This is a genomic window from Erwinia sp. L03-1 (assembly GCF_058686115.1).
Genome location: NZ_CM178762.1, coordinates 2,869,744 through 3,100,429, shown reverse-complemented (window position 1 = coordinate 3,100,429; position 230,686 = coordinate 2,869,744). Strand labels below are relative to the sequence as shown.

The following is a 230,686-nucleotide window of genomic DNA, read 5'->3' as shown; positions in this document are numbered from 1 at the left end:
GATCAGCCCGGCCAAAAACCTCTATCACTGCTTCGGCTGTGACGCAGGCGGTTCGGTGCTGGACTGGCTGCTCCGCACTGAAAACCTGGGCTTCCCGCAGGCTGTGCTGCGGCTGCGGGAACTGGCCGGCACCACGTATGTACGGCCTGCGTCACCTTCTTCTTCAGCCGCCGCCGTTCCCGCCCCTTCTTCGCCGCCTGTCCGTCAGACCCTCACTGACCTGGACGATGACGGCCAGGCGCTGCTGCGTCAGGTCACCGACTGGTATCACCAGAACCTGCTGAGCAACCCGGATGCACTGGCCTGGCTGGAGAAACGTGGGCTTAATCATCCTGAACTGGTCAGCTACTTCCGCTTAGGCTTCGCCGGGGCGCACGGCGTGGCGGGGGCGCTGCCGTCGCCCTGTTGCAAGGAGGGCAAGGCGTTACGCACACGCCTGAAACAGCTCGGCGTGATCCGGGAAAGTAACCGTCAGGATCACTTCCGGGGTTGTCTGGTGGTGCCGGTGACGGGCTGGTCAGAGAGTTACGATCCGGCAAGCCGTGGCCGGGTGTTGCAGCTCTACGGGCGGCGCACGATGGCCGATCACCTGATCATCAAGGGATCGGCAAAACACCTCTATCTGCCCTCGCCGCTGGCCGGGATCTGGAATGAAGCGGCGCTGAAAGCCGCATCAGAAGTGATCCTGTGTGAAGCGCTGATCGACGCCATGACCTTCTGGTGTGCCGGTTACCGCAATGTGATCGCCGCTTACGGCATCAACGGCTTCACCGCATCCCATCTGGCGGCGTTGCAGTACCACGGCGTGAAGCGGATGATGATCGCCTTCGATCGCGACGAGGCCGGAGATCGAGGCGCGGATGCAGTGGCCGCTCAGTTGGCTGGTGTCGGGATAGAGGCCTGGCGGGTACGCTTCCCGGCCGGACTGGATGCCAACGCTTACGCGGTGAAAAGCGGCAATCCTGAATACGCACTGGCTCTTGCGCTGGAACAGTCGGTCAGAATGGCAGCTGCGGCCGGGGCAGGCAGCCCGGTCTCTCCGGTGCAAAGCGACACCGCTGTTACATCCAAAACTGTGACCAGCAGCAATGAAAAACCCTCATCTTTAGCCGCCTGCCCTTCCTCACAGCCAACTCAGCAGCCCGCCGCCATCGCCTGCGAAATCACGCCAGCCGGTGAACTGCTGCTTAAGTCCGGCCCGCGCGTGTGGCGGGTGCGCGGCTGGCAGAAAAACAGCCTGGCGGAGGTGATGAAGGTCAACGTGCAGGTGCTGGATGAATCGACCGGCGCGTTCCACGTGGACCAGCTGGACATGTACCACGCGAAACAGCGTCAGGGGTATGTGAGCACGGCGGCAAACGAGCTGGCCTGTGAACTGGCGTTGATAAAGCGGGAATGCGGGCGGGTGCTGCTGGCACTCGAAGCCCGCCAGGACGAACGGCTTAAAGCAGCGAAGACTGAGCAGGCTTCCGGGGCGGTGACGGTATCGGGTGAGGATGAAGCCGCAGCCCTTGCGCTGCTGAAATCCCCTGACCTGGCAGAGCGCATCGTCAGTGACCTGGCATCCTGTGGCGTGGTGGGTGAATCGACCAACCTGCTGACCGGCTATCTGGCGGCGACGTCCCGCAAGCTGGACAGGCCGCTTACGGTGCTTATCCAGTCTTCCTCGGCGGCGGGCAAGTCGTCGCTGATGGACGCCGTGCTCGGCCTGATGCCGGAGGAGGAGCGGGTGCAGTACAGCGCCATGACCGGGCAGAGCCTGTACTACCTGGGTGAAACCTCGCTCCAGCACAAAATCCTGGCGATAGCAGAGGAGGAAGGGGTGCGCCAGGCAGCGTATGCGCTGAAGCTGTTGCAGAGTGACGGGGAGCTGAAGATAGCGTCAACCGGCAAGGATGAGTCCAGCGGCGAGCTGGTGACGCGGGAGTACAGCGTGAAGGGGCCGGTGATGCTGATGCTGACGACCACGGCGTCTGACGTGGACGAAGAGCTGCTGAACCGCTGCCTGGTGCTGACGGTGAACGAGTCCAGGGAGCAGACGCAGGCAATACACGCGCTTCAGCGCAGGGCGCAGACGCTGGCCGGGTTACTGGCGGTGAATGAAAAGCAGTATCTGACCCGGCTGCACCAGAACGCGCAGCGGTTGCTCAGGCCGTTAAAAGTGGTGAATCCTTATGCTGAACAGCTCACCTTCCTCAGTGATAAAACCCGGACGCGGCGCGACCATATGAAATACCTGACGCTGATACAGAGCGTTGCGTTGCTGCACCAGTATCAGCGGGAGGTTAAGCGGGCTGAGCACCGGGGTTCGTTCATTGAATACATCCGGGTACAGCCGTCAGACATCCGGCTTGCCAACCGGCTGTCACATGAAATACTGGGTCGCACACTGGACGAGATGCCGCCACAGACCCGGAAGCTGTTGATACTGTTACGTGAAATGGTGGAGGCGATGGCCAGCGTGCAAAACTGTCCGGCTTCAGAAATACGCTTCACGCGGCGTGATATCCGGGCGTGGACGAACTGGAGCGACAGCCAGCTGAAGAATCACTGCCTGCGCCTGACGGAGATGGAGTATCTGCTGCTGCACGGCGGCTGTCGCGGGCACCTGCTGCGCTATGAGCTGCTGTGGGACGGCGGTAACGGTGAAGAGGCGCACCTGTGCGGGCTGCTGGATGTGGAGAATAACGAAGGCGACGAACGCAAGTCTGGCTCTGATAAAGGCAAGTCTGATAAAGATGAAAGTAAGTCTGCCTTAAGTCCGGGGCAAGTCGGGGCTAAGTCTGACCGGCAAAAAGTGGCCTCAGAGCAGATGACACAGGGGCCGGGCGCTCCGCAAGTCTGCCCTGACGAAAACGCAGTAATCAGGAAGAAAAATAAAATCGTGCTGCCACCTTCGCCCTCGTTACCCGGAACCTCTTCTTAGCCGCCAGCCCTGACACCGGAGCGTCAACATGGCCAACCGCAAACCCACCTCAAACCGCCTTCTCAGCGTTGATGATGTGTACCGCCAGCCGGTCGGTCCGGCAACGCATCCGAAAAGCCTGTACGCGCTGCTGCTGCGGTTCGTGAAGTGGCGGCGTGAGCGGAACTGGTCAGAGACCACGCTGAAGACCCAGACGCATCACAGCTACCGCTTTATCCTGTGGGCCGCCGAGCGTGGTATCCACTACGCGGCAGAGGTGACGCGCCCGGTGCTGGAGCGTTACCAGCGTTACCTGTACGGCTACCGCAAGAGCAACGGTGAACCGCTCTCCAGCCGGACGCAGCGCACCACGCTCCAGCCGCTTCAGGTGTGGTTCAGCTGGATGGCGAAACAGGGGCTGATACTGGCGAACCCGGCGGCAGACCTGGAGTTACCGGGACTGGAGAAGCGCCTGCCGCGCACGATACTGAGCGTGGAACAGGTGGAGGATATCGTGAGCCTGTGCGACCTGAGCACGCTTCAGGGTATCCGTGACCGGGCGCTGCTGGAGCTGCTGTGGTCAACGGGTATCCGGCGGGGTGAGGTGGCCAGCCTTGAGATATACAGCGTGGACTTCAGCCGGAAGATACTGACCATCGTGCAGGGCAAAGGAAAGCAGGACAGAGTGATACCGGTGGGTGAGCGGGCGCTGTGGTGGCTTAACCGCTGGCTGCATCATGTGCGGCCAGAGCTGCTGGCGGCAGCGGACTGTAAGGCGCTGTTCCTGGCCATGGACGGTCTGGCAGGTCTGACGGCCAGCGGCATCACAATGGCGGTGGTGCCTTACTTAAGAGCGGCGGGTATCGACAAAGGGAGCTGCCACCTGTTCCGCCATGCGATGGCGACGCAGATGCTGGAGAACGGCGCGGACCTCAGATGGATACAGGCGATGCTGGGCCACCGGAGCGTTGAATCAACCCAAATCTACACGCAGGTGAGTATCCGGGCGTTGCAGGCGGTGCATGCGCGTACGCATCCTGCGGAGCAGGGGGACAGCGAGAAGCCAGACAATATGGAGTAAAGGTAATGATAAGGTATATACTTGGTCAGTACTTAAGCGGAATGAGAGAAAGAACCATGCCTAAAGAAGCGGTGTTCACGATGAAGCTGGAAAGCTCGCTGCGGGAAGACTTTATCGCCGCAGCGAAAGCCAGTGACAGACCAGCCTCGCAGGTAATACGCGAGCTGATGCGGGACTACATCCGGCGCCAGACCGAGAGCCGGGCTTACGATGCTTACCTGGCGCAGAAAGTGGAGCGAGGGCGCCAGGACATACGGGCAGGTAACGTTGTGGGCAATGAAGAGGTTGAAGCGCAGTTCGCCGCGCGTCGTGCGAAACTGACGGGGAAAGCATGAAGGTGCTCTGGGCGCAGGAAGCGCTCAACAACCGTACAGCAATATGGGATTACCTGGCAGAACGAAATCCGCTGGCTGCGATGGAACTGGATGAACGGTTCAACGAAGCAGCAGCCAGGCTGGCGGAGCATCCGCTGATGGGTGTAGCGGGGAAAATAGCCGGTACGCGAGAGCTGATACCGCATGAGCATTACCGGCTTGTGTACGAGACGGATGAAGAGGCCGGTATCGTCTGGATAGTGACGCTGATCCACACAGCCCGGTGCTGGCCGCCGGTATCGCCGGAAAGCCCGTAAGCCCTCTGTGAGCCGGGTTGTTCCGTGCACGGCAGAGCGCCGCATCCGTGCGGCGATCTGCCTTCATCGCGTCCCGTATGCGCGGGGGTAAACGGCCGCCCGGCCAGCGCTAAGCGGTGACGTTCTCTGCGTTCATGCTGCTGGCCGAACGTCCGTTCAACATAATGTGCAGGTATTATACGCAGTCGTCCCGCAGAGCCCCTCAGCCCGGCCCGCCCTCCCTGGCGGCGTCAGCAGCAGTGCAAACCCTCAGCAAACAGCAATAAGGCAGGCCGGCCCCAGGGCCTCCGCTGAAAGGCGTTCATGCCCGCCCGGCTGCGTCAGGCTGCACGGGGTCGCACTGCGCTGCGCTTCGTTGCTCCTTCCCCGTTCGCCCGCTTCCGCTGCCCGCCCCGGTCCGGTGTGGTCATGCAAAACCGTGCGTTCCCTCGAGCTTCGGCGCTTCAGAGCGCTGTCCAGCGCTGCGGGCCTCGCCAGCCCGCGCCCGGCAGACGGTTCCCCGGGCCACAGCGAGCTGTGACCCGGCTCCCGCCGCGATGTAAAAGCGGTAATGACAGACGGTCTGAAGTTGTTAAAATACGCGGGTGCAGGCGTGATGCCACGGCATGGCGGTAGCGTGTCCGGGGCTGAAAAGGCGCGTCGGGGCAAAAAGTTGCTGCACCGGACGTGCAACAGGGAAAACAGCCTCTAACCCACGGAAAGCACAGGGAAAAATGTTGTTCGTCGGCAGGATGTGCACCGGATAAAGTTGTTGTTGAGAATAATGCGCTGGGCGCTATGGCTGGCTCAGATCTTGGATTCTGGCTGGGTAAAACCCCGGATGCTTCGACAGAAGATAAAGCTAAATTGGCGGGTGATATAGCGAAGGGTAATGCAATTGTCTCCGCAGAGCTGGCCGGGACAGTTGGATTAGGTGTATTGCCGAAAGGCGCGCTAATTACAGCGGTAATCGGTGGTGGCGCTAATACTATTATTCAGTATGTGGTAAATGGTAAAGTAAATTATACCGATGCGCTGATAGCCAGTTGGGTCGGTGCGGCCACATCAAATACCGGACTATTAGGAACAGTTGGCTGGAATGCGGCGGGCGGAGCCACTTCAAACTATATTAAAGGGGATGATCCTTTATCTGGGGCAATCATAAGTGGTGGCTCCGCTGGAATAGGATATGGCTTAGGCCAAGCAGTAAAAGGTCCTCTGGACAAAGTAATTAATCCTAACTGGAAAAACTGGGAGTGGGTTGATATGGGGATGGGGGTGAGCAAACCAATGCCTTTAGACCCGCGCCCTGCCGTGATAGGAAATATTATCTCCTCTGGTTCAACGGAGGGTATTGGTCAGGGTGGCCCTAAAGCAGCTAAATAACTGCGCTTAATAGTAGATCACTGAAGGGAACTCAATCCGGTTTGAGCGATCTGATCAATCGCCAAACATCACAAATCATCACAACCGGACTGAGTTATGCCGATCATAGCACCGATACCCAATAATGAAAGACGCCAGATGGAAAAAATTGTCCATAAAACAACAGATAAAAACCATTCCAGACGCCTTATGGCCATGCTGATGTTGCATCGTGGTGAATCGCTCAGTTATGTCGCTAAAACCCTGTGTGCAGCGCGTTCCTCTGTCGGTCGCTGGATTAACTGGTTCACATTATTTGGTATCGAAGGTCTAAAAAGTCTTCCGGCCGGACGTCAAAAAAAGTGGCCAGTGGAAGCGATGTTGCGCATGCTTGATTTACTGATTCAGCGCTCTCCTCAGGACTTCGGGTATCTGCGGTCACGGTGGAGCACCGAGATGTTAACGATTGAACTTAATAAGTTATTTAACTCAACGTTGCATCCTGGCTCAGTTCGCCGTTGGTTACCCGGGGCGGGAATTGTCTGGCGAAGAGCGGCTCCGACACTGCATATTCGCGATCCTCACAAAGAGGAAAAACTGGCAGCGATTGATGAAGCATTAGAAAAAAACTGCGCTGACCATCCGGTCTTTTACGAGGATGAAGTGGATATCGATTTGAATCCCAAAATCGGTGCTGACTGGCAGAAAAAAGGGCAGCAAAAACGTATACCTACGCCGGGAAAAAATGAAAAGCATTACCTTGCAGGAGCCCTTCATGCGGGAACAGGCCGGGTGGACTACGTCAGCGGGACAAGTAAGAACTCAGGTTTATTTATCAATATTTTACGTAAGTTGAAAAGCACATACCGCAGTGCAAAAACAATTACGCTAATCGTTGATAATTACATCATTCACAAGAGCAAAAAAACGTTGAAATGGTTGAAGGATAATCCGAAATTTATTGTTATTTATCAGCCAATTTACTCTCCGTGGATAAACAAAATAGAGCTCTTATGGTTGGCCTTGCACGAAACCGTCACGCGCAATCATCGCTGCAAAACAATGTGGCAATTATTGAATAATGTCAGACAATTTATGGAAGTCGCTTCACCTTTCCCTGGCAACAAACACGGGCTAACGAAAGTGAAGCGGTATTAAGCGCAGTTATTTAGCTCTTCAAAAGGAGGTGTGAAATAATGCATAACCTTCTCAGGTTAATTACTACCATATTGTTTGTCATATTAATCGTCACCATTGGGATTTTTATCAGTCGAGTTTTATTTTATTTTATTGAAATTAGAAGCTTTAACATACCTTTTATTGAAATATTAAAGGTTAGTCTTAAAGCTGGTGTGGCAGGAGGATTAGTCGGTGGTGTAGGCATTTATCTTATCCCTTATTTTGCTACAAAAATGCCCAAACGATAATATAGATATAGTTGAATCCCGGCCTTAGTGCCGGGATCTTTTTATCTGTCTTATGGCTTTGTTGAATAAATCAGATTTAGATCGAACCTGTCTGTAGTGAGTTGGGTTTTCAGGCGATACGCACGCTTTCTGGCATTCCGGCCTTCGTCATTTTGTTCAACGCACGCACTATGGCCAGAGCCTCTGCTACCTGACCATCATAGTCACGCAACGTCAGTGAACCTCCGAACAGCTGCTTCACCCTGTACATCGCCGTTTCCGCTATAGAGCGACGGTTATAATCTGTGCTCCATTTCCACCGGGCATTGCTCCCGCTCAGACGCTGATTCGCAACGGCACGGTTGCGGTCTGCGTATTCACCGGGCCAGTAACCCGCTCCCTTTCGCGGAGGGATGAGGGCGCTGATTTTCTTACGACGTAGTTCATCGTGACATAACCGGGTGTCGTAAGCACCGTCCGCTGCGGCTGACCTGATTTTTCGATGAGTCTGCCGGATTAGAACCGGGAAGGCCTCTGCATCAGTCACGTTGTTCAGCGACAGGTCAGCACAGATGATTTCATGCGTTTTCGCGTCAGCGGCCAGATGTAGTTTTCGCCAGATACGCCGGCGTTCTTTGCCGTGTTTTTTGATTTTCCACTCACCTTCACCGAAGACTTTCAGTCCCGTGAAATCAATAACCAGATGCGCTATTTCACCCCGGGTTGGCGTTTTGAAACTGACATTAACTGACTTTGCCCGTTTACTGACGCTGCTGTAATCAGGACAGCGTAACGGAACGCCCATCAGGGAAAAAATGGAATCAATGAAGCCCTGAGCAGCCCGCAGGGTGAGCCGGAATACGCGCTTAATCACCAGGACGGTCGTAATGGCAAGGTCGGAATAGCGCTGAGGCCGCCCACGTGATGAAGGCGTTGCTGAGTCATACCATGCCCTGACAGCTTCATCATCCAGCCAGAAAGTTATGGAGCCTCGGTTGATAAGGGCTTTGTTATAAGAGCGCCAGTTGGTAATTCTGAACTTCTGCTTTGCCATGGGACTGCCGGTGTTGTCAGGATGATGCGTGATCTGATCCTGCGATTGAGCAAAAGTTCGATTTATTCAACAAAGCCCCTGTAAAGCCCAGACGCAGGCGAAATGGACGGCGATAGACCTGCGCCAGGATGGCAGCTTTGCGGCGGGAATGGTCGCGGGGGTGCCAGCGGGGCTGTATGATGCCGTTGACAGCATCGTGAAAACGGCCAGCAGCCCGGTGGAAACTTACGAAGCACTGAAGACGCTGTTTAACAGCGGTGATGTGCTGGGTAACGTTTCGGATGCGGTGAAGCAGTACTATATTGACCGTAGTGGTCAGTACTGCTTGTATCCACGGAGAACGCTTTGCCAGCCGGGAAATAATGCGAGCGACGGTGTTTAATTATATCGAGTGTGATTACAATCGTTGGCGACGGCCCAGTGCGCGCGGCGGTCTAAGTCCGGAACAATTTGAAAACCAGAATCTCGCTTTGGGCTGTGTCCACATTACGTGGGTAAGATCAGACAGGCTAAATCCCTTCTTCATACCGCGATGAAATTACCGGGCAAACTGTGCCGGCGGCCAGGCTGTTACCAGACCACCAGACCACCAGACCACCAGACCACCAGACCACCAGACCACCAGACCCTCAGACCACGGCAGCCAGCCGCTTAGATAAGCGATGTCTGCTCGTAGCGGTAGCTCTCCCCGTCCGGCACAAAGGTCAGGCGGTGGGTAATACAGCGTGGCGCATCTTCAGCATGATGAGAAACAAACAGCAGCTGGGTGTCGCCTTCGCCGATTAGCACATCAATAAACCGCCTGACCAGCTGTCGATTAATCGGGTCCAGCCCCTGCAAGGGTTCATCAAGGATCAGCAGGGCCGGGTGTTTCACCAGCGAACGGGCAATCAGCACCAGCCGCTGCTGACCCCAGGAGAGTCCATGAAACGGCGCATCGCCCGCCGCAGGGCTCATTCCCAGCAGATGGAGCCACTGGCCGACAAGCTGTTGCTGGCGGTCGGATACCGCCTGATAGAGGCCGATGGAGTCAAAGTAGCCCGAGAGGATCACGTTGCGGACGCTACTGCTAACGCGATATTCAAGATGCAGGCTGCTGCTGACGTAGCCGATATGCTGCTTGATATCCCAGATAGTTTCCCCGCTGCCGCGACGGCGGCCAAACAGGGTGAGGTCGTTGCTGTAGCCCTGAGGATGATCGCCCGTCACCAGGCTCAGCAGGGTCGATTTCCCGGCACCGTTGGGGCCGATAATCTGCCAGTGCTGGCCCGGCTTCACCTCCCAGCTAAGATGATTGAGGATGGGCTTATCGCTGTAGCTCACCACCCCGTCGCGCAGCACGATGGGGGAGATATCGCCCGCGAGGCGTGGCGCTTCGCTGTCAACGCCGTCCGCTTCCGGCAGGGCCATGCCCTCCAGCTGTTCGCTATGGGCCAGCTGGGCGACCAGCGCCTGGGCCAGAATCTCCTGCCGCGGCCCGACGTGGGTGAGGGTACATTCTGCCAGTACGCCGACCTTATCGACAAAGTCGGGAATATCGTCGAACCGGTTTAGCACCAGCACCAGCGTATGGCCGTGCCGATGCAGCGCGGCCAGCACCTCTGCCAGACTGGCGCGGGAAGCCACGTCAAGCCCGTCAAAGGGTTCATCAAGGATCAGCAGGTCCGGCCCGGCCATCAGTGCCTGGCAAAGCAGCGTTTTACGGGTTTCGCCGGTCGAGAGATATTTGAATCGCCGATCCAGCAGGTGGGTTATCCCAAACAGGCCGGCCAGATGCTGGCAACGGCTGGCATCGCTGACCGTTTCCTGAATAATTTCCGCGCTGGTGCGACCGGTATCATCTTCATCCGCACTCAGCAAATCGGTGTTGTTACGCTGCCACTCTTCGGATACCAGCTTCTGGAGCTGTTCAAGCGAAAGACGAGTGGGACGGGCAAAACTGTTCAGGTAGTCCCCTTTGGCGATGCTAAGCTCGCCAGACAGCGCCCGGGCAAGCGATGATTTACCGCTGCCGTTGGCCCCAACGAAGGCCCAGCTTTCGCCGGCCGCAAGCGTCAGCGCCGGTAGTGAAAGGGAGCGGATTGCGCTGAGGTGAAACGTGCCTTGCGAAATATGCAACGATGTCATTATTTATTCCATTTTGTGCAGGGTACCCACACTAATAATCGTCAGCCGGACTAATGTCAAATCCCTGCATCCCGATCAGAGCAGCGTCGCGATAATCACCTTATCTGCATCAAAATGTGCTGTTACCGGCAGGCCAGGCTGCAGTTTTTGCTGGTCTGCCGTTTCATTACTGAGCGTGGCACAAAGTGTCTCCCCGCCCGGCAGGGCGATCAGCACCTCGCTATGGGTTTCGCCGCGCAGCACTCCGGCGAGGGTACCGCGTAGCTGGTTATCTGCCGTACTGGCCTCCTGCGTGACCTCAATCCAGGGCGCTTTGATCAATACCAGCACCTCTTTTCCGGCGCTCAGCGCCAGGCGATTGGCACTTTGCTCGGTGATTGCCGCTTTTATACGGGTCTGGCCGTCGGCAAGCTGCACCTCAACGTGCTGTTGGACGCGCATATGGTCACGCCCGACCACCGTTCCCGAAAGCTGATTGCGCGCGCTGGTTTGCAGTGAAAAGCGCGCAATGGCACCCAGCAGGCTGCCGAGCGGCACGTCATCCTGTAGCACGTCGAACGCCTTCTGCTGAATCTGCTCCATCAGCGCAAACAGCTGCACCAGCCGCTCGCCGTAGGCGGTCAGCTGCGTGCCGCCTCCGCCTTTACCACCGGTAACGCGCTCGACCAGCGTGCGATCGGCCAGCTGATTCATCTCGTTGATGGCATCCCAGGCGCTCTTATAGCTGATCCCGGCCAGCTTCGCGCCCTGGCTGATAGATCCGGTATGCTGGATCTGCTTTAGCAGCTCAATGCGGCGCGGATCGGCAAACAGGCGCTGCTGCAATTTAAGGGTTAGAGAAATTTCGGCCTGCATAGCGGCTCCTGTTAAAAACGACGATCTGCAAAGTGTACACCGTCAGGCGACCGGGGCGTAAATTGTGCGGAAACGCACAAAAGAACAGTGCACTTTTCGGCTTGCTGGTTACAATGGCTTTTTTATTCAGTAAGGGAGGCTTCAATGCTGGAGTTATTAAAAGGCCTGGCCGTCGCGATCCTGATGGTTCCGGTGGTAATGGCGATAATCCTTGGCCTGATTTACGGTCTGGGTGAAGTCTTTAACGTTATTTCTAAAATTGGTCATCGCCGGGATCGGCAGGCTAAAAACCCTCAGTAACGTCTCTCGCAGCGCCCGGCACCCGCCGGGCGCGCTTTTTCCTGCGCCTGCTCAACTTCTTTTCACCTCTGCCGATAAATTTCATGACAGTGTTTTTTTTCTCGTTATATTATCAGCCATATAACGAAATCCTCTGGAGAACATCATGTCCGTAAAACTACGTCTTTTCTTTGCCGGTGCGGTACTGAGCGCCAGCGTGGCGGGGCAGGCCGTTGCGGCGGAGAATATCACCGTCTTTGCTGCCGCCTCGTTAACCAATGCCCTGCAGGCCATTGCTGAGCAGTATCAGCAGGGCAAAGAGGTGAAGATTGTCTCGTCATTCGCCTCGTCGTCCACCCTAGCGCGGCAGATAGAACAGGGTGCGCCAGCGGATCTGTTTATCTCTGCCGATCGGCAGTGGATGGACTACGCGGCGCAGAAGCAAACGATTGATGAGGCCAGCCGCTTTACCCTGCTGGGTAATCAGCTGGTGCTGGTGGCGCCGACGGAAAGTCATGCGCCGCAGGTGGCGATTTCTAAAACTACCGACTGGAAAAGCCTGCTGAAAGGGCAGCGCCTCTCCGTGGGCGACCCCGACCATGTACCTGCGGGGATTTACGCCCAGGAGGCACTGGAGTCGCTGGGGGCATGGTCAACCGTTTCCCCGCTGCTGGCACGCGGAAACAGCGTCCGTGCTGCGCTGGCGCTGGTCGAACGTAACGAAACGCCGTATGGCATCGTTTACGGATCTGATGCCGTCGCCAGCAAGAAAGTGACGGTAGTCGGCGTTTTCCCTGAAAACAGCCATAAGCCGGTGGAGTATCCGATGGCCATTGTCAAAAATCATAACGGCGCCAGCGTAAAGGCCTTTTACGACTACCTGAAAGGCCCGCAGGCGGCGGCTATCTTTAAACAGTATGGCTTCACGCCTGCCTCATGATCCTTAGCGAGCCGGAGTGGCAGGCCGTCGCCCTCAGCCTGAAGGTCTCGTCGGTGGCGGTGCTGTTTAGCCTGCCGTTTGGGATACTGATGGCCTGGATTCTGGTTCGCTGTCGTTTCCCGGGAAAAGCGCTGCTCGACAGTCTGATCCACCTGCCGCTGGTGCTGCCGCCGGTGGTGGTGGGGTATCTGCTGCTGATAGGTTTTGGCCGACGCGGCGTGATCGGCGCCGCCCTGTATGACTGGTTTGGCTTTACCTTCGCTTTCAGCTGGCGCGGCGCGGCGCTGGCGTCGGCGGTGGTTGCTTTTCCGCTGATGGTTCGCGCCATTCGCCTGTCGCTGGAAGGGGTGGATGCCGGGCTGGAAATGGCGGCGCGCACCCTGGGGGCCGGACGCTGGCGGGTGTTCTTTACCATCACGCTGCCGCTGACGCTGCCGGGCGTGATTGCCGGAACGGTTCTGGCCTTTGCCCGCTCGCTGGGCGAGTTTGGTGCGACCATTACCTTCGTCTCCAATATCCCGGGTGAAACCCGCACGCTACCTTCCGCCATGTATACCCTGATTGAAACGCCCGGTGCGGAAGACGCCGCCGCGCGGCTGTGCATCATTGCTATTGCGCTGGCGCTGGGCTCGCTGCTGATTTCCGGGTGGCTGGCCCGCTGGGGCCGGAAAAAACTGGGGGGAGCATGTTAGAACTCTGCTTCAGCCAGCGTCTTGGCAACCATCAGCTTGAACTGGACGTTCAGCTCCCTGCGCAGGGGATCACCGCTATCTTCGGCGTGTCCGGCGCGGGAAAAACCTCGCTGATTAATGCGATTGGTGGTCTGACGCAACCGCAACAGGGGCGCATCGTACTGAATGGCCGGGTGCTGAGCGATGCCGCCGCCGGGGTGCATTTGCCGCCCGAGCGGCGGCGCATCGGCTACGTGTTCCAGGACGCGCGCCTTTTCCCGCACTATCGCGTGCGCGGAAATCTGCAATACGGTATGGCGAAAAGTATGCGCGCCCAGTTTGATGCGCTGGTCGGGCTGCTGGGGCTGGAGGCGCTGCTGACGCGCTATCCGGCATCGCTCTCCGGCGGCGAAAAACAGCGCGTGGCCATTGGCCGGGCGCTGCTCACCGCCCCGGAGGTGCTACTGATGGATGAGCCGCTGGCCTCGCTGGATCTGCCCCGCAAGCGTGAGCTGCTGCCCTGGCTCCAGCGGCTGGCAGGGCAGGTGGCTATCCCGATCCTCTACGTCAGCCACAGCCTGGATGAAATCCTCCAGCTGGCCGATAACGTGCTGGTGCTGGATAATGGCCGGGTTAAGGCGTCGGGCCCGCTGGAAAAGGTGTGGGCCAGCAGCGCAATGCGCCCCTGGCTGCCGCGTGCCGATCTGAGCAGCGTGCTGCGCGTCCAGGTTCTGGAGCAGCATCCCCGCTATGAAATGACCGCGCTGTCGCTGGGCGATCAGCATATCTGGGTCAGCCGGGTAGAGGCCCCGCTGAAAACGCCCCTGCGCATCCGCATTCAGTCCGCTGACGTCTCGCTGGTGCTACAGCCTCCGGTTAACAGCACGATCCGCAACGTCATCCCGGCGCAGGTGACCGAGCTGCTGACGGTGGAGGATCAGATTGAGGTCAAACTGCGCATCGGGCAGAGCGAGCTGTGGGCGCGGATCACGCCCTGGGCACGAGACGAACTGATGATTAAAACGGGCATGTGGCTGTACGCGCAAATCAAAAGCGTCTCGCTCACCACGGATTACAGCACTTCGCGATAGATTGTCTCGGCAATGCCCGGTTCCAGGTTGGTACCAATGACCCGGCCCGCCCGGGCTTTAATCGCCTCGTCGACGTTACCCATCGCCACCCCCAGCCCCGCCGTTTCCAGCATGCTGAGGTCGTTGTAATTATCACCAAACGCCAGTACGTCGCTCATCTGGTAGCCCTCAGCGGCAACCCACTGCGCCAGACGGCGGCCTTTACTGTTGCCCGCCTGGGCAATATCCACCTGATCGTGCCATGACCATTCACAGGCCAGGCCCAGTTCCTTTTCCACCCGCTGCGCAAACTGCTGGAGCGCGGTGGTGTCGGCGTGGGAAAGGGCAAACTTCCAGATTGACTGCGCCTCCGCTGCCGCCTGCGCCAGGCTGGCCACCTGCCTGAAGACCGGACGCTGCGCTTCCGGCAGCGACAGCCCCCAGTTAATGGTGCGGCTTACATGCCCGGTTTCGTGCTGATAAAGCATCGCATCATCCACGTAGAGCAGCCCATGGATGGCGGCCTCATTCAGCATCTCAGTCACCCGCAGTGCCTGAGCGGTAGGAAGCGGGTCGGACTGCAAGACCTTTTTCGCATGATAATCATACAAATAGGCACCGTTGCAGCAGATTGCAGGTGTATCAAGAGCTAATGCCTGATAAAAAGGATGGATAGCCACGTGGTGGCGTCCGGTAACGATAACCACCTTTGCTCCTGCCTGCCGGGCCTTGTTTAACGCGTCCAGCGATTCGGGCAGAATGGTTTTTTGTGGCGTCAGCAGGGTGCCGTCCAGGTCCAGCGCAATAACGCGATAGCTCATAATCAGTTCCGAATGGGGGTTAAATAAACGCCAGTAGTCTACACCCTGTGCCGTCCGCCACAAAATCACACGCCCCGCAGAGGGGATCGTCGCGTTATTATTTCCTGAAAATACGCTACGCTTTGCGGCAGCCAGGTTTCCCACTGAAAGGAGAATTTATGCAACAGATCGTCTATACCGCCAGCCCGGAGAGCCACCAGATCCACGCGTGGCAGCTTGACAGTGAGGGTGCGCTCACGCTGCTCCAGGTCGTGGATGCCCCAGGCCAGGTGCAGCCGATGGTGGTCAGCCCCGATAAGCAGTTTCTCTATGTGGGCGTGCGCCCGGGATTTCGCATCGTAGCGTACCGCATTGACGCCGGGGGTAAGCTGACCGAAGCCGGACAGGCGCCGCTGCCCGGCAGCCCAACGCATATCTCAACCGACAAAGCGGGGCGCTTTATCTTCGTTGGCTCTTATAACGATGCCTGCGTCAGCGTGTCGCCGATCGGCGCTGATGGCCTGCCGGGCGAGCCGCTCCAGGTGATTAAAGGGCTGGAAGGCTGCCATTCAGCCAATATCGATCTCAGCAATAAAACGCTGTTTGTTCCGGCGCTGAAGCAGGATCGTATCTGCCTGTTTGACCTGCAAAGCTGCGGTGAGCTTCAGCCGCACCGCCAGGCGCAGGTGACTACCGTGGAAGGTGCCGGGCCGCGCCATATGGTTTTCCACCCCAATCAGCAGTACGCCTACTGCGTCAATGAGCTGGACAGTACCGTGGACGTGTGGCAGCTGGCGAATGCGCATGGCACGGTCGAACGCGTGCAGAGTCTGGACATGATGCCTGCCGGATTCAGCGACACCCGCTGGGCGGCGGATATTCACCTGACGCCGGATGGCCGCCATCTGTACAGCTGCGATCGCACCGCCAGTATCCTGACGCACTTTAGCGTCAGTGAAGACGGTGGGTTGCTGACGGTAACCGGCTATCAGCCAACCGAAACGCAGCCGCGCGGCTTCAACATTGATCACAGCGGGAAATATCTGGTGGCGGCCGGGCAGAAGTCACATCATATTGAAGTGTTCAGCATCGACGGCGAGCAGGGCGCACTTACGCCGCTGGCACGCTACGCGGTTGGCCAGGGCCCAATGTGGGTGGTGATTCACCGGCTTGACTGAGAAAGGAAACAGGGCAGATATCTGCCCTGTTGAAGCGCCCTGTTGGTTACGCGTAAAGCGCGGTTAGCGAGGCGCTGCCCAGCTTGTGGAAATGGACGTTGAAGCCGAGCATCGCGCCGCTGGCATGTTCATCCACCCCGATGTTATCCACGTCCAGCGCATAGACGGTGAAAATATAGCGGTGGCTCTCGCCTTTTGGCGGCGCCGCGCCGCCGTAGCCCTGGCTGCCGAAATCCGTACGGGTTTGCACCGCACCGGCGGGAAGCGCAGCAACGCCTGAACCGGCTCCCTGCGGCAGCGTGCGGGTATCGGCGGAAAGATTCGCCACTCCCCAGTGCCACCAGCCTGAACCGGTAGGCGCATCGGGGTCAAAGCAGGTAATGACAAAGCTTTTGGTGCCTTCCGGCACCTCGTCCCAGGCTAAATGTGGGGAGAGGTTATCTCCCTGGTAGCCCATGCCGTTAAACACATGGCGGAGGGGCAATTTATCGCCATCGTTGAAATCCTGACTGGTCAGTTTCATTCCATCTCCCTGTTATTATTTGTGAAGCAGTTTTAATAGCTCTTCGGCGGCGGCGGCCGAGGACGCGGGATTCTGACCGGTCACCAGATGCCCATCCGTCAGGGTGAACACGCCCCAGTCATCGGTTTTTTCATAGTCCGCGCCCAACGCTTTCAGCACATCCTCGACCAGAAAAGGTACCACATTTGTCAGGCCGACGGCTTTTTCCTCGCTGTTAGTAAAGCCGGTGACCCGTTTACCGGCGACCAGCGGGGTACCGTCAGGTTTTTTAACGTGGCGCAGTACGCCCGGCGCGTGACAAACGGCACCGACCGGCTTGCCGTTGGCATAAAAGTTCTCTATCAGCTCAATGCTTTTACGATCCTCTGCCAGATCCCACAGGGGACCGTGTCCACCGGGGTAGAACACCGCATCGAACGTGCTGCTTTCGATATTGGCCAGCATCTGCGTGTTAGCCAGCGCCTGCTGAGCCACGAGATCCTGGCGAAAGCGTTCGGTGTCCAGGGTCTGGGCGTCTGGCTCGTCGCTTTTTGGATCGAGCGGGGGATGTCCTCCGGCAGGCGAGGCCAGCACCACGTTTATCCCCGCATCACGGAAGACATACCAGGGCGCGGCAAACTCTTCCAGCCAGAACCCCGTTTTTTTACCGGTATCACCCAGCCTGTCATGCGAAGTCAGCACCATTAATACTTTCATTTTTCTATCCTCAGGGTTGGTCACCGGCCACGCGAATCAGTACCTTGCCGAAGTTTTTACCTTCAAGCATGCCGATAAAGGTCTCCGGCGCATGGTCCAGACCCTCCACACTATCTTCACGGAAAACAAAGCGATCTTCTGCCACCCACTGACTCATCTGGCTAAAGAATTCGCCGAAGCGGTGGCCATAGTCCTGGGTAATGATAAAGCCCTGAACGCGCAGGCGTTTGCGCAGGATAGTTCCCTGAAACTGTGGCAGCTGGTTGGGGCCGGCGGCAGGTTCGGTACTGTTATAGTCGGCAATCAGCCCGCAGACCGGTATGCGTCCCTTTGTATTCATCAGCGGCAGTACCGCACTGAATACCTTACCGCCAACGCTTTCGAAGTAGACGTCAATCCCTTCGGGACAGTGGCGCCTGAGGGATTCCGCGAAATCGCCGGCGCGGTGATCCAGACAGCGGTCAAAGCCCAGCGACTCTTCTGCATAGCGGCACTTATCGGCGCCGCCCGCAATGCCCACCACGTAGCAGCCTTTCAGTTTCGCAATCTGCCCGACGATGGATCCTACCGCGCCGGTGGCGGCGGCAACGACCACGGTTTCACCCGGCTGCGGCTGACCGATATCCAGCAGCCCCATATAGGCGGTGAAGCCCGGCATCCCGAGCATCCCGAGTGCCCATGAGGGGTGCTTTAATACCGGGCCGCTCAGCTTAAACAAATCCTTGCCGTCAGAGAGTGCGAAGTCCTGCCATCCGCTGTTGCTGACCACCCAGTCACCTTCGGCATAGTCAGGGTGGTCAGAGTGTTCGACAATGGCGACGGTGCCTGCGCCCATAACCTCGTTGATCGCCACGGGCGGGACATAGGAAGGGCCCTCGCTCATCCGTCCACGCATATACGGGTCCAGCGAAAGCCAGACGGTGCGCAGCAGAATTTGTCCTGCCGCTGGCGTCGGAACGTGCCCGGTTTCAAGCCGGAAATTAGCGTCTGTCGGTGCGCCGTGCGGGCGGGATGCCAGTACGATGCGGCGATTAGTCTGTTTATCTTGCGGCATAATTTTCTCCTTAATGCGGAATGCGGCCTGGTAAAAGCGTAGTGCATCAGCGGACCTGATGCCTGGCGCCCTGTGCCATTACCGCATCAGAGACCCTCAGGCCCCGATAAAGTGGCCGGGCTTTTCCAGCGCCCCGGTAATGGCATCCGTCAGGCGCTGCAATGCTTCAGGGCTGATAATATAAGGCGGCATCAGATAGATCAGCCGGCCAAACGGGCGTATCCACACGCCGCACTCGACAAAAAATGCCTGCAAAGCGGCCATATTGACCGGCTGATGAGTTTCAATCACCCCAATAGCGCCCAGTACGCGCGCATCTTTTACTGCAGGGTGGTCGGCAAGGGGCAGAAGCGAGCGGCGGAGCTGCGCTTCAATATCCGCGACCTGCTGCGGCCACTGGTTCTCCTGGAGTATCGCCAGGCTCTCGCTGGCGACGGCGCAGGCCAGAGGGTTACCCATAAAGGTTGGCCCATGCATAAAGCAGCCCGCCTCGCCGTTGCTGACGGTATCGGCGACGTGACGGGTGGTCAGCGTGGCTGAGAGCGTCATGGTTCCGCCGGTCAGGGCCTTACCCACGCAGAGAATATCCGGCGCGATATCAGCATGTTCGCAGGCGAACAGCTTACCGGTGCGGCCAAAGCCGGTGGCAATCTCATCGGCAATCAGCAGGATGCCGTACCTGTCGCACAGCGCCCGCACGCGCTGCAAATAGCGCGGGTGATAGAACCGCATGCCGCCCGCGCCCTGAACCACCGGCTCCAGGATCACCGCGGCGACCTCGCCAGCGTGATGCGTTATCAGCCGCTCAATGTCATCGGCATCGCTGTCGCGCCACGCTTCATCAAAGCGGCAGGCGGGGGGGGCGGCGAACAGATGGCTGGGCAGGTAGCCCTGATAGAGGCTGTGCATCGAATTGTGCGGATCGCACACCGACATGGCAGCAAAGGTATCGCCGTGGTAGCCATTTCGCAGCGTCAAAAAACGCTGCCGCTTCTCGCCGCGTGCCTGCCAGTATTGCAGGGCCATTTTCATGGCGACTTCTACCGCTACCGATCCCGAATCCGCCAGAAACACGCACTCCAGCCCGGCTGGCGTCATGTCGACCAGCCTGCGACAAAGTGCGACCGCAGAAGGATGAGTAATGCCGCCAAACATCACGTGCGACATCTGTGCTATTTGCGCGGTCATCGCCTGATTAAGCCGGGGATGGTTATAACCGTGAATCGCAGCCCACCAGGAGGACATGCCGTCCACCAGCGTTCGGCCATCGGCCAGCTGAAGCGAGGTGCCCTGGGCACCGACCACCGGGTAGACCGGCAGCGGCTGACTCATTGAGGTATAGGGGTGCCAGATGTGGCGGCGATCGAAGGCGAGGTCTGAAGGGATCATAAAATTACTTGTAAACCAATTTCAAAAAAATTAGTTTACAAGTATAACCGGGCAACGACCCGACACGACAGTACTTTTTTGGAGCAAGCAATGGCAACTCGCTGGACGGTCTCACAGGCTCAGGCCCTGTTTAATAAGCCTTTTCTCGAACTGATGTTTGAAGCGCAGCAGGTGCATCGTCAGCACTTCGACCCGCGTCAGGTGCAGGTCAGTACGCTGCTGTCGATTAAAACCGGGGCCTGCCCGGAGGACTGCAAATATTGCCCGCAGAGCGCGCGGTACAAAACCGGGCTGGAGTCCGAACGGCTGATGGAAGTGGAGGAGGTGCTGAGCTCCGCGCGTAAGGCGAAGGCCGCCGGCTCCGATCGCTTCTGTATGGGGGCCGCCTGGAAAAACCCCAACGACCGCGATATGCCTTACCTTGAGCAGATGGTAAAAGGCGTGAAGGCGATGGGGCTGGAAACCTGTATGACGCTGGGCATGCTGAGCGACGGACAGGCGCAGCGTCTGGCAGAAGCGGGGCTGGATTTCTACAACCATAACCTGGACACCTCCCCGGAGTTTTATGGCAGCGTCATCACCACCCGCAGCTATCAGGAGCGTCTGGATACGCTGGGCAAAGTCCGCGATGCCGGGATAAAGGTGTGCTCCGGGGGGATTGTCGGGCTGGGTGAAACCGTCAGCGACCGCGCCGGGCTGCTGGTTCAGCTGGCAAATCTGCCCACGCCGCCGGAAAGCGTACCGATTAATATGCTGGTCAAGGTCAAAGGCACGCCAATGGCGGACAATGATGACGTCGATCCCTTCGATTTTATCCGCACCATTGCCGTCGCCCGCATCATGATGCCAGCCTCGCACGTGCGTCTCTCTGCCGGGCGTGAACAGATGAGCGAGCAGACCCAGGCAATGTGCTTTATGGCCGGCGCAAACTCTATCTTCTACGGCTGTAAATTGCTGACTACCCCCAATCCTGAAGAGGATAAGGATATGCTGCTCTTCCGCAAGCTGGGCCTCAATCCGCAGCACACCACCACCGAGGCGGGCGATAACGAGCAGCAGCACTCTCTGGCCGGGCAGTTGCTGAACGCCGATACCGGGCAGTTCTATAACGCGGCGGTCTGAATGCGTCCTGGATGTGCCTTAAATTCGCGGTGGCCTGTATGAGCCAGACAGGCTGTCGTTTAAATCTGTGGTGGACCCTATGAGCTGGCAGCAACGGATCGATCTCGCCCTCGCCGAACGCCGGGAGAAGGGGCAGTTTCGCCAGCGGCGGATCAACCAGCAGGGCGATGCGCGGACATTACAGATCGACGGGCGTCGCTATCTCAACTTTTCCGCCAATGACTACCTTGGGCTGAGTCACGAGCCGCGCATTATTCGTGCCTGGCAGCAGGGGGCGGAGCAGTATGGCGTGGGGGCCGGCGGCTCCGGCCACGTCACCGGCTACAGCGCCCCCTGTGCGGCGCTGGAGACGCAGCTGGCCGCGTGGCTGGGCTTTCCCCGCGCGCTGCTGTTTATCTCTGGCTTTGCCGCTAACCAGGCGGTCATTACGGCGATGATGGCGAAAGGGGATCGGCTTTTCGCCGATAAGCTTAGCCACGCTTCGCTGCTGGAAGCCGCGGTGCTCAGCCCGGCGACGCTGCGCCGCTTCGCGCATAACCAGCCTGACGTACTGAACAGGCTGCTGGCGGGCAACGCAGCGGGGGAAACGCTGGTGGTCACCGAGGGGGTGTTCAGCATGGATGGCGACAGCGCGCCGCTGGCACCGATCCATCGGCTGACCCGTCAGCATGGCGGCTGGCTGATGGTGGATGACGCACACGGCATTGGCACCGTCGGAGAGCAGGGGCGCGGCAGCTGCTGGCAGCAAAACGTCCGTCCCGAGCTGCTGGTGGTGACCTTTGGCAAAGCCTTTGGCGTCAGCGGCGCGGCGGTACTCTGTCAGCAGGACACCGCCGACTACCTGCTGCAATTTGCCCGCCACCTGATTTACAGCACCGCCATGCCGCCCGCGCAGGCCTGTGCGCTGACTGCCGCACTGACCTGCGTTCAGCAGGGGGACGATCGCCGCCAGCGACTGGCGCAAAATATCCATCAGTTCCGCGACGGCGCGCGCGCGCGCGGCCTGACGCTGTTTCCCTCTCTGACCGCTATCCAGCCACTGGTTGTCGGTGATGAACATCGCGCGCTGGCGCTGGCAGAGAGGCTGCGCCAGCTTGGCTGCTGGGTGACGGCCATCCGACCGCCCACCGTTCCCCCAGGCACGGCGCGGCTGCGTATTACGCTCAGCGCGGCGCATCAGGCGGAGGATATTGAACAACTGCTGGACCTGCTGCATCAGGCGACTTGTCCGGCGGACGGGTTACCGACTGACGCCGCGCCTCACCCGGCGTGCGGAGGAGGAGCATGACGCACGCTGTCGATAAACAGGCCATCGCCCAGGCCTTTGGTCGCGCCGCAGAGGGTTACAACCAGCATGCCGAACTTCAGCGTCTGAGCGGCGAGGCGCTGGCCGGTTTTGCCACCCGCCAGCGGGATTTGAACGTGCTGGATGCCGGTTGCGGCACCGGCTGGTTTAGCCAGCGCTGGCGCGAGGCGGGAAACCACGTTACCGCGTTCGACCTTTCCGCCCAGATGCTGGAGCGGGCGCGAGCCGAAAAGACCGCCAATGACTACCGCCAGGGCGATATTGAAGCGCTGCCCTTTCACGCAGCAGAATTTGATCTCTGCTGGAGCAACCTTGCGGTGCAGTGGTGCAGTGATTTGCGCCAGGCCCTGGCTGAACTGTGCCGGGTGACCCGCCCGGGAGGACAGGTTCTGTTTTCCACCCTGGAAGCGGGTTCGCTCGGCGAAGTTCAGCTCGCCTGGCAGCATCTCAACCTTCCCGCGCCGGTTAACCGGTTTTTATCCACCGGGCAGATTGCCGAAGCGGGAGAGGGGACAGCGCTAACGTTACACCGCCAGACGCTGACGCTGGCCTTCCCCGACGTGCTGAGTGCGCTGCGCTCGCTGAAGGGGATTGGGGCAACGCACCTGCATCAGGGGCGGCATGGCGCACTGCTGACCCGCCGTCATCTTCAACAGCTTGAGCAGGTCTGGCCCCGCGACGCGCGCGGCTGCCTGCTGAGCTACCATCTGATTTATGGAGTAATTAACCGTGACTGAACGTTGGTTTATAACCGGAACGGACACCGAAGTGGGGAAAACCGTCGCCAGCACCGCCCTGCTACAGGCGGCCAGGCAGGCGGGTTTTCGCTGCGTGGGATACAAGCCCGTCGCTTCCGGCAGTGAGATCACGCCACAGGGGCTGCGCAATGAGGATGCGTTAGTCCTGCAAAAGGCGTCCGCCGTGGATCTCCCTTACGACAGCATTAATCCGATGGCGTTTGTGGAGCCTACCGCTCCGCATATCCTCAGCGCGGAGGAGGGCAGGCCTATCGATTTTCAGCAGCTTTCTGCCGGGCTGAAGGCCCTGACGCAGCAGGCGAACTGGGTGCTGACCGAGGGGGCTGGCGGCTGGTTCACCCCGCTCACCGACAGCGCAACCTTCGCCGACTGGGTGCGGGCTGAACAGCTGCCGGTTGTGCTAGTAGTGGGGATCAAGCTGGGCTGTATTAACCATGCGCTGCTGACCGCGCAGGCGATTCTGGCCAGCGGTCTGCGGCTGGCAGGGTGGATAGCAAACGCTGTTCAGCCGCCGGGCAAGCGGCATCAGGAGTATCTGGCCACGCTGGCGCAGCGGCTCCCGGCGCCGATGCTGGGCGAAATTCCCTACCTGACCGAGGCCGGGGACTTTGAGCAGCTGGGGCAATACGTCAGGCTGCCGGTGTGAATCGCGGCGCCAGCCAGCGCAACCGGGGCTGGCAGCATGCTGGAGCGGTATGACGCGCCGCTACCGGGCGCTCAGACCGCCAGCCAGGTATTAACCATATTCTCATCAAGCTGAGCAACGGTGCCGTGCGCCACGTTGCGCCCCTGGTGCAGCAGGAGAAAGTAGTCGGCCACCCGGCGGATAAACGAGATGCGCTGTTCAAGCAGCAGGATGGTCAGGCCGAAGTCATGGTTAAGGCGGTGGATAAGATTGCCCATCTCCTCCTCCAGCCAGGAGGACATTCCCTCCATCGGTTCATCCAAAATCAGCAGCCTGGGCTCCAGCACCAGCGCCCTCGCCAGGGCCAGCTGTTGCTGCTGATCGGCGCGCAGATCGCCGCTGCGCTGGTGGCGCAGGGACCAGAGCGCCGGAAAGAGATCGTACACCACCGGAGGGATGGCCCGATGCCTGTCGGGACCCGCACCGGCAAGCAGCGCGATTTGCAGATTGGCCTCCACGCTTAGCTGTGAAAAGAGCTGACGCCGCTGCGGAACATAGCCTATCCCCAGCGCGGCCCGCTGTTCTACGGGCTGCAGCAGCAGATCCTGCGGCGGCAGGCTCCCCTCCTGCCAGATAATCGAGCCGCTGTTGATGGGCAGATTACCCATAATACAGTTAACCAGGGTGGTTTTGCCCATGCCGGGGCGGCCCAGCACGCCGGTGCAGGTGCCAGGCGGTAATTCGAGATCGACATCCCACAAAATATGGTTTTGTCCGTAAAACTGATTAATTGAACGTAAGCTGAGCATCTGACACTCTCCTTCAGACAGTTATCGATCGCACCTGATTGCATCCGCTCTCCGTCGTCTGTCAAACAGTCTTCAATGCCTTGTATAAGAAACCTGCGGCTCTGAGCTTCGTTCTGGTGTAAGGAGCGCGCCGGGTGCTGACCTGCTTCCCGTAGTGTCTTGCAATTGACAGGCCAGGTTGTTAAGTGCTGCACGCAATCATGATACCGACAGGCATTTTGCTGCGGTTATTGGTAATGTTTATTTAATAATTACCGGTAGTGATTTGGTGCTGCACTGCGGCGGTGCCCCGTGCAGGCTGGTGATGGTGCAGTTGCCTGTCTGAGAAGCAGTGAGAGGGGAAAGGATATAAGTAAATAAGGGGTAACCAGGGCTGGCGGCGGCACCAAAACTATGCTTTCTCATCATGCCAATGCTGAAGATTGACAGTGAAAAAAAGCAAAAAAAAATTTTTAGCATCCTTTTTTACCGGCAGCGCAGCTTTATACACAGCAGACGGTTCGGGCGCTCAAATCAGTTATCCACCATTCCTGTGGATAACCATGTGCATGAGCGGCTTAAAACTCACGCCAGGCGAGAGCCAGCGCGGCCTGGGCACGAGTTGCTGTGAAACTCATCTTACGGTGAATGCATAACACTATCAACGACTTGATGAAAATCAAGCAGGATAAAAAAACCGGTCGCGCGCTTCCCGCATTTTGTCAGCCACGCTTGACAAATGTTAAAGTGGCAGACCCTTCTGGGGATAACCTCACTATTCCCTGTTTGATTAAGTATTTAACCGGTTATCTATAAGGACTTAACAACAGGTTCACTTCATCATGCAAAATAACTGTGGATATATCCAGTCTTTTTTGCTGGCAAAATCGCCACGGCAGAGTAAAATTAATCTCCTGTCCGCGAGCATTTATCATCAGGTAGCAATCCAATGAGCAAAGTCTTTAAACTCAACTCCGATTTCCAGCCAGCAGGTGACCAGCCTGAGGCTATTCGCCGTCTTGAAGAGGGGCTGGAGGATGGGCTGGCTCATCAAACCCTGCTGGGGGTGACCGGATCGGGCAAAACCTTCACCGTGGCCAATGTCATTGCCGATCTGAACCGCCCGACTATGGTGCTGGCACCTAACAAAACCCTCGCTGCGCAGCTTTACGGCGAGATGAAAGAGTTTTTCCCCGATAACGCGGTGGAGTATTTCGTCTCCTACTACGACTATTATCAGCCTGAGGCCTATGTGCCCAGCTCCGATACCTTTATTGAGAAAGACGCCTCGGTGAATGAGCACATCGAGCAGATGCGCCTGTCAGCGACCAAAGCGCTGCTGGAACGTCGCGACGTGATTGTGGTGGCGTCGGTGTCGGCCATTTACGGTCTGGGCGATCCCGACCTCTATCTCAAAATGATGCTGCATCTGACGCGGGGTATGGTGATCGACCAGCGCTCGATCCTGCGTCGGCTCTCCGAGCTGCAATATACCCGCAACGATCAGGCTTTCCAGCGCGGGACGTTCAGGGTACGCGGCGAGGTGATCGATATCTTCCCGGCGGAGTCCGATGACTATGCCCTGCGCGTAGAGCTGTTTGACGAAGAGGTGGAACGGCTGTCAATATTTGACCCGCTGACCGGGCAGATCGAATCGGTGATCCCTCGCTATACCATCTATCCCAAAACGCACTATGTAACGCCGCGCGAGCGCATTTTGCAGGCGATGGAAGAGATCAAAGTGGAGCTGGTTGACCGCAAACGCGTTCTGCTGGAAAACAACAAGCTGCTGGAAGAGCAGCGCATCACCCAGCGTACCCAGTTCGACCTTGAAATGATGAACGAGCTGGGCTACTGCTCGGGGATCGAAAACTACTCGCGCTATCTCTCCGGGCGCGGTCCGGGCGAAGCGCCCCCGACCCTGTTTGACTACCTGCCTGCCGACGGGCTGCTGGTTATTGACGAATCACACGTCACCATTCCGCAGATCGGGGGGATGTATCGCGGTGACCGGGCGCGTAAAGAGACGCTGGTGGAGTATGGTTTCCGGCTGCCGTCCGCGCTGGATAACCGCCCAATGAAATTCGAAGAGTTTGAGGCGCTGGCACCGCAGACCATCTACGTCTCTGCCACGCCGGGCAATTACGAGCTGGAGAAATCGGGCGGTGAGGTGATCGACCAGGTGGTGCGTCCTACCGGGCTGCTCGACCCCCTGATTGAGGTGCGCCCGGTCGGTACCCAGGTTGACGACCTGCTGTCTGAAATCCGCAAGCGCGCTGTGATCAATGAGCGCGTGCTGGTGACGGTACTGACCAAAAGGATGGCGGAAGACCTTACCGAGTATCTCGAAGAGCACGGCGAGCGCGTTCGCTATCTGCACTCGGACATTGATACCGTGGAGCGCGTGGAAATTATCCGCGATCTGCGGCTGGGCAAGTTTGACGTGCTGGTGGGGATCAACCTGCTGAGGGAAGGACTGGATATGCCGGAGGTGTCGCTGGTGGCGATACTGGATGCCGACAAAGAGGGCTTCCTGCGCTCCGAGCGTTCGCTGATCCAGACCATCGGCCGTGCCGCGCGAAACCTTAACGGTAAGGCAATTCTGTATGGCGATAAAATTACGCCCTCCATGGCGCGGGCGATTGGTGAAACCGAGCGTCGTCGGGAAAAGCAGGAGCTGCACAATAAGGAGCAGGGCATCGTACCCCAGGGTCTCAACAAGAAAATCGCCGATATTCTTGAGCTGGGGCAGGGCATTAACAAGACCAAAACCCGGGGGCGCGGCGGCAAAACCTCCCATCCTGTTGTTGAGGACGACAGCCCTTACCTGGCAATGACGCCGCAGGCGCTGCAAAAGAAGATCCACGAGCTGGAGTCGGAGATGCAGCAGCATGCGCAGAACCTGGAGTTCGAGGAGGCCGCGCGCGTACGCGATCGGCTACACGAGGCGCGCGAGCTCTTTATTGCGGCTTCCTAGCCGCGCGTTTTCGCTTAAACCATTGGCTGATAAGTATGCTCCCGCTTTTCGCTTAAACAATCGAATGAATAGCATGCTTCCGCTTTCCGCTTAAACAATCGACTGAATAGCCTGCTCCAGCGCAATATGGAGCAGCTGTCGGTCGTGCCGGTAGCGAATATCTGCCGCCTCAAGCGGCTCCTGGATAATCAGGCGATCGGTGATATTGTGGGTATCGGTACCGGGGCCGACGACAACGGCATCAATGACCTTTTTACCGATGTACTCTTCCATAATTGCCAGCTTGTTGGCCAGCGTGAGCTGAGCGGCGGCAGGGCTCAGCTCTTTACCCAGATTTCCGATAAACACCATCGTGGCCGGCGTACGGCGCAGCGCCTGTGCCATATCGGGCATCAGCAGCACCGGCATCAGGCTGGTGTAAAAACTGCCCGGCCCAATCAGGATAAGATCGGCCTCGGCGATGGCCTCAACCGCTTCGCGGGTGGCCGTCACCGCAGGAGAGAGCATCAGCTCGCAGGGGGGGCGACACATCCGATCGATTTCCGTCTCGCCGTGCACCCGTTGCCCCTCTTCATCAATGGCTTCCAGGTCCACCGGCTGCTCTGACATGGGGATCAGAAACGCATCTACCTTGAGCAAATTGCGGATCAGATTAATGGCCTCAATCGGGCGCACGCTGAGGTTATCCAACGCTACCAGCATCAGGTTACCGAGGTTATGTCCGGCCAGCTCGCCGTTACCGGCAAAGCGATACTCAAACATGGCAGAAGCCACGCTCGGTTCGGTAATCAGCTGATTCAGGCAGTTACGCATATCGCCCCAGGCAATGCCTCCTTCGTCACGACGAATGCGCCCGGTTGAACCGCCATTATCGGTGGTGGTGACGATGCCGGTAAGCCGCGATCCAAGTGGGGAGAGCGCAGACATTACGCGACCCAGACCATGCCCGCCACCGATAGCCACCACGCGATCGAGATCGGCCAGTGTGCGATTACGCATAAAATTCCTTCTGTTTTGAAGCGGTTTATTGACCCGAAACGGGCCACATGCATTTGTGCCATTTTACCCTAAACTGGCAGGGAACAGGCGGCTAAAATACGTTATATATCAAAATACATAGCGAAAGATGATGTTGGAATCCCGGAGGGTTTAGCGGTAGAATTTACAAACCATGGTTTACCGGTGTCGGTAGACCACACTTAGCCCTGGCACCTACGTCTTTGGATAGGGTGCCCTGGCCGCAACGCTACGTTGCCAGGGTGCAGAAAGAAATGCCTGCATCTCCCGAATTGGAAAGGTGTTCTGGTGCAACAATTTACTGATAGCTTCGACCGCAGCTTTTATTATCTGCGTCTGTCGATCACTGACGTCTGCAATTTTCGTTGCAGCTACTGCCTGCCCGACGGCTATAAGCCTCAGGGTACAACCAACAAAAGCTTCCTTACGCTGGATGAAATCCGGCGGGTGACCCGTGCCTTCGCGGCAGCCGGGACGGAAAAAGTCCGCCTTACCGGCGGTGAGCCTTCGCTGCGCCGCGACTTCACCGACATTATCGCTGCCGTTCGCGAGAACGCCGCCATCCGCCAGCTGGCGGTCACCACCAATGGCTACCGGCTGGCCCGCGATGTCGCTGCATGGCGCGCCGCCGGGCTGACCGCGCTCAACGTCAGCATCGACAGTCTGGATGCCCGCCAGTTTCATGCCATTACCGGGCAGGATAAATTTCATCAGGTGATGAGTGGGATTGATGCCGCCTTTGATGCGGGATTCAGCAAGGTGAAGGTGAATACCGTGCTGATGCGCGATATCAACCATAACAGCCTGGAGACATTCCTCAACTGGATCCGTGACCGGCCCATCCAGCTGCGGTTTATCGAGCTGATGGAAACCGGCGAGGGCGGGGCGCTGTTTCGTCAGCACCATATCTCCGGCGAGGTGATCCGCGACCGTCTGCTGCTCCAGGGCTGGGTTCGTCAGTCGCGCGCGCGAAGCGATGGCCCGGCGCAGGTCTTCACCCATCCCGATTATCAGGGTGAAATTGGCCTGATCATGCCTTATGAAAAAGATTTCTGTGCCAGCTGTAACCGCCTGCGCGTCTCGGCGGTCGGTAAGCTGCATCTCTGCCTGTTTGGCGACGGCGGCGTGTCGCTGCGCGATCTGTTGCATAGCGACGATCAGCAGGATGCATTGCAGGCGCGTATTGCGGCCAGCCTGCGAACCAAAAAGCAGACGCACTTCCTGCATCAGGGCAACACCGGTATTACGCAGAATCTCTCATTTATCGGCGGTTAAGTAAGGAGCTCAACATGGGTAAACCCACAGCAGAATTCATCCCGCTTAACGCAGCGGTCCTCACCGTCTCTGACAGCCGCGACGCCGCCAGTGACACCTCCGGGGACTATCTGCGTGAGGCGCTGACCGGGGCAGGCCATCGCGTCTGCGATCGGGCCATTGTAAAAGACGACCGCTACCGCATCCGCGCGGTGGTCTCCAGCTGGATCGCCAGTTCGGACGTGCAGGTGGTGTTGATCAACGGCGGCACGGGCTTTAACAGCAAAAACAGCACCCCGGAAGCGCTACTGCCGCTGTTCGATCGCGAAATTGAAGGCTTTGGCGAGCTGTTTCGCATGGTCTCCTGGGAGGAGATCGGCAGCTCAACCATCCAGTCGCGCGCGGTCGCGGGCATGGCGAATCAGACGCTAATTCTGGCCATACCCGGCTCGACCGGGGCCTGCCAGAGCGCCTGGGAACGGATTATTCAGGATCAGCTTGATGCCCGCACCCGTCCCTGCAACTTTGTTTCACACGTAAAGAAGCCCTGAACAGATGTCACAACTCACACATATTAATGCCGCCGGTGAGGCGCATATGGTGGATGTTTCCGCCAAAACGGAGAGCGTACGCGAAGCCCGGGCAGAGGCCTTTGTGCTGATGCATGCCGATACGCTACAGATGATTATTGATGGCAGCCACCACAAGGGCGATGTCTTTGCCACCGCGCGCATTGCCGGTATCCAGGCGGCGAAACGCACCTGGGAGCTGATCCCCCTCTGCCATCCGCTACTGCTGAGCAAGGTTGAAGTCACCTTAACGGCTGACGTTGCCAGGCAGCGGGTGAGAATTGAATCCCTTTGCCGCCTGACCGGTAAAACGGGCGTAGAGATGGAAGCGCTCACTGCGGCGTCGGTCGCCGCGTTGACTATCTACGACATGTGCAAAGCGGTGCAGAAGGATATCTCCATCGAGCATTGTCGACTGCTGAGTAAAAGCGGCGGCAAGTCGGGTGACTTCAGGGCGGCTGACTATGATTAACGTGCTGTTTTTTGCCCAGGTCCGCGAGTTAACCGGCACCGACAGCCTGAGCCTGCCGCAGGAGTACGCCACGGTTGAGGCGCTGCGGGCTGCGCTGGCTCAGCGCGGCGATCGCTGGGCGCTGGCGCTGACCACCGGTAAGCTGCTCTCCGCCGTGAATCAAACGCTGGTGGCGCCTCAGCATCCGCTTCAGGATGGTGATGAGGTGGCTTTTTTTCCACCGGTCACCGGAGGATAAATGGAAACGCGGATCCGGGTCGGCCAGGCCCCGTTTGATATGGCAGAAGAGTACCGCTGGCTGGCAGCCTGTGATGAAGATGGCGCCGTAGTGACCTTTACCGGCAAGGTGCGCAACCATAACCTCGGCGATAACGTCTCGGCGCTCACGCTGGAGCACTATCCCGGGATGACGGAAAAGGCGCTGGCAGAAATTGTCGCCGAGGCGCGTGAGCGCTGGCCTATGCAGCGCGTAACGGTAATTCACCGCACTGGCGAACTGTTTCCCGGTGATGAAATTGTGATGGTAGGGGTAAGCGGAGCCCATCGTGGCAGCGCCTTTGCCGCCGCCGAGTTTATTATGGACTATCTTAAAACCCGAGCGCCTTTCTGGAAGCGTGAAGCCACGCCCGGCGGCGACCGCTGGGTTGAATCCCGCGATAGCGACCACCAGGCTGCCTCGCGCTGGAAATAAACCACAAGGAAAGTCATGATCCATTCCCCCCTGAAGCGCGGACTGCTGCTGGCACTGCTGGTGCTGGCAGGCTGTAGCAGCCAGCCGCACAAAAACCTTCCCGAGCGCCGGCCCGCCGACGTCAAAGCGCAGATTGTCCGGCTGATCCCCGCCGGAGTGAACGACAGGCAGGGCTGGGCAAACGATATCTTTGCCGCCTTCAACAGCCAGGGCATTGATGCCTCTTCCGAAAATCTCTGTGCGGTCATTGCGGTGACCGATCAGGAGTCCAACTTCAATGTTGATGCCACGGTGGCGGGCTTGCCTAAAATCGCCTGGGGTGAGATTGACCGGCGCGCCGCCAGCCTGCATATTCCAGCCTTTGTGGTCCGTACCGCGCTGATGATTAACTCACCCAGCGGAAAAAGCTACGCCTGGCGGCTGGATCACGTGCGCAGTGAAAAAGAGCTGAGCGCCATTTTCGATGACTTTATCAATATGGCTCCGATGGGACAGAGGCTGTTTGGCAATCTGAACCCTATCCACACTGGTGGGCCGATGCAGGTGAGTATTGACTTCGCGGAGGCGCAGTCAAAAGGCTACCCTTATCCGGTCGACGGTACGCTGCGCCATGAGGTATTTACCCGGCGCGGCGGAGTCTGGTTTGGCACCCGCCACCTGCTGGGGTATCCCACCCACTACAGCAGGCCGCTTTATCGCTTTGCCGATTTCAATGCGGGCTGGTACGCCAGCCGCAACGCGGCTTTCCAGGCCGCCGTGGCGCAGCTCACCGGCATTAAGCTGGCGCTGGATGGCGATGTGATCCGCTATGGTTCAGACACGCCGGGCGCCACTGAGCTGGCCGTCCGCACCCTCAGCAGGCAGCTGGACATGAGCAATAGCAGTATCCGGCGCGCGCTGGAGCAGGGGGAAACCCTGGCATTTGAGAAAAGCGCGCTATGGGAGAAGGTGTTCACCCTGGCCGATAAAAATGCCGGCGTGCGCCTGCCGCGTGAAAGGCTGCCCGGCATCCAGCTGGAAAGCCCGAAAATCACCCGTAATCTCACCACCGCCTGGTATGCCCAGCGGGTCGACGGACGCTATCAACGCTGTCTGACGCGGGCGAAATAGCGCAGTGACACGTCCGGCCACGAGCGGGCGAAATAGCGCAGTGACACGTCCGGCCACGAGCGGGCGAAATAGCGCAGTGATACGCCCGGCCACAAGCGGCCGGACGTGGTCACCCGCAGCTAACCCGCACCCAGCTGAAAGCGTTCGACCGTCTCCGCCAGCTGCTTCGCCTGATTTTCCAGCGAAGCAGCGGCGGCCGACATTTGCTGAACCAGCGCCGAGTTCTGCTGGGTAGCGCCATCCATCTGGTTAACCGCCACCGTCACCTGACCAATACCCTGCGACTGCTCGTCAGAGGCGTGGACAATTTCTGTAATAATGGTTTTTACCGAGTCCACCGCCGCGCTCATCTCCTGCATCGTTTTACCGGCATCCTGCACCAGAGAAACGCCCTGGCCCACGCGCTGGGTTGATTCGCCAATCAGCGCGGAAATATCCTTTACCGCATTGGCACTCCGCTGGGCCAGGCTGCGGACCTCGGCGGCCACCACGGCAAAACCACGGCCCTGTTCTCCGGCGCGCGCCGCTTCTACCGCCGCATTCAGCGCCAGAATATTGGTCTGGAAAGCGATACCGTTGATGATGCTGGTAATAGCGCCAATTTTACGCGAGCTGTCGTCGATCTGCTGCATAATCTGCACCACCTGAAGTACCAGATCCTCGCCGCGCCTGGCGATATCCGTCGCGGTGCTGGTGAGGGCGGTCGCCTGATGCGCGTTATCCGCATTGAGCTTCACGGTGGCGGTGAGCTGTTCCATGCTGGCAGCCGTTTCTTCCAGCGCCGCGGCCTGCTGTTCGGTCCGCGAGGCGAGATCCAGATTACCGGTGGCAATCTCTCCGGCACCCTGTCTTACCGCGTGGCTGGCGGAGATAATTTCCCCCACCATGGTACGCAACTGCTGCTGCATGGTGTGCATGGCGAAGAAGATGCTCTGCCGATCCTGGGCCGCAACCGGAATGGCCGCGCTCAGGTCCCCCCGCGCGACGCCCAGCGCAATCTCTGCCGCCTGCAAAGGTTCCCCGCCAATCGGCCTGGCAACTTTACGGCTGAAAAGCAGACCCAGTACGGTACAGACGATTATGATGCTGAGCAGCATCATAATTAGCGCAGAGTAAAGCTGACGGTTTGCTTCCGCCATCACCGCGCTCACCGGCGCGACAATCCCCAGATACCAGGGGCTGTCGCTGTTACCAATGGTCACCGGACGCCAGGTCTCCAGCACCTTCTCCCCCAGCGCGCTGTCGTAATGCTCCACAATAGCCTGCGTTCGCGGCCCGCGACTTCCGGTATAAGGCTTCCCGGTCTGCGCTTTATCGGTGCCGGAGACCACCAGCCCACCATGAGAAATCAGCAGCGCATAGCCGGTTCCCCGCCAGGGGTGAATGGCCCCGATGGTTTTTTGCAGCGAGGCGAGAGAAATATCTGAGGTGACCACCGCTTTAAGCCTGCCATCGTCGACGATCACGGCGGCAACGGAGGTGAGCAGGGTATCGACGCCGTTGTAGGCGTAGGTATAAGGTTCAATTAACACATCTTTCTGGCGTTTTTGCGGGATAAGGTAGTAGTCCCCCTGGCCTGGCGTGAGAAAAGAGTTCAGATTATGCATCGCAAAGTTACCGGACTTATCGCGATCGACAAAGCGTGCAAAGCGGCCCTGCGGCGCGGCACCGGGCAGTTTGGCGATCTCTGCATCTTTTCCATCCCAGGCGTTCGCTTCAAAGATCACCGACATCGAGAGGTAGTCGGGATTCTGCTTAAGCGAATATTTCATCACATTTTCAGCAGTGGCACGGTCGGTTATGCCGGAGGGCGGCAGGGCAATCAGGCTTTGCCCGAGGTCTTTTGCTACCGTGCGGGCATAATCCAGCTCTTTTTGCACGCTGAGGGCCTGGCTTTCGGCAATCTGCCCCAGATACTCTCCGGCCAGCATGCGCTGCTGCCTGGCTGACTGCCAGCTCAGCAGGCCAATGGTAATGGTAAAGCCGAGCGTGATGGTCAGCGCCCCGGTCACGAGCATCAGCGTGCGGGTGCTCATCTTCCGTTTATGGTTTGATTGCGTTTTCATTCAGGTTCCCCGGCGTAAAAAGGTGCAGCATAAGCAGACTTCCTGTTTAGCGATCTCCCTGTGTACGTTCTATCGGCATAAACTGGCGCTTCTTTAAGCACGGCGGAACCGATTTTGCAGTCTGACCGTACGGCAGGGGTTCCAGGGTAAAGAAAAAGGTGAGTGCGGGGCTGGCTTAATCTCCCCGGACTGTGCCAGACTTGCGGTTACCTTGTGGTAATTCCGTTCACGTGAGAATAAGGAGAAAATCATGGATCGATACCCACGCTCTAATGGGTCAATCGTATCGCAGGCCAGCAGTGGCGTTCAGACCTACATGGCGCAAGTCTATGGCTGGATGACCTGCGGCCTGCTGCTGACGGCGTTTGTGTCATGGTTTGCGGCCAATACGCCTGCCGTTATGGAACTGGTTTTTGCTAATCGCATTACTTTCTTTGGCCTGATTATTGTCCAGCTTGGCCTGGTGTTCGTGCTGTCAGGTATGGTGCACAAGCTGAGCGGAGCGGCGGCAACCGGGCTGTTTATGCTCTATTCAGCGCTTACCGGGCTGACCATGGCGAGTATTTTCCTGGTCTATACCTACTCTTCCATCGCCAGCACCTTCCTGGTAGCCGGTGGTATGTTTGGTGCCATGAGCTTCTGGGGCTACACCACTAAACGCGATCTGAGCGGTATGGGCAGCATGCTGTTTATGGCGCTGATTGGTATTGTGCTGGCGTCGGTGGTGAATATCTGGCTGAAGAGTACGGCGCTGATGTGGGCCGTCACCTATATTGGCGTGCTGGTGTTCGTGGGTCTGACCGCCTATGACACGCAGAAGCTAAAAAATATTGGTGAAGGCATCAACGTTGAGGACAAAGAGAATCTGCGTCGTTACTCAATCATGGGTGCGCTGACGCTGTATCTGGACTTCATTAACCTGTTCCTGATGCTGCTGCGTATTTTCGGCAACCGTCGCTAAGACGGCACCCATGCTGCCTGAGCAGGCGCTGTTCTGTTAGCGTTAGCATGGTGTTGCTAAGGTAAGAACCTGCTGCCTGAGGCAGCGTGGTAATAAAAGAGGTGTCCGCCTTGCAGCTGGCACCTCTTTTTTATCGCTTATCGTGCGGCCATCATCCGGATATCAGGCACGTCTTTTCTGTGTATCAACGCCCCGACAGGTTTGTACCTGCCGATGGCGATGACTCTTCCATTCCCGCGTCAGGTTTTTTGCATCGCCTGCTGGTTCTTTTGCCGCAGGGCTTTCGCGCGGCTCTCCAGCCACAGATAAAGCACCAGCGCCAGCAGCAGTGGGGCGATAAAATAGAGCACCCGGTAGGCGAGCAGCGCCGCAATAATCGCGCCGTGCGTAAGGTGTTCACCGCTCAGCAGCGCCAGGAATACCGCTTCCAGCACGCCGATCCCGGCTGGGATATGAATAATCACCCCCGCGATACTGCTGATGAGCAGCACGCCCAGTACCTGCGGGTAATCCACTCTCTGCCCCAGCAGGAGCCAGATAATAGCGCCCATGACCAGCCAGTTTGCGCTGGATACGCTGAACTGTAGCAGTGCCATACGCAGAGAAGGGAGTGCCAGCGTATGGCCCTTTACCGTCCAGCGCCGCCGGCGTGAAAAAGCGCAAAATGCCAGATAGACCAGCACAAACGCCAGCAGGCAGACGCCTGTCGCTCTAAGCGTGCCTTCCCCAATAAACCAGCCTGACGGGACAGGCACCAGACCCATACTGAACACCACGCCCGCCACCAGCACGTAGCCCAGCCAGTTGGTGGCGATGCTGAGCGAAAAAATACGCGTAATAGTGCTGCCGTCCAGCCCCAGCCGTGAGTAAAGGCGATAGCGCATCGCCACGCCGCCAACCCAGGTACTGAGCGTCAGATTAAAGGCATAGCAGATAAAGGAGACCAGCATTACCTGGCGCTTTTGCAAACGATGCCCGCAGTAGGCCTGACCAATCAGGTCGTACACGCCGTAGGTCAGATAGCTGACGATCACCAGCGCGACCGAGGAGAGAATGGCCAGCCGGTTATAGTGGGTGATCACCTCTGCCACATCGTGCCAGTTGACCTTACGGGCATAAATCACCAGCAGCACAACCACGGCGACAAAAAACAGCCCGGTAAGGATCTTCTTTATCCATCGCCAGCGAGGGTGCGATTGCGGCATCAGCGTTTTACCTTTTCGTTCTCAGGCTTCACAATCTCATGCTCATGCTCATGCTCATGCTCATGCTCATGCTCATGCTCAGGCTTCACAGTTTTATGCTCCAGTTTGATGGTTTCATGCTGCGGTCTGATGGTTTCATGCTCCGGTTTGATGGTTTCATGCTCCGGTTTGACGCGATCCTGGGTTTCCAGTTCGCTTTGTACCGGGGAGTCAGCCTGATCCGATTTCACAGGCGCGGTAACCTGCGCCAGCTTTGGCGTATGGGCGGGCAGCCAGCCTGCAATCGCCGGGAAATGGCGCAGGAAGTGAAACACCAGCATGCTCTTCATAAACTGCCAGCCGTTTTTCTTCGGCAGTTCGCTTTTCTGCACGCGTCGGCAGTCCTGCGTCAGCAGATGATTCAGCGTGCCGCGCATGACTTCGTTAAAGGTGTGGTCGTGGATAATCAGGTTGGCTTCCAGATTCAGAGACAGGCTTAGCGGGTCAAGGTTGCTGGAGCCAACGGTAGACCAGTGGGTATCCTGCACGGCAATCTTGGCGTGCAGGGGGCGCCGGGTGTATTCATAAATCTCCACGCCGCCTTCGACCAGAAAGTTGTACAGCAGCTCGGCACCCGTCTTCACAATCGGCATATCCGGCTCGCCCTGCACGATAAGCTTAACGGAAACGCCGCGCTGAGCAGCGTTGCGCATCTCGCGCAGCAGGCGGTAGCCGGGAAAAAAGTAGGCGTTAGCGATAATCACCTCTTTTTTGGCCTCGCGCAGCATATCAATATAGTGCTGTTCTATATCGTCACGATGCTCGTCATTGTCGCGCCAGACAAACAGGACCTGAGCGTCGCCGGGTGTGGTGTTTTGGGCCGAACGATGGGAGCGCCCCCCCCACCAGCGGCGCGTGACCTGTTCGCTGTTGATAGCCTGCTGCACAAACAGGGCAATGTCCTCAACGATCGGACCTTTCACCTCAACGGCATAATCCTGCTTGGCTGCCGGACCATAGCTGGTGTTATGCTCCGAGGAGAAATTGATACCGCCGACGAAGGCAATCTCATTATCGCAAACGACGATTTTACGGTGCAGGCGTCGGAAGATGTTAGTGCGCATGCCTAGCACCAGCGGGCGGGGATCGTAATAGATAAAGCGTACGCCCGCGGCGGTTAGCTGGTGGGTAAAGTTTTCCGACAGATTATTGGAGCCATAGCCGTCCAGCAGCATTTCGACTCTCACGCCGCGTTTTGCCGCATCATAAACCACCTGATGCAGTTCATTACCCACCTCATCCTCAAAGAGGATAAAGCTTTCAAGCAGCACGCTGTTTTTCGCCCGACGAATAGCCTCAAACACGCGGGGAAAATAGTTTTCACCATTTTCCAGCAGTTTCAGACGATTACCTTCACGCCAATGCATTTTCATAAATGAATCTCCACGGCCAGAGGGGCATGATCGGACAGGTGCGACCAGGGCCGGAGCGGTATAGTCTGTGGGTGGCTGACCGCGGCATTTTTCACGTAAATGCGGTCCAGCCGGAGCAGCGGAAAGCGGGCGGGAAAGGTTCGGACCGGGCGACCATAATGCCGGCTAAATACCTCCTCCATGCCCGCCTCCCGATGCAGGATCCTGTTAGCCTTTTGCTGCCAGTCATTAAAGTCACCCGCCACAATGACTGGCGCATCGGCGGGAAGGCTGTTAATCAGTTCAGACATCATCTTCAACTGCGCATGACGGTGTGCCTCCCGAAGCCCCAGATGCACGCAGATGGCGTGCAGCGTCATATCGCGATGGGGGAGGGTCACCTTACAGTGCAGCAATCCGCGCTTCTCCGTACCCTCGACGGAGATATCCCGGTTCTCATACTCCACAATGGGAAAGCGGGACATCACCGCGTTACCGTGGTGTCCCTCGGGATAGACGGCATTGCGGCCATAGGCAAAATCATTCCACATGGTATCAGCCAGAAATTCGTAATGAGGTGTGTCAGGCCAGTTTTCAATCTGCAGCTGATTGACGGCGTGACTGCCCATCACCTCCTGTAAAAAAACAATATCCGCTGAGGTGGCCCGAACGGCATCTCGCAATTCTGGCAGGATAAAGCGACGGTTGAAGGCGTTGAAACCCTTATGCGTATTGATCGTCAGGACTTTTAATGAAAATCCTTGCGGTTTTTGTGACATACTGTGCGCGCTCTCCTTTTCGTCGTGCGAAGAATAAAGTGTAGTCTTTGTCACAAAATAGTGCCGGGCAGCCTCATTATTTGCGGCATTATCCGAAAAGTGGGGTAGTCTGAAGAATGCGCTATCGCTTACTGTGATAGCCAAACTGGGCGACCGATGTTGGGTGTGCCAGGAGAAGAAAATGAAATGGTCTAATCGTATCCAGATTGTCACCGGACAAGCCTGCGTACATATCATGTTGCACCTGCTGCTGATTGCAGCGCTGGTGTGGGGATGGAAACACCAAAGCCTGCTGCATGTCACCATGGTTTTACTGGCGCTTTATGCCTGCGTATTTACCGCCATGTTGTTGACCCAGCGTCTGCCGCATCTGCGCCGCGTTGGCGACTTCCTTGAGGATGTCACCACCACCTACTATTTTGGGGCGGCCATGCTGGTACTCTACCTGCTGTCACGCGTTGTTCACCATAACCTGCTGCTGGGCTGCGTGGGGGTGCTGATGCTGACCGGGCCCGCGCTGGTTTCACTGCTGGCGAAAGAGCCGGTTCGTCGTGCCGTCAGGCCACGCCACCGCTGAGACGAAACGGGCCGCATACGCGGCCCGTTTTACTAAAGCCATTATACGACTTCATGCTACCGCATCAGACGCAGAATGCGGGTTCGCCCTTCGGGGGCCGGGGCGTTCCCGGTGTAAAAACACCGTTTTTATCCGCTCGCAAAGAAACGCTCTCTGTGTGGGGATAACATCTGTTATAATCTGCCGCTTACGCACCGTGGTTTGTGCTCCCTTTCAAACGTCTGGCGAAGCCTGACGTCATATTCTCCCCCTGGAAACTACACCCTTAAATGCGGTCAGGGCGGATCCGGAGTCAGTCAATTTTATGTCATTTGATTCTCTCGGCCTTAATGCCGACATTCTGCGTGCTGTTGCAGAGCAGGGTTATAACGAGCCAACGCCAATCCAGCGTCAGGCGATCCCGGTTGTCTTAGCCGGTCGTGACCTGATGGCCAGCGCCCAGACCGGTACCGGTAAAACGGCCGGCTTTACGCTTCCCCTGCTGCAAATGCTGAGCAGCGCGACCCCCCATCCTAAAGGGCGTCGTCCGGTTCGTGCGCTGATTTTAACCCCGACCCGCGAACTGGCGGCTCAGGTGGGTGAAAACGTGCAGGACTACAGTAAATACCTTGATATTCGCTCGCTGGTGGTTTTCGGCGGCGTCAGCATCAACCCGCAGATGATGAAGCTGCGCGGCGGCGTTGACGTACTGGTCGCTACGCCGGGTCGTCTGCTGGATCTGGAACATCAGAATGCGGTAGACCTGTCTCAGGTTGAGGTTCTGGTCCTGGATGAAGCTGACCGTATGCTGGATATGGGCTTTATTCACGATATCCGTCGCGTGCTCTCCAAACTGCCTGCTAAGCGCCAGAACCTGCTGTTCTCCGCGACCTTCTCTGACGAGATCAGAGGTCTGGCAGAAAAGCTGCTGCATAACCCGGAGCAGGTCTCCGTGGCGCGCCGCAACACCGCCTCCGAGCAGATTTCTCAGCACGTGCATTTCGTTGATAAGAAACGTAAAAGAGAACTGCTGTCGTTCCTGATCGGCCGCGATAACTGGCAGCAGGTTCTGGTCTTTACCCGTACCAAACACGGTGCCAACCACCTTGCCGAGCAGCTGAATAAAGACGGCATTGGCTCTGCGGCTATTCACGGCAACAAAAGCCAGGGTGCCCGTACCCGTGCGCTGAGTGATTTCAAAGAGGGTAAAATCCGCGTCCTGGTGGCGACGGATATCGCCGCGCGTGGTATTGATATCTCTGAACTGCCGCACGTAGTGAACTATGAGCTGCCAAACGTGCCGGAAGACTATGTTCACCGTATTGGTCGTACCGGCCGCGCTGCGGCAACGGGCGAAGCCCTTTCGCTGGTCTGCGTGGACGAACACAAGCTGCTGCGCGATATCGAACGCGTGCTGAAGCGTGAGATCCCGCGTATCGCCATTGACGGCTATGAGCCGGATCCGTCTATCAAGGCCGATCCGATCCAGAATGGTCGTCAGCAGCGCGGTGGCGGCGGCGGTGCAGGCCGTGGGCGCGGCGCGCCGCAGGGCAACCGCGGTGGCGAACGTGGTCAGGGCGGAAATCGCGGCAATGGTGGCGAACGCAGTGCAGCCTCAGGTGAACGCAGCCAGGGTAACGGCCAGCGTCGCCAGGCCAACGGCAGTGGCCGCAGCGCCAGGCCAGAAGGCGGAAGCGCCGCACCGCGTGGCGTGACCCGCCAGCGCCGCTCTAATCCGAGCTGATATTAACGCGCTTAATCCAGGCTGGGTTTCATGCGCGTAATGTAAGCAGGCATTAACGCTTTCTAACCAGGGGGATCGCCCGGATCCCCCTTATTAACGCAATGGGTTGTGACATGCGTGTTCTACTGGCCCCGATGGAGGGCGTGCTTGACTCGCTGGTACGCGAACTGCTTACCGAAGTTAATGACTACGATCTCTGCATCACTGAATTCTTGCGGGTTGTTGACCAGCTACTCCCGATTAAATCCTTTTCTCGCCTTTGCCCCGAGCTTAATCATGCCAGTCGCACACCTGCGGGTACGCGCGTACGTATTCAGCTGTTAGGCCAGTCGCCTGAATGGCTGGCGGAAAACGCCTTTCGCGCGGCGGAGCTGGGTTCGTGGGGTGTCGATCTCAACTGTGGCTGTCCCTCGAAGACGGTCAACGGCAGCGGCGGCGGCGCCACGCTGTTAAAAGATCCTGAGCTGATATATCGCGGCGCGAAAGCGATGCGCCAGGCCGTACCTGCGCATTTACCGGTGACGGTGAAGGTGCGTTTGGGATGGGCTTCCGACGACCAGCGATTTGAAATAGCCGATGCGGTACAGCAGGCCGGTGCCACCGAGCTGGCCGTGCATGGGCGAACAAAAGAGGATGGCTACCAGGCCGATCGCATTAACTGGCAGGCCATTGGCGAAATTCGCCAGCGGCTGACCATCCCGGTGATTGCTAACGGGGAGATCTGGGACTGGCAGAGCGCGCAGAACTGCCTGGCGGTGACCGGCTGTGATGCGGTGATGATTGGTCGCGGCGCGCTAAACGTGCCAAACCTGAGCCGGGTCATAAAGGATAATGTGCCGCCCATGCCGTGGCCGGAAGTGGTCAGGCTGTTGCAAAAGTATGTCCGGCTGGAAAAGCAGGGTGACACCGGTTTGTACCACGTGGCGCGCATTAAGCAGTGGCTGGGATATCTGCGTAAAGTGTATCCGCAGGCCGATATGCTGTTTGCAGACATCCGACCGCTTAAGCGCTCCGTTGATATTGCGCGGGCGATTGAGGCGGCGGCTGTCACATTTCCCAATATTCTTAACGGGATCTCTTAGTCTGCTAAGGGTATGATGTGACTCACATCACACCTATTTCTGGTCCCGTCATGTCCTCAGCAGCTTTATCCAGCGCCCAGCTCAATAAGCGTATTATCTCGGTCGTTATATTCACCTTCTTTTGCTACCTCTCTATTGGCCTGCCGCTGGCGGTACTGCCCGGCTACGTGCATAACGATCTGGGCTACAGTTCGTTTATGGCCGGGTTGATTATCAGCCTGCAATACTTTGCCACGCTGATCAGCCGACCGCAGGCGGGGCGCTATGCCGATCTGCTCGGCCCCAAAAAGGTGGTGCTGATGGGGCTGCTACTCTGTGGAGTTAGCGGCCTGTTCACCCTGCTGGCGGTGACGGTCCACGGCAGTGCGCTCACCAGCCTGCTGCTGCTGGCTGCCGGAAGGATCGCGTTGGGGCTGGGGGAGAGCCTGACCGCAACGGGTTCGATTCTGTGGGGGATAAATATTGTCGGCACGCTACAGAGCGCGCGGGTGATCTCCTGGAACGGTGTGGCAACCTACCTGGCGATGGCCCTGGGGGCACCGCTCGGCGTGATGCTCAACTCCGCGTTTGGTATCCCCGGCTTTGCGGTGTTGATTATGCTGATGGCGATTTTTGGCTTCTGGCTGGCGACTCGCCGTCCGGCGGTAGTGGTGGCAGTGGGGCAGCGCATTCCTTTCACCCAGGTGTTCTCGCGGATCTGGCTGTATGGGCTTTGTCTGGGGCTGGGGACGGTTGGCTTCGGAACCATTGCCACCTTTATCACCCTGTATTTTTCCAGTCACGGCTGGCACGGGGCGGCTTTTTCCCTGACTCTGTTTAGCCTGGGCTTTGTGGTGATGAGGCTGATTTTCAGCAGCTTTATCGGGCGGTTTGGCGGCATCCGGGTGTCGCTGTTTTCCTTTGTTATTGAGTGTATTGGACTGCTGCTGATCTGGCAGGGCCACTCATCCTGGATGGTGGACGTGGGCGCATTCCTCACCGGTTCCGGCTTCTCGCTGGTGTTTCCCGCTCTTGGCGTGGAGGCTATTCGCCGGGTGGCTCCGCAGAATCAGGGGTCAGCGCTGGGGCTCTATTCCGCATTTCTGGATTTTGGCCTGGGTATTACCGGCCCGGTGGCCGGGCTGCTAATCGGGCGCTGGGGCGTGGATTCAATCTACCTGGCGGCGGCCCTGGTAGTGATGGTGGCGCTGTTTATCACCGTGCGGCTTCGACTGATTACGCCGCCGAACGAGAATACCGCCTAAGCCAACCTGCTGACAGCCAGCACCGGGAACGGGCGCATCGGATTTAACCGGGCTGGTAGCCGCAGATGCGCCGCCTGGGGCGTTGCACCAGGCGCAGCGGCTCAATTGGCTTAATAGTGCACATTTCAGCCCAGCCGATGAGCGCTGGGCTATGTCAGTTTGCCGCGACGGGCGTTCGCGTAGCAGTCATTATCTTTGGGCGCCGCCGTATATATAGAGCAGATAACAGTAACAGGCTCAGCGGCCTGATGATTGGTTTTGCTGACCGTAGCTGCCATAGCTTTCTATTAATTCCTGAACCTTTCGTGCGCAATAAGCTTATCTATCAGACCTTTCCCTCTCACTCTGTCCAGCCCGATCCTGTACCCTGGAAAGAAAAATGGTCCTGATGACGTAAGTTGAGGAGTTAACTCACCACTATGCCCCACTCAATTCGCGGCGGCCCTGCGCGAGCTGGTCTGCTAACCTGCCTGCTGGTCTCTCCGCCTTTTGCCATCGCTGATACCGTCTGGATGAAAAATGGTGACCGGGTCAGCGGCACGGTGCGCTCGCTCAGCGACGGCAAGCTGGTCATAGACACCGGCTATGCGGGAACGGTATCGCTAAACTGGAATGCAGTGAGTACCCTGTCCAGCGAAAAGGATTTTGACGTCCGCAACGGTAAAAGCAGCAAAACCTTTAAAGCCCGCCTTGAAGCCACCGATGCTGGCTACATTATCGTGCATCAGGGAGAAAGCCAGCAGCGCGTGCCCGTCGCCCGATTTGAAGAGTTCCTTAAGCCAAAGCCGAAAACGGCTGCGCTGAGCTGGACGGGGAATATTGATGCGGGTGTCAGCCTGAAAAAGGCTTCTACCCGCACTCAGGATTACAATCTCGCCTATAACAACAAAGTGAATGTCGGTAAGTGGCGTAATGACTTTGGCGGAACTTACAACCGCGAAGAAGAAGACGGTACGATGAATACCGATAATTATAGTCTGCGCTATGCGCTGGACTATATGTTTCGCGATCGGTATTTCTGGCAGGGCAGGGCGAGCTATAAGCGTGACTGGGTAGAGGATATTTCCCAGCAGGGTTTGATCGGCACCGGTCCCGGCTACCAGTTTTGGGATGATGAGCTGGGTTCATTTTCGATGTCGCTTTTGGGCGGTGCTTTTGCCTACAGTTACAGCGATGGCAGTTCGGATAGCCATTTGGGGGCTTCAGTACGCTGGGACTATCAGCGTTTCCTTCGGGGCAGGACGCTATCGCTTTTCACGCACGGTGAAGTGGGTCATTCGCTGGATGACGATGCTATTTTCAGTATGGATGCGGAGGTGGGATTGCGTTATCAGCTCACCAGCTGGTCATCGCTTAATATCACCTACGGTCATAATCTGATTAGCGGCACGCGTGATACGCTTAACGAGCGGAGTTTTATTACCGGGCTGGGGGTTAAGTGGTAAGTCTTTTTTTCGCAGAGGGCATACCATTCCGGCGTGAGTGTCGCCTGCGGATGGTGCCCGGTGTGGCAGAGGCCCGTGCCGTCGCTTACGGGTGGGGCCCGGTGCTGCATAGGCCTGGGGTGTCGCCTACGGGTGGTGCCCGGTGCTGCACAGGCCCGTGTGGTCGCCAACGGGTGGGGCCCGGTGCCTGGCGGTCCTCACGCCGCGCGTGGCGCGGTTCCTTCGCTCCGCTCGTCGACCTTTCGGACCGGGTATGACGGGACATCCCTGTCCCGGCATGCCCTTGTGCCAGCATCCCTGCTGGCCCATCCGGGTCTTCTTCTCTGCACTCAGCGCTGCGGATTGCCAGTCACCGGGCCCCACCCGTCTGCTTCTTTGCATTGGACTGGCTGCGGGTAACAGCGGTTTCGGGGTTATATGAAACTCTGGATCAGGTGTGGAAACGGAAAGAACGCTGTAGATAAGAACCATCTTTGCCAAAGACTCCGTGTTGTCACTGGAGCCTGATGCTGCAAAGATGTTGCCTGTGGGGGCGCATGGTGTATGAAGGTTACGATGAATGTCGCCTGCGGATAGTGCCCGTTGCGCTAGAGGCTTAGTGCCGTCGCCTACGGCTGGGACCCGGTGCCTGGCGGTCCTCGCGCCGCGCGTGGCGCGGTTCCTTCGCTCCGCTCGTCGACCTTTCGGACCGGGCATGACGTGACATCCCTGTCCCGACATGCCCTTGTGCCAGCCTCCCTGCTGGCCCATCCGGGTCTTCCTCTCTACGCTCAGCGCTGCGGAATGCCTGTCACCGGGCCCCACCCGTCTGCTTCTTTGCATTGTGCTGGCTGCGGTTAAGGGCGGTGTCGGACAGGCAATCCCAGGCAGGTTTGAATGCGTACAGGAAGTATGCAATGACCAAAATAGTTGGGATTTGAAGAAAATCAGAAGACTGAGAGTGCACAGTTTGTTGTGACTGGTTTTTTCGTGGTGCAGATAAATGACCTAAATAGCGGCACCAAAAACTAAATCGAAAAGTGAGCCGAATCCTGCGCGAGAGCAAACCTTAACGGGGATAGGCTGGGAAACCTGCGGACAGATAAACGGTTTTACTGGAAGCAGCTCAGCAGCCCGCGGACAGATAAACGGTTTTACTGGAAGCAGCTCAGCAGCCCCCGGACAGATAAACGGTTTTACCGGAAGCGGCGCAGAAGCCTGAGAGGTGGATAATCCCTGCGGGTGACGGGCATTCCGCAGCGCTGCGGTGAAGACGGAGGGCCAGGCGAGGGCAGCAGGGATGCTGCACTCAGGGAGCGGCGGGCAGGGATGCCCGCTCGCGACCGGGCCGTCCGGCCTGGAGTCGGAGCCAAAGGCACCAGGCAAAGCCTGGCGTGAGGACGCCCGGCACCCGCAGGGATTATCCACCGGCTCCTCAGAGATCGCAGCCAGCACAACCCACCGTCATCCGCAGGGATTATCCACCGGCTCCTCAGAGATCGCAGCCAGCACAACCCACCGTCATCCGCAGGGATTATCCACCGGCTCCTCAGAGATCGCAGCCAGCACAACCCACCGTCATCCGCAGGGATTATCCACCGGTTCCTCAGAGATCGCAGCCAGCGCAACCCACCGTCACCGCAGATATCACAGCCTGCTACCCACAAAAACTCGCCACCAAATGCCGGAAATAAAAAAGGGCTCATGATCAACATGAACCCTTCCATTCAAAGCTGGCGAAACGCTGCCCGGTAGCTGAAGCAAATTACTACACCCTTAGCTCCAGCAACTCGCCCGCTTTACCACAGGTTAAAACTATTAACCCGCCGCTACGCTACCCGGCGTCGCGGTTTTCACGGACGTTGACTTATTGTCATAAATTGGGCCTGGCTGAGCAGGTACAACAAACGAACTTTTGCCGTCGGCCGGAGCCTGCTGAGCCGGTGCTGCACTGCCGTCGGCCGGAGCCTGCTGAGCCGGTGCTGCACTACCATCGGCCGGAGCCTGCTGCGCCGGTGCTGCACTGCCGTCGGCCGGAGCCTGCTGAGCCGGTGCTGCACTACCATCGGCCGGAGCCTGCTGAGCCGGTGCTGCACTACCATCGGTCGGAGCCTGCTGAACCGGGGCTGCGCTACCGTCTACTGTCGGCGTGGCAGATGCTGCATCCTGATTAACCACGTTGGCACCCTGCTGCGTCGCAGGGGTCATGGGTTCTTCCTTCGGCAACGCACCACTCATCTCCTGCACGGCGATCGCAGCAGGGGCCGTATAGTCGGCACCGCCATTGACCCGCGTTGGAATGCCACTGCGCCTCTTCATGGCGGCGTCCATGGCGTTACTGTCAACGCTGGCATCACTAACCACTTTACTGACCACTGGCGTAATGGTCAGCGGCACCGGTTCACGAGAGTTAAACTGCTCCTCGGTCTGTGAAAGCGGGTTATGCACCTCAACCATACGTGAACCATCAGGCTCCACGCTGGCTTTAATCGGCTGATTGATAAACTGTACGCGCGTACCTACCGGCACGTTATCGTAAAGCCATTTAATATCGTCAGCGCGAAGACGTACACAGCCGTGACTCACCCGCAGGCCGATACCAAAGTTCGCATTGGTTCCGTGGATCGCGTAAAGACGACCAATATAGAGGGCATACAGCCCCATAGGATTATCCGGGCCAGCCGGGAAAATCGTTGGCAGCGGCGAGCCATTAGCTACCGAATCTTCGTGCATTTTTTTGGTTGGCGTCCAGGTCGGGCCGTCTTTTTTACGCTCGACCGCCGTCGTCCAGTTCATGGGGGTGTCTTTTCCCAGTTCACCCACGCCAACCGGAAGCACAACTACCGTTTTGGTGCCTTTAGGATAGTAATAAAGACGCATCTCAGCGCTGTTAACCACAATACCTTCACGCGGGGCATCAGGCAGGATTAGCTGCTGAGGAATAATCAGTTTGGTGCCGGGCCTGGGAAGATAAACATCGACGCCCGGATTGGCTTCAAGCATGTTACTCAGGCCCATCTGATACTGTGCCGCAAAGGCTTCCAGCGGAAGTTTGCTGTCCTGAGGAACGGTAATTTCCAGGTTTTGACCAATCAGACGGCTGTTTGCCGCAGGCAGCGGGTAAACCACGGCAAAGGCTGAATGGCTGTATGCCGTAACGGTCAGGACTAAAGCGGCTAATGCGCGGATGCTCTTTTTCATATTTTCTAAGATGTTGCGCCATGTAAACGGTGGATAGATGAACCTGTGCCGCTTAGTGTGAGCGGCTGCACATTATATGGTCATAACCCCGGGGAATAAACCGGGATTTTAACTATTGCGGTAACTTTACGTATATTTCCCGGCCCTGACTGACAGCAAATGGAAAGCCGTTTTGTGGAAGGCGGTTGGAAGCAACGATTTCACCGCTCTTCAGGGAGCGATCACGGCTGCCAGAGCGGGTCTTCACCGCTCAGCTTGCGATTCAGGAAAAATGCCGCGCTAATCAGCGCCAGATGGCTCAGGGCCTGAGGGGTATTACCCAGTGCATAGCCCTGACTGTCAAACTCTTCGGCGTATAGCCCCAGCGGGTTGGCGTAGCTCAGCAGCTTCTCAAATTCAAAGTGGGCCTCATTCACCCGACCCGCCCGCGCAAGGCACTCCACGTACCAGAAAGAGCAGGCGACAAAGGACCCTTCGGTTCCTTGCAGCCCGTCAGAAGGGGTCTCCGCCAGATTGTAGCGGCGCACTAATCCGTCGCTGACCAGCTTCTCTTTGATAGTATCCAGCGTTGACAGCCAGTCAGGATCGGTTGCGCCCACAAAGCGCACCAGCGGCATCAGCAGCATCGAGGCATCAACATAATCGCCGTGGCGCGTGGCGACAAAATGACCGCGATCCTCGTTCCAGAAATTGGCCCAGATATCTGCACGAATCGCATCCCGGGTCTCCGTCCAGCGCGTCCAGGGCACCTCAAGCGAGCGTTTCTCTCCCAGCCTCACCGCCCTGTCCAGAGCAACCCAGCACATCAGGCGCGAATGAAGAAAATGCTGCGGCTCGCCGCGCATCTCCCAGATCCCGGCATCCGGCTGATTCCAGTTGTCACAGAGATAATCGATCATGGTGGTGACGTGCATCCAGCCGCGGTGGGAGATCGCTTCACCGTACTTATTCGCCAGATAAATGGCATCCATCAGCTCGCCATAGATATCCAGCTGCGACTGATTCCATGCACCATTGCCGATCCTTACCGGCGTGGAGTTGGCATAGCCGGACAGATTCAGCAGCTCGCTCTCCTGCAACTCGGTGCCGCTGTCCAGCCGGTACATCACCTGGAGCTTTTCAATATCCTGATGGCTGTTTTCAACGCAGCGTCCCACCCAGTGGGTGAAATGTTTGGCTTCATCGACATAGCCAAGACGCATCAGGGCATACATGCTGAACGATGCGTCGCGCAGCCAGGAGGCGCGATAGTCCCAGTTACGTTCGCCGCCCAGCTCCTCAGGCAGCCCGAAAGTGGCCGCGGCCGCAATAGAACCGTGCCTGCGCGACGTCAGCAGCTTAAGCGTCAGCGCCGAGCGGTTGACCATTTCCTGCCAGCGGCCATGGTAGGAGCTTTTTGCACTCCAGCGACGCCAGAAGTTCAGCGTTTGCTGGAAACAGTTCAGCGTGGCCTCATCATCAAGCGATTTGTCATCGGCGCTGCCGAAGATAAATTCGCGGTGCTCGCCCGCCTTAAGAGTGAAGCGGGCGGTGGCCGCGCTGCCGTCCAGGGTAAATTCGACGTTGCCACACAGCCTCAGGGTGGGCTGATCGGCGGCAGTAAACAGTACGCTACCTTCGCTCAGGCTGGCCGAGGTGGTCGCGCGGGCATAGTCGTGAACGGGTGCGCAGCGCAGATTGATAGTGGCTTCGCCGTGCAGCACCTTTATCCGCCTGATCAGGCGCGGGCGATCCTCGTCTTCCTGGCAGACGGGCATATAGTCGGTGATCTCCGCCACGCCCTGACTGTCCAGCCAGCGGGTTTGCAGCAGGGTGGTATCGGGCAGGTAGAGCTGCTGACGGCGGGCATCTGGCCAGTCGGGCTGAATGCTGAAAACACCCGCCTCGTCGCCGTCCAGCAGGGCGGTGAAAACGGAGGGGCTGTCGAGATCGGGCCAGCAGAAATAGTCAATGGTGCCGTCGTTGGCAATCAAGGCACAGGTACGCAGGTCACCTATCACCCCGTGATCTTCAATCTTTCGCTTAATCTGACTCATTCTGCCTCTTTCTCGCGCGCCGCGCGCCGCTTAAAGTAAATTCGCACCGCCCAGACCAGACCGAAAATCAGCACGACCCAGAAAATTTGTTTCAGATGGCGATCCAGCGTATGCAGCCAGGGCGCGATGACCTCGCCGCCAAGGTAGCCCAGTGAGACAAAAATCACCGCCCATAGCATCGCGCCAATAATGTTCAGCGCCAGGAACTTCTGAGGTTTCAGCTTGCTGGCGCCGATAATAATCGGCCCCACGATGCGCAGCCCGTACATGAATCTGACGCCAATAACGAACAGCACGGGCCGTTTGCGGATGAGCCGGTTGGCCTTAGCAATCTGTTTCTGATGCTTTTTAAAGCGTTTAAGGATTGCACTACCGTAATAGCGGCCAATAAAGAAGAGTCCGGTGTCCCCCAGGATGCCGCCGAGCATCGCCACCAGTAGCACCCAGCCGTAGTGTAAAAGTCCCTCATGAGCCGCAACGCCGCCCAGCAGGGTGAAGGTTTCCCCTTCGGCGATACAGCCGATAAAAAGCGCCAGATAACCGTATTGTGATATCAGCCCGTTAACATCCATATGCGTAATCTCCTGCGGTTGATGCGCGTAAACCCTTAAGTCTAACCGCTATGGAATAAACCGCCGCGAAAGTTGTGATGAATTGTTTTTTATTCGCTGAATAATGAGGCAATTAAGCGAAACAGACCCTGCCTGGAAAATAAACAGTTCAACAGCGCTTATACTCAATAGCATCCACCGCCTGAACGTCTCAGGCTCGTCGAAGCGTCATAGCAGAGGAATGAAAAGATGAACCATGTCTGGGGACTTCTTGCGCATCCCGATCGTGAGATGCGTGATATTAAGCAAGAGAACGAAACGATCTCTCACCATTACACGCACCATGTTTTGTTAATGGCGCTGATCCCGGTTATCTGTGCGCTGATTGGTACCACGCAGATTGGCTGGGATCTCGGCGCGCGACATACCATTATGCTCTCGCTGGCCACCGCCGTCGGGTTGGGGATCCTTTTCTATGCGCTGATTTTAGGGGGCGTGGCGCTGATGGGACGGGTGATTTACTGGATGGCGCGGGAGTATCCTCAGCGCCCCAGCCTGCAGCGCTGCACGGTGTTCGCAGGCTACGTTGGTACGCCGCTATTTATCAGTGGCCTGGTGGCGCTTTATCCGCTGGTGTGGCTGTGCGTACTGGCGGGCGCGCTGGCGCTGCTCTATACCGCTTATTTGCTCTACGTTGGCATTCCGTTATTTTTGAATATCGATCGTGAAGAGAGCCTGCGCTTCTCTGGCTCCACGCTGGCGATTGGCATCCTGGTTTTTGAAGTGTTACTGGCCCTGACCGTGGTGATCTGGGGTTATGGCTACCGGCTGATAGCATGATTTCGCCGCCGGGCGTCCGGCGGCTATTCGGTAACGCCCGGAAACGAATATCCTGTAGTAAATTTTCAATCCTGCAGAGTATGATGCGCGGGCCAGCTCCCGCCGAGTGCCGTTGCGCGGGGGCGGCGTACGGACTCTCCGTACCAGAATCACCTTTCGATTAAGTTTTTAACGATGCCTGCGAAAATCCGCTTATCTCTTTTGACGTTAGCCCTACTTTTTTCTGGTCAGGGCATCCTGAATCAGGCCGTAGCCCGTCCGCTTCAGGCCGATGCTGTGCCTGTAGCGCAGCCGCAGATCGCCTCGGGTAGCGCGATGATAGTCGATCTTAATACCAACAAAGTGATTTACGCTAACCATCCGGACCTGGTTCGGCCGATGGCGTCGATAACCAAGCTGATGACGGTCATGGTGACGCTCGATGCGCATCTGCCGCTTGATGAGAAGCTTAATGTCGATATCAGCCACACGCCTGAGATGCGCGGTATCTATTCCCGCGTGCGCCTGAATAGCGAAATCAGCCGCAAAAATATGATGCTGCTGGCGCTTATGTCTTCGGAAAACCGTGCGGCCGCCAGTCTGGCCCACCACTATCCCGGCGGCTATGACGCCTTTATTCGCGCGATGAATGCGAAAGCGCGCGAGCTGGGCATGATGCACACCCATTATGTCGAGCCTACCGGCCTGTCGACGCAAAACGTCTCCACCGCCCGCGATCTCACCCGGCTGCTGATCGCCACTAAGCGCTATCCGCTGATTGGCCAGCTGAGTACCACACATGAAGAGATGGCTACCTTTAGCAATCCTCCCTATCAGCTGCCGTTTCGCAACACCAATCACCTGGTGTATCGCCCCGACTGGAATATCCAGCTGACCAAAACCGGCTTCACCAATGAGGCGGGACACTGCCTGGTTATGCGCACGGTGATCAACCGACGTCCGGTGGCGCTGGTGGTGATGGATGCGTTCGGAAAATATACCCATTTCGCCGATGCCAACCGCCTGCGTACCTGGGTAGAAACCGGTAAGGCCTCGCCCGTTCCTGCCGCTGCGCTAAGCTATAAAAAGCAGAAGGCGGCTGAAATCGTCAGCAATGGGGCAGCCGGCAGCGAGGTCGAGTAGGGCATCAGCCTTCCTTGTGCTGCGGGGAAGGCGTTAAGTTTTTTGCATCAGCAGGGTGTTACACAGCCGCCTTTTCGTGAGTAATCCTATAGTGCCCGTTTTGGCAAACGCATAAACTGGCGCGGGTTTTAACGGGTACTGTCTTCGGTGCCATCCATTGTTTGATATCTGGAAATTTTCATGTCTACGTTATTAACCTGGTTTCGCATATTTTTGCTGGCGCTGGTGACACTCTCTCCGGTACTGGCGCAGGCAGCCGATGACGCATCCGGGCAGAGTCAGGACGCGCCGGTGAAGGTCAATGCCGCCGTTGAACTGCCAAAGATGCAGAAAGTCCTCGATAAAATTAAGCAGCAGGTGTCGGGGGAGACCAATGACAGCAAGCTGAGCGCCCTCAATGATATGGCGCTGGAGCTGTCCAGCGACGCCGATACGCTGACGCAGGGGATCACGCCACAGCGCGCCCAGCTGGTGGCGCAGCTGGCGGTTCTCGGCCCACCGCCGAAACCGCAAAGCGGCGTAAAAGAGACCAGTGAGGTCACCAGCAAGCGTAGAAATCTGGAAAACCAGAAAGGCAAAATTGACGATCAAATCACCCAGGCCGAGTCGATTAAAAGCAGCGCCATTAATCTTTCGGCGCAGATCGTCAACCTGCGCCGCGATGCGCTGAAAACGCAGCTGGCGCTTAACGCGGGCAGCATCTTAGGGCCACATTTCTGGTCGCCCCTGTTTACTCCGCAGAGCGATGACAATCAGAAGGTCAGGGATTTTTGTGACGAACTGGCGCAAACGGCAGCGATGTCATGGGAACCCGGCTGGCGCCTGGGCACCGCGCTATGGATCGTGCTGTCGGTGCTGGTCGCCACGCTGGGACGCCGCTATCTGGAGCAGTTTCTCGCCTGGGTGGGGATTAATCTCTTACCCGAAGGGCGCCTGCGCCGCAGCTTCCTGGCCGCCGCGACCGCGCTGACCAGCCTGCTGGCTATTGTGCTGGCCTTTAACTTCCTTGACCTGGCCTTTACCCGCCATGACAACGTGGTGGACGACGTCAGGGATTTTGCCGACAAGCTGGTGAACCTGAGCATTTTATGCGGGCTGATTGCCGGACTGGGCAGGGCATTTTTATCCACCCGCCGTCCCTCATGGCGTTTACCCAATATCTCTAACGAAGTGGCCCAGGCTTTAAAACCCTTCCCGCCGCTGACCGCCGTGCTGGTGTTTGTTTTCCAGACGATCGAAATTCTTAACAGCAGCGCCAATACCAGCGTCAGCACCACCGTTTTTGCTAATGGCCTGACCGCGCTGCTGATTGGCGCAACGGCGCTCTCCATCAGCCTGCGTACCAATCGCGTGCGCCGCAAAATTATCCTCTCCGGCGCACAGCCGGAGGCGAAATCGACGCTGGTCGGTCTGATCCAGATGGCGATAACCCTGGTAGGCGTGGCGATTATGATCACCCTGCTGATTGGTTATATTACGCTGGCCCGCTTCCTGAGCTATGAGCTTATCTGGATTGGCATTGTTTTCGGCTCATTCTATATTCTCAGCCAGCTGGTGTCCGACGCCTGTGAAACCTTCTTCTCAACCAATACCTCTACCGGTAAAAGCATTCAGCGATCGCTGAACATTGATGAACGCCATCTGGCGCAGGTTTCGACCCTGCTGGGCGCCATCGGTAAAACGTTCCTGGTGCTGGCCGCCGCAATGGCCGCGCTAAACGGCACCTTCGGCAGCGGAACGCCGATTGAGCTGGTGCAAAAAGCCATTGAGTTTTGGGGCGGGAAGGGGCTGGAGTCTCTGAATATTGTCCCGGCGCACGTACTGAATGCGCTGCTCAGCCTGGTGGTTGGGATTTACGTCCTGCGCTCGGTGAAGCGCTGGCTGGAACATGACTTTCTGCCGAAGACCACCATGGACGTGGGGATGCGCGTTTCGCTGATCACCCTGTTCAGCAACCTGGGCTACGTGGTGGTGTTCCTGCTGGCACTCTCCATTATGGGTCTGCAATGGAACAAGCTGGCGTGGATCGTCAGCGCCCTGTCGGTCGGTATCGGTTTCGGCCTGCAGGAGATTGTGAAGAACTTTATCTCTGGTCTTATCCTGCTGACCGAGCGTCCGGTGAAGGTGGGCGATCTGGTGAGTATCAGCGGGATAGAAGGGGATATCCGCCGCATCAACGTGCGCGCGACCGAAATCCAGCTGGGCGATAAATCAACGGTGATTGTGCCTAACTCACAGCTGATCTCGCAAAACGTGCGTAACGCCACCATGGGCAATGCGCAGGGCGTGGCTACCATTACGCTCACCTTCCCGCTGGATATCGATCCTGAGAAAGTGCGGGATCTGCTGCTGGACGTCTATAACGAAAATGAGCGCATTCTGGATACGCCTGAACCGTCGGTCTCCTTCAAGGATTTGACCTCGGCTGGGATCGTGCTGGCGGTAACCGGTAACGTCGCCAGTCCGCGGCAGGTATCGGGTGCCAAGAGCGATCTGCTGTTTGATATTCTGACCCGTTTGCGCAAAGAAGGGGTGGTCCTCTCTACGCCGCAAACGATGATCGTCGAGCAGCGTAACGGCAATCTGGTGGTAAAAGAACCCGAAGGATCAGCGACTGAAGGGTAATAGGGCTTCTGGCTCTGGCCCGGCGTCGTCGCTGAATCGGGTTTATAAGCTGACTCTGGCTCAAAATGAGATGCTGATGCTGATGCTGAGTCAGCGTCAGCATACTTATCTCACTTCTGGTGACTGTCGCAGCCACACGCTGCCCAGTGCTTCGCTTTAGTGGTTTTGCCAATTCCCGGATTAAAACTGTTGGTCGGGTCGAGCTGCTGATAAAATGCCCTGAGCTGCGGCTTCGCCTCGTAGAGGTGGCCGACGTTGTGCTCGGCGGGATACTCAGCGCCGCGCGCCGCCAGAATAGCCAGCATCTTCTCTTTTAGCGCGTGGGCGTCCACGCCCTTTTTCACAATATAGTCCTGATGGAATACGTGGCAGAAAAAGTGGCCGTAATAGAGGCGGTGTACCAGCGCATCGTCGAACTCTGCTGGCAGGCGCTCGAACCAGTCGCGATCGTTGCGCTTAAGGGCGATGTCCAGCGCCAGAATATCCTCAACCTCATCGTGATGGACCGCATGATAGCGAACCGCCGCACCGGCTGCGGCAAAACGGTGCAGAAACGCCTTCGCTCCCTCTTCTTTATCGCATTCAAAAAAGGCGCCGTCCGCCTGCTGGAAAAAGGCATCAAGATAGCGACGCGCTTCCTCAATACCTTCACCGGACATTTTCAGCATCAGGTGATGCTCAAAGCGGTCGCGATACTGCTTAAGTCGCTTTGGCAGCGGAGAGGGAAGCAGATTAGCAAACTTCTGTAGCAGCCGATCGGTGAAGTTGGGTTTAACAAACGAGAGTTTTTTCAGCAGCGCGTCGGCGCGTCCCTTCAGGCTGAAGAACAGCGGCATTTTGTCGGTGCCGAGGCGGTCAATCATCATAAAGGTGTCTTTGCCATAGACTTCGGCAATATCGAAGATATCGCGATGCAGATACTCCCCGGCGACGGGCAGTTCGCGAAACTCACTGAGGATATGGCGGCGAAGCGTATCCAGCACGGCTGTGTCGTTGGTGCCAATGTAGAAAACCTGCTGAGTCGTATCAGCGGGGAAGGTATCCAGCCGCACCGCAAAGAGCGCCAGCCTGCCTGCACAGCCGGATGCCTCGTACAGGCGTCGGCCATCGGCATTAAAGCGCGAGGGGGTATCAGCTTCGATATCGCGCACGCGTTCGGCATACTCATGGTCGGAGGCGTGGCGCGTATCGTAGCGGACATCGCCCGGCTGCCAGGTTTCATCATCCAGCCGGCTGAGGATCTGTTCAGGACTGTTACCCAGTTCGATACCCAGATGATTCACCAGCTTCAGTGCGCCCTGCGCATCAATCTGCGCGTAGAGCGCCATTTCGCTGTAGGCGGGGCCACGACGGATCAGCGATCCGCCTGAGTTATTACAGACGCCGCCCAGCACCGACGCGCCGATGCAGGAGGAGCCGATCACCGAATGAGGCTCGCGACCCAGCGGCTTTAGCAGCTTCTCCAGCTGATAGAGCGTGCTGCCCGGCATCGCCAGCACCTGTTTTCCCTTATCCAGCAGCTGAATTTTGTCCATTCTCAGCGTGCTGATAATCACGATATCGCGGTCGTAGTCGTTGCCGTTCGGCGTGGAGCCTTCCGTCAGGCCGGTATTGGCCGCCTGCATCAGGATAATCACGTCTGCGCTGACGCAGGCCTGTAGAATGCGCCACTGTTCCAGCAGCGTACCGGGAAAAACCACCGCCAGCGCGTCACCCTCGCCGGAGCGAAAGCCGCGACGATAGCGTTCAGTGTCGCCGGGATCGGTAAGAAGATGCGCGCGTCCGACGATGCGCTTCAGTTCTGCTACCAGCTGCTGAGGGTCCGGGCGTGAAGAATTAAGCATAGACGTTGTCCTTTTCATTATCACCGCTTAACCTTAGCACCACTCCGCGCGTGCCGGTGGGGTAAAAAAGTCGATCGCGATCCCGTCAGTGGGTTGAATACTATCTGCTATCATCAACTTATGGCACACTGGCGTACCCGTGTCCTGTCGTGCAATCACTCACTGCTCCGCAGTTATTAAGAGAAACCAACCTGATGAAATGGATGTGCTCTGTCAGCCTTGCTGCCGCCCTGGTGCTGCACCCGGCTTTAGCTGAGGACCTTAAGGCTCCCCATGCCTTAACGCCGCAAGCCCGCGATGCTTTCGTGACCGATCTGCTGAACAAGATGACGCTCGATGAAAAAATTGGTCAGCTGCGACTGATTAGCGTCGGGCCGGATAATCCGAAAGAGGCTATCCGCGATATGATCCAGCATGAGCAGGTGGGGGCGATTTTCAATACCGTGACCCGACAGGATATTCGTGCGATGCAGGATCAGGTGATGCAGCTCAGTCGCCTGAAAATCCCACTCTTTTTTGCCTTTGACGTGGTGCACGGCCAGCGCACCGTTTTCCCCATCCCGCTGGCGCTGGCGGCCAGCTGGGATCTGGCGGCGGTGGCTGACGTGGGGCGGATCTCGGCTTATGAAGCCGCAGATGATGGCCTGAACATGACATGGGCGCCGATGGTCGACGTCACGCGCGAGCCGCGCTGGGGCCGGGTTTCCGAAGGGTTCGGGGAAGACACCTTTCTGACCTCGGCAATGGGGCGGGCGATGGTTGAATCCATGCAGGGTAAAAGCCCGGCGGATCGCTATTCGGTGATGACCAGCGTAAAACACTTTGCTGCGTATGGCGCAGTAGAGGGCGGCCGCGACTACAACACGGTCGATATGAGCCCGCAGCGTCTGGCGCAGGACTATCTGCCGCCTTATAAAGCCGCGCTGGATGCGGGGAGCGGGGGCGTGATGGTGGCGCTTAACTCGCTAAACGGCGTGCCCGCCACGGCAGACGGCTGGCTGCTAAAAGATCTGCTGCGCGACGAGTGGAAGTTTAAGGGCATTACCATCAGCGACCACGGGGCGATTAAAGAGCTGATCAAGCATGGGGTGGCCAGCGATCCGGAAGACGCGGTGCGCATTGCGATTCAGTCCGGCGTCAATATGAGCATGAGTGATGAATACTACAGTAAGTACCTGCCGGGCCTGGTAAAACGCGGGGCGGTAAGTGAAAACGAGATCGACGACGCCGTCCGCCACGTGCTGAACGTCAAATATGACATGGGGCTGTTTAATAACCCTTACAGCCATCTTGGGCCCAAAGAGAGCGACCCTGCCGATACCAACGCCGAAAGCCGTTTGCACCGGGCAGAGGCGCGTGATGTGGCGCGTAAAAGCATCGTGCTGCTGAAAAACCGTCTTGATACGCTGCCGCTGAAAAAGTCCGGTACCCTTGCGCTGATTGGGCCGCTGGCCGACAGCCAGCGGGACATTATGGGGAGCTGGTCGGCGGCGGGCGTTGCTGCACAGTCGGTGAGCGTGCTGCAGGGGCTGAAAAACGCGACGGCTGGTAAGGCAACGGTCCTGTATGCCAAAGGCGCTAACGTGACCGATAACAAAGGCATCCAGGATTTCCTCAATCTGTATGAAAAGGCGGTGACGGTCGACGCGCGTACCCCGCAGCAAATGCTGGATGAGGCGGTTGCCACCGCGAAGAAAGCGGATGTGGTTATTGCGGTGGTCGGCGAAGCCCAGGGCATGGCGCATGAGGCCTCAAGCCGCAGCGACATTACCATTCCCCCCAGCCAGCTGGCGCTGATCGATGCGCTGAAAGCGACCGGCAAGCCGCTGGTGCTGGTACTGATGAACGGTCGACCGCTGGCGCTGGTGAAGGAAAATATGCAGGCCGATGCGCTGCTGGAGACCTGGTTCAGCGGCACCGAGGGCGGAAATGCCATCGCCGATGTGCTTTTTGGCGACTACAATCCCTCTGGCAAGCTGCCGATGTCGTTTCCCCGCTCGGTGGGTCAAATCCCGATTTACTATAATCACCTTAATACCGGGCGTCCTTACGACGCCAACAAGCCGAATAAGTACACCTCGCATTACTACGATGCGGCTAACGGTCCGCTGTTTCCGTTCGGCTATGGTCTGAGCTACACCACCTTTACGGTGTCGCCAGTGGTGATGTCTGCGCCAACCCTGCCGCATAACGGTACGGTGAAAGCCAGCGTGACGGTTACCAATACCGGTAAGCGTGACGGCGCCACGGTGGTGCAGATGTATCTGCATGACGACATCGCCAGCATCAGCAGACCGGTCAAAGAGCTGAAGGGCTTTAAGCGCATCATGCTGAAGGCGGGCGAATCACAACGGGTGACGTTCCCGATCGACGTGCAGGCGCTGAGCTTCTGGAATGCGAAGATGCAGTACGTTGCTGAGCCAGGCAAATTCGGCGTGATGATCGGACTGGACTCGGTTCGGACGCAGGATGCAGAGTTCACTTACCCGTAATCTCTGCGGGTAAATCAGCCATAGCACAGCGTTTATGGCCGGGGTAGGGGCGAAATTTTCGCCCCTTATTATTTCGACTCCGCATTAATCAGGAACCCCTATGCTTTCGGTTCGCGACAGGATCCAGCAGCAGGTCTTTCGCCTGAACGGGCTGGCAATGAATGAATTTGATCTCTCTCAACCGGCTGGCGACCCGGGCCTTTACGGCCCGGACAGCGTAATCTGGCGCGTTCACGGCGACTTCTCGTCAATGCTCTGCGGCGGCATATCAGCCCTGCTGATGCAGATGCTGCATCCGCTGGCGCTGGCGGGCGTCTGGGATCACTCCCGCTTCCGGGAGGATATGATGGGTCGCCTGCGGCGGACCAGCCAGTTTATTGCCGTGACCACCTTTGGGAACACCCAGGACGCCGCTACGCTGATTGAGCGGGTGAAGCGCATCCATTTCCAGGTGACCGGCGTAGACGCCGCGGGTACGCCCTACGCTGCCAGCGATCCGGCACTGCTGACCTGGGTTCACGTGGCTGAAACCAGCCGCTTTCTTGCCGCCCATCTGCGCTATAAAAATCCGCAGCTGAGCCTGGCAGAGCAGGACTGCTACTATGCGGAAGCGGCGAGGGTAGCAGAAGCGCTGGGCGCGGAGGCGGTGCCGAAAACGGTCGCGGCCGTAGAGGACTATCTGGGGCGAATACGACCCCAACTGCGCTGCGACGCGCGTACCCGTGAAGTGCTTGCGCTGCTGATGAATGCCCCGGCACCCAGCTGGCAGGCAAAGCCCGCGATGCACGCGATGATGATGGCCGGTATTGAACTGCTTCCCGAATGGGCGCAGCAGGCGTTTGGCTTTCGCTTCTCGCCGCTGCGGCATCGGTTGATTCGCCAGCGCCTTGTCCTGCTTGCCGGTGTTATGCGCTGGTGTATCCGTCGCGGGGCCTATCATCGGGCAATGCAGCGGATGGGGCGTGATTAAGCGATACATCGGGCGCTAAGGACGACTTTGAGACTCTTCCTCTTGTTGTGACGTGGCGTAACAGGACATCCTGCTCTATTCTCCGGAAAAGGGAACCTTCCCACCATCGTCGAGGCTATATGAGACCGTCGTACCTGATTGCTGAAGTGGCTAATCAGCAACAAACGCTGATCGCCAGGGTTGAACAGGATGAGCGCACGGCTTATTTCTACCTGTGGCCCGCCGAGTCTTTTCGCAGTCAGTTTGCCGTACGCGGCTGCTGGCTACGTAATCTTCTGCCTGCACCTGCCCGCGAAGACGTAGAGGCCATGGAGCAGGGGATAGCACCGCTGTTAAGCGCCAGCTTCTGTCGCACGCTGGAAGCGGAACCTGCTTTGGACCCCGCTGGTTTACAAATTATTTGGGAACCGTCCGATGACGGTGCGGCGCTCTGGTATCAGGGGCAGCTGCTGGCCGTGATCCCGGGCTGGAGTCTGTACCAGAATAAGCAGGTGAGCTTTTCGGCCGGATGCATTAAGGAAAACCGTCTGACCGCGCCGCTGGGGTCGGCTTCGACCAATGATAATTACGCCCAGGCTGAAAAAAACCGCCTTTTCTGGCGTGACTGGCACGACGCACATCTGTGGGAGCCTATGCAGCGCGATTTGCTTAAGTGTTACGAGTCCCACTACGGCGAATCCCTTAAGTATTATGCTATCGATCAGGGGAGCTGGCCGCCGATGGCCATTTCCCAGCACTACCATCAGGGGAGCTGGTTTTTCCTGACGCTGGGGATGAGCATTCGCCCCATGCCCTGGGTCGATTATCTGTATCAGGAGCTGGCCCCACAGTATCGCCGCGCCGAAATGGCGATGGCGATTGATGCCGGGGTGATGACCGAGGAGAACGCGGTGCAGATGGCCAGTGCGCTGGCAGGTTTCGCACATTTCCCCTGGGCACGGCTTAGCTGGCTGGGGGAGGGGCATACGCTGGAGTCAGCGGTCGCGCCGGTGGGTTTTGAAGGTTTTCTGCTGTCGGGTGAGCTGGGGCGTGAGGAGGGGCAGTTTGCCTTACCTAAGCGCGAGGGTGATAAGGTTAATTTGTTTTGGGCAACGCCGGTGACCACTGCCGAGCGTGAGTTCGCGCAGGCCGATGAGAATGGGGGTTATCAGCTGCTTGAGCGGCTGATGCAATCCGGTGCCGGTCATATTTTCCGCCCCCGCCAGCAGATTGTCGATCCAGAGAGTTAAGCACGGGCATTGCCTTGCGCGGCAAGGCTGGGGTAGTCGCCAGCGGGTGGTGCCCGGTGCCCGGTGTCTGGCGCGGCAAGGCTGGAGTAGTCGCCAACGTGTGGTGCCCGGTGCCAGGCGGTCCTCGCGCCGCGCGTGGCGCGGTTCCTTCGCTCCGCTCGTCGACCTTTCGGAGCGGGCATGACGGCACATCCCTGTCCCGGCATGCCCTTGTGCCAGCATCCCTGCTGGCCCATCCGGGTCTTCCTCTCTGCACTCAGCGCTGCGGATTGCCTGTCACCGGGCCCCACCCGCCTGCTTATTGCATTGTGCTGGCTGCGGTTAAGGGCGGTGTCGGACAGGCAATCCCAGGCAGGTTTGAATGCGTACAGGAAGTATGCAATGACCAAAATAGTTGGGATTTGAAGAAAATCAGAAGACTGAGAGTGCACAGTTTGTTGTGACTGGTTTTTTCGTGGTGCAGATAAATGACCTAAATAGCGGCACCAAAAACTAAATCGAAAAGTGAGCCGAATCCTGCGCGAGAGCAAACCTTAACGGGGATAGGCTGGGAAACCTGCGGACAGATAAACGGTTTTACCGGAGCAGCTCAGCAGCCCCTGGACAGATAAACGGTTTTACCGGAAGCGGCTCAGAAGCCTGAGAGGTGGATAATCCCTGCGGGTGACGGGCATTCCGCAGCGCTGCGGCGCAGACGGAAGGCCAGGCGAGGGCAGCAGGGATGCTGCACTCAGGGAGCGGCGGGCAGGGATGCCCGCTCGCGACCGTGCCGTCCGGCCTGGAGTCGGAGCCAAAGGCACCAGGCAAAGCCTGGCGTGAGGACGCCCGGCACCCGCAGGGATTATCCACCGGCACAGCAGAAATTCCAGCCAGCACAACCCACCGGCACAGCAGCAATTCCAGCCAGCACAACCACCCAGATATAATGCAATTCAGTGCGGTTGATAATTATATTGCCCTGACCCATCAGCCATATTTTTTGGCGAAATTCTCATCAGATGTGCAAAGGTAAATAATAAACTCAAAAAAGGCGATCAGCGCCGGAATGAACGTCCAGCAAAAAATCAGATAGAGAAACCCCTGCCCAACACGGCCAAGATAAAACTTGTGAACGCCAAATCCGCCGAGGAAAAAGGCTAACAGCGCTGCTGCAATTCGGCTCTTTTCTCCTGTCACCGCACCCTGCGTTGCGCCACACTGTGGACAGGCTCTGGCAGAACTGTGAATTTCCTTACCGCAACCCCGGCAAAAAACCATCCCAGACATATAAACCTCCATTTAATAAATAAAAATTAACTTTCCCGTTATCGGCACCTACCAGAAATTACTTAATACCGACAGGACAAAAAAAGCCTTATGTATTTTGCCCCGGGAGTCATTCGCAGACAATGGGCATTATTCTACTTATCCTGCCCGGCTAAATTATCGGCAGCCATCATATCAAAATGGCAATCGATGCAAATATAAATATTGCAGGACGCGATAAAAAACCTCCGGTATTATTCGTGGATCTGGAGATGATCCTGCCTGTGGAATGACACACGTGCAGCAATACTTTACGGTGATCGGATTCACCATCCGCCTTCTTGCGATCGGCGTCTCTACCCGCCCAATCCTGTTAAAGTTGCGTAACCTTTCTCATTTCGCACGAATTTTACGTCATCAGGTTAAAAAGATGTGCCACACTAACTGGGAATTATCTTAAGGAGGGCGAATGTCTGCAATCGAAGTGATACTGGTCGATCGTCACGATCGCCCTACCGGCCGCATGGAAAAGCTGGAGGTGCATGAAAAGGGACTGCTGCATCGCGCGGTGACCGTCTATATCTTCAACTCGCGTCATCAACTGCTGCTACAGCAGCGCGCCAGTGGGAAATACCACTGCGGCGGGCTGTGGAGTAACACCACCTGCGGTCATCCTTACCCGGAAGAAGCGACCCGCCATGCCGCCGAGCGACGCCTGCGCGAAGAGATGGGCATGCGCCTGTCGCTGGAACCGGTATTTGAACTGAGCTACAACCTCCCGCTCAGTAACGGTCTGACCGAACACGAGTACGGCCACGTTTTTTTCGCTATTAGCGACGAGCTGCCCCAGATGAATGCCGATGAAGCGGAAGCCTACCGCTACATCTCACTGAACGAGCTGGAAAATGAGATGGTGCAACATCCCGAGCGCTTTACGCCGTGGTTTCTGCACACCTTCTCCCGTATTCCCGCCCAGTTTCAGCAGTTCAGCCAAAAACAGATGGCCGGATAACATTCCGGCCCTCCGCTTCCGTTCCCGCGCCTGCGCCAGTCAGTAGATGACCAGCATCACTGGCTGGCGGAACTGAAATCCTCCGCATCCACATCATAGCCCGACGGCTCCCAGCGAATGAACAGTAACGCCAGCAGCCCTGCCAGCGGTGCCAGCGCAATAATCCAGAAGACGCGGGTGCTGAGGGCGGCGGCCAGCAGCGGGAACAAAAACAGCGAAACCGTCGAGCTGGCGCGCATCAGCGTCTGGTTAAAACCGACGCCCACGCCGCGCAGCGAAGTGGGATAGCTGAGTGATGCGAAAGTCATGGTATGGGAGCCCGGACCAACTCCCTGGCCCAGCAGGAAAAGCGCCAGCATGGCAACAGAAAGGGCCGCCTCTGCGCCGCTGCCCGGCTTGCCCACCAGGGCCAGACCGACCAGCGCCACCAGCTGAAAAACGTAGCCCAGCACGGTCATCTTCCAGGCACCAAAGCGTGGGACCAGCCGCACGGCGAGCAGCCCGCCGGTAAAGGCAAAAAGCAAATTTAACGCCAGTGAAACCAGAATGGTGGTCAGCATCGACTGCGCCAGAAAGCTGGAGATAATCACCGGCAGGCCAAAGGCTACGGCGTTATAAGCGAAAGCCGAGGCGACCGCCGTGACGGTGGCCAGAATCGTCCGGCGCAGGTAAATCCCCTTCAGCAGTTCACCGTAATTACGCCAGCTTGCCGCACGCACGGGCTTAACGGGCGGTCGTTCCGACGCCTCCGCCACCTGGGCGTTAATGCCCCAGGCATTGCGCAGGATCGCCGCGGCCCCTTGCAGATCGCCCTGATTGGCCGCCCAGACGGGCGACTCGCTCATATAGCGACTGCGAATAGCAATAATCAGCAGGGCAGGTACTGCGCCAAAGCCGAGAATGATACGCCATAGCCAGCCGGCATACTCATCGGGCAGCACCGCGTAGAAAAACAGCACCAGCAGCCAGGAGATGGAGATCGCGGCGTACCAGGTGGGGCACCACATAGCGATACTGGAGGCTTTATTTCCCCGCCCCCTGAGCTTCGAAAATTCGGCCAGAAACGCCATCGCGACCGGTAAATCAATCCCGACACCCAGCCCCATCACAAAGCGCGCCCCGGCCAGCACGTACTCGTTGGGGGCAAACGCACAGGCGATGGCGGCGACCACAAAGAAGAACATATCAGCCATAAAGACGCGATAGCGCCCGATTTTGTCGGTCAGATAGCCCCCCGCCAGCGCGCCGACAATGGCCCCGAAGGCAATGGCCGACGCCACCATCCCCGCGCCACCCGGAGAGAGGCCAAACTCCCGCGTAATATCCTTCATGCCGAAGGCTAGCGAGCCTAAATCATAGGCATCCAGAAAAACCCCGCCCAGTGCGATACCAATCACAATGCGCGCATTATTTCGCGACTGCGTACTGGTATTGATCAGATGCGAAACATCGGCTGCCTCGCGGATAATAACGGGCTCGCCCGTCGGGATATTCCCTGCCATGGCGACGTGCGCCGACGTGGTTGAAAGCGTCATAATGTTGTGTTCAGTTTTATTAGAATAAGCGCTGAGAATACACGCGAGCGGTACGGAGGGAAATAGTTCGTACCTCTGACCTTATTGGCTTCAGTTAACAAAAATTCGCCGCCGGGCGACAGCAGGGTGATGACCCGCGCGCTTTTTTGCCGTCCGGCTTCATCCGTTAATTTATTAGGCTACGCTTGTTACTAACCTGACGAAAAGGAAAAGAAAATGGCAAAGGTAACCGCGCGCGGCGGCGTAATGACGCTGGCCGTTCTACTGGCACTGGCAGGATCGGCGACGGCCGCCGATCCGGTCAGGGTGGGATCGAAAATTGATACGGAAGGATCGCTGCTCGGCAATATTATCCTCCAGGTTCTGGATAACCACGGTGTAAAAACTATCAATAAAGTCCAGCTGGGCACCACGCAGGTCGTTCGCGGTGCAATTACGGCGGGCGAACTGGATATCTATCCGGAATACACCGGGAACGGCGCCTTCTTCTTTAATGACGAACAGGATCCGGCCTGGAAAAATGCGCAGGCGGGCTATGAAAAAGTAAAAAAACTGGATGAGGAAAAAAACCATCTGACCTGGCTTACCCCCTCACCGGCGAACAACACCTGGACCATTGCGGTCAGCGGCGATCTGGCGAAGAAAAATAATCTGAATTCACTGGACGACCTGAGCGCCTGGCTGAAAAAGGGCGGGGAGTTCAGGCTGGCGGCCTCGGCCGAATTTATCGAGCGCCCTGATGCGCTCCCGGCCTTCCAGAAAGCCTATGGGTTTACGCTTAAGCAGGACCAGCTCCTGTCGCTGGCCGGAGGCGATACGGCGGTCACCGTGAAGGCCGCTGCGCAACATACCTCTGGCGTTAACGCCGCAATGGCTTACGGCACGGACGGCCCGGTAGCCGCACTTGGCCTGCAAACGCTTAGCGATCCTAAAGGCGTGCAGCCGGTCTATGCGCCCGCCCCGGTGATACGTGATGCGGTACTGAAAGCCTATCCGGACATTGCGGAGTGGCTGAAACCCGTCTTTGCTTCACTCGACGAAAAAACGCTGCAATCGCTCAACGCGAAAATAGCGGTAGAGGGGCAGGATGCTAAGAAAGTGGCTGCGGACTATCTGCAACAAAAGCAGCTGCTACAGGCTAAGTAAAGGCCGGTTTGATGGCCGGTTATCGCGGGGAAACTGTGCGCCTTACTATTTATAATCGCGTATTGCTGATGCTGGGCGTACTGCTGGCCGCGGCGCTGCTTCTGCTGCCGTTCCTTAACTACGCGCCCAATCGGCTGGTATCCGGTCAGCCTTTTGCCCTGTATCAGCTGATGCCCGGTGGCGGAGAGGGGTGGCTGCTGCCGGTGCTGGTGCTACCGCTGCTGGCATTTCTGCCGCTCTCCCGACGTAATCTGCTGCTGACGCTGTTACTGAGCGAACTGCTGCTGGTGGGGCTGATCGCGCTGGGAGGCGAACTGGCCGCCCGGCTTTCGCAGCAGGGCAGCCCGCTGGCACGCAGCGCCTTCGGCAGCGGCTGCTGGCTGGCGCTGGGCCTCTGTCTGCTGGCCGCAGCGGATGCCGTAACCCGGCTGACGAAAAACCCCCTCTGGCGACTGCTGCTGAACGGACAAATCTGGCTCCCGGTCATCGTTTTAATCCTGAGCGGACAGCTCGATCAGCTGGCGCTGCTGAAGGAGTACGCCAACCGCCGGGAGGTCTTTAATGAGGCGCTAAGCCGCCATTTGCTGTTGCTGCTGGGTACGCTGTTGCCGACCCTGCTTATCGGCATTCCGCTGGGCTGGCTGTGTTACCGAAAAAAATCGGCGCAGTCCCCGGTCTTCGCGGTGCTGAACATTATTCAGACCGTACCCTCTATCGCGCTCTTCGCCCTGTTGATCGCCCCGCTGGCCGGGCTGGCAAAGGCCTTTCCGGCGCTTTCTGACATAGGCATCAGCGGTATCGGGGTAGCGCCCGCGCTGATCGCGCTGGTGCTGTATGCGCTGTTGCCGCTGGTGAGAAGCGTGGTAGCGGGTTTACAGCAGGTACCCCGGGAGGTGGTTGAAACCGCGCGTGGCATGGGCATGACCCCGGCACAGATTTTCTGGCATGCCGAAGTGCCGCTGGCGCTGCCGGTACTGCTTTCCGGGCTGCGGGTCATTTCGGTTCAGACCGTGGGCATGGCGGCGATTGCCGCGCTGATTGGGGCCGGTGGGTTTGGTGCCATCATCTTTCAGGGCCTTCTCAGCAGCGCGCTGGAACTGGTACTGCTGGGGGTGATCCCGGTCATTGCGCTGGCGGTGGTGGTTGATGCCTTGTTCAAATTTCTCCTTTCGCTGACCGAGGCAAAGCGCTAATGATCAACTTTAACGGAGTGAGCAAATATTTTGACGGAAAACCGGCCGTCAGCGATCTGACGCTAAATATTGCCGACGGGGAATTTACGGTGCTGATTGGCACATCGGGTTCGGGTAAGTCCACCACTCTGAAAATGATAAACCGCCTGATTGAGCATGATGAGGGGTCGATTCTGTTCGCCGGAGAGGAGATCCGCCAGTTCAACCCTCAGGTGCTTCGCCGACGTATGGGCTACGCCATCCAGTCAATAGGACTTTTCCCTCACTGGACGGTAGAGAAGAATATCGCCACCGTGCCCGCGCTGCTTAACTGGCCGAAGGCGCGCATCGCCGGGCGGGTCAGCGAGCTGCTGGCACTGCTGAATCTCGAGGATCATTTTCGTCACCGCTACCCTCATCAGCTTTCCGGCGGGCAGCAGCAGCGGGTGGGAGTAGCCCGCGCGCTGGCGGCCGATCCTGAGGTACTGCTGATGGATGAGCCTTTCGGTGCGCTGGATCCGGTAACGCGAGCCGCGCTCCAGCAGGAGATTGTGCGCATTCATCAGCTTTCTGGCCGCACTATCGTGTTGGTGACGCACGATATTGATGAAGCCCTGGCGCTGGCGGACCGTCTGGTGCTTATGGACGGCGGTAAAGTGATTCAGCAGGGTACGCCGCTGGAGATGCTGACCCGACCCAAAAACGCCTTCGTGCAGGACTTTTTTGGCCGTAGTGAGCTGGGCGTCAGGCTGTTGTCACTCGGCAACGCCGGCGCGGCGGCGCGGCGGGGAGAGTGGCTGGATGAAGAGGCCATTCCCGAAAGTATGACCCTGCGCGAGGCGCTGTCGCAGTTCATTGCCCGACAGACCGATCGGCTGGCGGTGACAGATGCGCAGCATCGCCCGCTTGGCGTGCTGTATTTCGCCGATCTGCTGCGGCAGAAGGGGGCTTAAGATGCGCTGGCTCCGCGATCCGCTATTATGGCTGATTCTGTTATTTGTGGCTCTGCTGCTGCTCATGCCCTTAAGCGGCCCGCTGTTTGCCCGGGCCTTTCCGCAGCTGGAGCGCCCGCTGTACCAGCAGGACAGTTTTGTTCAGCTGGCCCTGTCACATATCAAACTGGTGGCATTTTCCAGCTTTTTTGCCGTCATTATCGGCATGGGGGCCGGCGTACTGGTTACGCGCCGGGCCGGGAAGGAGTTTCGATCGCTGACTGAAACGCTGGTCGCGGCAGGTCAGACGTTTCCACCGGTAGCCGTATTAGCCATTGCCGTGCCGGTGATGGGATTTGGCGAAGCGCCGGCGATTATCGCGCTGCTGCTGTATGGCCTGCTGCCCGTTCTACAGGGGACGCTGGCCGGTATTGATGCGGTGCCTGCCAGCGCCAGAGAAATCGCCGAAGGCGTAGGCATGAGCGCGTGGCAAATTTTGTGCAAAGTGGAGTTGCCACTGGCCGCACCGGTGATTCTGGCAGGGATCAGGACATCGGTGATTATTAATATCGGTACGGCGGCGATTGCCTCTACCGTGGGAGCGAAAACGCTGGGAACCCCGGTGATTATTGGATTGAGCGGATTTAACACGGCTTATGTTATCCAGGGCGCCTGCCTGGTCGCCCTGCTGGCGATCGTGACCGATCGACTTTTCGAGCGGTTAATGCGGCGGTTTAAGAACGGATAAGGATGGTGTAGCCGGTCAGCATCACGCCGCCAATGCCACCGAGGGCCATCATCAGGAAGATAATAATTACACCAATTTTTTGCCAGTTCATGCCGTTGCCCGTTTGTTGAAGCGCTGAGGGCACGAGTATATCGCCTTTCCCACCCTCGCGTTAAGCCTTTGCTGGCTTTTTAACGACGTTCGCTAATGACCGATATGTGAGACGGTAAATCCCTGCTCCTGCCAGTGATTCATCATCTCCTGCTGCCGGTGGGTTAACGCTTTTCCAGTAAAAATGAAGATCTTCTGGCCAGGAAACAGCTCCGGGCGGGGCATCTCCAGCGGCTCGGCCATCACGTCCATCCGCCAGCCCTGCTGTGATAACCGCCATGCTTCAAGCCACAGCCGCGTACGGTCCTCCGTCCCCCAGCCCATTAGCAGCGCATCCTTACCCGCTTTCTTGCGCGAGCCGGTAAGACAGAATGCCACATAGTCGATTAGCGCGCCGTCCAGCAGACTGCACATGGCACGCGCGGTATTTTGATCCAGGCCGAGCCGCTGCCGGATGGGCAGAAAAACGTTGTCTATCAGCACATCCGCCGGATTTTCCCGGCCAATGGTGGCGATTTTATTCCTGATTTTTGCCGGTTTAACGTGACGAAGAACGGTCATCATCTCTTCTTTGAGAGTGGACCAGGCATCATCCACGCTGATATTTTCCCCCTCCAGCAACGCCTTGACTTTGCCAACGGGAACACCGCTTCCAATCCAGCGCTTAATTTCTTCAATGCGCAGAATATCGTCTTCATCAAACTGTCGGTGACCCCCTTCAGTCCGCTGAGGCTTCAGTAAGCCATAGCGGCGCTGCCAGGCACGAAGCGTAACGGGGTTGATCCCGCAGCGTTCGGCAACGTCACCAATACTGTACAATGCCATGCAATTCCTCTTATCTTTCTTCTCTCACCCTAACCGTAGCGGACTCTACCCGCCTGTACAACTATTTTTTTATTGTACAAGTTGAGGCAGAATAGAAAATCAGCTATATCTCATATAAGAGATTATTTCCCATATTAGAGAAAATTAAGTGCACATATCACTCGCTGAACATCGCCTCGCTCAACGCCTGGCTCAGCTTCGTCTGGAGAGGAACTGGTCGCTGGAGGCACTGGCCGAACTGACAGGTATTAGCCGCGCATCACTTTCCAGGATCGAACGCGCGGAAACCAGCCCGACCGCCTCGCTGCTTAACCGACTGTGCATCGCCTACGGTTTAACCCTGTCGCGGTTGCTGAGCGGCGTTGATGAGGAGGGGCCTGTGCATCTGCGTTTGGCGGCGCAAAACGTCTGGTGCGATCGCCAGAGCGGCTTTGAGAGACGCAGCGTTTCGCCTCCCGCAACAGGCTTTCTGGGCGAGCTGGTGGAAGCACGGCTCAAGGCGGGTGCACTGATCAACTACGATGCCCCGCCAGTCGCCGGAATCGAGCAGCATCTCTGGATACTGGGCGGCGTGCTGTTATTCAACATGAACGATCGGCAGTGGCGTCTGGAAGCGGGGGACTCTCTGCGATTTCATCTCTCCGGGCGCTCTTCGTTTCACGCACCCGAAGCAGAAGGGGCACACTACGTGCTGGTCGTCTGCCGTGCTTAAAAACTTTACCCGCAACCGATCCACTGAACACAACTAAGGTAATTTTTATGACGCTTTCCTGGGATTTGCTTACTGCCGATCTGGCCTGCGCTGAGCATGCCTGTGTAATGTGCTGAGCGCCTGCGTAGCGCAGGGTGCCAGCGTGGGCTTTGTCAGTCTGGATCCTGAACCCATGCGCCATTTCTGGCACGGGGTCATCGCCAGCCTGAAAAGCGGCGATCGCCAGCTGATGGTTGCGCGCCTTGACGGCAGGATAGTTGCGACGGTTATCCTGGTGTTGGGCATGATGCCCAATGGCGCACACCGCGCGGAAATCGCTAAGCTGCTGGTGCATCCGGAGGCCAGGCGGCGCGGCATCGCCCGTCAGCTGCTGTCCCGTGCCGAGCAGCTTGCCCGGCAGGCAGGCAGAACGCTGCTGGTGCTGGATACGCGCAGCGGCGATGTGGCAGAACAGCTTTATCTGACGCAGGGCTGGAAAATAAGCGGACAGATCCCGGGGTATGCGCTTTCCACCGACGGCGCACTTTCGCCCGCCGCGTTTGCACCGAGATAAACTCGTCTCATTTTATTACATCTTTGATTGAATATTAAACGGGCAACGAATAGAATGCCGCGCGTAAACGGGGTTGATTAAGGATTAATTAACGCCAATAACGGACTTAGCCAACAGGGAAGTGAAAGGTGAAAAGGGATTTTTTACAGCGTTGCCGCGCGGCAGCCTTGCTGAGCGCGCAGGCGCTATTCTTTAGCAGCGCGGCCATCGCCGCGCCTGAATCTGAAGCCATTATTCACCAGCAGGAGCGGCAGAGGGCGCTTGAACAACAGCTTCAGCCCGCTACGCCTGACGTACGTCTTTCGCCACCCGCTACGGGCAGCTCCAGGCTGCACTTTCCCGATGAGACTCCCTGCTTCCCACTCCAGCAGATCCTGCTAAAGGGGACAGAGGACTTTCCCCACTGGCTCCCGCTCCAGCGCCTGGCAAATCAGGCCAGCGGCCGCTGTCTCGGCGCGCAGGGCATCAACCTGCTAATGAGCGCCCTGCAAAATTTGCTTATCGATCGCGGCTATGTCACCAGCCGGGTGCTGGCACCCGCGCAGGATCTGACTCAGGGTTCGCTCACCCTCCAGCTGTTTGCCGGCAAAGCCAGTGCCGTCAGCCTGACGCCGCAAAGCGGGCGCTACGTTAACCTGTGGACCGCGCTGCCGGCGCGCGCGGGAACGCTGTTCGATTTGCGCGATGTCGAGCAGGGACTGGAAAATCTCCAGCGGCTTCCCACGGTGACGGCAGAGATGTCGCTGTCACCCGGCGCTAAACCCGGCGAGAGCGACGTCAGCATTGACTGGCAGCAGCGCAAAATGTGGCGGCTGGGCGCCTCTCTTGATGATGCGGGCGCGACCGGCACCGGACGCATTCAGGGAGGAGTGACCTTCTATCTGGACAATCCGCTGTCGCTCAGCGATCTGTTCTATGTATCGGCCAGCCACGACCTGGCGCGCGGCAGCGATAAAAACAGTAAAAATCTGACCGGCCACTACTCCGTGCCGTTTGGCTACTGGCAGCTTGGGATGACCGCCAGCAAATACCGCTATCTTCAGACGGTGGCAGGACGCTACGCCGATGTGCGCTACAGCGGGGTTAGCCAGAGCCTGAACGGCCAGCTCAGCCGCGTTCTGCACCGCACCGGCAGCCAGAAAACCACCCTCATCTGGGATCTTCTCACCCGCCAGACGCGCAGCTACCTTGATGACACCGAAATCGGCGTCCAGCGCAGCCATACCTCCGCGTGGCGACTGGGTCTGCAGCATCGACACTATATCGGTGCCGCGACGCTGGATGCGGGCGTCAGCTATCAGCGCGGAACGCGCTGGTTTGGCGCCATCCCGGCACCTTCCGAAGCCTGGGGGGAAGGCACCGCGCTGGCGAAAATTCTGCAGCTAAACGGTCAGTTTTCCGTGCCTTTTACGCTATCCGCGCAGCGCTTCAGCTTCACCAGCCAGTATCTGCGCCAGATGAGCAGCACGCCGCTGACCCCGCAGGACCGCTTCTCTATTGGCAGCCGCTGGACGGTACGGGGTTTTGACGGTGAACGCTCGCTTAGCGCCGACAGCGGCTGGACGGTACGTAACGATATTGGCTGGGCAACGCCCGTCCCGGCGCAGCAGCTCTATCTGGCGGTGGACTACGGTGAAACCGGCAGCCGGGGGAGCGATCTGCTGGGCCGACATCTGGCCGGTGGCGCCGTCGGGCTGCGCGGTAGCGCCCTGAATACCGGCTATGACCTCTTTGCCGGGGTGCCGCTGGCAAAACCCGCGGGATACCACACCAGCGGCGCAAGCTTCGGCTTCAACCTGAACTGGAATTACTGAGCGCATCGTACCCGACACGTACTGACCGCTTAGCACTTTAGCTCTACTGATAAGGACATCATCATGAACACGCGCTGCTTTCGCGTTATTTTCAGTCAGGCCCGCAGTATGCTTGTGGTGGTGGCCGATATCCTCCCGGCGGGCCGGGGCCGACGGAGCTGCCGTCGCAGTGTGACTCGCCCCCGGGAACTTTTTGCCCCCGCGCTCTCTACGCTGGGCTTTGCGCTACTGCTGGCGACGGGCGCGATTATGCCCGCATCGGCAGGGGTGGTTGCCGACGGCAGCGCGCCGGGTGGGCAGCGCCCGACGGTGATCAACAGCGCCAATGGCACGCCGCAGGTCAATATTCAGTCGCCCAGCGCGGCGGGCGTGTCGCGCAATCAGTACAGCCAGTTCGACGTGGATCAAAAAGGCGTCATCCTGAATAACTCGCGCACGGCGGCACAAACGGCGCTGGGCGGCAGGGTCGCGGGCAATCCGTGGCTGGCGCAAGGTGAGGCGCGGGTGATCCTCAACGAGGTTAACTCACGCGATCCGAGCCGGCTTAACGGCTATATCGAGGTGGCCGGGCAGCGCGCGCAGGTGGTGATTGCCAGCCCCGCCGGGATCAGCTGTAACGGCTGTGGCTTTATTAATGCCAGCCGGGCCACGCTCACCACCGGCCAGGCGCGGCTCAGCAACGGCCAGATCGCCGGGTACGACGTCAGCCAGGGCACGATTACCGTTCACGGTAAGGGAATGGACAGCAGCCAGCAGGACAGCACCGACCTGATCGCCCGGGCAGTGCATATCAACGCCGGGATCCAGGCCAGGGAGCTGAAGGTGACGACCGGCCGCAATCATATTGACGCCGCGCACCAGACCGTCAGCGCAATGGCCGGTGAGGGCGAGGCGAAGCCGCAGTTTGCCCTTGACGTTGCGCAGATGGGCGGCATGTACGCCGGTAAAATTCGCCTGATCGGCACCGAAGGTGGCGTTGGCGTACGCAATGCCGGGCATATCGGCACCTCGGCGGGTAGCGTGGCGATCACCGCCGACGGCCATATTGCTAACAGCGGTAGCATCAGCAGCGCGAACCGTCTGGATGTCGCCACGCAGGGCGACCTCACCAATAGCGGGACGCTCTATGCCAGGGAAAGTTCTGCCATCTCCGTCGCGGGGCGGCTGACGCACAGCGGCACCATCGCCAGCGGGCAGCAAACCCGCGTACAGGCCGCCACCATTGAGGCCAGCCGCAAAAGCGTCTTTGCCGCGGGCGTTGACGATCGCGGGCAGCCTAAACCTGGCGGCAGCCTGACTCTCAGCAGCAGCGGCGCATTACGCGCGCAGGGACAGCTGCTGGCGACGGAGCAGCTCAGCGTTCAGGGTGCCTCGGTGGATCTCAGTGACAGCCAGACGGCGGGCCGCGATATTGCCGTCACCGCTTCCTCCGGCGATATCAGCACCGCCCGCGCGGTTATCTCCGCTACCCAGACCCTCAGCCTGAATACCCGGGGGCAGCTAAACAATGATGGCGGCAGCCTGGCCGCTGACCGACTCAGCCTGACGGCGCTTCAGCTCTCTAACCAGCAGGGAAAGTTGCAGCAGCTGGGCCAGGCAGACCTGACGCTGGCGCACCAGGCGGGCATTAATAACGCCGGGGGGAGCATCGCCAGCAATGGCGCGAACCTGACGCTCAGCACCGCCAGCCTGATTAACAGCCAGGGTCAGATAACCCATGCAGGTGAGGGACAGCTCCGCGTCAGCGCGGCAGCGCTGGCGGGCAGGCAGGGCAGCCTGTTGACTAATGGCGCCCTGCTGCTGGAGGGCGGCACGCTGACGCTTGACCAGGCTACCACCCAGGCCCGGCACATCTCCGTAAACGCGGGCAGCCTCTCCGGTCGCGGCGGAGAGGTTATCCAGACCGGCAGCGGTGAGATGACCTTCAACCTGAACGGCACGCTGGATAATTCCGGTGGACTGATCCACAGCGGCGGCAGCCTCATGGTGGATACCCACGGCGGCCTGCTGCTGAACCGCGACAGCGGGGCGCAGGGCGGCATCCTCAGCGCGGGTGCCCTGTCGCTGCGCAGCGGCGCGGGCGATAATCGCAGCGGCCTGATCCTCAGCGGCGGTGATGCGCGGCTGGAGACCGGGCACTGGGACAACCGCAGCGGTACAATCCAGTCCGGCTCTTACCTGCACTGGCATACCAGCGGGCAGGCGCTGATTAACCGGGCGGGCGTTATCAGTGCGCATACCGGCCTTACACTGCAAAGTGGTGATATCAATAACCAGCAGGGCACGCTGGCCGCGGGCAGCGAACTGACGCTGAGCAGCCATGCGCTGGACAACAGCCAGCAGGGGCAGATTATAAGCAAAGGCAGCCTGCGGCTGACCACAGTCGGGCTGACTAACCAGCAGGGGCGCATTCAGTCGCTGGGCGATATGGTGCTGAGCGCAAAGGATGCGGTGATCAATAATACCCGGGGGCTTATCCACAGCGCCCAGACGCTGCTGCTTAGCGCCGCACAGGTTGTGAATCAGGATACCCGACGCAGCGATCGTACCCTCGGGCTGCAGGCCGCCAGGCTGCGGGTTACGGCAGAGCAGCTGGATAATCACCAGGGTGAAGTGCTGGCCGATGAGGATCTGACGCTGACGCTCACCGACAGGCTGAATAACAGCAGCGGGCTGATCTCCTCGGTTAAGAAAGCCTCACTCAGCGCTGCCACCCTGACCAACAGGGCGGGGGATATCGAAGCCGGACAGGGGCTGAGCCTGCGAAGTGACTGGCTCGGCGGGGAGGGGCGTCTGCTGTCGCTGGGCAATATGTCGCTCAGCCTCAGCCGGGACTTTATTAACAGCGGCTCACTGGAAGCGGCGGGGGCGCTCTCGCTTACCACGGCGGGTCAGCTCGCTAACCACGGCCTGGTGCAGGCGGGGGGCACCCTCGCGCTCCGGGCCGCTTCGCTGCTTAACAGCGCCACCGGGGAGATCGCTGCCGGACTGTTACAGGCGGAGATCGCCGCCACGCTGACTAATTATGGCCTGCTCAACGGCATCTATACGCGCCTGAACGCGCAGATTCTGAACAACGTTGCGACCGGGCGGATCTACGGTGACTGGCTGGCGATAAAAGCCGGGACGCTGAATAACCTCGCCGCGTCGGGCCATGCCGCCACGCTTGCGGCCAGGCAGCGGCTGGATCTGGGCGTTGGCACGCTGAATAACCGCGAGCACGCGCTGATCTACAGCGGCGGCAGCCTGGCCCTGGGCGGCACGCTCAGCGACGATTACCGGGCTGTCGGACAGGGCGGTACGCTCAACAATCACAGCGCCACCCTTGAGTCGGCGGGGGATATGACGCTGAATATCGCCAGCATCAATAACCACAATGACCACTTTCGTACTGAAAACGTGCTGGTCTCGCAGGAGCAGGTTTCTGAATACCAGGTGGACCGCCTGAATAATGGCGTGCGCTATAACGTCAATGACTACGATATCAGTATGTATAAGGACGAGACGTGGGTTATCTGCATCGTGGGCGTGATTTGCCATAACACCGACGGCGATAAGTTCACCCACTACGACTACACGCGCACCATCACCGAAGATCGTATCGCGCAGAGCGATCCGGGGAAAATTATTGCCGGTGGCAGTATGACCGTCGGGGCTGAGCGGCTGCTTAACGACAAAAGTCAGATTATCGCAGGCGGTACGCTGGCGATAACGGCGGGACAGATAGATAACATTGAACCGGTCGCCGCCCGCCAGATAAAAGAGGAGGGCGTGACCCGGCGCTACACCCGTAAGCAGCACCACGGCGGCGGCGATTCACCGCGGGTAGTAACCGAAGCGTGGAAACCAGCGGTAGTGATTCAGGACATTGCCCTGCGTCCTGGTAACATCAGCGGCAACACCACGGGTGAGGGCAGCGGCCTGACGCCGGATAATCAACCGGAGAGCCACCTTAGCGGCAACCCATCGGGAACCGGCGGCGTCAGCATCGCGCCAATCGCGGGGTCAGACGACCTCTCCTTCGGCAAAATTCTTGAGGTCTCCCGGGAGGGGGTGGACAGCGTAGTACGCACTACCGACCCCGATACCTGCCTGCCTGACAGCAGCCTGTTCCATATGCGACCAGAAAGCGACAGCGCCTGGCTGATTGAAACCGACCCACGCTTTATCGGCGAAAAGGCGTGGCTCAGCTCGGACTGGATGTTGCAGGCGTTCAAAACCGATCCGGCTAACGTTCATAAGCGGCTCGGCGACGGATGGTACGAGCAGCGGCTAATCCGCGAGCAGATCATCGCCCTGACCGGGCAGCGCTATCTGGTCGGTCAGCAGAACGACGAAGATCAGTATAAAGCGCTGATGAACAATGGCATCGACTTTGGCAGGAAACATAACCTGACGCCCGGCATTGCCCTGACGGCGAAGCAGATGAGTGAGCTGACCAGCGATATCGTCTGGATGGTCGCCCGGCCCATACAGCTGCCGGACGGCACGATGCAGCAGGTGCTGGTCCCGCAGGTATACAGTCTGGTCAGGCCCGGTGACATTGACGGCGGCGGGGCACTGCTGGCGGGTAAAAATGTGCAGCTGGCGCTCAGTGGCGACCTGACCAACCGTGGAACGGTCAGCGCGCAGCAAAGCATGCAGATGCTGGCGGATAACATCAACAACCTGGGCGGCACCCTCAGCGGGCAGGATGTCTGGCTACAGGCACGAACGGATATCACCAATACCGGCGGCCACGTACAGGGCGGCGACAGGCTGACGGCGATAGCGGGACGGGATATCAACATCACGACCACAACCCGCAGCAACGACAGCTTTAACGGCGATTCCGCCCGCACGGCGATCAACCAGACGGGCAGCTTTACGGTCACCAATAACGCAGGTTTACTCGACATTCAGGCCGGGCGCGACGTAAATCTTAAGGCGGCTATTGTCGCCGCCAGCGGCGACAATAGCCGTGCCACGGTGACGGCGGGGAATAATCTGAGCCTGACCACCGTTGAGACCGCCAGCCGGGACAACCTGAGCTGGGGCAGCGATGACACCCTGCGTCAGGCGCAGAGCCGGGAGGTGGGCACCCTGATCCAGGGCGGCGGCGAGGTGACCCTGCTGGCGGGGAATGATCTCAGCATGACGGCGGCAAGGGTATCAGCAAACCAGGCGCTAACCGCACAGGCGGGTAATGACCTGAGTATCCACAGCGGCACGGCTACGGAAAGCTTCGATCAGTATACCAAATCGACCAGCAGCGGGTTTCTGTCCGGTAAGACAACGGTAGATCACAACAGCTTCAGCGACCGGACGGCGGTAGCCAGCCAGCTTGACGGCCACAGCGTCACGATGCTGGCGGGGCACGATTTGCAGGTGCAGGGCAGCAGCGTGGTGGGCACGCAGGACGTGATGCTCCATGCCGGTAACAACCTCAGCCTGACCAGCGTGGACGAACAGCATGAGGTGCGACAGATCCACGAGGAGAAAAAAACCGGCTTCTCCGGTACCGGCGGCATTGGCGTCAGCTACGGTAAACAGAGCGTGAAGACCACCGACACCCTCAGCAGTCGCACCAGCGCGGCGGCGACGGCAGGCAGCGTGGACGGTAACCTGAGCCTGACGGCGGGCAACGTCCTGCTGATCGGCGGCTCTGACCTGCTGGCCGGACAGGATCTGCGGCTGAGTGCGAAGGAGGTGAACATTGAGGCGGCAGAAAACCAGCGGTCGCAGAAGCAGACCACCGAGCAGAAAAGCTCCGGGCTGACGCTGGCCCTCTCCGGCACGGCGGGCAGCGCTCTGAACACGGCGGTCACCACGGCGAAGCAGGCCAGCGAAAGCAGCGGGCGACTGGCGGCCCTGCAGGGCGTGCAGGCGGGGCTTAACGGCGTCAGTGCCGGGCAGGCCCTGCAGATGGATGCGGCGAAAGGCAGCGATCCGGCGAACGGCAACACGGTGGGGGCGAACCTCTCCTGGGGGAGCCAGTCATCGACCTCGGAGAGTCGCCTTGAGCAGACCACCCAGCGTGGCAGCAGCCTGACGGCGGGTCACAACCTGAGCATCACCGCCAGCGGCAGCGGCGTGTCCGGCGCTGACGGGGATATCCGGGTGCAGGGCAGCCAGCTTCAGGCGGGGCATGATCTGCTGCTGTCGGCGAACCGCGATGTCAACCTGCTGTCGGCCGCAGAGCAGGAAAGCACGCGCAGTAAAAACAGCAGCAAAGGTGGGTCGGTTGGCGTCGGCTTTGGTGTGGGGACCGGCGGATCGGGCTTCAGCGTCTCGGGGAGCGTTAACAGCGCGAAAGGGCATGAAAACGCCGACGCCCTGAGCCACGCAGAAAGCCAGATTAACGCGGGTAATCAGGTGACCCTTATCAGCGGGCGGGATACGACGCTGACCGGCGCGCAGGTGGCGGGGGAAACGGTGACGCTGGAGGTCGGTCGTAATCTGACGCTGACCAGCGAGCAGGATAAAAACCACTACGACGCGAAGCAGCAGAGCGCCAGCGCGAGTGGCAGTGCGGGGGCAGGCGGCGGCTCGGCCAGCGTTAACGTTTCTCAGGAGAGCATGAACAGCCGCTGGGAGTCGGTCACCGATCAGACGGGCATCTTTGCCGGCAGCGGCGGCTTTGATATTACCGTGGGCGAGCATACGCAGCTCAACGGGGCGGTTATCGGCTCGACGGCGGCGTCAGAGCGGAATAAACTGGATACCGGTACGCTGGGGTTCAGCGATATCGAAAACAGAGCAGACTACAGCGTTGAGCACCAGAGCACGGGCGTCAGCACGGGCGGTAGCGTGGACGGGCAGTTCGCCGGAAATATGGCGAACACGTTGCTGACCGGGGTGAACGGTTCAGACAGCGCCAGCTCGACCACCCACGCGGCGGTGAGTGAAGGGACGATTATTATCCGTGACCAGGCGAAGCAGCAGCAGGACGTGAGTGAGCTGAGCCGCGACGTGGAAAATGCGAATCCGGGCCTGGCTGAGATATTTGATAAGGAGAAGGAGCAGAACCGGCTCAGGGAGGCGCAGCTGATAGGTGAGATAGGGTCACAGGTCGGGGATATTGCACGGACGCAGGGGGATATCAACGGACTGAACGCGGCAAAAGAGAAGTATGGCCCGCTGAAGGAGAACGCCACGGAGAAAGAACGTGCGGCGTATCTGGACATGCTGCGCAACTCGGATGAGTACAAAGCTGAGATGCAGAAGTTCGGCACCGGCTCGGCGCTCCAGCAGGGTATCCAGGCGGCCACGGCGGCGGTGCAGGGTCTGGCGGGTGGTGACCTGGCAAAAGCATTAGCCGGAGGTTCCGCGCCGTATATCGCCGGGGTTATCGGCAGCAGCGGGCTGGACGATACCGGTAAAGTGCTGGCCCATGCGGCAGTCAACGCGGCACTGGCGGCGGCGCAGGGTAACAGTGCGCTGGTCGGTGCGGCAGGTGCGGCCACGGCGGAAATGGTCGGGATGATCGCCCTGAACGCCTACGGGAAACCGGTCAGTGAGCTGTCTGAGAGCGAGAAGCAGACGGTGAGCGCGCTGGCGACGCTGGCGGCGGGTCTGGCCGGTGGGTTAGCCGGGAACGGCACGGCAAATGTTGTTGCCGCAGCCCAGGCAGGGCAAACCACCGTGACCAATAATCTGCTTGGTGCAACCTCCTCCGATAAGCTCGACAAAGTCGTGGAGAAAATCAAACAGGGCGACAGGTCTTTAGCCGCCGCTAATGAACTGATCCAGCTGGAAAACGCCGATAAACGCAGTGATGCACTGGTCTCGAAATTTACCTCCAATCCTTCACAGATGAACAGCTCAGAACAGGCTGAACTGGCCGCTTATCTCCGCGTTTATGCTTCTGAAATGGAACGGACATATGGCACAGCCGTGGCACAGGAGCTGGTAAAAGGCCTGCTGTCGGGCCAGGATTATATAAAACGGAATCCTGACTCGGAAGCCATGTCGCAGGCACAAACTATTATGAATACCTGGGGTTATCATAAATCCAATGCCAGTATCGGCGACTCCGCGCTGATATTTGGCAGCAGCGTACTTGGCACCACAATAAAAGAAGGGATGGCGCTGAACGCGGCGATTGGTGTGGGCGTAAATACCGGAGTGCAGCTTAGCGGAAATGATCCGTTCAGCTATGTTGATGCAATTATGGCTGGCGTGACGTCTGCTGCTACTACCGGGAAAGGTCTTATCCCATCAGCCGGGATCAATATGGGCGGAGCAGCGATAGGCAGTGGGATAAAAGGAGAAGATCCGACGAATTCGGTGGCAGGTGCTGGCGCGGGTACTGTAGCTGGAGGTATTGGTGGCACCATAATAAAAGGCGTAACGTCGAAAGTTGCAGAAGAGGCTGTTTCTGATTTAACAGGCGCTATTGGTGGTAGCTATATCAGTGAGGAAACAGGAAGTTTTGTAAAAGTTCACTTAGATGAAAAGGGAAAAAATGAAAATGAAAAGTAATTTTTTCCTACTAATCAAACTGATGCTTATGTGCCTGATATTATTTTTATTTTTTAATTTTATATCAGTACTTCTTGCGTCAGTGATTATTTATTTAAAAAAAGGTTTTTTCCCATTCAGTTGGGAAAGTGTTTTTGCATCTTTCTTTAAGTCCGGTTATGTTGGCGGCCTTATTTTGGGCTTTGGAATCTGGATAAAAATTTGGTTAAAGGAAAGAAAGAACCAGAAAGTTCCACCTGAATAACTCACCAATCCCAGCCCTATCGGCTGGGATTTTACTTTATAACCCGTCAGTTACCTTCACTTCTCAGCCGCCTCTGCGGCGCGGCAACCAGTTCAATAAACGCCGCGATCTCCCGCTGTTTACGGTCGGATAGCTTCCTGCAGGCCCGCTCTCAGCTACATCACCGTCTGTAAGAACCCACCTCAGCATCGTTCCTGTCTGTCAGTCACCACAACAGGGTTGTCGGCCTGCGGCCTCCGCTGAAAGCAGTTAATGTCCGCCCGGCTGCGTCTGTCTGTGCCGGGTCGTGCCCCGCAAAAGGCGCGAGTCACTCCTTGCCGTCACCGCCAGCTTCCGCTACCCGCCCCGGTCCGTGGTGGCCATGCACAGCCGGTGTTCCCTCATCGTTCCGTGCTTCGGGCGGCTAAAGAGGAAGGTACAGTGATCTTACCCACGTAATGTGGACACGGCCCTAAGCGAGGGTCTGGTTTTCAAACTGGGCCGGGCTGAGACCGCCACAGGAACTGTGACGTCGCCACCGATTGTAATCACACTCGATATAATTAAACACCGTCGTTCGCATTATTTCCCGGCTGGTAAAGTGTTCCCCATGGATGCATTCCACCTTTAGCGAGTGGAAGAAGCTTTCCGCACAGGCATTGTCATAGCAGCAACCCTTTGCACTCATGCTGCCATGCAGATTGTGTCGCTTCAGTAACGCCTGGTAATCCGCAGAGCAGTACTGTCCGCCACGATCGGTGTGAACGATGACATTTTCCGGACGTTTTCGCTGCCAGAGTGCCATTTGCAGTGCATCGCACACCATCTGTGCCGTCATCCGTGATGACATTGACCAGCCGATAACGGCACGGGACCACAGGTCAATAACCACCGCCAGATACAGCCAGCCCTCATCCGTGCGAAGGTAGGTTATGTCTCCCGCCCACTTCTGGTTCGGGCCGCTGGCGCTGAAGTCCTGCTTCAGTAAATTCTCCGATACCGGCAGGCCGTGCTCACGGTAGCTGACCGGGCTGAACTTCCGGGAGGCTTTCGCCCGCAGCCCCTGACGACGCAGGCTGGCGGCAATGGTTTTGATATTGTACTCCGGCAGTTCTCTGGCCAGACGAGGCGCGCCATAACGCCTTTTTGCCTCAGTGAATGCCTTACGGACGGCGGCATCGCAGATAAGACGGCATTGCTGGCGCGGGCCTGGCTGATAACGGCGCAGACGCCAGGCATACCAGCCGCTGCGGGCAACCCGCAGCACCCGGCACATGGCTTTAATGCTGAACTCAGCCTGATACTTTTCGACAAAGACATACTTCATTTCAGGCGCTTCGCGAAGTATGTCGCGGCCTTTTGGAGAATGGCCAGCTCTTCCGCCTGCTCAGCCAGTTGCCGCTTAAGGCGGGCATTTTCAGCGGCCAGTTCACTTTCACGCTCTGACGCGGTCACTATCTGCTGTTGTTTGCTGCGCCAGGTATAAAGCTGTGATTCATACAGGCTGAGTTCGCGGGCTGCGGCAGCAACACCAATTTGCTCAGCAAGCTTCAGCGCTTCGTTGCGAAATTCATGCGAGTGCTGCTTACGGGGCTTTTTGCTGGTCGATGTTGGTTTTTTCATGAGTCACCTCTGGTTGAGAGTTTGCTCACTTAGTCGCGTGTCCACTATTGCTGGGTAAGATCACAGAGTCGTCTGGCGGTGAGTGGCCCGGTGATACACCGAGTCGCCTGAAGAGCGCCGTTCCGTCGCCTGCGGGCCTCGCCAGCCCGTACCCGGCAGACGGTTCACCGGGCCACAGCAGGCTGTGACCCGGCTCCCGCCGCAATGAAAACCGCTAATGACAGCGGGAATCATGCTGTTAAAATGCGCGGCAGGATAACGCAGGGAAAGCGGGATGAAACGGATAACAAAAGCCCTGGCATGGCTGTTGTGCCTGGTGATGTTCACCGGTGCGGTAGCGTGTCCGGGCGAAAAAAGCGCGTCGGGGAAAATATCCCCGGACACGGAAATGCCTCAGCAAAATCTCTTCTTAACTGACTGTCTGCACAGGGAAAATCACTGTTCTTCCACCAAAGGCTCGTCAGACCTTGTTAATGAGCTGAGCCGTGACGTGGAGAATGCGAATCCGGGGCTGGCTGAGATATTTGATAAGGAGAAGGAGCAGAACCGGCTCAGGGAGGCGCAGCTGATAGGTGAGATAGGGAGTCAGGTTGGGGATATCGCGCGGACGCAGGGGGATATCAACGGACTGAACGCGGCAAAAGAGAAGTATGGCCCGCTGAAGGAGAACGCCACGGAGAAAGAACGTGCGGCGTATCTGGACATGCTGCGCAACTCGGATGAGTACAAAGCTGAGATGCAGAAGTTCGGCACCGGCTCGGCGCTCCAGCAGGGACTCCAGGCGGCCACGGAGGTGGTGCAGGGGCTGGCGGGTGGAAATATCGGCCAGGCCATCAGCGGCGCGGCATCGCCTTATCTGGCCGAGCAGATCCACAAACTGACCGAAGGCAATCCTGAAGCGCAGGCAATGGCCCACGCGGTGGTCGGTGCGGTCACCTCGTATGCGTCAGGCAACAATGCCCTGGCAGGAGCCGCCGGAGCGGTCAGCGGCGAACTGATGGCGCAGCTGGTGATGAGTCAGCTGTATCCGGGCAAGTCAGCCAGCGAACTGACAGAAACCGAGAAACAGACCATCAGCGCGCTGGGCACGCTGGCGGCGGGTCTTGCCGGTGGTGTTGTCGGTGACAGCACGGCGGATGCGGTGGCCGGAGCACAGGCGGGCCAGAACTCGGTCAATAACAACTTATTTGGTGGTAACGAAGAGGCACAGGCAGAAAAAGCCAGGCAGCATGGCGCAGACGTACTGTCCTGTACCGATAATCCTTCCGGTGAAGCCTGCCAGCGAGGTCTGGCGGAGAATAAAGCCTATGCGGCCGCACTGGCAACGGGTGGCGTGGCATCCTTAACCGCTCCCGCCCAAGTCATGTGGGCGCTGGGTGCCGGAGTTAACGCAGGTGTTCAGTATGCTGAAGATGGCAAGGTGAATCCGGTTAACTCTGTTGTCGCTGGCTGGACTAACGTTGTCAGTATGGGGAATGGCTTCTGGGGAACTGTAGTCTGGAATGCTGCCGGAGGAGCCTTAACCAATCAGATCAATGGCTATGATCCTCTGACTGGTGCCATAACTAATGGCGCAGGATCGACGTTGGGTTATGGAGCCGGTAAATTGATCTCATCAGGGACAAATGCGGCGGGTAAATGGATCACCGGTGGCTGGGATCCCAAGTTCAATCCTGATCTGCTGAAATATACTGAAGTTAAAGGACAACTGGGGCTATCTAAGGAAATGCTGCCGAGTAAAATCCCCAGTAACGTAGGTAATATAGGTGCTTCAGTAATTTCAGAGGGTAGTGGAAAAGCAGCGGAGCAGGTGCTCAAAAAAATAGGGGATGGAAATGAAAAGTGATCTTCATCGCAGAATCTTCCAAGCCCTATTCATTTTAGCCGCCACTGTTTTGTTTATGATCGTTCTATCTGTATGTGGAAAAATTTTTTTCTCATCACTACTTTGGATGCTTGGAGATGGGTTTAACACAACCTGGCAGGATATTTTACATGGAGCAAAAATTGGACTTTATGGCGGAGTGATCGGAGGTATTGGCCTTGCATTACTTCACTTTTTTAAAGTGAAAGGCTTTTAACTTTCACTGAGAAGATCTAGGCCAAGTAGTGCCGGGATCTTCTTACCAGTCGGTTACGCTTGCCAGCCGGGGAGCTTCAACGTCATCTATACAATAGATGGTGGTCGCCCCAAAGAACAAGCCTTCATGAATGCCCCCGAAGGGTTCGGTGCTGGACTGGGTGCAACATGCCGAACGGCTCACCTATCCGCAGGCGCTGGTAAAACTGCGTGAGCTGGCCGGATCTTCCTCTGCGCGTCCTGTGTCACCCTCTTCTTCAGCCGCCGCTGTTCCCTCTCCTTATTCGCCGCCTGCTGCGCGTCAGACGCTTACCGATCTGGATGATGACGGCCAGGCGCTGCTGCATCAGGTCACCGACTGGTATCACCAGAACCTGCTGAACAGCCCGGATGCACTCGCCTGGCTGGAGAAACGCGACCTGAATCATCCTGAGCTGGTCAGCCACTTTAAGCTGGGGTTCGCCGGGGCGCACGGCGTGGCGGGGGCGCTGCCGTCGCCTTACTGCAAGGAAGGTAAAGCGTTACGGACACGCTTAAAACACCTCGGCGTGATCCGGGAAAGCAACCGTCAGGATCACTTCCGGGGCTGTCTGATGGTGCCGGTGGTCGGCTGGTCTGAAAGCTACGATCCAGCGCAGCGTGGCCGGGTGTTGCAGCTTTACGGGCGGCGCACGATGGCCGATCACATGATCATTAAAGGATCGGCAAAACACCTCTATCTGCCCTCGCCGCTGGCCGGGATCTGGAATGAAGCGGCGCTGAAAGCCGCATCAGAAGTGATCCTGTGTGAAGCGCTGATCGACGCCATGACCTTCTGGTGCGCCGGTTATCGCAACGTGATCGCGGCTTACGGTGTCAACGGCTTCACCGCGTTCCATATGGCGGCGTTGCAGTATCACGGCGTAAAGAGGGTGATGATCGCCTTTGACCGGGATGAAGCCGGAGATCGGGGCGCGGATGCGGTGGCGGCTGAGCTGGTCAGCGCCGGGATCGAGGCGTGGCGGGTACGCTTCCCGGCCGGACTGGATGCCAACGCTTACGCGGTGAAAAGTGGCAATCCTGAATCCGCGCTGGCTCTTGCGCTGGAGCAGTCAGTACGGATGGCGGCGGTGGCCGGGTCCGGCAGCCCTGCCTCCCCGCTGCAAAGCGACACCGCTGTTACAGCCGAAACTGTGACCGGCAGCAATGAAAAACCTTCCTCTTTAGCCGCCTGCCCTTCCTCACAGCCGACTCAGCAGCCCGCCGTTATCGCCTGCGAGGTGACGCCAGCCGGGGGACTGCTGCTTAAGTCCGGGCCGCGTCAGTGGCGGGTGCGCGGCTGGCAGAAAAAAACCCTGGCGGAGGTGATGAAGGTCAACGTGCAGGTGCTGGACGAGAGCACCGGCGCGTTCCACGTTGACCAGCTGGACATGTACCACGCGAAGCAGCGCCAGGCCTATATCAGCTGTGCGGCGAACGAGCTGGCCTGTGAACTGGCGGTGATAAAAGGCGAGGCTGGCCGGGTACTGCTGGCGCTGGAGCAACAGCAGGATGAGGCGCGGCGGACGGCGGACGCGGATCAGGCTTCCGGCGCGGTCAGCGTGTCGGGCGATGACGAGCTGGCCGCACTTGAATTGCTGAAATCACCCGACCTGGCAGAGCGCATCGTCAGTGACCTGGCCGCCAGTGGTGTGGTCGGCGAGTCGGCCAACCTGCTGACCGGCTATCTAGCCGCCACCTCGCGCAAGCTGGATAAGCCGTTAGCCGTGCTTATCCAGTCGTCGTCGGCGGCGGGTAAATCCTCGCTGATGGATGCGGTGCTGTCGCTGATACCGGAGGAAGAGCGTATCCAGTACAGCGCCATGACCGGGCAGAGCCTCTACTACCTCGGCGAGACCTCGCTACAGCATAAAATCCTGGCGATAGCCGAGGAAGAAGGCGTCAGGCAGGCGGCGTATGCGCTGAAGCTGTTGCAGTCGGATGGCGAGCTGAAAATCGCCTCAACCGGCAAGGACGAGTCCAGCGGCGAGCTGGTGACGCGCGAGTACAGCGTCCAGGGGCCGGGGATGCTGATGTTAACAACAACCGCGTCAGACGTGGACGAAGAGCTGCTGAACCGCTGCCTGGTGCTGACGGTCAACGAGTCGCAGGCGCAGACCGAGGCGATACATGCGGCGCAGAGGCGCAGCCAGACGCAGGCAGAGCTGCTGGCACAGTCGGAGAAGCAATATCTGACCCGTTTACACCATAACGCCCAGCGGCTGTTGCGCCCGCTGAAAGTGGTCAACCCGTATGCGGAGCAGCTCACCTTCCTGTCGGACAAGACCCGCACCCGCCGCGACCATATGAAATACCTCACGTTAATCCAGGCGGTGGCGCTGCTGCACCAGTACCAGCGCGAGGTGAAGCGTGCCGGGCATCGCGGTTCGGTCATCGAGTATATCGAGGTGACGCGGGACGACATCCGGCTTGCAAACCGGCTGGCGCATGAGGTGCTGGGCCGCACGCTGGATGAGATGCCGCCGCAGACGCGCAAACTGTTAATCCTGCTGCGGGAGATGGTTACCGGGCTGGCCGGCGTGCAGAACTGCCAGCCTTCAGAGGTGCGCTTCACGCGGCGGGACATCCGCGAACGCCTGCACTGGAGCGACAGCCAGCTCAAACACCACTGCCTGCGGCTGGCAGAGATGGAATACCTGCTGGTTCACGGCGGAAGCCGGGGCCACCTGTTGCAGTACCAGCTACTGTGGGACGGCGGTAGCGGTGAGGAAAACCACCTGTGCGGGCTGCTGAACCTGGATGAACATGAAGGCAGTGAACGCAGGTTCGGGTCTGAGGCGGGCAAGTCTGCCTTAAGTTCGGGTCAGGTTCGGGCTGAGTTCGGGCAGGAAAAAGCGGCCTCAGGCCAGGCGGCAGAAGGCTCAGAGCACGAAGCGGTTCGGGTTGAGCCGGACGCAGTAATCAGGAAGAAAAAAGCGAGGGTACAACCGCCTTCGCCTTCGTTAACCACACAGGGAGGAAATACATAATGGGACGGCGTGACAAAAAACGGATACCGGTACTGGTTGCCGGACGGGGGCCACACGACGGACTGGCGCACCGGATGGTGCAGTACCTGGAATGGATGCGTGAGCGCAACAGCACGGAACAGGGAGTGAGCGGCTATGAATACCGGCTGACGCGGTTCCTGCTGTGGTGCGAGGAACGCGGGATGGAACGACCGGAGAGCATCACGCTGCGGGTGCTGGAGCAGTATCAGCGACACCTGTATCAGATGCACAAGGCGAACGGTGAACCGCTGTCAGTAGTGACGCAGCACAGCCGTCTGAGCACGGTAAAAAGCTTCTTCAGCTGGCTGACGCGGCGTCACTGGCTGCCCTCAAACCCGGCCTCAGAGCTGGAGATGCCAAAACAGGGCGTACGGTTGCCGAAAGACGTGCTGAGCGTTGAAGAGATGGAGCAGCTGCTGGCGTGGCCGGATACCACCACCACGCAGGGACTGCGTGACCGCGCCATGCTGGAACTGCTTTACAGCAGCGGGATGCGGCGGGGAGAGCTGGCCGTCCTGACCCTGCACAGCATCAGTTATGAGCAGGGAACGGTGATGATATGCCAGGGAAAGGGACGTAAAGACCGGCTGATCCCGGCAGGGATGCGGGCATGTGGCTGGGTGAGGCGTTACGTGGAACTGGCGCGGCCACAGCTGGCAGGCGTGCCGGAGAGCCGGAGGCTGTTCCTGGCGAAAGACGGACAGGGGTACAGTCTGGACGGCCTGAGCAATCATATCGGCAAACTACTGAGTCAGTCAGGTGTGCGGGAGTCAGGCAGCTGCCATCTGCTGCGCCACAGTATGGCAACGCATATGCTGGAGAACGGCGCGGACACGCGCTGGATACAGGCAATGCTGGGCCACAGCAAACTGGAAACAACGCAGATCTACACGCGGGTGAGCATCCGTGCGCTGCGGGAGATCCACAGGGCCACGCATCCGGCGGAGCAGCGGGAGCCGGACGCAGCAGCGGAGCCGCCTTCAGCGCCGCAGGGTTAGCCGGTTCCCCGGGAGTGCGGTTGTTCCGTGCACGGCAGAGCGCGGCGTCCCTACCGCGATCTGCCTTCATCATGTGTTGTGTGCGCGGGGGTTAATGGCCGCACACGGCCCGTCCGGTGGCGTCCTCTGCGGGTTCAGCGTGGCCGCGCCGCTGCCATTCAACATAATGTGCGGGTGTTATACGCAGTCGTCCCGCAGAGCCCCTCAGCCCGGCCCGCCCTCAACGAGCGGGCCGTCTTCGTATAATACACATTATGTCGTGCGCCCCCGCGTTGTGGGCCGGCGTGGGGCCGCCATCCCTGGCGGCATCAGCAGCAGTGCAAATCCTCAGCAAACAGCAATAAGGCAGGTCGGCCCCAGGGCCTCCGCTGAAAGGCTTCATGCCCGCCCGGCTGCGTCAGGCTGCACGGGGTCGCACTGCGCTGCGCTTCGTTGCTCCTTCCCCGTTCGCCCGCTTCCGCTGCCCGCCCCGGCCCGTTGTGGTCATGCAAAACCGGTGTTCCCTCATCGTTCCGTGCTTCGGGCGGCTAAAGAGGAAGGTACAGAGTCGTCTGGCGGTGAGTGGCCCGGTGATACACCGAGTCGCCTGAAGAGCGCCGTTCCGTCGCCTGCGGGCCTCGCCGGCCCGGACCCGGCAGACGGTTCACCGGGCCACAGCAGGCTGTGACCCGGCTCCCGCCGCAATGAAAACCGGTAATGACAGCGGGAATCATGCTGTTAAAATGCGCGGCAGGATAACGCAGGGAAAGCGGGATGAAACGGATAACGAAAGCCCTGGCATGGCTGTTGTGCCTGGTGATGTTCACCAGTGCGGTAGCGTGTCCGGACGAAAAAAGCGCGTCGGGAAAAAACTCCCCGGACATCAAAACGACTAAGCAAAATCTCTTCCTAACTGACTGTCTTCACAGAGAAAATCACCGTTCTTCCTGTAAAAGCACTTCAGACGTTGTTAAACAGGTTGGGGATATCGCGCGGACGCAGGGGCAGATAGAGGGGCTGAAAGCGAAGAAAGATCCGGCTGCCCTTCAGGCCGCCAGAGAACAACTCGCTGGTCAGGGTAACCTGAATCCTACCGATAAACAGATAGCCGATCAGGCTTACAACACGGCGATGGCCCCTTACGGCACCGGCAGCGCGTTGCAACAGGGACTCCAGTCGGCCACGGCGGTGGTGCAGGGGCTGGCCGGTGGAAATATCGGCCAGGCCATCAGCGGCGCGGCATCGCCTTAACTGGCCGAGCAGATCCACAAACTGACCGAAGGCAATCCTGAAGCGCAGGCAATGGCCCACGCGGTGGTCGGTGCGGTCACCTCGTATGCGTCAGGCAACAATGCCCTGGCAGGAGCCGCCGGAGCGGTCAGCGGCGAACTGATGGCGCAGCTGGTGATGAGTCAGCTGTATCCGGGCAAGTCAGCCAGCGAACTGACAGAAACCGAGAAACAGACCATCAGCGCGCTGGGCACGCTGGCGGCGGGTCTTGCCGGTGGTGTTGTCGGTGACAGCACGGCGGATGCGGTGGCCGGAGCACAGGCGGGCCAGAACTCGGTCAATAACAACTTATTTGGTGGTAACGAAGAGGCACAGGCAGAAAAAGCCAGGCAGCATGGCGCAGACGTACTGTCCTGTACCGATAATCCTTCCGGTGAAGCCTGCCAGCGAGGTCTGGCGGAGAATAAAGCCTATGCGGCCGCACTGGCAACGGGTGGCGTGGCATCCTTGCCTGGTTCTGTACAGGCAATGTGGGCTCTGGGTGCCGGAGTTAACGCAGGTGTTCAGTATGCTGAAGATGGCAAGGTGAATCCGGTTAACTCTGTTGTCGCTGGCTGGACAAACGTTGTCAGTATGGGGAATGGCTTCTGGGGAACTGTAGTCTGGAATGCTGCCGGAGGAGCCTTAACCAATCAGATCAATGGCGATGATCCCCTGACGGGTGCAATAACTAATGGCGCAGGATCGACGTTGGGTTATGGAGCCGGTAAATTGATCTCATCAGGGACAAATGCGGCGGGTAAATGGATCACCGGTGGCTGGGATCCCAAGTTCAATCCTGATCTGCTGAAATATACTGAAGTTAAAGGACAACTGGGGCTATCTAAGGAAATGCTGCCGAGTAAGCTACCGGGCATAATAGGAAATACAGGTTCATCGATTAGCTCGGAATACGGTACTGGCGCGACACAGAAAATTATCGGCGAGGTAAGTAAAAATGATAAATAATAAGCAATTACAGTGCAGAAAGGCTGTGCTGATGTTACTTATTTTTGTCATGATAGTTTTAGGTGTGATCGCTACTGCTTTATTGGGACGATTACTCCTGTCAACTATATTGTGGTTTTTAACTGGCACATTTGATATGTCATGGAACGACGTTTTACATGGAATTAAACTTGGTTCTGTTGGCGGATCAGTATGTGGAGCGGGGATAATTTTAGCCCGAATATTCAAAATAAAAGGCTTTTAACTTCCACTGAGAAGAGCTGAGCCGTGACGTGGAGAATGCGAATCCGGGGCTGGCTGAGATATTTGATAAGGAGAAGGAGCAGAACCGGCTCAGGGAGGCGCAGCTGATAGGTGAGATAGGCAGCAAGGCAACGGATATAGCGCGGACGCAGGGGCAGATAGAGGCAACAAAAGCCGGTAAAGCAGAGCTGGCCGCGAAAGGTGTTAAAGAACCGGGTGAGAATGCCACGAAGGAAGAGCGTGCGGCCTGGAATAAAGCCCTGACGGAAACCTCCGGCTACAAAACGGCCCAGCAGCAATGGGGAACCGGCAGCGCCATCCAGCAGGGTATCCAGGCGGCCACGGCGGCGGTGCAGGGTCTGGCGGGTGGCGATATCGGTGCAGCATTAGCCGGAGCCTCAGCGCCCTACATCGCAGAGGTCATCAAACAGTACGCACCGGATGAAGCCAGCCGGGTGATGGCCCATGCGGCGGTGGCGGGCGTTATCGCCGCCGCTCAGGGCAACTCTGCGGCAGCAGGTGCGGCGGGCGCGGCCACCACGGCGATAATGGGTGAAGCCATCAAAAACGCGCTGTACGGTGACGTGCCGGTCAGCCAGCTGAGCGAGGAACAGAAACAGACGCTGGTTGCGCTGGGAAGCCTGGCGGCGGGGCTTGCGGGCGGCCTTGCCGGAGATGGTACGGCGGATGCCATCGCCGGGGCGCAGGCGGGCCAGAACGAAATCAGCAATAATATGACCAGTATGGGCATGTTGCAGATGATGCAGGCCAAATCGTTGCTGGATGCAGCGGCAATGGCTGAAGCAGGCCAGGGCGGCGCGAATGAGCAGGCGGCGCTGGCGCTGACCAAAGCTGTTAAGCAGGGTCTTGATGCGGCCTGTCTGGCGAATACCAGCTGTGTCATGATGGCGATAGCACAGAGTCAGCAACACGCAGGCGGAGCAGGCAGCAAAACCGAAACCGTGCCGGTGAATGACGATCTGACCGGTGGAAAACTGGTTAACCCAGGCCAGGGTGAGAGTAAAGGGATATCGTTGATCACGCCGGATCAGTCTGGTGATCAGGGTGCCAGCAATACCGGAAATACGGATGGTGCGCCGGATACTGGCGGGAATACCACGGTTACCCCGATCCCTGAGCAAAATAAAGATGATCTGGCTTATTCATCAGAAATACAATTAGGACGTGGTTCAACTGGAAGGACAGAAGCTAATACCTTGCAAGAAAAATTGGCAATCGAACAAGCATTGTCAAACCCTGGAGCTGGACGTCAATTACCAATACCAATGACAGATAAACGATGGCCTCGCGAAGAAGGTTGGGTAAAAATGGCGCAAAATATCAATGGCGTAGAAATCCACTATGTTCGTAATACGAAAACTGGTCAGGTAGATGATTTTAAATTCAAATAGGTGGCTATGAATGTTGGTTTTATGCAACTCAACGTCAGGAAAAAATTTACCCGATAATGTAAGAATTATGGGGGAAACTGACGAAACGCTGTTTACTCCATTAGAAACAGGTGTGGAGTATAAAGTATACGGTATCATGTTTTATCCGACACGGACTGACTTATTGCTCTGTCCTGAAGGTAGCAGCCCCTTGTGGGCACCATCAAATATTTTTGATGTATTAGATAATACATTGCCAGTTGATTGGGGTTGCGTCATTGCTGAGAAAGCAGAAGGTTATTCTGATTTACATGAATCATTTGGAATTAATGCCATATGTGGCTATTTGGAATTAACAAAATCTTATCAACATTATATCGGCATTCTTGAAAGAGATGCAGACGAATTACAAAAATTTTATACGTACAAGCTAAGCTGTGGAGCTATTTGATAAGGAGAAGGAGCAGCAGCAGCGGCGGGAGGCGCAGCTGATAGGGCAAATAGGAAGCTAGGGTGGGGATATTGCGCGCACCCAGGGGCAGATAGAGGCAACGAAAGCGGCGAATGAGAAGATGGCTGGTGCGACGCAGCAGGACCGCGACCAGGCCAGAGCCGACTGGATGAAGGCGAACCCCGGAAAAACGCCGTCCGACGGTGATATCACCGGTCAGGTTTACCAGAACTTCTATCATCAGGCGTTCACTGAGAGCGGGTTCGGCACCGGCGGTAAGGTGCAGCAGGCTATCCAGGCGGCCACTGCGGCGGTACAGGGGCTAGCGGGTGGCGACCTGGCGAAGGCCGTTGCGGGTGGAGCCAGTCCGTATCTGGCGGAAGTGATCCATAATATGACCACCACCAAAGGCCCGGACGGTAAGGATGTGGTTAACACCGAAGCCAATCTGATGGCTCACGCCGTGCTGGGCGCGGTGGTGGCGCAGATAAACGGCAACAGCGCGTTAGCCGGAGCCGCAGGGGCAACCACGAGCGAGTTTATCGCGCAGCAGATGTATCTGGGTGTTGACCGGGACAAGCTGACAGAGGACCAGAAGCAGACCATCAGCGCACTGGCCACGCTGGCGGCAGGTCTGGCAGGCGGGTAAAACTCATCCGAGAACAACAACCTCGGCGCAGCTGCTGGTTCAGGCTTAGGACTCTGGTTTGGCAAAACACCGGATTGTGACACAGCATGTAAGGCTGAGCTGGCCGGAGATATAGCGAAAGGAAATGCAATTGTATCTGCGGATCTGGCCGGAACGGTTGGGCTTGGTGTTTTGCCCGGTGGTGCGCAAATAGCAGCGGGTATTGGTGACGGAGCCAACGCGCTGATTCAGTATGCGGTTGATGGCAAAGTTAATTATACCGATGCGCTGATAGCCAGCTGGGTTGGTGCGGCAACAGGTAACAGTAAACTGGCGGGAACCGTTATTTGGAATGCGGCAGGCGGTGCAACTTCAAATATATTAAAGGTGATGATCCGCTGACTGGTGCTATCAGTAGCGGGGCGGGTGCATCTCTTGGTTATGCAGGTGGAAAAATTATTCAGGGTCCTCTGGAAAAAGTGGTTAATCCCAACTGGAAAAACTGGGAGTGGGTTGAAGTTGGTATGGGAGTTAGTAAACCTTTGCCATTGAGTCCAGTACCGGGTATCGCAGGAAATGTAGGCTCCTCTATTGGTTCCGAAGCATCAAATGCTCTCATTCAGTAACAGCTAAAAAGCAAACAGGAGAATAAGTAATGCAATCAAAATTTCGCCTGTTACGTTTTCTAGCGACAAAAATTATATGGATAATTGCTATATTTATTATGGCGACATTGATATTTTTCATTATGAGAGTTGTTGCGTTTTATTGGATAGGAGGAGAGTTTTTATTCTCCTCTAATGATATATTTAAATCATTTAAAATTAGTATGTTATGTGGACCACTATGTAGCATAGGATCCTGGTTTTTATACTGGCACAATAGTAAGTTCATCAAATAATTTTAAATATCCCGGCCCAATCGAGCCGGGATATTTTTACCCGCCGATCACACCTCAGTCAGCCGGATAATCAACTCGCCCTGCTCACACAGCACCTCAACCTTCCTGCCCGTCTCAAACCCCAGATCCCCCATCCAGTGGCCCCGCAGCGTGATCGACGGTGACGCCCGGTGCTTAATGTGATCCCGGATATAGCCCACAGTATAGCGCCGGGCTTTGGTTGAGACGTGTTCAGGTTGGGGATATTGCCAGGACGCAGGGTGAGATAGAGGGGCTGAAAGCGAAGAAAGATCCGGCTGCCCTTCAGGCCGCCAGAGAACAACTCGCTGGTCAGGGTAACCTGAATCCTATCGATAAGCAGATAGCCGATCAGGCTTACAACACGGCGATGGCCCCTTACGGCACCGGCAGCGCCATCCAGCAGGCTATCCAGGCTGCCACGGCGGCGATACAGGGCCTGGCGGGTGGAAATATCGGCCAGGCCATCAGCGGTGAGGCATCGCCTTATCTGGCAGAGCAGATCTACAAACTGACCGAAGGGAATCCTGAAGCGCAGGCGATGGCCCACGCGGTGGTGGGTGCTGTAACATCATACGCGGCCGGTAGCAGCGCCCTGGCAGGCGCAGCCGGAATCGCCTACTCTGTAAGACCCTCCCTTTACTTTGCTTCCCCGGGCCCGTCACATGCTCTATTTGAAGATATTTATTATTGGTTTTATCTGCCTGCTGCTGCTGTCGTTTGCGCAAAGTTATCTCAGTGCGAGCCACAGCGGCGTGGCGCTGAGCGGACAGAGTTGGTCTGGCGCCCGTCGTGATTCTGCCGGAATTGCCCCGGACGCGGCCGCTTTTCGCAACAGTGCGATAGTGCAGGTTTATACCGCGCCGACCTTTGGCTGGCGTGGCCTGGTGGCCGTTCATCCCTGGATTATCTTCAAAAAAGCAGGGGAAACGGTATTCACCCGTTACGAGGTGGTCAGCTGGGGCAGCAGCAACGTGGTGCGGCGTAACTACGCGCTTCCCGACGGCTACTGGTTTGGCGCTACCCCTCGTCTGCTGGCAGACCATCGCGGCAGTGCGGCCGAGGCGATGATCCCGCATATTGAGGCCGCCATCAAAAGCTATCCCTGGCCTCATACCTATCGCGTCTGGCCCGGCCCAAACAGCAACACATTTCTGGCGTATATTGGCAGGAAAGTGCCTGCGCTGAGGCTGGATCTGCCCGCGAATGCCATCGGGAAGGATTACCGCCCGCTGCATAATCTGGTTGGCCTGCCGCCGTCGGGCAGAGGCGTGCAGATCTCTCTGCTGGGGGCTTTAGGCCTGACGCTGGGCGCGGAAGAGGGAATTGAGTTCAATATTTCCGGCCTCAATTTTGGTATCGACGTTAAGTCGCCTGCGCTGCGTCTGCCCTTTATTGGGCGGATGGGGGCGAGTAAAGTCATTACCGACGCGCCTGCGGGGGGGTGAGGAGTGCTTCCGGGACCTTAATGAGCGCTTCTGGCAAGGTAGCGTCAGTCAAAGTCGAAATGATATCGGGGATCGGGCGAATGATTGCAGAGGAGAGCTGACGCCGACCGAATACTGTGTAAAAATACAGGCCATTCTGAACAAATGTGGTTGTCATGGCGCTAACAGTCGCGTTAAAAGCGCAAATTGCGGAGTGGTACAAGGCCCTCCAGCAGCAAATACCTGATTTCATCTCCCGCGCTCCTCAGCGGCAGATGATCGCTGAAGTGGCGAAAACGCTGGCGGGTGACGATGGTCGTCATCTGGCCATTGAAGCGCCAACTGGCGTCGGCAAAACGCTCTCCTACCTGATCCCCGGCATTGCCGTCAGCCGGGCTGAAGAAAAGCCGCTGGTGGTCAGTACTGCCAACGTCGCCCTTCAGGATCAGATATTCAGCAAGGATCTGCCATTGCTGAAAAAAATCATCCCCGACCTGCGTTTCACCGCGGCCTTTGGCCGCCGACGCTATGTCTGCCCGCGCAATCTTTCTGCCCTGGCCACCGACGAAGAGAAGCAGGGCGATCTGCTGCTGTTTCTTGATGATGATATGACCGCCAGCAAGGAGGAGCGGGCATTCTGCACCGGGCTGGAACAGAAGCGTAACCGCCATCAGTGGGATGGTCTGCGCGACCACTGCGACGATACCATCGAAGAGTCGCTGTGGCAGCGTTTGAGCACTGATAAGGCCAACTGTCTTGGTAGTAACTGCCACTGGTATCGCGAGTGCCCCTTTTACGTTGCCCGCCGCGAAATTGAGCAGGCAGATGTCGTCGTCGCTAATCACGCGCTGGTGATGGCGGCGCTGGAAACGGAATCGGTGCTCCCGCCGCCCAAAAATCTGCTGCTGGTGCTGGATGAAGGACACCATTTGCCGGACGTCGCCCGCGATGCGCTGGAAATGAGCGGTGATATCACCCCTGGCTGGACCACGCTCCAGCTCGATCTTTTTTGCCGTCTGGTTGAGCAGTGCATGGCGCAGTTCCGTCCGAAAAGGCCGCCGGCGCTAAGCAATCCGGAGCGGCTTAAAGCCCACTGTGAAGAAGTGCGTGAACAGCTCCAGCAGCTGTCACATTTGCTGGCGCAGTTTCTGCCGCCGGGTAATCAGGAGGGGGAGTACCGCTTTGAAATGGGTCTGCTGCCCGAGGAGATCCTCACCCTGTGCGCGCGGCTGTTTAAGCTTAGCGACGGCCTGCGCGGGCTGGCAGAGGCGCTGCTGAACGATTTAAGCGAAAAGTCCGGGCAGTATGATGTCGTTCGTCTGCACCGAACGCTGATCCAGATGAATAAGGCGCTGGGCTGGTTCGAGGCCAGCAGCAAGCTGTGGCGGCTGGCGGCAATGGAGCGGGCGTCGGGTGCGCCGGTGTCGAAGTGGGTGACGCGCGACCTCCGCGAGGGCAGCGCCCACCTGACCTTTCACTGTGCCGGGATCCGCGTTAGCGAGCAGCTGGAAAAGCTGCTGTGGCGTAAAATTCCTCATGTGGTGCTGACCTCGGCCACGCTGCGCTCGCTGAACAGCTTTCAGCGGCTACAGGAGATGTCCGGTCTGAGTGAAAAGGTGAGCGATCGCTTTGTCGCGCTGGACTCTCCCTTCAACCATATTGAGCAGGGCAGGCTGGTGATACCGCAAATGCGCTACGAGCCGATGCTGGCTACCGAGGTCGAGCATCTGGCGGAGATGGCGCACTTCTTCCGCCAGCAAATTAAAGAGGCAAAGCACAAAGGACTGCTGGTGCTGTTTGCCAGCGGGCGGGCGATGCATCAGTTTCTGGCTTATCTGCCCGAGCTGCGGTTAATGATGCTGGTGCAGGGGGACAGACCGCGACCGGCGCTGGTGGCGCTGCACCGTAAGCGGGTTGAGCAGGGTGAAACCAGCGTGCTGGTTGGGCTACAGTCCTTTGCCGAAGGGCTGGATCTGAAGGGCGACCTGCTTTCTCAGGTGCATATTCATAAAATTGCTTTCCCACCGGTGGACAGTCCGGTTATTTTGACCGAGGGAGAGTGGTTGAAAAGCCTGCGCCGCTATCCGTTTGAAGTGCAGAGCCTGCCCAGCGCCTCGTTTAACCTGATTCAGCAGGTCGGCAGGCTGATCCGCAGCCATACCTGCTACGGTGAAATCGTTATCTACGATCGGCGTCTGCTGACGAAAAGCTACGGCGCCCGCCTGCTGGGCGCACTCCCGGTGTTCCCGATTGAACAACCGGCGATGCCCGAGGGTAAGCTGCCCACGGTCAGCCCGATGCTGAGCGGCAGGAAATCGACCACGCGCCGTAAACGTTAATGAATCAACAGAGCAACCGCATGGACTACAAACAGATTATTAAAGAGATTGGGCGCGGGAAAAATCATGCCCGTGATATTGATTTTGCTACCGCGCGCGATCTTTATCGACACATTCTGGCGGACGAGGTGCCCGAGCTGGAGCTGGGCGGCATGCTTATCGCACTGCGCATTAAGGGTGAGGGCGAAGAAGAGATGCCGGGATTTTATGCGGCGATGCAGGAGCGGGTGACGCGTCTCACCCCCCCGGGCGGGCGGCCCATGCCCGTGGTGATCCCAAGCTACAACGGCGCGCGCAGGCAGGGGAATCTGACGCCGCTGCTGGCGCTGCTGCTTTCGGCGCTGGGGTTTCCGGTGCTGGTGCATGGGGTGAGCGACGACCCTACCCGAGTGACCAGCGAAGCGGTTTTCCGGGCGCTGGGCATTGATGCGGTAACGGATGCGGCCCAGGCGCAGGATAAACTTAATCGGGGGGAACTGGTGTTTATCTCCGTCGGCACGCTCTGCCCACCGCTGGAAAAACAGCTCTCTCTGCGCTGGCGGATGGGCGTACGTAATAGTGCGCATACCCTGGCGAAGCTGCTCACGCCCTTTGCCGAAGATGCGGCCCTGCGCCTCTCCAGCGTTTCTCACCCGGAGTATATTCCCCGGGTGGCGAAGTTTTTCCACGCCACTGGCGGCAGGGCGCTGCTGCTTAACGGTACGGAAGGTGAGGTATATGCTAATCCGCAGCGCTGCCCGGCTATCAGCCTGATCGCCGGTGCTGAGCCGGTTGTTCTGCTGCCGCGTCAGGAAGAGAGTGGGACTGGCCGCGATGCGCTGCCGGCAGAGAAGGACGCTGCCACCACGGCCGCGTGGATCGCGCGCTGTATGCAGCGTGAAATCGCGATACCGCAGCCGCTGCGTCAGCAGATTGCCTGCTGTTATGTGGCAACCGGGCGAGCGAGAGATGTTGAAAGCGCGCTTGTGCAGATTGAACAGGCCGGCTATTAAGCTGAATGCTGACTAGCTTGCCGGCAGGAGCTGCTCAGCCAGCGTACTCCACAGCGCAATGCCTTCGCCAATCATCTCATCGTTGAAGTCGTACTGCGCGTTATGCAGCGGAGGCGAAGCCGTCGCGCCATCTGCCCCAATCCAGAAATAGGCGCCGGGGCAGGCTTCCAGCATGCAGGCAAAATCCTCTGACGCCATTGAGGGGTTGACCTCCCAGTGTACGTTCTCCGCCGGAAGCAGCGACAGCGCACACTGACGCACCTTTAGCGCCTCGGCCGCGTTATTGGTGGTCACCGGATAGTCCGTCAGGTACTCGATCCGCCCTTCGATCCCCAGCGGGACGGTAAAGGTGGTGACGAAGGCATCGATCATCTCCCTCACTTTTGCCCGCACATCGGCCTGAAGACAGCGTAGCGTACCGCGCAGCACCACGGTCTCTGGAATAACGTTGATCGCCTCGCCGCCGTTGATTTGCGTGATGCTGACCACGGCGGACGCGAGGGGAGAGAGACGCCGGGCCGGAATGGTTTGCAGCGCCAGAATTAGCTGGGCAGCCGCGACCACCGGGTCGGCTCCGTTTTCCGGCATGGCGGCATGGCAGCTTTTGCCGTGCAGGGTGATTTCAAACGCGTCCAGCGACGCCATCATCGCGCCGCTGTTTACGGCCATATGGCCGACGGGCAGACCCGGCCAGTTGTGCATGCCATAGATAGCCGACATTGGAAACAGCTCAAACAGGCCATCGGCCACCATTTTACGCGCGCCGCCAAGATTCTCTTCGGCAGGCTGAAAAACGAAATGCAGGGTGCCGCTAAAGCGCCGCGTCGCGCTGAGATGCTTCGCCGCCGCTACCAGCATCGCGGTATGTCCATCGTGACCACAGGCGTGCATAACGCCCGGCTGCGTCGAGCGCCAGGCTGGATTGCCCGATTCGGTGATCGGCAGCGCGTCCATATCGGCCCGGAAGCCAATGGTGGGGCCGGGGCCATTTTCCAGCGTACCGACCACGCCTGTCCCGCCCAGGCCGGTATGCACCTGAAGCCCGGCAGCGCGCAGCTGTTCGGCCACCCAGCCGGAGGTTTTAATCTCCTGGTAGCCCAGTTCGGGCTGCGCATGCAGCTGTCTGCGCCAGCCGATAGCGTCTTCAATGAGCGAAACGGGGATAGCCATATCGTCCTCTCCTTCCGGGTGTTAGTCCTGTCATCTGGCTGATGTAAAGTAGCATAAAATGACTGCCCGCACCGTGCGCCTACAGCAGCATCCTCTCAATATCCTGCCAGCTATCTGCCCGACGATAGCCGGTCACCTGCAAATTGTGCGGGGCAGTATACAAAATGCCTTCACCGCAGAAATTTTCAAAGTTAAAGGCATTATCGTCGATCATGTAATCGGCATTGATAACGCTTTTAAGACCGCAGAACACAATATTTGTGGGCCTGATGGCCGGGAAATGCCGCTTAAGCCAGCTGAACTTGGCGTTAAATGAGGTGGGAACTTCCATTGCCGCCGTGGTAATGAATATCTCATAACGCTTGCTCAGTTCCGCAATCACCCGCTGGCTGTCGCCGATGACATCCAGGTCGGCAAAAAAGTCTGGATCGCTGGCCAGCACCATCATCTCATTGAGCATCTCAGGGTTTTTATGGCGCAGGTCGAAGAGGTTCAACTCGCTGGCGGTCAGCGACAGAGAAAAATGTGCGTTGACGGTATTGAGCATTTTAAGGTGGAAATCGGCAATAACTTCATCCATATCGATGGCAATTCTTTGCATTGTCACTCTCGTTCACTCCTGTTGTTGAAAGCGGCCAGACATTGTAGTGCCTGACCAGGATACAGCAGTTGCCTCCCGGCTACCACCCGGCGGCGCAGCCGGGCAGGTTAAGCGCCATCCATTTACTGACGGTTAACCCGCTACTTTCTGGCGTCCGGGCGCACCAGGTCAAAACGCAAATCGTCACTGATGGCGTAATAGGCGCTCGGGCCGCCCGCGCGGAGGATAGGATGGGCTTTAGCCGTCTGATAAATCCCCTCTTCCAGCAGGTCGTTATCGATATGAATGGCAACCACTTCACCCAACACCATCCACTGCTGGAGCTTCGCGCCGTCTGCGCCCTCCAGCTGAAGCACCTGCGTCAGTTTGCATTCAAAATTCACCGGGCTTTCCGCCACCATACTCACCGCCACCTGCGTGCCGGGGATGGCCGTCACGCCAGCCAGGGCGAACTCGTCTTCACCGGGCGGCACGCTGGCGGAGCTTTCATTCATTGCCACCGCCAGCTCGCGGGTAGCCAGGTTCCAGACAAACTCGCCGGTCTCGACAATATTGGCCACGCTGTCCTTCCAGCCCTGACTGGAAAAACCGATAATCGGGGGCTGGTAGTTAAAGCAGTTAAAAAAACTGTAGGGGGCGAGGTTACGGACACCGACGGCACTTTGCGAGCTGATCCAGCCAATTGGACGCGGGCCAACGATTGCATTCAGCGGGTCGTGCGGCAGGCCGTGGCCAAGCCGGGGTTGGTAAGAGTGGCGGGTACGCGACATGGTATCTCCTCAGAAAATGAATGACTCACTATAATAGCCGCTCCCGCAGGGAAAAAAGCCGGGAATGGTTTACGATTTTTACGCCAGCAGGTATCTTACGCGCCTTAAGATAAGAGAGCCGCCCATGAAAAATACCACCGTAAAAACTCAGCTACACCCACGTAACCGCCATCGCGGACGCTATGACTTCCCCGCGCTGATCGCCAGCCATCCGCCGCTGGCGACCTTTGTGTCGGTCAATCAGTACGGTGATGAGACGGTGGACTTTGCCAATCCGGCGGCGGTGAGAGTGCTCAACCAGGCGCTGCTCCACCACTTTTACCAGATTGAAAGCTGGGCGATCCCGGAAGGATTTCTCTGCCCGCCGATCCCAGGCCGCGCCGACTATCTGCATTATCTGGCGGACCTGCTGGCCGAAGATAACAAAGGCGTTGTGCCACGCGATCTCACCCTGCTGGATATTGGCTGCGGGGCTAACTGCATTTATCCACTGATCGGTCACCGTGAATATGGCTGGCGCTTTACCGGCAGTGAGGTCAACGAAGAGGCGATGCGGGCGGCCAGCGCGATTATCACCGCCAACCCGGGGCTGAACCGTGGGGTTCGTCTGCGTCGGCAGAAAGATCCCCAGGCTATTTTCAGCGGTATCATTCACAAAAACGAACAGTATCACGCGGTGATGTGTAATCCACCGTTCCATGCTTCTGCCGAAGAGGCGCAGCAGGGTAGCCAGCGTAAAGTTCGCAATCTGGGCCTGGATAAACATGCGCCCCTCAACTTTGGCGGCCAGCAGGAGGAGCTGTGGTGCGAAGGCGGCGAGAAAGCCTTTATCAGCCGGATGATTGATGAAAGCGTGACCTTCTCCCGCCAGTGCATCTGGTTTACCTCGCTGGTCTCACGCAAGGAAAATCTGCCAGAGATCTGGCGGGCGCTGGAAAATGTCGATGCCGCTGCGGTGCGCACGATTGATATGGCACAGGGACAGAAGCAAAGCCGGTTTATCGCCTGGAGCTTTATGGATAAACCGCTTCGGGAACGTCAGATGAGCCGTCGTTAGGCCAGATGATGCTATTCCGGTGCGGGCAGGGACTGGAAGCTGGCCGCACCGTCAACTTCTGTTCCGCTTTGCATCACCTGGAGCCGCTGGTGCGGTGCGCTAATACCCGCCGCATCGAAATGCTTTTTGACCTTATCGTCCAGCGCAAAGCGCACGGTCCACTGCTTAAGCGGCTGGGTGGTGAAGGAGACGCGAACGGTAAAGCCGTGGTCGGTCAGGCCGACCAGCCCGGCGAAGGCGGGTTCACCAATCACCATTCCTCGAATCTCCTTATCCTGCATCAGATCCGTCACCGCCGCCTGTAGCGTCGCGTTCACGCGATCGCTGTCCTCGCTGCGATCCACATCATAGTTCGCCACAAAAGAGCCGATGCCGCGTACGAAGTTGGCAAAGGTGGTGATCGATGACCAGGGAATAATATGGTAGGCCCCGGTATCCTGGCGTACGCCTACCGAGCGGATTGACATCCGTTCTACCGTGCCGGTGATCGCGCCAATGGTGACCAGGTCGCCGGTATTCATACCGTTCTCAAACTGGATGAAGATGCCGGTGATAATGTCCTTTACCAGCGTCTGCGAACCGAATGAAACTGCCAGGCCCAGCGCGCCCGCCCCGGCCAGCAGCGGCGCGATATTCACGCCAATCTCTGACAGCAGAATCATTATGGTGATGGTGCTGATTATCACCGCCAGCGCGTTGCGAAACAGCGTGAGCAGCGTGCGGGTGCGCGCGCTCGGCATCGGTCGTCCGTGGGAGTCGGAAGCGAGCCGACTCTCAATCAGGCTGGCCAGCAGCGTCCAGCCGACGGCAGAGAAGAACAGGATCATCACGATACGAATAATAATATCGACCAGCTTCACTCCCGCGCCCTGGGTCAGCCAGTGCCAGAAGTCGAACAGATTCCAGGCGCTTAGCAGCATCAGGCTGACGGTGAACACGGTCAGGATGCGCGCCAGCTTCAGCATCACCGAAATCCAGTCGTTGACGCGCTTTTGCAGTTCAGGATAGTTGCGGCGCAGATCGGGCGAGAGGGTGATTTTCTTCGAGATCCAGCGGGTCAGAATACCCGACACCAGCGCACCAATGCCGATAATTGCCAGCGATCGGACGGTAGCGGCCATCATAAACTTCAGGCTGTCGCCGGGATTAAACATGGAAAGCAGAAAGAGCGCGATAAAATACGCGCTTGCCAGCCAGTGCCAGACCAATGCGAAGGCGCGAATAAACAGCGCAAAGAATGACAGGGAACGGTCAGCCAGCCGCTGTAGCTCAAGCTGAATATTGCGGCGGTTATGAAATATCAGATAGAGCGCCCAGACGGTCATCAGCCCCATCACCACCACGTTCACCAGCGCGCCAACCTGTAGATTAACCTGATTCGAGACGATAGGCACCACCACCAGCAGGCCATAGCCGATAACGCCGCTTAGCCAGCTCAGCCGTCGGTTCCAGTAGTTCGCGCGGTTATCCGGCAGGTGAAAAAAGCGAAGCTGCGCGTAGCGCGGGCAGAACATCAGCCTGAGGATTGCCTTGAAAAACTCTATCAGCGCGAAGGCGTTAAGGAAAAGTCCCTGCTGATAGGCGATGGTGCGGCTGCCGCCGTTCAGGCTGTCGCTTAGTATTTGTCCAAAAAATAGCGCAATGCCCAGCAGCAGCAGATCGATAACAAATGCCCCGACGATCATCGCAGGCAGATGCAGCCAGCTGGTACGGTCACTGTTTTTCTTTCTTCCCCACTCCCCCATGCGGCGGTAAAGCGGCGTCATCAGCCACCCCGTCACCTCATAGAAGGTGAACAGCGCGACAGCCAACATAGCAAAGTGGCTGACCGCATTGAAAAAAGTGTGCTGATTAAATGACTTATGAGGCGCATCGGAGATATTGCGCTGGAGTTCCTGCACGCGATAAAGAAACTGGCCACCAAAATGGCGACTGACGTCGGTGACGCTCTCAAGGACGGTTTTGTCCTCAGTGTCTTCCGGTGGCGTCAGGGTGGGCGTTGCGGCGGATGAAGGGCTTTCAGACGCGTGATTAAGCTGGTCGATCAGCGCCTGGCGGGACTTGTCATTTTGTAAAATGGCGGCCAGCGCAGCCCAGGCGGCCTTTTTCTGATCGCTGCTGGGCTCACTCTGCTGGTCGGTAGTGGACGACTGAGATTGTGAAGCGGCAACGGCGGCGGCGGGCAGGGTGACGGCCTTTGAAAGTTCAGGTAGGCAAAACAGCATAAAAATCAGCAGCCACCGGCCAATGAAATGCCAGCGAGGGGGAGTAACCAACATCTTTATCTTCCTTTGTGGCGCAAACAACAGCGTCGACCAAAAAGTATAGACTGCTCAGCGCCTGCCAGAGGCGTGCACCGCATTTAAGGATCAAGGAGGGAGCAGGGCGGACGCGCGTCCACCCTGTGTCTGTTACGAAACGTGCTGCAAAAACTCGCGCAGACGCGGGCCAGGCGGGTTATCAATCAGTTCATCGGGCGCACCGTCTTCAGCAATGCGACCCTTGTCGATAAAGATCAGACGTGAAGCGACCTTTCTGGCGAAGCCCACTTCATGGGTTACGATAACCATGGTCATGCCCTCTTCGGCCAGATCCTGCATCACCTTGAGGACTTCATGGCGCAGTTCCGGGTCCAGCGCAGATGTCGGCTCGTCAAACAGCATCATTTTTGGCCGAACTGCCAGGGCGCGGGCTATCGCCACGCGCTGCTGCTGTCCGCCGGATAGCTCAGAGGGAAAATGGTGTGCCCGCTCGGCCAGACCCACCTTGGCCAGCAGCACTTGCGCCTGCTGGCGCGCTTCTTCCTTGCTGACGCCGCGTACGCGGATGGGGCCAAAGGCGACGTTATCAAGAGCATTCATCTGCGGAAAGAGATGAAACTGCTGAAATACCATACCCGCCTCCTGGCGGATCAGGCGTTCATCGACCTTCGGGTCGTTGACTTTCAGGCCGTCGACAATCAGTTCGCCTTCGGTTATCTCTTCCAGCTTATTGATACAACGCAGCAGGGTTGACTTGCCGGAGCCGGACGGTCCAATAATCACCACCACTTCGCCCTGCTTAATGGTCAGATCGATGTTATGCAGCACCTGAGTCTGGCCGAAATGCTTGGAGACGTTTTTAAATTCGATCACAGGATTTTCATCCTTTTTTCAATGCGACGCAGAACAAAGCTCAGCACCAGCGTGATAAACAGATAGATAACGGCCACGGCGCTCCAGATCTCCAGCGCGCGGAAGTTCCCGGCAATAATTTCCTGACCCTGGCGGGTGAGCTCAGCCACGCCAATCACGATAAACAGTGAGGTATCTTTAATGCTGACAATCCACTGGTTACCGAGTGCGGGCAGCATCCGGCGCAGCGCCAGCGGCATAATCACATAGCGCAGCGTTTCCCGGCGGGACAGCCCCAGCGCCAGGCCCGCTTCACGAAAGCCGTTGTGGATGGAGAGCACCGCACCGCGCGTGATCTCTGCAATATAGGCGCCGGAGTTGATCATAATCGTCACGACCGCCGCGCTAAAAGGGTCAATGCGTAAATCGGTAAAGGCCATCGGCAGCGCAAAGTAGATAAACATGACCTGCACGACAATCGGCGTACCGCGAATCAACTCAATAAAGACCAGCGCCACGTTACGGGACAGCCAGCCGCCATAGGCACGGGCAAATCCGGCGACCAGGCCGATAATCAGGCCGCCAATCAGTCCGAGGACGGAAATCCACAGGGTCAGGCGGGCGCCTTCGAGCAGGGCCGGAATTGATGGCCAGATGGCGCTCCAGTCAAACTGCATGATTTATTCTCCGGATAAAAACCCGCTAAGGGGGAGTAAAGACGCGGGCAGCAGCATGGCTGTACCCGCGTAAAATTGCCAAAAGGCCGTCAGCTTATTTTGGCTCGCTACCGAACCATTTTTTATACAGCTGGTTATAGGTGCCGTTTTCATGCAGCACTTTCAGCGCACCGTTCACTTTTTCACGCAGTTCGTCACTGCCTTTCGGGAAAGCAATTCCGTACTGCTGGGCTTCGATGGAGTCGCCAACGGCCTTAAAGCGGCCTTTACCGGCGGTGTGAATAAAGTAGAGGATATTTGGCGTATCGTGCAGCACGGCATCCGCACGGTTGGTTCCCAGCTCCATATAGGCGTTATCTATATTGGGAAACTGACGAAGATCCTTCGATTTGATGTGCTGTTTGGCGTAATCCACGGAGCCGGTGCCGCTTTTAACCGCGACGACTTTGCCCGTCAGATCGTCAATGCTTTTGATCGAATCGTTGTTGGCATTGACCATTACCAGCAGGCCGCTTTTGTAATAGCCGTCGGAAAATTCGATGGCCTTTTTACGTTCGTCGGTAATAGTAATGCCAGCCAGCGCCAGATCGATATTATGGGTTTGCAGGGCGGGGATTATGCCGCTGAAATCCATGGGTTTCAGCTGATAGTCAATATTGAGTTGTTTAGCGATAGCCGCCCACAGGTCGACATCGAATCCGACATACTTGTCACCCTGTTTAAATTCAAACGGGACAAAAGCGGTATCGGTCGCGACAATCAGTTTTTTTTCTGCGGCGGTAGAAGAAACGGCAAACGCCAGCGTCAGCGCAGCCAGGGAAAACTTAACAATCGACTTCATCATTTTATCCTTATTGCAGTCGGGCAAGCTCTTTACCCAAACGTATGCCAGCTCCCATATGAAAAAACTATGCCAGGTTTACTAATATTATGTAAATCAGCGTATTAATGTCGTTTTAATCATCAGAAGAGAGGAAAGCAAAGTCACCGCACCACGCCGGTGCATTATCGTGGTGCGGCTGATGCTTTATGGTGCAGGATAATATGTAGCAAAGCGGCGCGGCAAAACAACAGACGCAGCGGCATGCAGTAGCAGAAATGCTAAAGCGATCGAGGTTTTAGAATATTTATCTTAACTGGCTGTCTTTACTGCCGCGTCGGTTATATAGGGACGTAGCGGTTTGATGTTCATCCCGCGCCTGCTGACACTGCACACAGTACTGTACGCCAGGCAAAGCCAGACGGCGGGCTTCGGGTATGGGTTCGCCACACTCCTCACAATACTCCGCGCTGGGGCCATGGTGTATCGCCCGGCGTACCCGGCTGACTGCATCATCAATGGTGGAGTCGATCTGTTCCTGTACGGCGTCGTCGTGCGCCCATCCGCTTGCCATGTTTGCCTCCAGACGTGAAAAGAGCAGATGAAAACTCATCTGCTCCTGAATGACTTGATGTTAACCGTGCCGGACGCACGGTGACCGAAAGTTATTCGATATTAGACTCGATAAACCACAGGAATTTATCCAGATCGCGCGACGCGGCGGTGAAGATATCAGCCGTATCCTCATCTTCAACTTCGGTGATGGCTTTACGGGTGTCATTTGCCACGATGGCGTAACGTTCTGCCAGTGCTTTAAGATGATCCTGTACGCTGTGGATGTTCAGCGGATAGCTTTTCAGTGGCGTTCTGTCGTTAACAATCTGGGTGGTCCCCAGTGCGACGCCGCCCAGCTGAACAACACGTTCGGCAATGGTATCCTGATGGTCAATGATGGTGGTACGGAAACCGTCAAGCATTTCGTGTACACCAATAAAGTTCGCACCGCGCATATTCCAGTGCGCCTGCTTGGTAATCAAAGACAAATCAATAAATTCGGTAACCAGACGATTAAGCACCTCTATGGTGGCTTTTTTCTCGTCGTCAGCCACATCGTTACGGGTGAAAATCAGATCAGAAGATTTCGTTTTTACCAGTTTAGCGGTACTCATCATTAATATCCTCTTAATGTTGGTTGTCCTAATTAAGTACGGAACTAAGTATAGCACCGGTTTTTAACCCTGCCGGAAAGGTGATGCCTATTGGTCGAATAGCATACGCCTTACACCTCCCGGGTCGGCTGATAAGCGAGCCTGGCTACTTACTTACCGACCCGGATAATTTTCTGCTTTGGCGGACGCAGCGTCAGCGTGGAACCGACGGAGGCCAGAATTATCGCCAGCAGGCCCAGCCACTGCACCAGCGATAGCACCTCGCCAAGAAACAGCATGCCCGACATCGCCGCCATCGCCGGTTCCAGACTCATCAGGGTGCCGAAAGTTTTCGCGGGCAGACGCGTGAGGGCTACCATCTCCAGTGAGTAGGGCAGGGCGCTGGAGAGAACGGCGATCGCCAGTGCAACCGGAACGATCGACAGGCTCCAGATACCGCTATGCGCAAAAGCGAGTCCGACGGGAACAAATATCACCGACGCGATCAGCGATCCCATCGCCACGGTCGCCGGACCGTGATGAGCGCCGGCCCGTTTGCCCGCGAGAATGTAAACTGCCCAAAAGCCGCCTGCCAGCACGGCCAGCATCGCACCTTTAGGATCCACCCCTGAAATATCCTTGCTGAGTGGCAGCAGGAACCATAGCCCCGCAAGCGCCAGCACCACCCACAGAAAATCCAGCGGCCGGCGGGAGCCAGCCAGCGCCAGCGCCAGCGGTCCGGTGAACTCAAGCGCCACGCCCACGCCCAGCGGGATGGTGCGCAACGCCAGGTAAAACGAATAATTCATTCCACCCAGCGCCAGACCATAGAGCAGCAGGGGCGTAATCTGCTGACGGCTGAACTGCAATCGCCAGGGTTTAAAAATAACGCAGAGGATAACGGTGCCGAAGGCCAGGCGCAGCGCGGTAATACCAGTTGCACCTACGTCAGAGAAGAGCGTTTTAGCCAGCGCGGCCCCGCCCTGAATTGAGGTCATCGCAATGAGCAGCACCAGCACCGGGAGCCAGGGCGGGGTTGTACCAGAAGATGAAGGTGAAGCGGCAGACATCCTGTGACCATCCTTGTTCATGTAAGTGAAGCGAGGTAAACGTTCACAATAGTCTACTTGATGGGCAGTGATAGCGGTAAAGAAGGGTGAAAAAAAGTCGCGATAAGGCCAGTCGAGTGTGTAGTTATGTCAGGAAAGGGCCTTTTTAATTAGGAATAATCTTAATGAGCAATTTTTTTTCGCCTTTACGGAACTTTGGTTTGAAGGGGGTATTTATAAGTAAAAAGAATGACATAGGTTACTCCATTAACCTTCTGTTACACCAAACATTGTGTTGGACAACAAAATCAGGGCAGAGTTTCTGGCTAAGTTTTGTTATATTTCCAGCGTTGTCAGGAGAGAAGTACTTTCACATTTGAGGTGGTTATGAAAAAAATTGCATGTCTTTCAGCACTGGCTTGTGTACTGGCAGTTTCTGCTGGTTCAGCAATGGCGCAAAGCACCGTTACCGGCGGTTACGCTCAGAGCGATTATCAGGGTGTAGCAAACAAAGCTAACGGTTTTAACCTGAAGTATCGCTATGAAAACGGCAGCGATCCACTGGGTTGGATCGGTTCTTTCACTTACACCGAAAAAGATCGTACCGATGCAGGCGTTTATAACAAAGGCCAGTACTACGGTATCACTGGTGGTCCTGCTTACCGCCTGAACGATTGGGCTAGCATCTACGGCGTTGTGGGTATTGGCTACGGCAAATTCCAGGAAAACGACACTACCGTACGTGACAAAGCTGATTCAAGCGACGTAGGTTTCTCCTACGGTGCTGGTCTGCAGTTCAACCCAATCCAGAACGTTGCTCTGGATGTAGGTTACGAGCAGAGCCGTATCCGTAGCGTTGACGTTGGCACCTGGATCGCTGGCGTAGGTTACAGCTTCTAAGCTGCTACTGCCACAGCCGGTCCGGCTGGCACGAAAAAAATCCGCCCTTCGTGGCGGATTTTTTTATGGCTGTTTAAACACTCATTTAGAGGGAGCAGGCGTTTGATGCGTCAGCATCTCCAGCAGCATCAGCCGCAGCGTAAACGGTGAGCGGCAGAGCAGCTTTAGCAAAAGGGGTGTTTTCATCAGATGGGCCTCCGCAGTCATACGTACGCTTTATAGACAGTTATAGCATGAGCTATAATTCGTAGCCAGTGCTATGTAGCGAATATTTGTGCTTCGTCGTGCTTCGTTTACAATGTGGCACACACTACTGAGGCTGAAGCTACGCGTCAGGAATACTTAAGAGGAAGCTGAATGAGTCGTCGCGCAAAAAGTGCAGTGCCCGCGCAACTGAAAGAGATCGAAGAGCATGTCGAAGGCTTCCGCCAGGTACGTGAAGCCCATCGTCGTGAGCTGATTGATGACTACGTTGAGCTTATTTCAGATTTGATCCGTGAATTTGGTGAAGCGCGCCAGGTGGATATGGCCGCCCGCCTGGGCGTCTCGCAGCCCACCGTTGCCAAAATGCTGAAAAGGCTGGCGGGTGGGGGTCTTGTCGAGCAGGTTCCTTACCGCGGAGTGTTTCTTACCGCAGAGGGTGAGGCGCTGGCGGAAGAGAGCCGCGAGCGACACCATATTGTGGAAACCTTTTTGCTGGCGCTCGGTATCAGCCCGGAAACCGCCCGGCGGGATGCCGAAGGTCTTGAACATCATGTGAGTGATGAGACGCTGGCCATTTTTAAGCAGTTTTACGAAAACCAACAATAACGCTGTCCTCTTTGTGAGTCTCTATGGCAACGCTGCTCCGGCCTTTTCTGCAGGATCGCTTACTGCATCTGTTAATTTTGCTGGGGCTGCCGCGCTGCTGTCTACCGTGCTAACCAACGGTGTCGGACTCTTTATCCTGGTGCCGCTCACCCCGACCCTTAAGCGCTACTCCGCGCTGCCCATAAATCGTCTGATCATCTTCGAGGCGCTGGCGGTAAATGCCGGATCGCTGCTGGCATGGGCGCTGTTTTTAGGCATTCATGCGGTATAAAGTCAGCCTGGTCTGACTTCGTAAAGAAACGCTGGCATTTGTCAATTTACGTCCTATTGTTATAGCAGAATGAATCCTCCGGGCCCGAACTGGGCCCGCTGTAAACTGATGAGAACTATGGCTAATCAATCAACTTCTTCCTCAGATGATGACCTGAGTCGTCGCAATAACAATCAGCAGCAAAATCAACCCTCACAGGCTAACCAGAATTCACCGGATAACGGGCATTCTCAGGGTAACCAAAACCAGCAGAACAACGGTAATGCGCAGGGTAACCAAAACCAGCAGAACAACGGTAACCCGCAGGGTAATCAAAACCAGCAGGGCAACGATAACCCGCAGGATAACCAGAACCCGCAGGGCAACGATAATCAGCAGGGTGATGGCGACCAGCAGGATAACGGTGAGCCTGAGCGCAAGCGCCCGGGCAAGAAGCCGCTCATCATTCTGGGGATAGTGGTGGTGGTGATGATCATTGTCGGGCTGTGGTTCTGGCTAACCAACCGCAATATCGAAACCACCGACGATGCCTTTACCGAATCGGATGCGGTCACTATTGCCCCGAAAGCCTCTGGCTACGTAACGGAGCTGCGGGTGAAGGATAACCAGCGGGTGAAAAAAGGCGATCTGCTGGTGGTGATTGATCCGCGTGATAACACCGCCCAGCGCGATCAGGCTCAGGCCCAGCTGGGGCTGGCGGTTGCACAGCTTCATCAGGCCCAGGCTTCACTGGAGCTGTCCCGCGTACAGTACCCGGCGCAGAAAGACCAGGCCCTGGCGCAGCAGGCGAAAGCCGAAGCGAATATGCTTAACGCCCAGGAAGATTACAAACGTCAGCGTGGTGTGGATCCTCGCGCCACCTCACAGCGTAATATTGATGCGGCCAGCGCGCAGTTAAGAAGTGCGCGCGCTGAACTGGAGAGCGCAAAGGCCCAGGTTGAAGTTGCCTCGCAAATCCAGCTGCAAATTCGTCAGCAGGAAACCAACGTCGAAGCGCGCCAACAGCAGGTGGAACAGGCTCAGGCGCAGCTTAATACCGCTAACCTGAACCTCTCCTATACCGAAGTCCGCGCCCCTTACGATGGCTTCGTGACTAAACGTAACGTTCAGGTGGGGACGCTGGTGCAGGCAGGGAGTGCGCTGTTTTCGCTGGTCTCACCCGACGTATGGGTCACCGCCAACTTCAAAGAGTCTCAGCTTGAGCGCATGAAACCGGGCGATAAGGTTGATATCACCGTTGATGCCTGGCCGGATATGAAGCTCGAAGGGCATATTGACAGCGTCCAGATGGGCTCCGGCTCACGCTTCTCGACCTTCCCGTCAGAAAATGCCACCGGCAACTACGTGAAAATTGTCCAACGCGTCCCGGTTAAAATCATCATTGATAAAGGGCTGGACGCGAACAAACCGCTGCCGCTGGGCCTGTCAGTTGAACCGAAGGTGACGGTGGAATGAGTCACAGCCAGAGCTGGCAGCCAGCCAGTAACCCCTGGCTGGTTGCCATAACGGTGACGCTGGCGGTATTCATGGAGATCCTGGATACCACCATCGTCAATGTGGCGCTGCCTCACGTCGCCGGTACGCTCTCCTCCAGCTACGATGAATCGACCTGGGTGCTGACCTCTTATCTGGTGGCAAACGGTATTGTGCTGCCAATTTCGGCCTTCCTCAGCCGTATGCTTGGTCGCAAGCAGTTCTTCCTGATCTGTATCGTGATGTTTACCATCTGCTCTTTCCTGTGCGGTATCGCGACGGAGCTGTGGCAGATCATTCTGTTCAGGATATTGCAGGGGTTCTTCGGCGGTGGACTCCAGCCAGTACAGCAGTCCGTGCTGCTGGACTACTTTAAAGCAGAGGATCGCGGTAAGGCGTTTGGCCTGTCCTCAATCGCGATCATTGTGGCACCGGTCCTCGGTCCGACGCTTGGCGGCTGGATCACCGATAACTACAGCTGGCGCTGGGTTTTCTTTATCAACATTCCGGTTGGAATATTCAGCGTGCTGGCTATTTACCATCTGCTGGAAGATCCGCCGTGGGAGCGTAAATGGGCGAAAGGTAAGCTTAGCATCGACTATATCGGGATTGGGCTGATTACGCTGGGGCTGGGCTGCCTGCAGGTGATGCTCGATCGCGGGGAGGATGATGACTGGTTTAGTTCACCCTTCATTGTCACCTTTGCCCTGTTGACCGCCATCGGGCTGGTGGGGGCGGTCTACTGGCTGATGTACGCGAAGAAGCCAGTGGTCGATCTTCACTGTCTGAAAGACCGCAACTTCGCAATTGCCAGCCTGCTGATGGGGGGGATGGCGATGATCCTCTATGGCACCTCCGTGGTGATACCTCAGCTGGCACAGCAGGATTTGGGCTACACCGCCACCTGGTCCGGGCTGGTGCTCTCGCCAGGCGCTCTGCTGATCGTCCTGACCATCCCGCTGGTGATAAAGCTGATGCCCATCGTGCAGGCCAGGTGGATCATTGCCTTCGGCTTCAGCTGCCTGTTCGTCTCGTTTCTCTACTCCGCGACGCTGACGCCGGATGTGGATTTTACCACCCTGGTGCTGATGCGTAGCGCACAGACTATCGGGCTGGGCTTCCTGTTTGTGCCGTTAAGCACCGTCGCCTTTGTCACCATTCCGCAGCGCCTTAACGCGGATGCCTCGGCGCTGTTCACCATGTGCCGTAACGTGGCCGGTTCGATTGGGATTTCGCTCTCGACAGCGATGATCACCGAGCGGGAACAGACGCATAGCGCCAATATGGTGCACAACATGTCAGCGTTGAATGAACCCTTTAACCTGACGGTTGCACGCTGGGCGCAGGGGGTGAAAGATTTCACCTCGGCGGTAGGCGATCCGGTTACGATAGCCACCGGCCAGCTGTATAAAGAGATGATTGCCCAGGCGCGCATTCTGGCCTATATCGACGTCTTTTTGGGCATGAGTATCGTTGCCCTGATCCTTATCCCTTTTTGTCTTCTGCTTGCGCCGATTAAGAGCGAGGGCAGTGCTGGAGCACACTGACATGAACGTTTCTCCTTTATTCCGGCATTCGCGGATAGCGACGCTAATGGTTACTCTGCTGGCGCTGTCGGGCTGTTCCGTCGGGCCAGACTATCAGGCGCCGAAGCCGGTGACGCCAGTGGCCTTCAACGGTATGCAGGGCGATGGCGGTTCCCGCCCACAGGCGACGCAGACCAATGCCAGCTGGTGGAAATCCTTTCGCGATCCCCAGCTCGACAGCCTGATCGATCGCGCCATTGCGGGCAACATCAGCCTGCAACAGGCGGTGCTGCGCATCGCTGGCTCGCGACAGCAGCTTAATCAGGCGCGTGGAGCCTGGTTCCCGTCGGTGAACGGCAATGCCTCACTCAATCGTGAGCAGCCTGGTCTTAAGGGTGAGCTGGAATCGAACGGCGTGTATGACCAGGCCGATCAGCTCAACCCCCAGGCCCGTTCGGCCCTGGATGGCCTGAACAAGCCGGTTACGCTTTACCAGGGGAGCTTTGACGCCTCATGGGAGATAGATCTGTGGGGCAAAGTGCGTCGTCAGGTTGAGATGGCGAAGGCGCAGCAGCAGCAGTCGATCGAGAACCGCAACGATGCGCTGGTTTCTCTGGAAGCCGAAGTTGCCCGTACCTATTTGCAGCTGCGGGGCGCGCAGTCAATCAGCCAGACGCTGCAAAGCCAGATTGACGTGGCGCAGCAGACGCTGGAGCTGACCCAGAGTCAGCAGCGTAACGGTCTGGCCCCACAAATGGATGTGGAAAACGCGCGCGCGCAGCTGAACTCACTTAAAGCCCAGCTGCCGCAGTATCAGGCGCAGATGCGTCAGGCCATGAACGGGCTGGCGGTGTTAATCGGTAAGCCTCCGGGCGCGCTGGATGCTGAACTCACTCAGTCTAAGACCCTGCCACCGCTGCCGCAGGTGGTGCCGGTGGGTATTCCCTCCACGCTGGCCCGCCGACGGCCTGACGTCCGTGAGGCGGAGGCGCAACTCCATGCCGCCACCGCTAATATCGGCGTATCGGTAGCGCAGCTGTTCCCCGATCTCTCGTTAACCGGGCAGTTTGGCATGCGTAATACCGATGCCAGCTACCTGGATAACTGGAGCAGTAATTTCTATAGCTTTGGTCCGTCCCTGTCGATTCCCATTTTCCAGGGGGGCAGGCTGGTTTCCAGCGTTAAGCTGGCTCGCGCCGAACAGGCTAATGCCGCCCTGGGCTACCGACAAACGGTCCTGACCGCCCTGCAGGATGTGGAAAACGCGCTGGTCAGCTACCGTACCGATCAGCAGCAGGTGGAGGGACTGGATCAGACGGTCGATGCGCTACAGAACGCCTTTAATCTGGCTAACGACAGCTATCGTCAGGGGCTCTCGACGTTTATTGATGCGCTGGATGCCCAGCGTCAGCTGGCTCAGGCGAAGCAGCAGGCCGCCTCGGCCAGGGTGCAGACCAGCCTGGATCTGGTTGCGCTTTACAAAGCCCTTGGCGGGGGCTGGGAGCTGTATCAAAACGTTCAGCTGCCAAATTATTCGGTCTTCGGCCCGGCCGTGAGCGGCAGTAAAACACCTTAGGATCACCTTATAACCGGCGCGCGCCAGACGAGGAATGTACCTCCATAGCAACGGCGCGCGCCAGATGAGGGATGTGCCTCCCTTGCGACAGCCTGCGTCAGACGAGTAACCGGGCGGCCGTCTTCCCGACTGCCGCATCCGGTTAGTGGTTGATGCGGGCGACAGGCCATCACCGCATCCTGCCGATCCTTGTTTCGCTCGCCCGTTGAGACGTTCGCATCCTTTCCGAATATACGCTGTTATCGATCTATGCGAATAAGGGCTTATCGCGACTGTCTTTGGCCTTGCTTCCACTGCCTTCGCGACCACTTCTCCTGCCTTCGCTTTCACTCAGCCTGTCTTTGGTGCTCATTTCTCACGCTTTCGCTTCACTCATTCCTGTCTTTGGCGCTCATATCTCCCGCTTTCGCTTTCACTCCCTTTGTCTGATGTCGCGCGGCTTCCCGGATCGGTGATAAGGCGGAAAAATCGAATAATAATTTTACAGACTGCCCGCCTGAGGGTTTTATAGCGGGTAAAAGTGAAATATTCAGGCCAAAAAAACACTTTATTGGTGACTCTGTTCCATAGCATGGCATGGGAATTGAGACAACCGTATACGCCGCTCTCTGTGCTTTTTGTCACAATTTCAAGCTGATGATGGGAGCTGTGTTGCAAAATTTAATTTTCATGGTTAATTAAAATGAAAGAAAAGGTCTAAATTAATGCGGTAGCAGACTATTGTCGGACAAGACGTTTCATTCTCCGACATCCCTTTACATCAGGTTTAGAAGACGAGGTTAGGATATCACTATGTCGAAAGAACAATATCTCACGCCCAGCCGGGCCTCTGGCCCCAACAGTACTTCCAAAACGGAACCCTTTGTTAAGGTTGTCGCCTGTATCGCCACGCTGGGCGGTCTGCTTTTTGGTTACGACACCGGCGTTATCTCCGGTGCGCTGTTGTTTATGGGCGATGAGCTCCATCTGACGCCGTTTACTACCGGCCTGGTGACCAGCTCGCTGCTGTTCGGTGCCGCTTTTGGCGCACTGATTTCGGGTCATTTCGCTGCCTCCGCCGGGCGTAAGAAAATCATCATTATCCTCGCAGCGATTTTTGCCGTGGGCGCAATGGGGACCTCGATGGCACCCGATGTAAACTGGATGATTTTCTTCCGCCTGGTGCTCGGCGTTGCGGTAGGGGGCGCGGCCGCGACGGTGCCGGTCTATATTGCTGAAATTGCCCCGGCGAACAAGCGTGGTCAGCTGGTGACCCTTCAGGAGCTGATGATTGTTTCCGGGCAGATGCTGGCCTATATCTCGAATGCCGGTTTTAACGCCGCCTGGGGCGGCCATGAAACCTGGCGCTGGATGCTGGCCATTGCCACTATTCCTGCGGTGGCGCTGTGGATCGGTATGATGTTTATGCCTGACTCCCCGCGCTGGTATGCCATGAAGGGCAGGCTGGCGGAAGCGCGTCAGGTGCTTGAACGTACCCGCGCCAAAAGCGACGTGGAGTGGGAACTGACCGAGATTGAAGAAACCCTGACCGAGGATGAAAATAAGGGCAAGCCGAGCCTGCGCGAACTGAGAAAGCCGTGGCTGCTGAAGCTGTTTTTTATTGGTGTAGGGATTGCGGTGATCCAGCAGCTTTCCGGCGTGAATACCATCATGTATTACGCACCTACCATGCTGAAAGCCGTAGGCATGAGTACCGATGCGGCGCTAATCGCCACCATCAGCAATGGGGCGATCTCGGTGATAATGACCTTTGTCGGTATCTGGCTGCTGGGCAAGCTGGGTCGCCGCACTATGGTAAAAATAGGTCAGTTTGGCTGTACCGCCTGTCTGCTGTTTATCGGCTGCATCAGTTATTTTATGCCTGAAACAATTGGCGGTCAGCCTGACGTGATGCGAGGATATTTGGTGCTGCTGGGTATGCTGATGTTTCTGAGCTTTCAGCAGGGTGCGCTGTCGCCGGTCACCTGGCTGCTGCTGTCGGAGATCTTCCCGACCCGCCTGCGCGGGATCTTTATGGGCGGTGCGGTCTTCGCCATGTGGATTGCTAATTTCCTGATCTCCCTGGCATTCCCGATACTGCTGTCGACGGTAGGCCTGGCGGGCGCATTCTTTATCTTTGCCCTGATCGGCCTGTTCGGCGCGGTATTTGTGGTGAAATGCATACCGGAAACCCGTAATCGCAGCCTGGAACAGATTGAGCATTACCTGCACGACTGGCTCAGCAATGACGTGGAAACGCGTCCGATGCCCGCGCCGAAACGCGAGATAAAAAGCCACTAACAAGCGGTAAACAACGCGGGAGGGGCGGTGGAGTATTCGCCGCCCCTTTTTTTTGGCATAATGCGCGCTGAATCACACCCTCACATCGCAAACGAAAGGCAATCCTGTGCTAGTTTCCAGTAACGTCACCATGCAGTTTGGCAGTAAGCCGCTGTTCGAAAATATCTCTGTCAAATTTGGCGGCGGCAACCGCTACGGACTGATCGGCGCCAACGGTAGCGGCAAGTCCACCTTTATGAAAATCCTTGGCGGCGATCTGGTTCCGTCAGGCGGTAACGTCTCCCTCGATCCGAATGAGCGTATCGGTAAGCTACGCCAGGATCAGTTCGCCTTTGAGCAGTACACGGTACTTGATACGGTGATCATGGGCCACGGTGAGCTGTGGGAAGTCAAAGAAGAGCGCGATCGCATTTACGCCCTGCCGGAAATGAGCGAAGAAGACGGCTATAAAGTGGCCGATCTGGAGTCGAAGTACGGTGAAATGGACGGTTATACCGCTGAAGCGCGCGCGGGTGAACTGCTGCTGGGTGTGGGTATTCCGCTGGAGCAGCATTACGGCCCGATGAGCGAGGTTGCTCCCGGCTGGAAGCTGCGCGTGCTGCTGGCGCAGGCGCTGTTTTCTAACCCGGATATCCTGCTGCTCGACGAACCGACCAACAACCTGGACATTGATACCATTCGCTGGCTGGAGCAGGTGCTGAACGATCGTAACAGTACCATGATTATCATTTCGCATGACCGTCACTTCCTGAACATGGTCTGCACGCATATGGCCGATCTGGATTACGGCGAGCTGCGCGTTTACCCCGGTAATTACGACGAGTATATGACTGCCGCGACCCAGTCGCGCGAGCGTTTGCTGTCTGATAACGCCAAGAAGAAAGCGCAGATTAACGAATTGCAGTCGTTTGTTAGCCGCTTCAGCGCTAACGCCTCGAAGTCTCGCCAGGCGACCTCGCGCGCTAAGCAGATTGATAAGATCAAGCTGGAAGAAGTTAAGGCCTCAAGCCGTCAGAACCCGTTTATCCGTTTTGATCAGGATAAGAAGCTGTTCCGCAACGCGCTGGAGCTGGAGGCGGTGAGTAAAGGTTTCGACCAGGGTCCGCTGTTTAAGAACGTTAATCTGCTGCTGGAAGTGGGTGAGAAGCTGGCGATTATCGGTCCTAACGGTATCGGTAAGACGACCCTGCTGAAGACGCTGGTGGGTGAGTTGCAGCCTGATACGGGTTCAGTGAAGTGGTCTGAAAATGCGCGTATCGGCTATTACGCTCAGGATCACGCTCATGATTTTGCTGACGATCTGACGGTTTTCGACTGGATGAGCCAGTGGAAGCAGGAGAGCGATGATGAGCAGGCCGTGCGTGGCATTCTGGGTCGTTTGCTGTTTAGTCAGGATGATATCCGTAAGCCCGCGAAGGTTCTTTCCGGTGGTGAGAAGGGGCGTATGCTTTTCGGTAAGCTGATGATGGAAAAGCCGAACGTACTGATTATGGATGAGCCAACCAACCACCTGGATATGGAGTCTATCGAGGCGCTGAATATGGCGCTGGAGATGTACGAAGGTACGTTGATTTTCGTTTCTCACGACCGTGAGTTTGTCAGTTCGCTGGCGACGCGGGTGATTGAGATGGTTCCCGGCAAGATCAACGATTTTACCGGCAATTACGAAGATTATCTGCGTAGTCAGGGTATCGTCTGATTTAAGAAGCCCGGCGGCAGGCTTATGGAATGGGGGGCCGGGCTGTGATATCTGCTGTGTCGGTGGATAATCCCAGCGTTTGCTGGTTGGTTTTGCTGGCTGCAAAATCTGCGGTGCCGGTGGATAATCCCAGCGGTTGCCGGGCGTCCTCACGCCAGGCTTTGCCTGGTGCCTTTGGCTCCGGCTCCAGGCCGGACGGCCCGGTCGCGAGCGGGCATCCCTGCCCGCCGCTCCCTGAGTGCAGCATCCCTGCTGCCCTCGCCTGGCCTTCCGTCTTCGCCACAGCGCTGCGGAATGCCCGTCACCCGCAGGGATTATCCACCTCTCAGGCTTCTGGGCCGCTTTGAGTAAAACCGTTTATCTGTCCGCGGGCTGCTGAGCTGCTTCCAGTAAAATCATTTACTTATCCGGAAAGTTTTTGAGCTACTTCAAGCTAAGTAAGCCACTTTTTTGCAGTCCGTGAGCCCACAGGAGTGGCTAACGGGCTGCAATATGTGTTGTGGCGGTAGACAATCCCAGCGTTCGCTGGTGAGTTGTGCTGGCTGCAATATCTGCGGTGCCGGTGGATAATTCCAGTGTTGGCCGATTGGTTGTGCTGGCTGCAATTTCAGCTGTGCCGGTGGATAATCCCAGCGTTGGCCGGGCGTCCTCGCGCCAGGCTTTGCCTGGTGCCTTTGGCTCCGGCTCCAGGCCGGACGGCCCGGTCGCGAGCGGGCATCCCTGCCCGCCGCTCCCTGAGTGCAGCATCCCTGCTGCTCTCGCCTGGCCTTCCGTCTTCGCCGCAGCGCTGCGGATTACCCGTCACCCGCAGGGATTATCCACCTCTCAGGCTTCTGGGCCGCTTTGAGTAAAACCGTTTATCTGTCCGCAGGTTTCCGAGCCTATCCCCGTTAAGATTTGCTGTCGCGCAGGATTCGGCTCACTTTTCGGTTTAGTTTTTGGTGCCGCTATTTAGGTCATTTATCTGCACCACAAAAAAACCAGTCACAATAAACTGTGCACTCTCAGTCTTCTGATTTTCTTCATATCCCAACTATTTTGGTCATTGCATACTTCCTGCACGCATTCATATCTGGCGAAGAGTTTCCGGGAATCTCCGATACCGCCCTTACCCGCAGCCAGGCACCGGGCCCCACCCGTAGGCGAATGCAACAGGCCTTTAGCGAACCGTGCGCAATCCCCAGGCTACGACCCTGAAGCTTTGGCACGGAGGTTGTCTTATTTGCAGAGTTCTCTTTGCTTTAAACCTGCCCAAGAATCGCCTGTGACTCACGACACCGCCCTTAACCGCAGCCAGCACAATGCAAAGGAGCAGACGGGAGGGGCCCGGTGACAGGCATTCCGCAGCGCTGAGTGCAGAGAGGAAGACCCGGATGGGCCAGCAGGGATGCTGGCACAAGGGCATGCCGGGACAGGGATGTCCCGTCACTGCCCGCTCCGAAAGGTCGACGAGCGGAGCGAAGGCACCGCGCCACGCGCGGCGCGAGGACCGCCAGGCCCCGGGCCCCACCCGTTGGCGACACCCCAGGCCTGTGCAGCCCCGGGCCCCACCCGTTGGCGACACCCCAGGCCTGTGCAGCCCCGGGCCCCACCCGTTGGCGACACCCCAGGCCTGTGCAGCACCCGTAGGCGAATGCAACAGGCCTTTAGCGAACCAGGCCCCATTGTCGATGGCACTGAGCCTTTTACCTGGCAAGGCACAACCCGCTGGCGACACTCCAGGCCTGTGCAGCATCAGGCACCACCCGCAGGCGACTGCACCGAGTCAATGCCGCATTGGCACTGTCACTACATAATTTACGACTACGCCTCACCGACCCGGTTTTTCCCCGACGCCTTCGCCTTGTAAAGTGCTTTATCCGCCAGACCGATCAGCGCCTGACGCGTGGCATCACCGCTGCTGCCCCCGATAACCTGCACCCCAACGCTCACGGTAACCCTCTTACTCTCTATATCAGTACTGGAATGCGGAATCGCCAGCGCTGCGATAGCGTCAACGGCCTTATGGGCATTGCGCAGCGCCTCCTCGCGTTCGCTACCGGGCAGAATGACCGCAAACTCCTCACCCCCGTAGCGCGTAACGAGATCTTCAGGACCTCGCACCAGCTGCAACAGGGCGCTGCCGACCTGCTTCAGACACTCGTCTCCGGCCAGGTGCCCATAGGTATCATTGAAACGCTTGAAAAAATCGACGTCGATCATCAGCAGCGCAATCGGCGTTTTCAGCTTGTTAGCCCGCAGCAGAGCGCGATCCAGCCACAGATCGAACCTGCGTCGGTTGGCAAGCCCGGTCAGGCTATCGACCAGCGCCAGCGTTTGTAGCGTATGATTCATTGCGGTGAGCTGATCGCGAACCTGTGCCAGCTCCATTTGATCCTGAATATGCTTGCTAAGATTGCGTAGCAGAAGATAGCCCATCGCCACAATCACCAACAGCAGCATCACGCAGAGCACAAGATATATCAGCAGATTGGCCATCAGGGCCTGCCGCAGCTGTGCACTGCCGTAGGCAACGGTCACCACCAAAGGGTACCGCTTCAGCGTGGCATAGCCAAATATACGCTCTACGCCATCCAGAGCAGCCTTATAAGTGGCGGTGCCGCTGGAGGCGCTTTTCAGCAGTCGGTTAAACAGCGGACTGTTGGAAATATTGAGGTTGATGGTATTGTCCGGGAAAGGACGCGCATATAACACGGTGCCATTGTTAAGCATCAGCGCCATCAGCCCCTGGTCGCCTATATTGTAATAGCTAAATATCTGCCGAAAATAGTCAATACGCAGCGTGGCCAGCAGCACGCCGCGAAAGGAACCGTCCAGATTACTTAAGCGCATGGAGAGGGGGATAACCAGGTCGCCCGTCGAGCGGCTGCGAATAACCTTACCAATATGCATTCCGGGATCGGTACTGTGTCGGTGGAAGCGAAAGTATTCACGATCGCTGTTGTTACTGTGCTGCTGTAAAATCCCCTCGGAGGTTACCAGCCAGGTGCCTGTGGTATCGTAAATAAACAGGCCATGCAGCTGAGGCAGTGAATCTTTACGCTCACGAAGCAGGCTGGCAATATTTCTTTGCCGATCGGGATCCAACCCCATCAGGGTAATGCGGTCGCGCAGATCCCCGAGCGTCAGCTCTACCTGCAGAAAGGAGTCTTCCGACTGTTTTGAGACGGACTGGGAAAGGTTCCGTGCGTCATTTTCCGTCTCCCGTAACCCGCGCTGCCAGGTATCCATCACCATCCAGCCGTTCACCAGGATGACGGCCAGGCTAACAATCAGCAGAAAGGCGATCATCAATGTTCGCAGGCTGCTCATGCTGACATCCGGTTGCGATCGGGGTGGCGAAAACATTAATAAAACTCTCCAATTCCTCAGGGTGTTACCGCTTAAATATAGTGCCAGTGAGAGGAAATGTTCTGATTACGCCTGAATTAGCTGAGAAATGCAGCAGTGATAACAAAAAGGGCCCTGCTCAGGGCCACAGACTGGGTTATATATGATGACCACAGACTTCGCAGGCCGGGTCCTTAGCCACTTTCATGCTGCGGAACTGGAGCGTCATCGCGTCATACATCAGCAGCTTAGCCGCCGGACGCGCGCCATAATCGGCCATAATGCGAATGGCCTCCATCGCCTGCAAGGATCCAATAATGCCAACCAGCGGTGCCATAACGCCAGCCTCCACGCAGCTCAGGGTTTCCGCTCCGAACAGCCTGCTGATACAGCGGTAGCAGGGCTCGCTCTCCTGCCAGCTGAAAACGCTGAGCTGCCCCTCCATCCTGATTGCCGCACCGGACACCAGAGGGACTTTGCTGGCATAGCACAGCCGGTTGAGCTGTTCGCGGGTCTCTACGTTGTCGGTGCAGTCGACCACCACCTGATGCTCTGCAATCAGCGCGGCCATTTCTGCGTCATCTAAGCGGGCATGAATGGCGCGCAGGCTGATATGAGGATTCAGGGCGCTAAGACGCAGGCGAGCAGAGTCAACCTTCGGCTGACCGATATCCGCATCGGTATGCAGCGTCTGTCGCTGCAAATTGGAAACGGAGACGGTATCAAAGTCCAGCAGGGTCAGATGCCCGGTTCCGGCGGAGGCCAGATAGGGGCTGGCCGCGCAGCCGAGGCCGCCCAGTCCGACTACCAGCGCTTTTGCGGCCTTCAGACGCTCCTGCCCGTCGAAGTCAAATCCCCGCAGCACAATCTGGCGGTTATAACGCAGGATCTCATCGTCGTGCAGTTCGGGCAGCATCCTATCCCTCCAGCAGCGCGTTAAAGGGTTCAACCTCAACCCATTCGCCATCCTCTACGCTGCCGCGCTCGCGCTCCAGCACGATAAAGCAGTTGGCCATACTGAATGAGCTGAAAACATGCGAACCCTGGGGACCGGTGCTGCGCACTTCAGGCTCGCCGCGATCGTTGCGGCTAAGGATCCCGCGCTGGAAATCCAGCCTGCCCGGCGTTTTTTTCAGCCTACCGGCCAGCTTCACCCGCTGGCGCGGCGGCAGGGCAGCGGTCTGCTGGCCGCTTAGCTTCGCCAGCAGCGGCTGGACCAGCTGATAAAAGGTCAGCACGGCGGATACCGGATTGCCCGGGAGTCCGCAGAACCAGCTGTTTTTGAGTCGTCCAAATGCGAAGGGCTTGCCAGGCTTAATTGCCAGCTTCCAGAAGGTGACTTCGCCGAGTGTTTCCAGCATACGTTTAGTGTAATCGGCCTCGCCAACGGACACGCCACCGCTGCTCAGGGTGACGTCGGCACGGCTGTCTGCCTGGTCAAAGGCCGCACGAAGCGCATCGGGGTCATCGCGGATAATGCCCAGATCGATAACCTCGCAGCCCAGCTTAGCGAGCATCAGCTTTACCGCCAGGCGGTTGGTGTCGTAGATTTGGCCCGGTGCCTGCGGCTGGCCCGGGGTTTGTAGCTCGTCACCGGTGGAGAAAACGGCGACGCGAAGCCTGCGCAGCACCTTAACTTCCGGTACGCCCAGCGAGGCCAGCAGCGGCAGCTCCGCCGCGCCCAGGCGCGTACCCGCACGCAGCACACTGTCACCTTCGCGGATATCTTCCCCCGGCAGGCGGATATTTTGCCCGGCAGTAACGGTTGCTGTCAGACGGATCGCTTCGCCCTGCCGTTCGGTCTCCTCCTGCATGACCACCGCATCCGCACCCTCAGGAACGGGAGCGCCGGTCATAATGCGTATGCAGCTGCCTGCTGGCCAGCTGCCGCTAAACGGCACCCCGGCGAAGGCTTTTCCGGCGACAGTCAGCGTGTCGGCCTGCGCATCGGCCAGGCGAAGGGCATAGCCGTCCATCGCCGAGTTGGCGAAGGGGGGAACGTTTACCGGTGAGACCACGTCGGCGGCGGTAATGCGGCCAGCGGCCTCAATCAGAGGCAGCGTTTCACTTTCGCTGACCGGGGTAATTTGTGCCAGCATGGTCGCCAGCGCATCGTCCAGGGAGATCAGTCCCGCAGTAAAGGATTCCATAGTGTCTCCGGCACACCCCATCGGGGGCGGCAGTAAAAGCAGAAGGCAATATTATGGCGCGAATCCACGCCAGGGTCACGTAAACGGCGGAAAGGATATGCATCGCCCGGCAGCAGTAAGCGCACCGGCAGTTATGAGATAGAACTTTTCGTTATTATCAGCCAGCAAACATTCCGCTTTACATCACTTTATTGCCTGCCTATAGTCAAAAACGTCCTAATATTAAATAAAATCATTCTAACTCAGTGTTTTCCATGCTGATTTGGCACTCAGGGTAAACCGGCTATGGTCAGAGCAGTTATCGCCATCCACGGCGGAGCAGGAGCGATTGCCCGCGCCAGTATGCGCGCAGAACAGGAACGTCATTACACTCAGGCGCTGGCAGATATCATTGCCCGTGGTCAGGCGGTGCTGGCCGCAGGAGGAAGCGCACTGGATGCGGTGACCGAAGCGGTACGTCTGCTGGAGGAGTGCCCACTCTTCAACGCGGGCAAAGGGGCGGTCTTCACCCACGAGGGAACGCACGAGCTGGACGCCTCTGTTATGGATGGCCGCTCGCTTGAGGCTGGCGCCGTTGCCGGCGTTCGCCATATTCGTAATCCGATCCTCGCCGCGCGGGCGGTGCTGGATAACAGCCCGCACGTTCTGCTTATTGGGGACGGGGCAGAGACGTTTGCCGCCGGGCAGGGGCTGGAGCAGGTTGCGCCTGACTTCTTTTCCACCGCCGCGCGCTGGGAACAGCTTGAGCGTGCGCGCAATACCCATCAGCTGCTACTCGATCATAGCGGTGCCGCAGCGGGTTATCGCGAGTCTGACGAGGGCGGAAAAGCCGCCTGGCCGCGCGACAACGCAGTCGTGGCCGGAGGCGCTGGAGACGTGGCGGGAGAAGCGGGCGCCATGGCCGCAGGCGCGGGCGAGCCGCTCGACGCGGATCGCAAATTAGGCACCGTGGGGGCGGTTGCGCTCGACCTGGCAGGAAACCTCGCCGCCGCCACCTCAACCGGGGGGATGACCAATAAACAGGCGGGCCGTGTAGGTGACTCGCCGATTGTCGGGGCGGGCTGTTATGCCAACAACGCCACCGTTGCCGTTTCCTGCACCGGCACCGGTGAGGTCTATATGCGGCTGCTGGCGGCCTATGATATTGCCGCGCAGATGGAATATGGCGGGCTGACGCTGGCGCAGGCCAGCGATCGCGTTATTCTGCACAAGGTTCCCGAACTCGGCGGTAGCGGCGGCGCGATAGCCATTGACCGTACCGGTAACGTCGCGCTGCCGTTTAACTGCGAGGGAATGTATCGCGGTTACGGCTATGTCGGCGAGGCGCCTGTTACCGGCATCTATCGGGAAGAACCTGGCGCGGAGAACAATAAGGAGCAGGAGGATGACGAATAAAGCAGCCGTTGCCGCGAACCAGGTTCTGTCCGTCAGGGATCTGAGCGTCAGCTTCCGTCAGGAAGGAGACGTGACGCGGGCGGTCAAAAACCTTTCGCTGGACGTCCAGCGCGGTGAGACGCTGGCGATTGTCGGCGAGTCCGGCTCCGGGAAGTCCGTTACCTCGCTGGCGCTGATGCGGCTGATAGAGCAGGGCGGCGGCAGTATCGACAGCGGTGAAATATGGCTGCGCCGCCGCAATGACCAGCTGGTTGAACTGACGTCCGCGCCCCAGTCCCAGCTGCGCCGCATTCGCGGGGCAGACATGGCGATGATATTTCAGGAGCCGATGACCTCGCTGAACCCGGTGTTTCCCGTCGGTGAGCAGATCGCCGAATCCCTGCGCCTTCATCAGGGGAAAAGCCACCGCGAGGCGCTGAAAGAGGCGGAGCATATGCTCGATCTGGTGCGTATTCCCGACGCGAAAAACGTGCTCTCCCGCTTTCCCCACCAGCTGTCGGGCGGCATGCGCCAGCGCGTGATGATTGCGATGGCGCTCTCGTGCCGACCGGCGCTGCTGATTGCCGACGAGCCGACAACCGCGCTGGATGTCACCATCCAGGCGCAGATCCTCCAGCTGATCCGCGTACTGCAAAAAGAGATGCAGATGGGGGTGATTTTTATCACTCACGATATGGGCGTGGTGGCTGAAATGGCCGATCGCGTACAGGTGATGTACCGTGGCGACGTGGTGGAAACCGGCACGGTTGAGGATGTTTTTCAGCGTCCTCAGCAGCCCTATACCCGCGCGCTGCTGGCCGCTGTCCCCAAACTGGGTGCCATGACCGGCACCCCTTTCCCGCTGCATTTCCCGCTGGCGGGCAGCGAGGGGGAATCCGCCCCGGCCGTACCCCAGGACACCGTGGTAAATGAGGGGGAGCCGGTCCTGCAGGTCAGGGATCTGGTGACCCGTTTTGACATCCGCAGCGGCCTGTTCAACCGCGTGACTCGCCGGGTCCACGCCGTAGAAAAGGTCAGTTTTGATCTGCATGCGGGCGAGACGCTGGCGTTGGTGGGCGAATCGGGCTGTGGCAAATCCACCACCGGGCGGTCGCTGCTGCGGCTGGTGGAAAGCCAGGGCGGTTCTATCACCTTCAACGGCCAGCGGATTGACCAGCTAACCGGCTCGGCGCTTTCGCATCTGCGGCGCGACATCCAGTTTATTTTTCAGGATCCCTATGCCTCGCTCGATCCGCGGCTGACCGTCGGCTTTTCAATTATGGAGCCGCTGCTGGTTCACGGAATTGCTAAAGGCCAGGCGGCAGAAGATCGCGTGGCCTGGCTGCTGCAGCGCGTTGGGCTGCTCCCTGAACATGCGCGGCGCTATCCGCACGAGTTTTCAGGCGGCCAGCGTCAGCGTATCTGTATTGCCCGTGCGCTGGCGCTTAACCCGAAAGTAGTGATTGCCGACGAATCGGTTTCCGCGCTGGACGTCTCCATTCAGGCGCAGATCGTGAATCTGATGCTCGACCTGCAGCGGGAATTTGGCATTGCCTTCCTGTTTATTTCACACGATATGGCCATTGTTGAGCGCATCAGCCACCGCGTCGCGGTGATGTACCTTGGGCAGATTGTGGAGATTGGGCCGCGGCAGTCGGTGTTTGAAAATCCGCAGCACCCCTATACCCGCAAGCTGATGTCTGCCGTACCGGTGGCCGATCCCCGTCATCGTCGACGCGAAAGGCCGCTGCTGGTGGATGAAATTCCCAGTGCGGTTCGTGCGCTGGGGGACGAGCCGGAGGTGGCTCAGCTGGTTGAAGTGAGCGCCGGACACTATGTAGCCCGCCATGCCATCGGCGGTGCCTGAATTGCAGCACAACAATAAGAAGGGACAGGAGATGAATGCAAAATGATGATAACCCGCAAACGTAAAATACTGTTAACTGCCGGACTTCTGGGCAGCCTGGCGGCGCTACCGGCCTGGGCGGCAAAAGATGCGGTGATTGCCGTGGGATCGAACTTCACCACCCTCGACCCCTACGACGCCAACGATACGCTGTCCCAGTCGGTTGCAAAATCCTTCTATCAGGGCCTGTTTGGCTTCGATAAAGAGATGAAGCTGACTAACGTGCTGGCCGAGAGCTACCAGGCCAGCCCCGACGGCCTGACCTATACTATCAAACTGCGCCCGGGCATTAAATTCCAGGACGGCACCGACTTTAATGCCGAAGCGGTGAAGGTGAATCTTGACCGCGCCAGTAACCCGGATAACCATCTCAAGCGCTACAACCTGTTTAAGTCGGTTGGCACCACGGAAGTGGTCGATCCCACCACGGTTAAAATCACCTTAAAACAGCCGTTCTCCGCCTTTATCAATACGCTGGCCAGCCCGGCGGCAGCGATGATCTCGCCCACCGCCCTGAAGAAATACGGCAAGGATATCGGCTTCCATCCGGTGGGTACCGGGCCGTTCGAGCTGGAAACCTGGAATCAAACCGATTTTGTGAAGGTGAAGAAATTCGCGGGCTACTGGAAGTCGGGCTATCCGAAGCTGGACACCATCACCTGGCGTCCGGTAGTGGATAACAACACCCGCGCGGCGATGCTGCAAACCGGCGAAGCCAATTTTGCCTTCCCCATTCCCTATGAGCAGGCGAAGCTGCTGGAGAAAAATCCGAAGCTGGATCTGGTGACCTCGCCGTCCATTATGCAGCGCTATATCAGCTTCAATGTCACCCAGAAGCCGTTTGATAATCCTAAAGTGCGCGAAGCCATTAACTACGCCATTAACCGTCAGGCACTGGTGAAGGTAGCTTTCTCCGGCTATGCCACCCCGGCTACCGGCATTGTGCCGCCTGCCATTCAGTATTCCCAGGCCTATCCGGCCCCTGAGTACAACCCGGCTAAGGCGCGCGAACTACTGAAGGAAGCGGGCTTCCCGAACGGGTTTACCACCACGCTCTGGTCTTCACATAACCACAGTACCGCGCAGAAGGTGTTGCAGTTTACCCAGCAGCAGCTGGCTCAGGTCGGTATCAAGGTTAATGTTGTGGCGATGGATGCCGGGCAGCGCGCGGCGGAAGTGGAGGATAAAGGTCAGAAAGAGAGCGGCGTACGCATGTTCTATACCGGCTGGTCTGCCTCTACCGGCGAAGCTAACTGGGCGCTGACGCCGCTGTTTGCCACCCAGTCCTGGCCGCCAACCATCTTTAATACCGCTTTTTACAGCAATCCGCAGGTGGATAAAGATCTGACCGATGCGCTGAATACCACCGACGGCGATAAAAAAGCGTCGCTGTATAAGGATGCGCAGGATCGTATCTGGAAGGATCAGCCCTGGGCCCCGCTGGTGGTAGAAAAGCTGGTTTCAGCCAATACTAAAAACCTGACGGGTTTCTACGTCATGCCTGACACCTCGTTCAGCTTTGACGACGCCTCTCTGAAGTAACCCGCCGACACACGCCCGCACCTTCCACACCGGAAGGTGCGGCTGTCTGAGGCGCAGGATAACGCATGCTCAATTATTTTATCAGACGTTTACTGGGACTGATCCCCACGCTGCTGATTGTGGCGGTTCTGGTGTTCCTGTTTGTTCATATGCTGCCGGGCGATCCGGCTCGCCTTGTGGCAGGGCCGGAGGCCGATGCGACGGTGGTGGCGCTGGTGCGCCAGCAGTTAGGGCTGGATCAGCCGATTACCCATCAGTTCTGGCACTTTATCACCCACGCGCTACAGGGCGATTTCGGGCAGTCGATGGTGACTAAGCGGCCGGTGTCCACCGAAATCGCGCAGCGCTTCTTCCCCACGCTCTGGCTGACGTTAAGCAGTATGGTCTGGTCGGTGATTATTGGTATGGCCATCGGTATTACGTCGGCGGTATGGCGCAATAAATGGCCGGATAAACTGGGCATGACGCTGGCCGTATCGGGTATCTCCTTTCCGGCTTTTGCCCTCGGCATGCTGCTGATGCAGGTATTTTCCGTCCAGCTGGGCTGGCTGCCAACGGTGGGTGCTGACGGCTGGCGGCACTATATTTTACCGTCGATAACCCTGGGCGCGGCGGTCGCTGCTGTCATGGCGCGTTTTACCCGCGCATCCTTTGTCGAGGTCATGCAGGAAGACTATATGCGTACCGCGCGGGCGAAAGGCGTGCGGGAGACGTGGGTGATTGTTAAGCACGGCCTGCGCAATGCGATGATCCCGGTGGTGACGATGATGGGTCTGCAGTTTGGTTTCCTGCTGGGGGGATCGATCGTCGTCGAGGTGGTGTTTAACTGGCCGGGCCTGGGACGGCTGCTGGTGGATTCGGTTGAAATGCGCGACTACCCGGTGGTACAGGCCGAAGTGCTACTGTTCTCGCTGGAATTTATTCTGATTAACCTGATTGTCGATATGCTCTATGCCGCAATCAACCCTGCGATTCGCTATAAATAAGGACCCGCGATGAAAAACTGGCGACGTAACGCGGCGCTGTCCGCGATGCCGACTATAACGCAGCATCGCGTGCGCACCCCCTGGCATGAGTTCTGGCGGCGCTTCCGCCGTCAGCCGGTGGCGATAGCGGCAGGCCTGTTTGTGCTGCTGCTGATTGTGGTGGCGGTGCTGGCCCCCTGGCTGGCCCCGTTTGATGCTGAAAACTATTTCGACTACGACAGGCTGACGGAAGGCCCCTCGCTGGTGCACTGGTTCGGCGTGGACTCGCTTGGGCGCGATATTTTTAGCCGGGTGCTGCTGGGTACGCGGCTGTCGCTGATTTCCGGGTTCGTCTCGGTGGCGATAGGTGCTGCGATCGGCACGGCGCTGGGCCTGCTGGCGGGTTATTACGAAGGCTGGTGGGATCGCATTATCATGCGCATCAGCGATGTGCTGTTTGCCTTCCCCGGCATTCTGCTGGCGATTGCGGTGGTGGCGATCATGGGCACCGGCATGTCGAACGTGATTATTGCCGTCGCGATCTTCAGCATTCCGGCCTTTGCCCGCCTGGTGCGGGGCAATACCCTGGTGCTAAAGCATATGACCTATATTGAGTCGGCACGCAGCATCGGCGCATCGGATCTCACCATCCTGGTTCGCCATATTCTGCCCGGCACCCTCTCTTCGATTGTGGTCTATTTCACCATGCGAATCGGCACCTCGATCATTACGGCGGCCAGCCTGTCGTTTCTGGGGCTGGGCGCGCAGCCGCCAACGCCGGAGTGGGGCGCGATGCTTAATGAAGCCAGGGCGGATATGGTAATGGCGCCACACGTGGCGGTATTCCCCAGCCTGGCGATATTTCTCACCGTTCTGGCCTTTAATCTGCTGGGTGATGGCCTGCGTGATGCGCTGGATCCTAAGCTAAAGAGCTGATTTGATGAAAGAATTCGATTACGAACAGGACTTTAAGAGCATTGATTTCCGCCAGCATCCTGAGCTTTATCAGGTAGGACGCGGCGAGCAGGGTGTGTTGATGGTGGAGCCTTATAAGGGTGAGATCCTCCCCCACTGGCGCTTTCGCACGCCTGAAATCGCCCGCGCCTCGGCTGACGAAATTATGAAACTGTTTGAGGCTTACCGCGCCAGCGATGATTTTGTCGGCATGGATATGGCGCGTAAGTTTATTCAGATGGGGTATACCCGCGCCAGACGCTATGCCAATCACAAGGGCGGGCGCAAGTATGATAAGGATCGCCTGGTACTTCCGCGTGAGCTGAACGAAGAGAAGGCTGCGGCGGCTGCTATTTTTAAAGCGGAGTGGGACAAGCTGCGGGCCGATGCGGATTATCTGGCCCGGAAGAAAGCGCACCAGGCGAAATATGGCTGAGCCTGGCCGCGTCAGGTGTAATGGGCTAAATCCTGCCGCGTCATGTGTAGCTGGCTTAGCCAGCTACACATGACGTTGTCGATACAAAAAACCGCCGGTCGAAACCGGCGGTGAGCAGGGGAATAGAGGCTAGATTTTAGATGCCCACAGATCGTATTCGTCGGCGTTATCCACCTTCACGCGGATAATGTCACCGGGTTTCACGTTAAACTCTCCGTTCAGATAGACCGCGCCGTCGATCTCAGGGGCGTCGGCCATGCTGCGGCCAATCGCGCCTTCCTCATCCACTTCGTCGATAATCACCAGAATCTCACGACCAATTTTCTCCTGCAGACGCTCAGCAGAAATAGCCTGCTGTAGCTGCATAAAGCGATCGTAACGCTCCTCTTTTACCGACTCCGGCACCGGGTCCGGTAGCTGATTGGCCGTAGCGCCTTCGACCGGGCTGTATTTGAAGCAGCCAACGCGATCCAGCCGCGCTTCCTTAAGGAAATCCAGCAGCATCTGGAACTCTTCTTCCGTTTCACCGGGGAAGCCGACAATAAAGGTCGAGCGAAGCGTCAGTTCAGGGCAAATTTGACGCCAGCGCTTGATACGTTCCAGCGTACGCTCTACGGCACCTGGTCGCTTCATCAGCTTGAGAATGCGCGGGCTGGCATGCTGAAGCGGAATGTCGAGATAGGGCAGCAGCTTGCCTTCCGCCATCAGCGGGATCACGTCGTCAACGTGCGGGTAAGGATAGACATAGTGCAGTCGCACCCATACGCCCAGCTTCGCCAGCTGTTCGCACAGGCTGACCATACTGGTTTTAACCGGCTGACCGTTCCAGAAGCCGGTACGGTGTTTAACGTCGACGCCATAGGCCGATGTATCCTGCGAGATCACCAGCAGCTCTTTCACCCCGGCTTCCGCCAGACGACGGGCCTCGTCGAGCACCGAGCCGATAGGGCGGCTGTCCAGATCGCCACGCATAGAGGGGATGATGCAGAAGGTGCAGCGATGGTTGCAGCCTTCGGAAATTTTCAGATAGGCATAATGGCGCGGCGTCAGCTTCACGCCCTGTTCAGGCACCAGGCTGGTGAACGGATTATGCTGTGGCTTAGGCACGTAGCGATGCACGTGGGACAGCACCTGCTCATAGCTGTGAGGGCCGGTAATTTCCAGCACTTTCGGATGCACTTCCCGGATCTGGTTCTCCTTCGCGCCCAGGCAGCCGGTCACAATGACCTTACCGTTCTCATTCAGCGCTTCGCCAATCGCTTCCAGCGACTCCTGCACCGCGCTGTCGATAAAGCCGCAGGTGTTAACGATAACGATTTCCGCATCGTCATAGCGCGGCACAACTTCGTATCCTTCCGTACGCAACTCGGTGAGGATCCGTTCAGAGTCGACCAGGTTTTTTGGGCAGCCCAGCGAGACGAAACCGACCCGTGGTGCCATTGTTGTAGTTTGCGACATAGCTCATTTCCAGTTCAGCACAGCAATTTGCGCGGGATTTTACCGGGGTCGAAGCAAAATTTATACAGCAATGTTAATAACAAAGGGGATTAAAGGGGCCAGAGTCCTTCAGGGAGGCTTAGAATTGCTATGGCCTTACCCGGCAATAGTGGATACGCCGCTAAGTGAGTAAACCCTCGATCAGACGTCGCTCATATGACAATGTCCGTATCAACTAACAGGAAGCCAGGTAAACAGCACAGGGCCCAGTTTCGTCAGGAGGTACTGAAGCTTGACAACAGCATTGGGCAGTTCAAAGAGTCTTATTTCTGGCAAATAGTTACAGCTGCTTTTAAGCAAAGAGAAAGCTTTATTTGTGGCGCTATCTCGTTTTTCCATCCAGGCTAAATCCTTGATCGTAGTTAGAATGAGTGTGTATACTTCCTTAAGTGTTGGTATTACAGGGAAGGAATACTGAATGATTCAAATGAGTATGACCTATGATGATGATGCCAGACGTTCAGGCAAGGCAGTACTTACAGTGTATGGGATAGGTACATTCTCAGTACTTTCTGGACGTGAGAAATTCATCAATAACATTAATTGTTCCTATATTACTGATTACGGTTCGATCCCAGTTGGGGATTACTGGATAGTCAAAATGCCGTCCTCAGGTTTTGCCAACACGGTGCTACGCGAGTTAAAGGATCTTGTTAACCACACAAACCACGATGAATGGTTCGGCCTGTTTAGTGCTCAAACCATGTCAGATAGCGTTTTTGTAAATGGCGTAAAGCGTGGGCAGTTCAGACTACACCCGTTAAGGCCAGATGGCTCAGGTGAATCATGGGGATGTATAACTTTCTTCAAGGTTAGTGATTTTCAACAAGTCAGAAGAGCATTACTTCGTACTCAGCAATGTAAAGTACCTGGATCCCGTTCAGGTTTGATGGCTTACGGAAAAGTATCTGTTAAAGGAGTGCCAGATTTTGCGAAGTGTAATGTTTAGAATAATTACCGCGATAGTATGTTTAATATTGGCATTCTGTGTTACCGCATGGATCAAACCAGTAAACCAACTTTATCTATGGTCTTCTTCAGAACTGTTTGATGTCTTGCGATCAAATAATATTATTACAAAGGACTATGAATGGGGTATGGACCCGGCAAGCAATATCATGCTGGTAATCTTCATTGTCGTTATAGCGATAGTACTTTCAGTCCTATTCGGATTTGTTCGAAAAAAAATATGAATGTCGCGAGAAACAGGATAACGACCTTTAGTACTTACCAGACGCATTCTAACGGCCTGGAATGTCAGTGCAACCGTTATTTTTAACTACGTAGAATGCGTCTTATGAAGCTTATTCGCGGTTTTCTTTAATGTTCCAGCTTGATTGGGTTTCCGGTCCTTTACCGCCAGCAGTCGATTGTTCCCAGTACTGAGTTTTGACCTTCGCAGCCTGGAACTGGTAAGTCATACCAACAAGATCACGCTGACTTGCACCATTGAACATTGCATCAACGATTAGCACATCCTCAAGAGTAATACGGCAGTACTCAATCTGAGTTCCTCCGGCCTTACAAATTGCCAGCTCAACCTTGCTTATGTGTTTACCGTTGGAGACATAACGCATAATTGCAGGGATAGCCTTGTCGATGCTGGTGTGTACCGTAAGATCACGGTACTGAACCTTTCCAGCTCCGCCACCACTGCCCACACTCATGTTTCCTGCCTGGCTTGCCCCCCAGGAGAAGGAGTCAATATTGATCCAGCCCTTATGGTTAGAATCCTGTGACTCGCCGTTGATGCCATCAATTCTCAGGTAAAGATCGGTACTCATATTCAAAACTCCCTTTGATTACTCAATACTATCTGTTTAAATAAAGTACTGATCATATGATGACACAAAGGTACGGTTATGGACAACTACGTGAATCCCAGAAGGTTTTCAGACTACTATCTGACGATGGCAAACCTTCAGGCAAATCAATTGTATAGCATTGCTAATACACTATCCTTGCTGCATATCCAGGACGCGCTGTTAAGGATAAATTTTAAAGATGAAATTCAATCATTTATCACTCTTCAGCTTGATGTTATTCGCTCTGCGAGTACCGATAATGAGTGCCAGGCTTGCATACAGAATCTCAGGCAAGAGCATGAATATTTGACCATACAAGACAGGATGCTACGTTCAGGTCATGCAGTAGTTTCTGCTTCTGTTCAGTTCTACCATGATCATGAAAAAATCATCGGTTATGTCATAGATGGTATAGGTGTTGTACTGGGTGGGTTGCAGATGGTTGCAGGTGCGACTTTAATTGCAGGCTCTGTAGCGACTGGGAATGTAATCGGAATTGTAGCTGGGGGTAGTCTGGTTCTGAATGGTGCTGGTTCAGCTATAGAAAGTACGGAAAAACTTCTTGGACGTGCTAATCCAACAAACTTCATGCGAAATGCATATGAAGATGTGGCTGAATTTATGGGCTTTGACAAAAGATTGGGGTTTTTAGCTTATCAGGCCATTGATTTTACAACATCGTACTATGGGGTTTTGAAGTTAACTTTGAAACCTGAGTCCTGGAGACTATTCAACTATCTTCCTTCCGACTATTACAGGAAAGTTCAGACAATGAGTAAACCAGCTCTCATACTCAAAGGAACTGGTGCAGCAAAGAAAGGTATAGATATTGGAAAAAATCTTAACGATATGAATACTGACCACAAATCATTTTTACTTTTTCTTAGCCATATACCGATGTGCTTTCCATGCCAATTTAATTGGGGTAACGATATAAATAACCGTCACTCCAAAACAAATAACTAACAGGTAGATGAAAAAGTTTTCCGCTGTGTCATATATTCTGCCAAACAAGGCAATAACTACCATTAGTAACATCCCAATGACACCACCCCAAAAACGCCTGCTTAGGTCAAGTACTATGGAAGCTAACGTCTGATCCTTCGTTGGAACACTCTCAACTATTGCTCTTAAGCGAGTTATATCTTTCTCAGTGAAGCCGTTCGCCTTAAGATCACTTACAAAATCCATATCGTTCAAAATTGACCCCACTTATAAAATTTAACCAAATAGTGTCATTCTAACATATTTTTTCAATGTAGAAACCTTAAATATATAATCAAGATGCGCATTATGTGGCTAAGATTACGATTGGTATGGGTGGGAATATTAATCTTGAAGGCGTGAGTCTTAGATAATATATATCACATCGCCCTGTATGCTCTTCGGGAATTATTCTGCAAACATTTTTGCATCAGGGTAACCTGAGCTTACCCGCATAATGTGGACACAGCACTGTTTTACTTTTTGAGAACAAATCAGTTTATCATGAGGGATTACGAATGGGGTATGGAACCTGCAAGTAATATTACGTGAGTCATCTTCGTTGTGGTTATAGCGGCAGGAATTTCTTTACTTTTTGGTTCGTTAATAAAAAGATATGATTTCCATCTAATCAAATTAAAATAATGAGATGTGATGATTTATCTAAATAACTGCAAATAGGGGGTAAATTTTTTATAGCATGCCGATAAAGATAAATCCCAAACAATAATCCTCGCTGGGCTATAAAATGTGAGCTTATGGGGGATCGGGTGATATGGGCATCGGATAGTCAAAGTACTTATCCGCTCCCAAACTCCCCCGACGGCCCCTGAATCCCAGATTAATGTTTTGTAAAACTTCCACGCGTTCTGACACCTTTTACTAGATTTATCTGGTGCTTCCCATCAGGAGAAAGGTATGTCCCGATTCGTTAAACTGAGTTTGCTGGCCGTCGCGCTGACCCTGAGTCAGGGGGCAGCGGCGCAGAAAGTGACCGTAGAAGAGCTGCAGAAAGGATTGGATCACCCCTGGGCGCTGGCGTTTATGCCGGATGGCCAGAGTATGCTGATTACCGAACGTGCGGGACAGCTGCGCCTCTGGCAGCCCGGAAAGGGGTTGTCACAGCCGGTTAGCGGCGTGCCGAAGGTGTGGGCGCAGCGTCAGGGTGGCCTGCTTGACGTGGCGCTGGCGCCGGACTTTACGCAGAGTCGTCGCGTCTGGCTCACCTGGACCGAAGCGGACAGTCAGGGCAGGGCAGGTGCTGCGGTGGGCTACGGGTCGCTAAGCCAGGACAGCCGCCAGCTTACAGATTTTCGGGTGGTCCTTCGCCAGCAGCCGAGGCTCTCCAGCGGTGCTAATTTGGGATCCAGGCTGGCCTTCGATGATAAGGGATATCTCTATATTACCTTTGGCGATAATTTTCACGCTGAAACGGCTCAGGATCCCGCGTCACTGACCGGCAAAGTCATACGGCTGAATGCCGATGGCAGCGTGCCGAAAGATAATCCTTTTGTCGGCAAAGCCGGGGCGCGGAGCGAAGTCTGGACCTGGGGGATGCGTAATCCTCAGGGGCTGGCGCTAAACCCCTGGACGCATGAGATGTGGGAAAGTGAGCACGGCCCGCGCGGCGGAGACGAGGTTAATATCCTCAGCAAGGGCAAGAATTACGGCTGGCCGCTCGCCACCTGGGGCATTGACTACAGCGGGGAAAAAGTCCCGGGATCGAAAGGGGGCAGGGTGGCAGGCACCGAGCAGCCTGCGTTTTGGTGGAAGGTGTCACCTGCCATCAGCGGCATGGCGTTCTATAACAGCCCGCGCTTTCCGCAGTGGAAAAATGGCTTATTTATCGGCGCGCTGAAGCAGCAGAGCCTGATCCACCTGACGGTGGACGGCAACAACATTGAGGAAAAAGAGCGCCTGCTGGCCGATCGTAAGGAGCGCATCCGTGACGTGAGAACGGGGCCGGATGGCTACCTGTATGTGCTGACGGATGAGCGTGACGGCAAGCTGCTTAAAGTTGGTCTGGCGGAGTCATCCGGCCAGTAGCGCGCTGTGGAAGCCGCTTTCTCTGACCCAGCGTTACATTTCTCCGCTATGGTCCTGAGAAGCAGTTCTCTGACCCAGCGTTACATTTCTCCGCCATGGTCCTGAGAAGCGGCTCTCTGACCCGGCGTAATATCTCACCGCGACGCCCGGCAGAAGGGGTTATCTGACCCAGTTGCACACTTCCCAGCCACGCTGCTGTGCCAGGGTGTGCAGGGGCTGGGCCGGGTTTATAACCCAGGCGTGATCGGCGTGTTCCAGCATCGCCAGGTCATTTAACGAGTCGCTGTAGGCCCAGGTGCGGTTAAATTTCCCTTTCTGCTGGCCGTTGAGCCACTCCTGCAGGCGGGTGACTTTGCCCTCTTTATAGGTCATTGTGCCGTAGGTTTTTCCGCTGTAGCGGTCATCCACAATTTCAACGCCAATGGCCAGTGCATCATGAGCGCCAAGCTGCTGCGCGATAGGCGTCACCAGATGTTCGCCGCTGGCTGAAATGACCAGAATGGTATCACCGCGCTGCTGATGCCAGCTCATGCGCTCGCGGGCAGCGGGGTAAACGCGGGGAAGGATATCGCGATGAACAAACCGACGAACCCAGCCGGAAACGGTTAACGTACCCATGCCAGCTAGCGGTGCCAGGATGGTCTGCATATAGGCTTCTATCGACAGCGAGCCCGCATAGTATTGCTCCATCAGTGCCTGCTCCTGCTCGATCAGCTCAGGTGGAGCAAACCCCTGGGAGACCAGCCAGCGCAGCCACAGGCCGGTGCTGTCTTCACTAATAAGGGTTTCATCAAGGTCGAAAAGGGCTAAATCCATGGTGTTGCTCCTAAGGCAGATTGACCTCAGGGTAACGGAATTATGTGATGCACTTAACTGTTTTGGAAAAATTCGGAATTTAGCCTGGTTTCGCTGGCGGTGAAGGCGAAAAAACCGCCACTTCGATGTCATTGTCAGGTTATTATCTAATAAACTCTAAATATCTTTACTCTACTGCTGTTCAAATTTGGGCATAGAAACGATAGCGTAGCAGGACATGTGCCCGTCATCGCTGTGAAAATTCTTACCTTTCAAATGGATATCTGGTCCCACCATGAAGAAATCGCTCATCTCCGTAAGCTACACGCTCTCCGCCTCCGCGTCACTAATGCTGCTAACCTTATCTTTTGCCCATGCAGAAGAGGCACCTGCTCCGCCGGAAATCAATGCGAAAGCCTGGATCCTGATGGATTACAACAGCGGCAAGGTGCTGACGGAATCTCATGCTGACGATCGTCTCGATCCCGCCAGCCTGACCAAAATGATGGCCAGCTATGTGGCCGGACAGGCGCTCAGGTCGGGCAAAATTACCAACGACGATATGGTCACCGTGGGCAAAGATGCCTGGGCAACGGGCAATCCTATCCTGCAGGGCTCGTCGCTGATGTTTCTGAAGCCGGGCGATCGCATTCCGGTCTCCGAGCTGAATAAGGGCATTATTATCCAGTCCGGCAACGATGCCAGCATTGCGCTGGCCGACTATGTGGCGGGTAGCCAGGATGCATTTGTCGGGCTGATGAACAATTACGTTAAGGCGCTGGGCCTGCAAAATACCCATTTCAAAACCGTGCATGGCCTGGATTCTGACGGGCAGTACAGTACCGCGCGCGATATGGCGCTGATTGGCCAGGCGCTAATTCGCGACGTTCCGGCAGAGTACGCCCTGCATAAAGAGAAAGAGTTCACCTTTAACCATATTCGCCAGTACAACCGCAATCGCCTGCTGTGGAGCACTAACCTTAAGGTAGACGGCATTAAAACTGGCCATACCAACGGCGCGGGAAATAATCTTGTCGCCTCGGCGACGGATGGCGATCAGCGACTGATATCCGTGGTGCTGGGCGCGGCGACCGACGGTATTCGCTTTCGTGAGAGTGAAAAGCTGCTGACCTGGGGCTTCCGTTTTTACGAAACCGTTACGCCGATCAAGGCCGACAAGCCTTTTTCCACCCAGCGGGTCTGGTTTGGCGATAAAAAAGAGGTCAATCTCGGCGTTGCGAAGGATGCAGCGATTACTCTGCCTAAGGGACAGATGAAAAAACTGAAGGCCAGCTTTACGCTCTCTCAGCCGCAGCTCACCGCGCCGCTTAAGAAAAATCAGCAGGTTGGCGTCATCGACTTCCAGCTCAACGGCAAGACGATTGAACAGCGGCCGCTGGTGGCGATGGAGGCAGTCGAAGAGGGGGGCTTTTTCAGTCGCGCCTGGGATTTCGTAATGATGAAACTGAGTAGCGTGTTTGGGAAGTGGTTTTCCTGACCGGCAGCAATAATGGTGAGTAAGAAAGAGCGGCCTGCGTGGCCGCTCTTTTGTTACAGCTAAAACAGGTCCCAGGCAATGGCAGAGATGGCAATCAGACCCACCAGCACCACAAACAGGTTGCTGATTTTACCGCTGTACTGGCGCATGGCCGGCACCTTATGGATGGCATACATCGGCATCAGAAACAGCAGAATCGCGATAATCGGGCCGCCCAGGGTTTCAATCATCCCCAGGATGCTCGGGTTTAGCGTTGCCACCAGCCAGGTGGTCAGCAGCATAAAGAGGGCGGTGATTCTGTTCAGCTTATGCTCGGAAAGATCCTTCCCTCGTTTGCCAAGCGATTTTACCATCAGGCCGTTAAAGCCTTCCCGCGCGCCAAGATAGTGCCCAAGAAAGGATTTAGTGATTGCCACCATCGCAATAACGGGCGCCAGCCAGGCCATCAGCGGGGTATCGAAATGGTTAGCCAGGTAGGAAAGAATCGAAATATTTTGTGCTTTGGCTTCGGCAAGGTTCGCTGGTGACAGGCTGAGCACGCAGCTGAAGACGAAAAACATCACCGTTAGCACCATCATCAGATGGCTGCGGGCAAGAATGCGCGAACACTTCTTCTCAGCGTAGTCGCCATACTCTTCACGTTTTGCAACGGCGAAGGCGGAGATAATCGGCGAGTGGTTAAAGGAAAAAACCATCACCGGAATGGCCAGCCACAGCGTCATCCACAGCCCTTTACCGCTGCCCGCCATGCTGACATGCTGGAATATAGAGCTGTTCCAGTGCGGGATCAGACAGAGTGCCAGCGCCATCAGCACCAGCACAAAAGGGTAGACCAGCACGCTCATGGTCTTCACGATCATCTCTTTACCAAAGCGCACGATGGTCATCAGCCCGACGATCAGGATCAGCGCCAGCAGCGCCCTCGGCGGAGCCGTTAGGTGTAGCTGGTGGGTGAGAAAGCTCTCCACGGTGTTGGTGATCGCCACGCTATAGACCAGCAGGATAGGGTAGATGGCAAAGAAATAGAGCAGGGTCAGCAGCTTCCCGGCACCGGCACCAAAATGCTCTTCCACCACCCCGGTGATGTCTTCGCCGCGGCTTTTACCGGAGAGAACAAAGCGACACAGGCCGCGGTGAGCAAAAAAGGTCATGGGAAATGCCAGCAGCGCCATGATGACCAGTGGGATAAGTCCGCCAATACCGGCGTTGATCGGTAGAAAAAGTACGCCTGCTCCTATTGCCGTCCCGTACAGGCCCAGCATCCACATCGTATCGCTTTTGCGCCAGGCCGCAGCCTCTTCTGCTACCGGCACATTAAGCGTGGCCGCCTTAGATGATTCCATAATGATCTCCATATTAAAAACAGTGAAGTAAACCGCTCCTGCCTGCGATATCACCTGATGCGGTCGCGCAATTTAGTTCACTCTTTTCCCGAGACGGCGACACTCTACCACCAGAATGAGAAGAAGGAAGAGGGCAGAAGGGAGTTTCTGGCGATCCTAATCACAGTTATGACAATGTTTCTGGGGTTATATACTGGTCGCGCGTTATTGATGGGGTTTAATCGCTGGCTGGACGGGGTTTTACTGGTATATAAAACTGAGTTATCGACGGGTTTGATTGATTAAATCGTGGGCTGTTTGCGGATTTTATCAGCGGGCTACATCGTAACCCGCTAATATCATGCGGAGAAGAAAGCTGAGGGTGAAAGCCTGTTCCACCCTTTTTTATCACGTTAGTCGCGCACCCAGCCTTTACGGATAGGGAACGCAAAGACTACGCGATAGAGCCAGGAGATATTTTCCAGCAGTCGTCTGCCGCAGAAATACCAGGCCACCTGAGCAAACAGGCAGGAGAGCATGCCAACCAGCAGGCCGCCGAGCATATCCATCGGCCAGTGTACGCCGAGATAAATTCGTGACCAGGCGATGGCCGCCCCGATCAGCATCAGCATGATGCCGGACCAGACGCGATGCCAGCACATAAAGGCAATGGCAAAGGTAAAAATTGCCGTGCCGTGATCGCTTGGATAAGAGTCATCGGGCGCATGATGCAGAAACTGATAGCCCAGGCCGATCATAAAGGGACGCGGATGCGGGTACAGATTGCCAATACACCATGAGATAGTGAGCGCATAGCCCAGTGCGATACCGGTTTTCAACACCAGTTCGCGCTGAGAGTTCAGCTGGCCTTTGGGCCCCCAGAGCCACAGTGCAACGATAAGCACTGGCACGATTGCAATCAGATCGCGGGCAATAAGGGTTGCCAGGGTAATCAGCCATCCGGGCGACTCTGGTGTGGCGTTGATCCAGAGAAACAGCGTCCGGTTTAGCTCTTCCATCATGATTATTTCCTCGTCATATTAAGCAGATACGAAACGCATCCGAAAGTAAAACACTGGCTTAGCCAAACCCACCAGCCAGCCCATAAATTGTGAGACAAAAAGTGCGCGCCGCGCATAATCTGACCAAAACCCATTAGCATCCCCAGCGCAGCGCCGACAAAAAAACAGAGCCAGGCCAGTTTTGGCCGCTGTGGCCAGAACCAGAAAAATAGCGCCATCACGCCAAAGCCGCTTGACGCATGACCGCCCGGGAAACAGTCACCCGGGCCGCTCCCCGGCGGTATGGCCGAAAACAGCGGGTAAGAGACTGCCTTGCCGCCAAATTCGATCAGATCCCAGGGGCAGGAGTGCGCGCTGGTCGCTTTAAGGATCCCGACAACCAGCGGGCCGACGCCGATCAACACCGTGACCAATATCAGTCTGCTGTTCCGCCTGACGATACCCGCCATCAGGGCCACCACCGCCAGCACAATCACCGTATCCTTCAGCAGCGTATGGTTTATCAGATTGAGCCAGCGATTCTCCTTTAGCGGAAACTGCTGCGTGAGCGGGTCGAACCATTCACGACTGATAGCCATATCCCAGCGGCCATCTCGCGATATCCACGTAAACAGGACGGCGGCAATCGCGAGCCATAACAGCTGGATAAGGTAAAAGCGAACAGGTAAAAGGTAAACAGACCTATTCCTAATTGGTAAAGCGGTTGTGCGTTTGTTAAGGATCAAGGGCAGTGACATAAGCGAGTTTTTCATGAAGACAAAAATTCATGGTGCTGAAATGCGATTAAGGAAACATTAAGAACAGGGAGGGGGATGAGTGGCAGAAAGAAAAAAACCCGCTAATCATTCGATTAACGGGCTCCACAATTTGGGGATTTCAAAGAAAAGCAGTGGCACTAATTAGGACTGCGCGCTTAATTAAAAGTTCTCAGAAATTCCTAAATATTTTTTAACCGCCTGCCATTGGCCAGATTATAACGATTAGCGTCCCGGCTAAGGTGAGCAAAACGTTAGCAATGGCATAGGTACCGGCGTAGCCAAGGGCAGGAATGTTACTGCGGGCGGTATCACTGATAATTTCCATTGCCGGGGCGCAGGTGCGGGCGCCCATAATGGCACCAAATAGCAGGGCGCGGTTCATTTTAAGCACCCAGGCGCCGAACATAAAGCTGATAACCACCGGCAGCAGACTCACCACCAGGCCCGCCCCGAGCATCAGCAGGCCGGTATCTCCCAGGCCATGCGACAAGCCGCTTCCTGCACTCAGCCCCACGCCCGCCATAAAGACCATCAGGCCAAACTCCTTCACCATCGTCAGCGCCCCCTGCGGGATATAACCGAAGGTGGGATGGTTGGCGCGCAGAAAGCCGAGCAGGATCCCGGAAAATAATAACCCGGCGGCATTACCAATACTAAAATTAAAGTTACTGAATTGCAGAGTGATCATACCAATCATCAGCCCGATAATAAAAAAGGCGCAAAAGGCGAGAAGATCGGTGACCTGACTGTGAATTGAGATAAATCCTATGCGGTCAGCGACGGACTTAACGCGTCGTGCCTCACCGCTTATTTGTAAGACGTCGCCTTTATTCAGAATAATACTGTCGTCTATTGGCATTTCTATCTGACTGCGAATAACCCGGTTAAGAAAGCAGCCGTGATCGGTTAGCTTGAGCTGGCTAAGACGTTTATTCACCGCATTATTATTTTTAACCACGATCTCTTCATTAACGATCCGCATGTCCAGCAGATCGCGATCGAAGACTTCTTTGCCATTGCGAAAGCTGGGATCAAGGCGGGAGTGCGCATCGGGATAGCCTACCAGAGAGATCTCATCGCCCTGTTGCAGCACGGCGTCACCGTCCGGACTGGCGAGAATGCCGTTACGTCTGATGCGTTCGATATAGCAGCCCGTATGGCGATAGATACCGAGTTCGCGCAGATTTTTGCCATCGGTCCAGGCGACCAGCTCAGGGCCGACGCGGTAGGCGCGGATGACAGGCAGATAAACTTTGCGCTGACTGTCAGGGTCCAGGCCGCGTTCGCGGGCAATCTGCTGAGCACTGGTGGGAAGATCCTGATGCTGCATCTTCGGCATATAGCGTGCGCCAACGATCAGACTCACCAGCCCCACCAGGTAGGTGAGCGCGTAGCCGAGGCTAAGATTATTTTGCGCCTGAGTCAGCAACGGTCCGGCGTGCAGCGTTTGTCGCAGCGTATCGCCCGCGCCGACCAGCACCGGCGTGGAGGTCATTGAGCCTGCCAGCATGCCGGCAGTCAGTCCGATGTCCCAGCCAAACAGTTTTCCCAGCCCAAGCGCAATAATGACTGCGCTGCCAACCATCACCGTAGCCAGCATCAAATAATTTTTGCCGTCGCGGAAGAAAATTGAGAAAAAGTTAGGTCCGGCTTCGACGCCAACGCAAAAAATAAATAACATAAAGCCCAGATTAAGGGCGTTGGTATTGATACCAAAATGCTGCTGGCCGAGCAGAAGAGAAACCACTAAAACGCCAATGGAATTGCCCAGTTGGACAGAGCCAAGCCGCAGTTTACCCAGGCATAGCCCAAGAGCCAGAACGACAAATAATAACAGAATGTCATTTCCACTTAACAACTCTGCGACGTTTATATTCACGGTTTAACTTCTTATTTACTAGTAACGTGTTGAAAAAAAGGGTTTTTTGCGCTAGATTTAACGCGCTGCCGTCAGAGCAGCGGCAACGTTCAGGATTATCCGCGTATTACAGTTCAGCATCTGTAAAACGGTCGCCATTTTAATCGCTTCACTCTTTTTCAGCCAGTAAAAGCCGCGCTCATTTACGCGGTTCTTTGTAACTTCTTTAACAGAGACAAGGCGGTGGACTATTGTGGCCAGCATACGAGATAAATTGCCGGGAGAAGATCCTGTGGTGTTTAAAGGTGTGTCCTGGATGGGCGTGGCAGGCTGTTTTATCCTTTATTGCGTCATCTTTCTGGCGGTTCGTTATGAAATGGGTAGCGAAACGCACGCCTATTCTCATGCGCAGCTGGGTCTGCTGATGTTTGCTATCCCCGGTGCGATTGCAGCGCTAACCACCAAAGAATCTCCGCTGACGGTAGCCCTGTTAGGCCCGCTGCTGGCGACGCCATGCTGCCTGCTGATTCTGCATCTGCGCCTTTTTAGTGGGTGCATCGCGCTGCTTCAGGAGCTGGCGTTTATGACCAGCGGGGTGTTTTGGTGTGGTTCCGGGGCGCTTGTCGTGATGCTGTGTCGTTCATTGATTACGCATCAGCACGATTAACCGTCCCGGACGGGCAAAGATATGCACTCAGGGCAGTTAAGGCGTAAAAAAAGAGGGCCGATACGGTATCGGCCCTCTTTTTATGGCTGCCCCCTCAGCGCGGGGCGCAGCGGAATTCTGCGTGATTACTGGAACAGGCCCAGGTTCTCTTTGGCGTAGGCTTCAAACTCTGTGCAGCCGCCGATATGGGTCTGATCGAGGAAAATCTGCGGCACGGTTTCAACCGGCTTACCCACGGTTTTCTCCAGGTCGGCTTTGGTGATCCCCTCAGCATGGATATCCACATAGCGGAAGTTGAAGTCTTCACGCTCTTCGGTAAGTTTCTCTGCCAGCTCTTTCGCACGTACACAGTATGGGCAGGCCGGGCGTCCAAAAATGACTGCAAACATGTGTTTCTCCTCAGGGTCGAAATTTTATATGTGATGTAGATCACATCTTATAGGTCGCTGGTGCCTATGATGCCCGCATCAAATGGATAAGGGAAGAAGGTATTGCCTGTCGCATTGATTTGCACAGGCTATAGGGCGATTGGCGGGGGCTGCGGCGGTTTGACAAGGAATTATACATTTTCAACGTTACCCGTAACCGCTGCACCTGCTACCCTTGGTCTCCTCAGTGTATCAACGCTTTCACTACGCCGTCGGGCGTAAAACAGGAGTGCACCATGACGCCAACCATCGAGCTGCTTTGCTCCCACCGCTCAATTCGCGCCTTTACGGACAAACCCATTGCAGATGACCAGCGCGAGGCGATTCTTAATGCGGCACAGTCGGCTTCAAGCTCCAGCTTTTTGCAGTGCTCATCGATTATCCGTATCACCGATCCGCAGCTGCGCGAACAGCTGGTTACGCTGACCGGCGGTCAGAAGTATGTCGGCCAGGCAGCGGAGTTCTGGGTGTTCTGCGCCGATTTCAATCGTAATCAGCAAATTTGCCCGGACGCGCAGCTGGGGCTGGCTGAGCAACTGCTGCTTGGCTGCGTCGATACCGCCTTGATGGGGCAAAATGCCATGGTCGCCGCCGAGTCATTAGGGCTGGGCGGCGTATTTATCGGCGGCATTCGCAATGCCATCGCCGAGGTGACCGAGCTGCTGGGCCTGCCTAAATATGTTCTGCCGCTATTCGGTCTCTGCCTCGGCACCCCGGATCAGGCTCCGCAGCATAAACCACGGATGCCGACGGCGATGCTGGTCCATGAAAACCGCTATCAGCCGATCGATCCTCAGGTGCTGGCGGACTACGACAACGCGCAGGAAGAGTATTACCTCACGCGCGAAAGTAACCCGCGTCGCGAGAGCTGGAGCGAGCATATCCAGAAGACGATTATCAAAGAGAGCCGTCCGTTTATGCTGGCGTATCTGCATCAGCAGGGCTGGGCAACGCGCTAGTAGTGAAAATCGTCTGAGAGGAGCGCCCTGGTTTCTGTCTGAAAACGCGCGAGCGAGTGCTTATTTACGTCGCAGTCGTGGTGTTTGACCGCATTTTTCCGTAAGCTAGGGCGCAATTTTAAGGCGGTATGAGACAAATCACATGGATTCACTCGTCGTTCCAGATATTGACGTAATACGACGTTGGCTGGATCAGCAAAGCATCACCTGGTTTGAGTGTGACTCATGCCAGGCGCTCCATCTGCCGCATATGCAAAATTTTGATGGGGTATTTGATGCCAAGCTCGATCTGATGGATGGCGTCATCCTGTTTTCCGCGCTTGCAGAAGTTAAACCGACCGCGCTTATCCCGCTGGTAGGCGACCTGTCACAAATCAATGCATCCTCGCTGACCGTAAAGGCTTTTGTCGATATTCAGGATGATAATCTGCCCAAGCTGATTGTCTGTCAGTCGCTGAATGTCACGGCGGGGGTGACCTATGGCCAGTTCGCGCACTTTATGAAGCAGAGTGAAGAGCAGATTTCAATGGTGGTGCTGGAAGCCTTTGCTAATCAGCTACTGGTGGTCGGCGATGACGACGAAGAGGATCGCAGCGCGATTGTCAGCTCACACGCGCTACTACATTAACCGGTCCGCTTAGTCATCCTGTACGCCTTACTCTCTGTCTAACCGCCTTCTTTTAGCAGGCGGTTAACTCTAATCTTCACGCCACCCTGCACCGTTCCTGCCTTAAACCCTTTTTTATCCTGCCGAATGCCCTTTACTACCAGATATTTATCGTCACTCAGGCCGGGTCTGGCCGATCCCGTAGAGGGAAAGTGCATGAAAATTCGATAAATGCTGTTTTTTACGCCAGGGGCTGGCCTCCAGTGCCACTGAGGACTATTCTTGCGAAGCAACGTTATATGCATGACGTGGACTGGGCTGGCGTTTTTCATCCCGGCGGCAGAGTGAATAAACATTCACTGATTGCCCCTGCCGTGCCGGGCGTCTGCCGTTTTGCTTGTTTGAAAAAGCTGTGGTTACCTTGGTGCGGAGAATGGAAAATATGCTTAATCAACCTAAAAAGTGGCTGTCGGGCGTGGCGGCTGCCGTGCTGCTGGCCGTTTCAGCGGGTGCTGGCGCGGCCGATAAGACGCTGCACGTGTATAACTGGTCTGATTATATTTCACCCGATACGGTTCCCGGCTTTGAAAATCAGAGCGGGATCCACGTGGTGTATGACGTTTTTGACTCTAATGAAGTGCTGGAAGGCAAACTGATGGCGGGCAGTACCGGCTACGATGTGGTGGTGCCTTCGTCCAGCTTTCTCGCCCGTCAGCTTCAGTCCGGGGTATTTCAGCCGCTGGATAAAAGCAAGCTGCCAAACTATAACAACCTCGATCCCGATTTGCTGAAGAAGCTGGAACAGCACGATCCGGGTAATAAATTCGCCATTCCCTACCTGTGGGCGACCACGGGCATTGGTTACAACGTTGATAAGGTGAAGGCCGCGCTGGGTAAAGATGCGCCGGTTAACAGCTGGGATCTGGTGCTTAAGCCGGAAAATCTCGAAAAACTGAAAAGCTGCGGCGTCTCATTCCTGGATGCGCCGGAAGAGATTTTTGCCACCGTGCTTAACTACCTCGGTAAAGATCCTAACAGTAGCGATGCCAAAGATTACTCGGGGGCGGCAACGGATCTGCTGATGAAACTCCGGCCTAATATTCGCTACTTCCACTCGTCTCAGTATATAAACGACCTTGCCAACGGGAATACCTGTGTGGCGATCGGCTGGGCCGGGGATGTATTGCAGGCGAAGAAACGCGCGGCTGATGCGAAAAACGGCGTCAATATTGCCTACAGTATTCCAAAAGAGGGGGCGCTGGCCTTCTTCGATACCCTGGCTATTCCTAAAGATGCTAAAAATGTCGATGAGGCCTATCAGTTCCTGAATTATTTACTGGAACCAAAGGTCATTGCCGACATCTCCAACAAGGTGTTCTACGCTAATGGTAATAAGGCATCGCTGCCCTTTATCAGTGCGGATATCCGCAATAATCCGGGCATCTTCCCCACGCCCGAGACGATGGCGAAACTCTTTGTGCTGAAGGTACAGGATCCGAAACTGGACCGCGTACGCACCCGCGCGTGGACGCGCGTTAAAAGCGGCAAGTAAAGGCCGCCCGGGCAACGCTCATATAACGCGGCAGATAACCGCCGCCAGCGTAAAGCTCACACCGCAGAGGCGTTAAATAGCCTCTGCCCTCTCTTTCATACGGCGTACTGGCCGTAATCCTCAGAGTGCCGGAGAGTTAAGTTAGTGAATGAGGCTATTGTCCGTCCGCAACCTAAAGCAGCCAGGGCCCTGACCCCGCTGCTTGAGATCCGCAACCTGACTAAATCTTTCGATGGGCAACACGCGGTAGATGATGTCAATCTGACCATTTATAAAGGCGAAATTTTTGCACTGCTCGGCCCGTCTGGCTGCGGGAAATCAACGCTGCTGCGGATGCTGGCGGGCTTTGAACCGCCGACCTCCGGCCAGATTGTGCTGGACGGGCAGGATCTTTCACACGTACCGCCCTATCAGCGGCCGGTTAATATGATGTTTCAGTCCTATGCGCTTTTTCCGCATATGACCGTTGAGCAGAACATTGCCTTCGGCCTGAAGCAGGACCGCCTGCCGAAAGAGGAAATTGCCAGCCGGGTGGCAGAGATGCTGGCGCTGGTGCATATGCAGGAGTACCGCAGCCGCAAGCCGCACCAGCTCTCAGGTGGACAGCGTCAGCGGGTCGCACTGGCCCGCAGCCTGGCTAAGCGGCCTAAGCTGCTGCTGCTGGATGAGCCAATGGGGGCGCTGGATAAAAAGCTGCGCGACCGTATGCAGCTTGAAGTGGTTGATATCCTTGAGCGCGTGGGCGCCACCTGCGTAATGGTCACCCACGATCAGGAAGAGGCGATGACCATGGCCGGACGCATCGCGATTATGAATCGCGGCAAGTTTGTGCAGATTGGTGAGCCGGAAGAGATTTATGAGCACCCGACCACGCGCTTCAGCGCCGGATTTATTGGCACGGTAAATCTGTTTGAGGGCCTGCTCCGCGAGCGCCAGTCCGATGGTCTGCTGATCGACTGTCCGGGGCTGCTTTCACCCTTAAAAGTGAGCTCCGATGTTTCGGTGGTGGATGGCGTGCCGGTTCACGTGGCGCTTCGCCCGGAAAAAGTGATGCTGTGCGATGAGATCCCGGCTGAGCAGAGCAATGTGGCAGTGGGGGAGGTGGTACACATCGCTTACCTTGGCGATCTCTCGGTCTATCACGTCAGATTGCGCAGTGGCCAGACCGTCATTGCCCAGCTACAAAATGCCCATCGCTTCCGCCAGGACGTTCCGACCTGGGGCGATGAAGTGCGTCTCCGCTGGGATGCGGACAGCTGCGTCGTACTGACGGTATAGGGGGGCGCGATGGCTGAACCTGAGATGAAACACGCCGCCCGTCCGCAGGGCCGCTTCGGCATTGTCGTTGATCGCCTACAGAGGCGGCAGGGGCGACGGCTGGTAATTGCCCTGCCGTGGCTCTGGCTGGTGCTGCTGTTCCTGCTGCCCTTCCTGATCGTGCTTAAAATTAGCTTTGCCGATATCGCCCGCGCGATCCCGCCCTATACCGATCTGGTCACCTGGGCAGACGGCCAGCTCCAGATGGTGCTGAACGTTGGCAATTATCTGACCCTGACTGACGATCCGCTGTATGTGGATGCCTATCTACACTCATTGCAGGTGGCGGCGGTATCGACGATTATCTGCCTGCTGATCGGTTATCCGCTGGCGTGGGCTGTCGCACATAGCGCGCCAGGCACCCGTAATATTCTGCTGCTGCTGATTATCCTGCCCTCCTGGACCTCCTTTCTGGTACGGGTATATGCCTGGATGGGCATTCTGAATAATAATGGCATTCTTAATCGTTTTCTTATGTGGACAGGTATTATCGATCATCCGCTGGCCATTCTTTACACCAACCTCGCAGTCTACATTGGCATTGTTTACTGCTACCTGCCGTTTATGGTGCTGCCGCTGTACACCGCGCTCACGCGTATCGACTATTCGCTGGTGGAAGCTTCCTTAGATCTGGGCGCCCGCCCGCTGAAAACCTTCTTCCAGGTGATTGTGCCGCTGACAAAGGGCGGCATTATTGCCGGATCGATGCTGGTATTTATTCCCGCCGTTGGTGAGTATGTGATACCCGAACTGCTGGGCGGCCCTGACAGCATAATGATTGGGCGCGTGCTCTGGCAGGAGTTTTTCAACAATCGCGACTGGCCGGTCGCCTCCGCACTGGCGGTGATTATTCTGCTGATCCTCATCCTGCCTATCATCTGGTTTCACAAGCATCAGAATAAAGAGATGGGGGAAAAGGGATGAGCAGCCTGCCAACAATCCGCTCGCCGTGGCGTACCGCGATCCTGATAGTGGGCTTTTTTTTCCTGTATGCGCCGATGGCACTGCTGGTCTTCTATTCGTTTAATTCATCGCAGCTTGCCGCCTGGGAGAGTTTCTCGCTGCACTGGTATCAGGTTCTGTTTCACGATGACGCGATGATCGATGCCGTGGCGCTAAGCCTGAGCATTGCCGCGCTGGCGGCGACGGCGGCGCTGCTGTTAGGCACCCTTGCTGCCGTGGTCATCGTGCGCTTTGGCCGCTTTAAAGGGTCTACTGGCTTCGCCTTTATGCTTACTGCACCGCTGGTGATGCCGGATGTGATAACCGGCCTGTCGCTGCTGTTGCTCTTCGTGGCAATGGGACATGCTATTGGCTGGCCCGCCGACCGCGGGATGCTGACCATCTGGCTGGCCCATGTGACCTTTTGTACGGCCTATGTGGCGGTAGTGATCAATGCCCGCCTGCGTGAGCTGGATCGCTCGATTGAGGAGGCCGCAATGGACCTGGGCGCCGCGCCGCTTAAGGTTTTCTTTGTAATAACGCTGCCTATGATTGCGCCAGCGATGGTAACCGGCTGGCTGCTGGCGTTTACGCTGTCGCTGGACGATCTGGTGATCGCCAGCTTTGTCACCGGACCGGGGGCGACCACGCTGCCGATGCAAATTTTTGCCACCGTGCGCCGGGGCGTGAACCCGGAAATTAATGCGCTGGCGTCGCTGATCCTGTTTGTCGTCGGCATCGTCGGTTTTATCGCCTGGCGATTTATGGCATATGAAGAGAAGCAGCGGCTGAGGGATATTCAGCGGGCGCGCAGGGGCGGGTAAGTGCAGGTACGGGTAACCGCAGGGACGGGTAAACTGTAGGCGGGCCGCTGCTACTCCTGCTGCGCGGGCTCAAACCAGTGCAGCGCCAGCCGCTGTACGGTACCGTCCCCGGTCAGGCTCTGGAGGGCCTGATTCAGAGCGTTTAGCAGTTCGTCATCCCCTTTGCGCACCGCGATGCCCATGCCGTTATCGAAGTAGCGACTGTCGGAAATCTCCCCACCCACCGTCGCCAGCTGCGGATGCGCTTTCAGCATGCTTCTGATCACTACCGTATCACCGATGATCCCATCCAGCCGATGCTTACTGATATCCAGCAGAGCATTCTGGTAGCTATCGTAGGTCACCGCAATAATCTCAGGCCATCTGTCCCGCAGGTAGGCCTGCTGCGTGGAGAGATTGCGTACCCCCACGCGTTTGCCTTTGAGCTGGGCAATTTGCCAGAAGCGTCCTTTTGGCACGACCATCAGGCTTGAGTTACCTATATAGGGCTGGGTAAAGTCAACCTCGTTCTGGCGCTCATCGGTTATATCCATACCGGAGATAATGGCATCATCGTGATGATATTTAAGAGAAGGCAGCAGGCGGTCAAAGGTATTATTGGTAAAGAGGCAGCTTCTCTTCAGGCGCTGACAAAGCGCGTTTGCCAGATCGATATCAAATCCCACCAGCTGATTATGGTCGTTCAGATACTCAAAAGGAGGGTTGTTACCGGAAGTCGCGAAGCGCAGAGAAGACCCGGCTTCTGCCTGGATGCTGAGACAGGCAAGCACCAGGGCCAGAGCGATTTTAAGCATGGGGTAACGGTCCTTGCGTTATTTCAGCGACCCAGTATGCCGCAGGCGGAAAGGGAGCTATCCCAGGATTAGCCCACAAAGAAGGGCTTTTACCCGACGATTCCCGGTGGCTACCCACCGGGAAGGTTAGTTACGGTGTTCAAAGTCCAGCGCGCGATGCTCGATAAACCGCATAAGCAGCGTCAGCAGGCCATTGACACACAGATAAATCAGGCCCGCTGCGGCAAACACAGTGACGTCATAGGTGCGACCATACAACAGCTGACCCTGGCCCATGACCTCCATCAGCGTAATGGTATAAGCCAGTGACGTCCCTTTGAATACCAGCACCACCTCGTTTGACCAGGAGGAGAGGGCGCGTTTCAATGCATACGGCAGCAAAATACGCAGCGTATTTTTGCGATCCATTCCCAGCGCCGCGCAGGATTGCCACTGACCGGCGGGAATAGCGCGTACGGCACCATAAAACAGCTGGGTGGTGTAGGCCGCACTGTTGAGAGAGAGTGCCAGCAGGGCGCAAAGCCAGGGCTGGGACAGAAAATGCCATAGCCAGGGGATTGACTGGAGTGACGGGAACTGACCGGGGCCGTAGTAGATCAAAAAGATCTGCACCAGCAGCGGTGTACCGGTAAAGAGAGTGATATAGCCGCGCACCAGCAGGCTTAGCACCGGTGTTTTAAGCGCAAGCACCACCGTAAACAGCAGGGCTAAAAGCAGCGCCAGCGCCAGCGAGGCGGCGGTTAGCGTCAGGCTGGTATGCAGTCCTTTCAGCAGGTCAGGCAGATAGCTCAGCATTAGATATTCCCCTGCTCAAAACGCGTGGCGCGCGCATCAAGGCGTTTCAATACCTGCTGACTCAGCAGGGTCACCACCAGATAAATTGCTGCGGCAACCAGATACCAGGTAAAAGGCTGCTGCGTGCGGGCTGCAATACTTTTGGTCTGCAACATAATGTCATTGACGCTTATCAGCGAAACCAGCGCAGTATCCTTCAGCAGCACCAGCCACTGATTGCCCAGGCCCGGCAGCGCATGTCGCCACATTTGCGGCAGGATCAGCCGGAAAAAAATCGCCGCTCTTTTCATGCCCAGCGCCTGACCCGACTCCCACTGCCCCAGCGGTACCGCTTTCAGCGCGCCGCGCAGGGTCTGCGAGGCATATGAGGCGTAGAGCAGGGAAAGCGCAATTACTCCGCAGAGAAACGGACTGACGTCGAAATTCTCAATCTGCACCTGGACGGGCAGCCTGAAGAAGCCAAAATTGAGCGTAAAGCCGTCCGACAGCGTCAGCAGCAGCTGGGAAGCACCGAAATAGACAAACAGCACGACCAGAATCTCTGGCAGGCCACGAAACAGGGTCATCAGCCCCGTACCGATCCAGGCGAAAGGACGCCAGCGAACCGATTCCCAGGCAGCAAATAGCATCGCCAGTATCAGACCGAGGATCAGCGCAGAAACGGCAAGGCCGACGGTCATACCGGCGGCGCTTGCGAGAGGATAGAGTTCGCTCATTCAGGAATTACTGCTGGAACCATTTGCTGTAGATCGTCTTGAAGGTACCGTCGGCTTTGATTTTCTCGAGCGCGGCGTTGAATTTACCCTGTAAGTCGGTATTCCCCTGGCGCACGGCAATGCCGAGACCCTTGCCGAAATAGGCTTTATCAGTAACCTTATCACCGACCGCAGCCAGGTTGGCATTCTGCTTCAGCCACTCATTTACCACGGCGGTATCACCGAATACCGCATCAATGCGACCGTTTTTCAGGTCGAGAACGGCATTCTGGTAGCTGTCGTAAGGAACGGTGGTGACGCCGCTCATTTTATCTGCCAGATAGCGCTGATGGGTGGTGCCATTCTGTACGCCAACGCGCTTGCCTTTCAGAGCGTCAACGGAAGCCACTTTGCCTTTCTGCGCAATAAACAGCGCAGAATTATCGTAATACGGCTTAGTGAACAGCACCTGCTTTTCGCGCTCGGCAGTGATGTCCATCCCGGCCATTACGGCATCAAAACGGCGGAATTTAAGGCTTGGGATCAGGCTGTCAAAGGCCTGATTGGTGAAGGTGCAGGTCGCGTCCATTTCGCGGCAGAGTGCGTTTGCCAGATCGACGTCAAATCCCTGGATCTTGTTATCAGAGTCGACAAATTCAAACGGAGGGTAGGACGCCTCAGTAGCAAAACGAATGGTTTCTGCGGCGGTGGCACTCAGGCTTAAACCCGCTAATAGCGCGGCAAGTACGATTTTTTTCATTATGATGTCCTGCATTAATGCGAGAGATAGTGGGCAAACTCATCGGTCTGCGGCTGTGAAAAACGACTGGCATCACCCTGTTCAACAATAAAACCATTTTCCATATAGACCACGCGGGTGGCGGTTTTACGGGCAACTTCAACCTCATGGGTCACAATCACCTGAGTGATCCGGGTCTGTGCCAGCTCCTGAATGATGGAGACGATTTGCGCGGTAATTTCAGGATCCAGCGCGGCGGTCGGCTCGTCGAACAGCAGCACGGCTGGCTCCATCATCAGCGCCCGGGCAATGGCTACGCGCTGCTGCTGGCCGCCAGAGAGGTGCAGCGGGAAGCGATCGGCAAATTTTGTCAGGCGCAGGCGCTCAAGCAGCTTATCCGCCCGGGCTCGCGCTGCGTCTTTACCCAGCCCCAGCACGCGGCAGGGGGCTTCAGTCAGATTCTGCATCACCGTCAGATGCGGCCACAGATTATATTGCTGGAATACCATTCCCACATTCTGACGCAGCTCGCGGATAGCATTCTCAGACGGGGGTTTACTGAAGTCGAAGTGATTACCTGCAATGCTCAGGGTGCCGGAACGGGGCATCTCCAGCAGGTTAAGCACGCGCAGCAGGGAGCTCTTACCGGCACCGCTTGGACCCAGCAAAACCAGCGTCTCGCCCTCGGGGCAGGTGAGCTGAATGTCGAACAGTGCCTGGTGGGCACCGTAAAAGCAGTTAATTCCGTTAAGTTGAATACTCATGCGCAATAAGTGAATAGCAATTGATTCTGCGAATCTTAACGTTGACGGCATAGTTATGCAATCATTGTGCAGATATAGAGTTAACATCCGCTATAAAAGGGCAGTCATTTAGAGCGAATGCCCAGGCAACGGATGAGGGCAGGCAGGGGGCAGCCGCAGTAGACTGGCGAGGCCAGGCAGGGGACAGACGCAATAGACTGGCGGAGGAGCGGGGCTGAAATATCCATGCCGCCAGGGAGCGGCATGGAGCAGAACTATTTCAGCAGTCGCTGGCTTAACGATCCGCCATCCAGGTGGGGAGCCTGACTGGTATAGCGAATATCATCAACCGCCCAGCAGGTGCCTTCACGCACCATCAGCACTTCATCCTGCCATTCGACCGGCTTGCTGCCGTTGCGGCTAAGTGATACGCGCAGCGGAATATTACGTGCATCAGTATTCGGGATAGTAGAGGCATCAGCCACGCTGGCAGAATCCGGTCCGGCTGGCAGACTGGAGAAGATATCTCCCTGCATCAGGGCCGGATCCCTGCCGTTTTCACCACTGGCTTTCAGCAGCGTCTGATACAGCTTGTCACTGAGATAGGGGCGATATTTTGCCAACAGCTGGGCGTCAGGTAAGCCCTGGGTTGGCTGCCCGGTGCGCAGGTCATAGAATTTCTGCGCTACGGTATCCGGGCCACCATCAACGCAGGGACTCATCCGGGTTCCGATATCCTTGTACGCCGGTTGTACCGTGGTACAGGCACTCAGCAGCAGCGCCAGCGGAGCCAAAACGGCGATCGCCTGGTATTTCATCTTATTTTCCTTATTGTTTCGGGATGACGTTGTTTTAGCATAAAGTATAGACGCTTACGAAGCCGCTGGGTTACCGCCGGAATCAACATCCTAAGGTAGAGAAAATGAAATTTTTAACGCCCCTTTTGCTGACAACTCTGGCCCTGCTGCTGAGTGCCTGTAGCCCGACGGGGCTTGAGCGGCACGCGGGATACGTGGTGGATTCGCGTCAACATGCTTTGGGGGCACGGCCGCGTATCAAAATGCTGGTGATCCACTATACCGCGCAGGATTACCCCACTTCACTGGCTATTCTGACCGATCGCGAGGTCAGCGCACATTACCTGATCGCTGCGGCTCCGCCACGGAAGGGGGGGCAGCCCACCGTATCCCGACTGGTTCCTGAAGAGCAGCTGGCATGGCATGCGGGCAGCAGCTACTGGCGCGGAGCAACCCGCATAAACGATATCTCGGTGGGGATTGAACTGGAGAATCAGGGCTATCACCGCTCGGCGCTCGGCGGACGCGAGTGGTATCCGTTCGCTGCCCCGCAGATCGCGGCGCTGGCGCCGCTGGCGCGGGATATCATCCTTCGCTACGGCATTTTGCCGCAAAACGTGGTGGGCCACAGCGATATTGCCCCGCAGCGCAAGCAGGACCCCGGCCCGCTGTTTCCCTGGCAGTGGCTGGCGAGCCAGGGCGTGGGTGCCTGGCCAGACGCCGGTCGGGTCGCGTTCTGGCTTGCCGGCAGGCCGCCTGAACAGGCGGTTGATGGGGGGCAATTGCTGACGTTACTGGCGCGCTACGGCTACCAGGTCACGCCCGGCATGTCAGCACAGCAGCAGCAACAGGTGATTGCTGCCTTCCAGATGCACTTCCGGCCGGAGGACTATCGGGGCCTGCCGGACGCCCAGAGCGAAGCCATTGTTAAGGCGCTGCTGGATAAGTATGGCTCGGAGCAGGCGTAGCGGGGTGGACAGTTTGTCCCGGAGGCTGCTGCGCCAGGAAAGCATGCCAGTGGTCTGTCAGCTTCTCCAGGGCGGGACGATCGATATTCAGATGCGTAACCAGGCGGGTGACCGGCCCGGTGCTTAGCACAATGTCGTGATCGCGCATCCAGCTTTTAAGCGGCGCCACCTGTGCTTCCGGCAGGCGGACAAACACCATATTGGTATCCTGACCCATCACGTTTACGCCGATCCCCCGCAGCTGCTCAGCCAGCCAGGCGGCATTATCGTGGTCCTCCCGCAGGCGCGTGACGTTATGTTCAAGCGCATACAGGCCCGCCGCCGCCAGAATCCCCACCTGACGCATGGCGCCGCCGGTCATTTTGCGCCAGCGGCGCGCGCGTTGAATATAGTCGGCGCTGCCGCACAGCAGCGACCCGACCGGGGTTCCCAGCCCTTTCGACAGGCAAATGGTCAGCGTATCGCAGTAGCGGGTAATGTCGGTCAGCGGCACGTTCAGCGCCACGCTGGCGTTGAAAATACGTGCGCCGTCGATATGCAGCGCCAGGCGGTGACGTCGCGTAAATTCCCAGGCCTGCGCCAGATAGCTTAGCGGCAGCACCTTGCCATTATGGGTATTTTCCAGGCTGAGCAGTCGGGTGATAGCAAAGTGGAAATCATCCGGCTTGATAAACTGCTCCACTACATCGAGTGGCAGGGTACCGTCGGCAGCGGCCAGAATGGGCTGGGGCTGAATACCGCCCAGAACGGCGGCTCCACCCGCTTCATACTTATAATTATGCGCGAGCTGTCCGACAATATACTCTTCCCCGCGCTGACAGTGGCACAGTAGCGCCACCAGATTGGCCTGGGTTCCGCTGGGCATAAACAGCGCGGCCTCTTTCCCGCTCATCGCGGCGGCTTTCGCTTCCAGCGCACGCATCGTTGGGTCATCGCCGTAAACGTCATCGCCGGTTTCGGCGGTCATCATGGCAGACAGCATCGGCTGGCTCGGTTGGGTGACGGTATCACTGCGTAAATCAATCATCTGTGCGTTCCTCTTATGAAAACGGACGCCGTAGCGTCCGTATAATAAAAGACCTGCAAATGTTTTACCGCAGCCAGTTGGTTTTAGCCAGTTCTACCACTTCATCGCCGCGACCATTAATGATGGCCCGCAGCATATAGAGACTAAATCCTTTTGCCTGTTCCATTTTGATCTGCGGCGGCATCGCCAGCTCTTCCTTCGCGGTGATGACATCCAGCAGCACCGGGCCGTCAAAGGCCATCGCTTCCTGAATGGCGCCGTCAAGGTCAGAGGCGCGCTCCACGCGGATGCCTTTGACGCCGCAGGCCTGGGCAATGGCAGCAAAGTCAGGATTTTCCAGCGTGGTACCATCGGTCAGGTAGCCACCGGCTTTCATCTCCATAGCGACGAAGCCGAGCACGCTATTGTTGAAGATCACCAGCTTCACCGGCAGCTTAAGCTGCGCAACGGTGAGGAAATCGCCCATCAACATGCTGAAGCCGCCGTCACCGCACATGGCGACGACCTGACGCTGCCTGTCAATAGCCTGTGCACCGAGTGCCTGCGGCATGGCATTGGCCATTGAGCCGTGGTTAAACGAACCGATAAGGCGGCGCTTTCCGTTCATTTTCAGATAGCGGGCGGCCCAGACCGTTGGCGTGCCCACGTCGCAGGTGAATATCGCATCGTCGTCGGCGTAGCGGCTGAGCTGCTGGGCCACATACTGCGGGTGGATCGCCTGATTATCATTGGCGTTAGCCAGGCTGTCGAGATCCTTTCGCGCATCGGCGTAGTGCGACAGCGCCTTATCCAGGAAGCGGCGGTCACTTTTGATCTCCAGCTGGGGAAGCAGGGCGCTCAGCGTCGATTTAATGTCCCCCACCAGCGCCATATCCACGTGGCAGTGCGAGCCAATACTGCCAGGATTGATATCGATCTGAATAATTTTGGCATCGGCAGGGTAGAACGCGCGGTAGGGAAACTGGGTACCGAGCAGAATAAGCGTATCGGCGTTCATCATGGCGTGATACCCGGACGAGAAGCCAATCAGGCCGGTCATGCCGACATCGTACGGGTTATCATATTCCACGTGCTCTTTCCCGCGCAGCGCATGCACGATGGGTGCCTTCAGCGTTTCGGCCAGACGGACCACCTCGTCGTGCGCGCCCGCGCAGCCCGCACCGCACATCAGGGTGATGTTTTCGGCCTCGTTCAGCAGTGCGGCCAGCTTATCCATTTCGCCTGCGGGCGGCTGAACAACCGGCAGCTGTGGCGGATACCAGTTAGCGGTCGCCCCTTCCGGTGCGGCCTGCAGAGCAATATCCCCCGGCAGCACCACCACGGAGACGCCCCGATTCAGAATGGCTTTGCGCATGGCGATTGCGAGCACCTGAGGCAGCTGCTCAGGATTTGAAACCAGTTCACAGTAATGGCTACATTCGCGGAACAGCTCCTGAGGATGCGTCTCCTGAAAATAGCCACTGCCGATCTCGCTGGAGGGAATATGTGCGGCAATGGCCAGCACGGGAACGTGATTTCGGTGGCAGTCGAAAAGACCGTTAATCAGATGGAGGTTACCCGGCCCGCAGGAACCCGCGCAGACGGCCAGCTCGCCGCTGATTTGTGCTTCTGCGCCGGCGGCGAAGGCCGCAACTTCTTCATGACGCGTGGGCATCCATTCGATGGTCCCCATGCGATTCAGGCTGTCGCTCAGGCCGTTCAGCGAGTCGCCGGTCACGCCCCAGATACGTTTAACGCCGGCATTTTCTAATGTTTTAGCCACGAGGGCGGCAACGGACTGTTTCATCTGTAGCTCCTTTCTGGTGTCAGCAGGTCACGTTCTGACAAATAATAAATACTGGAGCATAGTCGACAGGAGGCAAAGTGGCGTCTCAGCACACCGGAAACCGCACGAATACGCCTGAGCGGTCACTCAGGCAGAAAAGAAAGCGATCAGTACCGGGGCTAACAGGCTCAGCACAAAGCCGTGGACGATAGCCGCAGGGACTATCTCGTTCCCGCCGCTGCGCTGTAGTACCGGCAGCGTAAAGTCCATTGAAGTTGCCCCGCAGAGCCCGAGGGCGCTGGAGCGATGGTGAGCGATCAGGGCCGGGATCAGCATAATTGCCAGCAGCTCACGCAGCAGATCGTTAAAAAATGCCGCACTGCCGATAACCGGTCCAAAGGATTCAGTCATCAGAATGCCCGAAAGCGAGTACCAGCCAAAGCCGGAGGCCATGGCCAGTCCGGTTTTTATCGGCAGGCCGAGAATAAGCGCTGCTATTGCCCCGCCAGCCATCGCGCTGACGAAAACGACGAAGGCGACAATCGTTCCACGGCGGTTAAGCAGGATCTGGCGCAGCGTCATTCCGCTGCCGCGCAGCTGAAGCCCCACCAGAAAGAGCAGGAAGAGCAGGGCGTATTCACTGGCCTGGCTGGCGAATTTCAGCAGCGGCCAGTGGCACAGTCCCAGCAGAAAGCCAGCAAGCACCACGCCGCACAGCTTGAGCGATTCCAGCGCCATATGCACACGCGAGGGCAGGGCCTGGCTCCGATGCGCGTGCTGCCAGGGCCGACGTGATTCAAGCAGCCGCAGCGCCAGCAGATTGCAAAGCAGAATGGCGGCGGCGCTGACCAGGCAGTAGTGGAAGATAGCCAGCAGATTGGTACCGAGGTTATCCAGAAAGGCGAGGCTGATGCCCATAAAGAACAGGATGATGTAAACCATCCAGCCCAGTAGTCGGTTGACCCCTCTTATCACTGTTGGGTTTTTTGACGGTAGCAGGTAGCCAGCGATGAGGGGCAGCAGAATTGTTAACAATCCGGAGTAGATCACCTGGTCATCCATGAGGAGAAAATATGGCGTTAAATTAGCTAAATTTCTATGTTGAGTAAAGCGCAGGACCAGATGGAAGTGGCATCAGGAAAAATAGCGGAAATAAGTCTGATTTCGCGGCCTTGAAATATGTCGCGGCATCCCAATCTTAGTAAAGTCGGTAAACGTAACAGATAGAAATGCCAGCCTGAGTTGCTGGCATTTTATTCAAGGGTTAGTCAGAATGTGTTAAGGATAAGGTCAGGCATCGACGGCCATCGCTTCTTCTACAGGAACGATCAGGCTGGCGTGATTGCCTTTTGGCCCCTGATGCACATCAAACTGGACTTGCTGTCCGGCTTTCAGCGTTCTGTAACCGTCCATCTGAATGGTTGAGTAGTGTGCGAAGATATCCTCGCCGCCGCTGACCGGACAGATAAAGCCGAAGCCTTTGGCATTATTGAACCATTTAACAGTACCCGTCTCCATGCTTCTACATCCCTCGCAAGACAATCAATTGAGTGGGGTGGTGAGGCAGATAGCCTCAAAGCTGGTTAAAACGCATCCAGCTTATGCCTGTACTGTAGATAAATGGCTTAATGCGTCAAGCATCGGGGACGTTATGACGGCAACAAAATCATCAAAATATGAGGCAGTTAACGCTATTGACGATTTTGTGATGAAGGTCGCTAAGCACTATTTTGCGACAAAAACGCATCGGGCCGGGGCAAAATTCTGAGTGTGTTAAACTTACTTTGAATGATGCCGGGCTGGCGTGAGCAGACAACGTTTACAAACCGGGTACGTATGGGAAAGACTAACGACTGGCTTAATTTTGAACAGCTTGCAGATGACAAATTGCGTGAAGGCCTCAAGCCACCTTCGATGTATAAAGTTATTTTAAACAATGACGATTATACACCTATGGAATTTGTTATTGACGTACTGCAAAAGTTCTTTTCTTATGATGTAGAACGTGCAACGCAACTGATGCTTACGGTTCACTATCAGGGAAAGGCGATCTGCGGTGTTTTTACTGCTGAAGTGGCAGAAACCAAAGTCGCTCATATCAATAAGTACGCCAGGGAGAATGAGCATCCGTTGCTGTGTACGCTGGAAAAAGCCTGAATAAGGCGATCTATTGGGGGAGGTGCCTATGCTCAATCAAGAACTGGAACTCAGTTTAAACATGGCTTTCGCCAGAGCGCGCGAGCACCGTCACGAGTTTATGACCGTCGAGCATTTGTTACTGGCGCTGCTCAGTAACCCGTCGGCCAGAGAGGCACTGGAAGCCTGTACGGTAGATATTGTGGCTCTCCGGCAGGAGCTTGAAGCCTTCATCGAACAAACCACCCCGGTCTTGCCGGTCAGCGAAGAAGAACGTGATACCCAGCCTACGCTGAGCTTCCAGCGTGTACTGCAACGGGCGGTTTTTCACGTCCAGTCATCCGGCCGCAGCGAAGTGGCGGGGGCAAACGTACTGGTCGCTATTTTCAGCGAGCAGGAATCCCAGGCTGCCTATTTGCTGCGTAAGCATGAGGTCAGCCGCCTTGACGTGGTTAATTTCATTTCACACGGTACGCGCAAAGACGAACCTGGCCAGGCGCCGGGTGCGGAAAATCCCGTTAACGAAGAGCAGGCAGGGGGGGAGGAACGTATGGAGAACTTCACCACCAATCTTAACCAGCTTGCTCGCGTCGGCGGAATCGATCCGCTGATTGGACGCGATAAAGAGCTGGAGCGTACCGTTCAGGTGCTGTGCCGCCGTCGCAAAAATAACCCGCTGCTGGTGGGTGAATCCGGCGTAGGTAAAACCGCCATTGCTGAAGGGCTTGCCTGGCGTATCGTCCAGGGCGAAGTGCCGGAAGTGATGAAGGATGCCACCATCTATTCGCTGGATATCGGCTCTCTGCTGGCCGGGACTAAGTATCGCGGCGACTTCGAAAAACGCTTTAAGGCGCTGTTAAAGCAGCTCGAGCAGGATAACAGCAGTATTCTGTTTATCGATGAGATCCATACGATCATCGGGGCGGGTGCCGCATCGGGTGGGCAGGTTGATGCCGCAAACCTGATTAAACCGCTGCTTTCGAGCGGGAAAATTCGGGTAATGGGCTCCACCACCTATCAGGAGTTCAGCAACATCTTCGAAAAAGATCGTGCGCTGGCGCGTCGTTTCCAGAAAATCGACATTACCGAACCGTCGGTGGATGAAACGGTGCAGATCCTTAACGGACTGAAGCCGAAGTATGAAGCGCACCATGACGTTCGCTATACGGCGAAAGCCGTACGCGCCGCCGTGGAGCTGGCTGTTAAGTATATCAACGATCGCCATTTGCCCGATAAGGCCATTGACGTCATTGATGAAGCGGGCGCGCGGGCGCGTCTGATGCCGGTCAGCAAGCGTAAGAAAACGGTTAACGTGGCGGATATCGAATCGGTGGTGGCGCGTATTGCGCGTATTCCTGAGAAGAGCGTATCCGCGACCGATCGCGACACGCTGAGAAACCTCGGCGATCGCCTGAAGATGCTGGTATTTGGTCAGGATAATGCCATTGAAGCGCTGACCGAAGCGATCAAGATGAGCCGTGCTGGCCTGAGTCAGGACCGTAAACCGGTGGGTTCTTTCCTGTTTGCCGGGCCGACCGGCGTCGGGAAAACCGAAGTGACGGTACAGCTGGCGAAGGCGCTGGGTATTGAGCTGCTGCGTTTTGATATGTCCGAATATATGGAGCGTCATACCGTCAGCCGACTGATTGGTGCGCCTCCGGGCTATGTCGGTTTCGATCAGGGTGGCCTGCTGACCGATGCGGTTATCAAGCATCCGCATGCGGTTGTGCTGTTTGATGAAATTGAAAAAGCGCACCCGGACGTGTTCAATCTGCTGCTACAGGTCATGGACAACGGTATGCTGACCGATAACAACGGTCGTAAAGCCGATTTCCGCAATGTGGTCGTGGTCATGACGACTAACGCTGGCGTGCGGGAAACCGAGCGTAAATCCATCGGTCTGATCCATCAGGACAACAGCACCGACGCGATGGAAGAGATCAAGAAGATCTTTACGCCGGAATTCCGCAACCGTCTGGACAACATTATCTGGTTCAAACATCTTGATACCGAGGTGATTCATCAGGTAGTGGACAAGTTCATTGTTGAACTTCAGGCGCAGCTGGATGCGAAAGGCGTGTCGCTGGAAGTCAGTGATGAGGCCCGTGACTGGCTGGCGGTGAAGGGGTATGACAAAGCGATGGGCGCGCGTCCGATGGCGCGTACCGTGCAGGAAAACCTCAAGAAACCGCTGGCGAACGAGCTGCTGTTTGGATCGCTGGTAGACGGAGGCTCTGTCTCTGTCGCACTGGACAAAGAGAATAACAAGCTGACTTACCACTTCCTTAGCGCTGAGAAGCGTAAAACGGAAGGGACAGTTCACTAACAGCGCGCGAACTGCATTAAATGCAGATAAATAAAAAGGCCGGTTTAAACCGGCCTTTTTTTATGGGCGCTGCGGCAGAGGCGGCAGCACGACTGAATGCGTATTAGCGACTACGGAAGACAATGCGGCCTTTGCTCAGGTCGTACGGGGTCAGCTCTACAGTGACTTTGTCGCCCGTCAGGATGCGGATATAGTTTTTGCGCATTTTACCGGAGATGTGAGCGGTAACCACGTGTCCGTTTTCAAGCTCAACGCGAAACATGGTGTTGGGTAACGTATCCAGTACGGTTCCCTGCATTTCAATATTGTCTTCTTTGGCCATCGAATCCTCTGGGTGTTACAACCTTAGTTTGAACCGGCAAGATAATGCCGAATTTCAAGTATTATGTAAAGAATTGTTGGTGAATTCACCAGCATCAGCCCCTCTGCAGCGCGGCTGAGAGAGGAGCTCACGATTAATTCTGAGTAGTGTATGGGTGTCAACGCGTGAGGGAATTGCGGGCTAAGAATGCGTTTTTCAACCGCTTCTGCGCGGGCTGAAAAGCGTAAAGACAAGTTGCGTTAATATTCCCTGCCAGGCCAATCCCGGCTCGCCAGTGATGTAAGGCGAAGGGCGGACGACATACCAAACGCGCATATTATACCACTGTTCTCGCCGGTTGCGTGTAAAACATCAAGAAATAGCATCAAAAAAGGGTCTGCTGCTGCCAGCAGCCTTCAGCAAGTGAACGATCGGACAATGCTTGAACAATTTGCAGGTAGTCGGCACGGGGGATCTCCTCCGCACCCAGCGAGGCGGTATGCGGATTCAGCACCTGACAGTCAATCAGCTGGCCGCCCTGCTGTGCAAAATAGTGGCTGAAGACCAGCAGCGCGGTTTTCGACGCATTCTCACGCAGGCTGAACATTGACTCGCCGCAAAAAATCTGACCCAGCGCCAGGCCATACATGCCGCCAACCAACTCCCCGTCGAGCCAAACTTCCACCGACTGGGCGTGGCCCATCTCAAACAGACGTTGCCAGGCGCGCTTCACTTCCGGGGTGATCCAGGTGCCTTCTTCACGATCGGTGGCGCAGCCTTCGATCACCTCAGCAAACCGCTGATTCAGCGTCACCCGATAGGGCGATCGCAGGTGGAAACGCTTCATACTGCGGCTGAGGTGAAACCGTCCGGGATAGAGTACCGCGCGCGGGTCGGGTGACCACCAGAGTATCGGATCGCCAGGTGAGAACCAGGGAAAAATACCGCGATGATAAGCGTTGAGCAGGCGAGGGGGGCTAAGATCCCCGCCCATTGCCAGCAGGCCGTTGGGCTCGCGGAGGGCCATTTCAGGAGGAGGGAAGTTAAGCGACTCCCTGGAAAGCTGGATCAGACGCATGATAAAGTCTCTGTCGAACGAGAGGAGAAACTATAGCGCAATCCGCTGGTGAAAATCCCAGTAGCGTCCGCGTTTTGAGATTAATTCGTGATGATTTCCCTGCTCAGCAATGTCACCGCTGTCCATAAGACAAATTTTATCGAAATGCTCCAGCCCCTGCAATCGGTGGGTGACCATGATCAGGGTTCTGTGTTGAGCTATCTGGCGCAGCAACAGGAGAATATGCTGCTCTGTTTCCGCATCCAGTCCCTCGGTTGGCTCATCAAGCAGCATTAAGCCACCGCCGTGCAGCAATGCACGGGCGATGGCAAGGCGACGCAGCTCCCCGCCAGAAAGCGCTCTCCCTCCTTCACCCAGCCACGCGTTCAGGCCCTGATCGTCGTCGAGCAGGCCAGCCAGGCCAACCTGACGAAGCGCATCGCAGAGCCGGGCATCGGTTGCCTCAGGCGCCGCCAGCAGAAGATTGCCGCGCAGCGTGTCGCTAAACAGGTGAACACGCTGCGTGACCACGCTAATGGCGCTGCGCAGGCTCTGCTCACTCCAGGCAGAAAGCGGCTGGTCATTGAGCAGGATAGTGCCCTGCTGAGGATCCCAGGCACGGGTAAGCAGCTGAATCAGCGTCGACTTGCCACAGCCGGTACGGCCAAGCAGCGCGACATGCTCACCTTTGGCAAGAGTCAGCGACAGGTTTTGCAGCGCCTGATGCCTGCCGTCGTAGCTGAAGCTAACGTTTTGCAGCTCAAGCTGTACATGTTCGCCAACGGACGGGCCGGCAGAGGGAAACTGGACGGCCGGCCGCTGACTGACAATCTGGGTCACGCGGCGGGCAGAGGCCATTACCTGCCCCAGATGCTGGAACGCGCCGCCCACGGGCGCCAGTGCCTCGAATGCCGCCAGAGTGCAGAGGACAAACAGGGCGATGGGTGCGCCCGGCAGAGCGGACTCGCCGGCGGCCAGCCAGAATATCAGCACCAGGGTGAAACCGGTTATCAGGGTGAGCAGGGCAAGGGAGAGCCCGGAAAGACTGGCCTGACGACGCTGTGCGCGTAGCCATGCCGCTTCGGTGGTATCCAGCCTGCTGCGATACGCGGCCTCGCCGCCATAAAGCGTCAGCTCTGCCTGCCCGTTGAGCCAGCTGGTGACCTCGGTGCGATAGCGGCTGCGCAGCTGGGTCAGCGCTTCTCCGGTGGGGCGTCCGGCACGGTAAAATAGCGGCGGAAGCAGGATTAGCGTCAGCAGCATCAGGCCGCCCAGCGTCAGCGCCAGCCTCCCGTCCAGCCAGCTCAGCCCCCCCGTGACGGCGATGATAACAAAGAGTGCGCCAATAAGCGGGGAGATAACCCGCAGGTAGAGATGATCGAGGGTATCGACATCAGCAACCAGGCGATTCAGTAAATCCCCCTGGCGGAACGGAGCCAGCCCGGCGGGTGAAAGGGGGATCAGCCTGCTAAAGGTATAAACCCGCAAATGCTCAAGCACTCTGAACGTGCCATCATGACTGACCAGCCGCTCAAAGTAGCGCGCGGCCGTGCGGATGATGGCCGCGCCGCGGACCCCCGCCGCAGGCAGCATATAGTTGAAGCTGTAAAGTCCGGCGCTGCCCGCCAGGGACGAGGCGGCCAGGAACCATCCGGAGAGCGTCAGCAGGCCGACGCTGGCCAGCAGCGTGAGGATCGCCAGCACAATACCCAGCGACAGACGCCAGAAATGACGACGATAAAGCGCGAGAAAAGGGGCCAGGGTAGTCATTGAACGCGCTCCTGTCGGTGTGACGCCAGTTCCGTGAAGGCACCCGGATACTGAACAAGCTGACCATGGGTGCCGCGCTGAATAATTTTCCCTTCACGCATCAGCCAGATTTCATCCCAGCGATTCAGCTGTTCAAGCTGATGGGTGACCAGTAGCGTCGTCTGGTTAAATGACGCGTCGTAGAGCGCCTGGTTGACCTGCTGTTCACTGTGGCTATCCAGGCTGGCACCCGGCTCATCCAGCAGCATCAGGCGGCAGGGTTTATACAGCGCCCGCGCGACGGCAATGCGCTGGGCCTGGCCTACAGAGAGATGCCGGGCGTGTTCACCGGTTTCGCTCTCCAGCCCGGCGGGCAGGTGCGGAAGAAACTCATTAACCCCGGCAAGGGCGGTAACCTGACGCAGGCGATCCGGATGGTCGCTGCCGTCCATAACAATATTTTCGCGCAGCGTACGGGCAGGGAGGTGAGGGTGCTGTCCAACCCAGGCAAGCTGCTGCTGCCAGAAGCCTGGCTCGATGTCGCGCAGCTCAACGCCGTTAATCAGCAGTGACCCCTGATAGGGTAAATGACCGAGAATAAGACCCAGCAGGGAGGTTTTCCCCGCTCCGCTCTGGCCGATTATGGCAACGCGCTGGCCCGCCGCAAGGGAGAAATCCAGCGGACCCGCCAGAATCTTACCGCTGATGCTGGTAATCACTACATTTCGCGCCTCAAGAGCGATGCCCGGTGAAGGGTCAATGAAGGTTTTCCCCTGATGGGCCGGGAGGGTGCCCGCGTTGCTGAGGAAGGTTTCCAGCGCGTCAGCCCCGCCTACCGCCTGCGCTTTCGCGTGGTAGAAGGTACCCATATCCCGCAGGGGCTGAAAGAACTCGGGTGCCAGTATCAGCGCCAGAAATCCGGCAAAGAGCGTAATACCGGTGCCGTAGTGACCAAAATTAAGCTCGCCGAGGTAGGAAAAACCGAAATAAACCGCGACCACGGCGATAGAGAGCGAGGCGAAAAATTCCAGCACCGCCGAAGAGAGAAAGGCCAGGCGTAATACATCCATGGTGCGCCGGCGAAAATCGGCGGAGGCCTCACGAATCTGAGCGGTTTCGGCCGTTGCCCGATGAAACAGGCGCAGCGTTTCCAGCCCGCGCAGGCGGTCAAGGAAGTGACCGCTCAGACGAGCCAGCGCGCTAAAGTTGCGCCGGTTTGCCTCTGCCGCGCCCAGGCCCACCAGCGCCATAAACAGAGGGATAAGTGGCGCGGTAGCCAGCAGGATCAGCGCGGCGGCCCAGTTAACCGGGAACAGGGCAATCAGAATTGTGAGCGGGATAAACACCGCCAGTAACATCTGCGGCTGATAGCGGGCGTAATAATCCTGCATATCCTCGATTTGTTCCAGCAGCAACGTTGCCCAACTGCCCGCGGGTTTTCCCTGGATACAGGCCGGGCCGAGCTGATGCAGCCTGTCCAGAATGGTACGACGAAGGCGTTGTCGAATGGCTTTGCCATACTCGAAGCCAACTTTTTCACGCCCCCAGGCCAGCAGGGCGCGCAGAAAGAAGCAGACCAACAACAGCATAAAGGGGATGACCAGCGTGTCGCGTGGCTGGCCCGTCACGATCAGGGCCTGCAGCAGCGTAGCCAGCAGCCATGCCTGCCCGACCACCAGCACGGCGCTCAGCATGCCCAACAGCATGGAAAGGCGCAGCCAGCCTTTACCCTGTGCGCTCTGACTTCTTAGCCAGCGTAATAGATGTTGTTGCCTTGTTTTGTTCATGACCTGCCGGTGCGACGGGAGGAGGGCAGACCTGCACTCCATATCCCGGTAATAAACGGGGGAAATTGTCTGGGATTTTACCGTGCACAAAAAGAAAAGGCGACCTGCAAAGGTCGCCTTCCGGAAAATTGAAGCAGTGTTTTAACAACTTACTGAGAGTTTTTAACCAATCCGTCGAGATAGCGTTCTGCATCCAGCGCGGCCATACAGCCGGTTCCGGCAGAGGTGATCGCCTGACGATAGATATGGTCCATCACGTCGCCCGCAGCGAACACGCCTGGAATGCTGGTCTGGGTCGCATTACCCTGCAGGCCAGACTGGACTTTCAGATAACCATTTTCCAGTTCGAGCTGGCCGTTAAATATGGCGGTGTTTGGGCTGTGGCCGATGGCAACAAACAGTCCGGCGACCTGCAACTCTTCCGTTTTTTCAACGTCATCCGTGGCGCGCAGGCGCAGCGAGCTAACGCCCATCTGATCGCCCAACACCTCATCCAGCGTGCGATGCGTATGCAGAACGATATTGCCGGTGCGGACTTTCTCCATCAGACGGTCGATTAGGATCTTCTCTGCGCGAAAGCTGTCACGTCGATGGATCAGATGAACTTCAGCGGCGATATTCGCCAGGTAGAGTGCTTCTTCAACCGCTGTATTACCGCCGCCGATGACCGCAACTTTCTGGTTACGGTAGAAGAAACCATCACAGGTTGCACAGGCTGACACGCCGCGTCCTTTGAACGCGTCTTCTGACGGCAGGCCCAGATAGCGGGCGGAAGCGCCGGTGGCGATAATCAACGCGTCAGCCGTGTATTCACCGCTGTCGCCGGTCAGACGGAAGGGACGGTTTTGCAGGTCGACGGTATGGATATGATCGAAAATAATTTCCGTATTAAACTTTTCGGCATGTTCCTGCATGCGCTCCATCAGCAGCGGGCCGGTCAGACCGTGGGGATCGCCGGGCCAGTTTTCCACTTCAGTGGTGGTGGTCAGCTGACCGCCTTTTTCTAAACCGGTAATTAATACCGGGTTCAGGTTCGCTCGCGCAGCATACACCGCAGCGGTGTAGCCTGCCGGGCCGGAACCCAGGATAAGTAATTTACTGTGTTTGGCCGTGCTCATAAGCCCCTCTTTTTTTAACTGGCAAACTTTTTCCGATTGTAGGGAATTTAGCGCAGCAAAAAAAGCGTTCTGCAATTTTGTTAACAATAGATGTAAAAGCTTTAACCATTCAGGCTGCGCCATTATCGGGAGCACTGCCCCAAAATGGGGCACCGAAGGCCATTTTGTGGTGCAGAAAGACAGAAATATTCATTTAAAAACAGTCATGCAGTCACGCGTTTGGCATGTTGTACTGATTTTAGTTGTTTTACTTTGACAATCGGCTGGTCTTTTGCGAAAACAGTAATGGAAGCAGAGGGTATTCTGGCCGACGGAACCGGGTTTATCCCGTGTTTTAGCCGTTACCGGATAAACTCAGTCTGTCATTGGTCATGACGCATGGTGTGGACAGACAGCATGCGTCATACGGATGGGCGTTTTAAAATCGCAACAGGCGCCAGACTTCACTTAAACAACTCTGTAACAGCGGCATTGTTCAGGGTATGGCAGGTAAAGGGAAGGCATTAAGAGAGACAATAATAATGGTAGACAATAAAAAACGACCGGGTAAAGACCTCGACAGAATCGACCGCAACATTTTAAATGAACTGCAGAAAGATGGCCGAATTTCAAACGTCGAGTTGTCTAAACGCGTGGGGCTATCGCCGACGCCATGCCTTGAGCGTGTTCGTCGTCTGGAAAGGCAGGGATTTATTCTGGGCTACACCGCTCAGCTCAATCCCCACTACCTGGATGCCTCGCTGCTGGTATTTGTTGAGATTACTCTGAATCGTGGTGCGCCTGACGTATTCGAACAATTTAACGCCGCCGTACAAAAACTTGAGGAAACTCAAGAGTGTCATCTTGTTTCCGGCGATTTCGACTATCTGTTGAAAACGCGTGTGCCCGATATGTCAGCCTACCGTAAATTGCTGGGTGAAACCCTGCTACGCCTGCCGGGCGTGAACGATACGCGGACCTACGTGGTGATGGAAGAAGTGAAACAAAGTAACCGCCTGGTCATTAAGACGCGGTAACACAGGGCAGGTGCAAATTCTGTCGGATTTGGGTACACTCCTGTGAATTCATACAGGTTCAGCGTCGGGCTTGCCCGGCGTTTTTTCCTTCATAGTTTACGGGCACCTGGAGAGAACTCTTGAGCCAGGAATACACAGAAGATAAAGAAGTTTCCCTGCAACCTCTGAGCAGCGGGCGTCGCCTGCTGGAAGCGTTGCTGATTATTGTCGCTCTTTTCGCCGTCTACCTGATGGTTGCGCTGGTGAGCTTCAATCCCTCCGATCCCAGCTGGTCACAGACCGCCTGGCATGAACCTATCCATAATCTGGGCGGCGGTATTGGCGCATGGCTTGCGGATACGCTGTTCTTTATTTTCGGCGTAATGGCCTACGCCATCCCGCCGGTGATACTGGGCCTGTGCTGGATAACCTTTAGTCAGCGCCACTCTCAGGACTATATTGACTATTTTGCGGTCGGCCTGCGCTTGATTGGCGTGCTGGCGCTGGTGATCACCACCTGCGGCCTGGCAGCGCTTAACGCGGATGATATCTGGTACTTTGCCTCCGGTGGGGTCATTGGCAGCCTGATTGTCAATGCAATGGCGCCCTGGTTCAACGGCGCTACCGGCACGTTGACGCTGCTCTGCATCTGGGCAGCTGGGTTAACGCTCTATACCGGATGGTCATGGCTCACTATTGCCGAGAAAATTGGCGGCGTGGTGATGGGCGTGCTGACGTTCGCCAGCAATCGTTCTCGTGACGATCGCCGCTGGCATGAAGACGACTATGATGACGAAGACGCGGAGGAAGCGTCATCAGTCGCTGCCCACTCACCAGCCGATCGACATGACGACGTGCTGCTGGGTTCCGCTGGCCGCCAGCCATCCGGCCATGATGACGACGTGCTGCTGGGTTCTTCTGCCCGCCAGCCATCCGGCCATGACGACGACGTGCTGCTGGGTTCCGCTGCCCGTCAGCCATCCGGTCATAATGATGACGATGTGCTGCTGGCTTCTGCTGCCCGTCAGCCATCTGGCCATAATGATGACGACGCGCTGCTGGGTTCCGCTGCCCGTCAGACGTCCGTGCGAAATGATAACAATGCGCAGCTGGCTTCGACCGCAGCAGTAGCATCCGGTGCAGTAGCTGCTGCTGGGTCTACAGGCGCCGCGACCTTTGCGCCTGTAAGAGAGGGCGCGTCCTTATACGACACAGGTTCTGCCTCTGCTGCACAGGCAGAACCTGATCCAGAACTTTATCGCTTCGAGGTTCCGGCCGACACCCCAGCACCTTCAAGACCGGTAATGGATGAAGACGATGGGCCGCAGATGGGTAACTGGCGTGAGGCTTCCTCTTCTTCACCCTTTGAGTTCACGGCCTCACCTGCCGTCCAGCCCGCTGATATCGCTGCTGGCCCGGCGGCGAATAATGCTGCGCCGCTGGCTACAACGGCAGCTTCGGCGGCAGCATTTATGCCCGGCTTTAGTGCCACCAGCGAGGGTCGCAATCCGCAGGTGAAGCAGGGGATCGGACCCTCACTGCCCCGGCCAAACCCGGTTAAACTGCCCACGCGGCGTGAACTGGCTTCCTATGGCATCAAACTGCCTTCTCAGCGTATTGCCGAGGAGAAAGCGAGAGAAGAGGAGCTGCGACAGCAGCAGGTTGGGACCGACTCGCAGTATGCCGCTCCCCAGAGTGAGGAAGCGATGCAGGAGGAAGCACACCTGCGCGAAGCCTTTATGGCGCAGCAGCAGGTTCGCTATGGCGAAGAGTTGATCGGGGAGGATGAAGAGTCACAGCAGCAGGCCGCGCTGGCACGTCAGTTCAGTGAGCAGCAACAGCAGCGTTACGGTGAGGCTGCGGAACATCCGCAGTCGACCGCTAAGCTGAATACTGCTGGTGCCTTTGATTTCTCTCCGCTTGACGATCTGGTGGATGATGGCCCACGCGAGCCCCTCTTCACGCTCTCAGCCATGCCGGAGTCAGAGCAGGAACAGCCGGCGGAACAGCCCCAGTGGCAGCAGCACAGTCAGCAGCCCGCTCAGCAAACCTCGGTTCCCTCGTGGCAGACCGCTGCCCCACAGGCTGAACCTGCTGCGCCACAGCCAGCGGCCTCGGTTCCCTCGTGGCAGACCGCTGCCCCACAGGCTGAACCTGCTGCGCCACAGCCAGCGGCCACGGTTCCCTCGTGGCAGACCGCTGCGCCACAGACTGAACCTGCTGCGCCACACCCGGAGCCCGTGGCGAAAGCGCCTGACAGCCTGTTCCATCCATTTTTGGTTCGCCATGAACAGCCGCTGGAGAAACCTACCACGCCGCTGCCGACGCTGGATCTGCTCTCGGCTCCGCCCGTTGAGGCAGAGCCGGTTGATATGTTCGCTCTCGAGCAAACGGCGCGGCTGGTTGAGGCACGTCTTGCAGACTATCGCGTCAAGGCAGAAGTGGTGGGTATCTCTCCTGGTCCGGTCATTACCCGTTTCGAACTGGATCTGGCGCCGGGCGTTAAAGCGGCGCGTATCTCTAACCTCTCCCGTGACCTGGCGCGCTCGCTCTCTGCCGTTGCGGTACGCGTGGTTGAGGTGATACCGGGTAAACCTTATGTCGGCCTGGAGCTTCCTAACAAGCATCGTCAGACGGTTTACATGCGTGAGGTGCTGGAGTGCGCTAAGTTCCGCGATAACCCTTCGCCGCTGGCGGTGGTGCTCGGTAAAGATATCGCCGGCCAGCCGGTGGTCGCCGATCTGGCAAAAATGCCGCACTTGCTGGTCGCGGGTACCACCGGATCGGGTAAATCGGTTGGCGTTAACGCCATGATCATCAGCATGCTGTATAAGGCCACGCCGGAAGAAGTGCGCTTTATTATGATCGACCCGAAAATGCTGGAACTGTCGGTCTATGAAGGTATTCCTCATCTGCTGACCGAAGTGGTTACCGATATGAAGGATGCGGCTAATGCGCTGCGCTGGAGCGTTGGCGAGATGGAACGCCGCTATAAGCTTATGTCAGCGTTGGGCGTACGTAACCTGGCCGGGTATAACGAGAAAATCGAGCAGGCAGAAGCGATGGGCCGACCGATTCCCGATCCGTTCTGGAAGCCGGGAGACAGCATGGATATAACGCCGCCGGTGCTGGAAAAACTGCCCTACATCGTGGTGCTGGTCGATGAATTTGCCGATCTGATGATGGCGGTGGGTAAGAAAGTTGAAGAGCTGATTGCCCGTCTCGCCCAGAAAGCCCGTGCGGCAGGTATCCACCTGGTGCTTGCCACGCAGCGTCCGTCGGTTGATGTGATTACCGGCCTGATTAAAGCCAACATTCCGACCCGTATCGCCTTTACCGTCTCCAGCAAGATTGATTCGCGCACGATCCTCGATCAGGCGGGCGCGGAATCCCTGCTGGGTATGGGGGATATGCTCTATATGCCGCCGAACTCATCAATGCCGGTGCGCGTTCACGGCGCTTTCGTCCGCGATCAGGAAGTGCATGCGGTGGTGCAGGACTGGAAGGCGCGCGGTCGTCCTCAGTACATTGAAAGCATTACCGCCGGTGAGGAGAGTGAAAGTGGTGGTCTGGGTCTGGACGGTGAGGAGGAGCTGGATCCGCTGTTCGATCAGGCCGTGCTGTTTGTGGTTGAAAAACGCCGGGCCTCTATCTCAGGCGTCCAGCGTCAGTTCCGCATTGGCTATAACCGTGCTGCACGGATCATTGAACAGATGGAGGCACAGGGCATTGTTTCTTCTCCGGGCCATAACGGCAACCGCGAGGTGCTCTCCCCGCCGCCTCATGAAATGTAGTCGTCGTTTTTAACCTTTTTGCCGCTACAGACGGGCCAGGAAAACCTGGCCCGTTGAGTTTCCTGCAGACGCCCCCATAACACTATTATTGCCAGCGACCAGAATAATCTCCTGTTGTAATCCTCCGGCCCTGGCTACAGTTATCCACGAATGCTTCCCCGCTTATGGGATAAAAAAGTTTTAATAAGGATGCCGTAATGAAAAAACTGATGATTTCCTGCTGTGTGATGGCTGCTTTTGCATCGGCCAGCGTCTTCGCCGATGCTTCTTCTGACCTGCAGCAGCGTCTGGATAAGGTCAAAAGCTTTCACGCCAGTTTCACCCAAAAAGTGACCGATGGCAGCGGCCAGTCGGTGCAGGACGGCGAAGGTGAACTGTGGGTCAAGCGGCCAGATCTGTTTAACTGGCATATGACGGCACCGGACGAAAGCACCCTGATTTCTGACGGTAAAACCCTGTGGTTTTACAATCCGTTCGTGGAGCAGGTAAGTGCATCCTGGCTGAAAGATGCCACCAGCAACACGCCCTTTATGCTGATTGCGCGTAACCAGGGCAGTGACTGGAAGCAGTACAATATTAAGCAGCTGGGTGACAACTTTGAGCTGACGCCAAAATCTGCTGATGGCAATCTGAAACAGTTCACCATCAACGTCTCCACCAACGGTACAATCAATCAGTTCAGCGCGGTGGAGCAGGACGGTCAGCGCAGTAGCTACGCGCTTAAGAGCCAGCAAAATGGCGCAATCGCTGCCGATAAATTCCGTTTTACGCCGCCGAAAGGCGTAACGCTGGACGACCAGCGTAAGTGAGGTCAGCGTGAGCACTCTGTCTCTGGATTTCTCCCATAATGAATTTCAGCCTCTGGCCGCCCGTATGCGGCCACGTACGCTGGCTGAATATATCGGCCAGCAACATCTGCTGGCGACGGATAAGCCGCTTCCCCGCGCCATAGAGGCGGGTCATCTGCATTCAATGATCCTGTGGGGGCCGCCAGGTACGGGTAAAACGACGTTAGCCGAGATTATTGGCCATTATGGTCAGGCCGATGTCGAGCGCATCTCTGCGGTGACGTCCGGGGTCAAAGATATCCGCGAGGCGATTGAACGGGCCAGGCAGAACCGGAATGCCGGGCGACGCACGATCCTGTTTGTTGATGAGGTCCACCGCTTCAATAAAAGCCAGCAGGATGCCTTCCTGCCGCATATCGAAGACGGCACCATTACCTTTATCGGTGCCACCACCGAAAACCCCTCGTTCGAGCTGAATTCAGCGCTCCTGTCCCGTGCCAGAGTGTATCTGCTGAAATCACTCACCGATGAGGATATCGAAACGGTGCTGACCCAGGCGATGAACGACAGCGAACGCGGCTACGGCGCGGAAAATATTGAACTGCCGGAGGCAACGCGGCGCATGATTGCCGCGCTGGTGAGCGGCGATGCACGCCGTGCTCTCAATACGCTGGAGATGATGGCCGATATGGCCGAAGTCAACGCGCAGGGCAAGCGTGAGCTGACGCCAAAGCTTCTGAATGAGGTCAGCGGTGAACGCAGCGCCAGATTCGATAACAAGGGCGATCGCTATTACGACCTTATCTCGGCGCTGCACAAATCGATTCGCGGTTCCGCCCCCGATGCGGCGCTTTACTGGTACGCCAGGATCATCACCGCCGGTGGCGATCCGCTGTACGTTGCCCGTCGACTGCTGGCTATTGCGTCGGAAGATGTCGGCAACGCCGATCCGCGCGGCATGCAGGTGGCGATTTCGGCATGGGACTGTTTTACTCGCGTCGGCCCGGCAGAAGGCGAAAGGGCGATCGCGCAGGCGATCGTCTACCTGGCCTGCGCGCCAAAAAGTAATGCCGTCTACACCGCATTCAAGTCAGCGATGCGCGATGCGCGGGAAAATCCTGATTATGATGTGCCGGAACATCTGCGTAACGCCCCCACCCGACTGATGAAAGAGATGGGGCTGGGCGCGGAGTATCGCTATGCGCATGATGAACCCCATGCTTATGCGGCCGGAGAGGACTATTTTCCGGAGAAAATGGCCCACACTCGCTATTATCAGCCGACCTCTCGCGGTCTTGAAGGTAAAATTGGTGAAAAGCTCACCTGGCTTGCTGAGCAGGATCAAAATAGCCCGACAAAACGCTATCGTTGACAGTGGCGTTGCGGTAAGGTTAGCAAGGAATTCAACGCATTCGCTGATCGAATGCGTCCCGCTTTTATTCACTCAATCATATTAAGCACAGGACTAGCATGCTCGATCCCAATCTGCTGCGTAATGAGCCAGACGCAGTCGCTGAAAAACTGGCACGTCGGGGCTTTAAGCTGGACGTTGATACGTTACGCGCTCACGAAGAGCGTCGTAAAGTTTTGCAGGTCGAAACAGAAACGTTGCAGGCAGAACGTAACTCCCGATCCAAAACGATCGGCCAGGCCAAAGCGCGTGGGGAAGATATTGAGCCGTTGCGTCAGGAAGTGAACGCACTGGGTGAACGTCTTGACGCCGCGAAAGCTGAACTAGAGACGCTGCAGAACGCGATTCGCGACGTTGCGCTGGCGATGCCGAATATACCGGCTGATGAAGTGCCTGACGGTAAAGACGACAGTGAGAATCTGGAAGTCAGCCGCTGGGGAGAGCCTGCAAACCTGGCCTTTACCGTGCGCGATCACGTTGAACTGGGTGAAATGGCGGGTGGTCTGGATTTTGCCGTTGCGACTAAGCTAACCGGTTCGCGCTTTGTGGTGATGAAAGGGCAGATAGCCCTTATGCATCGTGCGCTCAGCCAGTTTATGCTGGATCTGCATACCGAGCAGCACGGCTACCTTGAAACCTACGTACCCTACCTGGTGAATCACGCATCGCTGTACGGGACGGGTCAGCTGCCCAAGTTCGGTGAGGATCTGTTCCATACCCGGCCGCTGGAAGAAGAGGCCTCCAGCAGCGACTACGCATTAATTCCAACCTCGGAAGTTCCGCTGACCAATCTGGTTCGCGATGAAATTCTGGAAGAGGAGTCGCTGCCGCTGAAGTTTACGGCCCATACGCCTTGTTTCCGTTCTGAAGCGGGCGCTTACGGTCGTGACACGCGCGGGCTGATCCGTATGCATCAGTTCGACAAAGTGGAGATGGTCCAGATCACGCGTCCGGAAGACTCCATGCAGGCGCTTGAGGAGCTGGTCGGTCACGCCGAGAAAGTCCTTCAGCAGCTTGAGCTGCCGTATCGTAAGGTGCTGCTGTGTACCGGTGATATGGGCTTTGGTGCCTGTAAGACCTACGATTTGGAAGTGTGGCTTCCGGCGCAGAATACCTATCGTGAAATCTCTTCCTGCTCCAACATGGGTGATTTCCAGGCGCGTCGCATGCAGGCCCGCTGCCGCACCAAAACGGAGAAGAAGCCACGTCTGGTGCATACCCTGAATGGTTCAGGTCTGGCCGTTGGGCGTACGCTGGTGGCGGTGCTGGAAAACTATCAGCAGGCCGATGGCACTATCAGGGTTCCTGACGTGCTGCGCCCTTATATGAAGGGCCTGACCTCAATCGGCTAACAGGATTAGCCTTGTTTAAAAGCCCGCTGGCAGCGATGCCCGCGGGCTTTTTTATTGGTGGTTTGAGGCGTCCGCTGGCAAATCGTGCTGAGCGTGATTTAAGCCCATTGACATTAATTATGCCGGTGGCATTATGCGCGCAAAATCTCCCATATTTCTGGTTATTAACTGACAATGTCCACCTGGTCCCGCCCTGTCATTGTGCTGCTTTGCGGCCTGCTTTTGATGACCATTGCCATCGCCGTACTGAATACGCTGGTGCCGCTGTGGCTCACGCATGATGCCTTAACGACCTGGCAGGTAGGCGTGGTCAGTTCGGCCTACTACACCGGTAACCTGGCGGGCACGCTAATTGCAGGGATAATCATTAAGCGGCTGGGATTCAACCGCAGCTACTATCTGGCTTCGGTGCTGTTCGCCATGGCAACGGCGGCGCTGGGGCTGGAGAGTGGCTTCTGGGCCTGGACGCTTTGGCGCTTCGTCGCCGGGATAGGCTGTGCCCTGATCTGGGTGGTGGTGGAGAGCGCATTGCTGTGCAGCGGTACCCTGCGCAATCGCGGCCAGCTGCTGGCCGCCTATATGATCGTTTATTATATTGGCACCGTTGTCGGACAGCTGGTGGTCAGCAAGGGAGGCACGGCGCTGCTAACGGTTCTCCCCTGGGTCACCGCCCTGGTAATTTCTGCCATGCTGCCGCTGGTATTTACCCGCATCACGGCGAAAGGGGATGATGAAGAGGCCGCTCCCGGACGTATGTGGCCGATGCTGCGTCGTCGCAGCGCGCGTCTCGGCATCAATGGCTGCATCATCTCCGGGATCCTTCTCGGTTCGCTTTATGGCCTGATGCCGCTCTATCTTTCGCATCAGGGTATGAGCGATGCTACGGTCGGGTACTGGATGGCGCTGCTGGTCAGCGCCGGAATTGTCGGGCAGTGGCCGGTGGGCCGCCTGGCCGATCGCTATGGTCGCCTGCTGGTGCTGCGTGTGCAGGTATTCGTGGTGATCCTTGGCGCGCTGGCGATGATGAGCCACGCCGCAATGGCGCCGGCCCTGTTTATCCTCGGATGCGCCGGGTTCACCCTTTATCCGGTCGCCATGTCATGGGCCTGTGAGACCGTGGCGCATCATGAACTGGTGGCGATGAATCAGGCGCTGCTGCTGAGTTATACCACTGGCAGCCTGCTCGGCCCGGCAATGACCTCGGTGCTGATGCAAAACTATTCGGATCGCGTACTCTTCGTGATGATTGCAGCCGTAGCCCTGGTCTATCTGGTCATGCTACTGCGTAAAGAAGACAAGCAGGCTACGCCGGTGGCGCATGCCTGAGAAGGGCAGATAACAGAGAGGCCGCAGGCTGACTGTTCGTTCATGGTTAGAAATTTCAATCGCTTCTTTTGAGAGTATCTGACCATGGATATCAGCACGAACCATCCGCTGATGGCGCGGCCATGTGTTAGTTTATGTGTACAAATGCCTTTTTAATTGTATTTTAACCTTAAATCCATTTTTCAGGCACACTGATCCAGCATTCGTAGCCATCGCTTTTTCTCCATACCCCGTAGCCTTTCCAACAGCGATTCCATCGCATGCGCACAGGCCTGGGTGCCGGCTAAGGGGGCTGAAGCCCATCCGTACGATAACGTACGCTAAGTGCGTTTTCATACAATCACGCATTCTGGTTTCACACAATTATAACCGTCACAGTGGCCATTCATCCGTTTCTTCTGCTTGCCCTGCTCATAAAGACCAGCTTCAACTGGTTTATCACGCATTCCTTGCCCCAACATATCAGGATATGCTACACAAAATTTTTGCTATGAGTCTCAACTAACCCATTAGTGAGCCATGAATTTCCATCCATCAGCAAGCCATGTAATAATAGTAAAAGAGGACCATTCTATTTTGTTATATAATATAAATGACCATTTTTTCCATTCGTATTCATATAATACTTTCAATAAAAAAATTTAATTAACAGGTCTAATTCCGGTTGAGAAGTTTTATTCCGTCAGAACGCAGTTGACCATCAGGGGATCTACGTCTGTACAGCGTTCGCCGGGTCATAGTGCTTTCAGACAGGCTACTAGCCCAGGGTGATCTTCGCGTTTGCCTGATGCCCGGTCCTCATAAAGATGAGCAACCATAACACCAGCGGCAATCAGCGCATCACGCTGTAAATTATCCGACTGCGAACCATCTGTTTTTGACACTCGCATATATCCTGTTAACATTTTGCACCTGTCACCTGTCACCTGTCACCTGTCACCTGTCACCTGTCACCTATACGGTCGTTTTCTTTACTTCTGTTTTCCGCTTTGTGCTTAAACAGAACGACTGAAGAGCGTTTGTTAATATACCGGGTAAGTTAAACGATGTTAACATCGAGGTCACAGTAACGAGTATATTGACAATATGTGGGTGAAATCATGTTAATCGGATATGCCAGGATCTCAACCGATGACCAGAACCTGAATTCGCAGAGGGATGCACTTCAGTTGTCAGGATGCGGAAAAAATTTTTTTAAGACCCAGGCTATTATAAGAATAATTCATTAGTGATTTACATTTGAAAAAATAAGGCCTGTCATTATAGGCTGCCACGATAATTTCAGTCAAAATGAATATGTATACAAGGAGAAATTAGTTATGAAGTTAACACATTCATTAGTAAATGATCAGCAAAATAATTTTGCTTGCCTTCCGCCAGATAGAGAAACTGCAAAGGGAATAAGTAACACCATGAAATATTGTATTTCTATACAAAACTCTCCGGATACAATTTTTAAGAGTAGTGATTTAAAGAACAGAAGTGCAGATGTAATAAAAGCGTTTTTTAAGAAAGTAGTGGCCGCTCAGAGCTATCATAGAATGTTTTCTAAAGGTTCTAACTTCAGAGAATTAGGCATCGCTCTGACAGATTCATCAGCACGGAAAGCTTCATTACACTCACTACAGCATCTTAATAATGTATCAAAAAATTATTTAACTAAAATAAAAGAAAAAATCCAAAATATGACCGCGCAGGAAAAGGTTTTGCTAAGTAAAGTGGTAGATGCCAAAATCCATTTCAGACATCAAAGTAATTCAAATTTGGTAGATTCCGCTGGAATACTTAACATTATGTCGTTGAATAAGTTGCAATCTAGTGAGATTAGCACTGCAAAAAATACCTACCCAGAAGATATAAAATGTTTAAGTAATCATGATTTTGTTTTTTTTGGCGTCGAATTTTCTGGCGATAAAGCTCAACTCCCTCTCAATACCCGCCATTCAACTGTAGATTTTGGAGCCAATGCTTATATAGTTGATGAACAGTTTTCTCATGGGTATCTGACGTTGACTGATCATTTTAATAACAGAATACCACCGGCATTTATGCACGAACATAAGAAATTCATAGGTCAATTCTCTGAGGTAAGAAGTGAAATTGACCGTAATGTTCATGGGGAAAAAGGTATAAAAGATGTTCCTATCTTTAATACTAAAGACATGAGGCTTGGACTGGGGTTACACCTCATAGATTTCCTTAGAAACAGCAATGATACAGAGTTTAAAAAATTTGCTATGAATAAAAACCTGGATAGCGAAAATTTAGATAAAATTCTGAACTTTGTATTTCAACCAGAGTTTCATGTCCCGAGAATGGTTAGCACTGATACTTTTAAAGAAGTAAAGTTACGAGAATTAAGTGCAGAGGATGCGGTTAAAGTATCTAATTTTGAAGCTCTTTCAGTACATATTAGAAACAAGGATGAAGCATGTAAAGTTATGAGGCTTGCTATAGAACACTCTAAAAAAGATGTTGTCGATTTGTTATTATCAAAATTCAGATTCACTGGAAGGGATTTAATTAAAATTTCAAATTTTCTTTATGATATCTAGTTTTTACTAAGCGGTCACTCTGCGGATGAGAAAATTCTGAAAGATTTTTTGGATCCTGGGCTAGTAGAACCGAATAAGGCATTCAGGAAAGTTAATTCTGCTGATGCAATGTTAGATAATGCGATAAAATACAATAAGAAAGAAATGATTGGTATATTACTTGAGTGGGGCGCTATTCGTGGAGAGGAAATTAATAACTACAAGTAAGTAAAATGTAAGCGGGAACATATACAAAGGCTGGTAATTGTTTATCAAGTGAGACATACCAGCCTAAGTGGGCTTGCAACTTAGTAATCCTAATACTATGAAAAAATGCATTTTTATTAGTATTGATTTGTGATGGCAGATTAAATGCCGCACTTAGCAAACATTTGCGTACGGTTGGGCCTCAGACCCCGCTAAACGCAGCCTGTCCCTGCACAAAAAACATTGGTACGAATTAGTACCAATAAACGCTTTCATCAGCCCCGTTAATCCCGGACGTTTGGGTATCTCCCGCCCAGTCACCGACAGCGTTTCGGAGATCTTTGGAACAGCTTCCCCCGTTTGCGGTTAGCCAGAAAATCGGAGTAATGTACCATCTTAAAATGGCGTGCCGGAACGTGGCTGAAAAAACGTCCGATCATCTCTTCCTGGCGCAGCGGAACAATCTGTTTGGTAGTGGCCAGTTGTTGTTAAAGAAGGGCCACAGCAGGTATGGTAAAGATGATGTGCTGCTGCTCAGCAATCCACTGCTCCAATGATTTCATGCCGCAGGCACTGTGCAGGCCTTTATATTTACAGCTCTGGCAGTAGACACGGGAGTGGGCACAGTCCGGTGAAGAGCAGTTTGGCGGGTCGCGGTATATAGATGGGGCAAAGTATAAGACGGAGCAGAAGTCATGATAACCCCCGAAGCTGCGCCGCTCACGCCGAAGGCGTACTATGTTCAAAACGGCGGCAAAGCCTTGCGGCCATAACAAACAGCCGTTCGGCCCAACCGGCTTTTTCTGTCAGTACATGACCTTGTGGCCGTAGCCTTCAAGTATATGTTTTACACGGTCCATGGTCTCTGCTTTCGGTGGATGAACGCCATCAAGCTTATACTCTTCACCCATCGCAACCCATTTATGCTTGCCCAGTTCGTGATAGGGCAGCAGCTCAATCTTCTCCACGTTACCCATGTCGCGGGTAAATTCACCCAGGCGGTGTGCAGAGTCATCATCATCCGAATAGCCGGGCACCACCACGTAGCGGATCCAGGTGCGGATTTTCTTCTTCGCGAGGTAGCGGGCAAAATCAAGCGTGCGGTGGTTGGACACACCCACGAGGATCTGGTGCACGTCATCGTTCATCTGCTTCAGATCCAGCATCACCAGATCGGTGACCTCCAGCAGCTCATCAATGACCGGATCGTAGCGGCGAACGAAACCGTTGGTATCCAGACAGGTATTAATCCCTTCAGCATGGCAGGCGCGAAACCAGTCGCGCACAAACTCCGCCTGCAATATCGCTTCTCCGCCCGATGCGGTTACGCCGCCGCCGGAGGCATTCATAAAGTGGCGATAGGACACCACATCCTTCATCAGCTCTTCAACGGTTATCTCTTTACCACCGTGCGTATCCCAGGTATCGCGGTTGTGGCAATAGAGGCAGCGCATCAGGCAGCCCTGAAAGAAGGTGATAAAGCGGATGCCGGGGCCGTCGACGGTCCCGCAGGATTCAAATGAATGGATGCGACCTTTTACTGACATTGCGATGAATTCTCCACGTTAGTCCCGCGCGGTGGCGGGCCGCAGTCTGTAAGCTGCGTTAAGTCTGTTTTGCCCGCAGCCCGAAAGGGTGTGAACCTGAAGACGGCTGGCAAAGAAGACTGGAAAAGGCTCCACCGATGTGGAGCCTTTGTTATCAGCGTAAACGTTACAAAGATTTAGTAAAGGTACGCGTAATCACATCCTGCTGCTGCTCTTTGGTCAGCGAGTTGAAACGTACCGCGTAACCTGAAACACGGATGGTCAGCTGTGGATATTTCTCCGGGTTGTCCATCGCATCCAGCAGCATTTCACGGTTCATCACGTTAACGTTAAGATGCTGGCCGCCTTCAATGCTGGCTTCATGGTGGAAATACCCGTCCATCAATCCGGCAAGGTTGGCTTTACGTACGTCATCATCTTTGCCCAGTGCGTTAGGCACAATGGAGAAGGTATAAGAGATACCATCTTTCGCATAGGCAAACGGGAGCTTCGCCACCGAGGTCAGGGAGGCAACGGCACCTTTCTGATCGCGACCGTGCATTGGGTTAGCGCCGGGTCCAAACGGTGCGCCTGAGCGACGACCATCCGGGGTATTACCGGTTTTTTTGCCGTAAACCACGTTAGAGGTGATGGTCAGCACGGACTGAGTGGGCACCGCATCGCGATAGGTGTGCAGCTTCTGAATTTTCTTCATAAAGCGCTCAACCAGGTCACAGGCGATATCATCGACGCGGGAGTCATTGTTACCGAACTGCGGGTATTCACCTTCAATTTTGAAGTCGACCGCCAGGCCGTCTTCATCACGAATGGTGGAGACTTTCGCATATTTAATGGCGGAGAGTGAGTCAGCCGCCACCGACAGACCCGCGATACCACAGGCCATAGTCCGGTAGACATCACGATCGTGCAGCGCCATCAGCGAGGCTTCATAGCTGTATTTGTCGTGCATGTAGTGAATCACATTCAGTGCGGTCACGTACTGTTTAGCCAGCCAGTCCATAAAGTGATCCATCCGGGCCATCACTTTATCGTAGTCCAGCACCTCATCCATCATCGGGGCTTCTTTTGGACCGACCTGCATTTTCATTTTTTCGTCCATGCCGCCGTTAATCGCGTACAGCATGGTTTTTGCCAGGTTAGCGCGGGCGCCAAAGAACTGCATCTGTTTACCGACGATCATTGGGCTCACGCAGCAGGCGATAGCATAATCATCGTTGTTGAAATCAGGACGCATCAGGTCGTCGTTTTCGTACTGAACTGACGACGTGTCGATTGAGACTTTCGCCGCATATTTTTTGAAGTTAAGCGGCAGCTTCTCAGACCACAGAATGGTCATGTTCGGTTCTGGAGATGGCCCCATGGTGTAGAGCGTATTCAGGAAGCGGAAGCTGTTTTTGGTCACCAGGGTGCGACCATCCACGCCCATACCGGCCAGCGACTCCGTTGCCCAAATTGGATCACCTGAGAACAGCTCATCGTATTCTGGGGTACGCAGGAAGCGCACCATACGCAGCTTCATGACCAGGTGGTCGATCAGCTCCTGTGCATCCTGCTCGGTGATTTTACCGGCCTGCAGATCGCGTTCGATGTAAATATCCAGGAAGGTGGATACGCGACCAAAGGACATCGCTGCGCCATTTTGCGACTTCACCGCCGCCAGGTAGCCGAAGTAGGTCCACTGTACGGCTTCCTGTGCGTTGGTTGCAGGGCCGGAGATATCGCAGCCGTACTTAGCCGCCATCTCTTTAATATGCTGTAGCGCCTGATGCTGGTCAGCAATCTCTTCACGCAGGCGGATAGTGGCTTCAAGATTGACGCCGTTTTCCAAATCGCTTTGCAGCGAGGTAAACTGAGCAAACTTGTCCTTCATCAGCATATCAATGCCGTACAGCGCCACGCGGCGGTAGTCACCAATGATGCGGCCACGTCCGTAGGCATCGGGCAGACCCGTCAGTACGCCAGATTTACGGCAGCGCAGAATGTCAGGGGTATAAACATCAAATACGCCCTGGTTGTGGGTTTTACGGTACTCGGTAAAGACTTTTTTCAGGCCCGGATCCAGTTCACGGCCGTAAACTTTACAGGAACCCTCAACCATTTTGATGCCGCCGAACGGAATAAGTGCGCGTTTCAGCGGAGCTTCAGTTTGTAAACCAACAATTTTCTCGAGCTTTTTATTAATGTAGCCCGCGTCATGTGAGGTAATGGTAGAGGCCAGGTCGGTATCAAAATCTACCGGCGCATGGGTACGGTTTTCCAGCTTAATGCCTTCCATGACCTTGTCCCACAGGGCAGTAGTGGCTTCAGAGGCACCGCTCAGAAAAGATTCGTCACCCTCATAAGGCGTGTAGTTTTTCTGGATGAAGTCACGAACGTTAACGCTGTTCTGCCATTCACCTTCTGCAAAGCTCGCCCAGGCTGCGGCCTGTTTTTCATTGTGTGTGCTCATTTGATACCTACCTTAATTACGTTGAGTTCTTCCGTCCCGCCAGCCCTGGCCGCGGGAGCTAAATGAATGTCGGCGATCAGTGATGGTCGCCATCTCGCAGATAGATGACCCAGTATGTCAGGCCTACCAGCAAACCGCCGCCGATAATGTTGCCGAGAGTGACCGGGATCAGGTTATCAGTAATAAAGTCTTTAACGGTGAGGTGCGAAAACTGGGCCGCCGTTGCGCCCGTTGCATGCCAAAATTCAGGAGAGGCGAAATCCCTGATAACGATAGCCATTGGGATCAGGAACATATTCGCGATGCTGTGTTCAAAACCGCTGGCAACAAACATCGCGACGGGCAGCACCATCGCCAGCATTTTATCGGTCAGCGTACGGCCCGAGTAGCTCATCCATACCGCCATGCAGACCATCAGATTCGCCAGGGTGCCAAGACAGACGGCCTCGATAAACGTATGGTGCATTTTGTGGTCGGCCGTTTGCAGAACATTCAGGCCCCACGCCCCGTTGGCCGCCATATGCTGGCCCGCGAACCAGATCAGTCCGACAAAGAAAGCGGCGCCAAAAAAGTTACCGATATAAACATTAATCCAGTTACGCGCCAGCTGCCCCCAGGTGATGCGGCCGCTGGCCTTAGCCACCATGGTCAGCACCGTAGAGGTGAAGAGATCGGCACCGCAGACAACAACCAGCATCAGTCCCAGTGAAAAGCAGATACCGCCTACCAGCTTCGTCATGCCCCACGGAAGGGCCTCGGCACCGGTCGTAGCCGTAATGTAAAAAACAAAGGCGATTGAAATAAATACGCCAGCGGTAATCGCCAGAAAAAAAGTGGTGAAGGGGTGTTTGGATGCTTTATAGACACCGGCTTCCTCGGCAACTTTTGCCATTTCAGACGGTAGAAGTAGGTCGAACGGGTTGCCAGCTTTCACACTAACGTCTCCCAAAATTAGTCAGCGATGAAATAGTAACAAAGCCCAGGCAGTAAGAAATTGACCTGGATCATGCCGCACCCTGTGCGATCGGGCTTAAAGCCCTGTTTTTAATGATGTTATTCGCATTAAGCTACTGAATTATATGAAATAAAACTTTTTTAATTGGCTAAAATAAAGTTGAAAGTAGCACGTTTTGTCTCTTTTACTGCGGGCTATTCACAAGGATATTTATTTAACGAGAGGAGGATACGGCTGAGAGGAGAGGCACGGTAAAATCGGAATTAATTGGGCAGCAGCTACGCCATTTGCTGCTGCCCTTTGGCTACGTCAGAATTATCGCCGAAACGTCAGGCGTTAGTTCTGCTGCCACCAGGTGCGCTTAGCACGCTGTAGCTTTTCATATGCGGCGAGCAGGGACTGGTGGGCCGGGAAGGCCAGCAGATCCTCATCAACGCTCTGAAGGCCATAGAAAGGGGCTTCTCCGCTAATGGCGGCGGAGGCGGCCTCTACGGTGTCCTGTCCATACATGCGAACAAATGCCGTATGATACTGGAGCGGATCGCGTTCATCTTCCTGACTGAGCAACAGCAGCGTTTGCAGGCAGCGGTAATAGTTCGCGCGGGCAGGAGAGAAGGTCGAACCATTAAAATCGGTGGTCCACTCGGTCCAGATCAGCGCCTGATCGAGATCGCCACCGGCAAGCGCCAGCATCGCTTTCAGTTCACCAATACGCAGGGTATACCAGCCGTTGTCCTTCCCGGTTGCCAGACCCAGCAGTTCGCGCACGCGGGTAAAATCATCGTGACCATCCTCGTCCAGACGCTCGATCAGGGCCAGATAGTCCTCTTTTTCCCACTGGCTTGCCGGCAGGGAAAGCAGCGTGCCGCGCAGCGGAGCGCCCATGCTGTTATTTGCCAGCAGCAGATCTTCGGCGGGATAAATATCAGACATGCCCGGCACAATGATGCGGCAGGCGTAAACATCAAGATGCTGATAATCGGCGATATAAACTTCTTTATCTTCCGCTTTGAAGATTGCCATCAGCGTGGCGAACTCTTCCTGAGTGGAACCCTCAAAATGCCAGTCGACAAAGGGATAATCCGCATCGTCTTTAAACAGGTCCCATGAAATCAACCCACTGGAGTCGATAAAATGCGTTTCCAGATTGGTGTGTTCAGCCACTTCTTCGTCATCAAAGGTTGGTGGCGTAAAGACATCAAGATCCTTCAGGCTGCGACCCTGTAGCAGTTCGGTAACCGTACGCTCCAGCGCCACGCCAAAGTCAGGGTGCGCGCCAAACGAGGCAAAGCAGGTGCCGTTTTGTGGATTAAACAGCACCACGCAGATAACCGGATAGTTGCCGCCAAGAGAGGCGTCATAAGAGAAAATAGGGAACCCTTCTGCCTCCAGCTTTTCAATGGATGCCACAACGCCCGGATAGCGGCTGAGCACGTCTTCGGGAATGGCAGGCAGGCTGATTGACTCGGCGATAATGCGGTTTTTCACATAGCGTTCAAAAACCTCCGAGAGACCCTGCACGCGAGCTTCATCAGGCGTATTCCCTGCCGACATCCCGTTAGAGACGTACAGGTTGCCGATAATATTCATCGGAATGTAGACCGTTTTCTGGTCTGACTGACGGGTAAAGGGCAGGGCACAGATACCGCGTTCGGCATTACCGGATTGCAGATCGATCAGATCGCTGGCGGCTACGTCATTTTCCGGATCGTAGAACGCTTTCAGACGCGGGTCGAGAATGCCTTCCGGCAGCGCGTCATCGTCGGTCAGAGGAAACCATCTTTCATTGGGATAGTGCACAAAATCGCCCTGAGCAATTTTATTACCCAGCCAGAAATCGGCAAAAAAGTAGTTGGTCGACAAACGCTCGAAATACTCTCCCAGCGCAGAGGCCAGCGCCGCTTTCTTCGTGGCACCTTTACCGTTGGTAAAGCATAGCGGGCAGTCGCGGTCGCGAATATGGACGGACCAGACGTTCGGCACCGGATTCAGCCATGAAGCTTCTTCAATATTGAAGCCCAGGTCCTGCAGTTTTAGCTGAAAGCGCGCGATGGAATCTTCCAGCGCGGCGTCTTTGCCTGGAATAAATGTTTGCGTCATAGTCCCACTCTTTTTGGGTTGTGCAGAAAGCGCGTAATGATACGGGGTTTCTTAATGAATCGCTATATCGCTCTCCGTCGGGGTAATGATAACGCGGCGGGAGCGGGTCGGCTGTCAGGATAAAACATTGCAGCAGCGGGGAGGCAATGATAAAACCGATAGCAGAAGAGAATCGTTTGAACTGAAAGTGGTGAGGGGAAATGAGTCAGGTATTCAATTTTAGCTCCGGCCCAGCAATGCTGCCGGTGGAAGTGCTTCGTCGTGCCGAACAGGAACTTCGTAACTGGCAGGGCTTAGGGACGTCCGTTATGGAGATAAGCCACCGCAGTAAGGAATTCACTCAGGTCGCGCAGGATGCCGAAAGAGACTTTCGCGATTTGCTAAAAATTCCAGCCAATTACAAGGTGTTGTTCTGTCACGGCGGCGCGCGCGCGCAGTTTGCGGCGGTTCCACTTAACCTGCTGGGTGAGCACGGCACGGCAGATTATATAGACGGCGGGTACTGGGCGCACAGCGCGATCAAAGAAGCCTGTAAATACTGCACCCCGAACGTGATTGATGCCAAAACCACCGTTGATGGCCTGCGCGCGAATACGCCGATGAGCAGCTGGAGGCTTTCCGATGACGCGGCCTACGTTCATTACTGCCCGAACGAAACCATCGACGGCCTCGCGATTCATGAAGAGCCGGACTTTGGTGACAAAGTGGTGGTCGCCGATCTCTCTTCAACCATTCTTTCACATCCGATTGATGTGTCCCGCTACGGCGTTATCTATGCGGGGGCGCAAAAAAATATTGGTCCGGCTGGCCTGACGCTGGTGGTGGTGCGTGAGGATCTGCTGGGTAAGGCCAGCAAAGTGCTGCCCTCGGTGCTTGATTACCAGGTGCTCAGCGACAACGACTCCATGTTCAACACGCCGCCGACCTTTGCCTGGTATCTTTCCGGACTGGTGTTTAAGTGGCTGAAGGAGCAGGGCGGCGTCTCTGAGATGGATAAGCGCAACCAGGCGAAAGCCGATCTGCTCTACGGGACCATCGACAGCAGCGCGTTTTATCGTAATGACGTCGCCACTGGCAACCGCTCGCGGATGAATGTGCCTTTCCTGCTGGCCGACGCGTCGCTGGACGACCTCTTTATTGAGGAGTCACTGGCGGCGGGTCTGCATGCGCTGAAGGGGCATCGCGCGGTAGGGGGCATGCGCGCCTCAATCTATAACGCTATGCCGCTGGAAGGCGTCCAGGCGCTGACCGACTTTATGCAAGACTTTGAACGCCGCCACGGCTGAACCGCCCTGCGCAGCAACGGCGTGACTCATCCTCACTGAAACCTCGCGAAGCTGCGGGGTTTCACCGTATTTATTCTGGAGAAAAGCTCTTAAATGGATTCCCTGACCTTACAACCCATTGCCCTGGTAGAGGGCACCGTCAATCTGCCGGGTTCTAAAAGCGTGTCCAATCGCGCCCTGCTGCTGGCCGCTCTGGCGTCGGGCACGACGCGTCTGACCAACCTGCTGGACAGCGATGATGTTCGCCATATGCTGAATGCCTTACAGGCGCTTGGCGTAAACTATCAGCTTTCCACCGATCGTACCGTTTGTGAGGTCACCGGTCAGGCTGGCCCGCTACAGGCTCAGGGATCGCTGGAGTTATTTTTGGGTAATGCCGGAACGGCGATGCGACCGCTGGCCGCCGCACTTTGCCTGGGGCGTAATGATATCGTGCTGACCGGCGAGCCGCGCATGAAGGAGCGTCCGATTGGCCATCTGGTTGACGCGCTGCGTCAGGGCGGAGCGGAGATCGACTATCTTGAGCAGGACAACTATCCACCGCTGCGCCTCAGAGGCGGTTTTAACGGCGGCGAGGTGTCAGTGGATGGCTCCGTCTCAAGCCAGTTTCTGACGGCGCTGCTGATGACCGCACCGCTGGCGAAAAGGGACACCAGGATCGTTATTAAAGGCGATTTAGTGTCCAAACCCTATATTGATATCACCCTTAATCTGATGGCGACCTTCGGCGTGACCGTGAAAAACGATCATTACGGCGTGTTTCATATCACCGGCAATCAACGCTATGTCTCACCGGGCGATTACCTGGTCGAGGGAGATGCCTCATCCGCCTCCTATTTTCTGGCTGCCGCCGCCGTTAAAGGGGGAACCGTTAAGGTGACCGGCATTGGGCGCAACAGCGTTCAGGGCGATATCCGGTTTGCTGACGTACTGGAAAAAATGGGTGCCGTTATTGAATGGGGCGACGACTACATCGCCTGTACGCGCGGCGAACTGAACGCAATCGATCTGGATATGAATCATATTCCCGATGCGGCAATGACCATTGCTACCGCCGCACTGTTCGCCAAAGGCACCACGGTATTGCGCAATATCTACAACTGGCGCGTCAAGGAGACCGACCGTCTGGCCGCGATGGCCATCGAGCTGCGTAAGGTCGGTGCGGAAGTGGAGGAGGGGAACGATTACATTCGTGTGACGCCGCCCGCCGCTATTCGGTATGCGGAGATTGGCACCTATAACGATCATCGTATGGCGATGTGCTTCTCCCTGGTCGCGCTTTCCCCTTCGCCGGTTACCCTTCTCGATCCGGGCTGTACCGCCAAAACGTTCCCGGATTATTTCGAGCAGCTTTCCCGCATCAGCACGCTGGCATAAATCTGTAAATCCGCTGCTGAAAGTGCAGCGGATATTCAGCCTCCTGCCAGCGAGCGCCTGATATTCTCTGACGACATTTTGCGCATGTCGTGCACTTTTTTGGAAGCGACTATGCTTAAGGGGTAACGATCCTGGCGTAAGGTGCGTATAATGCGCGGCGATATTTGCCTGAGGCGTTTTTCTCAGGCATTACAGCTACAGGAGAACGACATGACGGCTATAGCTCCGGTGATCACGATTGATGGTCCAGGCGGTGCCGGTAAAGGGACCTTGTGTAAAGCGATGGCAGAGGCGTTGCAGTGGCATCTGCTGGATTCTGGCGCAATATACCGAGTGCTGGCGCTGGCGGCGCTTCATCATCAGGTGGACATTACGTCTGAAGAGGCCCTTGTACCGATTGCCGCTCATCTTGACGTTCGCTTTGTCTCTACCGAAGGTGAACTGGACGTTATCCTGGAAGGTGAAAACGTTTCGGCTGAAATCCGTACCCAGGAGGTGAGTAATACGGCATCAAAAGTCGCCGTCTTTCCACGGGTGCGCGAGGCGCTTCTGCGCCGTCAGCGGGCGTTTCGCGAGGCGCCTGGCCTGATTGCCGACGGCCGCGATATGGGAACCGTGGTTTTTCCGGATGCCCCGGTAAAAATCTTCCTTGATGCCAGTTCAGAAGAGCGCGCTCAGCGGCGTATGCTACAGTTGCAGGAGAAGGGCTTTAGTGTTAACTTTGAGCGCCTTTTATCCGAGATAAAAGAACGTGATGAACGCGACCGTAATCGCGCCATTGCGCCACTGATACCGGCAGAGGACGCGCTGGTGCTGGATTCAACCAGCATGACGATTGAGCAGGTTATTGAAATTTCGCTTAATTATGCGCGTGAGAAACTTTCTTTGCCGCAGTGATACCCGGGCCCAGCTGGCCCGAAAGTTTATCTAACCCTGTGATATGGACGTCATGGGGCATGTGAAACAACCCCACCCGTCAGGATGTCAGGTGGACGTTAAATTGAAGAATCCATAAGATTATCAATATGACTGAATCTTTTGCTCAACTATTTGAAGAATCCCTAAAAACAATCGAAACCCGTCCGGGTTCCATCGTTCGTGGCGTTGTTGTCTCAATCGACAAAGACGTCGTTCTGGTTGATGCGGGCCTGAAATCTGAATCTGCAATTCCTGCAGAGCAGTTCAAAAACGCAGCCGGCGAACTGGAAATCCAGGTTGGCGACGAAGTTGACGTTGCTCTGGATGCAGTGGAAGACGGCTTCGGTGAAACCCTGCTGTCCCGTGAGAAAGCTAAGCGTCACGAAGCATGGATCACGCTGGAAAAAGCTTACGAAGACGCTGAAACTGTTACCGGTGTTATCAACGGCAAGGTTAAAGGTGGCTTCACTGTTGAGCTGAACGGTATTCGTGCGTTCCTGCCAGGTTCACTGGTTGACGTTCGTCCGGTACGCGACACGCTGCACCTGGAAGGCAAAGAGCTTGAGTTCAAAGTAATCAAGCTGGATCAGAAGCGTAACAACGTGGTGGTTTCACGTCGTGCCGTTATCGAATCCGAAAACAGCGCAGAGCGCGATCAGCTGCTGGAAAACCTGCAGGAAGGCATGGAAGTTAAAGGTATCGTTAAGAACCTGACTGACTACGGTGCATTCGTTGATCTGGGCGGCGTTGACGGCCTGCTGCACATCACTGATATGGCCTGGAAACGCGTTAAGCATCCAAGCGAAATCGTGAACGTTGGTGACGAAATCAACGTTAAAGTGCTGAAGTTCGACCGCGAGCGTACCCGTGTTTCTCTGGGTCTGAAGCAGCTGGGCGAAGATCCATGGGTTGCTATCGCTAAGCGTTACCCGGAAACCACTCGTCTGACTGGCCGCGTAACCAACCTGACCGACTACGGCTGCTTCGTTGAAATCGAAGAAGGCGTTGAAGGCCTGGTACACGTTTCAGAAATGGACTGGACCAACAAAAACATTCATCCGTCTAAAGTTGTTAACGTTGGCGATGTTGTTGAAGTTATGGTTCTGGATATCGACGAAGAACGTCGTCGTATCTCCCTGGGTCTGAAGCAGTGTAAAAACAACCCATGGCAGCAGTTTGCAGAGACCCACAACAAGGGCGACCGCGTTGAAGGTAAAATCAAGTCAATCACTGACTTCGGTATCTTCATCGGCCTGGACGGCGGCATCGACGGCCTGGTTCACCTGTCTGACATCTCCTGGAACGCTACCGGAGAAGAAGCGGTTCGTGAATACAAGAAAGGCGACGAAATCGCTGCTGTGGTTCTGCAGGTTGACGCAGAGCGCGAGCGTATCTCCCTGGGCGTTAAGCAGCTGGCAGAAGATCCGTTCAACAACTACGTCTCTCTGAACAAGAAAGGCGCGATTGTTAACGGTAAAGTGACTGCTGTTGATGCTAAAGGTGCTACAGTTGAATTAGCAGACGGCGTGGAAGGTTACCTGCGCGCTTCTGAAGCTTCACTGGACCGCGTTGAAGATGCGACTCTGGTTCTGAACGTCGGCGACGATGTTGAAGCGAAATTTACTGGCGTTGACCGTAAAAACCGCGTTGTTAGCCTGTCTGTTCGTGCGAAAGACCAGGCTGACGAGAAAGAAGCCATCAACACTGTTAACACCAAACAGGAAGAAGGTAACTTCTCCAGCGCTATGGCTGAAGCATTCAAAGCTGCTAAAGGCGAGTAATAGCTTTTGCCATCAGGGCGGCACAGGTCGCCCTGATAACCGTTACTGTCAGAGCTTTTCCAAGGATTAACCGGAGGTTTTATGACCAAGTCAGAACTTATAGAACGACTTGCTGGCCAGCACTCTCATATTCCGGCGAAAGTCGTTGAGGATGCGGTAAAAGAGATGCTTGAGCATATGGCTACTACCTTAGCCGATGGCGAACGCATTGAAATCCGGGGTTTCGGCAGTTTCTCTTTGCACTATCGCGCTCCGCGTACCGGCCGTAACCCTAAAACGGGTGACAAAGTAGAGTTGGAAGGGAAGTACGTTCCACACTTTAAACCGGGAAAAGAGCTGCGGGATCGCGCAAATATCTACGGTTAAGGCTTACAGCATTACAGCGATAAAACGACACTTCGGTGTCGTTTTTTTTTGCCTGCAATAAACGTCTGCCAGACGCATCCTCTATTCCGGAAATACCAGTGTCCATCTTTCATAGTTGTATCCTGTTCACCGGGCAGTAATGGAAGCGGTCGCGCAATTATCCCCCATTAGCTGTAACACGCCCAAATAGTTTGCGGTGCCTGCCCCAGCCCACTGATTCCGCCGCTGATTTCCTTCCCTGATACATGGACACTGGTATTCCCGGAATAAAGGAGTGCCGACATGCCTTATTCTCTTACCCGATTGTCTGTGTGGGTCATTATTGCCACATTGCCGCTGACGATCCTGCCATCGCTGCCGGGGAGCAGATTTGACGCATTGCTGATGATTACGGCGGGCCTGCTGCTGATTCTGCGAAGGTGGGGGGCAAGCGATCTGGCAATGATTATGCTGATCGTTGTCTGGTCGGTCAGCGCAGGCCGCAGCATCGGGCAGCAGATAACCGGGTTAAGCACTGGCCCGGTTGACGCGGTGGTGCGTATCGAACAGCTTCTGCCCCAGTCAGAGCGGGTGAAGTTACGCCTTCTACAGGTCGGCGGCAGGCCGGTCTTTCCGCCCATTTATGCACTGGTAAAAGCACAGAGTGAACCTGTTACTTACTGTGCAGGTCAGCGCTGGCAGATGAGGCTCAGGTTGCGACCCGTTCACGCGCGGCTGAATGAGGGCAGCTTTGATGCACAGCGTTTCGCTCTGGCTAACCAGACGCCGTTGACGGGAAGAATTCTCGCAGCGGCTCTCGTAACACCGGCGTGCAGCTGGCGGCATCGCGTCATAACCGCAAGCAGGGAAAACTACGGGCATTTAGTCTGGCAGTCAGTAATCTCGGCGCTGGCCTTCGGTGAGCGGGGCGATATCAACCGTGAAACCAGCCAGCTGCTGCGGGAAACCGGCACGGCACATCTGATGGCGATATCAGGAATGCATATTGGCCTTGCGGCCAGTCTTGGCTGGGTGTTTGCCCGACTGATGCAGCTGGGGTTTGCCCCGCGATGGATTGGCTACCGCTTCCCTGTGCTCCTCAGCCTGCTGGCAGCGCTGATATACACCTGGCTTTCCGGCGGCAATCCTCCTGCAATTCGTGCGATGCTGGCACTCAGCGCCTGGAGTCTGCTCCGACTGGGTGGGATCTGTTGCAGCAACTGGCAGGTATGGTGTATGTGCATTGGTTTGATACTGTTCTTTGAGCCGCTAAGCATGCTGTCTGACAGCCTCTGGCTCTCGGCCGTGGCGGTAGCGGGCCTGTTGATTTGGTTTCACTGGTTTCCACTCCCGGCCAGGTTTATGCGGAAAAAACGCTGGCTGCTGCTGCGGCTTTTGCATGTGCAGTGTGGCATGTTCCTCCTGCTGTTACCGATTCAGGTCGTCATTTTTCACGGCTTTAGCCTCAGCGCGCTGCTGGCGAATCTCTGGGCCATACCAATTATTACTCTGCTGACCGTCCCTCTTTTGCTGTGTGCCATCATTGTTACTCCCCTTACGTCCTTAAGCCAGCTGCTGTGGTGGGGCGCGGACAGAACGCTGGCAGTGACATTTCTGCCCCTGAGGGCGCTGCCGACGGCCTGGCTGGACGTTAATACGCTGGCGCTATGGCTGAGCGGGCTGGCATGGCTGCTCATTCTCGCTGTACGCTTCGGCAGCTGGCGAACCTCACCCCTGACGCTGGTGGCCTTTACGGTATCGCTGCTCTGCTTTCGTCTTAATACGACCCGAGCGGACTGGCGGGTCGATATGCTGGACGTGGGGCATGGGCTGGCAGTGGTGATATCCCGAGGAGGGCAGGCTACGCTTTATGATACCGGGAATCGCTGGGAAAGCGGCGACGCGGCACTCAGCCAGATCCTGCCCTGGCTAAAGTGGCAGGGCCTGACGCTGGATCAGGTGATTATCAGCCACCAGCACCTTGACCATATGGGAGGGCTGGCCAGTATCCAGCGCGCGTTTCCGGGTATCCGCGTTCGCAGCAATCCCGGTGCGGAGGGGCATTTGCCCTGTCACCGGGGCATAGTCTGGCAGTGGCAGGGGCTGAACTTTCGGGTACTGTGGCCTGAGGAGGGGGAGAAGCGGGCCGGTAACGATCACTCCTGCGTGGTTTCTGTGAGCGACGGGAAATGGCGTGTGCTGTTAACCGGCGACATTGAGTCAAAAACTGAGCATCACCTGGTGAGGTTTTATCCCGCCGAGCTACCCGCTGACGTATTGCAGGTGGCGCATCACGGCAGCGGCACGTCATCTTCGCCGCCTTTTCTCAGAACCGTTTCCGCACGGGTGGCACTCGCCTCGGTGGCGCGCTACAGCGCCTGGCGACTCCCCGCCAGCCGCGTGATGATGCGCTATAAGCAGAATTGCTATCAGTGGTATGACACGGCGGTTGAGGGGCAGGTGAGTATTCATTTTTTTGCTGAAAATTGGTTTGTCAAAGGGTTAAGAGCGCAAATAATGCCCCGTTGGTACCATCAGTGGTTTGGCGTACCACGTTATTCCAGGTAGAATAAGCGGCTATTTCATTTAAAGCTGGTTAAATAATGCATCAGGATAAAGATCTCTCCACCTGGCAGACATTCCGTCGCCTCTGGCCGATGATCGTGCCGTACAAAACGGGTTTGATTGTGGCAGCGATTGCGCTGGTACTCAACGCAGCGGGCGATACCTTAATGCTGTCACTGCTGAAACCGCTGCTGGACGACGGTTTTGGCAAGGCGAACTCTTCCGTACTGATTTGGATGCCGCTGGCCGTTATCGGTCTGATGCTGATCCGCGGCGTTACCAGCTACATCTCCAGCTACTGTATTTCATGGGTGTCAGGTAACGTGGTGATGGGCATGCGTCGTCGGCTTTTCAGCCATATGATGGGCATGCCGGTGGCCTTTTTCGATCAGCAGTCTACCGGGACGCTGCTTTCCCGCATCACCTATGACTCCGAGCAGGTGGCCTCGTCGTCATCAAGCGCGCTGGTGACCGTGGTACGCGAAGGCGCTTCGATTATTGGCCTGTTTATCATGATGTTTTACTACAGCTGGCAGCTGTCGCTGATTTTGATTGTTCTGGCGCCTATTGTCTCGTTAGCCATTCGCACCGTTTCAAAGCGCTTTCGCAACATCAGTAAAAATATGCAGAACACCATGGGCCATGTGACGGCCAGCGCTGAACAGATGCTGAAAGGGCATAAAGAAGTGCTAATCTTTGGCGGTCAGGAAGTGGAAAGTGAGCGCTTTGGTCGGGTGAGTAACCGCATGCGCCAGCAGGGCATGAAGCTGGTTTCAGCCTCTTCTATTTCCGATCCGATTATTCAGCTTATTGCCTCCCTGGCGCTGGCGTTCGTGCTTTATGCCGCCAGCTTCCCCGGCGTGATGGCAACGCTGACGGCCGGTACGATCACCGTGGTATTCTCATCCATGATCGCGCTGATGCGTCCGCTTAAATCCCTTACCAACGTTAACGCCCAGTTCCAGCGCGGTATGGCCGCCTGCCAGACGCTGTTTTCTATTCTGGACAGCGAACAGGAAGTGGATACCGGCACCCGTACCCTGGAGCGTGCGAAAGGCGACGTTGAGTTCCGCGAGGTCACCTTCACCTATCCTGGCCGTGAAACTCCCGCTTTGCACCGTATCAATCTTGCGATTCCGCAGGGCAAAACGGTCGCCCTGGTCGGACGCTCAGGCTCGGGTAAGTCCACTATCGCCAGCCTGATGACGCGCTTCTACGATATTCAGCAGGGTGAGATTTTACTGGACGGTCACGATCTGCGTGAATATACCCTCAGCTCCCTGCGCGATCAGGTGGCGCTGGTGTCGCAGAATGTGCATCTGTTCAATGACACCGTCGCCAATAACATTGCCTATGCGCGCAGTGAGAAGTACAGCCGTGCTGACATTGAGAAAGCCGCTTCAATGGCCCATGCAATGGACTTTATCAACAAAATGGATAAGGGCCTGGACACCATCATTGGCGAAAATGGCGTTCTGCTTTCCGGTGGTCAGCGCCAGCGTATTGCTATCGCCCGCGCGCTGCTGCGCGATTCGCCGATTCTGATCCTGGATGAAGCGACCTCGGCGCTGGATACGGAATCAGAACGCGCGATCCAGTCCGCGCTGGACGAATTGCAGAAAAACCGCACCTCACTGGTTATTGCCCACCGCCTCTCTACCATTGAAAAGGCCGATGAAATTGTGGTGGTGGAAGATGGTTACATCGTTGAACGTGGCAGCCACAGCGATCTGCTGCTGCATAAGGGCGTCTATGCTCAGCTGCACAAAATGCAGTTTGGTCAATGATTGAACGTCTCTGGAGCGGCAGGTCGCCGCTTTACCTGCTGCTCCTGCCCCTGAGCCTGCTGTACGGACTGGTCAGTAACCTTATCCGGCTCAGCTACGTTTGGGGCTGGCGGCGTGCCTGGCGGGCACCGGTTCCCGTTGTGGTGGTGGGGAATCTCACCGCCGGGGGAAATGGAAAAACGCCGGTGGTTATCTGGCTGGTGGAAGCGCTGCAAAAGCGTGGCTTCCGCCCCGGCGTGGTATCGCGCGGTTACGGCGGACGCGCAGCGCATTACCCGCTGGTGCTTGACTCTTTTACCTCCACCCAGCAGGCGGGCGATGAGCCGGTGCTGATCTATCAGCGCACCGGCGCTGCCGTGGCGGTCTCACCGGTCCGGCGCGACGCGGTGCAGGCGCTGCTGGCGAAGGGCGAGGTTGACGTGATTATCAGCGATGATGGCCTGCAACACTATGCGCTGGAGCGTGATGTTGAGATTGTGGTGGTGGATGGACAGCGTCGATTCGGCAACGGCTGGTGGCTGCCTGCCGGGCCGATGCGCGAACGCGTTTCCCGCCTGCGTGGCGTTGATGCCGTTATTACCAACGGCGGTGAGGCGCAGGCGGGTGAAATCGCGATGACGCTGCTACCCGGCCTGGCGGTGAATGTGAAAACTCATGAGGTACAGCCGCTCTTTGCGCTTAACAACGTGGTGGCGATGGCCGGGATTGGCCATCCGCCGCGCTTTTTTGCCACGCTGCGCCAGCAGGGTGTTTGCCCGGTCAGAGAAGTCCCCTTTGCCGACCATCAAAACTACACCGCTGCACAGTTAACGGCGCTTACGGAACCCGACCAGCTGCTGCTGATGACGGAAAAAGACGCGGTGAAAGCACGCGCCTTTGCCGCCGATAACTGGTGGTATCTGCCGGTGGAGGCCCAGATCCAGGCATCACAGGCAGCCACGCTACTGGATCGCATCACCGCGTACCTCTCCCGCTAACGACGTGAAACGCGGTGCCTCCTGAGCCACGAGGCGCATCATTCACTCGCTCGTAACATTCATGCGAATTACGCTAAACTCAGTGCATCTTTTGCCAGGGGATGCCTTATGTCCACCCTCCAACTCTCTCTTAAACAGGCTCGCCAGCTCCATCTTGCGGCGCAGGGTTTACTGCGCCCCCCGAAGTGCAAAGCGCAGTTTTGCGACCTGCTTAGCACCCTGCGTCAGATGTCTCTGTTGCAGATAGATACGATTAATGTGGTTGCCCGCAGTCCTTACCTGGTCCTGTTCAGTCGCCTGGGTGACTACCCGCAGGCCTGGCTGGGCGAGGCACTCTCCAGCGGAAAACTGTTCGAATACTGGGCGCATGAAGCCTGCTTTATTCCGGCAGAAGATTACCCGCTGCTGCGCCACCGGATGCTTAGTCCGCACCGTCTTGGCTGGAAATACAACAGGGAGTGGATGCAGACGTGGCAGCAGGAAATCAGCCAGCTTTTACAGCATATTGAGAAAAACGGCCCGGTCAGATCGGCTGATTTCACCGCGCCTGCCGGACAAAAGCCAGGCTGGTGGTCATGGAAGCCGCATAAAAAACACCTTGAAAATCTGTTCAGCGCAGGCGAGCTGATGGTGACCGAGCGGCGTAATTTCCAGCGGGTCTACGACCTTCGCCAGCGCGTATTGCCAGACTGGGACGATGCACAGCATGCACTGAGTGAGGAGGACGCGGTGGGGCAGATGCTGCGCAATACCGCCGCCAGCCTCGGCCTGTTTAAGCCCGGCTGGCTCGCGGATTATTATCGCCTCAAGCGCGCGCCGGTTACTGAAGCCCTGGCCAGCTGGCTGGACAACGGCGAGGTAGTGGCCGCAGAGGTTGAGACCCTGGGACGCTGCTATCTCCATCAGTCGCTGTTTCCCCTGCTGGAAGCCATTCCACAGCCTACTCATACCGCGATACTTTCTCCTTTTGATCCGGTCGTGTGGGATCGCAAACGGGCGCGGGAGCTGTTTAATTTCGATTACCGGCTTGAGTGCTATACGCCAGCCGCAAAGCGCCAGTTTGGCTACTTTGTGCTACCGATCCTCCATCGCGGCGCGCTCAAAGCAAGAATGGATGCCAAAATGCTGCGTAAAGAGAAAGTCCTGGTCGTCAGGCAGCTCTGGCTGGAGCCAGGGGTGAGTATGACTCAGGGAATGCTGCACGATTTCCGACAGGCCCTCTCCCGCTTTGCACGCTGGCAGGGGGCAGAGTCGGTATTGCTGGAAAATCTTCCTGCCGCGCTGGCCGGAGAATGGGGCAATGGCTGGATGCTGTAAGTTTGACGTCAGGGGGTAACTGCTCTGCGCCGTGCTATGATATTCTGACCATCCTGTCCGATCGGGTCCACCAGGGAGATACCATGGATCACCGTTTACTTGAAATTGTTGCCTGTCCTGTTTGCCACGGCAAACTCTATTACAGCAAAGCTAATCAGGAACTTATCTGCAAGCCTGATGGTCTGGCTTTCCCGGTGCGCGACGGCATTCCGGTATTACTGGAAACCGAATCGCGCGCGCTGACGCTGGAAGAGATTCATCCATGAGTTTTGTGGCAATCATTCCTGCGCGCTTCGCCTCCACGCGCCTGCCGGGTAAACCGCTGGTCGATATCCACGGCAAACCGATGGTGGTTCACGTTATGGCCCGTGCGCTGGAGTCGGGCGCAGAGCGGGTGATTGTGGCGACCGACAACGAAGAGGTCGCGCGCGCGGTCGAAGCCGCAGGGGGAGAGGTCTGCATGACCCGTGCCGATCATCAGTCCGGCACCGAACGTCTGGCGGAAGTGATCGAACGCTATCAGTTTCCTGACGAGACGATCATTGTCAATGTACAGGGCGATGAGCCGCTGATCCCGCCGGTTATCATCCGTCAGGTGGCGGATAATCTGACTACTAGCGAAGCCGATATGGCTACGCTGGCGGTACCGATCGAATCCGCGGAGGAAGCGTTCAATCCCAACGCGGTGAAGGTGGTGCGTGATGCGAAAGGCTACGCGCTATACTTCTCCCGCGCGCCGATCCCGTGGGATCGTGAGCGCTTCACGGCCTCACGCGATACCATCGGCGACGGGTTTCTTCGCCATATTGGCATTTACGGCTATCGTGCAGGGTTTATCCGCCGCTACGTGAGCTGGGAGCCGAGTCCGCTGGAGCAGACTGAGCTGCTGGAGCAGCTGAGAGTGCTGTGGTACGGCGAAAAGATCCACGTTGACGTTGCCAGAGCCATTCCCAGCGTGGGCGTGGATACACCAGAAGATTTGGCGCGCGTCCGGGCGGCCATGCAGTAATTTTTCGGGGCCAGCCCAGGCCCCGCAGATTTTTTCCGCTCACAACTCTGCCTTGTCGCCGCCACGGCCTGCTTACCCAATAGCCTCGTTTACACCGCTAAGGAGGAGTAATGGAACAGCTTCTTTCAGAACTGTCGCTGGTACTGGGCGAGCATCTCAGTCGCCTGGAGCGCATTAGCGAACAGCCTTACGCCAGCCTGTACTTCCTGTATGACCGGGAGGGCCACTCGATGCCGCTGGTGGCGAAATATTTCACCGTCAAAGAGATGGCCGCACAGGAAGCCGGTAAGCTTTCGGTGCTGGCGCAGGAGAGTAGCGTACATGTGCCGCGGGTCTGGGGGCTGGTGACCAGTCAGCGGCCACCGCAGCATGAGGTCCTGCTTCTCGAAAGGATGGACGGCGTATCGGTAGAGGCCCCTACGCGCTCCCCGGCACGCTGGCATCAGCTACAGGATCAGATCGTCGATGCGCTGCTGACCTGGCACCGGGTAGAGAGCAATGGTCTGGTGGGCAGCGTCGACAGCACGCAGGAGAACACCTGGCCCACGTGGTATGCGCAGCGCGTCTCGGTGCTGTGGTCCACGCTGGGATTTATGCAGCCGAAGATGCTGTCGCAGCAGGACTACGCCGTGCTGAATCGCAGTCGTAAAGGCCTTGCCGGCCTGATGGCCGACTTCAAGGATCCCTGCGTACTGGTGCACGGCAATCTCAGGCTGCGCAGCCTGATTAAGGGCCGGGACGATCGACTGCTGTCGATCTGCGATCCCGGCCGGCTGCTCTGGGCCCCACGTGAGTACGACCTGACCCGCCTGTGTGAGGAAGGGCCGGCAGAATCGCTGTTATATCACTATCTTCAGCGGGCGCCCGTAGACGAAGGCTTTATCGCCCGGCGCTGGCTCTATCTGATGTGGGATCAGATTGACAGCCTGATGCATTTTGGCCAGTTCGATCGGGCGACATTTGACCGCGCCGCGCGTTCACTCCTCCCCTGGCTTAGCTGAGTCCGGATCACTGCCCGCCGTGATCCGCTGCCAGAGTCGACCCATCGTTTCGTACAGCGCCCGATCGCTGTGCCCCAGCCACTGCGGAGAGGGCAGCACTTTCTCCCAGATATTCAGCGGAGAGTGGATAGCCAGCTGGTTCGCTGGCGCAGGCAGAGGATGCAGCCCCTGCTGATGAAAGAAAATCATTGCCCTCGGCAGGTGTGACGCTGAGGTCACCAGCAGGAAAGGGCGGTCGCCGACCACTTTTGCCACTTCCCGAGCCTCCTGGCGGGTATCCCGCGGCTTATCCAGCCGAATGATATCCGCGTCCGGCACTCCCAGCGACTGTGCAACGCGGGCAGTGACCTCAGCGGAGCTGACCGGATTGGTCTGTGCAGCCGCGCCGGTAAAGATCATCTTCGACCCCGGATTCTCCCGCCACAGCCGGATCCCCTCAGCCAGCCGGGGCAAACTGTTATTCAGCATATTGGCGCTGGGCGCCCACGCGGCATTCCAGGTGTAGCCGCCGCCCAGGACCACGACGTAGTCGACCTTCTGCTGGTTCCTCCAGGTGGGATACTGGTTTTCAATCGGTGCCAGCAGTGAATCCGCCACCGGCTGCAGGCTCAGCGCTAACAGCAGCAGCCAGGCAACGGAGAGGGTAATTTTGCCCGTTTTCTGCCAGCGGCTGAACCAGAGTAATAAAATTCCTACTGCCATGAGAATCAGCAGCACGGGCAGGGGCAGCAACAGCCCGCCAGTCGCTTTTTTTAACGCAAAAAGCATGGAAAAAAGCTCCATTTGTCCGAAAAAACGCCACCCAAAAGCGAAGCGGCGACTGAAAGGTTCATTCTCCGCCAGTGTATGTCAAAATAGCGCCCTGAATCACCTACTGAGCCGCCGGAGCCAGAACATGCAGCAGGATCGCAACTTTGATGATATCGCTGAAAAATTTTCTAAGAATATTTACGGTACCACAAAAGGCCGCATCCGGCAGGCCATCGTCTGGCAGGAGCTGGAGGATATTCTTGCGTCGCTGCCGCCGGGACCGCTACAGGTTCTTGACGCGGGCGGCGGCGAAGGGCAAACCGCCTGCGGCCTGGCTGCCAGAGGCCATAACGTGCTGCTTTGCGATCTCTCCGGCGAGATGTTAACGCGCGCGCGCTGTCATGCCGAAGAAAAAGGTGTGAGCGACAACATGCAATTTAAACAAATTAGCGCACAACAGGTCGCTCAACATTTGGATAAGCCCGCCGATCTGGTATTGTTTCACGCGGTGCTGGAATGGGTGGCGGATCCCGAAGCCGTTCTTGCGGCACTCTATGACACGCTGGCCCCAGGCGGCGTACTGTCGCTGATGTTTTACAATCTCAACGGCCTGACGATGCAAACCCTGGTGCTGGGGAATTTTGGTTATATGCAGGCAGATTTGCGCAAGCGTAAGCGAAAAACGCTCTCTCCCGATTTTCCCCGTGACCCACAGCAGGTTTATGGCTGGCTGGAGAATGCCGGGTTCAGCATAGAAAACAAAGCTGGCGTACGCGTGTTTCATGACTATATGCGCGATAAAAATAAGCAGACTGAGCGATTTGACGAGGTTCTGGCGCTGGAGAAACGTTTTTGCCGTCAGGAACCCTTTTTAAGTTTGGGCCGTTACATCCACGTTACCGCGCGGAAACCCACAAACAGGACGAACCATGAGTGAACTTTCCCAGACCGTACCGGAGCTGGTCGCCTGGGCGCGAAAAAATGACTTTTCCGTCTCACTGCCTACCGAAAGGCTGGCGTTTTTGCTGGCCATTGCCACCCTCAACGGGGAGCGTATGGATGGTGAAATGAGCGAAGGTGAACTGATTGATGCTTTCCGTCACGTCAGTGAAGGATTTGAACAAACCAGCGAAACGCTGACCAGTCGTGCTAATAACGCTATCAACGACATGGTACGTCAGCGCCTGCTTAACCGCTTTACCAGTGAGTTCTCCGAAGGCAACGCTATCTACCGGCTGACCCCGCTGGCCATCGGTATTACCGACTACTACATTCGCCAGCGTGAGTTTTCCACGCTCAGGCTGTCAATGCAGCTCTCTATCGTCGCCGGCGAACTCAAGCGCGCGGCGGACGCGGCGGCGGAAAACGGCGATGAATTTCACTGGCATCGTAACGTCTTCGCCCCGTTGAAATACTCCGTGGCGGAGATTTTTGACAGTATCGACATCACCCAGCGCATCATGGATGAGCAGCAGCAGGCGGTGAAAGACGATATCGCGCAGCTGCTGAATAAGGACTGGCGCGCGGCCATCTCCAGCTGCGAGCTGCTGCTTAATGAAACCTCAGGTACGCTGCGTGAGCTACAGGACACGCTGGAAGCCGCAGGCGACAAACTACAGGCTAATCTGCTGCGCATTCAGGATGCGACGATGAACAGTCCCGATCTGGGCTTCGTCGACAAGCTGGTGTTCGACCTGCAAAACAAACTCGACCGCATTATCAGCTGGGGCCAGCAGGCCATTGACCTGTGGATCGGCTACGACCGACACGTCCATAAATTTATCCGTACCGCCATTGATATGGATAAAAACCGCGTATTTGCGCAACGATTACGCCAGTCGGTACAGAACTATTTCGACCAGCCCTGGGCGTTAACCTACGCCAATGCCGATCGCCTGTACGACGTGCGTGATGAAGAGCTGACGCTGCGCAATGAAGAGGTAACCGGCGAGCTGCCTTCCGAGCTGGAATACGAAGAGTTCAGCGAGATCCGCGAGCAGCTGGCCGCCATGATTGCCGAGGCGCTGGCCATCTACAAGGCGCAGCAAAAGCCGCTTAATCTCGGTGCGGTAATGCGTGATTATCTGGAGCAGTATCCGCGCGCGCGCCATTTTGACGTGGCGCGAATCGTTGTCGATCAGGCCGTGCGCTTAGGCGTGGCTGAAGCAGATTTCTCCGGCCTGCCCGCTGAGTGGCAGGTCATTAATGATTACGGAGCCAGGGTGCAGGCGCATGTCATCGATAAATATTGAACAAGTAATGCCGGTTAAGCTGGCGCAGGCGCTGGCTAACCCACTTTTCCCGGCGCTGGACAGCCAGCTGCGAGCGGGTCGACACGTCGGGATTGAGGAGCTGGACAACCACGCTTTTCTGATGGATTACCAAGAGTATCTGGAAGAGTTCTACGCGCGCTATCACGTTGAGCTTATCCGCGCCCCCGAAGGTTTTTTCTATCTGCGTCCGCGTTCGACCACGCTGATCCCGCGCTCGGTGCTCTCCGAACTGGATATGATGGTAGGCAAGATCCTCTGCTACCTCTATCTCAGCCCGGAGCGATTAGCCAATGAGGGAATTTTCACCCAGCAGGAGCTGTATGACGAGCTGGTGACGCTGGCAGATGAAAGCAAGCTGCTGAAGCTGGTTAACCAGCGCTCGACCGGTTCCGATCTCGACCGCCAGAAGCTACAGGAAAAAATGCGCGCGTCGCTCAATCGCCTGCGACGCCTCGGCATGGTGTGGTTTATGGCCAATGACAGCAGCAAGTTTCGCATTATTGAATCGGTATTTCGCTTTGGTGCCGACGTGCGCAGCGGAGACGATGCGCGCGCAGCCCAGCTGAGAATGATCAGGGACGGTGAGGCGATGGCGATTGATGGCGGCCTGATGCTGAATGATGAAAGCGATGGGGAAGGAGAGGCGCAGAATCGCCCATCCGACAACGCAGAGGATGAACAGGAATGATTGAACGCGGAAAATTTCGCTCGCTGACGCTGGTCAACTGGAACGGTTTTTTTGCCCGAACCTTCGACCTCGATGAGCTGGTCACCACGCTTTCCGGCGGCAACGGTGCCGGTAAGTCCACTACCATGGCCGCCTTTATCACCGCGCTGATCCCCGATCTGACGCTGCTGCACTTCCGTAATACCACCGAGGCGGGGGCAACCTCCGGGTCCCGCGACAAGGGTCTGCACGGTAAGCTGCGTCCCGGCGTCTGCTATGCAGCACTGGATGTGGTCAACTCGGTGCACCAGCGGGTGATCGTTGGCGTACGCCTGCAACAGGTTGCCGGACGCGATCGTAAGGTCGATATCAAACCTTTTAGCATTCACGGACTGCCGACCTCCATTAACCCGACGGAAATCCTTACCGAAACCGTTAATGCGCGTCAGGCGCGCGTGCTGCCGCTCAGCGAGCTGAAAGAGAAGTTCGAAGCGATGGAGAGCGTCCAGTTTAAGCAGTACAACTCCATCACCGACTACCACTCCATGATGTTTGATATGGGGATCGTGGCCCGACGCCTGCGCTCAGCGGCGGATCGCAGCAAATACTATCGCCTGATTGAAGCCTCGCTTTACGGCGGTATTTCCAGCGCCATTACCCGCTCGCTGCGCGATTACCTGCTGCCGGAAAACAGCGGTGTGCGTAAGGCATTTCAGGATATGGAAGCCGCCCTGCGCGAAAACCGCATGACGCTTGAGGCTATCCGCGTTACGCAGTCTGACCGCGACCTGTTTAAGCATTTGATTTCTGAGGCAACCAGCTACGTTGCCGCGGACTATATGCGCCACGCCAATGAGCGTCGTATCCACCTTGATGGCGCGCTATTGCAGCGCAGTGAACTGCTGAGCAGCCGCAAGCAGCTTGCTGCCGAGCAGTACCGACACGTTGATATGTCGCGCGAACTGGCTGAGCACAGCGCAGCGGAAAGCGATCTTGAAACGGACTACCAGAGTGCCAGCGATCATCTTAGCCTGGTGCAGACCGCGATGCGTCAGCGGGAGAAAATCGAACGCTATGAAGGCGATATCGACGAGCTGACCTTCCGGCTGGAGGAGCAGAGCGAGGTAGTGGCCGAAGCGCGTGAAGTCCATGAGGACAATGAGGCGCGCGCAGAGGCAGCGGAGCTGGAGGTTGATGAACTGAAAAGCCAGCTTGCTGACTACCAGCAGGCGCTGGATGTGCAGCAAACGCGCGCAATTCAGTATCAGCAAGCGCTACAGGCGCTGCAACGCGCGCAGCAACTCTGTCAGATCCCCGCACTGAGCGTGGACAACGCGGAAGAGTGGCAGGAGACGTTCCAGGCAAAAGAGCAGGAGGCGACCGAACGCCTGCTGATGCTGGAACAGAAAATGAGCGTGGCCGGGGCGGCGCACAGCCAGTTTGAACAGGCATTTGAACTGGTGACCCGCATTGCCGGACCCGTCAGCCGTAGCGAAGCGTATCAGACCGGGCGCGAGCTGCTGCGTGATGCCAGTAATCAGCGCTACCACGCCGACCAGCTTCAGTCCCTTCGCGGGCGCCTGGCCGAAATGGAACAGCGGCTGCGCGAACAGCAGGACGCGGAGCGGCTGCTTAATGATTTCTGCAAGCGTCAGGGTCAGCAGGTCGATCCGCAGGAGCTTGAAGGATTGCAGCACGGCCTGGAGGCGCAAATCGAGTCGCTGGGCGAAAGCGTTGCGGATGCCGGTGAACGCCGCATGGAGATGCGTCAGGAGCTGGAACAGGTGCGTGAACGCATCGCCCGCCTGACGCGTCAGGCACCGCAGTGGCTGGCCGCGCAGGATATTCTCAGCCAGCTGAGCGAACAGTCCGGGCAGGCGCTGGAAAACAGCCAGCAGGTGACTGAATTTATGCAGATGCTGCTGGAGCGCGAGCGTGAACTCACCGTTGAGCGTGACGAGGTTTCCAGCCGCAAACGCAGGGTGGAGAACAAGATCGAACGTCTCAGCCAGCCGGGAGGGGCCGAAGACGCCCGCCTGAATACGCTGGCCGAGCGCTTTGGCGGCGTGCTGCTGTCCGAGATTTACGACGATGTAACGATCGACGATGCCCCGTACTTCTCTGCGCTTTACGGTCCTGCCCGCCACGCCATCGTCGTTCCCGATCTGTCTCGGATCCGTGAACAGCTGGACGGGCTGGAAGAGTGTCCCGAAGATCTCTATCTCATTGAAGGGGATCCGCAGTCGTTTGACGACAGCGTATTTAACGTCGAGGAGCTGAATAAAGCGGTGGTGGTGAAGTCTGGTGAGCGCCAGTGGCGCTACTCCCGCTTTCCAAAAGTGCCGCTGTTTGGCCGCGCCGCCCGTGAAAATCAACTTGAACTCCTGCATGCGGAGCGTGAGACGCTGGCAGAACGCTATGCCACGCTCTCCTTTGACGTGCAGAAAACGCAGCGACTGCATCAGTCGTTCAGCCGCTTTATCGGCACCCATCTCGGTGTGGCCTTTGACCCGGATCCGGAAGCGGCTCTGCGCCAGCACAATGCGCGTCGCGCGGAGCTGGAGCGCGCAATAAGTGCGCATGAAGAGGAAAATCAGCAGCAGCGTCAGCAGTTTGAACAGGCGAAGGAGGGCATTTCGCAGCTGAACCGTCTGATGCCTCGCGTCAGCCTGCTGATGGATGAAACGCTCCAGGATCGCTACGACGAGCTGCTGGAGCGGCTGGACGAAGCGCAGGAAGCGGCGCGCTTCCTGCAACAGCAGGGAAGCGCCCTGGCGAAGCTTGAGCCGCTGCTTTCTGTACTGCAAAGCGACCCCGAGCAGCACGAGCAGCTCAAGCTTGACTATGCCCAGGCCAGTCAGGTGCAGCGCGATGCGCGTCAGCAGGCGTTTGCCCTGACCGAAGTCGTCCAGCGCCGCGCGCATTTTGGCTATGTTGATTCGGCGGGTATGCTGGATGGCAATAGCGATCTGAATGAGAAGCTGCGTCAGCGTCTAGAACATGCCGAAGCTGAGCGGGCGCGGGCGCGCGAAAAGCTGCGTGGTCATCAGGCGCAGTTTACCCAGTATTCTCAGGTGCTGGCGTCGCTGAAAAGTTCTTACGACGCTAAGCGCGATATGTTGAAAGAGCTTCAGCAGGAGATGCAGGATATCGGCGTTCAGGCCGATGCCAGCGCCGAGGAGCGCGCGCGCCTGCGCCGGGATGAACTCTATACGGCCCTGAGCAACAACCGCGCACGGCGCAATCAGCTGGAAAAACAGCTCACCTTCTGTGAAGCAGAAATGGATGCGCTACAGAAAAAACTGCGTCGTGTCGAACGTGACTACCATCAGAGCCGTGAGCAGGTGGTGAGCGCCAAGTCTGGCTGGGTGGCAGTATTGCGCCTGGTGAAGGATAACGGCGTTGAGCGCAGGCTGCATCGCCGCGAGCTGGCCTATCTGGGCGGAGATGAGTTGCGGTCCATGTCGGATAAAGCGCTGGGTGCGCTGCGTCTGGCGGTGGCAGACAATGAACACCTGCGGGACATCCTGCGCCTGTCGGAGGATCCTAAACGTCCTGAGCGCAAAATTCAGTTCTTTATCGCCGTTTATCAGCACCTGCGTGAGCGTATCCGGCAGGATATTATCCGCACCGACGATCCGGTCGAAGCGATTGAGCAGATGGAAATTGAGCTGGGCCGTCTGACCGAAGAGCTGACGGCGCGCGAGAAGATGCTGGCAATCAGCTCGCGCAGCGCGGCGAACATTATCCGCAAAACCATTCAGCGCGAGCAGAACCGTATTCGCCAGCTCAACCAGGGGCTGCAAAGCGTCAGCTTTGGCCAGGTGAAAAGCGTCCGGCTCAACGTTAACGTGCGGGAAACTCATGCGACGCTGCTGGACGTGCTGTCGGAAGAGCATGAGCAGCATCAGGATCTGTTTAACAGCAATCGCCTGACCTTCTCAGAGGCGCTGGCTAAACTCTACCAGCGCCTGAATCCGCAGATTGATATGGGACAGCGCACGCCGCAAACCATTGGTGAAGAGCTGCTGGATTACCGTAACTACCTTGAAATGGAAGTTGAGGTTAACCGCGGTTCTGATGGCTGGCTACGTGCGGAGAGTGGGGCGCTGTCAACCGGTGAGGCGATCGGTACCGGGATGTCTATTCTGGTCATGGTTGTGCAGAGCTGGGAAGAGGAGTCACGACGCCTGCGCGGCAAGGATATTTCTCCTTGTCGACTGCTGTTCCTTGATGAAGCCGCGCGCCTTGATGCGAAATCCATCGCGACGCTGTTTGAACTGTGCGACCGCCTGGGAATGCAGCTGATCATCGCTGCGCCGGAAAACATCAGTCCGGAGAAGGGAACCACCTATAAACTGGTGCGTAAAGTGGTTAATAATGTCGAACACGTTCATGTAGTGGGGCTGCGCGGTTTTGCTGCGGAACCGACTGCCGCGAATACGGCAGACGAGACGCCTGAGCACCAGGCCTCGTCCTGATAACAGGTGAAATTTTCCGCCGTCAGATATAGATAAAAAACTGACGGCAGATTACTCTACCTGGGGCATTAGCGGTTCACGCTGATGCCGTTTTCTTTTCTACACTTATAATAATCACCACGAAGTGATGGCCCGTCCGTTCAGACATTGCTCAGGAGGCAAGGGATGTTGCTGGCAAAATCGTTTACTGCAAGGTTATCCCTGTTGGGTTGTTGTCTGGCGCTCTCCCTGGTGGGGAGTCACTCCGCAGTGGCAGGTATTCCCCCTGTTTCCGCGCCGGTTAACGTATCAGTGAGTCACTCACAGGCACAGTCACAGCTGCTGGCCCATCTACCGGCGGGCTATCGCCCCTTTTATCTGAGCCAGCTGGCGTCGCTCTATGCCAGTCATGGTATGCGCCCGATGTGGCAGGATCGTCAGGCCGTCAGGCAGTTCCAACAGCAGCTGGCCGAAGTCGCCATTTCAGGTGTTCAGCCGCAGTTTACACAATGGATAAAACTGCTGACCGACCCCGCCGTTACGGGTCAGGCGCGGGATGTTGTTCTGTCGGATGCCATGCTGGGCTATCTGCAATTCGTCTCGACTGTCCCGCTTAAAGGTGAGACCTGGCTCTACAGCAATGTGCCTTACAAGATGGAGGCACCTGGCCAGTCGGTGATTAACCAGTGGCAAAGAGCCGTAGCAGCAAGTCGCGATGAGGCCTTTATCGTCTCGCTGGCGCCGCAGCACCCTCAGTATCCGCGTATGCATCAGGCGCTTAAAACGCTGCTGGCCGATACCCACCCCTGGCCTCAGCTGGCGGGTCGGGAAACCCTGCGTCCGGGCCAGATGAGTGACAGCGTCCCAGCGCTGCGTGAAATTTTGCAGCGCACCGGTATGCTTTCTGCCGATGCGCAGGCACCGAGGCCAGATGAGGATGCCGTGCCAACCTCGAACGTGCCAGTCAGCGTCAGCGACGTCAACGTGGCGGTTAGCCCGTCCGCAACGCCGCAGTCTGAGAGTGTAAAAGCCGACACGCCTAATGCCGCCGGCGATCTTCAGGTCGCGACGCCGCCCGCTAACCCGACTCTGGTCTATAGCGAGGATTTAGTTGCCGCGGTGAAACGCTTCCAGCGCTGGCAGGGGCTGGAAGCCGACGGCGCCATCGGTCTGCGTACCCGCGAGTGGCTGAATGTTTCGCCGCAGCGGCGTGCGGCGCTGCTGGCGCTAAACATTCAGCGCCTGCGGTTGCTGCCTGATGATATGCACAATGGCATTATGGTCAATATTCCCAACTATTCGCTGATCTACTATCTCAATGGGAATCAGATTCTGGCTTCAAGGGTGATAGTTGGACGCCCGGATCGCAAAACTCCGCTGATGCGCAGCGCCCTGAATAACGTGGTGCTGAATCCGCCGTGGAATGTGCCGACCACCCTGGTGCGCAAGGATATTGTACCTAAAGTCAAAGTTGATCCCTCCTATCTCTATAAGCATAACTACCAGCTGCTTTCGGGATGGGATAGCGAGGCGCAGGTTATCGATCCCACGACTATTGACTGGAATATGATTTCCGCGGCCTCTTTCCCTTATCGCATCCGCCAGGCACCGGGTGCAACCAACTCACTTGGCCGTTACAAATTCAATATGCCCAGTTCTGATGCTATCTATCTGCACGATACGCCGAACCATAATCTGTTCCAGAAGGATATTCGCGCGCTCAGCTCAGGTTGCGTCAGGGTGAACAAGGCTTCCGATCTCGCTAATCTGCTGCTGCAGGATGCTGGCTGGAACAATGTGCGCATCTCCAGCACCCTGAAGGAGGGCGACACCCGCTATGTTCCTATCAGGCATCGTATTCCGGTCAATCTCTATTATCTGACCGCGTGGATAGCTGACGACGGTGAGCCGCAGTATCGTACAGATATTTACAATTATGATAATACCGTCCGTTCCGGTGCGCAGGCACTGGCGGCCGCTGGTCAGTTATTGCTCTAATGACTGATTAAACAGGAGTAAAGGTTTTTCGCAGTGAAGCGATACGCCCCTTTACGCAGCAGGAGTTTCTTACTCTTGCTGCGTTGCTCACATTCCTCGGGTTGACTCCCCTCAAGGCCGCGGTTATGGTTGCGAACATTAACTATTTCGCACTCTATCTAACCATTTATGCTGGGTAATACTGAATGATGGATAAATTCGACTCTCAACGCCGCAGATGGCTGACGCTGGGCGGTGCAGCCCTCGGTTGCGCACTGCTTCCCGGACAGGCTTTCGCCTCGCTTTCCACCTCCCGCCCCCGTATTTTGACACTCAATAATCTCAACACGGGTGAAACGCTCAAGACTGAGTTTTTCAACGGCAAAAGCTACGATAAAGATGAGCTTACGCGGCTAAATCATTTTTTCCGCGACTACCGGGCAAATCAAATTAAGAGTATCGATCCCCGCCTTTTTGATCACCTTTATCGTCTCCAGGCGATGCTCGACACCCGCAAACCTGTACAGCTCATCTCGGGTTATCGTTCCCTGGCGACCAACAATGCCATGCGCACTCACAGCAAAGGGGTGGCGAAGCACAGTTTTCACACGCTCGGACAGGCAATGGATTTCCACATTGAAGGTATTTCATTAAGCAATGTTCGCAAGGCAGCGCTTTCCATGCGCGCGGGTGGTGTAGGATACTATCCGAGAAGTAACTTTGTGCATATTGATACCGGCCCGGTACGGAGCTGGTCGTAATGAAATCCCGGTAAGTCCTCCGATGAGCCGGTAATGGAGCGTTATGAATTATCAAACTATTCCGGTGACGTCGTTTGAGCAGAACTGTTCATTAATCTGGTGCCCGGAGACCAATACGGCGGCGATTGTCGATCCTGGTGGTGATGCCGGGAAAATAGAGGCGCAGGTGGCGGAGCAGGGCGTTACCGTCAGCCAGATCCTGCTGACGCACGGTCATCTCGATCACGTGGGAGCCGCCGCAGAGTTGGCTAAGGTATACGGCGTACCGGTAGTTGGCCCGCATAAGGCGGATGCATTCTGGCTTGAGGGGTTGCCCACACAGTCTCAGATGTTTGGTTTTCCCCACTGCGCTCCGCTGACGCCTGACCGCTGGCTGGAAGAGGGCGAGACCGTGCAGGTGGGTAATCTGTTACTTGAGATCCTGCTTTGTCCCGGCCATACCCCCGGCCATATTGTCTTTTTTGATCGCACTTCGCGCCTGTTGATTTCGGGCGATGTGATTTTCAATGGTGGCGTGGGACGTACCGATTTCCCGCAGGGCAGCCACAGCGATTTAATCAAAGCCATTAAAACTAAGCTTTTGCCGTTAGGTGATGACGTAACCTTTCTGCCCGGGCACGGACCTAAGTCCACTTTGGGACGCGAGCGTATTTCAAACCCTTTCCTTCAGTAGTATTTCCGGCGGGTGGTCAATCCCAGCGGTTGTCGGCCAGATGTTTAGGCGGTGATATCTGCTGTTCCGGAGGGCAATCCTGTTGATTGGCGTTTGGTTATACAGGCTGCGATATCTGCTGTGCCGGATGATAATCCTATGGTTTGTGGGTTAGTTTTGCAGGCGGTGATACCTGCTGTTCCGGTGGATAATTCCATGGTTTGTGGGTTAGTTTTGCAGGCTGTGATATCTGCTGTTCCGGTGGATAATCCCTGCGTTTGCCGGGCGTCCTCACGCCACGCGTTGCATGGTGCCTTTGGCTCCGACGCCAGGCCGGACGGCCCGGTCGCGAGCGGGCGTCCTGCCCGCCGCTCCCTTAGTGCAGCATCCCTGCTGCCCTCGCCTGGCCTTCCGTCTTCGCCGCAGCGCTGCGGATTGCCCGTCACCCGCTGGGATTATCCACCTCTCAGGCTTCCGAGCCGCTTTGAGTAAACCCGTTTATCTGGCCAGCTATCTGATCGATTTCCAGTTAAGCGCTGTTCGTGCGCAGGCTTTTGAGCCGCTTTAAGTTAACAACGTCGGTTTTTTGTGCCACCCGTTAGCGCACTGTAATGAGGCTGGCGAGCCGCAATATCCGTTATTTCGCGGGCAATCCCAGCGCCCGCTGATCAGTTGTATCGGCTGCGATACCTGCTGTGCCGGAGGACAATCCTGGTGGTTGTCGGTTGGTTATACAGGCTACGATATCTGCTGTACCGGATGATAATCCTATGGTTTGTGGGTTAGTTTTGCAGGCGGTGATACCTGCTGTTCCGGTGGATAATTCCATGGTTTGTGGGTTAGTTTTGTAGGCTGTGATATCTGCTGTTCCGGTGGATAATCCCTGCGGGTGACGGGCGTCCTCACGCCACGCGTTGCGTGGTGCCTTTGGCTCCGACGCCAGGCCGGACGGCCCGGTCGCGAGCGGGCGTCCTGCCCGCCGCTCCCTGAGTGCAGCATCCCTGCTGCCCTCGCCTGGCCCTCCGTCTTCGCCGCAGCGCTGCGGATTGCCCGTCACCCGCTGGGATTATCCACCTCTCAGGCTTCTGAGCCGCTTTGTTTGAAACCGTATGACTTTCCGCAGGCTACTGAGTCGCTTTTGGTGTACACGTTCAAATGTCTACAGATATCTTAACCACTTCCAGTTAGGCCGTACTAACGCGTAGGCTTTTGAGCCGATTTTAAGCAAACCGGCTTTCTTGTTTGCCTGGTCCTATTCTTTTTCTAACCTGCTGAAGGGTTCCCTGTAACACCCTAAACCGCTGTTGCTCTCAACCAGTACAATGCGAAGGAGCAGGTGAGTGGTGCCCCAATCTTTGTCGCACCGGACACCGTCCGCAGGCGACGGCTCTAAGCCTTTAGCACGGAAGTTGTCTTACTTGTATAGTTATGTTTGTTTGAACCACAGGCGAATGATCTCCTGTAACACCTGAAACTGCCGTTACCCGCAGCCAGTTTAGGCAAAAGGAGCAGGCGGGTGGGGCCCGGTGACAGGCAATCCGCAGCGCTGAGTGAAGAGAGTAAGACCCGGATGGGCCAGCAGGGATGCTGGCACAAGGGCATGCCGGGACAGGGATGTCCCGTCATGCCCGGTCCGAAAGGTCGACGAGCGGAACGAAGGAACCGCGCCACGCGCGGCGTGAGGACCGCCAGGCACCGGGCCCCACCCGTTGGCGACACCTCCACCCGTTCGCGATCCCCCCAGCCTTTGCAGCCCTGAGCCCCACCCGTTGGCGACACCCCCAGCCTTTGCCGCGTACCGTAATGCCCTTACAGAACCGCCACGATGGCTTCGCAAAGCGGTGACATATTATCCGGCGTCATCCCCGCAACGTTAACGCGGCCGGAATTAACCGCATAAACACCAAACTCCTCGCGCAGGCGAATCACCTGATCTTTACTCAGGCCGCTGAATGAAAACATACCGTTCTGGCTGATGATAAAGCGGAAATCACCTTTCGCGCCTTTCTCCTGCAGCGTATTCACAAACAGCTGGCGCATACGGTGGATACGCTGGCGCATATCGGTCAGCTCCTGCTCCCAGATGGCACGCAGCGCCTTATTGCTCAGAATGGTGGCTACTACCGCTGCGCCGTGTGCTGGCGGGTTAGAGTAGTTAGCACGGATAGTGTATTTAACCTGGCTAAAAGCGGTAGTGGCAACGGCGGCGTCGCTGGCGACAAGGGTCAGTGCCCCGACGCGTTCATTATACAGGCCAAAATTCTTCGAATATGAGCTGGCGACCAACAGCTCCTGATGGCTGGCAGCGAAAATACGCAGGCCTTCAGCATCTTCCTCCAGACCACGGGCAAAGCCCTGATAGGCGAAGTCAAACAGGGGCAGCCAGCCACTGGCCTGGGAAACTTCAGCCAGTGTTGCCCACTGTTCGGCGGAAGGATCAACGCCGGTAGGGTTATGACAGCAGCCGTGGAAAAGTACGATATCACCCGCTTTTGCGCCACGCAGCGTGCTTAGCATACCGTCGAAATCGAGCGAATGTGTGGCCGCATCGTAATACTGATATTCGCAGACCTCCAGACCAGCAGCCTCGAAAACATTTTTATGATTCGGCCAGCTTGGATTGCTGATCCAGATACGCTTTGCGCCAGTCTGGGTCGAAATAAAATCGGCTGCTACGCGAAGCGCACCGGTGCCGCCGGGTGTCTGCGCGGTTCGCGCGCGCTGGCTGCTGATGACCGTACTTTCTTCGCCGAAGAGTAGCGCCTGGGTGCTGCGGGCAAAATCGGCCAGTCCATCAATGCTCAGATAGTTTTTAGTCTTTTCGTTTTCCAGCAGGTGCTGCTCCGCTTTTTTTACGCTGGTCAGCACGGGCGTATTACCGGTTTCGTCTTTATAGACGCCAATGCCGAGATTGATCTTATTTGGACGATCGTCGGCGCGAAAAAGATCGGCTAAACCAAGGATGGGGTCGGCGGGTGCTGCTGCAATGCGTTCAAACATAGTCAAATTCCGTTAGCGTCATCTGAAACGAAGTGTGCATCCAGATTACCGCCTGAGGGCACAAAATGCCAACCGTTTGCAGGGGAAAAACAGGGGAAGTAAATTTATTCATGTCAGCACCAGCGGATAATAAATTGCCCACTTTTCACGGTAGGCTGACAGATATCGGGCGATGGGCTGGACATGTTGTGTTTAATTGAAGCGGAATGATGTTGAGTGAAGGAAAGTGATTTGAAGTGGAGGGATGCAAAGTGGAAGGATTCGAAGCGGTTGATGTGGAGCGGAATAGCGCGAGCGTCAATTCTTCTGTCTTGCGGAACACATAAAAATGGGGCCGAAGCCCCATTTAATGACAGCGCGGAGATGAGCAGGCCATCCCGCAGAGCAATTAGAACTGGTAAACCAGGCCTACTGCTACGGTGTCATCGGTGTTCAGACCCAGAGGATTGTTGTCTTTCAGCAGGTTGATCTGGTAGTCAACGTAGGTAGACATGTTTTTGTTGAAGTAGTAAGTCGCACCAACGTCAGCGTATTTGATCAGGTCAGCATCGCCAATACCGTTGCCGATGTCTTTGCCTTTAGACTGAACGTAGCCCAGTGAAGGACGCAGGCCGAAATCGAACTGGTACTGTGCAACCAGCTCAATGTTCTGTGCTTTGTTAGCAAAAGAACTGATGCTGCCAGTCTCAGCGTTGTTGAACGTTACCTGAGAGCTGGTAAACGGCGTAGCGTTACGCGTTTCACCGTACATTGCAGCCAGGTAAACGCTGTTAGCGTCATACTTGATGGCCGTTGCCCATGCTTCAGCGCGCTTGCCTGCACCATTGTTAATGGTGACGTCATTGCCATTTGCGTCAAGTACCGCATTGCCGCTGCTGTCATTCAGAGTACGCACGCCAGAGGCCTGAGCGTTGGTACGGTCATAGGAACCATAGGCACCGGACACGCCCAGACCCACAGGTGAGGTGTAGCTGGTAGAGATGGCGTAGCCATCACCGTTTGAACGACGGGTATCGTCACGGTCGTTTTTACCCTGATACTGGAGAGCGAAGTCCCATCCATCTACCAGGCCAAAGAAGTTAGTATTACGGTAGGTCAGGACACCAGTGGTACGGCCACCCAGGATACCTTCGTCGGTATACGCTGAGTCACCGCCGAATTCTGGCAGCATATCCGTCCAGCCCATTGGATCGTACAGCAGGCTGTAGTTACGACCATAATCGATTGAACCGTACTGAGCGAATTTCAGACCGGCGAAGCCCAGACGCGTTTTGTTACCCGTTTGCGCGTCAGAACCTTCAGAATTGTTGGCGTTAAAGTTGTATTCCCACTGGCCATAACCGGTCAACATATCGTTGATCTGCGTTTCGCCTTTAAAACCAAAACGAACGTATGACTGATCGCCATCATTGCTGTCGTTATCAGAAAAATAGTGCAGACCAACCGCTTTACCGTACAGGTCCAGCTTGTTGCCGTCTTTATTATAAATTTCTGCTGCATTGGCTGCACCTGCTGCTAAAAGTGCCGGGATAACCAGTGCCAGAATGTTGCGCTTCATCATTTTTATTACCCTCATTGGAGTTATTTGGACACCTGCCACTGCCGTCAACAATTCTTTACAGAACCCCGAAGAGAGTTTGGTGTCTTCCTGTGTCTGCACGCATCTTTCCATTCGTAGCGCGGTTAATCTAGCCCGAAAATGCTACTAATATCGTATTCTGGTTACAATTAGAAAATATGTATTACAAGATGTAAAAAACACTGAACTTTGTGAAGCATCTCATGATTTACAAAAATAAAAAAAGGCCAGCGAAGCTGACCTTATTTATATATATGAATTTCTTATATTTAATGCTGAAATCAGAAGCTGGCGTTGCGCGGCGTACGTGGGAACGCGATAACATCTCTTACATTTTGTACGCCAGTGACATAAGCGATTAAACGTTCGAAACCTAATCCGAAACCTGAATGCGGTACGGTGCCGTAGCGACGCAGATCGCGATACCAGGAATAATCTTCTTTATTGAGTCCCATTTCGGCCAGGCGCGCATCCAGAACGTCCAGCCGCTCTTCACGCTGTGAACCCCCGATGATTTCACCAATGCCCGGAGCAAGAACGTCCATAGCCGCAACGGTCCGTCCATCATCATTCAGGCGCATGTAGAAGGCCTTAATGTCTTTAGGATAGTTTTTGACGACTACCGGGGCTTTAAAGTGTTTCTCAGCCAAATAGCGTTCATGTTCGGAGGAGAGGTCAATGCCCCAGGAAACGGCATTCTCAAACTTCTCGCCACAGGCAATCAGAATCTCTATGGCGTCGGTGTAATCGACCTGAGCAAAATCCGTCGTTACAAATTGTTGCAGGCGAGAAATGGCTTCTTTGTCTACGCGTTCTGCGAAGAAAGCCATATCATCGGCACGCTCATTCAGGACCGCTTTAAACACGTATTTCAGCATCGCCTCAGCCAGCGCTGCGTTATCTTCCAGATCGGCAAACGCCACTTCCGGCTCCAGCATCCAAAACTCGGCCAGGTGGCGGCTGGTATTGGAGTTCTCCGCGCGGAAAGTTGGGCCAAAGGTGTAGATTTTGGAAATCGCACTGGCGTAAGTCTCGCCATTAAGCTGACCGGAGACGGTCAGAAAGGCTTCTTTGCCGAAAAAGTCTTCGTCGAAATTGACTTTACCTTCTGGCGTACGCGGCAGGTTTTCAAAGTCCAGCGTCGATACGCGGAACATTTCACCGGCACCTTCGGTGTCAGAAGCGGTAATCAGCGGGGTGGAAACCCAGAAAAAGCCCTGCTCATCAAAGAAGCGATGCAGCGCCTGGGCCAGGGTATGGCGAACGCGGGCTACGGCACCAATCAGGTTGGTGCGTGGGCGCAGGTGGGCGACTTCGCGCAGATACTCAATACTGTGACGTTTTGCCGCCATGGGATAGGTATCAGGATCGTCAACCCATCCGACGACCTCAACGGCAGTGGCCTGGATTTCAAAGCTTTGACCTTCACCCGGTGACTCAACAACTTTTCCGGTGATCGCCACCGAACAGCCGGTAGTCAGGCGCAGGACTTCATCCTGATAATTATTCAACGCATTATTGACGACAGCCTGGACGGGATTAAAGCAGGAGCCGTCATACACGGCAATGAAGGAAATACCGGCTTTTGAATCTCTTCTTGTACGCACCCAGCCGCGTACGGTGACTTCACTGTCAACCGCGACCCGGCCATGCAGTACATCCGCTACAGGCACAACGCTCATAAAAGTCTCTCACTATTATTCAGAAGGGGAAGTTATTACCCTAAATTGGGGTGATGCTATGTTACTTGCCGACTGGCGAGACACAAGAAGAATGTGTTATCGGGTGGGAGATTTCTTAACGAAAGAGAGAAGGATAAGAGAAGAGGGGAGACCTCTTCTCTTAGTTACGCAAGGGTTAACTGGCTTTCTTGACCAGCGGCAGATCAAACGCCTTGCGCAGGGCGCGAACGAAGGCTTTATCCTGACAAATTGTTTTGCCCGGGCTGTCGGAGAGCTTAGCGACCGGTTTGCCGTTGCACTCCACCAGCTTGATAACAATATTCAGCGGCTTAACCTGAGGAATGTCGCAGGTCAGGCGGGTGCCGATGCCAAAGATGACGTCTGCCCGTTGCCCAAAATACGCATAGAGATCGACCGCTTTTGCCAGATCGAGGTTATCCGAGAACACCAGCGTTTTGGTTTTCGGATCGATGCCCAGCGTTTCATAATGGGCGATCGCTTTTTCACCCCATTCCACCGGGTCGCCGGAGTCATGGCGCAGGCCCTGATAACGGTTGGCAAACGTCTGGCCAAAGTCGCGCAAAAAGGCATCCATGGTAATGCAGTCGGTCAGTGCGATACCCAGATTATCAGGGTACTCATCAAGCCAGGCCTGGAGAGCCGCGCGCTGGCTGTTTGCCAGCACCGGGCTAATCTGCTGATGGGCCTGAAACCATTCATGCGCCTGGGTTCCCACCGGCGGTAGCGCCAGACTGCGCGCAACATCATAGTTGCTGGAGCCGACCAGCCAGGGGACGTTCTGCTTAAGCGTGCTGACAATCGCGCGCTGCACGTCACCCGAGAAGCGGCGGCGCGTGCCAAAATCCATCAGCTTAAAGCGCGACATATCCATCGAATCGGTCAGTCTGCTGAAATCAGCCAGCTTGCTGTTCAGACGGTCAACCGCCATGGCGGTCTGCACCCCAGGGGATCGGTGGCGATGGACCACTTCGCTTATCAGCGCCAGCAGGGGGACTTCCCACATGATGACCTCAAGCCAGCTTCCGCTGATGCGGATATCCAGCTTGCCGTGATGGTTGTTAACGCGTACCTGGCTGGGATCGTAACGAAACTGCTTTAGCCAGGTGAGATAATCCATTTTGAAAAAAGGCAGTTCTGCCAGATAGTTTGCTTCGTCGCCGGTCAACGCCAGCGTGCGCATCATGTCGATTTGTTCTCTAATTTCATCGGCATAAATACCCAGCAAATCGTCACCCCGGCAGCGGAATTCCGCCACTACGGGGACGTTCTGGTAACGATGGAACACTGCCTGTTGCATGTGCAGCTTGTAGGCATCCGTATCAAGCAACGTCGTCAATATCGGGGAATCATGTCGTGTCATGGTGCGTTTCAGCATCCTCTGGCGAAGAGCGTTATCCCTGGTTCAAAATAGTAAAGACGCAGGAGTATAACGTGAATCCTCATTTATTGAACTCAATCACAGCATAAATCATCGGTTCAGGTCGAGGGCAATCTGTGCGCTTGTTAATGAAATGTGTATTTAGGGCGCATTATTTCTGTCGGGACAGGATTGTACGTGGCAACATGTCGCTAACAGGAATAGACTTGAAATGATTAACTAATTGTCGACGTGAGAACGCCCTATGACGCAACTGCCGCAAGCCAAAAATCGCCATGATTACCGTGCACCCGATTATACCATCACCGATATTGACCTGACGTTTATCCTGGATGCCAGCACGACGCAGGTCACCGCCATCAGCCAGATCAAACGGCTGAATCCGGCGGCGGGTGAATTACGTCTTGATGGCGAGAATCTGACGCTCGTTTCGCTGACGATCGACGACACCCCCTGGCCGCACTATCGCCAGGAGGCGGATGCGCTGTATATCAGCCAGCTTCCCGACGCGTTCACTCTGAAAATTGTCAATGACATTCATCCGGATCAAAACACCGCGCTGGATGGCCTGTACAAATCGGGCGATGCACTCTGCACCCAGTGCGAGGCCGAAGGCTTTCGCAATATCACCTGGTATCTTGACCGGCCGGACGTGCTGGCGCGTTTTACCACCACTATCATTGCTGAAAAAACACGCTATCCCTTCCTGCTCTCTAACGGTAACCGCGTAGACGGCGGCCAGATGGAAGACGGGCGTCACTGGATGAAGTGGGAAGATCCTTTCCCTAAACCCTGCTATCTGTTTGCGCTGGTCGCGGGCGATTTCGATGTGCTGCGCGACAGCTTCAGAACGCGCTCTGGACGCGACGTCGCGCTGGAGATCTTTGTCGATCGCGGTAATCTCGATCGCGCCGACTGGGCGATGACCTCGCTCAAAAACAGCATGAAATGGGACGAGGAGCGTTTCGGTCTGGAGTACGACCTGGATATCTTTATGATCGTCGCCGTCGACTTCTTTAATATGGGTGCGATGGAAAATAAGGGCCTCAACGTCTTTAACTCCAAATACGTGCTGGCGAAGGCGGAAACGGCAACCGATAAAGACTATCTCGGCATTGAAGCGGTGATCGGTCACGAATATTTCCATAACTGGACCGGCAACCGCGTCACCTGCCGCGACTGGTTCCAGCTCAGCCTGAAAGAGGGGCTGACGGTGTTCCGCGATCAGGAGTTCAGTTCCGATCTGGGGTCGCGTGCGGTTAACCGCATCGACAACGTGCGCATCATGCGTGGCGCCCAGTTTGCTGAAGATGCCAGTCCGATGGCGCATCCGATCCGCCCTGAGCAGGTTATCGAAATGAACAACTTTTACACCCTGACGGTGTATGAGAAAGGTTCAGAAGTGATCCGCATGCTGCACACCCTGTTGGGTGAAGAGAACTTCCAGAAGGGCATTCAGCTCTACTTCGAGCGCCACGACGGCAGCGCAGCTACCTGCGATGAATTTGTGCAGGCGCTGGAGGACGCATCCAACGTCGATCTCTCCCAGTTCCGTCGCTGGTACAGCCAGTCCGGCACGCCGGTGCTGACCGTGCGCGATGACTACAACCCTGAACTGGAGCAGTATACGCTGCACGTCACCCAGGTGACGCCGCCGACGGCCGATCAGAAAGAGAAGCTGCCGCTGCATATTCCGCTCGATATTGAACTGTACGATGCCGAGGGCAGGGTGATCCCGCTTCAGCACAACGGGCATCCGGTGCATCACGTACTGAACGTGACGGAAGAGTTCCAGTCATTCGTTTTCGATAACGTCTACTTCCAGCCGGTACCCTCTCTGCTGCGCGAATTCTCTGCGCCGGTGAAGCTGGAGTATAACTGGAGCGATGCGCAGCTCACCTTCCTGATGCGTCACGCCCGTAACGACTTCGCCCGCTGGGATGCGGCACAGAGTCTGCTGGCGATCTATATTCGTCTCAACGTTGCGCGCTATCAGCAGGGCCAGCCGCTCTCTTTGCCGCTCCACGTTGCCGATGCTTTCCGCGCCGTGCTGCTGGAAGAGAACAGCGATCCGGCGCTGATGGCGCTGATCCTCTCGCTGCCGGGCGAGAATGAAATTGCCGAGCTGTTCGAGATAATCGATCCACAGGCAATTTCCGACGTGCGCGCCGCGATGGTGCGCCTGCTGGCAACCGAACTGGCTGACGAATGGCTGGCGATTTATAACGCGCACCATACTCTGACGTATCGGGTTGAACATGCTGACATGGCGAAGCGCGCGCTGAAAAACGTCTGTCTGGGCTATCTGGCCTTTGGCGACGAGGCGCTGGCGGAAAAAGTGGTTACCGCGCAGTTTGAGCAGGCGAATAATATGACTGACTCGCTGGCTGCTATGTCGGCGGCGGTGGCAGCCGGGCTGCCCTGCCGGGATGCGCTACTGGAAGCCTTTGACAACCGCTGGCATAAAGATGGCCTGGTGATGGATAAGTGGTTCGCCCTGCAGGCGACCAGCCCCGCGCCGGACGTCTTAAGTCAGGTTAAGGCGCTGCTCGGACATCGATCCTTTACCCTGAGTAATCCAAACCGTATTCGATCGCTGATCGGCGCATTTGCTTCCGGCAATCCGGCGGCGTTCCATGCGGCCGACGGTAGCGGCTATCAGTTCCTGGTTGAGATTTTAACCGATCTGAACACCCGTAATCCGCAGGTGGCCTCCAGAATGATTGAGCCGCTGATCCGTCTTAAACGCTACGATGCGTCGCGTCAAACGCTGATGCGCCAGGCGCTGGAACAGCTACAGGGGCTGGAGAAGCTCTCAGGCGATCTTTTCGAGAAGATAACCAAAGCGCTCAATGCCTAAAGGTCGGCGCTAGTCGACGGCGGAATTCACTAAAAACGCCCCAGACCGCCGCTTCCCTGTCAGCATGACTGACCGGGAAGCGGCGGTTTTTTTATTTAAGGCGGGATTGGGTGCCGTGTGAGACCCGCTCGCGACCGGATAAGATCCTAATCCTCACGACTGTCGTCCTGCTGCCCGGGCGTGGCATCAAAGATGCGCACGCTTTATCGCTGTGCGTAATGCTTTTCTGCTTCCGCGGGCGAGCGCTTCATCACCCGGTCCAGCACCTTCGCTTCCAGCTCTGCCAGCCTGACGGAACCTTTACGGCGGGGGCGGGGCAGATCGATGGTCAAATCCAGCCCAATCTCTCCCTCTTCGATCAGCAGCACACGGTCAGCCATTGCCACCGCTTCGCTGACGTCGTGGGTAACCAGCAGCACGGTAAAATGGTGCTTCTGCCACAGGGATTCGATCAGGTCCTGCATTTCAATGCGCGTCAGGGCATCCAGCGCCCCCAGCGGCTCATCCAGCAGCAGCAGACCGGGACGGTGGATCAGCGCACGCGCCAGCGCCACACGCTGCTTCTGGCCGCCCGACAGTGCCGCAGGCCACTCTGCTGCGCGCTCTGCGAGACCCACAGCCTCCAGCGCCTGCCGCGCCGCCTCTTTCCAGGCACGCCCTTTAAGGCCC

Annotated in this window: 185 protein-coding genes, 13 pseudogenes and 1 riboswitch (2 of these 199 running past the window's edge); of the genes and pseudogenes, 121 read left to right on the top strand and 77 right to left on the bottom strand. The window is 56.4% G+C overall.

Annotated features, from left to right (window positions below; genetic code table 11):
* The 7 genes from AC4PCC_RS14280 to AC4PCC_RS14250 form a co-directional block, all read left to right on the top strand.
* Positions 1-2,926, top strand: the 3' portion of a protein-coding gene (locus AC4PCC_RS14280) for a CHC2 zinc finger domain-containing protein (protein WP_492124955.1). Its footprint begins 158 nt before the window's first position; the window shows 2,926 of its 3,084 coding nt (coding positions 159-3,084); its start codon lies off the left edge, out of view; its stop codon occupies positions 2,924-2,926.
* 28 nt (positions 2,927-2,954) lie between these two features.
* Positions 2,955-3,986 carry a site-specific tyrosine recombinase XerC gene (gene xerC, locus AC4PCC_RS14275; protein ID WP_492124954.1) on the top strand — a complete coding sequence of 344 codons (1,032 nt, stop codon included), beginning with the start codon at positions 2,955-2,957 and terminating at the stop codon, positions 3,984-3,986.
* A gap of 56 nt (positions 3,987-4,042) precedes the next feature.
* Positions 4,043-4,321, top strand: a complete 279-nt coding sequence (locus AC4PCC_RS14270; RefSeq protein WP_492124953.1) for an antitoxin of toxin-antitoxin stability system — start codon at positions 4,043-4,045, stop codon at positions 4,319-4,321.
* Entirely contained in the window at positions 4,318-4,617 is a 300-nt protein-coding gene (locus AC4PCC_RS14265; protein WP_492124952.1) for a type II toxin-antitoxin system RelE/ParE family toxin, read from the top strand. The genes AC4PCC_RS14270 and AC4PCC_RS14265 overlap by 4 nt, the downstream gene beginning before the upstream one ends.
* A gap of 666 nt (positions 4,618-5,283) precedes the next feature.
* Positions 5,284-5,982, top strand: coding sequence for a VENN motif pre-toxin domain-containing protein (locus AC4PCC_RS14260; RefSeq protein WP_492124951.1), 699 nt, complete (start codon positions 5,284-5,286; stop codon positions 5,980-5,982).
* A 96-nt stretch (positions 5,983-6,078) separates the two neighbouring features.
* Entirely contained in the window at positions 6,079-7,119 is a 1,041-nt protein-coding gene (locus AC4PCC_RS14255) for an IS630 family transposase (RefSeq protein WP_492124684.1), read from the top strand.
* Between the two features lie 38 nt (positions 7,120-7,157).
* Positions 7,158-7,388, top strand: a complete 231-nt coding sequence (locus AC4PCC_RS14250; RefSeq protein WP_492124950.1) for a hypothetical protein — start codon at positions 7,158-7,160, stop codon at positions 7,386-7,388.
* Positions 7,389-7,497: 109 nt separating this feature from the next.
* Here AC4PCC_RS14250 and AC4PCC_RS14245 read toward each other — a convergent pair whose 3' ends face one another.
* On the bottom strand, positions 7,498-8,421 hold the full coding sequence (locus tag AC4PCC_RS14245; RefSeq protein WP_492124949.1) for an IS5 family transposase: 924 nt from the start codon (positions 8,419-8,421) through the stop codon (positions 7,498-7,500).
* Between the two features lie 67 nt (positions 8,422-8,488).
* On the opposite strand from AC4PCC_RS14245, the pseudogene AC4PCC_RS14240 reads away from it, so the two are divergent.
* Both AC4PCC_RS14240 and AC4PCC_RS14235 read left to right on the top strand, forming a co-directional pair.
* A pseudogene (locus AC4PCC_RS14240) lies at positions 8,489-8,731 on the top strand (VENN motif pre-toxin domain-containing protein); the annotation flags it as partial.
* Positions 8,732-8,747: 16 nt separating this feature from the next.
* A pseudogene (locus tag AC4PCC_RS14235) lies at positions 8,748-8,891 on the top strand (IS3 family transposase); the annotation flags it as partial.
* Positions 8,892-9,072: 181 nt separating this feature from the next.
* On the opposite strand, the gene modF reads toward AC4PCC_RS14235, so the two are convergent.
* A complete protein-coding gene (gene modF, locus AC4PCC_RS14230; RefSeq protein ID WP_492124948.1) occupies positions 9,073-10,548 on the bottom strand; it encodes a molybdate ABC transporter ATP-binding protein ModF in 1,476 nt (491 codons plus the stop codon).
* A gap of 75 nt (positions 10,549-10,623) precedes the next feature.
* Entirely contained in the window at positions 10,624-11,403 is a 780-nt protein-coding gene (gene modE, locus AC4PCC_RS14225) for a molybdenum-dependent transcriptional regulator (RefSeq protein ID WP_492124947.1), read from the bottom strand.
* A 144-nt stretch (positions 11,404-11,547) separates the two neighbouring features.
* Here modE and AC4PCC_RS14220 point away from each other — a divergent pair, with 144 nt between their 5' ends.
* The 4 genes from AC4PCC_RS14220 to modC all read left to right on the top strand — a co-directional run bounded on the left by AC4PCC_RS14220 (position 11,548) and on the right by modC (position 14,384).
* Positions 11,548-11,703, top strand: a complete 156-nt coding sequence (locus tag AC4PCC_RS14220; RefSeq protein WP_073980956.1) for an AcrZ family multidrug efflux pump-associated protein — start codon at positions 11,548-11,550, stop codon at positions 11,701-11,703.
* Between the two features lie 145 nt (positions 11,704-11,848).
* Positions 11,849-12,622, top strand: a complete 774-nt coding sequence (gene modA / locus AC4PCC_RS14215) for a molybdate ABC transporter substrate-binding protein (protein ID WP_492124946.1) — start codon at positions 11,849-11,851, stop codon at positions 12,620-12,622.
* Positions 12,619-13,314: a molybdate ABC transporter permease subunit gene (gene modB, locus AC4PCC_RS14210; RefSeq protein WP_492124945.1), complete on the top strand. Its 696-nt coding sequence runs from the start codon at positions 12,619-12,621 to the stop codon at positions 13,312-13,314. The genes modA and modB overlap by 4 nt, the downstream gene beginning before the upstream one ends.
* The gene (gene modC / locus AC4PCC_RS14205) at positions 13,308-14,384 is read left to right on the top strand and encodes a molybdenum ABC transporter ATP-binding protein ModC (protein ID WP_492124944.1); all 1,077 of its coding nucleotides are present in this window, start codon (positions 13,308-13,310) and stop codon (positions 14,382-14,384) included. Before modB ends, modC begins: the two co-directional genes overlap by 7 nt.
* Here the strand turns inward: modC and AC4PCC_RS14200 are convergent.
* Positions 14,366-15,184, bottom strand: coding sequence for a pyridoxal phosphatase (locus tag AC4PCC_RS14200; protein ID WP_492124943.1), 819 nt, complete (start codon positions 15,182-15,184; stop codon positions 14,366-14,368). The two genes, modC and AC4PCC_RS14200, sit on opposite strands and share 19 nt — an antisense overlap.
* Positions 15,185-15,342: 158 nt before the next feature.
* Between AC4PCC_RS14200 and pgl the strand changes: the two genes are divergently transcribed.
* Positions 15,343-16,341 (top strand): 6-phosphogluconolactonase, encoded by a 999-nt coding sequence (gene pgl, locus AC4PCC_RS14195; protein WP_492124942.1) that lies wholly within the window; start codon positions 15,343-15,345, stop codon positions 16,339-16,341.
* Positions 16,342-16,387: 46 nt separating this feature from the next.
* Here the strand turns inward: pgl and AC4PCC_RS14190 are convergent, their stop codons facing one another.
* The 4 genes from AC4PCC_RS14190 to bioA all read right to left on the bottom strand — a co-directional run bounded on the left by AC4PCC_RS14190 (position 16,388) and on the right by bioA (position 20,003).
* Positions 16,388-16,864, bottom strand: a complete 477-nt coding sequence (locus AC4PCC_RS14190; RefSeq protein ID WP_492124941.1) for a kinase inhibitor — start codon at positions 16,862-16,864, stop codon at positions 16,388-16,390.
* A 15-nt stretch (positions 16,865-16,879) separates the two neighbouring features.
* A complete protein-coding gene (locus AC4PCC_RS14185) occupies positions 16,880-17,560 on the bottom strand; it encodes a type 1 glutamine amidotransferase domain-containing protein (protein ID WP_067702480.1) in 681 nt (226 codons plus the stop codon).
* Between the two features lie 10 nt (positions 17,561-17,570).
* On the bottom strand, positions 17,571-18,614 hold the full coding sequence (curA, locus tag AC4PCC_RS14180) for an NADPH-dependent curcumin/dihydrocurcumin reductase (protein ID WP_492124940.1): 1,044 nt from the start codon (positions 18,612-18,614) through the stop codon (positions 17,571-17,573).
* Between the two features lie 96 nt (positions 18,615-18,710).
* Positions 18,711-20,003, bottom strand: coding sequence for an adenosylmethionine--8-amino-7-oxononanoate transaminase (gene bioA / locus AC4PCC_RS14175; RefSeq protein ID WP_492124939.1), 1,293 nt, complete (start codon positions 20,001-20,003; stop codon positions 18,711-18,713).
* A 90-nt stretch (positions 20,004-20,093) separates the two neighbouring features.
* Between bioA and bioB the strand changes: the two genes are divergently transcribed.
* The 4 genes from bioB (at position 20,094) to bioD (ending at position 23,835) form a co-directional block, all read left to right on the top strand.
* The gene (gene bioB / locus AC4PCC_RS14170; RefSeq protein ID WP_492124938.1) at positions 20,094-21,125 is read left to right on the top strand and encodes a biotin synthase BioB; all 1,032 of its coding nucleotides are present in this window, start codon (positions 20,094-20,096) and stop codon (positions 21,123-21,125) included.
* Between the two features lie 79 nt (positions 21,126-21,204).
* Entirely contained in the window at positions 21,205-22,413 is a 1,209-nt protein-coding gene (bioF, locus tag AC4PCC_RS14165; protein ID WP_492124937.1) for an 8-amino-7-oxononanoate synthase, read from the top strand.
* Positions 22,410-23,168, top strand: a complete 759-nt coding sequence (gene bioC / locus AC4PCC_RS14160; RefSeq protein ID WP_492124936.1) for a malonyl-ACP O-methyltransferase BioC — start codon at positions 22,410-22,412, stop codon at positions 23,166-23,168. Before bioF ends, bioC begins: the two co-directional genes overlap by 4 nt.
* Positions 23,161-23,835 (top strand): dethiobiotin synthase, encoded by a 675-nt coding sequence (gene bioD, locus AC4PCC_RS14155; protein WP_492124935.1) that lies wholly within the window; start codon positions 23,161-23,163, stop codon positions 23,833-23,835. Before bioC ends, bioD begins: the two co-directional genes overlap by 8 nt.
* Positions 23,836-23,906: 71 nt before the next feature.
* Here bioD and AC4PCC_RS14150 read toward each other — a convergent pair whose 3' ends face one another.
* Complete coding sequence (locus AC4PCC_RS14150; RefSeq protein ID WP_067702498.1) at positions 23,907-24,623, bottom strand: ATP-binding cassette domain-containing protein; 717 nt, start codon at positions 24,621-24,623, stop codon at positions 23,907-23,909.
* Positions 24,624-25,051: 428 nt separating this feature from the next.
* Here AC4PCC_RS14150 and AC4PCC_RS14145 point away from each other — a divergent pair, with 428 nt between their 5' ends.
* Both AC4PCC_RS14145 and uvrB read left to right on the top strand, forming a co-directional pair.
* Positions 25,052-25,258, top strand: coding sequence for a hypothetical protein (locus AC4PCC_RS14145; RefSeq protein ID WP_345831184.1), 207 nt, complete (start codon positions 25,052-25,054; stop codon positions 25,256-25,258).
* Positions 25,259-25,551: 293 nt separating this feature from the next.
* Positions 25,552-27,579 carry an excinuclease ABC subunit UvrB gene (uvrB, locus tag AC4PCC_RS14140; protein WP_067702504.1) on the top strand — a complete coding sequence of 676 codons (2,028 nt, stop codon included), beginning with the start codon at positions 25,552-25,554 and terminating at the stop codon, positions 27,577-27,579.
* Between the two features lie 90 nt (positions 27,580-27,669).
* On the opposite strand, the gene AC4PCC_RS14135 is transcribed toward uvrB, so the two are convergent.
* Positions 27,670-28,578 carry a gluconeogenesis factor YvcK family protein gene (locus tag AC4PCC_RS14135; RefSeq protein WP_492124934.1) on the bottom strand — a complete coding sequence of 303 codons (909 nt, stop codon included), beginning with the start codon at positions 28,576-28,578 and terminating at the stop codon, positions 27,670-27,672.
* Between the two features lie 185 nt (positions 28,579-28,763).
* Positions 28,764-28,895, top strand: a riboswitch (molybdenum cofactor riboswitch).
* On the opposite strand from AC4PCC_RS14135, the gene moaA reads away from it, so the two are divergent.
* The 6 genes from moaA to AC4PCC_RS14105 all read left to right on the top strand — a co-directional run bounded on the left by moaA (position 28,882) and on the right by AC4PCC_RS14105 (position 32,692).
* A complete protein-coding gene (moaA, locus tag AC4PCC_RS14130; protein WP_492127530.1) occupies positions 28,882-29,871 on the top strand; it encodes a GTP 3',8-cyclase MoaA in 990 nt (329 codons plus the stop codon). It overlaps the preceding riboswitch by 14 nt.
* Before the next feature lie 14 nt (positions 29,872-29,885).
* A complete protein-coding gene (moaB, locus tag AC4PCC_RS14125) occupies positions 29,886-30,401 on the top strand; it encodes a molybdenum cofactor biosynthesis protein B (RefSeq protein ID WP_492124933.1) in 516 nt (171 codons plus the stop codon).
* A gap of 4 nt (positions 30,402-30,405) precedes the next feature.
* Positions 30,406-30,891, top strand: a complete 486-nt coding sequence (gene moaC, locus AC4PCC_RS14120) for a cyclic pyranopterin monophosphate synthase MoaC (protein WP_492124932.1) — start codon at positions 30,406-30,408, stop codon at positions 30,889-30,891.
* The gene (gene moaD, locus AC4PCC_RS14115) at positions 30,884-31,129 is read left to right on the top strand and encodes a molybdopterin synthase sulfur carrier subunit (RefSeq protein WP_067702521.1); all 246 of its coding nucleotides are present in this window, start codon (positions 30,884-30,886) and stop codon (positions 31,127-31,129) included. The genes moaC and moaD overlap by 8 nt, the downstream gene beginning before the upstream one ends.
* A complete protein-coding gene (gene moaE, locus AC4PCC_RS14110; RefSeq protein WP_067702524.1) occupies positions 31,130-31,582 on the top strand; it encodes a molybdopterin synthase catalytic subunit MoaE in 453 nt (150 codons plus the stop codon).
* Positions 31,583-31,597: 15 nt separating this feature from the next.
* Positions 31,598-32,692 carry a DUF1615 domain-containing protein gene (locus AC4PCC_RS14105; protein ID WP_492124931.1) on the top strand — a complete coding sequence of 365 codons (1,095 nt, stop codon included), beginning with the start codon at positions 31,598-31,600 and terminating at the stop codon, positions 32,690-32,692.
* A gap of 119 nt (positions 32,693-32,811) precedes the next feature.
* Here AC4PCC_RS14105 and AC4PCC_RS14100 read toward each other — a convergent pair whose 3' ends face one another.
* Complete coding sequence (locus AC4PCC_RS14100; protein WP_492124930.1) at positions 32,812-34,758, bottom strand: methyl-accepting chemotaxis protein; 1,947 nt, start codon at positions 34,756-34,758, stop codon at positions 32,812-32,814.
* A 250-nt stretch (positions 34,759-35,008) separates the two neighbouring features.
* Between AC4PCC_RS14100 and AC4PCC_RS14095 the strand changes: the two genes are divergently transcribed.
* Complete coding sequence (locus AC4PCC_RS14095) at positions 35,009-35,719, top strand: Bax inhibitor-1/YccA family protein (RefSeq protein WP_067702533.1); 711 nt, start codon at positions 35,009-35,011, stop codon at positions 35,717-35,719.
* 239 nt (positions 35,720-35,958) lie between these two features.
* Here the strand turns inward: AC4PCC_RS14095 and AC4PCC_RS14090 are convergent, their stop codons facing one another.
* The 3 genes and pseudogenes from AC4PCC_RS14090 to AC4PCC_RS14080 all read right to left on the bottom strand — a co-directional run bounded on the left by AC4PCC_RS14090 (position 35,959) and on the right by AC4PCC_RS14080 (position 39,094).
* Positions 35,959-36,924 (bottom strand): lysylphosphatidylglycerol synthase domain-containing protein, encoded by a 966-nt coding sequence (locus tag AC4PCC_RS14090; protein WP_492124929.1) that lies wholly within the window; start codon positions 36,922-36,924, stop codon positions 35,959-35,961.
* A 146-nt stretch (positions 36,925-37,070) separates the two neighbouring features.
* A pseudogene (clsB, locus tag AC4PCC_RS14085) lies at positions 37,071-38,336 on the bottom strand (cardiolipin synthase ClsB); the annotation flags it as partial.
* Complete coding sequence (locus AC4PCC_RS14080) at positions 38,333-39,094, bottom strand: endonuclease/exonuclease/phosphatase family protein (RefSeq protein WP_492124928.1); 762 nt, start codon at positions 39,092-39,094, stop codon at positions 38,333-38,335. The gene AC4PCC_RS14080 and the pseudogene clsB, both read right to left, overlap by 4 nt.
* Before the next feature lie 181 nt (positions 39,095-39,275).
* On the opposite strand from AC4PCC_RS14080, the gene AC4PCC_RS14075 reads away from it, so the two are divergent.
* From AC4PCC_RS14075 to AC4PCC_RS14050, 6 genes are all read left to right on the top strand, one after another.
* Entirely contained in the window at positions 39,276-39,671 is a 396-nt protein-coding gene (locus AC4PCC_RS14075; RefSeq protein ID WP_067702542.1) for a YbhQ family protein, read from the top strand.
* A 304-nt stretch (positions 39,672-39,975) separates the two neighbouring features.
* Positions 39,976-41,394: an ATP-dependent RNA helicase RhlE gene (gene rhlE / locus AC4PCC_RS14070; protein WP_492124927.1), complete on the top strand. Its 1,419-nt coding sequence runs from the start codon at positions 39,976-39,978 to the stop codon at positions 41,392-41,394.
* Positions 41,395-41,507: 113 nt separating this feature from the next.
* The gene (dusC, locus tag AC4PCC_RS14065; RefSeq protein WP_067702547.1) at positions 41,508-42,476 is read left to right on the top strand and encodes a tRNA dihydrouridine(16) synthase DusC; all 969 of its coding nucleotides are present in this window, start codon (positions 41,508-41,510) and stop codon (positions 42,474-42,476) included.
* 50 nt (positions 42,477-42,526) lie between these two features.
* A complete protein-coding gene (locus AC4PCC_RS14060) occupies positions 42,527-43,720 on the top strand; it encodes an MFS transporter (protein ID WP_067702550.1) in 1,194 nt (397 codons plus the stop codon).
* A 419-nt stretch (positions 43,721-44,139) separates the two neighbouring features.
* Complete coding sequence (locus tag AC4PCC_RS14055) at positions 44,140-45,165, top strand: DUF481 domain-containing protein (protein WP_492124926.1); 1,026 nt, start codon at positions 44,140-44,142, stop codon at positions 45,163-45,165.
* Positions 45,166-46,444: 1,279 nt separating this feature from the next.
* A complete protein-coding gene (locus tag AC4PCC_RS14050) occupies positions 46,445-46,852 on the top strand; it encodes a hypothetical protein (protein ID WP_492124925.1) in 408 nt (135 codons plus the stop codon).
* A gap of 341 nt (positions 46,853-47,193) precedes the next feature.
* On the opposite strand, the pseudogene AC4PCC_RS14045 reads toward AC4PCC_RS14050, so the two are convergent.
* The 3 genes and pseudogenes from AC4PCC_RS14045 to AC4PCC_RS14035 form a co-directional block, all read right to left on the bottom strand.
* Positions 47,194-48,345, bottom strand: a pseudogene (locus AC4PCC_RS14045) (L,D-transpeptidase family protein); the annotation flags it as partial.
* Positions 48,346-48,566: 221 nt separating this feature from the next.
* Positions 48,567-50,381, bottom strand: coding sequence for a glycoside hydrolase family 15 protein (locus tag AC4PCC_RS14040; protein WP_492124924.1), 1,815 nt, complete (start codon positions 50,379-50,381; stop codon positions 48,567-48,569).
* On the bottom strand, positions 50,378-50,953 hold the full coding sequence (locus AC4PCC_RS14035; RefSeq protein ID WP_067702565.1) for a DedA family protein: 576 nt from the start codon (positions 50,951-50,953) through the stop codon (positions 50,378-50,380). The genes AC4PCC_RS14040 and AC4PCC_RS14035 overlap by 4 nt, the downstream gene beginning before the upstream one ends.
* 228 nt (positions 50,954-51,181) lie before the next feature.
* Here AC4PCC_RS14035 and AC4PCC_RS14030 point away from each other — a divergent pair, with 228 nt between their 5' ends.
* The 3 genes from AC4PCC_RS14030 to AC4PCC_RS14020 all read left to right on the top strand — a co-directional run bounded on the left by AC4PCC_RS14030 (position 51,182) and on the right by AC4PCC_RS14020 (position 55,519).
* Positions 51,182-51,772 (top strand): Yip1 family protein, encoded by a 591-nt coding sequence (locus AC4PCC_RS14030; protein ID WP_067702568.1) that lies wholly within the window; start codon positions 51,182-51,184, stop codon positions 51,770-51,772.
* A gap of 174 nt (positions 51,773-51,946) precedes the next feature.
* Positions 51,947-52,894: a D-alanyl-D-alanine endopeptidase gene (gene pbpG, locus AC4PCC_RS14025; RefSeq protein ID WP_492124923.1), complete on the top strand. Its 948-nt coding sequence runs from the start codon at positions 51,947-51,949 to the stop codon at positions 52,892-52,894.
* A 180-nt stretch (positions 52,895-53,074) separates the two neighbouring features.
* Positions 53,075-55,519: a DUF3772 domain-containing protein gene (locus tag AC4PCC_RS14020; RefSeq protein ID WP_492124922.1), complete on the top strand. Its 2,445-nt coding sequence runs from the start codon at positions 53,075-53,077 to the stop codon at positions 55,517-55,519.
* A gap of 110 nt (positions 55,520-55,629) precedes the next feature.
* Here the strand turns inward: AC4PCC_RS14020 and dld are convergent, their stop codons facing one another.
* Entirely contained in the window at positions 55,630-57,363 is a 1,734-nt protein-coding gene (gene dld, locus AC4PCC_RS14015; protein ID WP_492124921.1) for a D-lactate dehydrogenase, read from the bottom strand.
* Between the two features lie 194 nt (positions 57,364-57,557).
* On the opposite strand from dld, the gene bglX reads away from it, so the two are divergent.
* The 3 genes from bglX to AC4PCC_RS14000 all read left to right on the top strand — a co-directional run bounded on the left by bglX (position 57,558) and on the right by AC4PCC_RS14000 (position 62,054).
* Positions 57,558-59,855 (top strand): beta-glucosidase BglX, encoded by a 2,298-nt coding sequence (bglX, locus tag AC4PCC_RS14010; RefSeq protein WP_492124920.1) that lies wholly within the window; start codon positions 57,558-57,560, stop codon positions 59,853-59,855.
* Positions 59,856-59,955: 100 nt separating this feature from the next.
* Positions 59,956-60,825: an oxygenase MpaB family protein gene (locus AC4PCC_RS14005; protein WP_492124919.1), complete on the top strand. Its 870-nt coding sequence runs from the start codon at positions 59,956-59,958 to the stop codon at positions 60,823-60,825.
* Between the two features lie 119 nt (positions 60,826-60,944).
* Positions 60,945-62,054, top strand: a complete 1,110-nt coding sequence (locus AC4PCC_RS14000) for a suppressor of fused domain protein (RefSeq protein WP_492124918.1) — start codon at positions 60,945-60,947, stop codon at positions 62,052-62,054.
* Here the strand turns inward: AC4PCC_RS14000 and AC4PCC_RS13995 are convergent.
* Together AC4PCC_RS13995 and AC4PCC_RS13990 are read right to left on the bottom strand one after the other, a co-directional pair.
* Complete coding sequence (locus AC4PCC_RS13995) at positions 62,051-62,443, bottom strand: hypothetical protein (RefSeq protein WP_492124917.1); 393 nt, start codon at positions 62,441-62,443, stop codon at positions 62,051-62,053. The genes AC4PCC_RS14000 and AC4PCC_RS13995 overlap by 4 nt on opposite strands.
* A 577-nt stretch (positions 62,444-63,020) precedes the next feature.
* Positions 63,021-63,320: a TM2 domain-containing protein gene (locus tag AC4PCC_RS13990; protein ID WP_492124916.1), complete on the bottom strand. Its 300-nt coding sequence runs from the start codon at positions 63,318-63,320 to the stop codon at positions 63,021-63,023.
* A gap of 448 nt (positions 63,321-63,768) precedes the next feature.
* Here AC4PCC_RS13990 and idi point away from each other — a divergent pair, with 448 nt between their 5' ends.
* Positions 63,769-64,311 carry an isopentenyl-diphosphate Delta-isomerase gene (gene idi / locus AC4PCC_RS13985; RefSeq protein ID WP_492124915.1) on the top strand — a complete coding sequence of 181 codons (543 nt, stop codon included), beginning with the start codon at positions 63,769-63,771 and terminating at the stop codon, positions 64,309-64,311.
* 56 nt (positions 64,312-64,367) lie between these two features.
* Here the strand turns inward: idi and AC4PCC_RS13980 are convergent, their stop codons facing one another.
* On the bottom strand, positions 64,368-65,846 hold the full coding sequence (locus AC4PCC_RS13980) for an MFS transporter (protein ID WP_492124914.1): 1,479 nt from the start codon (positions 65,844-65,846) through the stop codon (positions 64,368-64,370).
* A 246-nt stretch (positions 65,847-66,092) separates the two neighbouring features.
* Between AC4PCC_RS13980 and osmF the strand changes: the two genes are divergently transcribed.
* The 4 genes from osmF to AC4PCC_RS13960 are packed head-to-tail and all read left to right on the top strand — an operon-like array spanning position 66,093 to position 69,844.
* Positions 66,093-66,992, top strand: coding sequence for a glycine betaine ABC transporter substrate-binding protein OsmF (gene osmF, locus AC4PCC_RS13975; RefSeq protein ID WP_492127529.1), 900 nt, complete (start codon positions 66,093-66,095; stop codon positions 66,990-66,992).
* A gap of 35 nt (positions 66,993-67,027) precedes the next feature.
* Positions 67,028-68,185: an ABC transporter permease gene (locus tag AC4PCC_RS13970; RefSeq protein ID WP_492124913.1), complete on the top strand. Its 1,158-nt coding sequence runs from the start codon at positions 67,028-67,030 to the stop codon at positions 68,183-68,185.
* Positions 68,185-69,117 carry an ABC transporter ATP-binding protein gene (locus AC4PCC_RS13965; RefSeq protein WP_492124912.1) on the top strand — a complete coding sequence of 311 codons (933 nt, stop codon included), beginning with the start codon at positions 68,185-68,187 and terminating at the stop codon, positions 69,115-69,117. Before AC4PCC_RS13970 ends, AC4PCC_RS13965 begins: the two co-directional genes overlap by 1 nt.
* 1 nt (position 69,118) lies before the next feature.
* Positions 69,119-69,844 (top strand): ABC transporter permease, encoded by a 726-nt coding sequence (locus AC4PCC_RS13960; protein ID WP_067702610.1) that lies wholly within the window; start codon positions 69,119-69,121, stop codon positions 69,842-69,844.
* Here AC4PCC_RS13960 and AC4PCC_RS13955 read toward each other — a convergent pair.
* Together AC4PCC_RS13955 and AC4PCC_RS13950 are read right to left on the bottom strand one after the other, a co-directional pair.
* Positions 69,831-69,935, bottom strand: a complete 105-nt coding sequence (locus AC4PCC_RS13955) for a protein YohO (RefSeq protein ID WP_073980957.1) — start codon at positions 69,933-69,935, stop codon at positions 69,831-69,833. The genes AC4PCC_RS13960 and AC4PCC_RS13955 overlap by 14 nt on opposite strands.
* A 92-nt stretch (positions 69,936-70,027) precedes the next feature.
* A complete protein-coding gene (locus AC4PCC_RS13950; RefSeq protein WP_492124911.1) occupies positions 70,028-70,759 on the bottom strand; it encodes a MerR family transcriptional regulator in 732 nt (243 codons plus the stop codon).
* 148 nt (positions 70,760-70,907) lie between these two features.
* On the opposite strand from AC4PCC_RS13950, the gene AC4PCC_RS13945 reads away from it, so the two are divergent.
* From AC4PCC_RS13945 to AC4PCC_RS13925, 5 genes are all read left to right on the top strand, one after another.
* Complete coding sequence (locus tag AC4PCC_RS13945; RefSeq protein ID WP_492124910.1) at positions 70,908-71,471, top strand: helix-turn-helix domain-containing protein; 564 nt, start codon at positions 70,908-70,910, stop codon at positions 71,469-71,471.
* Between the two features lie 142 nt (positions 71,472-71,613).
* On the top strand, positions 71,614-72,024 hold the full coding sequence (locus AC4PCC_RS13940; RefSeq protein ID WP_492124909.1) for a GNAT family N-acetyltransferase: 411 nt from the start codon (positions 71,614-71,616) through the stop codon (positions 72,022-72,024).
* 170 nt (positions 72,025-72,194) lie between these two features.
* Entirely contained in the window at positions 72,195-73,838 is a 1,644-nt protein-coding gene (locus AC4PCC_RS13935) for a ShlB/FhaC/HecB family hemolysin secretion/activation protein (RefSeq protein WP_492127528.1), read from the top strand.
* A 63-nt stretch (positions 73,839-73,901) separates the two neighbouring features.
* The gene (locus AC4PCC_RS13930) at positions 73,902-82,301 is read left to right on the top strand and encodes a two-partner secretion domain-containing protein (protein ID WP_492124908.1); all 8,400 of its coding nucleotides are present in this window, start codon (positions 73,902-73,904) and stop codon (positions 82,299-82,301) included.
* Positions 82,291-82,545 (top strand): hypothetical protein, encoded by a 255-nt coding sequence (locus AC4PCC_RS13925; RefSeq protein ID WP_492124907.1) that lies wholly within the window; start codon positions 82,291-82,293, stop codon positions 82,543-82,545. Before AC4PCC_RS13930 ends, AC4PCC_RS13925 begins: the two co-directional genes overlap by 11 nt.
* Before the next feature lie 46 nt (positions 82,546-82,591).
* On the opposite strand, the pseudogene AC4PCC_RS13920 reads toward AC4PCC_RS13925, so the two are convergent.
* Both AC4PCC_RS13920 and AC4PCC_RS13915 read right to left on the bottom strand, forming a co-directional pair.
* Positions 82,592-82,681, bottom strand: a pseudogene (locus AC4PCC_RS13920) (hypothetical protein); the annotation flags it as partial.
* A gap of 315 nt (positions 82,682-82,996) precedes the next feature.
* Positions 82,997-84,147 (bottom strand): IS3 family transposase gene (locus AC4PCC_RS13915; RefSeq protein WP_492124906.1). Its coding sequence is split into 2 segments (ribosomal slippage): positions 82,997-83,886 and positions 83,886-84,147, totalling 1,152 coding nucleotides; the frame shifts between segments, so codons are not numbered across the junction.
* A 274-nt stretch (positions 84,148-84,421) separates the two neighbouring features.
* Between AC4PCC_RS13915 and AC4PCC_RS13910 the strand changes: the two genes are divergently transcribed.
* From AC4PCC_RS13910 to AC4PCC_RS13860, 11 genes and pseudogenes are all read left to right on the top strand, one after another.
* Positions 84,422-85,993 carry a VENN motif pre-toxin domain-containing protein gene (locus AC4PCC_RS13910; RefSeq protein ID WP_492124905.1) on the top strand — a complete coding sequence of 524 codons (1,572 nt, stop codon included), beginning with the start codon at positions 84,422-84,424 and terminating at the stop codon, positions 85,991-85,993.
* Positions 85,983-86,228 (top strand): hypothetical protein, encoded by a 246-nt coding sequence (locus AC4PCC_RS13905; protein WP_492124904.1) that lies wholly within the window; start codon positions 85,983-85,985, stop codon positions 86,226-86,228. Before AC4PCC_RS13910 ends, AC4PCC_RS13905 begins: the two co-directional genes overlap by 11 nt.
* Before the next feature lie 142 nt (positions 86,229-86,370).
* Positions 86,371-89,235 (top strand): annotated as a pseudogene (locus AC4PCC_RS13900) (toprim domain-containing protein); the annotation flags it as partial.
* Positions 89,235-90,254, top strand: a complete 1,020-nt coding sequence (gene xerC, locus AC4PCC_RS13895; protein ID WP_492124903.1) for a site-specific tyrosine recombinase XerC — start codon at positions 89,235-89,237, stop codon at positions 90,252-90,254. The pseudogene AC4PCC_RS13900 and the gene xerC (AC4PCC_RS13895), both read left to right, overlap by 1 nt.
* 753 nt (positions 90,255-91,007) lie before the next feature.
* The gene (locus AC4PCC_RS13890; RefSeq protein ID WP_492124902.1) at positions 91,008-91,484 is read left to right on the top strand and encodes a hypothetical protein; all 477 of its coding nucleotides are present in this window, start codon (positions 91,008-91,010) and stop codon (positions 91,482-91,484) included.
* A gap of 93 nt (positions 91,485-91,577) precedes the next feature.
* A pseudogene (locus AC4PCC_RS13885) lies at positions 91,578-92,471 on the top strand (VENN motif pre-toxin domain-containing protein); the annotation flags it as partial.
* Positions 92,461-92,715, top strand: coding sequence for a hypothetical protein (locus tag AC4PCC_RS13880; RefSeq protein ID WP_492124901.1), 255 nt, complete (start codon positions 92,461-92,463; stop codon positions 92,713-92,715). The pseudogene AC4PCC_RS13885 and the gene AC4PCC_RS13880, both read left to right, overlap by 11 nt.
* Before the next feature lie 28 nt (positions 92,716-92,743).
* Positions 92,744-94,126, top strand: coding sequence for a VENN motif pre-toxin domain-containing protein (locus AC4PCC_RS13875; protein ID WP_492124900.1), 1,383 nt, complete (start codon positions 92,744-92,746; stop codon positions 94,124-94,126).
* A 10-nt stretch (positions 94,127-94,136) separates the two neighbouring features.
* On the top strand, positions 94,137-94,556 hold the full coding sequence (locus tag AC4PCC_RS13870) for a hypothetical protein (protein ID WP_492124899.1): 420 nt from the start codon (positions 94,137-94,139) through the stop codon (positions 94,554-94,556).
* A pseudogene (locus AC4PCC_RS13865) lies at positions 94,549-95,202 on the top strand (VENN motif pre-toxin domain-containing protein); the annotation flags it as partial. The gene AC4PCC_RS13870 and the pseudogene AC4PCC_RS13865, both read left to right, overlap by 8 nt.
* Positions 95,203-95,531: 329 nt before the next feature.
* Positions 95,532-95,810 (top strand): hypothetical protein, encoded by a 279-nt coding sequence (locus tag AC4PCC_RS13860; RefSeq protein ID WP_492124898.1) that lies wholly within the window; start codon positions 95,532-95,534, stop codon positions 95,808-95,810.
* Positions 95,811-96,132: 322 nt separating this feature from the next.
* On the opposite strand, the gene AC4PCC_RS13855 is transcribed toward AC4PCC_RS13860, so the two are convergent.
* Positions 96,133-96,285 (bottom strand): SymE family type I addiction module toxin, encoded by a 153-nt coding sequence (locus AC4PCC_RS13855; RefSeq protein WP_492124897.1) that lies wholly within the window; start codon positions 96,283-96,285, stop codon positions 96,133-96,135.
* Positions 96,286-96,305: 20 nt separating this feature from the next.
* On the opposite strand from AC4PCC_RS13855, the gene AC4PCC_RS13850 reads away from it, so the two are divergent.
* The 4 genes from AC4PCC_RS13850 (at position 96,306) to ybiB (ending at position 100,861) form a co-directional block, all read left to right on the top strand.
* Positions 96,306-96,899 carry a hypothetical protein gene (locus AC4PCC_RS13850; protein WP_492124896.1) on the top strand — a complete coding sequence of 198 codons (594 nt, stop codon included), beginning with the start codon at positions 96,306-96,308 and terminating at the stop codon, positions 96,897-96,899.
* Complete coding sequence (locus AC4PCC_RS13845) at positions 96,784-97,551, top strand: DUF3750 domain-containing protein (protein WP_492127527.1); 768 nt, start codon at positions 96,784-96,786, stop codon at positions 97,549-97,551. Before AC4PCC_RS13850 ends, AC4PCC_RS13845 begins: the two co-directional genes overlap by 116 nt.
* Before the next feature lie 155 nt (positions 97,552-97,706).
* Positions 97,707-99,869, top strand: coding sequence for an ATP-dependent DNA helicase DinG (gene dinG / locus AC4PCC_RS13840; protein ID WP_492124895.1), 2,163 nt, complete (start codon positions 97,707-97,709; stop codon positions 99,867-99,869).
* A gap of 20 nt (positions 99,870-99,889) precedes the next feature.
* A complete protein-coding gene (gene ybiB / locus AC4PCC_RS13835; RefSeq protein ID WP_492124894.1) occupies positions 99,890-100,861 on the top strand; it encodes a DNA-binding protein YbiB in 972 nt (323 codons plus the stop codon).
* 12 nt (positions 100,862-100,873) lie between these two features.
* On the opposite strand, the gene AC4PCC_RS13830 is transcribed toward ybiB, so the two are convergent.
* The 3 genes from AC4PCC_RS13830 to AC4PCC_RS13820 all read right to left on the bottom strand — a co-directional run bounded on the left by AC4PCC_RS13830 (position 100,874) and on the right by AC4PCC_RS13820 (position 103,402).
* Positions 100,874-102,031, bottom strand: a complete 1,158-nt coding sequence (locus AC4PCC_RS13830) for a M20 aminoacylase family protein (protein WP_492124893.1) — start codon at positions 102,029-102,031, stop codon at positions 100,874-100,876.
* 79 nt (positions 102,032-102,110) lie between these two features.
* Positions 102,111-102,632, bottom strand: coding sequence for a 5' nucleotidase, NT5C type (locus AC4PCC_RS13825; RefSeq protein ID WP_492127526.1), 522 nt, complete (start codon positions 102,630-102,632; stop codon positions 102,111-102,113).
* 140 nt (positions 102,633-102,772) lie between these two features.
* Positions 102,773-103,402 (bottom strand): flavin reductase family protein, encoded by a 630-nt coding sequence (locus AC4PCC_RS13820; RefSeq protein ID WP_492124892.1) that lies wholly within the window; start codon positions 103,400-103,402, stop codon positions 102,773-102,775.
* A 124-nt stretch (positions 103,403-103,526) separates the two neighbouring features.
* On the opposite strand from AC4PCC_RS13820, the gene rlmF reads away from it, so the two are divergent.
* The gene (rlmF, locus tag AC4PCC_RS13815; protein ID WP_492124891.1) at positions 103,527-104,459 is read left to right on the top strand and encodes a 23S rRNA (adenine(1618)-N(6))-methyltransferase RlmF; all 933 of its coding nucleotides are present in this window, start codon (positions 103,527-103,529) and stop codon (positions 104,457-104,459) included.
* Positions 104,460-104,470: 11 nt separating this feature from the next.
* Here the strand turns inward: rlmF and ybiO are convergent, their stop codons facing one another.
* The 7 genes from ybiO to rhtA form a co-directional block, all read right to left on the bottom strand.
* The gene (ybiO, locus tag AC4PCC_RS13810) at positions 104,471-106,738 is read right to left on the bottom strand and encodes a mechanosensitive channel protein (protein ID WP_492124890.1); all 2,268 of its coding nucleotides are present in this window, start codon (positions 106,736-106,738) and stop codon (positions 104,471-104,473) included.
* Between the two features lie 132 nt (positions 106,739-106,870).
* Complete coding sequence (gene glnQ / locus AC4PCC_RS13805; protein ID WP_067702647.1) at positions 106,871-107,593, bottom strand: glutamine ABC transporter ATP-binding protein GlnQ; 723 nt, start codon at positions 107,591-107,593, stop codon at positions 106,871-106,873.
* A complete protein-coding gene (gene glnP / locus AC4PCC_RS13800; protein ID WP_067702649.1) occupies positions 107,590-108,249 on the bottom strand; it encodes a glutamine ABC transporter permease GlnP in 660 nt (219 codons plus the stop codon). The genes glnQ and glnP overlap by 4 nt, the downstream gene beginning before the upstream one ends.
* 94 nt (positions 108,250-108,343) lie before the next feature.
* Positions 108,344-109,090 (bottom strand): glutamine ABC transporter substrate-binding protein GlnH, encoded by a 747-nt coding sequence (gene glnH, locus AC4PCC_RS13795; protein ID WP_492127525.1) that lies wholly within the window; start codon positions 109,088-109,090, stop codon positions 108,344-108,346.
* 286 nt (positions 109,091-109,376) lie between these two features.
* Positions 109,377-109,643 carry a DksA/TraR family C4-type zinc finger protein gene (locus AC4PCC_RS13790; RefSeq protein WP_067703669.1) on the bottom strand — a complete coding sequence of 89 codons (267 nt, stop codon included), beginning with the start codon at positions 109,641-109,643 and terminating at the stop codon, positions 109,377-109,379.
* Positions 109,644-109,734: 91 nt separating this feature from the next.
* Positions 109,735-110,238, bottom strand: a complete 504-nt coding sequence (gene dps / locus AC4PCC_RS13785; RefSeq protein WP_492127524.1) for a DNA starvation/stationary phase protection protein Dps — start codon at positions 110,236-110,238, stop codon at positions 109,735-109,737.
* 149 nt (positions 110,239-110,387) lie between these two features.
* Positions 110,388-111,287 carry a threonine/homoserine exporter RhtA gene (rhtA, locus tag AC4PCC_RS13780; protein ID WP_067702654.1) on the bottom strand — a complete coding sequence of 300 codons (900 nt, stop codon included), beginning with the start codon at positions 111,285-111,287 and terminating at the stop codon, positions 110,388-110,390.
* Between the two features lie 366 nt (positions 111,288-111,653).
* On the opposite strand from rhtA, the gene ompX reads away from it, so the two are divergent.
* From ompX to AC4PCC_RS13740, 8 genes and pseudogenes are all read left to right on the top strand, one after another.
* Complete coding sequence (ompX, locus tag AC4PCC_RS13775; RefSeq protein WP_067702657.1) at positions 111,654-112,166, top strand: outer membrane protein OmpX; 513 nt, start codon at positions 111,654-111,656, stop codon at positions 112,164-112,166.
* A 357-nt stretch (positions 112,167-112,523) separates the two neighbouring features.
* Positions 112,524-112,976: a manganese-binding transcriptional regulator MntR gene (gene mntR, locus AC4PCC_RS13770; protein ID WP_067702659.1), complete on the top strand. Its 453-nt coding sequence runs from the start codon at positions 112,524-112,526 to the stop codon at positions 112,974-112,976.
* Positions 112,977-113,061: 85 nt separating this feature from the next.
* Positions 113,062-113,211: pseudogene (locus tag AC4PCC_RS13765) on the top strand (anion transporter); the annotation flags it as partial.
* Between the two features lie 153 nt (positions 113,212-113,364).
* On the top strand, positions 113,365-114,702 hold the full coding sequence (locus AC4PCC_RS13760; RefSeq protein ID WP_492124889.1) for an HlyD family secretion protein: 1,338 nt from the start codon (positions 113,365-113,367) through the stop codon (positions 114,700-114,702).
* On the top strand, positions 114,699-116,267 hold the full coding sequence (locus tag AC4PCC_RS13755; protein WP_492124888.1) for a DHA2 family efflux MFS transporter permease subunit: 1,569 nt from the start codon (positions 114,699-114,701) through the stop codon (positions 116,265-116,267). Before AC4PCC_RS13760 ends, AC4PCC_RS13755 begins: the two co-directional genes overlap by 4 nt.
* A gap of 1 nt (position 116,268) precedes the next feature.
* The gene (locus AC4PCC_RS13750; protein ID WP_492124887.1) at positions 116,269-117,822 is read left to right on the top strand and encodes an efflux transporter outer membrane subunit; all 1,554 of its coding nucleotides are present in this window, start codon (positions 116,269-116,271) and stop codon (positions 117,820-117,822) included.
* Positions 117,823-118,614: 792 nt separating this feature from the next.
* A complete protein-coding gene (locus tag AC4PCC_RS13745; RefSeq protein ID WP_492124886.1) occupies positions 118,615-120,102 on the top strand; it encodes a sugar porter family MFS transporter in 1,488 nt (495 codons plus the stop codon).
* Positions 120,103-120,208: 106 nt separating this feature from the next.
* Complete coding sequence (locus AC4PCC_RS13740; protein WP_067702675.1) at positions 120,209-121,801, top strand: ABC-F family ATPase; 1,593 nt, start codon at positions 120,209-120,211, stop codon at positions 121,799-121,801.
* Between the two features lie 22 nt (positions 121,802-121,823).
* Here AC4PCC_RS13740 and AC4PCC_RS13735 read toward each other — a convergent pair whose 3' ends face one another.
* The 5 genes from AC4PCC_RS13735 to moeA form a co-directional block, all read right to left on the bottom strand.
* Positions 121,824-122,048 (bottom strand): hypothetical protein, encoded by a 225-nt coding sequence (locus tag AC4PCC_RS13735; protein WP_492124885.1) that lies wholly within the window; start codon positions 122,046-122,048, stop codon positions 121,824-121,826.
* A 230-nt stretch (positions 122,049-122,278) separates the two neighbouring features.
* Positions 122,279-122,548: a hypothetical protein gene (locus AC4PCC_RS13730; protein WP_492124884.1), complete on the bottom strand. Its 270-nt coding sequence runs from the start codon at positions 122,546-122,548 to the stop codon at positions 122,279-122,281.
* 1,056 nt (positions 122,549-123,604) lie between these two features.
* On the bottom strand, positions 123,605-125,113 hold the full coding sequence (locus tag AC4PCC_RS13725) for a sensor domain-containing diguanylate cyclase (RefSeq protein WP_492124883.1): 1,509 nt from the start codon (positions 125,111-125,113) through the stop codon (positions 123,605-123,607).
* 175 nt (positions 125,114-125,288) lie between these two features.
* On the bottom strand, positions 125,289-126,047 hold the full coding sequence (gene moeB / locus AC4PCC_RS13720; RefSeq protein ID WP_492124882.1) for a molybdopterin-synthase adenylyltransferase MoeB: 759 nt from the start codon (positions 126,045-126,047) through the stop codon (positions 125,289-125,291).
* A 1-nt stretch (position 126,048) separates the two neighbouring features.
* A complete protein-coding gene (gene moeA, locus AC4PCC_RS13715; protein WP_492124881.1) occupies positions 126,049-127,281 on the bottom strand; it encodes a molybdopterin molybdotransferase MoeA in 1,233 nt (410 codons plus the stop codon).
* 285 nt (positions 127,282-127,566) lie between these two features.
* Here moeA and AC4PCC_RS13710 point away from each other — a divergent pair, with 285 nt between their 5' ends.
* From AC4PCC_RS13710 to AC4PCC_RS13685, 6 genes are all read left to right on the top strand, one after another.
* Positions 127,567-128,676 carry an isoaspartyl peptidase/L-asparaginase gene (locus AC4PCC_RS13710; protein WP_492124880.1) on the top strand — a complete coding sequence of 370 codons (1,110 nt, stop codon included), beginning with the start codon at positions 127,567-127,569 and terminating at the stop codon, positions 128,674-128,676.
* Positions 128,666-130,522, top strand: coding sequence for a glutathione ABC transporter ATP-binding protein GsiA (gene gsiA, locus AC4PCC_RS13705; RefSeq protein ID WP_492124879.1), 1,857 nt, complete (start codon positions 128,666-128,668; stop codon positions 130,520-130,522). The genes AC4PCC_RS13710 and gsiA overlap by 11 nt, the downstream gene beginning before the upstream one ends.
* A gap of 42 nt (positions 130,523-130,564) precedes the next feature.
* Positions 130,565-132,103, top strand: coding sequence for a glutathione ABC transporter substrate-binding protein GsiB (gene gsiB / locus AC4PCC_RS13700; RefSeq protein ID WP_492124878.1), 1,539 nt, complete (start codon positions 130,565-130,567; stop codon positions 132,101-132,103).
* A gap of 65 nt (positions 132,104-132,168) precedes the next feature.
* Positions 132,169-133,089, top strand: coding sequence for a glutathione ABC transporter permease GsiC (gene gsiC, locus AC4PCC_RS13695; RefSeq protein WP_067702695.1), 921 nt, complete (start codon positions 132,169-132,171; stop codon positions 133,087-133,089).
* A gap of 9 nt (positions 133,090-133,098) precedes the next feature.
* Complete coding sequence (gene gsiD / locus AC4PCC_RS13690) at positions 133,099-134,004, top strand: glutathione ABC transporter permease GsiD (protein ID WP_492124877.1); 906 nt, start codon at positions 133,099-133,101, stop codon at positions 134,002-134,004.
* 4 nt (positions 134,005-134,008) lie between these two features.
* Positions 134,009-134,458, top strand: a complete 450-nt coding sequence (locus AC4PCC_RS13685) for a DUF4385 domain-containing protein (protein ID WP_067702701.1) — start codon at positions 134,009-134,011, stop codon at positions 134,456-134,458.
* A gap of 129 nt (positions 134,459-134,587) precedes the next feature.
* On the opposite strand, the gene rimO is transcribed toward AC4PCC_RS13685, so the two are convergent.
* A complete protein-coding gene (rimO, locus tag AC4PCC_RS13680; RefSeq protein ID WP_492124876.1) occupies positions 134,588-135,916 on the bottom strand; it encodes a 30S ribosomal protein S12 methylthiotransferase RimO in 1,329 nt (442 codons plus the stop codon).
* Positions 135,917-136,373: 457 nt separating this feature from the next.
* Here rimO and AC4PCC_RS13675 point away from each other — a divergent pair, with 457 nt between their 5' ends.
* Positions 136,374-136,904, top strand: coding sequence for a DUF2778 domain-containing protein (locus AC4PCC_RS13675; RefSeq protein WP_345831238.1), 531 nt, complete (start codon positions 136,374-136,376; stop codon positions 136,902-136,904).
* Between the two features lie 355 nt (positions 136,905-137,259).
* On the opposite strand, the gene AC4PCC_RS13670 is transcribed toward AC4PCC_RS13675, so the two are convergent.
* Positions 137,260-137,739 carry an Hcp family type VI secretion system effector gene (locus tag AC4PCC_RS13670; RefSeq protein WP_492124875.1) on the bottom strand — a complete coding sequence of 160 codons (480 nt, stop codon included), beginning with the start codon at positions 137,737-137,739 and terminating at the stop codon, positions 137,260-137,262.
* A gap of 78 nt (positions 137,740-137,817) precedes the next feature.
* Here AC4PCC_RS13670 and AC4PCC_RS13665 point away from each other — a divergent pair, with 78 nt between their 5' ends.
* Together AC4PCC_RS13665 and AC4PCC_RS13660 are read left to right on the top strand one after the other, a co-directional pair.
* Complete coding sequence (locus tag AC4PCC_RS13665) at positions 137,818-138,726, top strand: DUF4225 domain-containing protein (protein ID WP_492124874.1); 909 nt, start codon at positions 137,818-137,820, stop codon at positions 138,724-138,726.
* 936 nt (positions 138,727-139,662) lie between these two features.
* A complete protein-coding gene (locus AC4PCC_RS13660; RefSeq protein WP_492124873.1) occupies positions 139,663-140,790 on the top strand; it encodes a PQQ-dependent sugar dehydrogenase in 1,128 nt (375 codons plus the stop codon).
* A 159-nt stretch (positions 140,791-140,949) separates the two neighbouring features.
* Here AC4PCC_RS13660 and AC4PCC_RS13655 read toward each other — a convergent pair whose 3' ends face one another.
* Positions 140,950-141,606, bottom strand: coding sequence for an HAD family hydrolase (locus AC4PCC_RS13655; RefSeq protein WP_345831243.1), 657 nt, complete (start codon positions 141,604-141,606; stop codon positions 140,950-140,952).
* A 274-nt stretch (positions 141,607-141,880) separates the two neighbouring features.
* Here AC4PCC_RS13655 and AC4PCC_RS13650 point away from each other — a divergent pair, with 274 nt between their 5' ends.
* Positions 141,881-143,083, top strand: a complete 1,203-nt coding sequence (locus tag AC4PCC_RS13650) for a serine hydrolase (protein ID WP_492124872.1) — start codon at positions 141,881-141,883, stop codon at positions 143,081-143,083.
* Between the two features lie 59 nt (positions 143,084-143,142).
* On the opposite strand, the gene AC4PCC_RS13645 is transcribed toward AC4PCC_RS13650, so the two are convergent.
* From AC4PCC_RS13645 to AC4PCC_RS13630, 4 genes are all read right to left on the bottom strand, one after another.
* On the bottom strand, positions 143,143-144,426 hold the full coding sequence (locus AC4PCC_RS13645; RefSeq protein ID WP_345831245.1) for an HAAAP family serine/threonine permease: 1,284 nt from the start codon (positions 144,424-144,426) through the stop codon (positions 143,143-143,145).
* Between the two features lie 392 nt (positions 144,427-144,818).
* Positions 144,819-145,424: an undecaprenyl-diphosphate phosphatase gene (ybjG, locus tag AC4PCC_RS13640; protein ID WP_067703680.1), complete on the bottom strand. Its 606-nt coding sequence runs from the start codon at positions 145,422-145,424 to the stop codon at positions 144,819-144,821.
* 5 nt (positions 145,425-145,429) lie between these two features.
* On the bottom strand, positions 145,430-146,164 hold the full coding sequence (locus tag AC4PCC_RS13635; protein WP_345831246.1) for a phosphatase PAP2 family protein: 735 nt from the start codon (positions 146,162-146,164) through the stop codon (positions 145,430-145,432).
* A gap of 211 nt (positions 146,165-146,375) precedes the next feature.
* Positions 146,376-148,064: an aspartate:alanine antiporter gene (locus AC4PCC_RS13630; protein ID WP_067702738.1), complete on the bottom strand. Its 1,689-nt coding sequence runs from the start codon at positions 148,062-148,064 to the stop codon at positions 146,376-146,378.
* A 232-nt stretch (positions 148,065-148,296) separates the two neighbouring features.
* Here AC4PCC_RS13630 and ybjM point away from each other — a divergent pair, with 232 nt between their 5' ends.
* Positions 148,297-148,710 carry an inner membrane protein YbjM gene (gene ybjM, locus AC4PCC_RS13625; RefSeq protein ID WP_345831247.1) on the top strand — a complete coding sequence of 138 codons (414 nt, stop codon included), beginning with the start codon at positions 148,297-148,299 and terminating at the stop codon, positions 148,708-148,710.
* Between the two features lie 125 nt (positions 148,711-148,835).
* On the opposite strand, the gene AC4PCC_RS13620 is transcribed toward ybjM, so the two are convergent.
* Complete coding sequence (locus AC4PCC_RS13620) at positions 148,836-149,099, bottom strand: GrxA family glutaredoxin (RefSeq protein WP_067702747.1); 264 nt, start codon at positions 149,097-149,099, stop codon at positions 148,836-148,838.
* 275 nt (positions 149,100-149,374) lie between these two features.
* On the opposite strand from AC4PCC_RS13620, the gene nfsA reads away from it, so the two are divergent.
* The 6 genes from nfsA (at position 149,375) to potI (ending at position 155,339) form a co-directional block, all read left to right on the top strand.
* Entirely contained in the window at positions 149,375-150,097 is a 723-nt protein-coding gene (nfsA, locus tag AC4PCC_RS13615) for an oxygen-insensitive NADPH nitroreductase (RefSeq protein ID WP_067702750.1), read from the top strand.
* A gap of 142 nt (positions 150,098-150,239) precedes the next feature.
* Positions 150,240-150,725: a YbjN domain-containing protein gene (locus AC4PCC_RS13610; protein WP_345831249.1), complete on the top strand. Its 486-nt coding sequence runs from the start codon at positions 150,240-150,242 to the stop codon at positions 150,723-150,725.
* 421 nt (positions 150,726-151,146) lie between these two features.
* The gene (potF, locus tag AC4PCC_RS13605) at positions 151,147-152,256 is read left to right on the top strand and encodes a spermidine/putrescine ABC transporter substrate-binding protein PotF (protein ID WP_492124871.1); all 1,110 of its coding nucleotides are present in this window, start codon (positions 151,147-151,149) and stop codon (positions 152,254-152,256) included.
* Between the two features lie 144 nt (positions 152,257-152,400).
* Positions 152,401-153,534 carry a putrescine ABC transporter ATP-binding subunit PotG gene (potG, locus tag AC4PCC_RS13600; RefSeq protein WP_492124870.1) on the top strand — a complete coding sequence of 378 codons (1,134 nt, stop codon included), beginning with the start codon at positions 152,401-152,403 and terminating at the stop codon, positions 153,532-153,534.
* A gap of 24 nt (positions 153,535-153,558) precedes the next feature.
* Entirely contained in the window at positions 153,559-154,497 is a 939-nt protein-coding gene (potH, locus tag AC4PCC_RS13595) for a putrescine ABC transporter permease PotH (protein WP_492127523.1), read from the top strand.
* Entirely contained in the window at positions 154,494-155,339 is an 846-nt protein-coding gene (potI, locus tag AC4PCC_RS13590; protein WP_067702761.1) for a putrescine ABC transporter permease PotI, read from the top strand. Before potH ends, potI begins: the two co-directional genes overlap by 4 nt.
* 50 nt (positions 155,340-155,389) lie before the next feature.
* Here potI and AC4PCC_RS13585 read toward each other — a convergent pair whose 3' ends face one another.
* From AC4PCC_RS13585 to AC4PCC_RS13560, 6 genes are all read right to left on the bottom strand, one after another.
* A complete protein-coding gene (locus AC4PCC_RS13585) occupies positions 155,390-156,133 on the bottom strand; it encodes a transporter substrate-binding domain-containing protein (protein ID WP_492124869.1) in 744 nt (247 codons plus the stop codon).
* Between the two features lie 126 nt (positions 156,134-156,259).
* A complete protein-coding gene (gene artM / locus AC4PCC_RS13580) occupies positions 156,260-156,928 on the bottom strand; it encodes an arginine ABC transporter permease ArtM (protein ID WP_492124868.1) in 669 nt (222 codons plus the stop codon).
* Positions 156,928-157,644, bottom strand: coding sequence for an arginine ABC transporter permease ArtQ (gene artQ, locus AC4PCC_RS13575; RefSeq protein ID WP_345831254.1), 717 nt, complete (start codon positions 157,642-157,644; stop codon positions 156,928-156,930). Before artQ ends, artM begins: the two co-directional genes overlap by 1 nt.
* A gap of 7 nt (positions 157,645-157,651) precedes the next feature.
* Positions 157,652-158,383 carry an arginine ABC transporter substrate-binding protein gene (artJ, locus tag AC4PCC_RS13570; protein ID WP_492124867.1) on the bottom strand — a complete coding sequence of 244 codons (732 nt, stop codon included), beginning with the start codon at positions 158,381-158,383 and terminating at the stop codon, positions 157,652-157,654.
* A gap of 14 nt (positions 158,384-158,397) precedes the next feature.
* Positions 158,398-159,126 carry an arginine ABC transporter ATP-binding protein ArtP gene (gene artP / locus AC4PCC_RS13565; protein ID WP_345831256.1) on the bottom strand — a complete coding sequence of 243 codons (729 nt, stop codon included), beginning with the start codon at positions 159,124-159,126 and terminating at the stop codon, positions 158,398-158,400.
* 254 nt (positions 159,127-159,380) lie between these two features.
* Positions 159,381-159,923, bottom strand: coding sequence for a lipoprotein (locus AC4PCC_RS13560; protein ID WP_067702779.1), 543 nt, complete (start codon positions 159,921-159,923; stop codon positions 159,381-159,383).
* Positions 159,924-160,027: 104 nt separating this feature from the next.
* Between AC4PCC_RS13560 and AC4PCC_RS13555 the strand changes: the two genes are divergently transcribed.
* Entirely contained in the window at positions 160,028-160,870 is an 843-nt protein-coding gene (locus AC4PCC_RS13555) for an N-acetylmuramoyl-L-alanine amidase (protein WP_492124866.1), read from the top strand.
* Here AC4PCC_RS13555 and ltaE read toward each other — a convergent pair.
* The 4 genes from ltaE to cspD form a co-directional block, all read right to left on the bottom strand.
* Entirely contained in the window at positions 160,830-161,897 is a 1,068-nt protein-coding gene (gene ltaE / locus AC4PCC_RS13550) for a low-specificity L-threonine aldolase (protein ID WP_492124865.1), read from the bottom strand. The genes AC4PCC_RS13555 and ltaE overlap by 41 nt on opposite strands.
* A gap of 64 nt (positions 161,898-161,961) precedes the next feature.
* Positions 161,962-163,683, bottom strand: a complete 1,722-nt coding sequence (gene poxB, locus AC4PCC_RS13545; protein ID WP_492124864.1) for a ubiquinone-dependent pyruvate dehydrogenase — start codon at positions 163,681-163,683, stop codon at positions 161,962-161,964.
* A gap of 126 nt (positions 163,684-163,809) precedes the next feature.
* Positions 163,810-164,709, bottom strand: coding sequence for a LysO family transporter (locus AC4PCC_RS13540; RefSeq protein WP_492127522.1), 900 nt, complete (start codon positions 164,707-164,709; stop codon positions 163,810-163,812).
* 243 nt (positions 164,710-164,952) lie between these two features.
* A complete protein-coding gene (cspD, locus tag AC4PCC_RS13535; RefSeq protein WP_067702791.1) occupies positions 164,953-165,180 on the bottom strand; it encodes a cold shock-like protein CspD in 228 nt (75 codons plus the stop codon).
* Positions 165,181-165,498: 318 nt separating this feature from the next.
* Between cspD and clpS the strand changes: the two genes are divergently transcribed.
* Both clpS and clpA read left to right on the top strand, forming a co-directional pair.
* Positions 165,499-165,819 (top strand): ATP-dependent Clp protease adapter ClpS, encoded by a 321-nt coding sequence (clpS, locus tag AC4PCC_RS13530; protein WP_067703691.1) that lies wholly within the window; start codon positions 165,499-165,501, stop codon positions 165,817-165,819.
* A 28-nt stretch (positions 165,820-165,847) separates the two neighbouring features.
* Positions 165,848-168,124 carry an ATP-dependent Clp protease ATP-binding subunit ClpA gene (gene clpA / locus AC4PCC_RS13525; RefSeq protein ID WP_067702796.1) on the top strand — a complete coding sequence of 759 codons (2,277 nt, stop codon included), beginning with the start codon at positions 165,848-165,850 and terminating at the stop codon, positions 168,122-168,124.
* Positions 168,125-168,227: 103 nt separating this feature from the next.
* Here the strand turns inward: clpA and infA are convergent, their stop codons facing one another.
* From infA to trxB, 5 genes are all read right to left on the bottom strand, one after another.
* Entirely contained in the window at positions 168,228-168,446 is a 219-nt protein-coding gene (infA, locus tag AC4PCC_RS13520; RefSeq protein WP_002211347.1) for a translation initiation factor IF-1, read from the bottom strand.
* Between the two features lie 364 nt (positions 168,447-168,810).
* Positions 168,811-169,503: a leucyl/phenylalanyl-tRNA--protein transferase gene (aat, locus tag AC4PCC_RS13515; RefSeq protein ID WP_492124863.1), complete on the bottom strand. Its 693-nt coding sequence runs from the start codon at positions 169,501-169,503 to the stop codon at positions 168,811-168,813.
* A 30-nt stretch (positions 169,504-169,533) separates the two neighbouring features.
* Positions 169,534-171,252 (bottom strand): heme ABC transporter ATP-binding protein/permease CydC, encoded by a 1,719-nt coding sequence (gene cydC / locus AC4PCC_RS13510; protein WP_492124862.1) that lies wholly within the window; start codon positions 171,250-171,252, stop codon positions 169,534-169,536.
* Complete coding sequence (gene cydD / locus AC4PCC_RS13505; protein WP_492124861.1) at positions 171,249-173,018, bottom strand: heme ABC transporter permease/ATP-binding protein CydD; 1,770 nt, start codon at positions 173,016-173,018, stop codon at positions 171,249-171,251. The genes cydC and cydD overlap by 4 nt, the downstream gene beginning before the upstream one ends.
* Before the next feature lie 149 nt (positions 173,019-173,167).
* On the bottom strand, positions 173,168-174,136 hold the full coding sequence (gene trxB / locus AC4PCC_RS13500; protein WP_492124860.1) for a thioredoxin-disulfide reductase: 969 nt from the start codon (positions 174,134-174,136) through the stop codon (positions 173,168-173,170).
* 521 nt (positions 174,137-174,657) lie between these two features.
* Here trxB and lrp point away from each other — a divergent pair.
* The 6 genes from lrp to AC4PCC_RS13470 all read left to right on the top strand — a co-directional run bounded on the left by lrp (position 174,658) and on the right by AC4PCC_RS13470 (position 183,802).
* The gene (gene lrp, locus AC4PCC_RS13495; protein ID WP_006118610.1) at positions 174,658-175,152 is read left to right on the top strand and encodes a leucine-responsive transcriptional regulator Lrp; all 495 of its coding nucleotides are present in this window, start codon (positions 174,658-174,660) and stop codon (positions 175,150-175,152) included.
* Positions 175,153-175,271: 119 nt separating this feature from the next.
* Complete coding sequence (locus AC4PCC_RS13490) at positions 175,272-178,925, top strand: DNA translocase FtsK 4TM domain-containing protein (protein WP_492124859.1); 3,654 nt, start codon at positions 175,272-175,274, stop codon at positions 178,923-178,925.
* Positions 178,926-179,122: 197 nt separating this feature from the next.
* Positions 179,123-179,734, top strand: a complete 612-nt coding sequence (gene lolA, locus AC4PCC_RS13485) for an outer membrane lipoprotein periplasmic chaperone LolA (protein ID WP_067702811.1) — start codon at positions 179,123-179,125, stop codon at positions 179,732-179,734.
* A 7-nt stretch (positions 179,735-179,741) separates the two neighbouring features.
* Positions 179,742-181,085: a replication-associated recombination protein A gene (locus AC4PCC_RS13480; RefSeq protein ID WP_067702814.1), complete on the top strand. Its 1,344-nt coding sequence runs from the start codon at positions 179,742-179,744 to the stop codon at positions 181,083-181,085.
* Positions 181,086-181,183: 98 nt separating this feature from the next.
* Positions 181,184-182,476, top strand: a complete 1,293-nt coding sequence (gene serS / locus AC4PCC_RS13475; RefSeq protein WP_492124858.1) for a serine--tRNA ligase — start codon at positions 181,184-181,186, stop codon at positions 182,474-182,476.
* Positions 182,477-182,650: 174 nt separating this feature from the next.
* Positions 182,651-183,802 (top strand): MFS transporter, encoded by a 1,152-nt coding sequence (locus AC4PCC_RS13470; RefSeq protein ID WP_492124857.1) that lies wholly within the window; start codon positions 182,651-182,653, stop codon positions 183,800-183,802.
* A 737-nt stretch (positions 183,803-184,539) separates the two neighbouring features.
* On the opposite strand, the pseudogene AC4PCC_RS13465 reads toward AC4PCC_RS13470, so the two are convergent.
* A pseudogene (locus AC4PCC_RS13465) lies at positions 184,540-184,707 on the bottom strand (recombinase family protein); the annotation flags it as partial.
* A 195-nt stretch (positions 184,708-184,902) separates the two neighbouring features.
* On the opposite strand from AC4PCC_RS13465, the pseudogene AC4PCC_RS13460 reads away from it, so the two are divergent.
* Together AC4PCC_RS13460 and AC4PCC_RS13455 are read left to right on the top strand one after the other, a co-directional pair.
* Positions 184,903-184,995: pseudogene (locus AC4PCC_RS13460) on the top strand (recombinase family protein); the annotation flags it as partial.
* Positions 184,996-185,121: 126 nt separating this feature from the next.
* A pseudogene (locus AC4PCC_RS13455) lies at positions 185,122-186,564 on the top strand (T3SS effector OspC family protein).
* 153 nt (positions 186,565-186,717) lie between these two features.
* Here AC4PCC_RS13455 and AC4PCC_RS13450 read toward each other — a convergent pair.
* From AC4PCC_RS13450 to ycaO, 5 genes and pseudogenes are all read right to left on the bottom strand, one after another.
* Positions 186,718-187,184 (bottom strand): annotated as a pseudogene (locus AC4PCC_RS13450) (hypothetical protein); the annotation flags it as partial.
* A 165-nt stretch (positions 187,185-187,349) separates the two neighbouring features.
* Positions 187,350-188,090: a pyruvate formate lyase 1-activating protein gene (gene pflA, locus AC4PCC_RS13445; RefSeq protein ID WP_345831266.1), complete on the bottom strand. Its 741-nt coding sequence runs from the start codon at positions 188,088-188,090 to the stop codon at positions 187,350-187,352.
* Between the two features lie 166 nt (positions 188,091-188,256).
* Positions 188,257-190,539: a formate C-acetyltransferase gene (gene pflB, locus AC4PCC_RS13440; protein ID WP_492124856.1), complete on the bottom strand. Its 2,283-nt coding sequence runs from the start codon at positions 190,537-190,539 to the stop codon at positions 188,257-188,259.
* A 76-nt stretch (positions 190,540-190,615) separates the two neighbouring features.
* On the bottom strand, positions 190,616-191,473 hold the full coding sequence (gene focA / locus AC4PCC_RS13435) for a formate transporter FocA (RefSeq protein ID WP_345831267.1): 858 nt from the start codon (positions 191,471-191,473) through the stop codon (positions 190,616-190,618).
* A 357-nt stretch (positions 191,474-191,830) separates the two neighbouring features.
* Positions 191,831-193,594 carry a 30S ribosomal protein S12 methylthiotransferase accessory factor YcaO gene (gene ycaO / locus AC4PCC_RS13430; protein ID WP_492124855.1) on the bottom strand — a complete coding sequence of 588 codons (1,764 nt, stop codon included), beginning with the start codon at positions 193,592-193,594 and terminating at the stop codon, positions 191,831-191,833.
* Positions 193,595-193,794: 200 nt separating this feature from the next.
* Here ycaO and serC point away from each other — a divergent pair, with 200 nt between their 5' ends.
* The 12 genes from serC (at position 193,795) to AC4PCC_RS13370 (ending at position 207,957) form a co-directional block, all read left to right on the top strand.
* Entirely contained in the window at positions 193,795-194,880 is a 1,086-nt protein-coding gene (serC, locus tag AC4PCC_RS13425; protein ID WP_492124854.1) for a 3-phosphoserine/phosphohydroxythreonine transaminase, read from the top strand.
* 93 nt (positions 194,881-194,973) lie between these two features.
* Entirely contained in the window at positions 194,974-196,257 is a 1,284-nt protein-coding gene (gene aroA, locus AC4PCC_RS13420) for a 3-phosphoshikimate 1-carboxyvinyltransferase (RefSeq protein ID WP_492124853.1), read from the top strand.
* A gap of 210 nt (positions 196,258-196,467) precedes the next feature.
* Positions 196,468-197,154: a (d)CMP kinase gene (gene cmk, locus AC4PCC_RS13415; RefSeq protein ID WP_492124852.1), complete on the top strand. Its 687-nt coding sequence runs from the start codon at positions 196,468-196,470 to the stop codon at positions 197,152-197,154.
* Positions 197,155-197,282: 128 nt separating this feature from the next.
* Positions 197,283-198,956: a 30S ribosomal protein S1 gene (gene rpsA, locus AC4PCC_RS13410; protein ID WP_067702841.1), complete on the top strand. Its 1,674-nt coding sequence runs from the start codon at positions 197,283-197,285 to the stop codon at positions 198,954-198,956.
* Positions 198,957-199,037: 81 nt separating this feature from the next.
* Entirely contained in the window at positions 199,038-199,322 is a 285-nt protein-coding gene (gene ihfB / locus AC4PCC_RS13405; protein ID WP_067702844.1) for an integration host factor subunit beta, read from the top strand.
* Positions 199,323-199,604: 282 nt separating this feature from the next.
* Entirely contained in the window at positions 199,605-201,869 is a 2,265-nt protein-coding gene (locus tag AC4PCC_RS13400; protein ID WP_492124851.1) for a ComEC family protein, read from the top strand.
* 35 nt (positions 201,870-201,904) lie between these two features.
* Positions 201,905-203,653, top strand: coding sequence for a lipid A ABC transporter ATP-binding protein/permease MsbA (gene msbA, locus AC4PCC_RS13395; protein ID WP_492124850.1), 1,749 nt, complete (start codon positions 201,905-201,907; stop codon positions 203,651-203,653).
* Entirely contained in the window at positions 203,650-204,630 is a 981-nt protein-coding gene (gene lpxK / locus AC4PCC_RS13390; RefSeq protein ID WP_492124849.1) for a tetraacyldisaccharide 4'-kinase, read from the top strand. The genes msbA and lpxK overlap by 4 nt, the downstream gene beginning before the upstream one ends.
* Before the next feature lie 108 nt (positions 204,631-204,738).
* Entirely contained in the window at positions 204,739-205,947 is a 1,209-nt protein-coding gene (locus AC4PCC_RS13385) for a winged helix-turn-helix domain-containing protein (RefSeq protein ID WP_492124848.1), read from the top strand.
* A gap of 83 nt (positions 205,948-206,030) precedes the next feature.
* Positions 206,031-206,213 (top strand): Trm112 family protein, encoded by a 183-nt coding sequence (locus AC4PCC_RS13380; protein ID WP_492124847.1) that lies wholly within the window; start codon positions 206,031-206,033, stop codon positions 206,211-206,213.
* Positions 206,210-206,956, top strand: coding sequence for a 3-deoxy-manno-octulosonate cytidylyltransferase (kdsB, locus tag AC4PCC_RS13375; RefSeq protein WP_492124846.1), 747 nt, complete (start codon positions 206,210-206,212; stop codon positions 206,954-206,956). Before AC4PCC_RS13380 ends, kdsB begins: the two co-directional genes overlap by 4 nt.
* 110 nt (positions 206,957-207,066) lie before the next feature.
* Positions 207,067-207,957: a fructosamine kinase family protein gene (locus tag AC4PCC_RS13370; RefSeq protein ID WP_492124845.1), complete on the top strand. Its 891-nt coding sequence runs from the start codon at positions 207,067-207,069 to the stop codon at positions 207,955-207,957.
* On the opposite strand, the gene elyC is transcribed toward AC4PCC_RS13370, so the two are convergent.
* The gene (gene elyC / locus AC4PCC_RS13365; RefSeq protein WP_492124844.1) at positions 207,934-208,725 is read right to left on the bottom strand and encodes an envelope biogenesis factor ElyC; all 792 of its coding nucleotides are present in this window, start codon (positions 208,723-208,725) and stop codon (positions 207,934-207,936) included. The genes AC4PCC_RS13370 and elyC overlap by 24 nt on opposite strands.
* Before the next feature lie 127 nt (positions 208,726-208,852).
* Here elyC and cmoM point away from each other — a divergent pair, with 127 nt between their 5' ends.
* From cmoM to AC4PCC_RS13330, 7 genes are all read left to right on the top strand, one after another.
* A complete protein-coding gene (cmoM, locus tag AC4PCC_RS13360) occupies positions 208,853-209,644 on the top strand; it encodes a tRNA uridine 5-oxyacetic acid(34) methyltransferase CmoM (RefSeq protein WP_067702869.1) in 792 nt (263 codons plus the stop codon).
* Positions 209,637-210,959, top strand: a complete 1,323-nt coding sequence (gene mukF / locus AC4PCC_RS13355; RefSeq protein WP_067702872.1) for a chromosome partition protein MukF — start codon at positions 209,637-209,639, stop codon at positions 210,957-210,959. The genes cmoM and mukF overlap by 8 nt, the downstream gene beginning before the upstream one ends.
* Entirely contained in the window at positions 210,940-211,668 is a 729-nt protein-coding gene (mukE, locus tag AC4PCC_RS13350; protein WP_492124843.1) for a chromosome partition protein MukE, read from the top strand. Before mukF ends, mukE begins: the two co-directional genes overlap by 20 nt.
* Complete coding sequence (mukB, locus tag AC4PCC_RS13345) at positions 211,665-216,128, top strand: chromosome partition protein MukB (protein WP_492124842.1); 4,464 nt, start codon at positions 211,665-211,667, stop codon at positions 216,126-216,128. The genes mukE and mukB overlap by 4 nt, the downstream gene beginning before the upstream one ends.
* A gap of 165 nt (positions 216,129-216,293) precedes the next feature.
* A complete protein-coding gene (ldtD, locus tag AC4PCC_RS13340) occupies positions 216,294-218,105 on the top strand; it encodes a L,D-transpeptidase (RefSeq protein ID WP_492124841.1) in 1,812 nt (603 codons plus the stop codon).
* A gap of 188 nt (positions 218,106-218,293) precedes the next feature.
* Complete coding sequence (gene mepK / locus AC4PCC_RS13335; protein ID WP_067703703.1) at positions 218,294-218,845, top strand: peptidoglycan L,D-endopeptidase MepK; 552 nt, start codon at positions 218,294-218,296, stop codon at positions 218,843-218,845.
* 43 nt (positions 218,846-218,888) lie between these two features.
* Positions 218,889-219,518, top strand: coding sequence for an MBL fold metallo-hydrolase (locus AC4PCC_RS13330; protein WP_492124840.1), 630 nt, complete (start codon positions 218,889-218,891; stop codon positions 219,516-219,518).
* A gap of 616 nt (positions 219,519-220,134) precedes the next feature.
* Here AC4PCC_RS13330 and AC4PCC_RS13325 read toward each other — a convergent pair.
* The 5 genes from AC4PCC_RS13325 to pncB all read right to left on the bottom strand — a co-directional run bounded on the left by AC4PCC_RS13325 (position 220,135) and on the right by pncB (position 227,154).
* The gene (locus AC4PCC_RS13325) at positions 220,135-220,554 is read right to left on the bottom strand and encodes a hypothetical protein (protein WP_492124839.1); all 420 of its coding nucleotides are present in this window, start codon (positions 220,552-220,554) and stop codon (positions 220,135-220,137) included.
* Positions 220,555-221,306: 752 nt separating this feature from the next.
* Positions 221,307-222,497 (bottom strand): amino acid aminotransferase, encoded by a 1,191-nt coding sequence (locus AC4PCC_RS13320; RefSeq protein ID WP_492124838.1) that lies wholly within the window; start codon positions 222,495-222,497, stop codon positions 221,307-221,309.
* Between the two features lie 388 nt (positions 222,498-222,885).
* Entirely contained in the window at positions 222,886-224,058 is a 1,173-nt protein-coding gene (locus AC4PCC_RS13315; RefSeq protein ID WP_492124837.1) for a porin, read from the bottom strand.
* A gap of 299 nt (positions 224,059-224,357) precedes the next feature.
* A complete protein-coding gene (gene asnS / locus AC4PCC_RS13310) occupies positions 224,358-225,758 on the bottom strand; it encodes an asparagine--tRNA ligase (RefSeq protein WP_492124836.1) in 1,401 nt (466 codons plus the stop codon).
* Between the two features lie 175 nt (positions 225,759-225,933).
* Positions 225,934-227,154, bottom strand: coding sequence for a nicotinate phosphoribosyltransferase (gene pncB, locus AC4PCC_RS13305; RefSeq protein WP_492124835.1), 1,221 nt, complete (start codon positions 227,152-227,154; stop codon positions 225,934-225,936).
* A gap of 247 nt (positions 227,155-227,401) precedes the next feature.
* Between pncB and pepN the strand changes: the two genes are divergently transcribed.
* Entirely contained in the window at positions 227,402-230,017 is a 2,616-nt protein-coding gene (gene pepN / locus AC4PCC_RS13300) for an aminopeptidase N (protein ID WP_492124834.1), read from the top strand.
* 203 nt (positions 230,018-230,220) lie between these two features.
* On the opposite strand, the gene ssuB is transcribed toward pepN, so the two are convergent.
* A protein-coding gene (gene ssuB / locus AC4PCC_RS13295; protein ID WP_067702906.1) for an aliphatic sulfonates ABC transporter ATP-binding protein crosses the window boundary here: on the bottom strand, positions 230,221-230,686 show its 3' portion. 323 nt of this gene lie beyond the right edge of the window; the window shows 466 of its 789 coding nt (coding positions 324-789); the start codon falls outside the window, past its right edge; its stop codon occupies positions 230,221-230,223.

Bases quoted from the DNA above. Each gene is read 5' to 3' on its own strand.
- AC4PCC_RS14040 (WP_492124924.1), bottom strand. From the start codon at position 50,381: ATGAGTCAGATTAAGCGAAAGATTGAAGATCACGGGGTGATAGGTGAC.
- AC4PCC_RS13320 (WP_492124838.1), bottom strand. From the start codon at position 222,497: ATGTTTGAACGCATTGCAGCAGCACCCGCCGACCCCATCCTTGGTTTA.
- msbA (WP_492124850.1), top strand. From the start codon at position 201,905: ATGCATCAGGATAAAGATCTCTCCACCTGGCAGACATTCCGTCGCCTC.
- nfsA (WP_067702750.1), top strand. From the start codon at position 149,375: ATGACGCCAACCATCGAGCTGCTTTGCTCCCACCGCTCAATTCGCGCC.
- AC4PCC_RS13960 (WP_067702610.1), top strand. From the start codon at position 69,119: ATGCGCTGGCTCCGCGATCCGCTATTATGGCTGATTCTGTTATTTGTG.
- mntR (WP_067702659.1), top strand. From the start codon at position 112,524: ATGAGTCGTCGCGCAAAAAGTGCAGTGCCCGCGCAACTGAAAGAGATC.
- AC4PCC_RS14200 (WP_492124943.1), bottom strand. From the start codon at position 15,184: ATGAGCTATCGCGTTATTGCGCTGGACCTGGACGGCACCCTGCTGACG.
- serS (WP_492124858.1), top strand. From the start codon at position 181,184: ATGCTCGATCCCAATCTGCTGCGTAATGAGCCAGACGCAGTCGCTGAA.
- infA (WP_002211347.1), bottom strand. From the start codon at position 168,446: ATGGCCAAAGAAGACAATATTGAAATGCAGGGAACCGTACTGGATACG.
- artJ (WP_492124867.1), bottom strand. From the start codon at position 158,383: ATGAAAAAAATCGTACTTGCCGCGCTATTAGCGGGTTTAAGCCTGAGT.
- AC4PCC_RS13385 (WP_492124848.1), top strand. From the start codon at position 204,739: ATGTCCACCCTCCAACTCTCTCTTAAACAGGCTCGCCAGCTCCATCTT.
- elyC (WP_492124844.1), bottom strand. From the start codon at position 208,725: ATGCTTTTTGCGTTAAAAAAAGCGACTGGCGGGCTGTTGCTGCCCCTG.
- AC4PCC_RS13670 (WP_492124875.1), bottom strand. From the start codon at position 137,739: ATGAGTACCGATCTTTACCTGAGAATTGATGGCATCAACGGCGAGTCA.
- AC4PCC_RS13675 (WP_345831238.1), top strand. From the start codon at position 136,374: ATGATTCAAATGAGTATGACCTATGATGATGATGCCAGACGTTCAGGC.
- AC4PCC_RS14000 (WP_492124918.1), top strand. From the start codon at position 60,945: ATGAGACCGTCGTACCTGATTGCTGAAGTGGCTAATCAGCAACAAACG.
- aroA (WP_492124853.1), top strand. From the start codon at position 194,974: ATGGATTCCCTGACCTTACAACCCATTGCCCTGGTAGAGGGCACCGTC.
- artM (WP_492124868.1), bottom strand. From the start codon at position 156,928: ATGCTGAGCTATCTGCCTGACCTGCTGAAAGGACTGCATACCAGCCTG.
- AC4PCC_RS13560 (WP_067702779.1), bottom strand. From the start codon at position 159,923: ATGAAATACCAGGCGATCGCCGTTTTGGCTCCGCTGGCGCTGCTGCTG.
- AC4PCC_RS14250 (WP_492124950.1), top strand. From the start codon at position 7,158: ATGCATAACCTTCTCAGGTTAATTACTACCATATTGTTTGTCATATTA.
- AC4PCC_RS14030 (WP_067702568.1), top strand. From the start codon at position 51,182: ATGAACCATGTCTGGGGACTTCTTGCGCATCCCGATCGTGAGATGCGT.
- mukF (WP_067702872.1), top strand. From the start codon at position 209,637: ATGAGTGAACTTTCCCAGACCGTACCGGAGCTGGTCGCCTGGGCGCGA.
- moeA (WP_492124881.1), bottom strand. From the start codon at position 127,281: ATGGAATCCTTTACTGCGGGACTGATCTCCCTGGACGATGCGCTGGCG.
- bioF (WP_492124937.1), top strand. From the start codon at position 21,205: ATGAGCTGGCAGCAACGGATCGATCTCGCCCTCGCCGAACGCCGGGAG.
- AC4PCC_RS14080 (WP_492124928.1), bottom strand. From the start codon at position 39,094: ATGTCACAAAAACCGCAAGGATTTTCATTAAAAGTCCTGACGATCAAT.
- rpsA (WP_067702841.1), top strand. From the start codon at position 197,283: ATGACTGAATCTTTTGCTCAACTATTTGAAGAATCCCTAAAAACAATC.
- modE (WP_492124947.1), bottom strand. From the start codon at position 11,403: ATGCAGGCCGAAATTTCTCTAACCCTTAAATTGCAGCAGCGCCTGTTT.
- bioA (WP_492124939.1), bottom strand. From the start codon at position 20,003: ATGATCCCTTCAGACCTCGCCTTCGATCGCCGCCACATCTGGCACCCC.
- ybiB (WP_492124894.1), top strand. From the start codon at position 99,890: ATGGACTACAAACAGATTATTAAAGAGATTGGGCGCGGGAAAAATCAT.
- AC4PCC_RS13905 (WP_492124904.1), top strand. From the start codon at position 85,983: ATGAAAAGTGATCTTCATCGCAGAATCTTCCAAGCCCTATTCATTTTA.
- ycaO (WP_492124855.1), bottom strand. From the start codon at position 193,594: ATGACGCAAACATTTATTCCAGGCAAAGACGCCGCGCTGGAAGATTCC.
- AC4PCC_RS14150 (WP_067702498.1), bottom strand. From the start codon at position 24,623: ATGCTCAGCTTACGTTCAATTAATCAGTTTTACGGACAAAACCATATT.
- AC4PCC_RS14055 (WP_492124926.1), top strand. From the start codon at position 44,140: ATGCCCCACTCAATTCGCGGCGGCCCTGCGCGAGCTGGTCTGCTAACC.
- clpA (WP_067702796.1), top strand. From the start codon at position 165,848: ATGCTCAATCAAGAACTGGAACTCAGTTTAAACATGGCTTTCGCCAGA.
- pncB (WP_492124835.1), bottom strand. From the start codon at position 227,154: ATGCTGAAACGCACCATGACACGACATGATTCCCCGATATTGACGACG.
- AC4PCC_RS13965 (WP_492124912.1), top strand. From the start codon at position 68,185: ATGATCAACTTTAACGGAGTGAGCAAATATTTTGACGGAAAACCGGCC.
- AC4PCC_RS13745 (WP_492124886.1), top strand. From the start codon at position 118,615: ATGTCGAAAGAACAATATCTCACGCCCAGCCGGGCCTCTGGCCCCAAC.
- gsiA (WP_492124879.1), top strand. From the start codon at position 128,666: ATGACGAATAAAGCAGCCGTTGCCGCGAACCAGGTTCTGTCCGTCAGG.
- potF (WP_492124871.1), top strand. From the start codon at position 151,147: ATGCTTAATCAACCTAAAAAGTGGCTGTCGGGCGTGGCGGCTGCCGTG.
- AC4PCC_RS13755 (WP_492124888.1), top strand. From the start codon at position 114,699: ATGAGTCACAGCCAGAGCTGGCAGCCAGCCAGTAACCCCTGGCTGGTT.
- AC4PCC_RS13830 (WP_492124893.1), bottom strand. From the start codon at position 102,031: ATGGCTATCCCCGTTTCGCTCATTGAAGACGCTATCGGCTGGCGCAGA.
- AC4PCC_RS13890 (WP_492124902.1), top strand. From the start codon at position 91,008: ATGAAACGGATAACGAAAGCCCTGGCATGGCTGTTGTGCCTGGTGATG.
- ldtD (WP_492124841.1), top strand. From the start codon at position 216,294: ATGTTGCTGGCAAAATCGTTTACTGCAAGGTTATCCCTGTTGGGTTGT.
- cydC (WP_492124862.1), bottom strand. From the start codon at position 171,252: ATGACTACCCTGGCCCCTTTTCTCGCGCTTTATCGTCGTCATTTCTGG.
- ybiO (WP_492124890.1), bottom strand. From the start codon at position 106,738: ATGTTGGTTACTCCCCCTCGCTGGCATTTCATTGGCCGGTGGCTGCTG.
- AC4PCC_RS14255 (WP_492124684.1), top strand. From the start codon at position 6,079: ATGCCGATCATAGCACCGATACCCAATAATGAAAGACGCCAGATGGAA.
- AC4PCC_RS13650 (WP_492124872.1), top strand. From the start codon at position 141,881: ATGAAGAAATCGCTCATCTCCGTAAGCTACACGCTCTCCGCCTCCGCG.
- AC4PCC_RS13710 (WP_492124880.1), top strand. From the start codon at position 127,567: ATGGTCAGAGCAGTTATCGCCATCCACGGCGGAGCAGGAGCGATTGCC.
- dps (WP_492127524.1), bottom strand. From the start codon at position 110,238: ATGAGTACCGCTAAACTGGTAAAAACGAAATCTTCTGATCTGATTTTC.
- AC4PCC_RS14050 (WP_492124925.1), top strand. From the start codon at position 46,445: ATGCTGCACTCAGGGAGCGGCGGGCAGGGATGCCCGCTCGCGACCGGG.
- glnP (WP_067702649.1), bottom strand. From the start codon at position 108,249: ATGCAGTTTGACTGGAGCGCCATCTGGCCATCAATTCCGGCCCTGCTC.
- poxB (WP_492124864.1), bottom strand. From the start codon at position 163,683: ATGAAACAGTCCGTTGCCGCCCTCGTGGCTAAAACATTAGAAAATGCC.
- AC4PCC_RS13585 (WP_492124869.1), bottom strand. From the start codon at position 156,133: ATGCTTAAAATCGCTCTGGCCCTGGTGCTTGCCTGTCTCAGCATCCAG.
- bioB (WP_492124938.1), top strand. From the start codon at position 20,094: ATGGCAACTCGCTGGACGGTCTCACAGGCTCAGGCCCTGTTTAATAAG.
- AC4PCC_RS13735 (WP_492124885.1), bottom strand. From the start codon at position 122,048: ATGCTGCACTCAGGGAGCGGCGGGCAGGGATGCCCGCTCGCGACCGGG.
- dinG (WP_492124895.1), top strand. From the start codon at position 97,707: ATGGCGCTAACAGTCGCGTTAAAAGCGCAAATTGCGGAGTGGTACAAG.
- AC4PCC_RS14060 (WP_067702550.1), top strand. From the start codon at position 42,527: ATGTCCTCAGCAGCTTTATCCAGCGCCCAGCTCAATAAGCGTATTATC.
- AC4PCC_RS14185 (WP_067702480.1), bottom strand. From the start codon at position 17,560: ATGAAAGTATTAATGGTGCTGACTTCGCATGACAGGCTGGGTGATACC.
- AC4PCC_RS13555 (WP_492124866.1), top strand. From the start codon at position 160,028: ATGAAATTTTTAACGCCCCTTTTGCTGACAACTCTGGCCCTGCTGCTG.
- AC4PCC_RS13370 (WP_492124845.1), top strand. From the start codon at position 207,067: ATGGAACAGCTTCTTTCAGAACTGTCGCTGGTACTGGGCGAGCATCTC.
- ihfB (WP_067702844.1), top strand. From the start codon at position 199,038: ATGACCAAGTCAGAACTTATAGAACGACTTGCTGGCCAGCACTCTCAT.
- glnH (WP_492127525.1), bottom strand. From the start codon at position 109,090: ATGAAGTCGATTGTTAAGTTTTCCCTGGCTGCGCTGACGCTGGCGTTT.
- AC4PCC_RS13660 (WP_492124873.1), top strand. From the start codon at position 139,663: ATGTCCCGATTCGTTAAACTGAGTTTGCTGGCCGTCGCGCTGACCCTG.
- AC4PCC_RS13825 (WP_492127526.1), bottom strand. From the start codon at position 102,632: ATGCAAAGAATTGCCATCGATATGGATGAAGTTATTGCCGATTTCCAC.
- modB (WP_492124945.1), top strand. From the start codon at position 12,619: ATGATCCTTAGCGAGCCGGAGTGGCAGGCCGTCGCCCTCAGCCTGAAG.
- pgl (WP_492124942.1), top strand. From the start codon at position 15,343: ATGCAACAGATCGTCTATACCGCCAGCCCGGAGAGCCACCAGATCCAC.
- AC4PCC_RS14190 (WP_492124941.1), bottom strand. From the start codon at position 16,864: ATGAAACTGACCAGTCAGGATTTCAACGATGGCGATAAATTGCCCCTC.
- AC4PCC_RS14265 (WP_492124952.1), top strand. From the start codon at position 4,318: ATGAAGGTGCTCTGGGCGCAGGAAGCGCTCAACAACCGTACAGCAATA.
- AC4PCC_RS13655 (WP_345831243.1), bottom strand. From the start codon at position 141,606: ATGGATTTAGCCCTTTTCGACCTTGATGAAACCCTTATTAGTGAAGAC.
- serC (WP_492124854.1), top strand. From the start codon at position 193,795: ATGAGTCAGGTATTCAATTTTAGCTCCGGCCCAGCAATGCTGCCGGTG.
- ltaE (WP_492124865.1), bottom strand. From the start codon at position 161,897: ATGATTGATTTACGCAGTGATACCGTCACCCAACCGAGCCAGCCGATG.
- pflB (WP_492124856.1), bottom strand. From the start codon at position 190,539: ATGAGCACACACAATGAAAAACAGGCCGCAGCCTGGGCGAGCTTTGCA.
- xerC (WP_492124954.1), top strand. From the start codon at position 2,955: ATGGCCAACCGCAAACCCACCTCAAACCGCCTTCTCAGCGTTGATGAT.
- cspD (WP_067702791.1), bottom strand. From the start codon at position 165,180: ATGGAGACGGGTACTGTTAAATGGTTCAATAATGCCAAAGGCTTCGGC.
- curA (WP_492124940.1), bottom strand. From the start codon at position 18,614: ATGCCGCAAGATAAACAGACTAATCGCCGCATCGTACTGGCATCCCGC.
- cmoM (WP_067702869.1), top strand. From the start codon at position 208,853: ATGCAGCAGGATCGCAACTTTGATGATATCGCTGAAAAATTTTCTAAG.
- potH (WP_492127523.1), top strand. From the start codon at position 153,559: ATGAAACACGCCGCCCGTCCGCAGGGCCGCTTCGGCATTGTCGTTGAT.
- AC4PCC_RS13400 (WP_492124851.1), top strand. From the start codon at position 199,605: ATGCCTTATTCTCTTACCCGATTGTCTGTGTGGGTCATTATTGCCACA.
- AC4PCC_RS13760 (WP_492124889.1), top strand. From the start codon at position 113,365: ATGGCTAATCAATCAACTTCTTCCTCAGATGATGACCTGAGTCGTCGC.
- cmk (WP_492124852.1), top strand. From the start codon at position 196,468: ATGACGGCTATAGCTCCGGTGATCACGATTGATGGTCCAGGCGGTGCC.
- AC4PCC_RS13635 (WP_345831246.1), bottom strand. From the start codon at position 146,164: ATGTCACTGCCCTTGATCCTTAACAAACGCACAACCGCTTTACCAATT.
- dld (WP_492124921.1), bottom strand. From the start codon at position 57,363: ATGCTTAATTCTTCACGCCCGGACCCTCAGCAGCTGGTAGCAGAACTG.
- AC4PCC_RS14020 (WP_492124922.1), top strand. From the start codon at position 53,075: ATGTCTACGTTATTAACCTGGTTTCGCATATTTTTGCTGGCGCTGGTG.
- moaE (WP_067702524.1), top strand. From the start codon at position 31,130: ATGGAAACGCGGATCCGGGTCGGCCAGGCCCCGTTTGATATGGCAGAA.
- AC4PCC_RS14075 (WP_067702542.1), top strand. From the start codon at position 39,276: ATGAAATGGTCTAATCGTATCCAGATTGTCACCGGACAAGCCTGCGTA.
- AC4PCC_RS14245 (WP_492124949.1), bottom strand. From the start codon at position 8,421: ATGGCAAAGCAGAAGTTCAGAATTACCAACTGGCGCTCTTATAACAAA.
- gsiD (WP_492124877.1), top strand. From the start codon at position 133,099: ATGAAAAACTGGCGACGTAACGCGGCGCTGTCCGCGATGCCGACTATA.
- AC4PCC_RS13610 (WP_345831249.1), top strand. From the start codon at position 150,240: ATGGATTCACTCGTCGTTCCAGATATTGACGTAATACGACGTTGGCTG.
- AC4PCC_RS14095 (WP_067702533.1), top strand. From the start codon at position 35,009: ATGGATCGATACCCACGCTCTAATGGGTCAATCGTATCGCAGGCCAGC.
- AC4PCC_RS13925 (WP_492124907.1), top strand. From the start codon at position 82,291: ATGAAAAGTAATTTTTTCCTACTAATCAAACTGATGCTTATGTGCCTG.
- asnS (WP_492124836.1), bottom strand. From the start codon at position 225,758: ATGAGCGTTGTGCCTGTAGCGGATGTACTGCATGGCCGGGTCGCGGTT.
- artQ (WP_345831254.1), bottom strand. From the start codon at position 157,644: ATGAGCGAACTCTATCCTCTCGCAAGCGCCGCCGGTATGACCGTCGGC.
- rimO (WP_492124876.1), bottom strand. From the start codon at position 135,916: ATGTCGCAAACTACAACAATGGCACCACGGGTCGGTTTCGTCTCGCTG.
- AC4PCC_RS14090 (WP_492124929.1), bottom strand. From the start codon at position 36,924: ATGCCGCAATCGCACCCTCGCTGGCGATGGATAAAGAAGATCCTTACC.
- dusC (WP_067702547.1), top strand. From the start codon at position 41,508: ATGCGTGTTCTACTGGCCCCGATGGAGGGCGTGCTTGACTCGCTGGTA.
- AC4PCC_RS13725 (WP_492124883.1), bottom strand. From the start codon at position 125,113: ATGAGCAGCCTGCGAACATTGATGATCGCCTTTCTGCTGATTGTTAGC.
- pbpG (WP_492124923.1), top strand. From the start codon at position 51,947: ATGCCTGCGAAAATCCGCTTATCTCTTTTGACGTTAGCCCTACTTTTT.
- trxB (WP_492124860.1), bottom strand. From the start codon at position 174,136: ATGAGCACGGCCAAACACAGTAAATTACTTATCCTGGGTTCCGGCCCG.
- AC4PCC_RS14270 (WP_492124953.1), top strand. From the start codon at position 4,043: ATGCCTAAAGAAGCGGTGTTCACGATGAAGCTGGAAAGCTCGCTGCGG.
- AC4PCC_RS13910 (WP_492124905.1), top strand. From the start codon at position 84,422: ATGAAACGGATAACAAAAGCCCTGGCATGGCTGTTGTGCCTGGTGATG.
- idi (WP_492124915.1), top strand. From the start codon at position 63,769: ATGTCTGCAATCGAAGTGATACTGGTCGATCGTCACGATCGCCCTACC.
- gsiC (WP_067702695.1), top strand. From the start codon at position 132,169: ATGCTCAATTATTTTATCAGACGTTTACTGGGACTGATCCCCACGCTG.
- AC4PCC_RS13870 (WP_492124899.1), top strand. From the start codon at position 94,137: ATGTTGGTTTTATGCAACTCAACGTCAGGAAAAAATTTACCCGATAAT.
- AC4PCC_RS13730 (WP_492124884.1), bottom strand. From the start codon at position 122,548: ATGCTGCACTCAGGGAGCGGCGGGCAGGGATGCCCGCTCGCGACCGGG.
- pepN (WP_492124834.1), top strand. From the start codon at position 227,402: ATGACGCAACTGCCGCAAGCCAAAAATCGCCATGATTACCGTGCACCC.
- uvrB (WP_067702504.1), top strand. From the start codon at position 25,552: ATGAGCAAAGTCTTTAAACTCAACTCCGATTTCCAGCCAGCAGGTGAC.
- mukE (WP_492124843.1), top strand. From the start codon at position 210,940: ATGTCATCGATAAATATTGAACAAGTAATGCCGGTTAAGCTGGCGCAG.
- potI (WP_067702761.1), top strand. From the start codon at position 154,494: ATGAGCAGCCTGCCAACAATCCGCTCGCCGTGGCGTACCGCGATCCTG.
- AC4PCC_RS13820 (WP_492124892.1), bottom strand. From the start codon at position 103,402: ATGTCGCGTACCCGCCACTCTTACCAACCCCGGCTTGGCCACGGCCTG.
- xerC (WP_492124903.1), top strand. From the start codon at position 89,235: ATGGGACGGCGTGACAAAAAACGGATACCGGTACTGGTTGCCGGACGG.
- AC4PCC_RS13470 (WP_492124857.1), top strand. From the start codon at position 182,651: ATGTCCACCTGGTCCCGCCCTGTCATTGTGCTGCTTTGCGGCCTGCTT.
- AC4PCC_RS14220 (WP_073980956.1), top strand. From the start codon at position 11,548: ATGCTGGAGTTATTAAAAGGCCTGGCCGTCGCGATCCTGATGGTTCCG.
- AC4PCC_RS13750 (WP_492124887.1), top strand. From the start codon at position 116,269: ATGAACGTTTCTCCTTTATTCCGGCATTCGCGGATAGCGACGCTAATG.
- AC4PCC_RS13880 (WP_492124901.1), top strand. From the start codon at position 92,461: ATGATAAATAATAAGCAATTACAGTGCAGAAAGGCTGTGCTGATGTTA.
- AC4PCC_RS13955 (WP_073980957.1), bottom strand. From the start codon at position 69,935: ATGAACTGGCAAAAAATTGGTGTAATTATTATCTTCCTGATGATGGCC.
- AC4PCC_RS13665 (WP_492124874.1), top strand. From the start codon at position 137,818: ATGGACAACTACGTGAATCCCAGAAGGTTTTCAGACTACTATCTGACG.
- artP (WP_345831256.1), bottom strand. From the start codon at position 159,126: ATGAGTATTCAACTTAACGGAATTAACTGCTTTTACGGTGCCCACCAG.
- AC4PCC_RS13990 (WP_492124916.1), bottom strand. From the start codon at position 63,320: ATGTCTGGGATGGTTTTTTGCCGGGGTTGCGGTAAGGAAATTCACAGT.
- AC4PCC_RS13380 (WP_492124847.1), top strand. From the start codon at position 206,031: ATGGATCACCGTTTACTTGAAATTGTTGCCTGTCCTGTTTGCCACGGC.
- AC4PCC_RS13330 (WP_492124840.1), top strand. From the start codon at position 218,889: ATGAATTATCAAACTATTCCGGTGACGTCGTTTGAGCAGAACTGTTCA.
- gsiB (WP_492124878.1), top strand. From the start codon at position 130,565: ATGATGATAACCCGCAAACGTAAAATACTGTTAACTGCCGGACTTCTG.
- AC4PCC_RS14005 (WP_492124919.1), top strand. From the start codon at position 59,956: ATGCTTTCGGTTCGCGACAGGATCCAGCAGCAGGTCTTTCGCCTGAAC.
- lrp (WP_006118610.1), top strand. From the start codon at position 174,658: ATGGTAGACAATAAAAAACGACCGGGTAAAGACCTCGACAGAATCGAC.
- AC4PCC_RS13950 (WP_492124911.1), bottom strand. From the start codon at position 70,759: ATGGCATTGTACAGTATTGGTGACGTTGCCGAACGCTGCGGGATCAAC.
- lpxK (WP_492124849.1), top strand. From the start codon at position 203,650: ATGATTGAACGTCTCTGGAGCGGCAGGTCGCCGCTTTACCTGCTGCTC.
- clpS (WP_067703691.1), top strand. From the start codon at position 165,499: ATGGGAAAGACTAACGACTGGCTTAATTTTGAACAGCTTGCAGATGAC.
- rlmF (WP_492124891.1), top strand. From the start codon at position 103,527: ATGAAAAATACCACCGTAAAAACTCAGCTACACCCACGTAACCGCCAT.
- aat (WP_492124863.1), bottom strand. From the start codon at position 169,503: ATGCGTCTGATCCAGCTTTCCAGGGAGTCGCTTAACTTCCCTCCTCCT.
- rhtA (WP_067702654.1), bottom strand. From the start codon at position 111,287: ATGTCTGCCGCTTCACCTTCATCTTCTGGTACAACCCCGCCCTGGCTC.
- pflA (WP_345831266.1), bottom strand. From the start codon at position 188,090: ATGTCAGTAAAAGGTCGCATCCATTCATTTGAATCCTGCGGGACCGTC.
- kdsB (WP_492124846.1), top strand. From the start codon at position 206,210: ATGAGTTTTGTGGCAATCATTCCTGCGCGCTTCGCCTCCACGCGCCTG.
- AC4PCC_RS14035 (WP_067702565.1), bottom strand. From the start codon at position 50,953: ATGGATGTTAACGGGCTGATATCACAATACGGTTATCTGGCGCTTTTT.
- AC4PCC_RS13930 (WP_492124908.1), top strand. From the start codon at position 73,902: ATGAACACGCGCTGCTTTCGCGTTATTTTCAGTCAGGCCCGCAGTATG.
- moaD (WP_067702521.1), top strand. From the start codon at position 30,884: ATGATTAACGTGCTGTTTTTTGCCCAGGTCCGCGAGTTAACCGGCACC.
- cydD (WP_492124861.1), bottom strand. From the start codon at position 173,018: ATGAACAAAACAAGGCAACAACATCTATTACGCTGGCTAAGAAGTCAG.
- ybjG (WP_067703680.1), bottom strand. From the start codon at position 145,424: ATGGAAGAGCTAAACCGGACGCTGTTTCTCTGGATCAACGCCACACCA.
- AC4PCC_RS14135 (WP_492124934.1), bottom strand. From the start codon at position 28,578: ATGCGTAATCGCACACTGGCCGATCTCGATCGCGTGGTGGCTATCGGT.
- AC4PCC_RS13790 (WP_067703669.1), bottom strand. From the start codon at position 109,643: ATGGCAAGCGGATGGGCGCACGACGACGCCGTACAGGAACAGATCGAC.
- bioC (WP_492124936.1), top strand. From the start codon at position 22,410: ATGACGCACGCTGTCGATAAACAGGCCATCGCCCAGGCCTTTGGTCGC.
- modF (WP_492124948.1), bottom strand. From the start codon at position 10,548: ATGACATCGTTGCATATTTCGCAAGGCACGTTTCACCTCAGCGCAATC.
- moeB (WP_492124882.1), bottom strand. From the start codon at position 126,047: ATGCTGCCCGAACTGCACGACGATGAGATCCTGCGTTATAACCGCCAG.
- modA (WP_492124946.1), top strand. From the start codon at position 11,849: ATGTCCGTAAAACTACGTCTTTTCTTTGCCGGTGCGGTACTGAGCGCC.
- AC4PCC_RS13645 (WP_345831245.1), bottom strand. From the start codon at position 144,426: ATGGAATCATCTAAGGCGGCCACGCTTAATGTGCCGGTAGCAGAAGAG.
- AC4PCC_RS14105 (WP_492124931.1), top strand. From the start codon at position 31,598: ATGATCCATTCCCCCCTGAAGCGCGGACTGCTGCTGGCACTGCTGGTG.
- moaC (WP_492124932.1), top strand. From the start codon at position 30,406: ATGTCACAACTCACACATATTAATGCCGCCGGTGAGGCGCATATGGTG.
- AC4PCC_RS14100 (WP_492124930.1), bottom strand. From the start codon at position 34,758: ATGAAAACGCAATCAAACCATAAACGGAAGATGAGCACCCGCACGCTG.
- mepK (WP_067703703.1), top strand. From the start codon at position 218,294: ATGGATAAATTCGACTCTCAACGCCGCAGATGGCTGACGCTGGGCGGT.
- AC4PCC_RS13980 (WP_492124914.1), bottom strand. From the start codon at position 65,846: ATGACGCTTTCAACCACGTCGGCGCACGTCGCCATGGCAGGGAATATC.
- mukB (WP_492124842.1), top strand. From the start codon at position 211,665: ATGATTGAACGCGGAAAATTTCGCTCGCTGACGCTGGTCAACTGGAAC.
- ompX (WP_067702657.1), top strand. From the start codon at position 111,654: ATGAAAAAAATTGCATGTCTTTCAGCACTGGCTTGTGTACTGGCAGTT.
- AC4PCC_RS13315 (WP_492124837.1), bottom strand. From the start codon at position 224,058: ATGATGAAGCGCAACATTCTGGCACTGGTTATCCCGGCACTTTTAGCA.
- lolA (WP_067702811.1), top strand. From the start codon at position 179,123: ATGAAAAAACTGATGATTTCCTGCTGTGTGATGGCTGCTTTTGCATCG.
- moaB (WP_492124933.1), top strand. From the start codon at position 29,886: ATGGGTAAACCCACAGCAGAATTCATCCCGCTTAACGCAGCGGTCCTC.
- osmF (WP_492127529.1), top strand. From the start codon at position 66,093: ATGACGCTGGCCGTTCTACTGGCACTGGCAGGATCGGCGACGGCCGCC.
- AC4PCC_RS13620 (WP_067702747.1), bottom strand. From the start codon at position 149,099: ATGTTTGCAGTCATTTTTGGACGCCCGGCCTGCCCATACTGTGTACGT.
- bglX (WP_492124920.1), top strand. From the start codon at position 57,558: ATGAAATGGATGTGCTCTGTCAGCCTTGCTGCCGCCCTGGTGCTGCAC.
- rhlE (WP_492124927.1), top strand. From the start codon at position 39,976: ATGTCATTTGATTCTCTCGGCCTTAATGCCGACATTCTGCGTGCTGTT.
- modC (WP_492124944.1), top strand. From the start codon at position 13,308: ATGTTAGAACTCTGCTTCAGCCAGCGTCTTGGCAACCATCAGCTTGAA.
- AC4PCC_RS13685 (WP_067702701.1), top strand. From the start codon at position 134,009: ATGAAAGAATTCGATTACGAACAGGACTTTAAGAGCATTGATTTCCGC.